General features: G+C 41.7%; 215 protein-coding genes, 2 tRNA genes, 2 rRNA genes, 2 pseudogenes and 7 riboswitches (2 of these 228 running past the window's edge). Of the genes and pseudogenes, 161 read left to right on the forward strand and 60 right to left on the reverse strand.

From position 1 onward, the window contains the following. The 9 genes from B5354_RS02600 to tsaD all read left to right on the forward strand — a co-directional run. Positions 1-1,410 (forward strand): 23S ribosomal RNA (locus B5354_RS02600) (it extends 1,513 nt beyond the left edge of the window). A gap of 190 nt (positions 1,411-1,600) precedes the next feature. After that, positions 1,601-1,714, forward strand: a 5S ribosomal RNA gene (gene rrf, locus B5354_RS02605). Positions 1,715-1,914: 200 nt separating this feature from the next. Then, a tRNA-Met gene (locus tag B5354_RS02610) sits at positions 1,915-1,991 on the forward strand. 66 nt (positions 1,992-2,057) lie between these two features. Further along, a tRNA-Asp gene (locus B5354_RS02615) sits at positions 2,058-2,134 on the forward strand. A gap of 147 nt (positions 2,135-2,281) precedes the next feature. Further along, the gene (gene thiL / locus B5354_RS02620) at positions 2,282-3,253 is read left to right on the forward strand and encodes a thiamine-phosphate kinase (RefSeq protein ID WP_079525651.1); all 972 of its coding nucleotides are present in this window, start codon (positions 2,282-2,284) and stop codon (positions 3,251-3,253) included. Then, complete coding sequence (gene tsaE / locus B5354_RS02625; protein WP_079525653.1) at positions 3,254-3,709, forward strand: tRNA (adenosine(37)-N6)-threonylcarbamoyltransferase complex ATPase subunit type 1 TsaE; 456 nt, start codon at positions 3,254-3,256, stop codon at positions 3,707-3,709. Next, positions 3,706-4,392, forward strand: coding sequence for a tRNA (adenosine(37)-N6)-threonylcarbamoyltransferase complex dimerization subunit type 1 TsaB (tsaB, locus tag B5354_RS02630; RefSeq protein ID WP_079525655.1), 687 nt, complete (start codon positions 3,706-3,708; stop codon positions 4,390-4,392). Before tsaE ends, tsaB begins: the two co-directional genes overlap by 4 nt. Next, a complete protein-coding gene (gene rimI / locus B5354_RS02635) occupies positions 4,393-4,839 on the forward strand; it encodes a ribosomal protein S18-alanine N-acetyltransferase (protein WP_079525657.1) in 447 nt (148 codons plus the stop codon). It begins immediately after the preceding gene. Continuing rightward, positions 4,836-5,873: a tRNA (adenosine(37)-N6)-threonylcarbamoyltransferase complex transferase subunit TsaD gene (gene tsaD / locus B5354_RS02640; protein ID WP_079525659.1), complete on the forward strand. Its 1,038-nt coding sequence runs from the start codon at positions 4,836-4,838 to the stop codon at positions 5,871-5,873. The genes rimI and tsaD overlap by 4 nt, the downstream gene beginning before the upstream one ends. Positions 5,874-6,196: 323 nt before the next feature. Here the strand turns inward: tsaD and B5354_RS02645 are convergent, their stop codons facing one another. Beyond that, a complete protein-coding gene (locus tag B5354_RS02645; RefSeq protein ID WP_079525661.1) occupies positions 6,197-8,131 on the reverse strand; it encodes an ABC-F family ATP-binding cassette domain-containing protein in 1,935 nt (644 codons plus the stop codon). Between the two features lie 158 nt (positions 8,132-8,289). On the opposite strand from B5354_RS02645, the gene moaC reads away from it, so the two are divergent. Continuing rightward, positions 8,290-8,784 (forward strand): cyclic pyranopterin monophosphate synthase MoaC, encoded by a 495-nt coding sequence (moaC, locus tag B5354_RS02650; protein WP_079525663.1) that lies wholly within the window; start codon positions 8,290-8,292, stop codon positions 8,782-8,784. Between the two features lie 4 nt (positions 8,785-8,788). Further along, positions 8,789-9,433 carry a redox-sensing transcriptional repressor Rex gene (locus B5354_RS02655; protein WP_079525665.1) on the forward strand — a complete coding sequence of 215 codons (645 nt, stop codon included), beginning with the start codon at positions 8,789-8,791 and terminating at the stop codon, positions 9,431-9,433. 67 nt (positions 9,434-9,500) lie between these two features. Here B5354_RS02655 and B5354_RS02660 read toward each other — a convergent pair whose 3' ends face one another. Next, complete coding sequence (locus B5354_RS02660) at positions 9,501-9,686, reverse strand: hypothetical protein (RefSeq protein ID WP_079525667.1); 186 nt, start codon at positions 9,684-9,686, stop codon at positions 9,501-9,503. Positions 9,687-9,839: 153 nt separating this feature from the next. Here B5354_RS02660 and B5354_RS02665 point away from each other — a divergent pair, with 153 nt between their 5' ends. Both B5354_RS02665 and B5354_RS02670 read left to right on the forward strand, forming a co-directional pair. Further along, positions 9,840-11,252 (forward strand): MDR family MFS transporter, encoded by a 1,413-nt coding sequence (locus tag B5354_RS02665; protein WP_079525669.1) that lies wholly within the window; start codon positions 9,840-9,842, stop codon positions 11,250-11,252. Positions 11,253-11,399: 147 nt separating this feature from the next. Beyond that, a protein-coding gene (locus B5354_RS02670; RefSeq protein ID WP_139377037.1) for an IS3 family transposase occupies positions 11,400-12,727 on the forward strand; the annotation gives its coding sequence in 2 pieces (ribosomal slippage) (positions 11,400-11,772 and positions 11,772-12,727; 1,329 coding nt in all). Positions 12,728-12,797: 70 nt separating this feature from the next. Here B5354_RS02670 and B5354_RS02675 read toward each other — a convergent pair. From B5354_RS02675 to B5354_RS02685, 3 genes are read right to left on the reverse strand one after another with little or no spacing between them, the layout of a single operon-like run. Beyond that, positions 12,798-13,355, reverse strand: a complete 558-nt coding sequence (locus tag B5354_RS02675; RefSeq protein ID WP_079525671.1) for a GNAT family N-acetyltransferase — start codon at positions 13,353-13,355, stop codon at positions 12,798-12,800. Between the two features lie 37 nt (positions 13,356-13,392). Then, positions 13,393-13,590: a YdiK family protein gene (locus tag B5354_RS02680; protein ID WP_079525673.1), complete on the reverse strand. Its 198-nt coding sequence runs from the start codon at positions 13,588-13,590 to the stop codon at positions 13,393-13,395. A 1-nt stretch (position 13,591) separates the two neighbouring features. After that, the gene (locus B5354_RS02685; RefSeq protein ID WP_079525675.1) at positions 13,592-14,305 is read right to left on the reverse strand and encodes a CPBP family intramembrane glutamic endopeptidase; all 714 of its coding nucleotides are present in this window, start codon (positions 14,303-14,305) and stop codon (positions 13,592-13,594) included. 371 nt (positions 14,306-14,676) lie between these two features. Here B5354_RS02685 and groES point away from each other — a divergent pair, with 371 nt between their 5' ends. Then, on the forward strand, positions 14,677-14,961 hold the full coding sequence (gene groES, locus B5354_RS02690; RefSeq protein WP_079525677.1) for a co-chaperone GroES: 285 nt from the start codon (positions 14,677-14,679) through the stop codon (positions 14,959-14,961). 63 nt (positions 14,962-15,024) lie between these two features. Next, entirely contained in the window at positions 15,025-16,662 is a 1,638-nt protein-coding gene (gene groL, locus B5354_RS02695; RefSeq protein WP_079525679.1) for a chaperonin GroEL, read from the forward strand. Between the two features lie 89 nt (positions 16,663-16,751). Here groL and B5354_RS02700 read toward each other — a convergent pair whose 3' ends face one another. After that, positions 16,752-17,930 carry a site-specific integrase gene (locus B5354_RS02700; protein WP_079525681.1) on the reverse strand — a complete coding sequence of 393 codons (1,179 nt, stop codon included), beginning with the start codon at positions 17,928-17,930 and terminating at the stop codon, positions 16,752-16,754. Between the two features lie 2 nt (positions 17,931-17,932). Continuing rightward, positions 17,933-18,469, reverse strand: coding sequence for an ImmA/IrrE family metallo-endopeptidase (locus B5354_RS02705; protein WP_342742957.1), 537 nt, complete (start codon positions 18,467-18,469; stop codon positions 17,933-17,935). Positions 18,470-18,776: 307 nt separating this feature from the next. On the opposite strand from B5354_RS02705, the gene B5354_RS02710 reads away from it, so the two are divergent. Together B5354_RS02710 and B5354_RS02715 are read left to right on the forward strand one after the other, a co-directional pair. Next, a complete protein-coding gene (locus B5354_RS02710) occupies positions 18,777-22,736 on the forward strand; it encodes a hypothetical protein (RefSeq protein ID WP_079525685.1) in 3,960 nt (1,319 codons plus the stop codon). Beyond that, positions 22,726-24,006 carry a protein kinase family protein gene (locus tag B5354_RS02715; RefSeq protein WP_176142389.1) on the forward strand — a complete coding sequence of 427 codons (1,281 nt, stop codon included), beginning with the start codon at positions 22,726-22,728 and terminating at the stop codon, positions 24,004-24,006. The genes B5354_RS02710 and B5354_RS02715 overlap by 11 nt, the downstream gene beginning before the upstream one ends. A 144-nt stretch (positions 24,007-24,150) precedes the next feature. Here B5354_RS02715 and B5354_RS20830 read toward each other — a convergent pair whose 3' ends face one another. The 4 genes from B5354_RS20830 to B5354_RS21020 all read right to left on the reverse strand — a co-directional run bounded on the left by B5354_RS20830 (position 24,151) and on the right by B5354_RS21020 (position 27,398). Next, on the reverse strand, positions 24,151-24,285 hold the full coding sequence (locus B5354_RS20830) for a hypothetical protein (protein ID WP_281252718.1): 135 nt from the start codon (positions 24,283-24,285) through the stop codon (positions 24,151-24,153). A gap of 362 nt (positions 24,286-24,647) precedes the next feature. Beyond that, positions 24,648-25,400 carry an IS21-like element helper ATPase IstB gene (istB, locus tag B5354_RS02725; protein WP_079526737.1) on the reverse strand — a complete coding sequence of 251 codons (753 nt, stop codon included), beginning with the start codon at positions 25,398-25,400 and terminating at the stop codon, positions 24,648-24,650. Continuing rightward, positions 25,400-26,944, reverse strand: a complete 1,545-nt coding sequence (gene istA, locus B5354_RS02730) for an IS21 family transposase (RefSeq protein WP_079526739.1) — start codon at positions 26,942-26,944, stop codon at positions 25,400-25,402. Before istA ends, istB begins: the two co-directional genes overlap by 1 nt. 172 nt (positions 26,945-27,116) lie before the next feature. Beyond that, complete coding sequence (locus B5354_RS21020; protein ID WP_079525689.1) at positions 27,117-27,398, reverse strand: AAA domain-containing protein; 282 nt, start codon at positions 27,396-27,398, stop codon at positions 27,117-27,119. A gap of 86 nt (positions 27,399-27,484) precedes the next feature. Here B5354_RS21020 and B5354_RS02740 point away from each other — a divergent pair. After that, a protein-coding gene (locus B5354_RS02740) for an IS3 family transposase (protein ID WP_139377038.1) occupies positions 27,485-28,611 on the forward strand; the annotation gives its coding sequence in 2 pieces (ribosomal slippage) (positions 27,485-27,734 and positions 27,734-28,611; 1,128 coding nt in all). A gap of 37 nt (positions 28,612-28,648) precedes the next feature. Continuing rightward, complete coding sequence (locus tag B5354_RS02745) at positions 28,649-29,230, forward strand: NUMOD4 domain-containing protein (protein WP_079525691.1); 582 nt, start codon at positions 28,649-28,651, stop codon at positions 29,228-29,230. A 51-nt stretch (positions 29,231-29,281) separates the two neighbouring features. Here the strand turns inward: B5354_RS02745 and B5354_RS02750 are convergent, their stop codons facing one another. Further along, on the reverse strand, positions 29,282-29,611 hold the full coding sequence (locus tag B5354_RS02750) for a helix-turn-helix domain-containing protein (protein ID WP_245804691.1): 330 nt from the start codon (positions 29,609-29,611) through the stop codon (positions 29,282-29,284). 413 nt (positions 29,612-30,024) lie between these two features. On the opposite strand from B5354_RS02750, the gene B5354_RS02760 reads away from it, so the two are divergent. Then, positions 30,025-30,621 carry an SEC-C metal-binding domain-containing protein gene (locus tag B5354_RS02760; protein ID WP_079525697.1) on the forward strand — a complete coding sequence of 199 codons (597 nt, stop codon included), beginning with the start codon at positions 30,025-30,027 and terminating at the stop codon, positions 30,619-30,621. A gap of 18 nt (positions 30,622-30,639) precedes the next feature. On the opposite strand, the gene B5354_RS20835 is transcribed toward B5354_RS02760, so the two are convergent. Together B5354_RS20835 and B5354_RS20175 are read right to left on the reverse strand one after the other, a co-directional pair. Beyond that, positions 30,640-30,762: a hypothetical protein gene (locus B5354_RS20835; RefSeq protein WP_281252719.1), complete on the reverse strand. Its 123-nt coding sequence runs from the start codon at positions 30,760-30,762 to the stop codon at positions 30,640-30,642. A 24-nt stretch (positions 30,763-30,786) separates the two neighbouring features. Beyond that, complete coding sequence (locus B5354_RS20175; RefSeq protein WP_139377039.1) at positions 30,787-30,999, reverse strand: hypothetical protein; 213 nt, start codon at positions 30,997-30,999, stop codon at positions 30,787-30,789. Between the two features lie 47 nt (positions 31,000-31,046). Here B5354_RS20175 and B5354_RS02765 point away from each other — a divergent pair, with 47 nt between their 5' ends. From B5354_RS02765 to B5354_RS02775, 3 genes are all read left to right on the forward strand, one after another. Beyond that, positions 31,047-31,283 carry a hypothetical protein gene (locus tag B5354_RS02765; RefSeq protein WP_079525699.1) on the forward strand — a complete coding sequence of 79 codons (237 nt, stop codon included), beginning with the start codon at positions 31,047-31,049 and terminating at the stop codon, positions 31,281-31,283. A 235-nt stretch (positions 31,284-31,518) separates the two neighbouring features. After that, on the forward strand, positions 31,519-34,032 hold the full coding sequence (locus B5354_RS20180; protein ID WP_139377040.1) for an AAA family ATPase: 2,514 nt from the start codon (positions 31,519-31,521) through the stop codon (positions 34,030-34,032). Position 34,033: 1 nt separating this feature from the next. Further along, entirely contained in the window at positions 34,034-35,074 is a 1,041-nt protein-coding gene (locus tag B5354_RS02775; RefSeq protein WP_079525701.1) for an McrC family protein, read from the forward strand. 27 nt (positions 35,075-35,101) lie between these two features. On the opposite strand, the gene B5354_RS02780 is transcribed toward B5354_RS02775, so the two are convergent. Further along, on the reverse strand, positions 35,102-36,082 hold the full coding sequence (locus B5354_RS02780; RefSeq protein ID WP_079525703.1) for a hypothetical protein: 981 nt from the start codon (positions 36,080-36,082) through the stop codon (positions 35,102-35,104). A gap of 1,078 nt (positions 36,083-37,160) precedes the next feature. On the opposite strand from B5354_RS02780, the gene B5354_RS02785 reads away from it, so the two are divergent. From B5354_RS02785 to B5354_RS02820, 8 genes are all read left to right on the forward strand, one after another. Further along, positions 37,161-37,481: an ArsR/SmtB family transcription factor gene (locus tag B5354_RS02785; RefSeq protein WP_079525705.1), complete on the forward strand. Its 321-nt coding sequence runs from the start codon at positions 37,161-37,163 to the stop codon at positions 37,479-37,481. 85 nt (positions 37,482-37,566) lie between these two features. Continuing rightward, a complete protein-coding gene (locus B5354_RS02790) occupies positions 37,567-38,139 on the forward strand; it encodes a YdeI/OmpD-associated family protein (RefSeq protein WP_079525707.1) in 573 nt (190 codons plus the stop codon). A 5-nt stretch (positions 38,140-38,144) separates the two neighbouring features. After that, positions 38,145-38,396: an SRPBCC family protein gene (locus tag B5354_RS02795; protein ID WP_281252724.1), complete on the forward strand. Its 252-nt coding sequence runs from the start codon at positions 38,145-38,147 to the stop codon at positions 38,394-38,396. Then, the gene (locus B5354_RS02800) at positions 38,393-39,100 is read left to right on the forward strand and encodes an FAD-dependent oxidoreductase (protein WP_079525711.1); all 708 of its coding nucleotides are present in this window, start codon (positions 38,393-38,395) and stop codon (positions 39,098-39,100) included. The genes B5354_RS02795 and B5354_RS02800 overlap by 4 nt, the downstream gene beginning before the upstream one ends. An 83-nt stretch (positions 39,101-39,183) precedes the next feature. Beyond that, on the forward strand, positions 39,184-39,606 hold the full coding sequence (locus B5354_RS02805; RefSeq protein WP_139377041.1) for a helicase: 423 nt from the start codon (positions 39,184-39,186) through the stop codon (positions 39,604-39,606). Positions 39,607-39,949: 343 nt separating this feature from the next. Then, positions 39,950-42,085 carry a type IA DNA topoisomerase gene (locus tag B5354_RS02810; RefSeq protein ID WP_079525713.1) on the forward strand — a complete coding sequence of 712 codons (2,136 nt, stop codon included), beginning with the start codon at positions 39,950-39,952 and terminating at the stop codon, positions 42,083-42,085. A 184-nt stretch (positions 42,086-42,269) separates the two neighbouring features. Then, a complete protein-coding gene (locus B5354_RS02815) occupies positions 42,270-43,454 on the forward strand; it encodes an alanyl-tRNA editing protein (protein WP_079525715.1) in 1,185 nt (394 codons plus the stop codon). Between the two features lie 882 nt (positions 43,455-44,336). Next, a complete protein-coding gene (locus B5354_RS02820; RefSeq protein WP_079525717.1) occupies positions 44,337-45,917 on the forward strand; it encodes a BCCT family transporter in 1,581 nt (526 codons plus the stop codon). Between the two features lie 302 nt (positions 45,918-46,219). On the opposite strand, the gene bla is transcribed toward B5354_RS02820, so the two are convergent. Continuing rightward, positions 46,220-47,119: a class A beta-lactamase gene (bla, locus tag B5354_RS02830; RefSeq protein WP_425432088.1), complete on the reverse strand. Its 900-nt coding sequence runs from the start codon at positions 47,117-47,119 to the stop codon at positions 46,220-46,222. Positions 47,120-47,445: 326 nt separating this feature from the next. Between bla and B5354_RS02835 the strand changes: the two genes are divergently transcribed. From B5354_RS02835 to B5354_RS02845, 3 genes are read left to right on the forward strand one after another with little or no spacing between them, the layout of a single operon-like run. Then, positions 47,446-49,224 (forward strand): BlaR1 family beta-lactam sensor/signal transducer, encoded by a 1,779-nt coding sequence (locus tag B5354_RS02835; protein WP_079525721.1) that lies wholly within the window; start codon positions 47,446-47,448, stop codon positions 49,222-49,224. A gap of 54 nt (positions 49,225-49,278) precedes the next feature. After that, positions 49,279-49,680, forward strand: a complete 402-nt coding sequence (gene blaI, locus B5354_RS02840) for a penicillinase repressor BlaI (RefSeq protein ID WP_079525723.1) — start codon at positions 49,279-49,281, stop codon at positions 49,678-49,680. Between the two features lie 23 nt (positions 49,681-49,703). Beyond that, on the forward strand, positions 49,704-50,231 hold the full coding sequence (locus B5354_RS02845) for a YehS family protein (RefSeq protein WP_079525725.1): 528 nt from the start codon (positions 49,704-49,706) through the stop codon (positions 50,229-50,231). 59 nt (positions 50,232-50,290) lie between these two features. On the opposite strand, the gene B5354_RS02850 is transcribed toward B5354_RS02845, so the two are convergent. Then, positions 50,291-51,181, reverse strand: coding sequence for a fructose bisphosphate aldolase (locus B5354_RS02850; RefSeq protein WP_079525727.1), 891 nt, complete (start codon positions 51,179-51,181; stop codon positions 50,291-50,293). A gap of 284 nt (positions 51,182-51,465) precedes the next feature. Between B5354_RS02850 and B5354_RS02855 the strand changes: the two genes are divergently transcribed. The 9 genes from B5354_RS02855 (at position 51,466) to B5354_RS20395 (ending at position 57,339) form a co-directional block, all read left to right on the forward strand. Next, positions 51,466-52,116: an SDR family oxidoreductase gene (locus B5354_RS02855; protein ID WP_079525729.1), complete on the forward strand. Its 651-nt coding sequence runs from the start codon at positions 51,466-51,468 to the stop codon at positions 52,114-52,116. A gap of 275 nt (positions 52,117-52,391) precedes the next feature. Continuing rightward, entirely contained in the window at positions 52,392-52,835 is a 444-nt protein-coding gene (locus B5354_RS02860) for a MarR family winged helix-turn-helix transcriptional regulator (RefSeq protein ID WP_176142390.1), read from the forward strand. An 84-nt stretch (positions 52,836-52,919) separates the two neighbouring features. Then, a complete protein-coding gene (locus B5354_RS02865) occupies positions 52,920-53,867 on the forward strand; it encodes a ring-cleaving dioxygenase (protein WP_079525733.1) in 948 nt (315 codons plus the stop codon). After that, a complete protein-coding gene (locus B5354_RS02870) occupies positions 53,867-54,481 on the forward strand; it encodes an alpha/beta hydrolase (RefSeq protein WP_079525735.1) in 615 nt (204 codons plus the stop codon). The genes B5354_RS02865 and B5354_RS02870 overlap by 1 nt, the downstream gene beginning before the upstream one ends. Before the next feature lie 74 nt (positions 54,482-54,555). Continuing rightward, a complete protein-coding gene (gene wrbA, locus B5354_RS02875) occupies positions 54,556-55,218 on the forward strand; it encodes an NAD(P)H:quinone oxidoreductase (RefSeq protein WP_079525736.1) in 663 nt (220 codons plus the stop codon). Between the two features lie 727 nt (positions 55,219-55,945). Beyond that, on the forward strand, positions 55,946-56,080 hold the full coding sequence (locus B5354_RS20840; RefSeq protein ID WP_281252720.1) for a hypothetical protein: 135 nt from the start codon (positions 55,946-55,948) through the stop codon (positions 56,078-56,080). Further along, positions 56,077-56,529: an SRPBCC family protein gene (locus B5354_RS02880; RefSeq protein ID WP_079525738.1), complete on the forward strand. Its 453-nt coding sequence runs from the start codon at positions 56,077-56,079 to the stop codon at positions 56,527-56,529. Before B5354_RS20840 ends, B5354_RS02880 begins: the two co-directional genes overlap by 4 nt. Before the next feature lie 119 nt (positions 56,530-56,648). After that, positions 56,649-57,170, forward strand: coding sequence for a hypothetical protein (locus B5354_RS02885; RefSeq protein ID WP_079525740.1), 522 nt, complete (start codon positions 56,649-56,651; stop codon positions 57,168-57,170). A gap of 19 nt (positions 57,171-57,189) precedes the next feature. Beyond that, on the forward strand, positions 57,190-57,339 hold the full coding sequence (locus tag B5354_RS20395) for a hypothetical protein (protein ID WP_176142391.1): 150 nt from the start codon (positions 57,190-57,192) through the stop codon (positions 57,337-57,339). Position 57,340: 1 nt separating this feature from the next. On the opposite strand, the gene B5354_RS02895 is transcribed toward B5354_RS20395, so the two are convergent. Beyond that, the gene (locus B5354_RS02895; protein WP_079525744.1) at positions 57,341-58,759 is read right to left on the reverse strand and encodes a sigma-54 interaction domain-containing protein; all 1,419 of its coding nucleotides are present in this window, start codon (positions 58,757-58,759) and stop codon (positions 57,341-57,343) included. A 220-nt stretch (positions 58,760-58,979) separates the two neighbouring features. On the opposite strand from B5354_RS02895, the gene B5354_RS02900 reads away from it, so the two are divergent. The 4 genes from B5354_RS02900 (at position 58,980) to B5354_RS02915 (ending at position 63,380) form a co-directional block, all read left to right on the forward strand. After that, entirely contained in the window at positions 58,980-60,185 is a 1,206-nt protein-coding gene (locus B5354_RS02900; RefSeq protein ID WP_079525746.1) for an ornithine--oxo-acid transaminase, read from the forward strand. 30 nt (positions 60,186-60,215) lie between these two features. Continuing rightward, entirely contained in the window at positions 60,216-61,508 is a 1,293-nt protein-coding gene (locus tag B5354_RS02905) for a Glu/Leu/Phe/Val family dehydrogenase (RefSeq protein ID WP_079525747.1), read from the forward strand. 63 nt (positions 61,509-61,571) lie between these two features. Continuing rightward, the gene (locus tag B5354_RS02910; protein ID WP_079525749.1) at positions 61,572-61,826 is read left to right on the forward strand and encodes a biotin/lipoyl attachment domain-containing protein; all 255 of its coding nucleotides are present in this window, start codon (positions 61,572-61,574) and stop codon (positions 61,824-61,826) included. 153 nt (positions 61,827-61,979) lie between these two features. After that, positions 61,980-63,380 (forward strand): YjiH family protein, encoded by a 1,401-nt coding sequence (locus B5354_RS02915; protein WP_079525751.1) that lies wholly within the window; start codon positions 61,980-61,982, stop codon positions 63,378-63,380. A gap of 155 nt (positions 63,381-63,535) precedes the next feature. On the opposite strand, the gene B5354_RS02920 is transcribed toward B5354_RS02915, so the two are convergent. The 4 genes from B5354_RS02920 to B5354_RS02935 form a co-directional block, all read right to left on the reverse strand. Further along, positions 63,536-64,375 carry a CAP domain-containing protein gene (locus B5354_RS02920; RefSeq protein WP_079525752.1) on the reverse strand — a complete coding sequence of 280 codons (840 nt, stop codon included), beginning with the start codon at positions 64,373-64,375 and terminating at the stop codon, positions 63,536-63,538. A gap of 470 nt (positions 64,376-64,845) precedes the next feature. Next, positions 64,846-65,823: an MBL fold metallo-hydrolase gene (locus B5354_RS02925; RefSeq protein ID WP_079525754.1), complete on the reverse strand. Its 978-nt coding sequence runs from the start codon at positions 65,821-65,823 to the stop codon at positions 64,846-64,848. A 324-nt stretch (positions 65,824-66,147) separates the two neighbouring features. After that, positions 66,148-66,393, reverse strand: a complete 246-nt coding sequence (locus tag B5354_RS02930; RefSeq protein ID WP_079525756.1) for a ferredoxin — start codon at positions 66,391-66,393, stop codon at positions 66,148-66,150. 27 nt (positions 66,394-66,420) lie between these two features. After that, positions 66,421-67,338, reverse strand: a complete 918-nt coding sequence (locus B5354_RS02935) for an NAD(P)/FAD-dependent oxidoreductase (protein WP_425432089.1) — start codon at positions 67,336-67,338, stop codon at positions 66,421-66,423. Between the two features lie 424 nt (positions 67,339-67,762). Here B5354_RS02935 and B5354_RS02940 point away from each other — a divergent pair, with 424 nt between their 5' ends. The 18 genes from B5354_RS02940 (at position 67,763) to B5354_RS03020 (ending at position 82,994) form a co-directional block, all read left to right on the forward strand. Next, positions 67,763-68,554: an enoyl-CoA hydratase/isomerase family protein gene (locus B5354_RS02940; protein ID WP_079525760.1), complete on the forward strand. Its 792-nt coding sequence runs from the start codon at positions 67,763-67,765 to the stop codon at positions 68,552-68,554. A 107-nt stretch (positions 68,555-68,661) separates the two neighbouring features. Then, complete coding sequence (locus B5354_RS02945) at positions 68,662-69,576, forward strand: CoA-transferase (RefSeq protein ID WP_079525762.1); 915 nt, start codon at positions 68,662-68,664, stop codon at positions 69,574-69,576. 15 nt (positions 69,577-69,591) lie between these two features. Next, positions 69,592-70,347 (forward strand): CoA-transferase subunit beta, encoded by a 756-nt coding sequence (locus B5354_RS02950; RefSeq protein ID WP_079525764.1) that lies wholly within the window; start codon positions 69,592-69,594, stop codon positions 70,345-70,347. A gap of 18 nt (positions 70,348-70,365) precedes the next feature. Next, positions 70,366-70,809 carry an acyl-CoA thioesterase gene (locus B5354_RS02955; RefSeq protein WP_079525766.1) on the forward strand — a complete coding sequence of 148 codons (444 nt, stop codon included), beginning with the start codon at positions 70,366-70,368 and terminating at the stop codon, positions 70,807-70,809. A gap of 71 nt (positions 70,810-70,880) precedes the next feature. Then, the gene (locus B5354_RS02960; protein ID WP_079525768.1) at positions 70,881-71,759 is read left to right on the forward strand and encodes a PaaX family transcriptional regulator; all 879 of its coding nucleotides are present in this window, start codon (positions 70,881-70,883) and stop codon (positions 71,757-71,759) included. A 29-nt stretch (positions 71,760-71,788) separates the two neighbouring features. Further along, positions 71,789-72,565 carry an enoyl-CoA hydratase-related protein gene (locus tag B5354_RS02965; protein ID WP_176142392.1) on the forward strand — a complete coding sequence of 259 codons (777 nt, stop codon included), beginning with the start codon at positions 71,789-71,791 and terminating at the stop codon, positions 72,563-72,565. 12 nt (positions 72,566-72,577) lie between these two features. Next, on the forward strand, positions 72,578-73,558 hold the full coding sequence (locus tag B5354_RS02970; protein WP_079525771.1) for an MBL fold metallo-hydrolase: 981 nt from the start codon (positions 72,578-72,580) through the stop codon (positions 73,556-73,558). 169 nt (positions 73,559-73,727) lie between these two features. Continuing rightward, positions 73,728-74,666, forward strand: coding sequence for a Phenylacetic acid catabolic protein (locus tag B5354_RS02975; RefSeq protein WP_079525773.1), 939 nt, complete (start codon positions 73,728-73,730; stop codon positions 74,664-74,666). A gap of 2 nt (positions 74,667-74,668) precedes the next feature. Next, entirely contained in the window at positions 74,669-74,995 is a 327-nt protein-coding gene (locus tag B5354_RS02980) for a metal-sulfur cluster assembly factor (RefSeq protein ID WP_079525775.1), read from the forward strand. Further along, positions 74,992-75,225 carry a hypothetical protein gene (locus B5354_RS02985; protein ID WP_079525776.1) on the forward strand — a complete coding sequence of 78 codons (234 nt, stop codon included), beginning with the start codon at positions 74,992-74,994 and terminating at the stop codon, positions 75,223-75,225. Before B5354_RS02980 ends, B5354_RS02985 begins: the two co-directional genes overlap by 4 nt. Then, the gene (locus tag B5354_RS02990; protein ID WP_079525778.1) at positions 75,226-75,864 is read left to right on the forward strand and encodes a Phenylacetic acid catabolic protein; all 639 of its coding nucleotides are present in this window, start codon (positions 75,226-75,228) and stop codon (positions 75,862-75,864) included. Then, positions 75,857-76,021, forward strand: a complete 165-nt coding sequence (locus B5354_RS21025) for a PaaD-like zinc ribbon domain-containing protein (RefSeq protein ID WP_420810403.1) — start codon at positions 75,857-75,859, stop codon at positions 76,019-76,021. The genes B5354_RS02990 and B5354_RS21025 overlap by 8 nt, the downstream gene beginning before the upstream one ends. Before the next feature lie 18 nt (positions 76,022-76,039). Further along, entirely contained in the window at positions 76,040-76,909 is an 870-nt protein-coding gene (locus B5354_RS02995) for a 3-hydroxyacyl-CoA dehydrogenase NAD-binding domain-containing protein (RefSeq protein ID WP_079525780.1), read from the forward strand. Next, complete coding sequence (locus B5354_RS03000; RefSeq protein WP_245804694.1) at positions 76,884-77,654, forward strand: 3-hydroxyacyl-CoA dehydrogenase family protein; 771 nt, start codon at positions 76,884-76,886, stop codon at positions 77,652-77,654. Before B5354_RS02995 ends, B5354_RS03000 begins: the two co-directional genes overlap by 26 nt. Positions 77,655-77,667: 13 nt before the next feature. After that, positions 77,668-79,179 (forward strand): aldehyde dehydrogenase family protein, encoded by a 1,512-nt coding sequence (locus B5354_RS03005; protein ID WP_079525782.1) that lies wholly within the window; start codon positions 77,668-77,670, stop codon positions 79,177-79,179. A 34-nt stretch (positions 79,180-79,213) separates the two neighbouring features. Next, positions 79,214-80,005 carry an enoyl-CoA hydratase/isomerase family protein gene (locus tag B5354_RS03010; protein ID WP_079525784.1) on the forward strand — a complete coding sequence of 264 codons (792 nt, stop codon included), beginning with the start codon at positions 79,214-79,216 and terminating at the stop codon, positions 80,003-80,005. A 240-nt stretch (positions 80,006-80,245) separates the two neighbouring features. Next, positions 80,246-81,667: a benzoate-CoA ligase family protein gene (locus B5354_RS03015; protein ID WP_425432084.1), complete on the forward strand. Its 1,422-nt coding sequence runs from the start codon at positions 80,246-80,248 to the stop codon at positions 81,665-81,667. Positions 81,668-81,791: 124 nt separating this feature from the next. Beyond that, positions 81,792-82,994, forward strand: coding sequence for an acetyl-CoA C-acyltransferase (locus B5354_RS03020; RefSeq protein ID WP_079525786.1), 1,203 nt, complete (start codon positions 81,792-81,794; stop codon positions 82,992-82,994). A 164-nt stretch (positions 82,995-83,158) separates the two neighbouring features. Here B5354_RS03020 and B5354_RS03025 read toward each other — a convergent pair whose 3' ends face one another. After that, a complete protein-coding gene (locus tag B5354_RS03025) occupies positions 83,159-83,722 on the reverse strand; it encodes a shikimate kinase (RefSeq protein WP_079525788.1) in 564 nt (187 codons plus the stop codon). 506 nt (positions 83,723-84,228) lie between these two features. Between B5354_RS03025 and aroD the strand changes: the two genes are divergently transcribed. Beyond that, positions 84,229-85,002 (forward strand): type I 3-dehydroquinate dehydratase, encoded by a 774-nt coding sequence (gene aroD, locus B5354_RS03030; RefSeq protein WP_079525790.1) that lies wholly within the window; start codon positions 84,229-84,231, stop codon positions 85,000-85,002. A gap of 93 nt (positions 85,003-85,095) precedes the next feature. Here the strand turns inward: aroD and B5354_RS20845 are convergent, their stop codons facing one another. After that, on the reverse strand, positions 85,096-85,314 hold the full coding sequence (locus B5354_RS20845) for a YjcZ family sporulation protein (protein WP_079525792.1): 219 nt from the start codon (positions 85,312-85,314) through the stop codon (positions 85,096-85,098). Positions 85,315-86,011: 697 nt separating this feature from the next. On the opposite strand from B5354_RS20845, the gene B5354_RS03045 reads away from it, so the two are divergent. From B5354_RS03045 to B5354_RS03065, 5 genes are all read left to right on the forward strand, one after another. Then, entirely contained in the window at positions 86,012-86,977 is a 966-nt protein-coding gene (locus B5354_RS03045; RefSeq protein WP_079525796.1) for an AAA family ATPase, read from the forward strand. After that, complete coding sequence (locus B5354_RS03050; protein WP_079525798.1) at positions 86,974-88,239, forward strand: DUF58 domain-containing protein; 1,266 nt, start codon at positions 86,974-86,976, stop codon at positions 88,237-88,239. The genes B5354_RS03045 and B5354_RS03050 overlap by 4 nt, the downstream gene beginning before the upstream one ends. Then, the gene (locus B5354_RS03055; protein ID WP_079525800.1) at positions 88,239-90,443 is read left to right on the forward strand and encodes a DUF4129 domain-containing transglutaminase family protein; all 2,205 of its coding nucleotides are present in this window, start codon (positions 88,239-88,241) and stop codon (positions 90,441-90,443) included. The genes B5354_RS03050 and B5354_RS03055 overlap by 1 nt, the downstream gene beginning before the upstream one ends. A 30-nt stretch (positions 90,444-90,473) precedes the next feature. Beyond that, positions 90,474-90,574: riboswitch (purine riboswitch) on the forward strand. Between the two features lie 156 nt (positions 90,575-90,730). Continuing rightward, positions 90,731-92,269, forward strand: coding sequence for a glutamine-hydrolyzing GMP synthase (gene guaA / locus B5354_RS03060; RefSeq protein ID WP_079525802.1), 1,539 nt, complete (start codon positions 90,731-90,733; stop codon positions 92,267-92,269). Positions 92,270-92,348: 79 nt separating this feature from the next. Then, positions 92,349-92,451: riboswitch (purine riboswitch) on the forward strand. A gap of 263 nt (positions 92,452-92,714) precedes the next feature. Next, positions 92,715-94,049 (forward strand): NCS2 family permease, encoded by a 1,335-nt coding sequence (locus tag B5354_RS03065; protein WP_079525803.1) that lies wholly within the window; start codon positions 92,715-92,717, stop codon positions 94,047-94,049. Positions 94,050-94,154: 105 nt separating this feature from the next. Here B5354_RS03065 and B5354_RS03070 read toward each other — a convergent pair whose 3' ends face one another. Further along, complete coding sequence (locus B5354_RS03070) at positions 94,155-94,580, reverse strand: Hsp20/alpha crystallin family protein (protein WP_079525804.1); 426 nt, start codon at positions 94,578-94,580, stop codon at positions 94,155-94,157. Positions 94,581-94,756: 176 nt separating this feature from the next. Between B5354_RS03070 and B5354_RS03075 the strand changes: the two genes are divergently transcribed. The 28 genes from B5354_RS03075 (at position 94,757) to B5354_RS03205 (ending at position 127,274) form a co-directional block, all read left to right on the forward strand. Next, positions 94,757-95,323, forward strand: a complete 567-nt coding sequence (locus B5354_RS03075; RefSeq protein WP_079525805.1) for a DUF2179 domain-containing protein — start codon at positions 94,757-94,759, stop codon at positions 95,321-95,323. Next, complete coding sequence (locus B5354_RS03080) at positions 95,295-95,492, forward strand: NETI motif-containing protein (RefSeq protein ID WP_079525807.1); 198 nt, start codon at positions 95,295-95,297, stop codon at positions 95,490-95,492. The genes B5354_RS03075 and B5354_RS03080 overlap by 29 nt, the downstream gene beginning before the upstream one ends. A gap of 83 nt (positions 95,493-95,575) precedes the next feature. Further along, a riboswitch (purine riboswitch) is annotated at positions 95,576-95,676 on the forward strand. A gap of 106 nt (positions 95,677-95,782) precedes the next feature. Continuing rightward, positions 95,783-96,274 carry a 5-(carboxyamino)imidazole ribonucleotide mutase gene (gene purE / locus B5354_RS03085; RefSeq protein ID WP_079525808.1) on the forward strand — a complete coding sequence of 164 codons (492 nt, stop codon included), beginning with the start codon at positions 95,783-95,785 and terminating at the stop codon, positions 96,272-96,274. Beyond that, entirely contained in the window at positions 96,264-97,391 is a 1,128-nt protein-coding gene (gene purK, locus B5354_RS03090; protein ID WP_079525809.1) for a 5-(carboxyamino)imidazole ribonucleotide synthase, read from the forward strand. The genes purE and purK overlap by 11 nt, the downstream gene beginning before the upstream one ends. 18 nt (positions 97,392-97,409) lie before the next feature. Further along, on the forward strand, positions 97,410-98,702 hold the full coding sequence (purB, locus tag B5354_RS03095) for an adenylosuccinate lyase (protein WP_079525810.1): 1,293 nt from the start codon (positions 97,410-97,412) through the stop codon (positions 98,700-98,702). Positions 98,703-98,774: 72 nt separating this feature from the next. Next, on the forward strand, positions 98,775-99,497 hold the full coding sequence (purC, locus tag B5354_RS03100) for a phosphoribosylaminoimidazolesuccinocarboxamide synthase (protein ID WP_079525812.1): 723 nt from the start codon (positions 98,775-98,777) through the stop codon (positions 99,495-99,497). Beyond that, positions 99,485-99,730 (forward strand): phosphoribosylformylglycinamidine synthase subunit PurS, encoded by a 246-nt coding sequence (purS, locus tag B5354_RS03105; RefSeq protein WP_079525813.1) that lies wholly within the window; start codon positions 99,485-99,487, stop codon positions 99,728-99,730. Before purC ends, purS begins: the two co-directional genes overlap by 13 nt. Continuing rightward, positions 99,731-100,414 (forward strand): phosphoribosylformylglycinamidine synthase subunit PurQ, encoded by a 684-nt coding sequence (gene purQ / locus B5354_RS03110; protein WP_079525815.1) that lies wholly within the window; start codon positions 99,731-99,733, stop codon positions 100,412-100,414. Continuing rightward, positions 100,398-102,626, forward strand: a complete 2,229-nt coding sequence (gene purL / locus B5354_RS03115; protein ID WP_079525817.1) for a phosphoribosylformylglycinamidine synthase subunit PurL — start codon at positions 100,398-100,400, stop codon at positions 102,624-102,626. Before purQ ends, purL begins: the two co-directional genes overlap by 17 nt. After that, positions 102,602-104,014, forward strand: coding sequence for an amidophosphoribosyltransferase (purF, locus tag B5354_RS03120; RefSeq protein WP_079525819.1), 1,413 nt, complete (start codon positions 102,602-102,604; stop codon positions 104,012-104,014). The genes purL and purF overlap by 25 nt, the downstream gene beginning before the upstream one ends. Positions 104,015-104,031: 17 nt before the next feature. Next, on the forward strand, positions 104,032-105,054 hold the full coding sequence (gene purM / locus B5354_RS03125; RefSeq protein ID WP_079525821.1) for a phosphoribosylformylglycinamidine cyclo-ligase: 1,023 nt from the start codon (positions 104,032-104,034) through the stop codon (positions 105,052-105,054). Further along, positions 105,051-105,629, forward strand: a complete 579-nt coding sequence (purN, locus tag B5354_RS03130) for a phosphoribosylglycinamide formyltransferase (protein ID WP_079525823.1) — start codon at positions 105,051-105,053, stop codon at positions 105,627-105,629. Before purM ends, purN begins: the two co-directional genes overlap by 4 nt. Next, positions 105,626-107,164: a bifunctional phosphoribosylaminoimidazolecarboxamide formyltransferase/IMP cyclohydrolase gene (gene purH, locus B5354_RS03135; RefSeq protein ID WP_079525825.1), complete on the forward strand. Its 1,539-nt coding sequence runs from the start codon at positions 105,626-105,628 to the stop codon at positions 107,162-107,164. The genes purN and purH overlap by 4 nt, the downstream gene beginning before the upstream one ends. 18 nt (positions 107,165-107,182) lie before the next feature. Beyond that, positions 107,183-108,442 (forward strand): phosphoribosylamine--glycine ligase, encoded by a 1,260-nt coding sequence (gene purD / locus B5354_RS03140; protein WP_079525827.1) that lies wholly within the window; start codon positions 107,183-107,185, stop codon positions 108,440-108,442. Between the two features lie 687 nt (positions 108,443-109,129). Then, a complete protein-coding gene (locus B5354_RS03145; protein WP_176142393.1) occupies positions 109,130-110,875 on the forward strand; it encodes an adenine deaminase C-terminal domain-containing protein in 1,746 nt (581 codons plus the stop codon). 39 nt (positions 110,876-110,914) lie between these two features. Further along, positions 110,915-111,952, forward strand: a complete 1,038-nt coding sequence (locus B5354_RS03150) for a DUF3048 domain-containing protein (protein ID WP_079525831.1) — start codon at positions 110,915-110,917, stop codon at positions 111,950-111,952. 16 nt (positions 111,953-111,968) lie between these two features. Continuing rightward, on the forward strand, positions 111,969-112,271 hold the full coding sequence (locus B5354_RS03155; protein ID WP_079525832.1) for a YerC/YecD family TrpR-related protein: 303 nt from the start codon (positions 111,969-111,971) through the stop codon (positions 112,269-112,271). A 200-nt stretch (positions 112,272-112,471) separates the two neighbouring features. Beyond that, the gene (gene pcrB, locus B5354_RS03160) at positions 112,472-113,158 is read left to right on the forward strand and encodes a heptaprenylglyceryl phosphate synthase (RefSeq protein WP_079525834.1); all 687 of its coding nucleotides are present in this window, start codon (positions 112,472-112,474) and stop codon (positions 113,156-113,158) included. A gap of 63 nt (positions 113,159-113,221) precedes the next feature. Then, the gene (pcrA, locus tag B5354_RS03165; RefSeq protein WP_079525836.1) at positions 113,222-115,456 is read left to right on the forward strand and encodes a DNA helicase PcrA; all 2,235 of its coding nucleotides are present in this window, start codon (positions 113,222-113,224) and stop codon (positions 115,454-115,456) included. A 15-nt stretch (positions 115,457-115,471) separates the two neighbouring features. Beyond that, positions 115,472-117,472, forward strand: coding sequence for an NAD-dependent DNA ligase LigA (gene ligA / locus B5354_RS03170; RefSeq protein ID WP_079525838.1), 2,001 nt, complete (start codon positions 115,472-115,474; stop codon positions 117,470-117,472). A gap of 62 nt (positions 117,473-117,534) precedes the next feature. After that, positions 117,535-118,680, forward strand: a complete 1,146-nt coding sequence (locus tag B5354_RS03175) for a CamS family sex pheromone protein (RefSeq protein WP_079525840.1) — start codon at positions 117,535-117,537, stop codon at positions 118,678-118,680. Positions 118,681-119,242: 562 nt separating this feature from the next. Continuing rightward, positions 119,243-120,793, forward strand: a complete 1,551-nt coding sequence (gene pruA, locus B5354_RS03180) for an L-glutamate gamma-semialdehyde dehydrogenase (protein ID WP_079525842.1) — start codon at positions 119,243-119,245, stop codon at positions 120,791-120,793. Between the two features lie 310 nt (positions 120,794-121,103). Then, positions 121,104-121,253, forward strand: coding sequence for a hypothetical protein (locus B5354_RS20400; RefSeq protein WP_176142374.1), 150 nt, complete (start codon positions 121,104-121,106; stop codon positions 121,251-121,253). 6 nt (positions 121,254-121,259) lie between these two features. Continuing rightward, positions 121,260-122,771, forward strand: a complete 1,512-nt coding sequence (gene putP / locus B5354_RS03185; RefSeq protein WP_079525844.1) for a sodium/proline symporter PutP — start codon at positions 121,260-121,262, stop codon at positions 122,769-122,771. A gap of 221 nt (positions 122,772-122,992) precedes the next feature. Next, positions 122,993-123,283, forward strand: coding sequence for an Asp-tRNA(Asn)/Glu-tRNA(Gln) amidotransferase subunit GatC (gene gatC, locus B5354_RS03190; RefSeq protein ID WP_079525846.1), 291 nt, complete (start codon positions 122,993-122,995; stop codon positions 123,281-123,283). A gap of 15 nt (positions 123,284-123,298) precedes the next feature. Next, a complete protein-coding gene (gene gatA / locus B5354_RS03195; RefSeq protein ID WP_079525848.1) occupies positions 123,299-124,771 on the forward strand; it encodes an Asp-tRNA(Asn)/Glu-tRNA(Gln) amidotransferase subunit GatA in 1,473 nt (490 codons plus the stop codon). After that, entirely contained in the window at positions 124,768-126,198 is a 1,431-nt protein-coding gene (gene gatB, locus B5354_RS03200; protein WP_079525850.1) for an Asp-tRNA(Asn)/Glu-tRNA(Gln) amidotransferase subunit GatB, read from the forward strand. Before gatA ends, gatB begins: the two co-directional genes overlap by 4 nt. A gap of 149 nt (positions 126,199-126,347) precedes the next feature. Beyond that, positions 126,348-127,274 (forward strand): diacylglycerol kinase, encoded by a 927-nt coding sequence (locus B5354_RS03205; protein WP_079525852.1) that lies wholly within the window; start codon positions 126,348-126,350, stop codon positions 127,272-127,274. A gap of 144 nt (positions 127,275-127,418) precedes the next feature. On the opposite strand, the gene putP (B5354_RS03210) is transcribed toward B5354_RS03205, so the two are convergent. Beyond that, entirely contained in the window at positions 127,419-128,891 is a 1,473-nt protein-coding gene (putP, locus tag B5354_RS03210) for a sodium/proline symporter PutP (protein ID WP_079525854.1), read from the reverse strand. A gap of 550 nt (positions 128,892-129,441) precedes the next feature. Here putP (B5354_RS03210) and rlmD point away from each other — a divergent pair. Continuing rightward, positions 129,442-130,821 carry a 23S rRNA (uracil(1939)-C(5))-methyltransferase RlmD gene (gene rlmD, locus B5354_RS03215; RefSeq protein WP_079525856.1) on the forward strand — a complete coding sequence of 460 codons (1,380 nt, stop codon included), beginning with the start codon at positions 129,442-129,444 and terminating at the stop codon, positions 130,819-130,821. A gap of 205 nt (positions 130,822-131,026) precedes the next feature. On the opposite strand, the gene B5354_RS03220 is transcribed toward rlmD, so the two are convergent. Then, on the reverse strand, positions 131,027-133,705 hold the full coding sequence (locus B5354_RS03220; protein ID WP_079525858.1) for a calcium-translocating P-type ATPase, SERCA-type: 2,679 nt from the start codon (positions 133,703-133,705) through the stop codon (positions 131,027-131,029). Between the two features lie 485 nt (positions 133,706-134,190). Between B5354_RS03220 and B5354_RS03225 the strand changes: the two genes are divergently transcribed. Further along, positions 134,191-134,697, forward strand: a complete 507-nt coding sequence (locus B5354_RS03225) for a hypothetical protein (RefSeq protein ID WP_079525860.1) — start codon at positions 134,191-134,193, stop codon at positions 134,695-134,697. 103 nt (positions 134,698-134,800) lie between these two features. Here B5354_RS03225 and B5354_RS03230 read toward each other — a convergent pair whose 3' ends face one another. After that, a complete protein-coding gene (locus B5354_RS03230) occupies positions 134,801-135,967 on the reverse strand; it encodes a DUF4317 domain-containing protein (RefSeq protein WP_079525862.1) in 1,167 nt (388 codons plus the stop codon). Positions 135,968-136,733: 766 nt separating this feature from the next. On the opposite strand from B5354_RS03230, the gene B5354_RS20405 reads away from it, so the two are divergent. From B5354_RS20405 to B5354_RS03245, 4 genes are all read left to right on the forward strand, one after another. After that, a complete protein-coding gene (locus B5354_RS20405) occupies positions 136,734-136,892 on the forward strand; it encodes a hypothetical protein (protein ID WP_176142394.1) in 159 nt (52 codons plus the stop codon). A gap of 140 nt (positions 136,893-137,032) precedes the next feature. After that, positions 137,033-138,199: a TraB/GumN family protein gene (locus B5354_RS03235; RefSeq protein WP_079525864.1), complete on the forward strand. Its 1,167-nt coding sequence runs from the start codon at positions 137,033-137,035 to the stop codon at positions 138,197-138,199. 203 nt (positions 138,200-138,402) lie between these two features. After that, positions 138,403-138,807, forward strand: a complete 405-nt coding sequence (locus tag B5354_RS03240) for an HI0074 family nucleotidyltransferase substrate-binding subunit (RefSeq protein ID WP_245804695.1) — start codon at positions 138,403-138,405, stop codon at positions 138,805-138,807. A 1-nt stretch (position 138,808) separates the two neighbouring features. After that, complete coding sequence (locus B5354_RS03245; RefSeq protein WP_245804696.1) at positions 138,809-139,105, forward strand: nucleotidyltransferase domain-containing protein; 297 nt, start codon at positions 138,809-138,811, stop codon at positions 139,103-139,105. 62 nt (positions 139,106-139,167) lie between these two features. On the opposite strand, the gene B5354_RS03250 is transcribed toward B5354_RS03245, so the two are convergent. The 7 genes from B5354_RS03250 to B5354_RS03280 form a co-directional block, all read right to left on the reverse strand. After that, entirely contained in the window at positions 139,168-139,395 is a 228-nt protein-coding gene (locus tag B5354_RS03250; protein WP_079525870.1) for a group-specific protein, read from the reverse strand. 14 nt (positions 139,396-139,409) lie between these two features. Next, positions 139,410-140,213: an alpha/beta hydrolase family protein gene (locus tag B5354_RS03255; RefSeq protein ID WP_079525872.1), complete on the reverse strand. Its 804-nt coding sequence runs from the start codon at positions 140,211-140,213 to the stop codon at positions 139,410-139,412. A 351-nt stretch (positions 140,214-140,564) separates the two neighbouring features. After that, on the reverse strand, positions 140,565-141,614 hold the full coding sequence (locus B5354_RS03260) for a homocysteine S-methyltransferase family protein (RefSeq protein WP_079525874.1): 1,050 nt from the start codon (positions 141,612-141,614) through the stop codon (positions 140,565-140,567). Between the two features lie 111 nt (positions 141,615-141,725). Continuing rightward, positions 141,726-142,922 (reverse strand): aminotransferase class I/II-fold pyridoxal phosphate-dependent enzyme, encoded by a 1,197-nt coding sequence (locus B5354_RS03265; RefSeq protein WP_079525876.1) that lies wholly within the window; start codon positions 142,920-142,922, stop codon positions 141,726-141,728. A 44-nt stretch (positions 142,923-142,966) separates the two neighbouring features. Next, positions 142,967-146,419: a methionine synthase gene (metH, locus tag B5354_RS03270; protein ID WP_079525878.1), complete on the reverse strand. Its 3,453-nt coding sequence runs from the start codon at positions 146,417-146,419 to the stop codon at positions 142,967-142,969. Next, positions 146,400-148,262, reverse strand: coding sequence for a bifunctional homocysteine S-methyltransferase/methylenetetrahydrofolate reductase (locus B5354_RS03275; protein ID WP_079525880.1), 1,863 nt, complete (start codon positions 148,260-148,262; stop codon positions 146,400-146,402). Before B5354_RS03275 ends, metH begins: the two co-directional genes overlap by 20 nt. A gap of 47 nt (positions 148,263-148,309) precedes the next feature. Further along, positions 148,310-149,425 (reverse strand): methionine biosynthesis PLP-dependent protein, encoded by a 1,116-nt coding sequence (locus tag B5354_RS03280; protein WP_079525882.1) that lies wholly within the window; start codon positions 149,423-149,425, stop codon positions 148,310-148,312. A gap of 69 nt (positions 149,426-149,494) precedes the next feature. Further along, positions 149,495-149,603: riboswitch (SAM riboswitch) on the reverse strand. 343 nt (positions 149,604-149,946) lie between these two features. After that, positions 149,947-150,051, forward strand: a riboswitch (SAM riboswitch). A 184-nt stretch (positions 150,052-150,235) separates the two neighbouring features. On the opposite strand from B5354_RS03280, the gene B5354_RS03285 reads away from it, so the two are divergent. Genes B5354_RS03285 through cysC form a run of 3 tightly spaced genes read left to right on the forward strand, consistent with a single transcriptional unit; the run spans position 150,236 to position 152,663 of the window. Then, positions 150,236-150,970 carry a phosphoadenylyl-sulfate reductase gene (locus tag B5354_RS03285; RefSeq protein WP_079525884.1) on the forward strand — a complete coding sequence of 245 codons (735 nt, stop codon included), beginning with the start codon at positions 150,236-150,238 and terminating at the stop codon, positions 150,968-150,970. After that, positions 150,967-152,049 carry a sulfate permease gene (locus tag B5354_RS03290; RefSeq protein WP_079525886.1) on the forward strand — a complete coding sequence of 361 codons (1,083 nt, stop codon included), beginning with the start codon at positions 150,967-150,969 and terminating at the stop codon, positions 152,047-152,049. Before B5354_RS03285 ends, B5354_RS03290 begins: the two co-directional genes overlap by 4 nt. A 17-nt stretch (positions 152,050-152,066) precedes the next feature. After that, positions 152,067-152,663: an adenylyl-sulfate kinase gene (gene cysC, locus B5354_RS03295; RefSeq protein WP_079525888.1), complete on the forward strand. Its 597-nt coding sequence runs from the start codon at positions 152,067-152,069 to the stop codon at positions 152,661-152,663. A gap of 107 nt (positions 152,664-152,770) precedes the next feature. Here the strand turns inward: cysC and B5354_RS03300 are convergent, their stop codons facing one another. Then, positions 152,771-153,112: a YuzC family spore coat inner layer protein gene (locus tag B5354_RS03300; protein WP_079525890.1), complete on the reverse strand. Its 342-nt coding sequence runs from the start codon at positions 153,110-153,112 to the stop codon at positions 152,771-152,773. Between the two features lie 155 nt (positions 153,113-153,267). On the opposite strand from B5354_RS03300, the gene B5354_RS03305 reads away from it, so the two are divergent. The 10 genes from B5354_RS03305 to B5354_RS03350 all read left to right on the forward strand — a co-directional run bounded on the left by B5354_RS03305 (position 153,268) and on the right by B5354_RS03350 (position 165,600). After that, positions 153,268-154,872 (forward strand): FMN-binding glutamate synthase family protein, encoded by a 1,605-nt coding sequence (locus tag B5354_RS03305; RefSeq protein ID WP_079525892.1) that lies wholly within the window; start codon positions 153,268-153,270, stop codon positions 154,870-154,872. Between the two features lie 110 nt (positions 154,873-154,982). Beyond that, positions 154,983-156,344 carry a hypothetical protein gene (locus tag B5354_RS03310; protein ID WP_217700244.1) on the forward strand — a complete coding sequence of 454 codons (1,362 nt, stop codon included), beginning with the start codon at positions 154,983-154,985 and terminating at the stop codon, positions 156,342-156,344. Positions 156,345-156,499: 155 nt separating this feature from the next. Further along, positions 156,500-156,826 (forward strand): hypothetical protein, encoded by a 327-nt coding sequence (locus tag B5354_RS03315; RefSeq protein ID WP_079525896.1) that lies wholly within the window; start codon positions 156,500-156,502, stop codon positions 156,824-156,826. A gap of 288 nt (positions 156,827-157,114) precedes the next feature. Further along, positions 157,115-158,227 (forward strand): histidinol-phosphate transaminase, encoded by a 1,113-nt coding sequence (gene hisC / locus B5354_RS03320; RefSeq protein ID WP_079525898.1) that lies wholly within the window; start codon positions 157,115-157,117, stop codon positions 158,225-158,227. 26 nt (positions 158,228-158,253) lie between these two features. Then, positions 158,254-159,321, forward strand: a complete 1,068-nt coding sequence (gene pdhA, locus B5354_RS03325; protein ID WP_079526747.1) for a pyruvate dehydrogenase (acetyl-transferring) E1 component subunit alpha — start codon at positions 158,254-158,256, stop codon at positions 159,319-159,321. Beyond that, positions 159,321-160,319 carry an alpha-ketoacid dehydrogenase subunit beta gene (locus tag B5354_RS03330; protein WP_079525900.1) on the forward strand — a complete coding sequence of 333 codons (999 nt, stop codon included), beginning with the start codon at positions 159,321-159,323 and terminating at the stop codon, positions 160,317-160,319. The genes pdhA and B5354_RS03330 overlap by 1 nt, the downstream gene beginning before the upstream one ends. A gap of 28 nt (positions 160,320-160,347) precedes the next feature. Beyond that, positions 160,348-161,559, forward strand: a complete 1,212-nt coding sequence (locus tag B5354_RS03335; protein WP_079525902.1) for a dihydrolipoamide acetyltransferase family protein — start codon at positions 160,348-160,350, stop codon at positions 161,557-161,559. Continuing rightward, the gene (lpdA, locus tag B5354_RS03340; RefSeq protein WP_079525903.1) at positions 161,560-162,972 is read left to right on the forward strand and encodes a dihydrolipoyl dehydrogenase; all 1,413 of its coding nucleotides are present in this window, start codon (positions 161,560-161,562) and stop codon (positions 162,970-162,972) included. 239 nt (positions 162,973-163,211) lie between these two features. Further along, a complete protein-coding gene (gene nhaC / locus B5354_RS03345; protein ID WP_079525905.1) occupies positions 163,212-164,645 on the forward strand; it encodes a Na+/H+ antiporter NhaC in 1,434 nt (477 codons plus the stop codon). 85 nt (positions 164,646-164,730) lie between these two features. Next, positions 164,731-165,600, forward strand: coding sequence for a CE1 family esterase (locus B5354_RS03350; RefSeq protein ID WP_176142395.1), 870 nt, complete (start codon positions 164,731-164,733; stop codon positions 165,598-165,600). A 222-nt stretch (positions 165,601-165,822) separates the two neighbouring features. Here the strand turns inward: B5354_RS03350 and B5354_RS20190 are convergent, their stop codons facing one another. Then, positions 165,823-166,191: a hypothetical protein gene (locus B5354_RS20190; protein ID WP_176142396.1), complete on the reverse strand. Its 369-nt coding sequence runs from the start codon at positions 166,189-166,191 to the stop codon at positions 165,823-165,825. A gap of 240 nt (positions 166,192-166,431) precedes the next feature. After that, positions 166,432-166,533: riboswitch (SAM riboswitch) on the forward strand. 75 nt (positions 166,534-166,608) lie between these two features. Between B5354_RS20190 and B5354_RS03360 the strand changes: the two genes are divergently transcribed. Then, positions 166,609-167,907: a Na+/H+ antiporter NhaC family protein gene (locus B5354_RS03360; RefSeq protein ID WP_079525909.1), complete on the forward strand. Its 1,299-nt coding sequence runs from the start codon at positions 166,609-166,611 to the stop codon at positions 167,905-167,907. A gap of 61 nt (positions 167,908-167,968) precedes the next feature. Here the strand turns inward: B5354_RS03360 and B5354_RS03365 are convergent, their stop codons facing one another. Beyond that, complete coding sequence (locus B5354_RS03365; RefSeq protein ID WP_079525911.1) at positions 167,969-168,700, reverse strand: spore coat protein; 732 nt, start codon at positions 168,698-168,700, stop codon at positions 167,969-167,971. A 231-nt stretch (positions 168,701-168,931) separates the two neighbouring features. Between B5354_RS03365 and B5354_RS03370 the strand changes: the two genes are divergently transcribed. The 6 genes from B5354_RS03370 to B5354_RS03390 all read left to right on the forward strand — a co-directional run bounded on the left by B5354_RS03370 (position 168,932) and on the right by B5354_RS03390 (position 174,142). Further along, a complete protein-coding gene (locus tag B5354_RS03370) occupies positions 168,932-169,708 on the forward strand; it encodes a fumarylacetoacetate hydrolase family protein (RefSeq protein ID WP_079525913.1) in 777 nt (258 codons plus the stop codon). Then, entirely contained in the window at positions 169,705-170,451 is a 747-nt protein-coding gene (locus B5354_RS03375) for a fumarylacetoacetate hydrolase family protein (RefSeq protein ID WP_079525915.1), read from the forward strand. The genes B5354_RS03370 and B5354_RS03375 overlap by 4 nt, the downstream gene beginning before the upstream one ends. A gap of 13 nt (positions 170,452-170,464) precedes the next feature. Beyond that, positions 170,465-170,845 carry a 5-carboxymethyl-2-hydroxymuconate Delta-isomerase gene (locus tag B5354_RS03380; RefSeq protein ID WP_079525917.1) on the forward strand — a complete coding sequence of 127 codons (381 nt, stop codon included), beginning with the start codon at positions 170,465-170,467 and terminating at the stop codon, positions 170,843-170,845. 108 nt (positions 170,846-170,953) lie between these two features. Next, positions 170,954-172,396 carry an aldehyde dehydrogenase family protein gene (locus tag B5354_RS03385; RefSeq protein ID WP_139377045.1) on the forward strand — a complete coding sequence of 481 codons (1,443 nt, stop codon included), beginning with the start codon at positions 170,954-170,956 and terminating at the stop codon, positions 172,394-172,396. 37 nt (positions 172,397-172,433) lie between these two features. Further along, entirely contained in the window at positions 172,434-172,550 is a 117-nt protein-coding gene (locus tag B5354_RS20970; RefSeq protein ID WP_338035433.1) for a symporter small accessory protein, read from the forward strand. Then, a complete protein-coding gene (locus B5354_RS03390; protein WP_079525919.1) occupies positions 172,547-174,142 on the forward strand; it encodes a sodium:solute symporter family protein in 1,596 nt (531 codons plus the stop codon). The genes B5354_RS20970 and B5354_RS03390 overlap by 4 nt, the downstream gene beginning before the upstream one ends. Positions 174,143-174,405: 263 nt before the next feature. Here the strand turns inward: B5354_RS03390 and B5354_RS03395 are convergent, their stop codons facing one another. Then, the gene (locus B5354_RS03395; protein WP_079526753.1) at positions 174,406-175,311 is read right to left on the reverse strand and encodes a LysR family transcriptional regulator; all 906 of its coding nucleotides are present in this window, start codon (positions 175,309-175,311) and stop codon (positions 174,406-174,408) included. A gap of 698 nt (positions 175,312-176,009) precedes the next feature. On the opposite strand from B5354_RS03395, the gene hpaE reads away from it, so the two are divergent. The 10 genes from hpaE to B5354_RS21030 all read left to right on the forward strand — a co-directional run bounded on the left by hpaE (position 176,010) and on the right by B5354_RS21030 (position 185,171). Then, a complete protein-coding gene (hpaE, locus tag B5354_RS03400; protein ID WP_079525921.1) occupies positions 176,010-177,530 on the forward strand; it encodes a 5-carboxymethyl-2-hydroxymuconate semialdehyde dehydrogenase in 1,521 nt (506 codons plus the stop codon). Positions 177,531-177,560: 30 nt separating this feature from the next. Further along, positions 177,561-179,036 (forward strand): 4-hydroxyphenylacetate 3-monooxygenase, oxygenase component, encoded by a 1,476-nt coding sequence (gene hpaB, locus B5354_RS03405; RefSeq protein WP_079525923.1) that lies wholly within the window; start codon positions 177,561-177,563, stop codon positions 179,034-179,036. 13 nt (positions 179,037-179,049) lie between these two features. Beyond that, entirely contained in the window at positions 179,050-180,030 is a 981-nt protein-coding gene (gene hpaD, locus B5354_RS03410; RefSeq protein ID WP_079525925.1) for a 3,4-dihydroxyphenylacetate 2,3-dioxygenase, read from the forward strand. 30 nt (positions 180,031-180,060) lie between these two features. Then, entirely contained in the window at positions 180,061-180,519 is a 459-nt protein-coding gene (locus tag B5354_RS03415) for a flavin reductase family protein (RefSeq protein ID WP_079525927.1), read from the forward strand. A gap of 20 nt (positions 180,520-180,539) precedes the next feature. Further along, positions 180,540-181,415 carry an adenylyltransferase/cytidyltransferase family protein gene (locus tag B5354_RS03420; protein WP_079525929.1) on the forward strand — a complete coding sequence of 292 codons (876 nt, stop codon included), beginning with the start codon at positions 180,540-180,542 and terminating at the stop codon, positions 181,413-181,415. 30 nt (positions 181,416-181,445) lie between these two features. After that, positions 181,446-182,366, forward strand: a complete 921-nt coding sequence (gene hpaI / locus B5354_RS03425; RefSeq protein ID WP_079525931.1) for a 2,4-dihydroxyhept-2-ene-1,7-dioic acid aldolase — start codon at positions 181,446-181,448, stop codon at positions 182,364-182,366. A 298-nt stretch (positions 182,367-182,664) separates the two neighbouring features. Next, positions 182,665-183,744: a sensor histidine kinase gene (locus tag B5354_RS03430; protein WP_079525933.1), complete on the forward strand. Its 1,080-nt coding sequence runs from the start codon at positions 182,665-182,667 to the stop codon at positions 183,742-183,744. Between the two features lie 11 nt (positions 183,745-183,755). Next, a complete protein-coding gene (locus tag B5354_RS03435) occupies positions 183,756-184,436 on the forward strand; it encodes a response regulator transcription factor (protein WP_079525935.1) in 681 nt (226 codons plus the stop codon). 126 nt (positions 184,437-184,562) lie between these two features. Continuing rightward, positions 184,563-184,970 (forward strand): DUF6220 domain-containing protein, encoded by a 408-nt coding sequence (locus tag B5354_RS03440; RefSeq protein ID WP_079525937.1) that lies wholly within the window; start codon positions 184,563-184,565, stop codon positions 184,968-184,970. Positions 184,971-184,982: 12 nt separating this feature from the next. Next, complete coding sequence (locus B5354_RS21030; protein ID WP_425432085.1) at positions 184,983-185,171, forward strand: DUF5957 family protein; 189 nt, start codon at positions 184,983-184,985, stop codon at positions 185,169-185,171. A gap of 46 nt (positions 185,172-185,217) precedes the next feature. On the opposite strand, the gene B5354_RS03450 is transcribed toward B5354_RS21030, so the two are convergent. Beyond that, entirely contained in the window at positions 185,218-185,673 is a 456-nt protein-coding gene (locus B5354_RS03450) for a hypothetical protein (protein ID WP_079525941.1), read from the reverse strand. A gap of 264 nt (positions 185,674-185,937) precedes the next feature. Between B5354_RS03450 and B5354_RS03455 the strand changes: the two genes are divergently transcribed. Further along, complete coding sequence (locus B5354_RS03455; RefSeq protein WP_079525943.1) at positions 185,938-186,168, forward strand: excisionase family DNA-binding protein; 231 nt, start codon at positions 185,938-185,940, stop codon at positions 186,166-186,168. A 27-nt stretch (positions 186,169-186,195) separates the two neighbouring features. Here the strand turns inward: B5354_RS03455 and B5354_RS03460 are convergent, their stop codons facing one another. Further along, positions 186,196-187,794 (reverse strand): amidohydrolase, encoded by a 1,599-nt coding sequence (locus B5354_RS03460; RefSeq protein WP_079525945.1) that lies wholly within the window; start codon positions 187,792-187,794, stop codon positions 186,196-186,198. A 118-nt stretch (positions 187,795-187,912) separates the two neighbouring features. Continuing rightward, positions 187,913-188,293, reverse strand: coding sequence for a RidA family protein (locus tag B5354_RS03465; RefSeq protein WP_079525947.1), 381 nt, complete (start codon positions 188,291-188,293; stop codon positions 187,913-187,915). Between the two features lie 441 nt (positions 188,294-188,734). Here B5354_RS03465 and B5354_RS03470 point away from each other — a divergent pair, with 441 nt between their 5' ends. The 4 genes and pseudogenes from B5354_RS03470 to B5354_RS03485 all read left to right on the forward strand — a co-directional run bounded on the left by B5354_RS03470 (position 188,735) and on the right by B5354_RS03485 (position 194,291). Next, the gene (locus B5354_RS03470; protein ID WP_425432086.1) at positions 188,735-190,222 is read left to right on the forward strand and encodes a Na+/H+ antiporter NhaC family protein; all 1,488 of its coding nucleotides are present in this window, start codon (positions 188,735-188,737) and stop codon (positions 190,220-190,222) included. A 339-nt stretch (positions 190,223-190,561) separates the two neighbouring features. Next, positions 190,562-192,145, forward strand: a pseudogene (locus tag B5354_RS03475) (long-chain-fatty-acid--CoA ligase). Between the two features lie 124 nt (positions 192,146-192,269). Further along, complete coding sequence (locus tag B5354_RS03480) at positions 192,270-193,334, forward strand: AI-2E family transporter (RefSeq protein WP_079525951.1); 1,065 nt, start codon at positions 192,270-192,272, stop codon at positions 193,332-193,334. A gap of 9 nt (positions 193,335-193,343) precedes the next feature. Then, on the forward strand, positions 193,344-194,291 hold the full coding sequence (locus B5354_RS03485) for an aminoglycoside phosphotransferase family protein (RefSeq protein ID WP_079525953.1): 948 nt from the start codon (positions 193,344-193,346) through the stop codon (positions 194,289-194,291). A 21-nt stretch (positions 194,292-194,312) separates the two neighbouring features. Here the strand turns inward: B5354_RS03485 and B5354_RS03490 are convergent, their stop codons facing one another. Beyond that, positions 194,313-194,660 carry a DUF4064 domain-containing protein gene (locus tag B5354_RS03490; protein ID WP_079525955.1) on the reverse strand — a complete coding sequence of 116 codons (348 nt, stop codon included), beginning with the start codon at positions 194,658-194,660 and terminating at the stop codon, positions 194,313-194,315. A 537-nt stretch (positions 194,661-195,197) separates the two neighbouring features. On the opposite strand from B5354_RS03490, the gene B5354_RS03495 reads away from it, so the two are divergent. Then, on the forward strand, positions 195,198-196,637 hold the full coding sequence (locus B5354_RS03495) for a carbon starvation CstA family protein (RefSeq protein ID WP_079525957.1): 1,440 nt from the start codon (positions 195,198-195,200) through the stop codon (positions 196,635-196,637). Positions 196,638-196,738: 101 nt separating this feature from the next. Here the strand turns inward: B5354_RS03495 and B5354_RS03500 are convergent, their stop codons facing one another. The 3 genes from B5354_RS03500 to B5354_RS03510 are packed head-to-tail and all read right to left on the reverse strand — an operon-like array spanning position 196,739 to position 197,641. Continuing rightward, on the reverse strand, positions 196,739-196,966 hold the full coding sequence (locus B5354_RS03500) for a helix-turn-helix domain-containing protein (protein ID WP_079525959.1): 228 nt from the start codon (positions 196,964-196,966) through the stop codon (positions 196,739-196,741). After that, the gene (locus B5354_RS03505; protein ID WP_163528761.1) at positions 196,959-197,114 is read right to left on the reverse strand and encodes a YvrJ family protein; all 156 of its coding nucleotides are present in this window, start codon (positions 197,112-197,114) and stop codon (positions 196,959-196,961) included. The genes B5354_RS03500 and B5354_RS03505 overlap by 8 nt, the downstream gene beginning before the upstream one ends. Next, positions 197,111-197,641: a sigma-70 family RNA polymerase sigma factor gene (locus B5354_RS03510; RefSeq protein WP_079525963.1), complete on the reverse strand. Its 531-nt coding sequence runs from the start codon at positions 197,639-197,641 to the stop codon at positions 197,111-197,113. Before B5354_RS03510 ends, B5354_RS03505 begins: the two co-directional genes overlap by 4 nt. Before the next feature lie 221 nt (positions 197,642-197,862). Between B5354_RS03510 and B5354_RS03515 the strand changes: the two genes are divergently transcribed. Then, positions 197,863-198,672, forward strand: coding sequence for an Fpg/Nei family DNA glycosylase (locus tag B5354_RS03515; RefSeq protein ID WP_079525965.1), 810 nt, complete (start codon positions 197,863-197,865; stop codon positions 198,670-198,672). 15 nt (positions 198,673-198,687) lie between these two features. Further along, positions 198,688-199,521, forward strand: a complete 834-nt coding sequence (locus tag B5354_RS03520) for a deoxyribonuclease IV (RefSeq protein ID WP_079525967.1) — start codon at positions 198,688-198,690, stop codon at positions 199,519-199,521. Positions 199,522-199,536: 15 nt separating this feature from the next. On the opposite strand, the gene B5354_RS03525 is transcribed toward B5354_RS03520, so the two are convergent. Both B5354_RS03525 and B5354_RS20410 read right to left on the reverse strand, forming a co-directional pair. After that, positions 199,537-200,094 carry a CBO0543 family protein gene (locus B5354_RS03525; protein WP_079525969.1) on the reverse strand — a complete coding sequence of 186 codons (558 nt, stop codon included), beginning with the start codon at positions 200,092-200,094 and terminating at the stop codon, positions 199,537-199,539. A 185-nt stretch (positions 200,095-200,279) separates the two neighbouring features. Continuing rightward, on the reverse strand, positions 200,280-200,447 hold the full coding sequence (locus B5354_RS20410; protein WP_176142397.1) for a hypothetical protein: 168 nt from the start codon (positions 200,445-200,447) through the stop codon (positions 200,280-200,282). A gap of 164 nt (positions 200,448-200,611) precedes the next feature. On the opposite strand from B5354_RS20410, the pseudogene B5354_RS03530 reads away from it, so the two are divergent. The 3 genes and pseudogenes from B5354_RS03530 to B5354_RS03540 all read left to right on the forward strand — a co-directional run bounded on the left by B5354_RS03530 (position 200,612) and on the right by B5354_RS03540 (position 203,098). After that, a pseudogene (locus B5354_RS03530) lies at positions 200,612-201,102 on the forward strand (DUF2243 domain-containing protein). Between the two features lie 14 nt (positions 201,103-201,116). Next, positions 201,117-201,842, forward strand: coding sequence for a cytochrome c oxidase assembly protein (locus tag B5354_RS03535; protein ID WP_079525971.1), 726 nt, complete (start codon positions 201,117-201,119; stop codon positions 201,840-201,842). Between the two features lie 182 nt (positions 201,843-202,024). After that, positions 202,025-203,098 (forward strand): branched-chain amino acid aminotransferase, encoded by a 1,074-nt coding sequence (locus tag B5354_RS03540; protein WP_079525973.1) that lies wholly within the window; start codon positions 202,025-202,027, stop codon positions 203,096-203,098. A gap of 46 nt (positions 203,099-203,144) precedes the next feature. On the opposite strand, the gene B5354_RS03545 is transcribed toward B5354_RS03540, so the two are convergent. Continuing rightward, positions 203,145-203,726, reverse strand: coding sequence for a YdhK family protein (locus B5354_RS03545; protein WP_079525975.1), 582 nt, complete (start codon positions 203,724-203,726; stop codon positions 203,145-203,147). A 313-nt stretch (positions 203,727-204,039) separates the two neighbouring features. After that, positions 204,040-204,429, reverse strand: a complete 390-nt coding sequence (locus tag B5354_RS03550; protein ID WP_079525977.1) for a hypothetical protein — start codon at positions 204,427-204,429, stop codon at positions 204,040-204,042. Positions 204,430-204,619: 190 nt separating this feature from the next. Here B5354_RS03550 and B5354_RS03555 point away from each other — a divergent pair, with 190 nt between their 5' ends. The 7 genes from B5354_RS03555 to cls all read left to right on the forward strand — a co-directional run bounded on the left by B5354_RS03555 (position 204,620) and on the right by cls (position 213,114). Continuing rightward, the gene (locus B5354_RS03555; RefSeq protein ID WP_217700245.1) at positions 204,620-205,165 is read left to right on the forward strand and encodes an SRPBCC family protein; all 546 of its coding nucleotides are present in this window, start codon (positions 204,620-204,622) and stop codon (positions 205,163-205,165) included. 30 nt (positions 205,166-205,195) lie between these two features. Continuing rightward, positions 205,196-205,396, forward strand: a complete 201-nt coding sequence (locus B5354_RS03560) for an alpha/beta-type small acid-soluble spore protein (protein WP_079525979.1) — start codon at positions 205,196-205,198, stop codon at positions 205,394-205,396. Positions 205,397-206,001: 605 nt separating this feature from the next. Continuing rightward, the gene (gene ppc / locus B5354_RS03570) at positions 206,002-208,818 is read left to right on the forward strand and encodes a phosphoenolpyruvate carboxylase (RefSeq protein ID WP_079525983.1); all 2,817 of its coding nucleotides are present in this window, start codon (positions 206,002-206,004) and stop codon (positions 208,816-208,818) included. 167 nt (positions 208,819-208,985) lie between these two features. Continuing rightward, entirely contained in the window at positions 208,986-209,678 is a 693-nt protein-coding gene (locus B5354_RS03575; RefSeq protein WP_079525985.1) for a Na-translocating system protein MpsC family protein, read from the forward strand. A gap of 104 nt (positions 209,679-209,782) precedes the next feature. Further along, entirely contained in the window at positions 209,783-209,968 is a 186-nt protein-coding gene (locus B5354_RS03580) for a hypothetical protein (RefSeq protein WP_079525986.1), read from the forward strand. 91 nt (positions 209,969-210,059) lie between these two features. After that, a complete protein-coding gene (locus B5354_RS03585; RefSeq protein WP_079525988.1) occupies positions 210,060-211,445 on the forward strand; it encodes a DUF2254 domain-containing protein in 1,386 nt (461 codons plus the stop codon). Positions 211,446-211,611: 166 nt separating this feature from the next. Then, positions 211,612-213,114, forward strand: a complete 1,503-nt coding sequence (cls, locus tag B5354_RS03590; RefSeq protein WP_079525990.1) for a cardiolipin synthase — start codon at positions 211,612-211,614, stop codon at positions 213,112-213,114. Positions 213,115-213,280: 166 nt separating this feature from the next. Here cls and B5354_RS03595 read toward each other — a convergent pair whose 3' ends face one another. The 4 genes from B5354_RS03595 to B5354_RS03610 form a co-directional block, all read right to left on the reverse strand. Continuing rightward, the gene (locus tag B5354_RS03595) at positions 213,281-214,636 is read right to left on the reverse strand and encodes an FAD-dependent oxidoreductase (RefSeq protein WP_079525992.1); all 1,356 of its coding nucleotides are present in this window, start codon (positions 214,634-214,636) and stop codon (positions 213,281-213,283) included. A gap of 199 nt (positions 214,637-214,835) precedes the next feature. After that, complete coding sequence (locus B5354_RS03600) at positions 214,836-215,369, reverse strand: RDD family protein (RefSeq protein ID WP_079525994.1); 534 nt, start codon at positions 215,367-215,369, stop codon at positions 214,836-214,838. 12 nt (positions 215,370-215,381) lie between these two features. After that, positions 215,382-216,380 (reverse strand): signal peptide peptidase SppA, encoded by a 999-nt coding sequence (sppA, locus tag B5354_RS03605; protein WP_079525996.1) that lies wholly within the window; start codon positions 216,378-216,380, stop codon positions 215,382-215,384. Between the two features lie 348 nt (positions 216,381-216,728). Continuing rightward, positions 216,729-217,742, reverse strand: a complete 1,014-nt coding sequence (locus B5354_RS03610) for a DUF3231 family protein (RefSeq protein WP_079525998.1) — start codon at positions 217,740-217,742, stop codon at positions 216,729-216,731. 129 nt (positions 217,743-217,871) lie between these two features. On the opposite strand from B5354_RS03610, the gene B5354_RS20645 reads away from it, so the two are divergent. The 6 genes from B5354_RS20645 (at position 217,872) to B5354_RS03640 (ending at position 223,951) form a co-directional block, all read left to right on the forward strand. Then, a complete protein-coding gene (locus B5354_RS20645; protein ID WP_245804697.1) occupies positions 217,872-218,831 on the forward strand; it encodes a hypothetical protein in 960 nt (319 codons plus the stop codon). Between the two features lie 305 nt (positions 218,832-219,136). Then, a complete protein-coding gene (locus tag B5354_RS03620) occupies positions 219,137-220,651 on the forward strand; it encodes a flotillin family protein (protein WP_079526000.1) in 1,515 nt (504 codons plus the stop codon). Positions 220,652-221,061: 410 nt separating this feature from the next. After that, positions 221,062-221,400, forward strand: a complete 339-nt coding sequence (locus B5354_RS03625; RefSeq protein WP_079526002.1) for an amidohydrolase family protein — start codon at positions 221,062-221,064, stop codon at positions 221,398-221,400. Positions 221,401-221,739: 339 nt separating this feature from the next. After that, positions 221,740-222,855, forward strand: a complete 1,116-nt coding sequence (locus B5354_RS03630; RefSeq protein WP_176142398.1) for an RNA-guided endonuclease TnpB family protein — start codon at positions 221,740-221,742, stop codon at positions 222,853-222,855. Between the two features lie 291 nt (positions 222,856-223,146). After that, positions 223,147-223,635, forward strand: a complete 489-nt coding sequence (locus B5354_RS03635; RefSeq protein WP_079526006.1) for an SLC5/6 family protein — start codon at positions 223,147-223,149, stop codon at positions 223,633-223,635. Between the two features lie 106 nt (positions 223,636-223,741). Next, entirely contained in the window at positions 223,742-223,951 is a 210-nt protein-coding gene (locus B5354_RS03640; RefSeq protein ID WP_245804698.1) for a hypothetical protein, read from the forward strand. Positions 223,952-224,030: 79 nt separating this feature from the next. Here B5354_RS03640 and B5354_RS03645 read toward each other — a convergent pair whose 3' ends face one another. The 5 genes from B5354_RS03645 to B5354_RS03665 all read right to left on the reverse strand — a co-directional run bounded on the left by B5354_RS03645 (position 224,031) and on the right by B5354_RS03665 (position 229,103). After that, the gene (locus B5354_RS03645; protein WP_079526010.1) at positions 224,031-225,320 is read right to left on the reverse strand and encodes a nucleobase:cation symporter-2 family protein; all 1,290 of its coding nucleotides are present in this window, start codon (positions 225,318-225,320) and stop codon (positions 224,031-224,033) included. Then, positions 225,317-225,904, reverse strand: coding sequence for a xanthine phosphoribosyltransferase (locus tag B5354_RS03650; protein ID WP_079526757.1), 588 nt, complete (start codon positions 225,902-225,904; stop codon positions 225,317-225,319). Before B5354_RS03650 ends, B5354_RS03645 begins: the two co-directional genes overlap by 4 nt. Before the next feature lie 135 nt (positions 225,905-226,039). Then, positions 226,040-226,141: riboswitch (purine riboswitch) on the reverse strand. Between the two features lie 117 nt (positions 226,142-226,258). Beyond that, positions 226,259-227,206, reverse strand: coding sequence for an alpha/beta hydrolase (locus B5354_RS03655; protein ID WP_079526012.1), 948 nt, complete (start codon positions 227,204-227,206; stop codon positions 226,259-226,261). Between the two features lie 58 nt (positions 227,207-227,264). Next, positions 227,265-228,122 (reverse strand): VanW family protein, encoded by an 858-nt coding sequence (locus B5354_RS03660; protein ID WP_079526014.1) that lies wholly within the window; start codon positions 228,120-228,122, stop codon positions 227,265-227,267. Positions 228,123-228,200: 78 nt separating this feature from the next. Then, entirely contained in the window at positions 228,201-229,103 is a 903-nt protein-coding gene (locus B5354_RS03665) for a LysR family transcriptional regulator (RefSeq protein WP_139377046.1), read from the reverse strand. Positions 229,104-229,231: 128 nt separating this feature from the next. Here B5354_RS03665 and B5354_RS03670 point away from each other — a divergent pair, with 128 nt between their 5' ends. After that, positions 229,232-229,777, forward strand: coding sequence for a flavodoxin family protein (locus tag B5354_RS03670; protein WP_079526016.1), 546 nt, complete (start codon positions 229,232-229,234; stop codon positions 229,775-229,777). Between the two features lie 62 nt (positions 229,778-229,839). On the opposite strand, the gene B5354_RS03675 is transcribed toward B5354_RS03670, so the two are convergent. Further along, on the reverse strand, positions 229,840-230,364 hold the full coding sequence (locus B5354_RS03675; protein ID WP_079526018.1) for a BsuPI-related putative proteinase inhibitor: 525 nt from the start codon (positions 230,362-230,364) through the stop codon (positions 229,840-229,842). 302 nt (positions 230,365-230,666) lie between these two features. Between B5354_RS03675 and B5354_RS03680 the strand changes: the two genes are divergently transcribed. Then, positions 230,667-230,686: the 5' portion of an ArsR/SmtB family transcription factor gene (locus B5354_RS03680; RefSeq protein ID WP_079526020.1), read on the forward strand. It continues 328 nt past the right edge of the window; 20 of the gene's 348 nt are visible here — the first part of the coding sequence; it begins with the start codon at positions 230,667-230,669; the stop codon falls past the right edge of the window.

A 230,686-nucleotide genomic window follows, 5' to 3' on the forward strand; every position in this document is an offset into this window, starting at 1 on the left:
GTCCAAGCAGTGAGACGGTCGAGGCAGGCAAATCCACTCGGCAACGTCAAGCTGTGACGGGGAGGGAACTAAAGTACCGAAGCTCCTGAGTTCACACTGCCAAGAAAATCCTCTAGTGAGGAAAGAGGCGCCCGTACCGCAAACCAACACAGGTAGGCGAGGAGAGGATCCTAAGGTGAGCGGGAGAACTCTCGTTAAGGAACTCGGCAAAATGACCCCGTAACTTCGGGAGAAGGGGTGCTCCTCTGCCGAGGAGCCGCAGTGAAAAGGCCCAAGCGACTGTTTACCAAAAACACAGGTCTCTGCGAAGCCGTAAGGCGAAGTATAGGGGCTGACACCTGCCCGGTGCTGGAAGGTTAAGGGGATGCGTTAGCGCGTAAGCGCGAAGCGTTGAACCGAAGCCCCAGTAAACGGCGGCCGTAACTATAACGGTCCTAAGGTAGCGAAATTCCTTGTCGGGTAAGTTCCGACCCGCACGAAAGGTGCAACGACTTGGGCACTGTCTCAACGAGAGACCCGGTGAAATTATACTATGCGTGAAGATGCGCATTACCCGCGACAGGACGGAAAGACCCCGTGGAGCTTTACTGTAGCCTGATATTGAATGTTGGTACAGCTTGTACAGGATAGGTGGGAGCCTGAGAAACCGGAGCGCTAGCTTCGGTGGAGGCGCTGGTGGGATACCACCCTGGCTGTACGGACATTCTAACCCAGGACCGTGATCCGGTTCGGAGACAGTGTCAGGTGGGCAGTTTGACTGGGGCGGTCGCCTCCTAAAGAGTAACGGAGGCGCCCAAAGGTTCCCTCAGAATGGTTGGAAATCATTCGCAGAGTGTAAAGGCACAAGGGAGCTTGACTGCGAGACTTACAAGTCGAGCAGGGACGAAAGTCGGGCTTAGTGATCCGGCGGTACCGTATGGAAGGGCCGTCGCTCAACGGATAAAAGCTACCCCGGGGATAACAGGCTTATCTCCCCCAAGAGTCCACATCGACGGGGAGGTTTGGCACCTCGATGTCGGCTCATCGCATCCTGGGGCTGTAGTCGGTCCCAAGGGTTGGGCTGTTCGCCCATTAAAGCGGTACGCGAGCTGGGTTCAGAACGTCGTGAGACAGTTCGGTCCCTATCCGTCGTGGGCGTTGGAAATCTGAAAGGAGCTGTCCTTAGTACGAGAGGACCGGGATGGACACACCGCTGGTGTACCAGTTGTTCCGCCAGGAGCATGGCTGGGTAGCTACGTGTGGACGGGATAAGTGCTGAAAGCATCTAAGCATGAAGCCCCCCTTGAGATGAGATTTCCCCTTACGCCAAGTAAGTAAGATTCCTCAGAGACGATGAGGTCGATAGGTCCGAGGTGGAAGCGTGGTGACACGTGGAGCTGACGGATACTAATCAATCGATGACTTAACTATATTCAAAAGCGGAGACGACCGTTTAAGTCCGCTGGGCTAAGCAAGCTCACATTAAGGCTGTGGTTTTTCAGCCTTGAGGGGAGATAGCTTAGAACATGAGGACTTGGGAGTCGGAGCTAGATGATAAAATATGTTTGATAACTTGAGTGTCTTATCCAGTTTTGAAGGTTTACCCTTCTTAACAACATGATGTGGTGGCGACAGCGAAGAGGTCACACCTGTTCCCATGCCGAACACAGCAGTTAAGCTCTTCAGCGCCGATGGTAGTCGGGTCGATCCCCGTGAGAGTAGGACGCGGCCACGTCATTTATATTAATTTATTATGGGAACCAAATAAAGGTTCACCCACATTATCGCGGGGTAGAGCAAGACCGAAAAACTTCTTGCTAAAACATCCCTGTAGGTCTTGCGATGAGCGTAGGCTTCCCTGAAGTCACTTGCAACGTGAGGAGCAGTCTTACAAAAAATATTATGGGAACCGAATAAAAGGTTCATCCACATTATCGCGGGGTAGAGCAGTCTGGTAGCTCGTCGGGCTCATAACCCGGAGGTCGCAGGTTCAAATCCTGCCCCCGCAACCAAAATACTTACAGTAACATGAAACAATAGATCTCTTGAATGATTTAAAACCAGTTTTTAAAAGAACTGGTCCGGTAGTTCAGCTGGTTAGAATGCCTGCCTGTCACGCAGGAGGTCGCGGGTTCGAGTCCCGTCCGGACCGCCATTAACTTTAAATTTAACTTTCCAAGCCTTAGGAATACTTTCCTAAGGCTTTTCTTAATTATTATGATATTTTTCACTAGGTTTTTTTAAATAGTAGCTTCCATTGGTATAATAAATATAATGACTGTTAACAGTGGAGGAATCTCACATGGATGAATTTTCTTTTATTGACTCAATTAAACCTAACAGCTACCGTCAATCCTCACTCATTAAAGGAATTGATGATGATGCTGCTGTTTTTCGGCAAAATACACGAGATATTGTCACGGCTGTAGATACAATGGTAGATGGTGTTCATTTTTCACGAGAAGCTATGGAACCTTATTTTATTGGATACCGAGCATTAGCTGCTAATATAAGTGACTTGGCTGCTATGGGTGCAGAGCCTGCTTTTTTCATGGTGTCGATTGTTATCCCCTCTGATTGGGAGGAACAAGAATTGAGAGAAGTATATCGTGGAATGAATTCTCTTGGTGATGAGTATCGGATGGACATGATTGGGGGAGATACGGTATCTGGGAAGGAATTCGTAATCTCCATTACAGTGTTCGGATATGTGGAAAGGAACAAGGCGCGATATCGTACAGCTGCTCTCCCCGGGGATATACTTTTTGTTACGGGGACCTTGGGTGACTCGAGAGCTGGCCTTGAATGCATGAAAAAGAATATAAACAACGAATATTTAATCAAAAGGCATTGTGAGCCAACCCCTCGTGTGACTTTTGCCGAACAATTAGGTTCACTCAATAGGGTAGCATTGAACGATGTGAGTGATGGTATTGCCAGTGAAGGAAATGAAGTGGCTAAAGCTTCGTGTGTAGATCTACATATTACTTACGACTCAACTCCTTATCACCCTTCCATAGCTGAGCTTTTTCCTAATCAATATCAAGAATGGATCCTATCTGGCGGTGAGGACTTTGAATTACTCGGGGCGGTTTCAGAGCGTGAATGGCCGGAAGTTCAGCAAAAAGCTGAGGATGTAAATTTAACAGTCACAAAAATTGGATATGTATCGGACGCAACAGAAGGCGAGGGTCTGGTATACTTAACCAAGGATGGACAGACTGAACGATTGGAAAAATCAGGGTACACACATTTGCAAGAAGGTCGTGATTAAGTGAAAAGATATGAATGGACGACAGACTCTGAAGGGGAGACTCTCCTCTTCTCGGAGGAGTTAGCCCAGTACCTAACTCCAGGAGATGTGCTGACGTTGGAAGGCAATTTGGGTGCTGGCAAGACAACATTTACGAAAGGACTTGCGAAGGGGCTTGGTGTCAAACGGACGGTAAATAGCCCTACGTTTACCATTATAAAAGAGTACATGGGCAGACTTCCTCTATACCATATGGATGTGTATCGTCTTGAGGATAGTGATGAAGATTTAGGTTTTGAGGAATTTTTTGAAGGAGACGGAGTGACGGTTGTCGAGTGGTCTCAATTTATTAAGGAATATTTGCCAGACGAAAGGTTAGATATTACAATCGAGTACCTGAGTGAGACGAAGCGGAGAATAAAGTTGCAGCCGTACTCTAACCATTTTGAAGAGATTTGTAAGGAGTTTAGAAAATGAATGTGTTAGCCATAGATACATCAAATTACGTAATGGGAATTGCCGTCATAAAAGATGGAGTCGTAACGGGTGAGTTTGTTACGAATATCAAAAAGAATCATTCTCTTCGCCTAATGCCGGCGATTGAACAGCTTATGAGCGAGACAGCTACTAAACCCGAAGAACTTGATCGTATTGCTGTTGCTCACGGACCTGGTTCCTATACGGGGGTTAGGATAGGATTAACTACAGCTAAGACAATGGCCTGGTCATTGAATATTCCGGCTGTCGGCATATCGAGTCTGGAAGCTGTAGCAAGACAGGGTGAGTTGTTCGATGGTTATGTTTGTCCTTTTTTTGACGCGAGAAGGGGGCTCGTGTACACGGGCTTGTATGATGGAAACATGGAACTGGTTAAGGATGAGGTAAACATCTTGATGGAAGATTGGCTGGAACAGCTAAAAGGCATGGATAAGTCAATTCTATTTTTAAGTCAGGATATACAGGGATTTAAAGAAATGATTATCGAGGCACTTGGAGAACAGGCAGTTATTCCAAGCGCTGCTTTCCACTATGCTCGTCCCTCATTAATAGCGTTAGCAGGGGCAGAGAAAGAGTCAGATGGTATCCATGGACTTGTTCCTAACTATTTACGTTTACCAGAGGCAGAGGCTAAGTGGCTTGCGGAGCAGGAGACGAAGTAAATGGTGATCATACGTGAGATGAAGGTTGAAGATATTGAGCAAGTTATGATAGTAGAGCATGCAACATTTGCTGTTCCCTGGACCGAAGATACATTTATGAATGAGGTTAACGGAGAGAATCCGTATGCCCATTACTTGGTAATTGAACAGGATGGGACGGTGTTCGGCTATTGTGGTCTATGGCTGATTATTGATGAGGCCCATGTCACAAATATTGCGATCCATCCTGATTATAGAGGGAATAAGTATGGGGAACAGCTTTTTCGAAAGTCTTTTGAAGAAGCGATTGAGATGGGTGCGATTCAATTAAGTTTAGAAGTACGTGTTTCGAATACACCAGCTCAACATCTCTATCGTAAGTTTGGACTTGTCCCTGGAGGCGTTCGGAAAAATTATTATACAGATAATGGCGAAGATGCATTAGTGATGTGGGTGGGATTAAAATGAATCAGGATCAATACGTATTAGCGATTGAAACAAGTTGTGATGAAACGGCCGTGGCCATTGTTAAAAATGAACGGGACTTAGTAGCGAACGTCGTGGCTTCCCAAATTGAAAGTCATAAGCGGTTTGGGGGAGTGGTTCCTGAGATTGCCTCAAGGCACCATATAGAACAAATTACACTAACCTTAGAGGCGGCCCTGGAAGAGGCAGATCTTAAGTCAGATGATATGAATGCGATTGCGGTTACAGAGGGCCCAGGTTTAGTGGGAGCGTTGCTCGTTGGTGTAAATGCAGCAAAGGCGCTGGCATTTGCAAAAGGAAAACCGCTTGTCGGGGTTCATCATATAGCCGGGCACATTTATGCTAATCGCTTAGAGAAGGAATTTACATTTCCTTTGCTGTCATTAGTGGTTTCAGGCGGGCATACTGAGCTGATCTTAATGAAGGAACACGGATCTTTTGAAGTCATTGGTGAGACAAGGGACGATGCGGCAGGAGAAGCCTATGATAAAGTAGCGCGCACACTTAAGCTTCCCTACCCAGGCGGTCCTCATATCGATAAGTTAGCAGCGGAAGGTGAAGAAGTTATTGACTTTCCGAGAGCGTGGCTGGAAGCAGATTCTTATGATTTCAGTTTTAGCGGTTTGAAATCTGCAGTTATCAACAGGTTGCACAATGCGAAGCAAAAGGGAGAGATCCTTAAACCTGAGGATGTAGCTGCAAGTTTCCAAGCGAGTGTCGTGGATGTGTTATCCACAAAAGCATATCGGGCGGCAATAGATTATGGAGTAAAACAAATCATTGTTGCTGGAGGTGTGGCAGCGAATCAGGGGTTGAGAAAAGCTCTTCATGATAAATTTGAAGGGACTGATACGGAACTGTTAATTCCCCCCTTACATTTATGTACGGATAATGCTGCCATGATTGCTGCGGCAGGGGCTGTAGCTTTTAATCAGGGACACAGAGCAGGCTATGATTTGAATGCAAATCCTGCTTTAAGTTTAGAAAGATATGGTCAGCGAAGCGACAATGATTAGACATGCTAAACTTTCCTTTGGAGCTCTGAAGGAAATTTTTTTTATTAAGAGGTTATACACAATTGTATAATTATACAGTGGATAAGTGTAGGAAGAAAAAGGTATAATTCACATGATATCGTTATCAAAAATGTGGATAACTTAGGTTGTTTCTGTGGATTGTGTGAATAAGGTTGTTGAGAACTGTTATATCAAATTAATAAGACTGAATAAGCTGTGGATATCAAAAATTAACTCATACGGTTATATGCATTCAAAGTGGAAATAAAAACCACCTCAGGTCATCCAGATTCTGGATGACCTGAGGTGGTAATTTTATGGTTTTATATATGGAGTTGTTCCCATTCTTCCATGAGGGTTTCGATTTGTTGTTGGTAGCTTTGATTGCTTTCTGTGAGTTCGAGAGATTTCTCGTGATCTTGATAAACCTCGGGATCACACAATAAAGAATCAATTTCTTCGATTTTACTTTCGATTTCTTCAATTTCTTGTTCAATCTCAGTAATTCTGCGTTGGCGTTTGCGTTCTTCTCGTTTGTTGACCTTATCCTGTTGAAAACTATTTTTAGTTTGAGCTTCTTTATTATCCTCTGTAGTTCTGTTGGCAGATTCGGCTTCCTGGAGCTGTTGAAGCTCCCATTCCTCTTGTTTCTTCTGAACAAAATAATCATAATCACCGAGGAATGTACGTGTTTCTTTCGGATGCATCTCAACAACCTGAGTAGCTATTTTGTTGATAAAGTAACGGTCGTGAGAAACGAACAGTAATGTTCCCGGATAATCAATAAGAGCTGATTCAAGAACCTCTTTACTATCAAGATCCAAGTGGTTTGTCGGCTCATCAAGGATGAGGAAATTAGCTTCCTGCATCATAAGCTTAGCCAGAGATAAACGCGCCTTTTCTCCCCCACTTAAAGCAGAAACCGGCTTTAGCACATCGTCGCCGGAGAACAGGAAATTACCGAGTATCGTGCGAATATCTTTCTCATTTTTCAAAGGATAATCATCCCAGAGTTCATTTAATACAGTTTTCTTCGAGTTTAACTTTGTTTGTTCCTGGTCATAGTAACCAATTTGAACATTGGTTCCAACCGCCATTGTACCGCTTGCTTTTAATTCCCCAATGATGGTTTTGAGCAAAGTTGTTTTTCCGACGCCATTTGGTCCGACTAAGGCAACTGAATCTCCTCTCTGTAAATTTATCGATAGATGATCAAATAACAAAGGAGAATCAGGGTCATATCGGAAAGATAAATCATTTAGTTTCAACACATCATTTCCACTCTTCTTATTCACTTGAAAGCTGAAAGAAGCAGAGGATTGATCGGTTTTCGGTTTATCCAGCTTGTCCATTTTTTCAAGCTGCTTTCTGCGGCTTTGTGCACGCTTACTAGTTGTGGCACGCACAATATTCTTCTGGATAAATTCTTCCATTCGCTTGATTTCCGACTGCTGCTTCTCAAAGTTCTTCAATTCAAGTTCATAATCGGCTTCTTTCTTTTGCAAATAATTACTGTAATTCCCGTGGTACTTTTTTGAACCTTGATGGGCAATTTCGTAAACCGTATTCACAATCTTATCTAAGAAGTAACGATCGTGGGAAACGATCACCACGGCCCCTTCATACCCTTGCAAATAGCCTTCAAGCCAGGAGAGAGTTTCAATATCCAGATGGTTGGTCGGCTCGTCAAGAATCAGAACGTCAGGCTTTGTTAACAGCAGTTTCCCTAGAGCCAGTCGGGTTTTCTGCCCTCCGCTTAAGGAAGTGATCGGCGTATTCCAATCGAAGTCATGAAAATTCAATCCGTTGAGGACAGCTTTTATGTCTGCTTCATAATGATAGCCGCCTGCGCGTTTAAAATAATCCTGGCGCTCATCGTAGCTTGACAGCAATTTCTGATAGGCCTCTTGATCATCAAGCAGGTCTGGATCCGCCATCTCTGTTTCCATGTTACGTAATTCTTTTTCAATCCCTTTTAAATGAGCAAATACCTTCTCCATCTCGTTCCAAATCGATTCCTCAGAATCTAGTCCGGTATTTTGAGCCAAGTACTCCATCGTTACATCTTTAGGCTTGAAAATATCCCCAGAATCATAGCTCAATTCCCCCGCCATCATTTTTAACAGAGTACTTTTGCCAGACCCATTTCGGCCCACAACAGCAATACGGTCATTCATTTGAACTTCCAGTTTAATATTCGATAAAATTAACTCAGCGCCAAAACGCTTCGTTAATTGATTTAATTGCATGAGAATCATGTCGTTTCACCTCAATGGATTAAGTGTATCTTATATGGGTCAAGAGTAGCAAGACGTGCAGCTTCTATTTAAGGGACGCCTCAACGACTTTGAGTTGATTTTTTGATAGAATAAGAGTACTGTTTCAATTAACTGATTTGGCAAAAAGGAGTTTGGACATGGCTGAATTTACTCATTTTAATGACCAGGGACGCGCCAGAATGGTCGATATATCTGAAAAAAGTGATACGGTTCGGACAGCTGTAGCGAAGACAAGCGTGACTGTGAATGAATCGATTTATCAAAAAATAACCAACCAGACGATGGCAAAGGGTGACGTATTAGCTGTTGCTCAAATAGCCGGCATCATGGCAGCGAAGAAGACACCGGATTGGATCCCAATGTGTCATCCACTTTCGTTAAAGGGGATTGACGTTCGTTTTAATTGGCAAGTGAATAATGGCTATCAGCTGCTGATTGAAGCAGAGGTGAAAACGAAGGGCAGCACAGGAGTAGAGATGGAAGCTTTAACCGCCGCTTCGGCATCAGCTTTAACAGTATATGACATGTGTAAAGCAGTGGATAAAAGCATGGTGATCGGGCCTACTTTTCTAGAGGAGAAAACAGGTGGAAAGAGCGGAGATTACCGGAGAGAAGACGGATCGAGGAGGTAGAGAAATGGATGTAGAGCATACGAAGATTCCACAGGCGACAGCGAAGCGGCTGCCGTTGTATTATCGCTTTTTGAACAACCTCCATGGCCAGGGGAAGATGCGCGTCTCCTCGAAAGAGCTCAGTGAAGCTGTGAAAGTTGATTCGGCCACGATCCGCAGGGACTTTTCCTATTTCGGAGCCCTCGGAAAAAAAGGCTATGGATATAATGTCGAGTATTTACTCTCCTTTTTCAGAAAGACTTTAGATCAGGACGAGACGACTAAAGTTGCTCTAATAGGAGTCGGAAACCTGGGAACAGCCTTCCTGAACTATAATTTTACGAAAAACAATAACACTAGAATAGAGATAGCCTTCGATGCGAATACGGACCGAATTGGAGAAGAAGTTGGCGGCGTGCCAGTTGAGCACATTGATAACTTAGAACAACATATGAAAGGTATAGATGTTGCGATCTTAACAGTTCCTGCTTCAGCAGCTCAAGGGATTGCTGATAGACTGGTGAAAGCGGGAATATCAGGTGTGCTGAACTTTACGCCGGCTCGGATCACAGTACCCACAAGCGTACGGGTTCATCATATAGACCTGGCTATTGAACTGCAGGCCCTTGTGTATTTTCTTAAGCATTACCCTTTAATAGAAGAAGCGTAAGATCCTAAGGAAATTTATCGTATTAAGAGACCGCCCTGATGAAGGCGGTCTCTTTATACTTTCGGAATTACTTATTTATGAGAGCTTTGACACCGAGATACAACAATGCCAGTGAGAAGACGATGATCGCAATTCCACCAATAATATTAAAGAAGCTGACGATTCCAGCGGTAATCACTGATGAGGTTGGTAAGTTGGCTAAGGCGAAACCTGCTAAAATACATGCCAAGTAAAGCAAAGCTAAATGGTTCATAGTAGCCCCTCCTTTTAGGATAGTGTATGAAAATTATCCAATTTTGTGCCTGAACCATAGTTTCTCAAGTTCCATCAAATGAGGTTATTGCTTGGTATGAAGGGGTATAAAAGGAATAGCTTATATGTCTGGAAAATGGAGGGAGGGGGAAGAATGAAGAAATTGCCCCACAAGTGGCTGGTTGTCATTTCTGTGCTCTTTGGAACTTTTACAGTGATTTTAAATAACAGTATGCTCAATCCCACACTGCCAAGGTTCATTGAAATTTTTAACTCTAATGCAGTGATGGTAGGGTGGATTTTGACGATTTTCATGGTTTCGATGGGGATGACCATGCCGTTAACAGGATACTTTGGAGATCGTTTTGGAAAAAAGAAGGTGTATGTAACGGGATTATGCATCTTTATTGTGGGATCGTTATGTGGGGGTTTCTCGCAATCACTAGGCATGATCATTTTCTCGAGGGCTATTCAGGGGATGGCCGGCGGATTGATGATGCCCATCGCGATGGCCCTGATTTTTAATTCATTTCCCCGCGAGGAGCGGGGACTGGCTGTAGGAGTGTATGGGGTAGCGGCCATGGTTGCCCCGGCAGTTGGGCCGACAGTCGGCGGCCTAATCATTCAATTTTTGGACTGGCCCTGGCTATTTGTCTTTAACATTCCATTTGGACTTAGCGGGCTTATTTTATCTATGAAGTTTCTTGAACCGACGAAAACTAATCCGGAAAAGCGTTTTGATTATATCGGATTTATCATGATAACAGTCGGGATCGGGTCGATTCTGTATGCATTAGGAAGAGGACGCAGCGTTGAGACGTTAAGTGATCCTTTAAATATATTGCTAATAGCCGGCGGTTTATTAGCAATAGTTGGATTCGTCTTTTATGAAAATCGCCAACGAGATCCATTGCTTAATCTGTCTGTGTTTAAGGTTCCGACGTACACGTTTTCGATTGTTGTTACTTCTTCGGCATCTATCGGGCTATTTTCAGGGATTTTTTTATTGCCATTACTTATCCAAAATGTGTATGGTTTGTCGGAGGTTATGACAGGACTTCTGTTTCTCCCTGCAGCAGTGGCCAGTGGTTTGTTTATGTCTATCGGAGGTCGCCTGCTTGATAAGAAAGGTCCGAAATATGTTGTGCCACCCGGGCTGGCCATCATGGCTGGAGCTACATTTGGACTAGGAATGCTGCAGCTCTCCACCCCGTTTTGGCTGATCATCGTCCTAAATACAATCCGCGGATTAGGAATGGGAATGGGGAACATGCCTGCTACAACGTCAGGAATGAATGCTATTCCCGAAAGGCTCGTAGCGCAAGGATCGGCTATGAACAATATCATCAGGCAAATTTCTTCGTCGCTCAGCATTGTTTTCTTTTCCATTTACTATGAGGTGAGACGAACACAAATTGCAGCAGCTCCAGATGTGGGCATGCAGGCTGCCACGCTCCAGACATTGAATGAAGCGTTCCTCGTCTCAGCAGGCGTACTCACTCTCGCCATTCCTTTTTCGTTTATTTTAAAAGGCGTGCAGAATGATCAACAAACGGAACGAGCTTAATAAAAAAGAACCGCTTAATAGAGCAGGGTGAACTATCCCCCGAATAATGGACACTTCTAAAAAAGTGCCCTTATTCGGGGTTTTTGTGTTTCACGACCTCGAATCTACATTTATAATTAAACTAATAAACAAAGCGAGGTTATAGAGATGTCCCCTATTATCTTTACTGAATTCCAAAGGCAACAACTAGAATCCAATCCGAATGTCATGAAAGTATCCGACCGTTCCATTACGTATTCTCCAGATTTCAAATTAGCTGCCGTGAAGGAAAACTTAGCTGGAAAAGGCCCCCACCAGATCTTTACTGAAAAAGGTTTTGATATGGATATTATCGGCTCCAAGAAGCCTAAAGAGTGTTTAAAGCGTTGGCGGGAGACCTATGACAAGTATGGCAAAGATGGCTTCTACAAGGAACGTCGGGGAAAGGGATCCACAGGCCGTCCATCCACGAATCATTTATCTGCGGAGGATAAGCTGAAGAAGGCGGAAGCTCGCATTGCGTATTTAGAAGCTGAATTAGACTTCATAAAAAAGCTAGAGGAACTCGAAAGGCAGGCGAAGAAGAAACGTTAACTCCATCTGAAAAATTCACATTGATTGAACAGGTTTTGCGGGAAAAAGGACTGAAGTATCTCATTCAATATTTCTGTGAAATCGCTGGTGTCAGCCGATCCGGTTACTATAACTGGTTAAAGGCAGAGGATACACGCCATCGTAAAGAACAGAAGGATGAGGCAGATTACAAGGTGATCAAGAAGGTATATGATAACCATCAAGGAAAAGTAGGAGCCCTACAGATTAAGATGTTTTTAGAGCACGATGAAAGCATCACCATGAACCATAAGCGCATCCGTCGTGTCATGAAAAAATATAATCTCAAGTGTAAGATACGCGTGGCCAATCCATACAAACAAATCGCCAAAGCAACGCAAGAGCACAAAACCTGTGAAAATAAGCTGGAACGCCACTTCAATCAGGGAGAGCCTCACAAAGTTCTCCTCACGGATATTACATACGTTTATTACGCGGAGGGACGCAAAGCTTATTTATCGGTCATCAAAGATGGAGCGACACGAGAAGCCCTGGCTTATCACCTTTCCACTTCTTTAAAGATGGATTTAGTGTACCAAACGATTGATAAATTGATGGAACGCGAGGACTTTATTCCTCATCCCGAATGTTTGATCCATTCTGATCAAGGCGTGCATTATACACACCCTGAATTCCGAAAGAAGATCAAAGCTTTAGGGATGAACCAATCGATGTCTCGTCGTGGAAACTGTTGGGACAACGCTCCGATGGAATCCTTTTTTGGACATATGAAGGATGGCATCGACTTTAAATCGTGCTCTTCCATATTTGAAGTCAAGGAAGCAATTCAAGGTTACATGGAGTATTACAACAATGAGAGATACCAATGGTCATTAAAAAAGATGACCCCGGCACAATACCGTGGTCACCTTTTAACAGCCTAGGGGCTTTTTATTAAACTGTCCATTTTATGGGGTACAGTTCAGGGAACTCTGTTAAGCGGTTTTTCTCGTTCTAGGACTTCGAAAGTTCAGATCTTTTTTCAATCCACTCTCGCCTGAGCATACCGTATATGTACATGTCATAAGCTTCATCATCACGCAGAATAAACTCCCGCTGAGCTCCTTCGTATGTAAAACCCAGATTTTCATACAACCAGATAGCGGGCTGATTGTAGGAAAAAACGGTGAGCTGGATACGATGCAAGTTAATTTCATAAAATGCGTAATCTAGCAGTAATGACATAGCCTCTGTTCCATAACCTTTTCCTTGCCGCGAAGGATCTCCAATGGCGATGGCAACCCAGCCATTTCGCTGTGTCCAAAGAATCCCATCAAGTTCAATATACCCTAGAAACGTTTTGTCATCACGGATAGAGAATAGAAAATGATTATCCCGTTCACTGGCTTCGTCTCGCCATTTTTTAAGTGAATCGAGCGTGGTTGGTTTAGCGGGTAAGGCATCTAATCTCCTCAAAAAGGTCGAGTTGGAATACCACGTAAGCATCGTTTCTAAATCTTCATCCATTAGTGCTTGAAGCTGTACTCGCTTTCCTTTCAGAATCTGGTGCATAACAAGGTCTCCTCCACTAATACTCTGGATTTAAGAATTATTTCTTAGCTTTTTTAATTTTGATATAAGTGATGATTAAGCGAATCGTGACAGCGAAATTAAACGTGGCAATGAGGGCGGGTAGTATTGTTCTGAAATTCCATAAGCTCTTCTCTGCAGAATGGGCAGCAATATAGGTGAATGCTGCCCCCATTGCAAAGTAAAGCAGGGCCATAAATATAGGTGACATCCTCATACTACATAAGCCCTCCGAACAGAATTGTTTGCAGTTGCTCCTGCATACGGCGGATTTCTTCTTCGGAAATAAAGAATTGAGTGAAGACTACGAAAGAATTCATCGCCATATGGGCAATAATGGGTGTAATGATGCTCTTCGTTTTGACATACAAGAAGGCAAACACAACGCCCATAGAGAAATAGACAAGCATATGTTTGAAGTCGATGTGAAACACTCCAAATACGAGCGCGGAAACTAAAACAGCTATAAAGAAGTTAGTTCTTTTGTAGATAGAACCAAAGATGACTTTTCGGAAGATAATTTCTTCAGTAATAGGTGCGAACACTACCGGCAGAAGAATAAATAATGGGGATTGTCTTGCGATCTCCATTAAGTTCATCGTATTTTCTGACCCAGCCGGAACTCCGAAGACTTCTGTTTCTATCAGCGCAGCTATTCCTTGAGAAAATAAAGCAAGAAATACACCTAGAATCGACCAAAGTATAATCTTTCCAGGACCTGATCCATCTTCCCTCAAGGAAGCCTGTTTCATATCTTTCTTTAATAAGCCCAGCATGATAATAGTAGCGACCGTAAAGCTGATCACCGACCAAACTGCAATAGCATCAGACCTACTCAGACCAAAAGCAAATACAACAAGCGGCATTCCGACGATCGCTGATAGCTGAGTAATTACATAAGTTAAAATAATTAACCAATATCGTTTAGGCATCTAGGCACGTCTCCTTTTTCCAATAAAAAAATAAACTTCATCAGTCTATTTATAGATATAGTTACAATTAACATTCATACCAAGAAATGTTTTTAAATGGGTGAGACCTAAGAAAAGCTTACCCTTTGTCTAAATACATGTAACATGAGTTACCTTATGTATTTTATCATAGTTTAAAAACCACGAGGAAGGAATAAGGGATGAGCCAGTGAAAAAATTTGTTGAAATTTGCTGATAAAAAATCTATTTTTTTTACTTGAAAAACGGGGATGAATTGATTATGATAAGAATTGTGTTAGCACTCAGCATTATAGAGTGCTAATAATCGACACAAAACAAGAAAACGAACCTTATTAAGGAGGGTGTCCTAATTGTTAAAGCCACTAGGTGATCGTATTGTAATTGAATTAGTAGAGGAAGAACAAACTACTGCAAGCGGTATCGTGCTTCCAGACTCTGCGAAAGAAAAGCCTCAAGAAGGTAAAATCGTAGCAGTTGGAACAGGTCGTGTAACGGATAACGGTGAGAAGATTGCACTTGAAGTTTCACAAGGTGATCATATCATCTATTCTAAGTTTGCAGGTACTGAAGTAAAATATGAAGGCAATGAATACTTAATCATTCGCGAAAGTGATATTTTAGCAGTCGTTCAGTAATATCTACAATGGGAGAACCCATAGAGGATATCGATACGAATTTGATAAGGAGGGCATTTTATAATGGCTAAAGAAATTAAATTTAGTGAAGACGCACGCCGCGCCATGCTTCGTGGTGTAGATACATTGGCTGATGCCGTAAAAGTAACACTGGGACCAAAAGGACGTAACGTGGTTCTTGATAAGAAATTCGGTTCCCCGCTTATTACCAATGATGGGGTAACGATTGCAAAAGAAATCGAATTGGAAGATCACTTCGAAAATATGGGTGCACAGCTTGTATCCGAAGTTGCTTCTAAAACAAACGACGTAGCGGGTGACGGTACAACAACTGCAACTGTCCTAGCTCAGGCTATGATCCGTGAAGGGTTGAAAAACGTAACCTCTGGTGCTAATCCAGTCGGAATCCGCCGCGGAATTGAAAAAGCAGTAGAAGTTGCCACAGAAGAACTACGTAAAATCTCTAAGCCAATCGAAGGCCGTGAGTCTATCTCACAAGTAGCTTCTATTTCAGCTTCTGATGATGAAGTAGGTCAGCTAATCGCTGAAGCTATGGAACGCGTAGGTAACGATGGCGTTATTACAATTGAAGAATCTAAAGGGTTTAACACAGAACTAGAAGTGGTTGAAGGTATGCAATTCGACCGCGGTTATGCTTCTCCTTACATGGTCACAGACCAGGATAAGATGGAAGCTGTTCTTGAAGATCCTTACATCTTAATCACAGATAAGAAGATCAACAACATCCAGGAAGTTCTTCCTGTACTTGAACAAGTTGTTCAGCAGTCCAAGCCGCTTCTATTAATCTCTGAAGATGTAGAAGGTGAAGCTCTAGCAACACTTGTTGTGAACAAACTTCGCGGTACATTTAACGCTGTAGCAGTTAAAGCACCAGGCTTCGGTGATCGCCGTAAAGCGATGCTTGAAGACATTGCCGTGCTAACTGGCGGTCAAGTTATTACCGAAGATCTTGGTTTAGATCTGAAGAACACTACAATCGATCAGCTTGGACGTGCTTCCAAAGCCGTGATCACTAAAGAAAACACAACAATCGTTGAAGGGAACGGAAACCCAGAGCAAATCGCTTCCCGCGTAGCTCAAGTCCGTGCCCAGGCTGAAGAATCTACTTCAGAATTCGATAAAGAAAAACTACAAGAGCGCCTTGCTAAACTAGCTGGCGGAGTTGCTGTCATCAAAGTAGGTGCAGCTACAGAAACAGAATTGAAAGAGCGTAAACTACGCATCGAAGACGCCCTAAACTCTACTCGTGCAGCAGTAGAAGAAGGTATCGTTGCTGGTGGTGGTACAGCACTTGTAAATATCATCAAATCCGTTGAAGGTCTAGGCCTGAAAGACGACGAAGCTACAGGTGGAAGCATCGTACTGCGTGCCCTAGAAGAACCTGTACGCCAAATCGTACACAACGCTGGACTTGAAGGTTCAATCATTGTAGAACGTCTGAAAGGTGAAGCAGTAGGTACTGGCTTCAACGCAGCTTCTGGCGAATGGGTAAACATGGTTGAAAGCGGCATTGTTGACCCAACTAAAGTAACTCGTTCTGCTCTTCAAAACGCAGCATCTGTTGCGGCTATGTTCTTGACTACTGAAGCGGTCGTTGCTGATCTTCCTGAGGAAGACAACGGCGGTGGCGGCGGTATGCCAGACATGGGCGGCATGGGTGGTATGGGCGGCATGATGTAATCATGCACCCATAGCCCTTGATATCAAGGGTTTAGCTTCACTCCAATAGTCAGAATGACATACTTTTGACATACCTGGCGGGGAAAACACTATAAATCTAATGAGCCTCTCATAAGTTCACTGAACTTTTGGGAGGCTTTTTCTTCCATGTTTTCAGTAATGTGCGCGTATATATTCATGGTTGTGTTTATATCTCCATGACCTAATCGTTGTTGAATTTCTTTAACTCCTACTCCTGCTTCAATTAATAGAGAGGTGTGGGTGTGTCGCAAGGAGTGAGGGGTAAGTTCCTTATGGATACCACTAATTTTTAATAAACGTCTCATATGGGTGTTTACGGTCTTTAAAAACTCAGGGTATCCCAGGTTCTGAACTTCCTTAGCAAAGACAAAATCCAGTTGAGTATATTCGTTCTTCATTTTATCTATGAGATCATCTTGGTGTTCTTTGTGTCTTTTAAGGACCTCAATAACTCCAGCGTCCATTTTTAGCGTTCTGATCGATCCTTTAGTTTTGGGAGTCAGTAGTTGATACTCTTTTGTTCTATTATTGGGGTTGTAATACGTTTTTGTTACTCTTAAGGTTTTTTTATACATATCTATATCCGACCATTTTAAGGCGATCAACTCACCCACTCGTAACCCACTATAAGCAAGTGTCAAAAACATGGGGTAGTCTTTATCAATGCCACTTTCCTTAGCAGCATTAAGAAAACGAATAAGTTCTTCTTTTTCCATAAATTTAATTTCACCTTTACTGCTTTCTACCTCCTCAACGGTTTCCACTTTGCGTGGAATTTTTGCAAAGTCGCAAGGACTGTCCTTAATGATGTTAAACTCCACAGCTTTCCTGAAAACCATTCTACCTGTTGCATGAATACCATCTAGAGTATTAAACGCATAGCCTGCATTATGAAGCGAAGCAAGCATGGCTTGATACTGTTTACGCGTGATATCTTTTATTTTTTTATTTCCGAAGAACCTATTTAAGTGATCCAAGTTATGCTGTCTATTTCTCACAGAACTAACTTTAGCGGTATCACGATAAGTCTTAAGCCACTCTAAAGTAAATTCTTGAAAGGTAATATTTTGTTCTTGAACATATGTATTTTCAAATACTTCCTTTTCTACTTCAGCTGCGGCCATCTGAGCTTCTTTTTTTGTCTTGAACCCTCCTTTAGATGTGAATTTCTTTTTCCCAGTAGACGGATCTACTCCCGTATATATTTGGAAATACCATTTGTTACCTCTTTTCCGGAAATTAGCCATATTTATCCCTCCTTCCTTAGATTAATCAAATTAGACTTATCCGACGGTACAATTCGACTCTTAATTTTTTCTAAACGCTCAATACAAACTTTTCTTGGAATCATAAAGTCATGAGACAACTGATCGATAATAGTCGGATTGGAAAGGTTATAATCATTGATCATATGAGTGGGGAGCGAAGCATATAGAGTGAAGTGCTTGGCATCCCTTTCCTGAAGTTCATAAAAAGAATAAGGCATGAAAGATTGTCGACCTGCATGCCTCACAGCATGACAAAGCTCGTGAAAGAATTGCTCTCGTTGTTGTATATAAGGGAGGCGACTATCTAATACGATCTCTTGAAACTTCCCTACCCTCATGTAACTAGCTTGAGTAGGTCTACAAGTCACAAATATTTGGGACTCGGATCCAATGGTGTAAACATTTAAATCGTCCGGCTCTGTAAATTTGTGGCTTTTATACCATTGAGTTATTAGGTCTTCTAGAATTGTGGTTGTGTAGTAAGGAAATCTCAAACTAATCACCTTCCTTACAAGCATTATACGAACGTACGTTCTATTAATCAATAATTAATTACAAAAATTGTATTATTTTGGAGAGGGGTAAGTTTTACGATGTACAAAAGGTATTAAGGTAATAATGTCGAATTTTCTAGTAGGAGTGATGATAAGTGAGTAGGCATTGGAAGAAATTTTCTATTTATTTGATAAATAATTGCCAAAATTGTAGGTGTTTGGAATAATTAATAAAAAGATACTTTGCAATTTCAATGAAAAGTAAATATTGGGTTACTACACTCAGAGTCATCGTTTGTCCCTAAACTGGCTTTTTAGAAAGGAAGATTATGTGTCTGAAGAAAAAATACTATTAGATTTGAAAGATATTATAGATTATGTGAACGGAAAGAAACAAAAGGATAAATTAGAATTGTTAGCTAGTGTAACAGTGACTGGATTAATGCTTGTAAACCCGGTTGTTGGAGCTACGGCTTCTTCTGCATATACATTGTTAGGAGCAAGTGTTTCTAGCCAAATAAAAAGGATTTTCCATCGCTTAGATACTGAGACTAAAGAGGATCAAGCACTAGAAGCGTATGAGAAATGCAGAGTTACGGAAATCTTATTATCTAGGCTAGCTGTTAAACATACAATAGAAAATAATCTAAATGGAAAAGACATGCTGTTTGCACAATGGAAACTTACAAGATATGTCGAGGAAGAAGAGAAAAAGCGCATTAGTTGTTTAGATGAAGAACGTGAAAGTAGATTTATTCAAAGTTTTATTGAAGAGGGATCTTATAATAGAGAAAGCTATTGGGATGAATTACTTAACGCTATCCTTATAGCAATAGATGTATCTGGAGTAGAAACAACAACATTCAAACAGCAGATGTTAGAAGAAATAGAAAAAAAATATCAGGCATTCATTAATCAAGTATCATATGAATCTCAACTTTTCAAAAACTATATCCGAAACCTTGATAACGATAAAGAAGAAGTAATGCAAAAACTTAATGAGATAATGGAATTTATAAGTTTATATGGCAGCATGTATTGGACTATTAATGAAGTTGATCAATGGTTAAAGGAAAGTACTGATCCAACAATTAGTTTAGATTTTTTTAACTATGAAGAAAAATCCTTTGAGGAGCAGTTTATTCAGAAGTTAGAGAATGATGTTATTTACTTAAAGGGGAAAACACGAGAAGAAGTAGCTTTCTACACACTATTTATTATTAGGGATCAAGTGCCAAAAATTGAACAAGACACTTATATTATCGACTCAAAGGAACAGTGGGATAATCTTAGAGGGAAATGCAAAGGAAAGATATTAATTCCAAACTTTAATGCATCTGTTGTGCAGGTTATCCCTAATAATACCAATATTATTATTTATAGCGAAGAGGACTATGTGGGAAACAAACAGCCTATCGAATTAAATAAGAGAATTCTAAGTAATATGAGTAAAATGCTGCAAAATGAGATAGATGATATGGAATTAACTAACAAAATAGTTAATAAGTCTAATGGTCTTTATACTACTTTTAAGAGAATGGTGTTTAAAGGTAAGACTGGGTATCCAAAATGGGAAGCATATATTAATCGCTCTTTCATACCTGCGCTATTATTGGGAGGTTGGGTACAATCAGAATCTTTTGATGATAAAGAGATACTTTGCAAACTATCACAGTCCACTTATGATGAATATCTAAATTCAATCAACGACATAGTTGGAGGTGAAGATCCTTTTCTTCTAACATATAAAAACAACCGAGATAAAGTCTATAGGTTGGCTAACATAGAGGAAGCTTGGGAATTGAACTTTCAACTTTTGACCGAAGATGTAATGAATGTTTTCAAGCAATTAGTAGTAGACGTACTAACTGATGTTGATCCAGTTTATAGCTTACCAATAGAAGAACACTATAAAGGAAATATAATGAACAAAGGAACAAATTATTCTGAAACCATGAAAATGGGTATGATAAGGTCATTAATAATGTTAGCTAATATGGATGGTAAAGACAACTTTATGAGTATTGAATCAACACAAACTTGGGTGGATGAAACATTAAAACTAGTACTAGGTCAGGTTGATTCTCGTGAGAAATGGTTCGCAATATCGGAATTTATGCCAATGATCGCAGAAGCTTCACCTAAGATAACACTTACTGTACTGAATCAAGAAGCATCTAATCAAGAATCTGTTTTTTGGAATCTATTTGAAGAGAATAGTGATGGTTTCTGGGGGAGAAATTATTATACTCATATCTTGTGGGCATTGGAAAAATTATTATGCATAGAAGAAACTTCTCCAAAAGCTATAAAAGTGTTGGCTCTCCTTGCAGAAAGGGATATTAAATACTCTATTAGTAATAGTCCGATGTCGACATTGCATAACGCTTTATGTGCTTGGTTACATGACATTAATATATCTATTGATGAAAAGATACGGTTGGCGGATTATCTAGTTAAACAAAGCAATATTGGTTGGAAGTTGTTAGAGTTAATACTGCCAGATAGAACACTTGGTCAGACAATGATGAGTATGAGCAAGCCTCAATATAGGTTGTTTAAAATGAACTACAAGCTAACAAGTAGAAAAGAGGTTATAGACACTTATAAAGCTTATACCATGATTGCTATACAAGAAGCTAAGGATGACATCGACAAATGGGGAATTATTTTTGATAAGTTTTTCTTCTTTGAATTAGGGCTAGCAGATGATGTAATAATTGGAGTAACTAAGGCATTAGATCACTGTAGTATAGATATTAAAAAATATGCATTTAAAGAGAAAGTGCTTGATATATTGTATCGACATCGCTTTTACTCGGAATCTCATTGGGCAGTTAAGGAAGAATATCTTCTGAGAATAGAAAAAGAAGTCTATGAAGCAATACAATTTGAAAATACACTCTATAATTACCTGCATTTATTTACGACAGACAAACCGATCTCATTACATCCTGTTCCATACCGGGAAAAGGAATACGATTATATCAAGGAGCGAGAATTATTACGTCAATTGCGTGTTGCTGTTATGGAAGAAATACAAGAAAACCCTCAGGTAAGTATTTTGGAGTTATTACTGATGTTAAAAGAAGAGCATCAAAATGGGGCTGAAGCAATTGGTGAAATTATGGCAACTGAGTTCCATGGAAACAAGCTCGATATGGAATTTATGGATAGACTGTTAGAAGAGGGTTTGAAAGTAGCTTTTCTGTCTTATGTACGAACTATTTATATTAAGCAAGGATTGCAGATAATAAAAAATTCACTAGAAAAAACGGATGATAATCTGAAAGTTGATTTACTCAAAATAGCTGAAATAGATGAAGAATTAATAGCGTTGGTAGACAGTTGTGGACAAATGGTAACCAAAAAATACTGGGGGACTCTTCCAAGTTATATAGTGGATGGAAAAGATAAAACTATATGCTTTTTAATTTGGGGTAATTTGTTAAAATATAAGAATTACTCAACGGCCCTGATTATGCTAAATCGAAATTATTTCAACGATGTACCAAAACACCTTGAATTATTAGCGAAAATCTTAGAGGATCAGGAACACTATGATGTTTATCGTGACAAATATTATATCTGCAGAGCTTTCCAACATATTTATGAGTTAGACAATTTAACAGCGGAGCAACATACATTAGTTAGACAGTTAGAGTGGGCTTATTTTAGCATGTTAATAACTGAATTTAAACCAAAGTATTTATTGGAAGATTTAAAGAAAGACCCTACTTTATTAGCTGAATTAATTCGTTACGCCTTTAAATCAGAAGATGAATCAGAGAGACCTAAGGAACTAACTGAAAGTGAAGAAAAACTAGCAAAACAGGCATTTAGTATATTATTTGAATTGAAGTTTTGTCCTTGTGTAGATGAGGAAAAAAATATTTCGTTTGAAGAATTAAAAGAATGGACCGAACATTATTTAAAACTGATTGAAGAAAATAACCAACCTAATATAGGTAGGACTAAATTAGGAGAGTGTTTTTCTCAATCACCTGTAGGTACAGACGGGAACTTCCCCCATGAATCGGTAAGAAAAATCATTGAGGAAAATTATTCAGACGAAGTAAAGCGTGGCTTTGTAATTGGAGTAATGAATAGCCGAGGTGTTTACACTTTAACGGATGGAGAAAAAGAAAAACAACTGGCTATTGTATATGAAAGATATTCTAAGGCGATAAGAATAGAATACCCATTCATGGCAGATGCCTTAAAGGAACTGGCAGATGATTATTCTAGACAGGCTGACGCAGATAGAGAGAGAGCCACTTATGACTTATAAGGGCGAAACATTAGAATTCCAAAAAAGTGAAAGGTTAGGAAGAGGGGGGAATGGTGAGGTACACGAAATTGTTTGTATTCCACCCTCTGCTAATCGTTTAGTGGTAAAATTTCTCACCTATTCTTCAAGAAACTTCGAGAAAAAATTCACCCGGTTTAAACATGAAGTACTTACAGTTCAACGCCTTTATAGTAGATGCGAAGGATTATTGCCAATTATAGACTATTACTTACCTGATGTGGTGCCTGAAAGAGGTAATCCGGCTTGGTTTGTCATGCCTTTTGCGAGACGGTTTAAAGATCATATATTTGGAAATCAATTAAATATTATGCAAAAAATGAAGTTAGTTAAGGATATAGGGAGGATTTTAAGGCGAATTCATAATGAAGGTTATTCCCATCGTGATATCAAACTAGATAATTTGTTGATTTATAATGATAGTGTAGTATTAAGCGATTTCGGATTAGTTAGTCATGAGGATTATGATCGTCTAACAGGAGTGAACGAGCGAGTAGGACCTTGGAATACAATTGCTCCAGAAATGCAGAGGGAGGCTAGAGAAATAACAGATGCTCGACCAGCAGATGTTTATTCTTTTGCGAAATTAATATGGATTATATTAATGGAAGATGAAAATTGCTTTGAGGGACAATATGGAAAAGAAAAGGTTTTTGCATTAAATGATCATCACTTTGCTGTTGACTCAATAGAGTGTATTGAACAGTTACTTATAGATTCCACGAATGATGACCCAGGTCAGAGACCAATAATTTTAGAGGTTCTGAACTATATAGATCAGTGGGAGCGAGTCAATTCAGATGAAGAGTTATTGAAGCAAGAGAAGAGAATGGTTGCAGAAGAAACTATTAGACGCACTTTAAGGCCAGAAAGCACAATTTTCACAGAGTTTGAAGCTATTTTAGATATTATAAAAAGGATTATTGAATCGTATGTGTTGAGAAGCCGCCAGTTTAATGATTTATCACTAAAAATATGTAAGCCATCCCAGGTTTCAGGATGTTTGGAGATAGGAGATGGAAGAACTACTTATATCTTTAAACCAAAAAAAATCACATTAGAAACAAAGCCAGATACACATTATATTCTAGAAATCGAGGATATTTTAGATGAAGAAATTCGAGGGATAGAAGATGAGGTAATAATGTCAGAAGATGTTACAGCCTTGGATTTACTAGCAGCTACTTCGGAAGTTCCATTACCCAAAATTGTTCTCCATGCAGAAGAGAAAATAGTATTTAAAGGTAACTAATGTGTAAATAAAATTGACTGAGCTAAACTTCTATAATTATCTTTATATAAATAGAGAGTGTGATAAGACAAAAAAAATTTTAGACAATTCCATTTTCAAAAGCAGAGAACTTTGTACCCTAAGTTTCTCTGCTTTTTTGATTATCTATTCTTCTAGCTCTTTAGATTTTTTCACTAAATACTCAAAATAACTTTCCAATTCCATTATTTGCTCTGGACTCATTGACTTCCACTTTTCCAAGTCAAAAAAAGCTGCATCTTCGATTCCGTATCGGTCCATCAATTTATTTACTTCTTTTATGGAATCAAAGTAGGAATTTTAGTTTCTCTTTCATAAGCTGTGTAAGTTGTTCGAGCCACTCCAATTTGCTTGGTAATATAATCCTGAGTCCAGTTTGGATTTTCCTCTTTTTTTTTGTCGGCATCTTTTCAGCCTATCTGAAAAATTCATGTTATTCCACCATGCTTTTCACTAGACTATAGTGTGTTATGTATCCATTATAAAAATGTTTCTCAAAGTAACTTAAAATTCGTGCCTAACCCCCACTGTATTAAAGTATGAGCGTAGTGTGGAGGTCAAGGCACGTGTAGACGTCAAGTTGAATTTTACACTTTTTGCTCGTTTCCCTTTTACACTTCTGCTTAAAAGATGCTTTTTCTGTTTTTCATACGATAACTTTCCTCATTCTCTCCGCCCTGTATAACTTCCACACGATGGAGTAAACGATCTAAAATCGCTGTCGTAATCCCCTGATCACCAATCAGATTCCCCCATTCCTCTGGACTTTTATTTGAGGTTAAGATGATCGAACTTCGTTCGTATAAATGGTTAATCAAATGGAAAAACAGATTTGCCTCTCGCTGATCCATCGCCATGTACATCAAATCATCAATAATCACAAGGTCAGCGTTTCTCATTCGTTTCAGTTGTACCTTTGATTTGTTCAGATATTCTTCCGTCTTTAAGAGCTGTACAAGCTCACCCATTGTAGCGAAGTAAACGTTGAATCCTCTGGAAACAGCTTCGAGACCCAGTCCAATTGCGATGTACGTTTTCCCAATGCCAGGTGGCCCAAGAATAATTAGGTTATACTGCTGTTCCAGCCAGCTTAATTCTCTGAGTTGTGTTAGCTGGCGGGCAGTCAGCACGTTTTGACCATTCAGTTCAAACTCATCTAATGACTTCACGAAAGGGAATCGTGCCCATTTCATTCTTTTTTCAAAGCTTTTGGCTTCCCGTTTTGCTAGTTCATATCGCGTAATAGATTCTAAGAATTCTAAGTAGGTCCATGAAGATTTTTCAGCTTCGCGAAGAAGCTGTGGAAGCTCCTCCGCAGTTTCTGATAGACGTAACTGACGAAATTGATCTTGTAATTCATTCACGGTCTTCTTCATCATGATAGACCTCCTAATATGCTGGTATAAGCATTTATAGAACGGGTAGAGGTCTTAATGTGACTATATTTTGCGGGATAGGTATAAAAGGATTTTGCCTCTTTTACCGGCTCATGAGGCAATCTATTAATGTGCTTGGCCATATCACGAAAGTCATTTGCACTAAACAGCTTTTCTCTCATACACTTGGTCAATACGGTCTCGATTACCGTTGGATACTGTTTGATGACCTGATGAATGATCGCAAACTGGTCTCGACGATACCTTGGGTATCTTTGGCTGATCTCATCAAAGTAACCAGATGCCTGTGTTTGATTTTCAAAAAAGGAGATCAAACGTCGTTTAAACTCTTCAACACCTTTGGATCGATCACGGATATGATTGCGATTTTGAATGAGTTTCCCTTTTTCTAAGCTGATAACGTGTTCCGCAATGATTTCACTTTCTGCTTCTTTTCGAATCTCGAGCGTCGGTGGTTCTTCACCTGTAACTTCAATCAAAACATGGTTATCAGCGTTTGTTTGATAAGTCCCGAGAGGGACGGAATATCGATTGGACTTATACCGGATTGTATTGTCCTTGCTTACACTTCTTGTTATACTTTGATTATTGGTACTTTCATATGAAAGTAGGGAAGAGACTGGCTTTAAGTGTTGCTTTTCGACGAGAAACACTTCAGCTGGTCTTTTTTTTGTTGTCTGATGAACCTGATAATTTCCGGTACGCATTAGCCATTGTAGCGCCCGCTGATTCCAATCCTCTATATCACTGAACACTCGACTGTCTGCGAAGTTACCCTTTATGTACTTCACTACATTTTCAATCATACCTTTAGACTCCGGATCAGCTCTTCTGCACAAATGAACCTTGAACTTACGTTCATTCACATAACTTTGAAACTCAGCTGTTAAAAGCAGCTGTCCTGCATTTTCACTTACCGTAATTAAGTGATCCTGATCGTATACGATTTCTTCTGTGCGTCCTCCGTAGAATTGAAATGCATTTTCATGACATCGGATCGCATCTCTCGTGGTAAATGGCCGTGTTTGCCATTCCATATACTTCTGTCTGGAGTGAGCGAGGACAAACGCAATGAAATACAACTTGATCTCTTTGCTCTCCGTTGTCTTCTGTTTTGTTTCACCCCAGTCTACCTGAAGTTGTTTCCCCATTGGTTGTTCAGGTATTGCTTCGTATTGGCGAACCGTTACCTTCTTCTCAATCTGGTAGAATTCCCTGATATCTTTAACATATGATCTCACCGTACTTCCACCGACCGCCAGGTTCGGGTATCTCTCTAGAAGCCAATCATGTATTTGTGCAGCACTCAAGTGAGGGTATTCTTCTAACCAGGCAAGGATCCAGTCTTTGTAGCTGTCTAATTTCTTTTTCTTCCCAATAGGCAGTTCTGTATAAGCTTTTGCTTCATCAAAAGTCATCTCTAAATATTTATAGACAGTTGGTCTTGAGATCTTAAGCTCCTTAGCGATTTGTGCTACTTTAAACTTCCGTTTATATAGGTCCTTAATTTTTAAATACAACACTAATTTCTCCTCCAAAATCCTAACCCCCAGTAAAATAACGTCACCAACTATTTTACTAAAGTATTAGGTTGATAGAGCAAAAGTGTAAAATCCTATCAAGCGAAAACTGTCAACTTTATTCTAGCGTTTACAGCACGAAATAAGTTTAGCCCAGACAGTTTGTTTTTTGCACTCATCTTAACTTATTATTTATATCAGAGAACATATATCTAGCAAGTAAATTAGACGGCTTATTACCTTCTTTATGGAAAATCTTCATATTTCCAAACCCTAAGAAAGATTGCTTCGCTCTTGACACTGCAACATTTAGCATGTTGACACCTTTATCAAAAAAGAAACTATTATTGCTAGAATATACAGAAGAAAAGATGATAACATCCCTCTCAGCGCCTTGTAAGGAATGGACAGTTCCTACAACAACATTCTTATAATTGTTGCCTAATGCTTTTTTTATAGCTAGTAGATCATCTACACTTAGTTGGACAGTTTCGTTAAGGTCCGATACACTTTACTAAATATAACAATCGAGGAGAGCGTATTATGACCAAACGAACCCGTCGGACTTTTACCGATGAATTTAAGAAACAGATTGTTCAGCTTTACGAGAATGGAAAACCCCGAAAAGATATTATCCAGGAGTATGAGCTGACATCTTCCTCATTTGATCGGTGGATCAGTCAATACAAGCAATCAGGTTCATTCAAAGAAGAGGATAACCGCACACCGGAACAAAAAGAGTTGATCAAGTTACGTAAGGAGAACCAGCGTCTGAATATGGAAAACGACATTTTAAAGCAAGCGGCGCTGATCATGGGACGAAAGTAGATGTGATACGGAATAATCGTCACAAATACTCGGTATCAGCAATGTGTGCTGTCCTACAACTTCCTAAAAGTACGTTTTACTATGAAGCAAAAGAAAGAGATACGTCTGAAGAAGAAAAGCTGACACATTTAATTGTCGAGATCTTTCATGAAAGCCGGCAGAATTATGGTACACGAAAAATCAAACATGAACTTCATAAGAAGGGCCATCAGGTCTCTCGTCGCAGAATTGGTCGAATCATGGAGGAACAAGGGCTTGTCTCCAAATACACTGTAGCTCAATTCAAGCCGATGAAAACCCCGTGCAACGAGTCGGAACAGGGAAACACATTGAACCGTCAATTCTCCCAGGACCAGGCTCGCAAAGTCGTGGTGAGTGATCTGACCTATGTTCGGGTGCATTCCACATGGCATTATATTTGTACAATTTTGGACCTATATAACCGCGAAATTATAGGCTATAGTTCAGGGCCTCGAAAAGATGCCGCCTTGGTTCAGAAAGCCTTCGCTTCGATTGATGGTAACCTTCATGAATTAGAACTTTTTCATACAGATCGTGGAAATGAATTTAAAAACCAAGCCATTGGAGAGTTACTTGAAACCTTTAGAATTGATCGTTCTTTAAGCATGAAGGGCTGCCCTTATGATAATGCGGTCGCTGAAGCTACATATAAGGTGATTAAGACAGAGTTTGTCTTTGGAGAAACATTCGTAAGCCAGAAACAATTGGACCTGGCCTTATTTGATTATGTCCACTGGTATAATCACATCCGAATTCACGGCACCCTAGGCTATCTCAGCCCAATCGAATTCAAGAGGAAACACCTTAACAAGATTGTCTAGATTTGTGTTGACATTCCAGTACCTAAGGATGTGACTTATGGATACAAAAACTTTAAATAAAATAAATGAAATTACATCTGTTGGGGAATGGAAAGAAGTTAAAGGTTACCCGAATTACATGGTAAGTACAAACGGCGAGGTATTAAGTAAAACTAAGGGTGTCATATTAAAACACTATATTAACGGTGGAGGATACAAGGTTGTAAGCTTAAGAAGTAATGGAAGACCTAAACAGTTCTTAGTCCATCGGCTGGTCGCAATAGCCTTCATATCGAATCCTGATAATAAACCAGTGGTCAACCATATCGATTCTGATCGAGGGAATCCCAAAAAAGGCAATTTGGAATGGGTTACGCACAAAGCAAATTCGGAACATATGGTAAACAGTTTTCGCAGTCCGGATCAAACAATGACTATATTGTTTGATAAGAGGGGGGAGGAGATATGTGTTTTTCCTTCGGAAAGGCGATGTTTACATTACGTATATAAACATTTTCGATTGGAACATGGATACGATGAGGGCGAGGAAATTGTCGGCGACGATATAGAGATATACAGGGAGTTGTCTGCTGTATTAAGAGATGGAATAGTGGCTAAACGTGTAAAACTTAATTTCTAAGAAAACAGTACAGTAAAAGCAAGGACTTCCGATAAGTGAAGTTCCCTGCTTTTATTTATTTTCTTTTTCCTCAAGATCTTTAGACTTTTTCACTAAATATTGAAAGTAACTTTCCAGTTCCCTTATCTGCTCTGGACTCATTGATTTCCACTTTTCTATGTCAAAAAAAGCTGCATCTTCGATACCATATTGGTCCATCAATTTGTTCACTTCTTTTATGGAATCAAATTCATTGCTTTTATCAACTTGATAATCTGAAATATCTGATCGGCCCAAAAGGTAATCAGTGGATACATCGAAAAGATCAGCTATCTTGTTCACAGTATCTAAAGTAGGAATTTTAGTTCCTCTTTCATACGCAGTGTAAGTTGTTCGCGCCACTCCAATTAGCGTTGTATTTACAATTAGGAAGATTATGAAAGGAGAAAATGATCGTTACATTCTAAAGGAGTATTTGCCGAACTTCCCCTTCCGCAAAGTCCTTCAATCGCAAATCCCCAACTTAGATAACCACGCTAAAAGCTTTTTACTTAGCAAACTTACTGACATTGAATCAGGGAAGTACGATACTTATAATTTGTTTGCTCAGAGGCTATATGCAACTGAGAAATATATCAATAGAAAGCTCACCTAAATGGTGGGCTTTTATTTTATAACTGGTTAAAGATGGAACAGATCTCTTTACTCGATTATTACATTTAAGGGCAGTTATCTTGAATACTAAGTTTCGAGATAATTGTGGTAAAATGTGGATTAAGATAGTCTTTTTAACATGATAAGGGGGTTTTTACTTAATGGTAGATATACCTGGTGTTTGCGATAGCTGTAGTTATTTTTTTCGAAGTGGTATCGGTGGTAGTGGTAACAGTATCTTACATCTTGAAGGCAATATAGTGGGTCCTTGTCCGAAGTGTGGTTCAATGGGTCATATTCCTGATGGAGTATATCGGTTGACTACAGATGCTATAGAAATTCTCAGCGCTACTGATAAATCAATAGAAGAACTCAGACTATTTGCTAATATCCTTCGCAATTTTAGGGAAGAAAGAATTGATATTCAGGGATTGAAAGAAGAAACGGAAAAAAATGCGCCAAATTTGTTATCAGTTCTAGAGTTGATTTTACCAAAAAACAGAAATGAAAAAAGAGAAAATCTATTTTTCTCTGTGCAAATGATTATAGCGACCATTACACTTTTAGTCTCTATGCAAACTCAAAAAAATGATCCGGATCCTGCAGTGAATATAGAAGGCGACCAAATAATCAATCAGTTTTATATTGAGGAGGAGCAATACAATAAACTACAACTAATTAAATCTGAGAAAATTCCAAGAAATTCTCCGTGTTATTGTGGTAGTGGATTAAAATTTAAGAAGTGCCATGGTCTGTAGTGATAGGAATAAATGAATTCATTGAACGAAGTTTTTGATCAACTGGGAGAGCTGCTCTTGATTTTGTTCATATAGACGATAACCTAACGCCCCTACCACTGTACCTGAAACGAATCCCATCATGAAATCTTTGTTTACCATAATATAAAACCTCCTGTAAGAATTTTAATTTTGTAAAACCAATTTGTTTTTACTAGTTTCATTCAATAGCTCCAATACATTGACCGCCCATGTCACCATAGCCACTTGCAGGATGTTTCCGGCTCCCATTGACAGCATGCTGAAGATTCCTGTAATAACATCCGGATGCCTGAATTTGTTTTCCCCGTGGGAGAGGACTGTGTATGCATTCGAGATAACTACAGCGTAATCAAGCATGCTCGTGAACCCGTCAGGCTCAGCCAATAAAGGAGGCTAATATTGACGTGGAAGGTAAAGAGGTGAAATTAATAGATCTTCCGTTGAAAGCCGACAATATGTTACATCATATTGACGATAAGAGGAAGTGCGAGTATGTAGTGGGAGTTGAGTGGATTGCGACCGTTCCAATTGAGAAAGCTTTTTGGGTGAAGGGATTGAAAGTAAACCAGAACAGTGCATTTAAACTACGTAGTCAATACACCATTGATAAAGTAGAAGAAATCTTTTGTATTCAATCATAATGGCAAAGAGGCGTGTGGATGTTTTAGCCATCATGCCTCTTTTGTTATTCAAAACAAGGCTGAATTATAAATGCAAAGAACTTCATCAAAAGGAGAGTTATTTTCGTAAGGACAGCTTTTTGTTTTTATAATGATTCGTAAAAGTACATTGTTTTAAGTAATCTATCAGGATATTTTTCCCGTGATATACTGGTAATTAAGGATAAAACTCCAAGAATAAAAGGAGCTGAATGGTGTGGATAATTTAAAACGATCGGTTATTAAAGAGGTTGATTACCGTGATATTGCTTTCAAAAGATACCTGGCTTTCAAGGAAACACCGGCATATGAGGAAGGGTATAAGTTTCAAATCCTATCAGACCTTAATGAATACTTACAAGCAAATCCTATTACTCCTGAGTCGGTCGGGGATATGGCAAGAAAGCTGCAGAAGGATAATCCAACTACCGGGAGTTTCGTACATTGGAGCAATACGGACGATTTGGCTAAGTTTGCGGAAGCGGAGCCGGAAGAGGTAGCTTTTTTATGGAAACAACTCTATGATTCTTCTATTTCTATGGAGGAACGCATCTCCCAGTTCAGGGAAAAAGGTAAAGCTTTTAATCCAACTATTTCTTTAGGGGCACCGTTATTTGGTTATTTGCTTGCTGCTTATGATTACACCTTTTATTCATTATATAAAGAGGAGGTATATAAGGATCTGAAAAGGGCGTATGGGATTGATACTAAGTTTGGGACTGTCAGTAAAAATTACGCCGAGTACATATCGTTTGCGAAAGACGTACTAGTGCATCTTCAAAGAACATATCCAGATTTAACGATGCTTGATGTACAGGACTTTTTCTTTTGCAGCACCCAATATGACAAAATTATAGTAGAAAGTGCAGTTGAATACCTTTATGGACTTGCACAGGAATTGAACAATTTTCGAGAAGATCCTTCTTTGCTATTAGACTCTATAAAAAATATGGATAATGATTCACTAGAAGATTTGAAAAAGATATACCGAAACTCGGAAAAAGTAAACAAGATTAAGGTGTTATTGGTAGAAGAAATTCTGGATGGTAAGGATGTAACAATTGACGACTTAGAACGAATCAAAGCAGAAGTAAAGGTGCAGTATGACACAAACATCCTTCATTCTTGGACAAATTTCACAATTATGTTCCAATTATTCTTTTACCATAAGAAACAAAAGGTGAGAGAAGAGCTTAAGAAGATTCATGAGACTATTACACAATTAGATGAACTGCAGAATTTTAGTTTCACCAAGGGGAAAACGCTAAATGACTTCAGCTGGAATCAAAACTTCGGAGGGTCGGAAGCTTGGTTGGCGGCATATGAAGATAAGTATACTTCCCATCGAACTGCTCCTCAATTGTTCCTTAGAGTTTACGAGGAAGGTATTGATTATGGATCCATGTATGGTTCTGAGCACGCCTACCATGGTGAGAATGATATCGACCATATTAAGGAGATAACTCAGTTTGCTTTTGAACAGTTCCGCCAGAAGATGATAGAAACGTCGTTTTTTTTACGAAGTATTAAAGAAAGTGAGGCCAACGTTAGTAAAGAAGTATGGATCGGATTGCTTGAAGATAAGGAAACATTTAAGGAGAAGGATAAAGAATACTTATTCACATTATATGAATTTGGAGGGGCAGCATCAAATAAAGAGTTGACGGAAAAGCTTGGAGTGCATTCCACTTCTTTATATACTCATGCACTTGCCTTGGCAAAACGAATCCAGCATAAAATAGGTTTGCTTGTAAACCCTGAGGAAGGCGATGAGTCCAGCTATTTAAATATATTATTTGATCAAGAAAACCTGCAAGACGGGTGGAGATTGAAAGAAGAGTTGAAAGAAGCTATCTCAGATCAATATGTTCCACCTATAGAGAAGGAACCTTACTCAAAAGTAAATTTTCTTCAGGAAGTTTTTATGAAGGAAAAAGAATACGATAATCTAACGAACTTGCTCCAATATAAGAAAAACATTATTCTGCAAGGACCTCCAGGTGTCGGGAAGACGTTTGTGTCGAAGCGGCTGGCATATTCCCTAATGGGGAAAGAAGATGACACAAAAGTTGAAATGGTTCAGTTCCACCAGACATATGCCTATGAAGACTTTGTGATGGGCTACCGTCCAGAAGATAATGGTTTCAGTTTAAAGAACGGGATTTTTTATGAATTCTGTAAACGGGCGGAAGAGAATCCTGAAAAGGATTATTATTTTATTATTGATGAAATCAATAGAGGTAATTTATCCAAGATATTCGGGGAATTGTTCATGTTGATTGAACGAGATAAGCGTGAAGAATATGTCACGATGAGTTACTCCAAGGAAAAGTTCACCGTTCCGGGCAACGTCTATCTGATTGGTACGATGAATACAGCTGACCGCTCCTTAGCCCAACTGGAGGTTGCGCTTCGGAGACGCTTTGCATTTTTCACCCTGGAACCTTCTTTTAATCATAAATGGGAGTATTTCATGAAAACGAAAGGATTAAGTGATGAAATGATCGACCGCGTATTAGTGGCTGTACAAAAAATCAATAGAAAAATTCGTGAGGACTTCCAGTTAGGTAGAGGGTATGAAATTGGACACTCGTTTTTCACGACATCGCTGCAAGGAATCGAGGAGCGGGCATGGTTTGACACTATCATTCAATTTGAAATTAAACCATTATTAGAAGAATACTTTTTCGATCGTCCTGAAGAAGTGGACGAACTGTTAGAAGGTATTTGAGATGGAAACGGAATTTAAAGTTCCAATTCGCAATTTGTTTTGTCTTCTGAGTTATACCAATAATATGCCTGAATTAATCGACAACATGAGCGATGTTGATGAAGAATTAATCAATTATGACTTTTTGGCGAAGCGTTTCAATCGTGAAGCAAAATGCTTATTAAGAAGGGGATTGATAAAAGATTATGTGAGAAGGATTGAAGAGACGAATAGGCTGGGTGGCCGAATGATGGTAGGAGAGTCGATGTCCTATATATTAGAGAAAAAACCTTTGGTAGTCTGCGAGAAAGACGAGTATTCACGCGATATTTTGCTGAATCAGATTATGAAGGTTGCATTGGAAGGCATCTATGGAAACCGGCTTATTCGGAAAGAGACACGAAAAGAAAGCTACCTTCTTTGTGAGCAGCTGCCTGATGTTTCAACGATTCACTTAAAAAGAGAAACATTCGTCCGTTTACATTTAAACCGTTTAAATCAACACTATAAGCCGATGATCCATATCGCTCGACTGCTGCATGAACTGAAGCTTCTATCCCATAAAAGTGGAGAGTGGACTCTCTTCAACGCTAAATTAGAAGGCACAGCCATGAACCGGCTATTTGAAGAATTCCTGCTTCGCTTTTATCAAATAGAACAGAGTCAGTACTGTGTCCAATCAGAAAGATTGAAGTGGAAGCTGGAAGGAGACCAGACCTTCCTGCCTGGAATGAAAACGGATGTTTCGATGACGAATAAAAATAGCCAGGACAAAATCATTATTGATGCTAAGTTCTATAAGCATATGTTCCAGCAAAACTTTGATAAGGCTTCCTTTCACAGCTATAATATGTATCAAATGTTTACCTATTTAATGCACCACCCAAAAGATCTTAATCTAAGAGGGATATTAATATATCCGTACAACGGCTACTTAGTGAATGAATCATATCGCTGGAACGAGAACATTACTATGGAGGTAATCAGTATTAACTTAAATGATTCCTGGCTTGAGATTTATGGAACACTAAAACGACTAATATGTAATTTATGTAATGAATAAATTAAGGACCGAGATAATTCTCGGTCCTTAATCTGCTTCTTTTTCTTTATCTAGATAGTCTTGTCGTATTTGAGATAAAGATTTACCACTTTCTTTGTGTATAGCGAACACGTAAGTTTGGATGCTAGACCAACCGAATAACTCTTTTAGCCACTTCTGCATGGTTTGTACTTTACCATGTACCTCAACATTTCCATTTTCAAGCAGGGTAGCTTCATCTTTACGGCCTTTTGCCAGAATAGTATCCCCTGCTTTAACGACACCCCAATTGAGCATGGTATCTATTTTTGGAAGGTTTCGTCTAGTGATTCTTTTCTTTTGTCTATTCGATGGCAATTTAGGGTTTTCCAAGAAGTTGATATAATAGTCTTCATAGTTTGTAAGTGGAAGTATTTTCTCTACATTTATATACACTTTATCGTCAATCTTATATGGAACAAGTTTAGAACAACTTATGTCGACACTGTTACTATTCAGCCAGGCGACCGCCGAAAGTGTGTGTTCATCAAAGTCAGAAGCAGCCAGAATAATCTTTTGATTTTTATTAAAGTTATTCTCTGCACCATTTTCTTGTAGGAATTCATTTAATTTTCTTGTTCCAAGCTCTGTACTAGTTAATGAACCATGGTCGAATTCATGTCGGTAGTTTTCGATATAAGGAGCATATATTTTATTCACTAGGTCCTCTGGATCTTCAATAGTTGCATAGCTTGCAGCATAGCGGATAGCCTGGAATTCGAAAGCCTCTTTCCGTCCTTCTATATCTCTTCGATCTCTCTTTATTTCAATCAAGACAATATTACCTTTGTTATCAATAGCAGTTAAGTCACTAATTCCATGTTTAGCATTTCGGACTTGTTTACCTACAATAAGCATTGATTCTTCTTCATTGCATAACATTTCAATGTTTTGTCTAAGCAATTCCTCGATATCATTCTCCTGCAATTGAAGATCGGAAAAAGTGATTTCTTGGATTTTATCTACTTTATTACCCGTAATATAATACATGAGCCACCGCCTAAAAAATCAAGTAATAATTAACTTTATATTATTATACCTCTCATAGAAAGTTAGTTAAAGGGATGGATATGAGCAGCCATGGTTCTGCTGGATTCTCAGTTGATATAGGTAGTCCTAATTCTAATTATTTGTTTGATAGCCCGGTTGATACGCTGTCTTATTGGAGTATCAAGAAAGAAAAGCTGCAAAACAGGCGCTTAGTTTCCAGGTCCGGGGCTAAAGTGACAGACTATGATTGATGGGAAACTTTTAATAAAAGCATGATAGATGTTTATAATAACTTAAAAATCAACATTCCAGATAATGGAATCCTTAAATCCATAAAAAATTCTGATAAAGATAATGCCAAAATTACATCCGATGAGAGTGTAAGAGACTTGATACAATCTTTAATGTTTCCCAATACAGGTATCTATCGGAGATTTTAAATGAAGACAATTTTAAATATAAATATTTAGATCTTGTTTTCGATAATATGTGGGATGAAAGCAGTGTATTAGATGAGCCAAATCAAGTGGATTATTAATCAGTATGCTTTATTGAATTATGTAGCATGAAAGAAGTTTTATGACTGGATTTTGACTGGAGACTATTAATAAAGTTTGAGGGCTTATTTGAAGAAAGAAGAAAACTCAGACGAATAAAAAGCGTTATCTCGTGATTTTTCCTTTCTATTTATGTTTAATTATTACGTAGAATGGATGGGCGGCATGATGTGATAGCGCCCAAAACCCTTTCAGCATAGGGTTTGCGAACAATTTGACTGGATTTTGACTGGTTTTTAAAATCGTTTACTAAATCTAGAGGCCTCTCAAGAGTTCATAAACTTTTGAGGAGCTTTTCTTTTATTGTAAGAGATGCATGTGGCAAAGAGCTGATTTTGAAATAATTGCTATTAAGTGATAGGACGATTATCTTGAAAATGAGTCTTCAAGTATAGGGCCATTATTATTGAAAGTTTATCTAATTACAATACAATTATATTTAATATTGACTGGACACTTTTTGGTGTCGTATAATAAAAGACACTCATAGGTGTCTTATTTTTGATGAAGGAGAGAAGAGCTTGAACAATATTGACCAAAAGCATGACGTTTTTGTAGCTATTGCAGATCCAACAAGACGAAAATTAATACATTTGTTGGCAAGTACTGAAGAGTTACCTTTACATGAATTAACTCCTTATTTTCAAATGGGTCGTACTGCTGTTTCAAAACATTTATCAATCCTAAAAGAAGCAGATTTAGTAACCAACATTAAAATAGGCAGAGAAACAAGGTATCGACTAAATGCAGCTCCCTTACAGGAAGTGAAAGATTGGTTATCTTTTTATGAAAAGTTTTGGAATGAAAAGGCGTTATTACTAAAGAATATATTAGAGGAATAAAAAATTACAGATTTAGCATAGGATTTTTCAAAGATAAGGTTACTCTTGAATGGGACTTCGAAAGGTTGGAGGAAGGTGTTGCTGAATGACTAGTAGTGTAGAAAGTCGTAAGGTGGATGGATTTTTAAGAAAAGAAAAAAAGTGGAAGAGTGAATTTGAAAAGTTAAGACAAATAGTTTTAGGTTGTGGGCTAACAGAAGATTTCAAATGGATGCACCCATGTTACACGTTAGATGGAAAGAATATTGTTTTAATTCACGGCTTTAAAGAATATTGTGCTCTTTTGTTTCACAAAGGTTCCTTGTTAAAAGATCCTAATCATATACTTATCCAACAAACCGAGAATACACAGGCCGCACGCCAAATTCGATTCACCAATGTTCAAGAAATAATGGACATGGAGAAGACCCTGAAAACCTATATTCATAATGCAATTGAGGTAGAAAAAGCAGGTTTAGAAGTAGAGTTCAAAAAAACTTCTCAATATACCGTTCCTGAAGAATTACAAGATAAATTTGATGAAATGCCTAAATTGAAAACAGCATTTGAATCATTGACACCTGGACGACAAAGAGCATATCTTTTTTATTTTTCTGGAGCCAAACAATCTAAAAACCCATTGTCGGATACAAATGTCAGTTTCGTAACGAGGAAATAGATTTAATTGTAGATAGTGAAGTATTAGTAGTGGACGAGCCTCATAAATTATCATACACATGGATAGGTGGTCATATAAAAACTATCGTCACATGGACATTAAAGGAAGAGGATGGAATAACATATTTATATCTCGACCATACCGGCTTCGACAAAGAAGATCAAGCATTCAACGGTGCGAAATATGGTTGGGCGTATAAGGTTGAAGAACTTAAAAAAGTATTATTGGGACTTGAAGAAAAAGGAGTAGACGAATGAGTTTTTTTCAAGATGCATTAGCAATGTTTAAGAAGAGAGATTTATTATTTTTAGAAAGCTACAAAGAATCAGAGGATGTTTATACCTTCCTTTTTGAAAAAGAGAACGATTTAAATTGGATAGCTGGGCAACATGGTTTGTTTACGATAACTCATAAGAAAATTAAAAACAAAACACGCCCATTCACTGTCGCATCGGCTCCTGCTGAGAATGTGGTTAGAATAACGACGCGTATTAGTGAAAATCCAAGTGAATTCAAACAAGCAATGCTAGATATGAAACAAGGAATGAAAATAAACATGACCGGACCTTTAGGGTCATTTAATCCAGAAGATAACAGTCCTTCCCTCCTCATCGCAGGTGGCATTGGCATTACGCCATTTCGAGCAATTTTAAAACAAATAGAGTCAGAAGGAAATGGCACCAAGAAGCCAATGCATCTACTCTATTTGGATAGCAATAAGTCTTTTATATTCAAAGATGAACTTGACGCGATTTCTAAAAATTCTTCGATAAGTGTCACTTACATTGACTCAAGAGATGATCTATATCAGGAGATAGATACGTACACCACCTTGAAGCAGGGTGATGGTAAGTACTTTATTGCTGGACCAAAGTCAATGGTGAAGTCGATATTTGGCTTTTTAAAGAGTAAACAGATTTCTAAGAAAAATATCAAAAATGATGTCTTTTATGGGTATTAGTTATTCGTCTTCATTGGTCATCAGTATGCTGAGGTGGCCCCTCAGCGGCTCAAAAGGCGAAAGGCAGAACGGATAGAACATGCATGAAATTGGAGGAGCTCTTTGAAGGAGTTGCAAAGAATATAATTGTATTAACAGGCAATCTGAGTAAGCAAGAAGAGAAAGACCGCTTAAAGCTTATAGAAAGTCTTACAGATAATGAAGAGCGGCTGATTATTGCCACCAGAAAGTATATCGAAGAAAAATTTGACAATGCTAGGCTGGACACTCTGTTTCTTGTCATGCCAATCGCCTGGAAAGGCACGCTTCAGCAATATGTCGGTAGGTTGCATCGCGTTCATACGGATAAGAATGTTGTAAAAGTATATGATTATGTTGATTATCAGGTCCCCGAGTTGAAGACCATGTATGAAAAGCGCATGCAGGGGTGTAGGTCGATGGATTACAACGTTCAAGGCAACGATGAAGGAAATAGCAGTAGTGGTCAGCAGATGAAGTTATTTTGATAGACAAAATCATGGGTGGGGCGAATATTTAAAATACATGAATGTAATTCAAAAATTATAGCCTCTGTGTATTTAACGGAGATTTTCTGAAATATTGAAGGTATGTCGAACACCCTCGATAGAGTTACATAAACGATTTGTTACTATGAAACACTCTTCATCATACTGATTGGCACTTGAAGGTGTTTTCTTTTTGGATATAAGAGACCATAATCAGTAAAAGGCAAGATTTCGCGAGTTTAATCCTAATTCATTTTCATGAATAGACTTGTGATAGGATTCCTCCTTGCTTTCCTTTTCACCGCATAGTAATCTTGAAGTTCAGTGAAGGGAGTGGAGGACCATGACGCGAGTGGTCATCTTAGCCGAAAAACCCTCTCAGGCAAAAGCTTATGCAGAGGCTTTTACGATTCAGGAAAAAACGAAAACTTATATTCTATTAAAGCCGGATGAAATATTCCCGAATGGCGCGACAATTACTTGGGGAGTCGGCCATTTGGTTGAATTGAAAGAACCTCATGACTATAAGATGGAATGGAAGAAATGGAAGCTTGATCAACTGCCGATCGTTCCTGATCGTTTCCTTGAGAAAGTTTCTAAAGGGAAATGGGAGCAGTTTCAGACGGTCAAGAGGTTGTTCCAGCAAGCGGACGTGCTTGTCAATGCGGCCGATGTCGACCGGGAAGGCTCGAATATTTTTTACAGCATTCTCCGCTTAACAGGTGTGAAGGGAAAGCCGATTCAGCGCTTGTGGATCAATTCGCTCGAGAAAGATGAAGTTAGAAAAGGATTTAAGAATTTACAAAATAATGATAAGGACTTGCGTTTATTTGATGAGGCGAAAGCCCGGCAAATTAGTGATTGGATGGTTGGAATTAATGCAAGTCGTTTGTTTACATTGCTTTTGCAAAAGAAAGGGTTCGCAAGCTATCTTTCAATTGGGCGCGTGCAATCTCCGACGGTTTATTTGATTTATCAAAGACATAAAGAAATTGAAAACTTTGTATCAGAGCCTTTTTATCAAATTCAGGGACTTTTTCAATCGAAAGCAGGTGCCTATAAGGGCCTTGCTGAAATTAAAGAAAAGGACAAGGCAAAGGTGCAGTCGCTTATGGACAAATATGGGTTGAAAGAAAAGGAAGACTTAACAGGGATTGTTCAACGTGTAGATAAAAAGACAAAACATCAAAAGTCCCCGAAACTTCATTCCCTGTCCACCTTGCAAAGTGTTGCGAACAGGCGGTGGAAATATACACCGTCGCAAGTACTCAAGACGATGCAGAGGCTCTATGAGAAGCGTCTCGTTTCTTATCCGAGAACGGACTGTAATTTTATCACCGAAAGTGAGTTTGCTTATTTAGTGAACAATTTGAATTCCTACCAGGGAGCGTTGAATGTCTCTTTTACACCTGCATCTATAAAGCCAAATAAACGGTATGTCAACAGCAGTAAAGTCCAGGAGCACTATGCGATCATTCCGACAAAGTCCATTCCTTCTCAAAAGAAGCTAGGTGGACTAAGCCGTGAGGAACACAATATTTATCATGAAATTCTGGCCACGACCCTTGCGATGTTTCACACGGACCATGTGTATGAAGAGACCACGATTTTTACACATGTTCAGGATTTACCTTTTAAATCTACGGGCAGAAGAGAAGTGAAACGTGGCTGGAAAGAGCTGTTTCCAAAGCCGTCTGCATCAAAACAGGAAAAAGAAGCGGATCTGCCGGATGTCCAAAAAGGTGCACAGGTAGGCGCTCGGCTTCATATTAAAGAAAGCATGACGCAGCCGCCTAAGCCTTATACAGAAGGTCAGCTGATCAATATGATGAAAACTTGCGGGAAGCTCATGGATAATGAGGAAGATGTGGAGATTCTGAAGGAAGTCGAAGGCCTGGGCACAGAAGCCACCCGTTCTAGCATCATTGAAACGATTAAGGCGCAGAAATATATTGAAGTGAAACGAAACAATGTGTATGTCACAGATAAAGGGATTATGCTTTGTGAAGCGATTGAAGGAACGCTGTTATCGAGTCCTTCCATGACTGCGAAATGGGAATCGTATTTAAAGAAAATCGGAAGCGGCGAGGGATCTAAACAAGTATTTCTCAAACAGACCAGTCAGTTTGTTGAAAAGCTGATCCAGGAGACCCCCGATTCCATTCAGCAGGTTCACATTCGAAGCACGGAAGAGAAAAACAAGTGGAATGCTCCGATCGCCAAATGCCCTGCTTGTTCCACTGGATCCATCGTGGATCGATACAAGTTTTATGCGTGTTCAGCTTACAAAGAAGGATGTAAAGTGACCTTTCCTAAGAAATTAGCAGGAAAGACGCTAACGAAAAATATGATTAAAACGTTGTGTGAGAAGAAGCGAACAAGGGTTTTAAAAGGATTTAAAGGAAAGAAAACATTTAGTACAGCTTTAACACTAGATCAAGACTATAAGATTAAATTTGATTTTAAGAAGAAAGCGTGAAGCAGATCTTACTAAAATAATGATAGATTTTATAAAAGCGCCTGTTCCTACTGCATAGCATTTTAACGCAGCGGGGGTCAGGCGCTTTTATTTATCATGCACATTTTTTAACAAAGGCAGGAACATCCCTCCCGTAGCAGAAACATGTTACGATACCTTTAGGGGAAATAGAGGAGGACTTACAATGGCAAGAAAGCTTTTCTACGAAGATCCTTATAAAGTGGAATTCGAATCCAAGGTTACAAAAATAGATCAAGATGAGCGTGGTTTTTATGTGGTGCTGGAAGAGACGGCGTTTTACCCGACTGGTGGAGGTCAGCCGCACGATACAGGAACATTGAATGGATTTGAAGTGATGGATGTAGAAGAATTAGAGGGCGAGGTGCGTCATTACATAAAAGAAAAACTTCCCGCTGAGACAGAAAATGTACAAGCAAGCATCGATCAAGAGCGACGTATCGATCATATGCAGCAGCACTGTGGACAGCACATCATCTCAGCTGTTTTCGATGATCAGTTTGGGATTCCAACAACGAACTTCCATTTAGGAACAGATACAGTAACGGTCGATTTGGATACGGAACGTCTTTCCACAGACCTTTTGGAAAAGGTGGAGAGGCAGGTGAACGAGGTCGTCCGGGATAACTATCCGGTTAAATCGAAATGGATGTCCGCGGAAGAGGCAGTTGAGTATCCGCTTCGCAAACCGCTCGCAGTTAAGGAAGATGTTCGCCTTGTCATCATTCCAGATATTGATTATAACGGATGCGGAGGAACTCATCCGCATTCCACAGGTGAAGTAATGGCGGTCAAGTTTCTAGGATGGACAAAAAATAAGAAACGGGTTCGCCTGGAGTTCGTCTGCGGTTATCGAGTGCTGCAAAAACTTGAACAAAAACACCGGATATTAACCGAAATGAAGCGGCTGGTTCCAAGGCCAGAACAACAGCTTGTAGAGGAAGTCGATGAGCTACTCACGTCAAGCAAGGAGAAAGACAAGAAAATCGCTGAGCTTGAAGAACAACTGCTGCAATATGAGGCACGTGATATTATTTCAGTGTCACAGGATGATCGAGTGATTCAGCGGGTTTTCAAAGACCGGCCTATCAAAAAGCTCCAAGCTTTAGGAAAAGCCATCATACAGGAAGCACCTGATGCTTATCTTATTCTGATCAGTGAACAGGAAAATCAACTTCAGTTTGTACTGGCTCATGGGGAAAACATTAATCAAAATATGAATGATGTCGCCAAACAGCTCCTTCTTCTTATTGAAGGAAAAGGAGGGGGTAAACCGAATTTCGTCCAAGGAGGCGGGAAAAAGTTCATGGACGGAGATGTTTTTGCTGATCGAGCTAAGGACCTTTTATAACGTTGGGGCTGGAAGATCATTAATCTTCTTGAGTAAAAAGAAGGAAAATGGATAATTACCCCCATAACTTACGATTGCTGACATGATTAGCTCCTGCTTAGCCTCCTTCGCCAGAATACTAAGACAAGCATGTCGAAAAGTATCGCCTTATTGGTACCGTGAGGGATGAACTTACAAAATATGATGCATTCGAAGAAATTTCCCAGGAAATAGACAAGTCTTTTGAAGACGAAGTGACTGATTTTTCGACAAGACATGAAGGTTACAATCATATGACAAGTGGTACACAGCTCTGAGTGAACATTCTCGCAGCCTATCCCTTGATGGGAAAAACGGCCTTTGCCTAAAAAATTTTTCAATAAACGCCTCTAACTTAACGGGGGTGTTATTAAATGAGTTAGTAAAACTATAAGCAAATAAATCTTGAAATACATATCGTTTCACAATACAGAGTATAGAAGGTGACAGGCCAACAGAAAGGACTAAAAAAGATAGAAAATTCATGTTACAATAAAAATTAAACTTCAAGTACACTTGAAGTTTATGGGGAAAATGTATGTGGCTGGTTGTTCAATATACTTCTGTGAGTGAGTAAACTGTTCGTTCTCCCCAATTTTGAATGACTTGTACCTTTCGAATAAGTTCGATTAAGATATTAACCTTCTTTAAAAAATTGAGCCACCTGTATGTAATTAAGTCTATAGAAATCTTGTTAACGATCGTAGAATAGTGGTTCAAAATTACTAACATGAAAATTGTGAAAACAGGGTATAGATACTACATAATATTTTTACAAATGGGGTTGGTGTCTCTAAATAAGAGGAAGAAGTGTTAAAAATCGACAACATAATAACCTTAAATACTTACTAAAGGAGACTTGTAATGGATAAAAAACAGAAAAAATGGAAATTCATGAATAGAGTCTTTTGGATTTCCTTCTCCATAATTTTCCTGTTTGCATTATGGGGAGCATTAGCTCCTGGCGTCCTTGCCTCACAGGCAGAAAATATCTATGGTTTTATTGCGAACACTTTTGGATGGTTTTACTTAGTATTTGTGCTATTTTTAGTTCTTTTTAATTTCTACTTAGCTTTTAGTAAATATGGGAAAATTCGTTTAGGTGGAGACGATATTAAACCGAAGTACCCTCTTTTTACCTGGATCGCGATGCTCTTCAGCTGTGGGTTTGGGGTCAGTATCGTATTCTGGGGAGTAGCAGAACCAATGACCCATTTTGGCACCCCACCTCCCTTTGATCCCAGCATAGAACCTGAATCTGCAGAGGCAGCCCGCGTAGCTATGTGGAATGCTTTCTTTAATAACGGAATCCATCAATGGGCTTCATTTACGTTTGTAGGTCTTGCTCTTTCCTATTTTATCTACCGTCAGGATGAAAGAAGCTTGATTAGTGATACGATGAATTCAGTCATAGGAAGCACAGGCAAAAAGCCGTTTCGGAATGCGGTTGATATTATCGCGATCGTAGCAACCGTAATGGGCGTTGCAACAACGCTTGGTTTAAGTGTTCTGCAAATTAACAGTGGACTTGGCAGCGTGTTTAATGCACCAACTGGTGGTGTCACACAGATTATCATTGTTCTCGTTATGTTTATTTTCTTTATGTTATCCACCCTCTCAGGTCTAGATCGAGGAATTAAATACTTAAGTAATGCCAACTTAGGCATCGCTCTATTTCTTATGATTGCTGTATTACTTATCGGACCCACAGGCTTCATACTCGATACTATTACGATGGGAGTCGGTGACTACCTGCAGAACTTCTTCCAGGCGAGTTTACGACTTGATCAGTACACGGGGAGTACATGGGTACAGGATTGGCCAATTTATTACTGGGCCTGGACCATTGCCTGGGCGCCGTTTGTCGGAATGTTCGTTGCACGAATATCCAAAGGACGTACTGTTCGGGAATTCGTTCTCGGCGTTATGGTAGCTCCGCCTGCTATAGGAATTATTTGGATCGGAATCTTCGGAGGAACAGCCATCAACTTAGACCTCTTCCACGGAACCGACATCGCTGGTGCTGTTGCGGAGAATGAAGCAACTGCTTTATTCAGCATGCTGGAGAATTTACCATTCGGTACGATCTTATCAGTTCTTTCCATTTGTTTATTGTTCACTTTTTTAGTCACTTCTGCGGACTCCGCAACATTCGTACTTGGAATGATGAGTTCAAAAGGGGACACGAACCCTTCCGGTGTAGTTAAAGTCGTTTGGGGTACATTAATTGCCGCACTGGCCATTATTTTAATCTTAAGTGCTGGGTTAAATGGACTTCAGACCGCCTCGCTAATCGGTGCATTGCCGTTCTCAATCGTCCTGTTTATTTCTTGTGTATCGTTGCTCAAATCGTTACGTGAAGACTACAAAGAAACCAGGCGTGAAGAAGAGAAAAAACGTCACCACAGAATTCAGAAACAAATTGAAGATTACAACTCAGATTAATCAATAAATGAGCGACCTTCATTATGAGAAGGTCGCTCTTATTTTCAGATTTGATCCTGTCTCAATTGTTTTATCTAAAAATAAAAAGGTTAAGAACGTACAGTTTGTCATCAAAACAGAAAGTATAAAAAAAGAGGAAGACAAACAAGAAGATAAACAAAAAGAAGCCGAGGAAAAAGAGGTCTGGGATCGGTTATTCGATTGTTCAGATAGTACCATAGAAATATAGCAATGAAGCCTAAATTCTTTATAAACCAAAGGATTTAGGCTAATTAAAAAAGTTATAAATATTTAAATATTACTTATAAGAGGGCGTTAAGTGCGATCTCGGCAGCTTGAGCTATCAGCTCGTCGTTATATTGGGCATTCTCCTGATCACGGTGGGACATGATCGCAATGACAATTGGTTCTCTGTTTGGCGGCCATACCACTGCAATGTCATTTCTCGTTCCGTAACTTGCGGCCCCGCTCTTATCACCAACCACCCAACCTTCAGGTGCTCCTGCACGTATTAGCGCATCTCCTGTAGCATTGCCTTTTAGCCAATCCGTGAATAGTTCACGCTTATCATTTGAAAGCAAGTCGCCGACTGCGAATTCTTTTAGACTGGTGGCGAGAGCTTTCGGTGTGCTCGTATCTCGAGTATCTCCCGGGGTGAATTCGTTCAATTCCGGTTCGATTCGATCTGCCTGGGTAACGTTATCGCCGATTTGCCTTAGAGCTTGTTCAAATTCATTAGGACCTCCTAGTGTCTTAAATAAAAGGTTCCCCCCGGTGTTGTCACTGGTTCGAACAGCCGCTTCGCTTAGTTTCAAAAGTGTCATCCCAGTATCCACGTGCTTTTTGGTGACCGGAGAATAGGTTACTAAATCATCCTCAGTGTAGGTAATGACTTCCTCAAGTTCATCCTTGGATTTCTGCTGCAGCACGATGGCTGCGGCCAAAGCCTTGTAAGTGGATGCAAAGGCAAAACGCTCCTCTGACTGATATTCGATAGTTTGATCCGTGCCCGTATCGAGCGCGTAGACACCGAGTTGAGCGTCAAATTCATTCTCGAGTTTGGAAAACTTTTCATCTGTTTTAACTGTTTGGCCAGCTTTGTTTTCCTCTTTAGGTGAGGCATTGGTCGAACTGTCTGCATTCATGCAAGCGCTGAGTGTAACTAGTGTGAGCAACGATGCAAACAGTGTGAACTTATGGATGCGAAATTTGTATTTATATGTTTTTCTCAACTTGAAAACCTCTTTCTGTAAGTTTCTTCACTTAATTTCTATTAGAAAACTTAACTGTCTTTTTTCTTAGAAATCAACCCTCCCTTAACTTTCAACTCGTTTTTGATTACAACTGTAATCATATACTACAACTGTAATCAAAGGAATGTCAAACCTTTTTAAGTTGAAATAGGGATATCTATTTTCTTTCAGCTCATAATCTCTTAGGATTCACCATTTTTTATCGGAAAATGATAAACTAATCATAAACTGGTAAACTTTAATACCCATAGCTTTGGAAAATGGAGGTTGGAGGAATGTTCTTCACTTATCTCGTTACAAGTTTTATAGTGTCCTCTGTTACTATAGTGATGATCATGCTGGTTAAGAAATTATGTTCCAAACACCTTTCAGCGAAATGGCAGTACAATCTATGGTTTTTAGTGTTAATCGCCTTGACTCTTCCATTTCTGCCTAAGCAATGGATTCATTTTGAAAATATTTTTATATCATTCGATGGAAATTATAGTAATAGCACTAGTAATCCTGCTGTTACCACTGGTGAAGGTTCAGGGCTAAGTAACGAAAACTGGATGCAGGATTTCACGGTATCTGTTAATCGCCTCAATCTGGATTTCTTGAATATCACGTTAGCCAGCATTTGGATTGCAGGCATGCTTGTCATGGCTGCTTTTTCCCTGCATGCATGGTTCAAACTAAAGAAAATTAGAAACACAACAACTGTCCTGAACAATGAAGAACTTTTACACTTATTTGAACGGTGCAAGCATCGATTAAATATATCTAAACCTTTATTCGTAGGAGAATCACCGCTTGTCAAATCTCCAATGACGTTTGGACTGTTTAAGACCTATGTTGTGCTGCCGATGCACCTTGACGAACGAATGTCGATAGAAAATATCAAATACATTTTCATGCATGAATTACATCATTATAAATACAAAGATATCGCAACGAATTACCTTGTCATCATTTATCAAATTTTATACTGGTTTAATCCACTTGTTTGGTTTGCTTTTAAAGAAATGAGGATAGATCGCGAAATTGCCTGCGACAGGGCTGTTTTAAAATCGTTGGATGAAAAATTTTATGCGGATTATGGCAATACGATTATTAGTTTTGTGGATGTACCCTCGTATTCGAAGAATTTTACTGGGTCCAATCAGTTGAATGGTCCCAAGGAGCAAATTAAAAAAAGAATAGAAAGAATCGCATCCTTTACGGTTGAATCGAAGTGGCTGAAGCTGAAGAGTATATCAATCTTTACCCTTGCAGGGATATTAGTAGCAAGTCAGCTCCCATTTATTTCTGCAATGGCCACAGGTAATGACCATTATGACTTTAATTTTGAACATACGATTTACGAAGATTTAGATGAATATTTTGGGGAATATGACGGAAGCTTCGTATTATATAATATGAATGCTGATCAATACACTATCTATAATAAAGATAAAAGCACATGGAGAGTGTCCCCAAATTCAACCTACAAAATTTATACAGCACTAATGGGATTAGAGTTAGGGGTCATAACAAGTAATTATTCCAAAATGAAATGGAACGGAACGCAATATCCTTATGAATCTTGGAATAAGGACCAAAGCCTATCAACAGCTATGAAAAATTCGGTAACCTGGTATTTTAAGAAATTGGACCAAAAAATGCCGCGAGAAACTGTCCAAGCTTATTTGAAACAAATAGGTTATGGAAACCGTGACCTTTCTGGCGGAGAAGACTATTGGCTGGAATCTTCATTAAGAATTTCTCCGGTCGAACAGGTACAATTGTTATCGGCGTTTTATACCAACCAGTTTGGGTTCGACGAAAAGAATATCCAAACTGTAAAAGACTCCCTTTTATTAGAGGAATACGATGATGCAAGACTCTTCGGGAAAACCGGTACTGGCAATGTTAATGGCAAGAATATAAACGGTTGGTTTATTGGATATGTAGAGCGCCAGAACAATACTTATTTCTTTGCATCCAATATACAAAACGAAGATAATAGTTATGGAAGTAAGGCGGCAAAAATCACGATATCGATTTTAAGAGATAAGGAGATCATAAAGGAATAAGAGAATAAGTAGTTTGATTTTCATATGGGTCCAAAAGAAGAAGGGAGGATAAGGATGACAAAGAAAATCCCGAATATTTCCGAATCAGAGTGGGAAGTTATGCATGTACTATGGAAAAATGCTCCACAAACGGCCAATGAAGTGATATCCTCCCTGCAGGAGCAGACGGATTGGAAGCCGAAAACCGTGCGAACTCTGTTGGATCGTCTTTCTCGTAAAAAGGTGATCGGTGTCAATAAAGATCGGAGGGTTTATACTTTTTTCCCGCTTTATTCACAAGATGAGTGTCAGCGCGCTGAGGCACAGTCATTTATTCAGCGAATTTACGGCGGAACGTTAAAGTCAATGCTGGTGCAGTTCATCGAGGAGGATTCTTTGTCAGAAGAGGATATTAAAGAATTACGCTCGATGTTAGATGAAAAGCCTAAAAAAAGGGAATCAAAAGATGAAGATTAAAGACTTTTATTGGAGGTTTATATATGGATAATAATGATATATTAATTAGATTACGATATGCCCTGGATATTAAAGATAAAGATGTGAGAGAAATATTTAAACTTGGCGGCGTTGACCTCACAAAAGAAGAAGTGTTAAAGGTACTCACTAAATCGGAAGACAGTTCCGATGATGACCATGACTATAACGGTGCTATAACGGAAAATGAAGAGCATATAAAGTGCACGAATAGTATGCTAGAGTCCTTTTTAAATGGCATGATTACTTTTAAAAGAGGAGCACAAGATCCAAAACCTGGACAACCAAATAAACCTGACCGGTCCATAAAGAATCATTCAAGTGTTAATAACGTCATGTTAAAAAAAGTGAAAATAGCACTTAAATTAACGAGTGAGGATATAATTGATATTTTGAATGAAGCAGGGGTCACGATCACAAAAGGTGAATTAAGTGCGTTATTAAGAAAAGAAGGACACAAGAATTACAAAGAGTGCGGGGATAAGTACGCCAGGAATTTCTTAAAAGGGTTAACGTTAAAATATAGAGGATAAGAAGGACGGGCAAATAAAAAGGGTGCAAGTACATCGTCGTACTCGCACCCTTTTTATTACTATCTTTTATTCACAGAAGCATCGTAAATCGAATCAACGGCATTTTTCAATGCGGTATTAAATTCTTCTTCAGATTGATTGGCATTTAAGTCAGCGGACAATGCACGGGAGAAGCTCGCTATGAGCCCGTCATTTTCTTTTAGCTTCTCATTCGCTTCTGCACGAGAATAGCCGCCTGAAAGAGCGACGACCCGAACAACGCGTGGATGCTCTATCAATTCTTTATAGGCATTGGCCGTTGTTGGAATTGTGAGTTTCAGCATCACGTTTTCGTCTTCTGATAAGTCATTTAAGTGTTTAATAATTTCTTCACGAAGGATTTCCTCCGATTTGTTTTTATCTTCACTGTTAATATTGACTTCTGGCTCAATAATCGGGATTAGGTCAGAAGCGATGATGCGTTTTCCGACTTCGAATTGCTGGTCCACAACTGCCTTAATACCGCTTTGATTTGGTTCATGGATGACAGAGCGCATTTTGGTACCGAAAATGTTCCGTTCGTTAGCACGTCTTAGTGTCTCATCTAAATCATGAATTGGTTTCATGAGCTGTACACCGTTTTCCTTTTCAGCTAGGCCATTATCGACTTTGAGGAAAGGCACAACTCCTTTATCAGCAAGGTAATCCGCTGTATATTTACCTTCGATTTCGCGGTCCATCGTTTGCTCGAAAAGGATGGCGCCAAGAATATGATCGGAATTAAATGCTGGTGACGTTATAATTCTGGTCCGCATTTGGTGAACCAGATCAAACATTTCATCCTCGCCAGAATAAGAATCTTCCGGCACACCATAAGCTGCTAATGCTTTTGGCGTGCTTCCGCCACTTTGGTCGAGTGCGGCGATAAATCCTTTTCCGTTGCTGATTTTATCAAATTGTTTGTTGTTCATCATTTCCACTCCTCTTTACAAAAATTCAATATACTCATTCTATACTATTTCCCCTATTTTCTCACATTTAACATAAATTGGCCAAAAAAGGTTAAGGGCTAAATTATAGTGATGGCGCTAGACTTGGCTGAGGTTTGCTAGTAGCTTTTTTACAAAGAAATTATGCAGGACCAAGTATCAAGGTGAAGTTCTAGACATCTTCAATCATTTCCGTTTACGATAAAAAGAAGCAAGTAATCGAATTGATACGTGATTGAACTTTTTAATTTGAAAGGATGGGGAAAATGAAAGTACTTGTAGTTGGAGCAAATGGGCAAATAGGAAAACATCTCGTTTCATTTATTCAGGACAGCGATAACCTGGAAGCAAAAGCCATGATTCGTAAGCAGGAGCAGGCTTCCTTCTTTGAAGATCTTGGTGCGGAAACCGCAGTGGTAGATTTAGAAAAGGACATCGAAACGATCGCAAAAGCTGCTGAGGGAGTGGATGCAGTTGTGTTTACTGCAGGATCTGGACCGCACACAGGGCCGGATAAAACCATTTTAATTGATTTGGACGGTGCTGTGAAAACTATGAAAGCAGCTAAAGCTGCTGGAGTAAAACGATTTATCATGGTTAGTTCATTTGATACGACGCGTGAAGCCATCCAGGCCGCCCCTTCGTCCTTTGCACCATATGTTGCAGCCAAGCATTATGCAGATGAGTGGCTTAAGTCAATGGATTTGGATTATACGATTATCCATCCAGGGCGGTTAACAAATGAGGAAGGAACAGGTCAGATAGAGGCTGCATACGAAGTGAACCGTGCTGAAATTCCTAGAGAAGATGTGGCACATGTTATCGTTGCCAGTCTGGAAAATGAGACAACGATCGGTAAGGAATTTCAGGTAGTAAGTGGAACGAAACGTATTAAGGAAGCTATACCGTCCGTATAAGGGAAGAAGGACGTTTCATTTAGTAAAGACAATTCGCCGATATGGTGAATTGTCTTTCTATTTTCCTGGAATAACTTGTTGAAAAACCAAAGAACTATGCTAACTATGCTCCTTCGAACTTAGCTATCATAGGTCGCTATGTGCCAATAAAAAAAGTCTGATTTATTGATGCTCCAATCGATATATTAGGCTTTTTTCTTTTAGTTGACAAACCAAATCATTTGCTATAAAATTTATCTTGAATTAGAGATAAATTAATTAAGGATTTGATGCCCATGAAGCAGTATGATGAAAAAGATTTGTCCTTAAAATCATTTATTGTTCTTTCTCGTGCAAGTCATGTTGTGGAAGAAAAGATTAGAGAAGCTATTCAAAAACATGATTTGAATCCGACGGAGTTTGCCGTTCTGGAACTGCTTTATCATAAAGGTGACCAGCCGATACAACGTATTGGGAAGAAGATCTTGCTTGCCAGCGGCAGTGTTACGTATGTTGTTGATAAGTTAGAAGGAAAGGAGCTCCTGCAGCGGATCAGATGTCCAGAAGATCGGCGCGTTATTTATGCCAGGGTCACAGACAAAGGCAAGAATCTGATGGATGACATTTTTCCGCAACATGCAAGAGATGTTCAACATATATTTGAAGAGTTAGATGAGACTGAAAAGAAAACACTGATTTCTTTGTTAAAGAGGTTGGGTCTTTCTTTGAAGGACAACTAAATTTTTTTGTTATTTATATTTAATTCGAGATAAATGAATTAGAAGTAAATGAGTCGACATAATACAAACGAAAGGAGCGGAAACATGACGAAGGCTACAGAAGGTATCCACCACATTACAGCAATTGTAGGGGACCCGCAGGAAAACGTTGATTTTTATGCTGGTGTTCTTGGATTAAGATTAGTAAAAAAGACCGTAAATTTTGATGACCCAGGCACTTACCATTTGTACTTTGGAAATGAGAATGGTCAACCGGGAACAATTATGACCTTTTTTCCTTGGGCGGGCGCCCATCAAGGTCGGATTGGTACTGGCCAGGTTGGTACAACTACATTTGTGGTCCCTGAAAATGCCCTCGGTTTCTGGGAAGAGAGGCTTCTGGCATTCAATGTGTCGGTAAATAAAGAAACCCGCTTTGGTGAGGAATTTCTTCTATTTGATGATCCGCACGGCTTGCACCTTGAAATCGTGGCACGAGAAGGAGGCCCTAAGAGTAGGTGGGAAACCGGTGATGTGACACCTGAATTTGCTATTAAAGGATTTGGAGGGGCGATCTTAAATACAGCTGCTCCATACAAAACGGCAGATTTACTTGAAAATGTCTTGGGAATGGAAAAAGTTGGCCAGCAAGGTGACTATCTCCGTTTTCGTTCTTATGGTGAATTAGGAAATATCATTGATATTCAATTAACGGCAAGCCCAAGAGGTGAACTGGGGGCTGGTACTATTCATCATATTGCTTTTAGAGCAAAAGACTTTGAAGACCATAAAGATTGGCAGACCCATATTGCTAATAAGGGATTCTTCCCGACAGATGTAAAAGACAGGGATTATTTCGATGCCATTTACTTCCGGGAACATGGCGGATTATTATTTGAGATTGCCACAGACCCGCCAGGATTCACACGTGACGAGCCGTTCGAAGCATTAGGCGAAAAGTTAAAACTTCCTCAATGGCTCGAAACACATCGCTCAAGAATTGAAGAAGTTCTTACACCTATAACTGTGCGAGAACGTAAGGGGGAACAATAATGAAACACATTTATCATAAAGGAACGGACTTGGAAAAGCCAACTTTCCTTTTGCTGCATGGTACCGGAGGAACAGAGACCGATTTATTACCGATCGCGGGGATGATTGATGACTCTGCATCAATTCTGGGGGTTCGTGGCAACATAAGTGAAAATGGTATGCCTCGATTTTTTAAAAGACTTGCTGAGGGTGTATTTGATGAAGAAGATTTGATCAAGCAAACGAAAGAGCTGCATCAATTTCTTGATACAGCTGCCCATGATCATGACTTTAATCGCAGCCATATGCTTGCCATTGGCTATTCCAATGGGGCAAATATAGCTGCCAGTCTGCTATTCCACTACCAAAACTCTTTACAGGGAGCCATATTATTGCATCCTATGGTACCGCGTCGAGGTATCGAACTACCTGATTTAACTGGACTTCCTGTATTCATCGGTGCCGGGACGAATGATCCGATTTGCAGCCCTGAAGAAACTGAAGAATTAGCTGAAATGTTGGAAAAAGCCGGGGCTCTTGTAGAAGTTCATTGGGAGAACCAAGGGCACCAGTTGACAAAAAGTGAAATTGACAAAGCGGCTGAATGGTACAGGGCGACATCTCTTAAAAGATAAAGTCAACAGTTCTATGATTCGGGTAAATAAGTTACAAAATAAGCATTTGATTTTTTGAATAGGAGATATACCACATGGGAATATTAAATTTTTTTAGAAAAGATACAAAAGGGAGCGATTCAACAATGGAAAATGTAAAATTAGCAGTGATTTATTACAGTTCAACGGGCACAAACTACGAAATGGCAAAATGGGCAAAGGAAGGTGGCAAGCAGGCAGGTGCTGAAGTGAAGCTGGTCAAAGTCCCTGAACTAGCACCACAAGCAGCGATTGATAACAATCCAGCGTGGAAAGCTCATGCAGATGCAACCAAAGATGTACCTGAGGTAGCCCTCGAAGACCTTGAGTGGGCTGATGCAATTATCTTTAGTATGCCAACTCGTTTTGGTAATTTGCCGGCACAAATGAAACAATTCCTTGATACAACAGGTGGACTTTGGTTCAATGGGAAGCTGATTAATAAAGTGGTTAGCGGAATGTCTTCAGCAAACAACCCACACGGTGGTCAAGAAGCGACAGTTAAGGCACTTTATACTTCTATGATGCACTGGGGTGCGATTATTGCTGCTCCTGGATACACAGATCCTGTGCAATTCACTTCAGGCGGGAACCCATATGGTGTTAGTGTGACAGTTGATCAGGAAGGAAACATGCAAGAGGATATAGAGGATGCAGTTAAACATCAAGCTAAACGTACAGTTACAATCGCTTCCTGGGTAAAACAGGGTCAACAATAATTCAACGCTGTATTTCTTAGATATTTCTTAGACATGTGGAGGGTTCAAGTTCTCCACATGTCATATACATAACAATGACTTTTCTAGAGTTATATACCCGAAAACAGTATATGTACCCATAACAAAAACACGAACGTATTCGCGAGAAGTTTGTGTTTTTGTTATGTAGAGAGCCATTAAACAGCAACAATTCTTATGTTTACCCCATTCCTGGATCTCCAGGATCTTTAACTGAACGGTTGGTATGAACAAACTGAAAGGAACCAAGGATGTGTTTTATGATCATCAATCCTCCTTAAATTACAAAGTTTGTAGTGTGTGAAAAGTATGAACAACTTCTATTTTGGTATTCATAGGGGGCAAAAAGGTTTAATAAGTCAAAATATTCTAAACATAATTCTGAGTATAAAGGAGTGGTTAAGAAAATTCAGTCGAGTTTTGTAGAATTATTAAAATTTGCTAAAAAGTTTTTGAGTTCCCTTTAGGAACGCCAAGATTAGAGCTTTTTAAACTTGTAATATATGTACGGACAGGCAATACCCAAAAATGAATCAGAATAGTGGTATAATCAGACTAGGATAATTGGTAATAAGATAAGGGAAAGCGTAAAAACCTTAAGTAATACAAGTGTTTTTACGCTTTTTTTCTATTTATAAAGAATGGAATGGACATAACGTATTGACCTTGTTGTGCACCCCACAGTTTATGATGGAATGGGAGGGAAAGGATGCACAAGATTAGTGAATTTGCTGATCCAAAAAAGAAAGCCATACAGGACCAGATAAACCAGATAAAGGAACTTCAGATACGGATAGAAGAAATAGATGATTTTCTCGCATCTGGAAAGGAGGACGTGCCATGATCAGTTGGAAAGAAGAAAGAATCATTGAAGCTTCTATCGAAGAGGTGTGGGAGTTATTTTCCGATGCTCAAATTCACCGCATCATGCCTAAGGTTGAGGAGCATCAACTTATTGAAAAGACTGAAGAAGAAGTGGGAGCCAAACATCGCCAGAGCTACCGTGAAGGAAAGCGTGTCGAAACTTATATCGTCGAAACATTGTCGTATGAAGATCTGGAAGATAAGAAAAAGAAGCGTATTAGCTTTGTGCTGGGTTCAGCCTTTGAGATCGATCTTACCTTCACGTTAGTAAAAGTAGGAGAGAATCGCACGAAATTTATCTATGAAGGCAGTAATAAAGGAACGAACTTTGTAGGAAGAGCGATGCTTAAGCTGGGTGGCAAGAAAGGGAATCATAAAGTAGTGGGAGAATTTATGGATCGAGTGGAACAGGAAGCAGTAAATGGGTAAATTTGGTTAGCGGAAAAAATAAGCGTCATGGGAAACACGTAACGAAGCAGGATAATACTGTCTCTCTTCTGTTCATATCATAAATAGCAATCTATTTTTGTCGATGAGGGAGGAGTTACGTGATTCAGTGTGAAGGTTTTTGGACCTGTATATCACCTGATGCCTGGATTACAAGCGGCGGAACATTAATAGGGGCATTTCTGGGGGCATTAATTGCTGGCCTGATCACCTTACGTGCCAACAAGAAAATGATTGAGTGGCAAGAGAAACTAAGGACAAAAGATAAAGACGACTATTTTAAAATTATTTCGCAACAATTTATAGATCAATTTGAATTAATTGATTCCAAAGTCCAGATGGTGATTGAAACAAACTTTGATAAAGAAGTCTCGAAAGAGGTCGGTCGCTATATATCGGATAACATAAATGGTATCGATGCGACTCTTGATATTAAACAAATGAATCCTGAAGATTACAAGGTTTTTAATAAATTGTTAGAAGGTTACCGTTATATATCATATGAACTCGTTTATATGATGGATGAACGTTCACCTAATTTAGAAGTTATGAACATGATTAAAACAGAGATGGAAAATACTTTGAAACAAATTAAAAATACCTCTCCACCGGATTTCCAATGAAGGAAAGTGGTTAGACCGCATGAGAAAAGAGAAGGTTGAGCGTAGCTTTGCAGATTCAAAAGAACTGCATGGGCTGCGCTATTGCCGCCTGCAGAAAAACAGGGGTTCTCCACAAGCTGTAAAAGCTCCTTTAGTGGGAGCTTTTATTGTAGTTAATAATAATAAATGAATTATAGATTAAACTTTTTTAAGCGATATTGAAGACTTTGTCTGCTAATGCCAAGAATTTTTGCAGACCTTGAAATATTATGGTTATTTTCAGCGAGAATTTGTTGAATATAAAACTTTTCAACTTCAGCCACTTTATCCTGTAACGTTTTTGTTCCTTGTTCAGATTCAGACATAGCAGCCAGGGGGAGCTGTTCACTCTGAGAAGAAGGTGCTTCATTTGCTTGGTACCTTTTACGAAACCGTACAGGCAGGTTCTGCAATGTAATGATTTCTTCTCCCATAATTAAATTCATGATCCCTTCGATCGTATGCTCCAATTCCCTCACATTTCCCGGCCAGTCATGCTGTTGAAGCAATTGTATAACATCTTCATCTACCCCTTTGACATCCATATTAAATAAAGCATTATATTTATTTATGAAACTCTGGCCAAGCAGTAAAATATCCTCTTTTCTGTCTCGGAGCGGAGGGACAAATAAAGTAACAACACTAAGGCGGTAATAGAGATCTTTTCTTAATCGGTTGTTCGTTACAGCTTCTAATGGATCTTCGTTTAGTGTAGCAAGGATGCGTACATCTACATGTTTATCTTTCATATCTCCAACTCTTCTAATTGATTTCTCTTGAATCACTCTTAATAGTTTTGCCTGAAGAGCGGGGTCTAACGAATTGATTTCATCCAGTAATAATGTGCCGCCATCTGCTTGTTCAAACAGCCCTGGTCTATCGATGGCTCCTGTAAACGCTCCCTTTTTAGTCCCAAATAGCAGACCTTCCATTAAATTATCTGGTATAGCTGCACAGTTTTGAGATATGAAAGGTGCGCCGGAGCGGCTGCTGCCGTTATGAATACTCTGGGCAAATAATTCCTTTCCCGTCCCCGTTTCTCCTACTATGAGCACAGAAGAAGGCGTACGAGTTGCCCGCTTCGATTCTTCAATAACCGATTCCATCAAATCACTTTGCCCGATAATATCTTCAAAGGTAAACTTTGTATTTTGTTTACGAAGCACGTTTTCCTTAATGACACGTTCAAGATGAGTTACATCTTTCGCCATTTCAATTGCTCCCGTAATTTCACCATCTTTTATGATAGGGAAGGAGTTGTTAACCGTTGTGATCTCCTTCCCTTTATTATTGAAGTAGGTTTGTTTGACGTTCTTGGTCGTTTTTCCGGTTTTTAGTGCTTTGACTAGTGTACTGTTTTGACTTTTATCGAACATGAAAACGTCTAATAAATTCTTATCAAGGACATCTTCACCTGTCATTGATTCAATCTCCATCATTTTTTTGTTATAAATGATGGTTTTTCCTTTTTCGTTAATAACATGAATGCCGACATCAACTTCATCAAGGAGTTTTTCATATAGTTCGTTCATTTTCATTAATGAATTATTTATCACAATCTGTTCGTCCATATTAACTCCTCCTATTATGTATAGTTTAATAGAGTAATTGCTGAACTGCAAAATAATTTGGCGTTATTATCTTTTTTTTATAAAAAGTGCAAAATGATATTGCTTGTTGGTCAAGCATGGATCAATAAAATAGCGTCAATTCAAGAGGCCAATATGTTGGCATGAAAATTGCATAGTAAGTTAAGTGGAAACTATTATATATATTTCAAGGAGGAGTTAGATGACTAACACAACTGTAAAAACAAAGGAAATCATAAATCAGACGGAAGAGTATGGGGCAAATAATTATCACCCGCTCCCAATTGTTATCTCAGAAGCTGAAGGTGTCTGGGTTAAAGATCCTGAGGGCAACACCTATATGGATATGTTAAGCGCATACTCAGCTGTGAACCAAGGACACAGACATCCTAAAATTATTGAAGCGTTAAAAAAACAGGCTGATCGCGTCACGCTGACATCACGTGCTTTCCATAACGACCAACTTGCACCATTCTACAAAAAAGTAACTGAACTAACGAAGAAAGATATGGTGCTTCCGATGAATACAGGAGCTGAAGCGGTCGAAACGGCTGTGAAAACCATCCGTCGCTGGGCCTATGAGAAAAAAGGTATTCCTGAAGGTAAGGCTGAAATTATCGCATGCGAAGGCAACTTCCATGGAAGAACGATGACGGCTGTTTCGCTGTCATCTGAACAAGATGGTCATCATAGCTATGGCCCCGTTCTTCCAGGAATAAAACTGGTTCCCTATGGTGATATCAATGCATTAAAAGAAGCTATCACGCCAAATACTGCAGGCTTTTTACTCGAACCAATTCAAGGAGAAGCGGGAATTGTAATGCCACCGGAAGGTTTCTTGAAAGAGGCCTATGAGGCATGTAAGAAGGAGAATGTTTTATTTGTTGCTGATGAGATCCAAGCGGGTCTAGGCCGTTCAGGAAAGATGTTTGCCTGTGACTGGGAAAATGTTCATCCTGACATGTACATTCTAGGAAAAGCTCTTGGCGGAGGAGTGATGCCAATCTCTTGCGTGGCAGCAGACGAGGATATTTTAGGTGTCTTCACTCCAGGCTCGCATGGTTCTACCTTCGGAGGGAATCCTCTTGCTAGTGCTGTAGCAGTTGCTTCATTAGATGTAATTGAAGAAGAGAAGCTTGTAGATCGTTCTCTTGAGCTTGGTCAGTATTTTCAAGAAAAGCTGAAAGAAATTGATAATCCTGTAATTAAAGAAATACGCGGCAAAGGACTATTCGTTGGAGTAGAATTGCATGAGCCGGCCCGTTCTTATTGTGAAAAACTAAAAGAAGAAGGACTGCTGTGTAAGGAAACACATGAAAATGTCATCCGTTTTGCACCACCGCTCGTGATCAAGCAGCAAGACCTTGATTGGGCAATTGAAAAAATTACTCAAGTGCTATCCAAATAAAGACTGATCTATTCCATAGGAGTGAGAATAATGGCAACGACTGATCTTTTAAAGAACAAGCAGCTAGAGAATAGTCCGAAAGCAGAGTCACTCGATTTGTTCAAATCCACACAGGTTGTTATTGAAGAGGCCATTCAGAGTTTGGGTTATCCTGAAGAAACTTACGAATTACTAAAAGAGCCAATGAGAATGTTTACGGTCCGCATTCCTGTCCGGATGGATGATGGGAAAATTAAAATTTTCACAGGCTACCGTTCGCAGCATAATGACGCTGTTGGACCAACAAAGGGCGGTGTCAGATTCCATCCGGAAGTTAATGAGAAAGAGGTAAAAGCACTCTCGATGTGGATGAGTTTAAAATGTGGCATCACAGATTTACCTTATGGCGGAGGGAAAGGCGGCATTATTTGTGACCCTCGCGAGATGTCTTTTCGGGAATTAGAGGGTTTGAGTCGCGGATATGTTCGCGCAATCAGTCAAGTCGTTGGACCAACGAAAGATATTCCAGCTCCAGATGTATTCACCAATTCACAAATTATGGCCTGGATGATGGATGAATACAGTCGAATTCGTGAGTTTGACTCTCCAGGTTTTATTACGGGGAAACCAGTTGTCTTAGGCGGTTCTCATGGTCGGGAAACAGCGACCGCAAGCGGTGTGACGATATGTATTGAGGAAGCAGCCAGGAAAAGGGGAATCCAATTAGAAGGAGCCCATGTTGTGATCCAGGGATTTGGAAACGCAGGAAGCTTCCTGGCAAAATTCATGCATGAATCGGGTGCAAAAATTGTTGGCATTTCAGACGCGCATGGGGCCATTTATAACTCAGACGGACTAGACATTGAGTATTTACTGGACCGCCGTGATAGTTTTGGTACAGTTACTAATCTGTTTAAGAATACCATTACGAACGAGGAACTGCTTGAAAAGGAATGCGATATTCTTGTACCAGCAGCCATTTCCAACCAAATTACAATGCAGAACGCCAAGAATATAAAGGCTTCCATCGTTGTAGAAGCCGCAAATGGCCCTACAACTCTTGAGGCCACTAAAATACTAACCAAACGCGGGGTCCTCCTGGTTCCAGATGTTCTGGCAAGTTCTGGTGGAGTGACGGTATCATACTTTGAATGGGTACAAAATAATCAGGGCTACTACTGGACCGAGGAAGAAGTTGCAACGAAAATGCGACAAGTAATTGTAGATGCTTTTGACAAGGTACACTTGGCATCTCAGAAGCATCAGGTTGATATGCGTTTAGCTGCCTATATTGTCGGTGTACGCAGAATGGCGGAAGCTGCCCGCTTTCGTGGATGGGTATAAAAGTTATATGGACGGACGAAAAGTGAGCATTACTCGGAATTCCTATAAAGAGGGGGAAAAAATATGAAGGAAGTCCTTCAGACTGTTTATAGTCCTTGCCATGGTTCTGTTAAGAAGGTATTTGTTAATTCATCGTCATATGTTTATGAATGGGAGCCACTGTTTTTAATTGAAACAAAAGAGCAAAATGAGGTGGAAGTAGCTGTTGGGATCAGTGGTGATATCATATCTTTAGATATTGTACAAGGACAGGAAGTAACTCCGAAAACGGTGTTAACCGAGTTGAGGGACGATCTTGAGATTACCGGTAGTGACTAGAGGGAGTTCAACTTCCTCTAGTTTCATTTGAAAACGTTTGCATTTATTGCATAATTTGCAAAATAATGTTTGTACAAGAAAAATTGTAGGCAACACGAAGTGGACTTTTTTCCACGAGACTAAATACGCCTTTAATTGGGAAGGGAGTTATGTATGAGCGAAGCTGCCCAGAGTAAGGAACACAGTTATTCTCAGAATGATGAAACGAAACCAAGAAAGGGGTATAGCGTTAATCACTTACTGAAATTCGCGATTCCTTCTTTAGCTGGAATCTTTTTGTTTATGATACCTCTTAGTATTCAAGGAGAAATTACCATTCCAGTCGCCTTACTGGCGAGCTGGATTCAAAGCACATTCGCTGGAGTGTTACCGGAATTCATAACGAGCGTGATCATTTTAACAGCTGTGATGACGGTTGTAACGAAAGCTTTCAAGCCTGATTGGATTTTGGAAAAGCCATTCTTGAAAGGTCTTTTTGGGGTGTCGACAGTCTGGTTTTGGACAAGGATGCTGGCCATGATATTTGTAATCATGACCTTCTTTGAGATAGGTCCTCAGTTCATATGGTCAGATGCGACCGGGGGATTGTTGTTTAATGATCTAATCCCAGCTCTGTTTGCGGTATTTCTTTTTGCGGGACTGCTCTTACCGTTGTTACTGGACTTTGGATTGCTCGAATTGTGCGGAGCTTTATTTACTAAAATTATCAAACCAGTTTTTACCTTACCAGGCCGATCCTCCATTGATTGTCTGGCGTCTTGGCTGGGGGACGGTACAATCGGTGTGCTTTTGACTAACAAGCAATACGAAGAAGGGTATTATACGAAAAGAGAAGCAGCTGTCATCGGGACCACCTTCTCCGTTGTCTCTATCACATTTACGATTGTTGTCCTAACACTTATGGATCTCCAACATATGTTTTTTCAATATTATTTAACCATCGTTGTTGCAGGTTTAGCTGCAGCCTTAATTTGCCCGCGCATCCCGCCGCTTTCCAGGAAACAAGACCAGTATTATGAACACGCGGACAATCATTTTAATGAAAAAATCCCTGGAGATGTCTCTTCACTTAAATGGGGGATGGATCAGGCAGTAGAAAAAGCGAAATCAACCAGGTGGACATCGGTTATAAAAGGTGGAGGGCAAAATGTTTTGGATATGTGGATGGGGGTTATCCCCATCGTAATGGCGATTGGAACGGTAGCATTGATTGTTGCTGAGTACACGCCGGTATTCGAATTTATTGGAGCGCCGTTTATCGTTATCCTTAACTTGCTGCAAATTCCCGAAGCAGCTGCAGCCGCTCCATCCATGGTTGTTGGCTTCGCAGATATGTTTCTGCCAGCAGTTCTAGGGAGCGGTATCGAAAGTCCTTTAACTAGATTTGTCATCGCTTGTGTATCGGTTACCCAATTAATTTATATGTCGGAGGTTGGCGGGCTTTTGCTTGGTTCCAAACTTCCGGTTAACTTTAAAGATCTTGTGATCATTTTTATTGAGCGAACTTTAATCACACTGCCAATTATCGCTTTGATGGCACACTTATTCTTTTAATTTAGAAAGGATAATAGTTATCGATATGTACAAAATGCTATGAAGTTTGGAAAGCCCTCAACAAGCTAACAAGGTTGTTGGGGGCATATTTAGGTGTGCAATTTGAATAAAAAATACCACCGAGAGTGCATCTCGGTGGCAGAATCATAGTCTAATTATTTACCAATGAACATTTGAGTCCAGTAGTTACCTTCTTCCACATATCCTACACCAATGTGTGTGAAGGAAGGGTTCATGATGTTTTTACGGTGACCTTCACTGTTCATCCATCCTTGAACCACTTCTTGTGGAGAAGTTTGTCCCATTGCAATATTTTCTCCGGCACTGCGATAGTCAATACCGTATGCATTCATCATATCAAACGGTGACCCGTAAGTCGGGCTATTGTGGGAAAAGTAGTTTTTTTGCTGCATATCAAGAGATTTATCTCCTGCTACTTTACTTAATTCTACATCTAGTTTCAGTGGTTCTAGTCCTGCTTGAGTACGCTCAGCATTTGTTAATTCTACAACCTTTTTCTCAAATGCTGATACGACTGAACTGTCGGCAGATTGTTCTGTTTGCTCCTTAGTTTGAGCTGTTTCTTCGGCTTGTGGTTGAGCCTCGGCTTTTGTTGGCTGTTTTGGTTGAGCCTCAGCTTTAGCTGGCTGCTCTTCAGCTGGTGCTGGTTGTTGCTCAGCCTTAGCCGGTTGTGGCTGCTGGTCTTCTTTAGCAGGTGTGCTAGGCTGTTCTGTTTTTTCTTGAGCCTTTTGAGGTGTTTCTGTTTGCTGCTCAGCTTGAGCTGGCTGCTCCATTCCAACCTGGGCCTTTTCTATCTGTTTTAAGATGGATTGGATTGAGCTACCTTCTTGAAACTTCCCAATCATTTCCTCCCAATTTGTCGAGCAATCTATATTAGTGTTCTTCTGATCCGCAGTCGACGCTTGCGTTGCTGCTGGAGCAAATAAAAGCGATGCCGCTACGGCTCCAGAAATGATAAATGACATACCTTTCATGTTTTACTTCCTCCTTTTGGGTTTTTGTCTTTCCGACTCTTTTATACTATCATTCGATTTTTGTAATATAGTAGGATAAATCTGGTTAACTCTATTTTTCTAGTGCTAATAAGTTGACAAAACAGGTATATACATAGAAAAATTCAAGTTATCCTTGATAACACGGGGGTTCCCTTATTTGGCCTTCATAGAAAAAATCATCATGTATTGGAATTTATAAGGATATAAAGAAAAATATTAACAATGCATTTAGGTTGACAAGCTTTTTAACGGCAAGTTTTTGTTACGAATGTTACTTCAATATTACAATTGTTTGCTACTTATATAGGAATAGGGACCCATATTCTATAAATAATGGAAGGGATTTAGTAATCCATCAAATGTAAACGGAAAAGTAGGGAGGAGAAGGAAAAATTAAAATCCCGTACCACCGTTAGAGTGGTACGGGATTGCTTACTTGAGCACACAGGTTACAAACTAGCTACGGTATAATGATACACACCGTTTCTCATAATTTTATTAATCTGACCCCTGGTTTCTAAATAGTCGAGCTGCCCGATAATCTCTGACATAACTAGGGAGAATTGTTGGTTGTAAGTAGAACCGTAATAGCTTTGGGCAATTTCTCTGCCTGTTGAAGCACCCTTCTCAATAAGGGATATGATTTTATTTCCCTTTTGGTCAATACGATTTAATCGCTTTTTAACTAATGCCTGAGGATTGTGAATGATAGCTCCATGACCAGAATAGACAAGTTGAACGGGGAGGGAAGCAATGGATTTTAAGGACTCGACGCTTTGATAGAGGGTCGGCAGTCGCTTTCCATTTTCATCAGGTTCAACTAAAGCATTGCTGGAAATGTGCTGGATAAGTACGTCAGCTCCTAACAAAACTCCAGCTTTTTCTTCCCAAAGTCCGATTTGGTCAGGAGCGTGGCCTGGAAAGTGAAGAACACTTAACCCGTCAAGCGGAGCTTCTTCAATTGGTGAAAGGTTTGCTTCTACGGCAAGGTGACGATTATTTTCGAGGGAGCGCTTTAGATGATTAACCTGTACTTCTCCTCTTTCTCCGCAGTCAAATTCATTATATAAGGTTTCAAAAAACTGGATGCGCTTCTTCAAAAATGCCTCATCTCTTTGCAGGCGGGGGAAAGCTTTTCTATGAGCGTAAACAGGGATATCATGTTGTGCAACGATTTGATCCACCAAACCACAGTGATCAATGTGGTGATGACTGAGGACAATGCCTGTCAGCTCTTTAAGTTCGAATTGGTTTTCTTCTAAAGTTTGATGAAGCGCATGCCAGTATGAATCTCCTGTCCAGCCCGCATCAAATAATAGCAGCTGATTTTTGGTTGAAAGGAGATAGAAATTTACTGTTTTCAAACTGCCCGGAGTTGGTACAGAAATCGGATATAAATTGAAAGTACTTGTTTGAGATTCAATCATATTTATCACGCCCCTATCTAAAAGTTCTATTTCGGCAGAGAGATCTTTTGCTAGAATTATACATTATTTAATGCGTTCATTCCACATTTTGACACCTCAGATCATCCATTCATTTCCATTTTTAAAAAGGAGCGGCTGCATCATCTGCATGCTGCTCCTTTTTGGCAGATTACTCTTTATAGCTTCCTAACGATGAGGGATAATGTCTTGTCTCAAAAGTATAGCGTCCTATCTCATAATGTTAACGCCCTAACTCGAGGTGATAGTGACTTAGCGTAGGAATATAGCGACCTAACCTCATTTGGATAGACTGTCTTCGTTGACTTACTTACTAGTTACTGTAGATTGAAAAGGTTCCTCGGCAATTTTAATCGATTCTGTAGGACAGCCTTCTTCGGCATCTAGTAAATCCTCTTCTAAGTCTCCGATTATTTCAGTGATGCCTTTGTTATCGTCCAGAATAGCGTCAGCCAATCCTTCATCATCATAGCCAAAAATATCAGGAGCCGTATCCCCACATGCTCCACAAGCGATGCAAGTATCTTTATCAACCATTGTGAATTTAGCCAATATCATCGACCTCCTGTAAAAAATTTATTAAGCGAAAACACTCGTGCTGTGCTTTGGCTGAACCTTGGCTTTTGGATCCATATAGGCCTTTGCATTGTTTACAGCGGTAGGGCCTTCGCCAAAGCCACTGGCAATTAATTTCACTTTTCCATCATACGTACAAATATCTCCTGCAGCATAAACTCCTGGGATAGCCGTTTCCATTTTGGAATTTACGACTATTGAATTCTTGTCAATTTCTAATCCCCAGTTTTTCATAGGCCCGAGAGAGGCTAAGAATCCAAAGTTCACGATGACGTCATCAACTTTAATGCAATGTTGATCGTCGTTTTTCTTACTATGCCTGATTACGGTTTCATTAATTAATTCCTCATTCCCATTAAATCGTTCAGGTTTATATGGAGTTTTAATGGAAACTTTGCTATTAAGAAGCTGTTCAACGCTATGTTCATGGGCTCTGAATTTATCTCTTCGGTGAACAAGAGTAACCTGTTTCGCTAAAGGTTCTAACATGAGGGCCCAGTCCACAGCGGAATCTCCTCCCCCAAATAGCAGAACGTTTTTATCCTTGAATCGATTTAAATCTTTAATATGGTAATGAAGGTTTTTCCCTTCATACTGCAGGGCATCCTTTAAATCTAGCTTTCTAGGGCTGAATGCCCCATTTCCTGCTGTTATGATCACGGTTTTTGTATAGTGTACTCCTTGGTTTGTTGTTAACTTGATCGTCTGGTCTTCCAGAACTTCTAAATCCTCAACCATTTCCTCTAAACAAACGGTAGGGTCAAAATAATTAGCTTGCTCTGTTAATCGATCAACCAGGTCCTGAGCTTTTACTTTAGGAAAGCCTCCAACGTCATAAATGTACTTCTCCGGATATAGTGCGGTGAGCTGGCCTCCCAAATGCGGTAAACTTTCTACAATTTTGACGGATGACTGTCGCATTCCAGCATAAAAGGCTGTAAATAAGCCTACAGGTCCACCGCCAATAATCGTAATGTCATACACCTTTTCGTCCTCGTAGAACGTGTACAATAAGATCCCTCCAAATTACATTATGTTTTATTTACTATCGTAATTTATAAATAATATATATCATGATCTTTAAGGTGTCAAATGGTTTTTAGCTTTGTGCAGGCTTTTACAAATCAGAGTGAAAGCGTATATAGATACATCAATGACATTGAATATTTAAAATTCTGAAAAAATGGCAGTATATAAAAGGAAATGGAAGATATCACTTAATTATAAGGCTTTAAATGTAATGAAATGGTCAATTTGAGGGTTTGATAAAGCAGTCAATGTTCTTTACATTATGTATATGGAACGATAGTAAATAAATAGTAATGAAAATTAGGAGGAATGAAACATGACAACAGCAACTGAAAGCAAATTAACGGTAACGAAAAACAAAGGCATTGCAGAAGTACACATTCATGTGAACAAATCTAATTCTTACAACTTGGATTTTTACCGTGAATTAAATGCGGCGATTGATGACATCCGCTTCGATAATGACATTAAAGTAGCCGTACTGATGAGTGACATGCCGAAATTCTTCTCAGCTGGAGCGGATGTTTCATTCTTAAAATCTGCTGAACCGAAATTCAAGACACAGTTTTGCCTTTTCTGTAATGAAACCTTAGATAAGATCGCGCGTTCTCCACAAATCTGGATTGCTTGCTTAGAAGGCCACACAGTTGGGGGCGGCCTGGAAATGGCACTTGCCTGTGATCTTCGCTTTATGGGGGATTCCGCTGGAAAGATCGGGCTTCCGGAAATCAGCCTTGGTGTGTTAGCTGGAACAGGCGGAACACAGCGTTTGGCTCGTCAAGTTGGCCATTCTAAAGCGCTCGATATGAACATTACCGGGGATACGATTTCTCCGCAAGAAGCGCTGGACATCCAACTCGTGGACAAAGTGTACCCACAGGAAGAAACACGTGAAAAGACATTAGCTTATGCTGAGAAGGTCGCGAGCCAGGCCACGTATGCGGCCTCAAACATTAAGCTTTCCATTATGAACGGCAAAGAAATGCCGTTAAATGCAGCCATCCGTTACGAAGGAGAACTGCAGAACCTGTTGTTCCGTTCTGAAGACGCTCAAGAAGGCTTGAGTGCTTTCCTAGAAAAACGCGAGGCTGACTGGAGCGGAAAATAATTTTGATTAAGTAAAGTGAGGGGCGGTATCGGTGTTCCGGTATCGCCTTTTTAAGTCATTGTGAATCTCATATGTAAGCATCATTATTCCAGTGGAGGTGAAAGACGGTGGAACAAAAAGTTCAGTCATTAGATGCAGCGATTAAAGAACACGTGAAAAGCGGTGATTCGGTTGTCATGGGAGCCTGTTTAGAACCGATGATTCCATTTGCTGCAGCACATGAGATGGTTCGCCAGCAAAAAGAAAAGCTTAATGTAATTGCGCCGATCTCGGATATTTTGTTTGATCTGTTAATTGGTGCAGGAGCCGTTCAAAAAGTAACAGCCGCCTGGGCAGGGAACGTGAGTGCAGGATTAGGCCATAATTATCGTCGCTCTGTAGAAAAGGGGGTTCCTTTTCCGATTGAAATTGAGGACCACAGCAATTTCTCAATAGGATTGGCATTGTTAGCTGGAGCTATGGGAGTTCCGTTTTTACCAACTCGGTCTTTGTTAGGCACGAATATTCTAGATACCAATCCCGGTTTACAAACGCAGGATTATGAAGGAGAAAAACTCGTCTACGTGCCGGCACTAACCCCAGATGTGGCAATCCTTGGGGTGCAAAGGGCTGACAAAGAAGGAAATGCACATTTGTGGGGGAATCTGGGTATCGCACAGGATGCTGCCATGGCAAGTAAAAAAGTTATTTTACTTGCAGAAGAAATCGTGGAAACTCACGAAATTGACAGTGATCCAAACCGTGTATTAGTACCTGGTTTTAAGGTTTCTTCAGTTGTTTCCTGTCCAGGTTTTGCCCATCCATCTCCCGTACAGGGATACTACAAGCGGGATCATGAATTCTTCCATTCGTACCATAAAGAAACGAAAACGAGAGAAGGCTTTCTTTCCTGGCTGGACAATTATGTCCTAGGGGTCAACTCCCATGAAGAGTACTTACAAAAAGTGGGGCGTGAACGATTAGAGAATCTTCAAATAAAAATGGAAAAATTAGCGGCACCCGTCAATTATGCGGCTGAGTAAAGGAGGTTGGAAAAAATGAATTATACAACAGGGGAACTAATGGTTGTAGCTGCTGCCAGGGAAATTAAGGATAAAGAAGTGGTTTTTGTAGGAATGAGACTTCCGATGCTCGCTTTCGCCGTAGCTAAACGAACGCATGCACCTAATGCTGTTGGTTTTTATGAATGTGGTATCGTAAGGGATTTTCCTTCCGAGGAGTTACTTTACACGATGGGAGACACTCCGAATATTGAAGGAGCGAAGTGGTGTACTTCCACGAATCACTTAATGTTTTTGATGCAGCGTGGAGATGTGGACTGTGGATTCATTGGCGGAGCAGAGATAGATAAATATGGAAATGTGAATACATCTTATATTGGTGATCATAAGGAACCAACTGTGAAACTGCCGGGCAGTGGAGGCGCTGCTGACATTGCAGGTTTATCAAAACGGCTGCTGGTCATTATGAATCATGAAAAAAGGCGTCTGACAGAAAAAGTTGATTATATTACCTCTCCTGGTGCAGGGACTGGAGGGGAATGGCGTCAGGAAAACGGTCTTCCCAGGGGTGGAATTGGAGCATTAATCACAACTCTTGGAGTCATGCGCCCCAGCGACAACAATGAACTAGAGCTATCTTCTCACCATCCAGGGGTGTCAAAAGAAGAAGTCAACGAAAATACAGGCTGGGATTTAAAGGAAGCCAGCGACTTAAAGGAGACTCCTCCTCCTCAGCCTGAAGAGTTGGATGTTATACGCTCCATCGACCCAAATGGATTTTGGACAGGATAAGAGAAAGGAGAATGTGTTATGCGCAGTAATGAGGTGAATTTTTTAATAAATTGGGGCGATACAGACATGGCAGGTATCGTTTATTATCCGAACTATTTCAAGTGGTTCGATATAGCGGGCCACCAATTTTTTCGTAGCTGTGAATTGTCGCCAAAGAAACTGGAGGAAGAACAAGGAATCATTTTACCGATGATGGATACTCGCTGCACCTTTAAGAAGCCTCTTTATTATGATGATTTGATGACCGTCGTAACGACAGCAGAGGAAGTGAACAATAAAACGATCAAACTTACCCATGAAGTGTATCGCGGTCAGGATCTTACCGGTCATGGATATGAATTGAGGGGCTGGGTGAAAAAATTCGAAGACGGAATTAAAGCAGTTCCCATCCCTGAAGAAGCCAGGCTAATGCTTACGGCAGACAAACATACCACCTCCAAAAAGCCACAGTTTAATGCATAATACGCTTTAATCATCTATAATAAAAATAACATATCAATTTACTATACATCGAGGTAATGGATGGTGAAAAAATGAAACCAAGGTCACTTATGTTTACACTGTTTGGAGAGTATGTACAAAATTATGGCGGCGAGATATGGGTAGGAAGCCTAATCCAGCTGATGGAACGCTTCGGAGTCTCTGAATCGTCGGTAAGAGGAGCCATTTTACGAATGGTTCAAAAAGAGCTAATGCAAGTTCGTAAAATTGGAAATCGAAGCTATTATTCATTTACACCGCAAGGAATCAACCAGATTAACGAAGGTGTAAAACGTGTTTATAGCGAAAGAAATGCAAGGTGGGATGGTCAATGGCGCATCTTGACCTACTCTTTTCCTGAAGCAAAACGTGATATGCGTAATGAAATTCGAAAAGAATTGAACTGGACAGGATTTGGAGCGATTTCCAACAGCACCTGGGTTAGTCCCAACCCTATTGAAAAACAGGTGATGGAGCTGATGGAACGCCACAATCTTGAGGACTATATGATGTTGTTTACTTCTTCAAAAGTGATGTCGCATGATGATCAGCAAATTGTCAACAAAGGCTGGGATTTACAGCATATCTCAGATGAGTATGATCGTTTTATCCAGGAACATTTGAAAATATATGATGACTTACGGGAAAAGGCGCTTCAAAATACTTTAACGGATGAAGAAAGCTTCATTGAACGAACGAAAATTGTCCATGAATATCGGAAGTTCTTATTCAATGATCCCATTTTTCCAGTGGATCTGCTGCCTGAGAACTTTAGGGGAACAGAAGCGCGAGAGCTGTTTTGGAAGATTCATCAGATGATCTCCATTCCAGCCGTTCGTTATTTTGAGTCATTGTATGAATCTGCCCCGGACAGGGAAGTGGAGCCGCATCGTGAGAAAGCTGTTAATCCGTTTGATAAAGTTCACGTATAGTAAGCGCCAAGAAATTGGAGGCTGTATATATGGAGAAGGTAGTTTTTGAGAAAGATGGTTATCTAGGGATCATCACCATTAATCGGCCTGAACGGTTAAATTGTTTCGATTATGCAACCCTGGTGCAGCTTAGAGAAGTTATAGGACAGATTCAAATGGACAAAGATATACGGGCTGTTATGATTACCGGATCGGGAGAAAAGGCGTTCAGTGCTGGGGCTGATTTGAAAGAGAGAAGGAATCTTTCTGAGCACGAAGTCCGGCGTAATGTACGAATGATTCGAGAGGTATTTAATGAGATTGAAAACTTAGCCCCGCCTACTATTGCAGCCATTAATGGCTATGCTCTAGGCGGCGGGCTTGAATTAGCGCTTGTTTGTGATTTTAGGTACGTTTCAGAAAGCGCTTTCATTGGATTGACAGAGGTTAGCTGGGCCATTATTCCAGGAGCGGGAGGCACTCAAAGGCTAGCTCGGTTAATCGGTACATCGAAGGCGAAGGAGCTTATTTTGACAGCCCGGCGCATTAATGCCGAGAAAGCACTGGACATGGGGATAGTAAATAAAGTTTGTGCGGCTGATGAGCTAATATCTGAAGCTGTCCAGTTAGCCGATGAAATCATGGCGAATGGTCCATTAGCTGTTGCTCAAGCCAAGTATGCCATCAATTATGGGAACAATTCGGATTTGAATACCGGATTAGCTATTGAGGCTAAAGCGTACGAGGTGATCATCCCGACAGAAGATCGGGTGGAGGCACTGGAAGCTTTTAAGGAAAAAAGGAAAGCCAGCTTTAAAGCTCGATAAAGGGGGAACTGTATGAACCTCACTAAAATAGAGGGGATTGGCTATCGAATTGGTATTCCGGTGCCGTTTCCGATGAAGTATGTTTACTGTTATCTGCTTCCAAGTGAAGATTCTTATGTGTTGATTGATACAGGCTACAATTATAGAAAGGCGCGGGAAGCGTGGGAGGAAGTGTTTGCTCAACTTTCCATCCCTCCTGCCTCGATTCGAGCTATCTATGTTACTCATTTTCACCCTGATCACTCAGGGCTTGCGCATTGGATGCAGGTTAAGACAGGCGCACAAGTATACATGCATGCGAGTGATAAGGAAATGATGGAACGAGTGTGGGGAAAGGAAAGTGTACAAACTACTCGCATAGAAGAAATGATGGAAGGACACGGGGTCCCTGCTGCACTTAGCAGCGAAATCGCAAGCCATATGGATAACATGTCCCAGCATATGAGACCGCTCCCTGAAATTCACGAGCTGGACCATGAGCCGGTCTTTATGGACTCGTCATGGCAAGTACTTCATACTCCTGGTCATAGTGACGGGATGATTTGTTTTTATAACGAACAGGAACAAAAGATGTTTTCGTCAGATTTAATTTTAAATCCAATCACACCAAACATTAGTGTATGGCCGGGCGCGAGCCAGCAGCCGCTTCACGACTATCATTTGTCTTTGCAGAAAATAAAAAGCCTGCCAGTGGAGACAGCCTATACTGCCCACGGAGATCTCATTCATCATGTAAAAGAGCGAATTGATGAGCTGATCGCACACCATGACCAACGTCTGGAACAGATGCAAGCCTTGGCAGATGGACGAACGGCTTATCAGATTGCCTCAACTGTTTTCGCACACCGAGATTTAACTCCGCACCAATGGAGATTTGCAATGGCTGAAACAATTGCACATCTGCATTATTTAGCAGAGGAGAAGCGTATAAGAACTTGGAAAGATCGTGAGGGGACTGTATATAACGAACATCTTTATAAAACGACTACGTAATCACGAGGGAGCGTATCCTTCGTGATCTTTTTTTGTTCTTTGATAGATTTAATATAATATTTCCTTTCGTCAAAAAAACATAATAAAGTAATTGACAAAAATACAATAGTGATTTATATTATTATTTAACGACGATAATTAAAAAAACATAATTAAAAGAGGTGGAGAAATGAGCCAGGCGGAAGTTTTAATGGAAAAAGTCCAAAAGGGGTTTATGGTCGAACGATCGGAAGATATGGATGAGGATTATAAAAAAGCGTTAATGCAAACCCTCACTATTGTTGGGGATACGGAATTGTTAAGCGTGCCGCCATTGATGACGGTGTACAATGAAGCACCAGATTTGAACTATAAAATCACAGCCCTTGCTGTCATGCAGGATGAATTGGGGCACGCACATATTGCATACCGGCTGCTTGAAGCATTAGGGGAGGATGTAGATGAACTACTTTATGAACGACCTTCCAATCGGTGGAAAAATCCTTACGCCTTTGACTTTCCATTAAATAATTGGATTGAACTTGGAGTTTTTAACGGATTGTTTGACAGAGCTGGCTATACCCTTTTAGGGGATGCTTTCGAACATACTTCATATGGTCCATGGAAACGGGCACTCGTAAAAGTGGATAAAGAAGAACTGTTTCACTTACGTAATGGCGAAATTATTATGAAAAAAGGAATGAAGAATCCGGAAACAGCCAAACAGGTCCAAGAAGCTGTCGACTGGATGTTTATCATGGGGCTCGAGTTCTTCGGTGTATCAGATTCACATAAAAGCCGCTCGGCACAAATCGATTACCGAATCAAAGGAAGTAAGAATGATGAGTTACGCCAAAAGTGGATGTCAACGGCCGTTCCATTCTGTGAATCTATCGGAGTAGATGTACCGGCACATTATGATGAAGAGCAAGAAAAATATGTAGTAGATGTCCCGTTCCCATGTAAGTTTGATCTCGAGAATCGCAAATGGTTGCATGATGAACCTGATACATGGTCAGGCATGATCGAAAGGTTTAAGAAACGTGGTCCTCAAAACGAAGAGTTTGTGCAGCGAATTCAAAAAGGTGTGAAGGAATTAGAAAAAATGCGCCAAGAGGAGGCTTCGTAACAATGAGTGTTATTCAACAGTCAAGTAAGCAATATTGGGAAGCTTTAAAGGAAGTTATGGACCCTGAATTTCCAATAAGCGTAGTAGATATGGGGTTAATTCGAAACATTGAGCAGACAGAGGAAGGCGTCATCAAAGTAACGATGACGTACACATCCACAGGTTGTGCTTGTATGGTTTGGATTGAAAGCGATATCAAAGAGCGTTTGCTTTCTGAGGAAGAAGTAAAAGAGGTGGAGATTGAGGTTCAATGGGATCCTGCCTGGACAGTTCATGACATGACTGAGGAAGGCAGAAACAAGATGCAAAATTGGGGAGTGAGGTCATGACATTCCCGCTTGAAGAAAATGAAAATTATATCCTCCTTACACGCATCAAGCGCGGGGATGATTTAATGCAGGTTGGTTCTTTCCGGGCTGCCAGCGATGAACTCGCCAAAATTTATGCAGCGAAGATCTATGACGAGGAAGATTGGGTAGAGATGCATGTAGTTAAAGCATCAAACCTAGTCCCGGTTCGACTGCCGAAAGGGCTATTTGAAAAGGAAGGGGTGAAGTAGATGACGGAAGAACAAGTCAAAGAACTAGTAAATCTGGCCGAAACCATTGCTGATAATAAGTTCATTATGGGAGAGCAGCTGGTGGAAATCGGTGTGAGCGGACCAAATCTTGAAGCCTCGCTCGCCTCCATATCTATGGCTCAGGGCGAACTTGGCCATGCGCGTCTATTATATCGGTGGTCTTATGAAGTTCAGGGGCTAAGGGCTGGAAAATTAGATGTGAAGGAACAAACGGGGAAAGCTTTTGATCAAATCGTAAACGCTTCGAACTGGGTAGAGCTTATCGCTGGCTTATACGTAAATAATGCGGCCATTGATTTAATCATGCAGGAACTAATCACAAACAAAGGAAAGGATCTAAATGCCCAATTCAGTAAGATGGCGAATGAGCTTTCTGAACATATTACCTATTCAAAGAACTGGTGCAAACAACTGATCAATGATAAAGGTTCTATACCAAGAAGAGTACAGGTTGATTTGGAGAAAGCCTATGAATCTGCTAGTAAATGGATAAAAGAAGTTGAAGAAAACAGTCATTTAAAAGAAGCGGGTGTTATTGGCAAGTCTAGTCATCTAGTTGAAGCATTTGAACCTACCATTAACGAGGTTCTTGGTGAAAGGTCCGTTTCTCATGCCTGAGAGTGATAAAGACATTCAATGTCCGTTTTGTTCATCCGTGAATGTTGAGCTTATTGCTCCTTTTGGCACAGCGCAGCTTGTCAGACAATATTACTGTAACCATTGTAAGAGTGTTTTTGAATATATCAAATGGCAAGAGGCTTCCCACAAGCAGTGAAGGTGGTGATAAATAATTATGGAAGGTGTCAAAAAGGTAGCTGTCATTGGATCAGGAACTATGGGAGCAGGGATTGCTCAGGTTAGCATTCAGAATGGTTATTCTTCAATTCTTTATGATATTGATCACCAACAATTGGCAAACGCTAAAGCACAAGTATTTCAACGGTTGGATCGACTGGTTAAGAAAGGCAGAATTTCAGACGAAGAATCTATTCAGGCTAAAGAGAATTTGAGGGTAACTACTGATTTAAAAAACCTTAAAGAGGCAGATTTAGTGATCGAAGCTGCTCCTGAAATATTGGACATTAAAACATCAATTTTTCAAGAATTAACCGCTATTTGTTCATCTGAAACTATCTTTGCAACGAATACTTCATCCTTATCAATTACAGAAATAGCTGGATATATCCAGGACCCATCGAGGCTGGCCGGGCTGCACTTCTTTAATCCGGCACCGCTCATGCCGCTTGTTGAAATTGTCCAGGGCATATCTACCAATCAAGCAACAATACACAGATTAAAAGATTTCGCAGAAAAGATTCATAAATATCCAGTGGTTTGTCGGGACACCCCGGGATTTATCGTCAATCGAGTAGCAAGGCCATTTTATAATGAAGCGTTAAAGATTCTGAATGATCAAGTTGCAAGTGTCGAACAAATAGACAGAATTATGAAAAAGTCTGGCGGGTTTAAGATGGGGCCATTTGAACTGCAAGATTTAATCGGTATTGATATTAACTTTGCTACTACCAAAACCGTTTACAGCAGTTTCTTTGGGGAAAACCGCTTTCGGCCGCATTACTATCAGGAGCGGATGGTGCAGGCTGGACGACTCGGTCGCAAAACAGAGGGAGGGTTTTATGATTATGCCTCAACTGAACATTAGTATAATTGGCCGAAACCGAGTGGCGGAGTCGATCTTTACCCTGTTGAACCATGATTCCTATGAAAGCGCTTCCCTTAATAATGACAGCCAGCTTGCTCGTGCTGATTTAATCATTGAAACAGAGAATTTGGAACGCCATGAGAAAATCAATAATTTGAAGAGAATCGATGGGCTGGGATCCCGCGGAGCTACTATTTTAACTTCTACTTTGCAATGGACAGCAACTGAGATAGCCTCCTGGCTGACTCATCCAGAAAGGTTAGTTGGCTTTGGTGGTTTTGATGATGTGAATCAATCACAGCTTATTGAAATGGCACCCGGCTTACAAACTGAACCTCAACATGTGCAGTTGGTGAAGGATCAATTGAAGCTAATGGGTAAGGAAACCGAGGTGGTGGAAGATGAGGCGGGCCTCGTCTATCCCCGTATACTCAGCTTAATCATTAATGAGGCCATTTTTGCCTTAGCTGAGGGAACGGCAAGCGCTGAAGATATCGACATCGCGATGAAAAAAGGCACGAACTATCCTGAGGGACCACTGGAATGGGCGGAAAGGATTGGGGTTGACAATGTCTATGCTGTTTTAAATGGACTCTATCGTCAACTTGGCGAGGAGAGGTACAGGCCAGCATCGCTGTTACGTAAATTAGTTTATGCCGGCTGGACGGGAAAGGCTTCGGGTAAAGGTTTGTACCACTATGAACAGCAAAGGTTAAACCGTTCGCGAGATTATCAAAATGTCTAAGGAGGATATCTTAATGGCAACAAGTACCACTGAAGTAAAAGTAAAAAAAGATACTTATCAATTGTTAATCAATGGGGCATACACAGATAGCCTGAGCGGCAACTATTTTGAAACCTACAATCCTGCAACAGGGGAACCCATTGCTAAAGTAGCAAAAGCCTCAAAAGAAGATGTAGATCTTGCTGTGGAGTCAGCAAGACATGCATTTACTTCTGGAAAATGGCCAAAACAAGGACCAGCGAAACGTGCGCGGCTGCTAAATAAAATTGCTTCCATTATGCGTGCTCGTTTTAACGAACTTGTAGATGTAGAGGTATTGAATAGTGGTAAAACGGTAGCAGCAGCCCAGGGGCAGGTTAGCCAGGCGATTGAGGACTTTGAATTCTATGCGGGTGCGATTTCTACACACGGCGGGGCTACCAATCCTATGGTGCCACATGGCTTTTTCAACTATACAGAGAAAGTGCCAGTAGGAGTTTGCGCTCAGATTATTCCTTGGAACTACCCATTAATGATGGCAGCTTGGAAACTTGCGCCTGCTTTAGCAGCTGGGTGTACGATCGTTTTGAAACCGGCAAGCTATACACCAGTTACAGCTTATATGCTTGCAGATATTTGCTACGAAGCTGGACTTCCAGAAGGAGTATTAAATGTTGTTACGGGCAGTGGATCAGAAATCGGTCCGTATTTAACGGAACATCCTGATGTTGACAAAGTTGCATTTACTGGAGAAACAGAAACGGGCAAAGATATTATGGCGCGAGCTTCTGAAACACTGAAGCGAGTGACGTTAGAACTTGGCGGCAAATCTCCGAGCATCGTTTGTGAAGATAGTGACCTGGAAGGAGCCGTTGACGGATCCCTGTTTGGTATTTTTTATAACACTGGACAATCTTGTGAAGCACGTTCAAGAGTGTTTATTCATGAATCGATTTATGATCAGTTTGTTGATCGTTTTGTAGAAAAAGCAAAGAGAATAAACGTGGGCGATCCGTTTGATAAGAGTACACATATGGGGGCATTGATTTCTGAAAGTCATCAAAAAACCGTAGATGATTACGTTAAGTTAGCACAGGAAGAAGGCGGAGAAGTTCTTTACGGTGGAAAAAGACCTGAAGGAGAAGCCTACAAAAATGGACACTGGTATATGCCGACCATCATTGGAAATGTAACAAATGACATGCGGATTGCCCAAGAAGAAGTGTTTGGACCTGTCGTTGTTTTAATGAAATATACGGATGAAAAAGAAGTGCTTCAGCGAGCGAACGATTCAATCTTTGGACTGGGTTCTGCTGTTTGGACACAGGACCATGGCAAAGCCCATCGACTTGCTTCCGGTTTACGTGCAGGTATCGTAATGGTCAATAATCCAATCTCTGCTTTTCCTGGAGCTCCGTTTGGTGGATTTAAGCAATCCGGTTTTGGACGTGAACTAGGTGCTGAAACCTTGGATCTGTACTCTGAGACGAAGAGTGTTGTCTCTTATATAGGGAAAAAACCACTTAATTTATTAGGTGTTGAATAAATAAAAATTTTAAATTATTTAGGAGGAATGAAACATGACAACAGCAACTGAAAACAAATTGACGGTAACGAAAAACAAAGGAATTGCAGAAGTCCACATTCATGTGAACAAATCTAACTCGTACAACTTGGATTTTTACCGCGAACTGAATGCGGCGATTGATGACATCCGTTTCGATAATGACATTAAAGTAGCCGTACTGATGAGTGACATGCCAAAGTTCTTCTCAGCTGGAGCGGATGTTTCGTTCCTAAAATCCGCTGAACCGAAGTTCAAGACGCAGTTCTGCTTGTTCTGTAATGAAACGTTAGATAAAATCGCGCGTTCTCCACAAATCTGGATTGCTTGTTTAGAAGGCCATACAGTTGGAGGCGGTCTGGAAATGGCGCTTGCCTGTGATCTTCGCTTTATGGGGGATTCTGCTGGAAAGATCGGACTTCCGGAAATCAGCCTTGGTGTGTTAGCCGGAACAGGCGGAACACAGCGTTTGGCTCGTCAGGTCGGCCACTCTAAAGCGCTTGATATGAACATTACCGGGGATACGATCTCTCCACAAGAAGCGCTGGACATCCAACTCGTGGACAAAGTGTACCCACAGGAAGAAACGCGTGAGAAGACGTTAGCTTATGCCGAGAAGGTCGCCAGCCAGGCCACGTATGCGGCCTCAAACATTAAGCTTTCCATTATGAACGGCAAAGAAATGCCGTTAAATGCAGCCATCCGTTACGAAGGAGAACTGCAGAACCTGTTGTTCCGTTCTGAAGATGCTCAAGAAGGTTTGAGTGCTTTCTTAGAAAAACGCGAGGCTGACTGGAGCGGAAAATAAGGGATAATGGTATAGTAATGAAGAGTTAAGGTTGAACTTATTCTGCCTTAACTCTTTTTCTAAGCCAACTGTTGAATGCGCTTTCGTAAATAGATAGGAGGAGAAAATGTTACAGTCGGTTGATACACTGAGAGGAATAAAGGACTCTTATAATGCTGCTGTCCGTTTTGTTGACGATAATGTAAGATAGCCATTACATGTGGGGAAGATGAACTGACTTATCAGCAGTTGTCACATCAGATGAATCAGTTCGGAAATGCTTTATTAGATATTGGCTTAGAAATAGAGAACCGCATCTTACTTTCTCTTCATGATTCCCCTGAGTTTGTGGTTTCCTTTTACGGCTCGATTAAAATCGGGGCAGTACCTATACCCGTGAATACAAATTTACAACCGCATGATTATGAGTATTTTTTAAACCACAGCCGCGCGAAAGTATTTGTTGTCTATGAACAATTATGGGAAGAATTAAAAGCATACAAGGATCGCTTCCTTTTTTTGAAGCATGTAATCATTGTTTCAGAAAAGGGGTCAACCACGGAAGAGATAGACTTTCACGGCTTTACAGCGAACGCTTCTCATGAACTGGATGAGTCCTATCCAACTACCTCCGAAGATTCAGCATTCTGGCTATATAGTTCGGGAAGTACCGGAACTCCAAAGGGTGTTATACATCGCCAGCGCAGTATGGAATCGGCATTCCATAATTATGCTGTAAATATTTTGAATATTCAATCATATGATGTTACCTTTTCTGCGTCAAAGCTATATTTTGCGTACGGATTGGGCAACGGTATGTACTTTCCGTTTGGATCCGGAGCGACAGCTATTTTACTTAAAGGTAAGCCTACCCCTGAAAAGGTTTTTGAAACAATTGAAAAGAAGAAGCCGACTATATTTTTCGGTGTGCCTACCCTCTACGGAGCGATGATTAATTACGTGGAAAAAACAGGGCGTGTCCCTGATTTGTCCAGTGTTCGTGTTTGCGTTTCCGCTGGAGAAGCATTGCCTGCCTCCTACGTTAAAAAATGGAAAGAACTGTTTAACGTGGACATTTTAGACGGCATTGGTTCAACTGAGGCTCTCCATATTTTCTTGTCCAATCAAAGTGGTGAAGTCGAGCCAGGAAGTACGGGAAAAATTGTTCCCGGTTACGATGCTAAAGTTGTCAATGAAGATGGACAGACACTTCCTGCAAATGAAGTAGGTGACTTAGTGATTAAAGGGGACAGCATTGCTTCAGGTTATTGGTGCAATCTCTCTGAGAATTACCATAAGTTCAGAGGAGAGTGGATGTACACAGGAGACAAGTACTACCAGGATGATGATGGGTACTTCTGGTACTGCGGCCGCTCTGATGACATGCTTAAAGTAGGCGGCATTTGGGTTTCTCCGATTGAAATCGAATCAACTCTCCTGCAGCACGAAGATGTGTTAGAGGTAGCAGTAGTTGGAGAAACCAATACCGCTAATCTGGTTCATCCTAAAGCTTACGTCATTTTAAAAGAACCCAAAAAGGCGAGCGATGAGTTAGCTGATTTACTAAAGTTGTACGTGAAAGATCAGTTAGCGCCTTATAAATACCCTCGGGCGATCGAGTTTATTGAATCACTCCCCAAAACAGCAACTGGGAAGATACAACGCTTTAAACTAAAAACATAAAAGACCATATGAGTCCGGGACAGAACTGAATTATGCATAAAATAATCCGGACAATTTCATTTGAATTTGTCCGGATTATTTGCATACCAAGAAAGGAATTCTTTCTGTAAAAGGAGAATAAATAATGAATGAAGTAGTAATCGTCGATGCAGTTCGAACTCCAATTGGCAGGTATAAAGGAGCTTTAAAAAACATAAGGCCGGATGACCTTGGGGCCGCTGTGATCAAAGCGTTGATGGAACGAAATACTAGTCTGCCTTCTGAGGAAGTGGGGGATGTTATTTTTGGAAATGCCAACGGGGCAGGAGAGGAAAACCGCAACGTTGCACGCATGGCGCTTTTGTTAGCTGGTTTGCCTCAAGAGGTCAGCGGAACGACAATAAATCGTCTTTGCGGCTCCAGCCTTGATGCTGTGAGAATGGCCGCTCGATCGATTCTTTCGGGCGAGGAAGATATTATGATTGCCGGCGGGACGGAAAGTATGACGCGTGCTCCTTTCGTCATGGCAAAACCCGAAAAAGAGTTTCCCAGGGGAAATATGGAACTCTATGATACGACAATAGGATGGCGATTTATTAATCCGCAACTGCAAGAAATGTATGGAACAGATTCAATGCCGCAGACAGCAGAAAATGTTGCAAGAAGATATCATATCACCCGAGAGGATCAGGATGAGTTTGCATTGATGAGTCAGCAGCGGGCGAAAGAGGCTGTTGAAACAGATCGTTTTGCGGAAGAAATCATCCCCGTGCTCTCTAAGGACAAACGAGGACATGAGGAATGGATTAAAGAGGATGAACACCCTCGTCCTGAGACAACAATAGAAAAGCTCAGTAAGCTTCGTCCCTTATTTTCTGAAGGAACCATTACCGCTGGAAACGCTTCAGGTGTCAATGATGGGGCGTCCGCCTTGCTGTTAATGAGTGCAGGTCGTGCCAAGGAGCTCGGGCTTCAGCCTTTAGCTAAGTACACAGCCTCAGCAACTGCAGGGGTGGAACCAGCTGTCATGGGGCTGGGTCCTATCTCAGCCACGCAAAAGCTTCTAAAGAAAAGTTCGTTAAAGGTAAATGATTTTGACTTAATTGAATTAAATGAAGCCTTTGCGTCTCAATCTTTAGAGTGTATCAATCAGCTCGGTTTAGATACAAAGAAGGTTAATGTCAATGGAGGTGCCATTGCCTTTGGCCATCCGCTAGGAGCAAGCGGTGCTAGAATATTAACGACGTTGATTCACGAAATGAAAAAACGGGATGCCGCTAGAGGGTTGGCGACGATGTGTATTGGTGTCGGGCAGGGGATTTCTGTTGCTGTAGAAAACATAGGATGAAGATATGGTCCAAACAATCAACCCGAAAAAATGCTAGGGCTGGATCGGGGCAATTCCCTCTTGATCCAGCTTTTTTATGGAGTTCATTGTGACTTTATGCGATGGGACAAAGTGAAAGTTGTTCTCTTTTCATCGGGGCGTCAGATTTCGACTGTTATGGCAGGTTAATTATATAAATTCCAGGATAATTTCAATGACTCAACGATATAATTCGCTGCTTCTTCTTCGTTAAGCTGGTCTGTCATTACCTTAGAATGATGGTCAGCATAAATCTCTTTTCTAGCGTGAAACAATGATTCAACTTCCTCTATTGTACGCCCTTGCAAAACTGGACGACTTTCAATTAATAAACTGAGTCTCTCTTTCCATGCCTCCCATGAAATATCCAGGTGAAAGACAATACAATGGCTGAGACAGGCATGCCGTATTTCTTCTTGCAGGAAAGCCCCTCCACCAAGAGAAATCACTTTTAAATTCTGTTGGCAAAGCTCTGTAATGAGGTTACTTTCCGCTTTGCGAAACTCATTTTCGCCCAGCGTTTTAAAAATCTCCGGAATGGACATTTGATAGTTTTCCTCGATTTCTTTATCAATGTCAATAAAGCTTCGATGCAGTTTTTGAGCAACCAGTTTTCCGATTGAAGTCTTACCGACTCCCATAAAGCCTACAAACACAATACTCTTTTCTTTTAATGGAATTTCTCTCTGTGTACTTTTTCCATACCCCATAGATAAAGCATCCTTTAATTAGTAGATTTGAAATGCGATGAACAAATAAAAAGTTGAATTGATTATATTATACTGCACTTGTTTTGGCAAAAAGGTTGGTATCGTGTCTAAAAACTATAATTGGTACAAATATGGGTGCATATAAACCGCTGCTAAAATATACTTCGCTTTTACAGGATGGGGAGTCGTTAGATGTTGGCACAGGACGTGCCGAACTTAAGCGAACTTCCACTTAACCCGATCTTAATCTTCCTTGAATGATGTACTTTACAACCTGATTTTTAAGAAGATGGTTCCGTTGCTCTCATTCTCCTATTAAAATATGGAACCTTACTCAGATTGGAGCAACACAAAAGTGATCTATCAGTCTTTATTTTTGTAAAGGAGCAGTTATGAAATTGACTCATGTAAAAAAGAATTGTAAGTTTATAAGAAGTTTTATAGAATGACACTAATATAATGGTGGTACATACGAGTAAACAAAATTGAGTTAAGGAGATCTTCACATGGAACGCAATCGCAAAGAATTGAGAGTGAAGGGAAAAGCAATGGATGGACAGTCTCCCGTAATCTGTCTTCCATTGATTGGGACAAATACGGAAGAACTCATAAAGGAACTGAAGACGATTAAAGCGCAAGAACCTGACATGATTGAATGGCGTGCAGACTTTTTTGAGAAACTGGATGATGAAGGAGAAGTGATGGAGGCGCTTTTGAAGATTGAAGATCTAGCAGGTGAAATTCCACTTTTATTTACGATTCGCTCGGTTGAAGAAGGTGGGCAACCGACCCCTTTGGATGAAGAAGCAAAAGTCCATTTACTCACTAGTTTAATAAAAACAAACAAGATTGAGTTAGTAGATTACGAATTACACAATGACGATAGATATATAAAGCATTTGCGGGAAGTTACTAAGAGCCATGGAGTGAAGCTTATGGTCTCTTATCATAACTTTAAGCAAACACCTTCATTAGAAGCACTTTTAGAAAAAGGAAAAAAGGCGGAGCAATATCAAGCGGATCTCATTAAGATTGCAGTTATGCCTGCAGATATGAAGGATGTACTAGTTTTGCTGGAAGCTACTCATAATTTAGACTTACATCTCACTATCCCTGTAGTGGCTATATCAATGGGAGAATACGGATCAATCAGCAGAATGTTCGGGTGGAGATTTGGTTCTCTGATTACATTTGCAGTTGGACACCAAGGTTCCGCCCCTGGGCAAATCCCTCTTGAAGATTTACGGACTGTAGTGGACATTATCAAGAAATCATTGTAATCAATTATTACAGTCAGGTCGAACAACAAGTAAAGTAATGATAAAGGAAAAAAGCCAAAGGCATAGCCCTGGCTCTTTTCCTTTAATTATTTATTATTTGTAAAATGAAGCACCAACAATAATGAGAAGGATAAACAACACCACAATCAAGGCAAAGTTGTTACCGCGTCTGCGTCCATGACCGCAGCCACCGTAGCCGCCGAATCCGCCTACGTTGTTTCCATAGCCGCCAAATCCGCCTACATTATTTCCGAATCCGCCTACGTTATTTCCGTAGCCGCCAAATCCACCTACGTTATTTCCATGACCCATAATCTCACCACCTTTTTAATCTATATAAGTACTTTATGAAAACTTTGGGATGGCGGAAGGGCTGATGACTAGATGGAATGACGAAATCGGGACATTTATTGTGAGTATAGTGTGACAGAATTCTAGGAGGTTAGGGAAGATGCATTAGAAGCCTGCATCTTTTAACAAGGCACGTTGAAAAAAACTTTTTTTCAAAAAGACGGGGATGATTCCAAATTTCTTTGAACAAACATGTAATGACTTCTTCGGCTTTTTTAGTGTCCTGTAATTCGTTTAGAATCAGAGGGTATAAAAAATGGATGTATTTATGATACAACTCGTCGAGAGCCTGCTTGTCTTTATGTATAATTCGAGTCATTAATTCTTGGTCCATATTCAACTATTGCGCCCCCTCTTCTCCCACGTCAAATATAAAATACCCCGGAATGTATTCCGTGAAACCTTTACGGCATGTCTATCGACTTATATTTTTGCGTGTTTATGGGTGACTCTTGTTCCCGATGAGGAGTGTATACTTTCTTTTTTCAGACCAGCAAAAATCAATCACTCTATTACCTAGGATAATTCGCATCTGCTAAAAAGATTTACTCTCTGTAAAAACTACGCACATATTTTGTCGTATGTCTATAGTTGTAGTATAGTTAGAGAGAGCGTGACTTTTCAGAATATATTGTCAAACTAGAGAGGGGTACACCGAATGACGATGCAAGGTCTATTATATCAACCAAAAATTGCTGAAGTCTTAAAGAATATTAACAAAGTAATGATTGGTAAGGAAGAAGCAGCATTATTAAGTGTTATTGCTTTGCTTGCCAAGGGTCATGTTTTGCTGGAAGATGTACCAGGTGTAGGGAAGACAATGCTTGTCCGGACGCTCGCCAAGTCGCTAGATTGTGATTTTAAACGTATTCAATTTACTCCAGATCTGTTGCCTTCAGATGTAACAGGTGTTTCGATATATAATCCTAAAGAACTTCAATTTGAGTTTCGTCCTGGTCCGATTTTAGGAAACGTTGTTTTGGCGGACGAGATTAACCGAACATCCCCTAAAACGCAGTCTGCGTTGTTAGAGGGGATGGAGGAAACGAGCATTACGGTTGATGGGGAAGCTGTCCCTCTAAATCAGCCATTTTTCGTAATGGCTACACAAAACCCGATCGAATATGAAGGGACATATCCGTTGCCTGAAGCTCAACTGGATCGCTTTTTGCTAAAGCTTAAAATGGGTTATCCGTCAGCTAAACAAGAGGTAGACATGCTTACGCGAACCTCCGGAAGTCACCCTATTCACACGATTGAAGCTGTGATTTCAAGAGATGAATTGATTGATCTACAGAAGCAGACAGAAGATGTGTATGTTGATCAGACAGTCAATCGATATATTGTAGAACTTGTAACAGGTACGCGCGCGCACAAAGGAGTGTATCTCGGAGTAAGTCCTCGTGGCTCGATTGCGCTTATGAAGGCAGCAAAAGCCTATGCTTTTATCCAAGATCGGGATTATGTGATTCCTGATGACATAAAATATCTAGCTCCCTATGTATTAGCCCATCGAATGATTCTAACGTCAGAGTCTAAATTTGAAGGGGCAACAGCAGAGGATATTGTGGATGAGCTTCTCACCGTAACATCGATACCGGTGCAGAGGAATGTGAGTGAATGAAACAATCTGTTCGATTCACAGGCAGGTTAGTAGTGATCTTGCTTATATTTGCCGTCCTATTCTCTTATGCTATGTTTCAGGGGGGCTTTGTAAGTTGGTTTTTATTCTACAGTTTCCTTCCATTTCTTCTCTATATGACGGGTCTTACTTTTTATTCAATGGATAATTGGGAAGTCGATCGCCATTTTTCCAAGAGGGTAGCTTCAGCAGGAGAAACCATCCATGTAGATGTTGTGATTCGAAGAAAGTTTTTGTTTCCGTTGTATTATTGTGTGATTGAGGAGCTTTTTCCCGAGTCATTAATGAAGCGGGACAATCACGTTGAGAAATATCGAAACATGGATAATCCAGCGGGTTTGGCTCAATCACGACAAATTAAGAAAGTAGCTTTTCCATGGTTTAAGCGAACAATTCGCTATCAATATGAAATGGAAGAATTGCCAAGAGGCGAGCATCATCTACGGGCTCTTCGTGTAAAAACCGGGGATTTCTTTGGATTTATAACAAAAGAAGCAACCTACGAGCTTGACAATAGGCTTGTTGTTTTTCCTCATAAAAGACCGGTGAAGTTGAAAGAGAGTGCTCAAAGCTTTGAACAAGGTGTCAGCCCCTCTTTTAAATTAAATGAGAAAAATACAAATGTTGTCTCAGGGGTTAGAGAGTATGTCCCTGGGGATCGCTTCGCCTGGATTGACTGGAAGACAACAGCGAAAAGTAATCAAATGATGACAAAAGAGTTTGAGCAGGAAAAAAGTGTAGATATGCTGGTCATATTAAATGCCGTGAATGAGCCGGATATGAATCCGTTAAGTTTTGAAGGGGCGGTTGAATTTAGTGCATCGTTACTGGAGGAGATGCACAGCAGGTCTTCACAGCTCGCTTTTATGACACTTGGAGACGAGAAGAGGTATTTTCCCTTTCAGAATGATTATACTCAGAGAGATTTGATCCAGGAACACCTTGCTAAAATTCGCCCTAACGGAAAAATACCTTTCGTTGAACAGCTGGAGCGAGAGCTTGCACAGAATCGTGCAGGGATGCTGCTTCTAATTGTCAGCCATCACTTAGATGCGCAAATGGTCGTCACTTTAACTCGACTAGCACATAAAAGTAAACGGCTGGTTTTCTTTTATGTCAAACCGCAGAGTCAAATAGATTTTCAAGTTCATAAATGGTTCAAGCAATTAAAAAACAATGGAATTCTTGTGAACACCATCTCAGAAGGGGAATTAACACAGCTGGAATTTGAGGTGAACACGTAATGGACATCTCGCTGGGAAAGCAGAGTCTGATCTATCAAATTGTTATCTATATATGTGGTTTTTTACTATTTTGTGAGTGGTTAAGGCCATTAGAGATGATTTCAGAGACGCAAAATGTCAAAGTGTTCTTCATCTATGCGGGTTTTTGTTTTTTTATTTCGTTTTTGCAGATAAACTGGATGATCTCGGTTCCTTTAAAACTGCTTGGACTAATGTTTATTATCGATGGCTTGTATGTAGCTGAGCAAATTTTCAGCGGTCAATGGTTTGCCGTCGTTTATAATCAGGTGATGTACAACATTCAAGTGATTCAAGGTCAACAATGGTGGGAAATGACCCCGTTGTTTAGAAGTCTATTATTTTTAATTTTATTATGGCTCATGAGTTATTTGCTATACTACTGGTTTATCATCGCGAAACGGATGCTGTTTTTTGTAACATTAACCTTTGTGTATGTCACCATTGTCGATACCTTTACGATTTATGACGGTCAGTGGGCCATCATTCGTACATTTATATTAGGGATGATTTCATTAGGGCTATCTCATTTCTTTAAGGAAATGGACAGAGAAAAGGTTTCCTTACGAGGGGTAAAGAAAGCTCATTTATGGGTTGCTCCGTTAATAGGGGTGATTATTTTCTCTACTTTAGCCGGATATGCAGCTCCGAAGCTGGAGCCTCAATGGCCAGACCCCGTTCCATATTTAACTAGTGGTGATCGTGGAGCAGGGAGCGGGCCAGGAGGCAGGATTCAGAAGGTGGGTTATGGTGAAAACGACTCAAGATTAGGCGGATCCTTTGTTCAGGATGACACAGTAGTGTTTCAGGCTTTAGCTGCCAATAAGCAATACTGGCGAATTGAATCAAAAGATACTTATACCGGAAAAGGCTGGGAGGATACACTAGATAAGCCGGTTAAGAATGTTTCACCTGATAATATTGAGTTTCAAACGTACACGGATCAAGTTGAAACAGAAGAACAGGTGGCGTTGTTGAACTTCACGGACGATGCCGAGTTTAATAAATTGGTTTATCCATATGGAATACAGGAGCTAGAGCGTTTTCCAGACCCGTTTACTATTGCTTTACACGAGAATACAGGAGAGATGGACACCTTGCTGGAGGGGAACCCTGACCAAGTTCAGCGGTATATAACCCAATATGATGCTCCTTCTTTTGAATACAATCAGTTAAGGGAGGCAGACGGCGAAGATCCTGAAGAAATAAAGGAGCGTTATTTGCAATTACCTGATTCCCTGCCAGATCGTGTTCGAGAACTGGCAAGTGAGATTGTCAGTGAAGAAGATAATAGATATGATCGGGCAAAAGCTGTTGAATCATATTTCTCCGCTAATGGCTTTAAATATTCAACGACAAATGTCCCGGTACCTAAAGAAAATCAGGATTATGTTGATCAATTTCTGTTTGAGTCGAAAATCGGTTATTGTGACAATTTCTCTACATCTATGGTTGTTTTACTTCGAGCAGAAGGTATTCCCGCTCGCTGGGTTAAAGGGTTTACTGGCGGTGAACGCCAAAACGAAACAGCAACAATTAAAGGTCAAACGCTAAACATTTACGAGGTAACCAGTGGAAATGCTCATTCATGGGTAGAAGTTTATTTTCCAGAAATCGGCTGGGTTCCATTTGAACCGACCCAGGGGTTCACGAACAATACAGACTTTCACATGGACGTTGAAGAAACAGATAATGAGGAAGTGACTCCTGCAAGTGCTGATGAACCAGAACAGGACGAAACGTTGGGCAGGCCAGAACAAATGCGGGAGCAACAAACTGAGGCAAGTGCCGGTCAATCAGATGTCAACATCAACCAGAAGTCGATCACATTATGGATTAGTTTGGCAGCGGCCCTGCTCCTTGCAGCCATCCTCTATATCACCCGGTTCAGGTGGATGTCAGCCATTTTAATTCGAAGGTTTAAAAAAATGGACCGTGAAGATACGTATGATCGTGCTTTTCACTACCTATTGAGAGTGCTGGCTCATAAGAAAGGGATTAAGCGTTATCCTAACCAGACGCTCCGGGACTACGCACGGCAGGTCGATGCTCATTTTCAATCGAACGATATGCGTAAGTTAACCAATCATTACGAGCGTGCCTTATATCGAAATGAAAATGGAATTGAGCATTGGCGCAAGGTCACAGAATTATGGGAAAATTTAATTAAAAGAGCATTGTCTTGATTCCGTATCATGCTGTTGATAGAATGAATGAAAATCAATGGTATGACCCTTCATATATCCTTGGAAATTGGTCCGAGAGTCTCTACCGGAACGCCGTAAACGTTCTGACTATGAAGGCAGGAATCGTGTGAGACGTTTTTGACATGGATTTCTGCCTTCACCGGATCAGTTCGGAGGCAGAAGTCCATTTTTTTATATGGATCGTGTGATAGATGATGATTCACAAACTAAAGCTGGCAAGGCTCGTCTGAATTAGGGAGCCTAGCCAAGTAAGGAGCTGAATGTGTATGGAACAAGTAAAAGGCATGATCCTTGTACTGGATTTTGGCAGTCAATATAATCAATTGATCACTCGTCGCATTCGTGAATTTGGAGTGTATAGTGAACTGCATTCTCACAAACTGACAGCTGCAGAGATAAAAGACATGAACCCTAGTGGGATCATTCTCTCAGGCGGCCCAAATAGTGTGTATGGAGAAGATAGCTTTCGCTGTGATGAGGAGTTATTTGAATTAGGTATCCCTGTATTGGGAATTTGTTATGGTATGCAGCTAATGACCCATCATTTCGGAGGGAAGGTCGAACGAGCTAAGGAGCGGGAATATGGTAAGGCGGATATCTCCATCCATGAAGACCCTCTATTGTTTCGCAAAACTCCAAAGCAACAAACGGTGTGGATGAGTCATAGTGATAAAGTGATCGCTCCGCCAGAAGAGTTCAGAATTGATGCTACAAGTTCCTCTTGTCCTGTCGCGGCTATGAGTAATGTGGATACGAATATGTATGGCGTGCAGTTCCACCCTGAAGTACGTCATTCAGAGTATGGCAACGACCTTTTGCGCAGCTTCGTCTTCGAAGCTTGTGAGGCGACTGATGATTGGACGATGGAACACGTGGTAGATATGGAAGTGGAAAAAATCCGTGCTAAAGTAGGGGATCGCAAAGTACTATGTGCGTTAAGCGGGGGTGTCGATTCCTCTGTTGTAGCAGCCTTGATCCATAAAGCGATTGGGGACCAGCTGACTTGCATTTTTGTCGATCATGGTCTTCTCCGTAAGCATGAAGCAGACGATGTCATGCGTACATTGGGTGACGGATTCCAAATGAACATCATAAAGGTGGGTGCTAAAGATCGTTTCCTCGGGAAGCTTGCTGGCGTATCCGATCCTGAGAAGAAACGTAAAATCATTGGGAATGAATTTATTCGAGTATTTGATGATGAAGCAGACAACCTCAAAGATATTGACTTTCTTGCTCAAGGAACTCTGTACACAGATATTATTGAAAGTGGAACAGAGACGGCCCAAACGATCAAGTCCCACCACAATGTGGGCGGCTTGCCTGAGGATATGCAGTTTGAGTTGATCGAACCCTTGAATACTCTTTTCAAAGATGAAGTTCGCGCTCTGGGTACAGAGCTCGGAGTACCTGAGCATATCGTATGGAGACAGCCGTTCCCAGGACCAGGACTTGCCATTCGAATTCTTGGTGAGGTGTCCGAAGCTAAGCTGGAGATTGTTCGTGAATCAGATGCTATTTTGCGGGAAGAAGTGAAAAACGCAGGTTTGGATCGTGATATTTGGCAATACTTTACGGTGCTTCCAAACATCAAGTCTGTCGGAGTTATGGGGGATGAACGCACTTATGATCATACGGTCGGGATCCGTGCTGTTACATCGGTTGATGGAATGACATCAGACTGGGCCCGTATTCCTTGGGATGTACTTGAGAAAATCTCTACTCGAATCGTAAATGAAGTGGACCACATCAACCGCGTTGTCTACGATGTGACTAGTAAGCCGCCATCCACAATTGAGTGGGAATAAACGAACTATTATTTATTTTATTCCTTAAATGTTCGTGTTTTGTGTTGACGAATGATGCCGAAACTTGTAAGATTGAAATATAATAACTAAATATCTTTGTCGTATAATTTTGGGGATATGGCCCATAAGTTTCTACCAGACCACCGTAAATGGATCTGACTACGTTTAAGAATGTAACCACACGATTCACTATGTGCCGGTTATTTTCCTAGTAGATTCGTAGAACACTCTTGGCCGATGCCAGGGGTGTTTTTTATTATGGTTGTGTGTATCAACGGCGGATTAGAGCAACAATCTATGCGAAAACAGCCTTTATTTTACTTCTTGGCCTGGGAAGGATTTGCCTCCTGAAGGGCTTCAGGAGAGGGAATTCCTGAAAAAGGCGTTTAGTTATATAAACAACTAAGAAAAACAATCATGAGTGAACCAGGGGAGGAACATAAACATGAAGAAATTTTTTAAATTTGAGGAGCATGGAACAAACTATCGGACTGAATTTTTAGCAGGGATGACGACGTTCCTGGCTATGGCGTATATTTTATTCGTTAACCCATCGACGCTGGCACTCGTTGGGGTGGAAGACCTTCCGGAAGGCGTTACCCGCATTGACCAGGGGGCTGTCTTCACGGCAACGGCGATCGCCGCGGCTGTTGGAACATTGATTATGGGTGTGCTGGCTAAGTATCCGATCGCTTTAGCACCGGGAATGGGCTTGAACGCTTTTTTTGCCTACACGGTTATTCTCACATATGGAATATCATGGGAAACAGCTCTCGCAGGGGTACTGGCATCTGGACTTATTTTTATCGTATTAACGTTAACAGGACTCCGCGAAAGCATCATTAATGCCATCCCTGGTAATCTGAAGCTGGCCGTTGGTGCAGGGATAGGATTATATATTGCATTTATCGGATTTCAAAACTCTGGTATCGTTCAAAATAGTGACGCCACATTAGTTGCACTTGGTGACTTAACAGAACCGACAACCCTTTTAGCGATATTCGGAATTATTACGTCTGTTATCTTCTTATCACTTGGAATAAAAGGCGGTATTTTCTACGGCATGATTTTGACAGCTATAGCAGGTATGGTCACTGGTTTAATCGCACCCCCTACAGCGATTAATGATGTGGTTGGGCCCGTACCAAGCGTAGCCCCTACCTTTGGTGCTGCACTCACACACTTTGGAGATATTTTCACACTGGAAATGTTAGTGGTTATTCTGACCTTCCTGTTTGTTGATTTCTTCGACACAGCGGGAACACTTGTAGCTGTAGCCAATCAAGCCGGATATATGAAAGATAACAAGCTTCCAAGAGCTGGACGAGCTTTATTCGCAGACTCTGCAGCAACGGTAGTTGGATCGGTAGTTGGCACATCGACAACGACTTCTTATATTGAATCAACAGCTGGAGTTGGAGCAGGTGGAAGAACAGGTTTCACATCTGTTGTAACAGCAGGATTCTTTCTTCTAGCCCTGTTTTTTTCACCGCTATTATCCGTCATTACACAAGAAGTTACAGCGCCGGCACTGATTATCGTTGGCGTGCTCATGGCCTCGACTTTGAAGGACATTGATTGGGACCAATTTGAAATTGCAGTTCCAGCTTTCTTCACCATCACCGCGATGCCGCTTACGTACAGCATAGCCACGGGAATCGCTATCGGCTTTATCTTTTATCCAATAACGATGTGGTTAAAAGGACGAGGAAAAGAAATTCATCCGATCATGTATCTCCTTTTCGTGATCTTCATCTTGTATTTTATTTTCTTAGCTTAAACGCTATTGTAAGCAGAGCAGCAACCAACGGAAATGGAACGCTTGCTTTATTGCACTATACTTTTACGAATTGCACAGAATTAGGTGTGATTGCATATTTAACGTTTACTCATCTTCGAGATGACGGATCCGAATCGGCTTTTGTTTTGTTGAATCAGAAATAAAGCGATGCAATTGGATAATGAGTAATCCGTGTTTATAGGTAGCATCGATTTTATCGCTTCGTACGGGAAAAGGAAGGTCAATGCTTCGCTCAAATGTGCCTGTTGCAATTTCCGACTTGAGCTGATGGCCGCCGCGATGATTAATTTCGATTCGTCCTGTTAATGTAAGTGTGGCGTGATCAACGACAACATCGACATTTCGCGGATGACTCATGCCAGGAACATTCACCATACAGAGTAATTCATTATCATATTGATAGAGATTGATTTGAGGAATAGAAGGCTTCATAAATCCTTCGAATTCGCTAAAAAAGTCCTGACCGAAAAAGTGATCTAAATTTTTCTTCCAATCATTAAATTGGTTCATTCGATCTCCCTCCAATTTTCGGCAAATGATTTAAAAAAATCTTATTGTGCCATAAACACCAGTTGTTATATAGTGTATGCATGATTGATCTTTTGGGTGCTGTGAAGTAGTTGCAACTGCTTATGAAAAGGTGCGGCTGTTTATCAGATGGCCCATAATACAGGAGGAATACATGCATGCTGGATAACACCTTGGTGATGATTACCATCATTTTAGTTGTCAACATTGTTTATGTGTCATTTTTTACGCTTCGAATGATTTTCACCTTGAAGGGCCAGAGGTACTTCGCGGCATTCATCAGTATGTTTGAGATCGTTGTTTATATTTTTGGATTAGGATTAGTGCTTGATAATCTTAACCAGATCGAAAACGTTATCGCATATGCTGTTGGTTATGGGATGGGTGTTATCGTCGGCATGAAAATTGAGGAGAAACTGGCCCTTGGTTATACGACGGTCAATGTGATTTCGTCTGAGCCGGAAATTGAGTTTACGAAGATGCTTCGCGATAAAGGGTACGGTGTGACTAGCTGGTATGCTTATGGCATGGAAGGCGACCGTCTGGCGATGCAAATTTTAACACCGAGGAAATATGAGCTTACATTGTATGAAACGATTAAATCGATTGATCCTAAAGCCTTCATCATTGCTTATGAACCGAAACAGATTCATGGTGGGTTCTGGGTGAAGCAAGTGAAGAAGGGAAGGTTGCGTAATGGCCAAGAAAAACAAGAAGCGCTTTGAAGTTCGAGACAATGAATCGATCGATCAGTGTCTGGAGCGGATAAATAACGAAGGATATACACCTGTACGCCGTGCAGAAGAGCCAATCTTTCAGGAAGTGGTTCATAATGGGGAAAAAAATCTGGAACCTGTAGGAAGAATCATTGTTTTTCATGCAGTTAAGGATTAAAACCGAACATTATTCAGGTTTGGATTTTTCAATGTTCGTAATTTGCGTTGACAGATAGAATCGAATATTGCTATGATTGAATCAGAAACTGCATAGAAGAACCTCATATAAGACGGGGATATGGCCCGTACGTTTCTACCCGGATACCGTAAATTTCCGGACTATGAGGGGAGATCAAGCATCTAATTCTGAACACACGTATGCCTGTTTATCTCTCCTCATTAGAGGGAGATGAGCAGGCTTTTTCGTTATCAAAAGGAGTTCGACATCAAGTGAAGAGGTGGGAGAACATGGCTGAGATAGGGATTATCATGGGGAGTATGTCAGATTGGTCGACAATAAAAGCGGCATGTGATGTATTAGATGAGTTAGGTTTGGATTTTGAAACCGAGATCATTTCTGCGCACCGTACGCCTGAAGATATGTTCACATATGCGGAAGAAGCGAGAGGAAGAGGAATTAAAGTGATTATTGCAGGGGCAGGAGGCGCGGCCCATCTTCCCGGAATGGTAGCAGCGAAAACTACGCTGCCGGTCATTGGGGTTCCTGTACAGTCCAAAGCCCTAGATGGTTTGGATTCTCTACTTTCTATTGTGCAAATGCCAGGCGGCGTTCCTGTTGCGACGGTAGCAATCGGTTCAGCTGGAGCAAAAAATGCGGGGATTTTAGCGGCTGAAATGCTAGGGGCTTTTGATGATAAAATAGCTGAGCGATTAGCGGCATACCGCGATCAAATGAAAGGTAAAGTTTCTGATATGAGGAGGGAGTTACGTGAACAATAACATCGTACGACCTGGACAAACGATCGGGATTCTAGGTGGAGGTCAGCTTGGAAGAATGATGGCAGTTGCTGCCAGGCATATGGGCTACCGGATTGCTGTACTTGACCCGACGGAGGATTGCCCTTGTGCCCATGTTGCAGATGAGCATATTGTGGCAGCTTATGATGACAGAGAAGCCGCTGAACAGTTACTCGAACTGAGCGATGTGATTACGTACGAGTTTGAAAATGTAGATCTTAAAGTGGCTCGACTTTTCGAACAAGCAGATAAGCTTCCTCAAGGAGCCTATTCGCTAGAAGTGACCCAAAATCGGGAGAAGGAAAAGCAAGTTTCTGTCGATGCTGGTCTGCCAGTGGCGAAATATGAGATTGTTCAAACGTTTGACCAATTTAAAGGGGCGATGAGAACGATCGATTTTCCGGCAGTGATCAAAACGGTTAGCGGCGGTTATGACGGAAAAGGTCAGCTTCCTCTAGGGAGTGAAGAGGATTTTGACGATGTAGAGACATTTATGGAAGAAGGCGGAACGTATATCGTTGAACAATGGGTTCCGTTTGAACTGGAAATCTCTCAAGTATTCACAAGAGGTCAAGATGGAGACATCACTTATTTTCCTGTTGCTGAAAACATTCATAAAAATCATATCCTGCACGAAACGAGAGTGCCGGCGACTGTTTCTAAAAAGGTGGCTAAAAAAGCACAGGAAGCTGTTAAATCATTAGCTGAAAAAATGAACATTGTCGGGACGTTTGCGGTGGAAATGTTCGTGAAAGACCATGATGTCTATATAAATGAACTGGCACCAAGACCGCATAATTCTGGCCACTATACAATCGAGGCCTGTAATGTCTCCCAATTTGAGCAGCATGTGCGGGCTATTTGCGGGCTGCCGTTATTACCTATTCATTCATTCCCAGCGGCTGTTATGGTTAACGTTCTTGGAAAGCATCAGGAAATTTTACACAGTAAACTAGAACGCTATTATGGATTTCATGTGCATGATTACGGTAAAAGCGAGGCAAGGGCGACCCGGAAGATGGGACATATTACCTTTGTGGGAGAGAATTTAAAAGAAATAGATGAACTAATCAAGAACAATCAAATTCATATGTGGTAAGCGACAAGGAGGAAGACGATGATAGAACGTTATACAAGGCCTGAAATGGGTTCCATTTGGACAGAAGAAAATAGATACCAGGCATGGCTTGAAGTAGAATTGTTAGCTTGTGAAGCATGGAGTGAACTCGGAGTCATTCCTGAAGAAGATGTTGCGAAATTGCGTGAAGGGGCCTCTTTTAATATTGATCGCATTCATGAAATTGAAGCAGAAACGCGTCACGATGTTGTGGCATTCACGCGGGCTGTTTCTGAAACCGTAGGGGAAGAACGTAAGTGGGTACATTACGGTTTAACGTCTACAGATGTTGTAGATACGGCTCTTTCTTATCAGCTGAAGCAGGCTAATGAAATCATTCGCAAGGACCTTGTCGCTTTCATTGATATTCTGGCTGATAAAGCTCGCGAGCATAAGCACACGGTCATGATGGGGCGTACGCACGGTGTTCATGCTGAACCGACAACTTTTGGCCTTAAGCTGGCGCTTTACTATGAGGAAATGAAGCGGAATCTTGAGCGTCTTGATCTGGCAATAAAGCATATAGAGGTTGGTAAGTTATCAGGAGCTGTCGGAACATACGCCAATATTGACCCATTTGTGGAACAGTATGTTTGCGATAAGCTGGGGCTTGCAGCTGCACCCGTTTCGACGCAAACGCTGCAGCGTGACCGTCATGCCCATTACGTGTCAACGCTTGCTTTAATTGCAGCCTCCATTGAAAAGATTGCTGTAGAGATTCGGGGTCTTCAGAAGACAGAAACCCGCGAAGTGGAAGAGTTTTTTGCTAAAGGTCAAAAAGGGTCTTCTGCTATGCCTCATAAACGAAATCCGATTGGGTCTGAGAATATGACAGGTATGGCGCGTGTGCTGCGTGGTGAAATGCTGACAGCTTTTGAGAATGTGCCGTTATGGCATGAACGTGATATTTCTCATTCGTCTGCAGAACGAGTTATCCTGCCTGATGCGACAATTGCGATTAATTACATGTTGAACCGCTTCGGAAATATCGTAAAGAATTTAACTGTATTCCCTGAGAGGATGCAGGAGAATATGGAGAAAACGTATGGTTTGATTTTCTCTCAGCGTGTATTGCTGACATTGATCGATCAAGGGATGGTACGTGAAGAAGCGTATGATCTTGTACAGCCTAAGGCAATGGAGGCATGGGAGCGTGGAGTGCCGTTCCGAAGCTTAATTGAAGCGGATGACAAGATTACATCCACATTAACTGAAGAACAAATCGAAGCATGCTTTGACTACAAACACCACCTGAAAAACGTTGATCGCATATTCGACCGCATCGGATTGTAATTTACCATAATGTGGATGACCAGGTCACGCAACCTCTGGTCATCCATAATATTCCAAGTGAGGTGTACGTGTATGAAGGGTTCTCTTTTGTATGAGGGCAAGGCGAAGAGGGTTTACCATGTTGAGGGTGAGCCGGAACAGCTTATTTTATCTTATAAGAATGATGCCACTGCATTTAATGGCAAGAAGATGGATCAATTTGAAGGCAAAGGGCGTCTGAACAATTTGATCGCCTCAAAAATCTTTGATTATTTGAAACAGAACGATATATCCTCTCATTTTATTAAAACGCTGAATGATACCGAGCAGCTCGTGGAAAAAACGACCATCATTCCCCTTGAAGTGGTTGTCCGTAACATTGCAGCCGGCAGTATTACGAAAAGACTTGGTATACGAGAAAAAGAGCCTTTTAATCCCCCGTTAGTTGAACTTTTTTATAAGAAAGATGAATTAGATGATCCGATTATTAACGATCAGCATGCTTATCATTTAACAGATGTAAATAAAGAAGAACTTCACTTTATTAAAGAAAAAGCACTTGAAGTAAATGCACTATTAGCTAATTTATGTAAACGGACAGGGCTTGACCTTGTCGACTTTAAGTTAGAGTTTGGTCGGCTGGCTGACGGAACGATTGTCCTGGCTGATGAAATTTCTCCTGATACTTGCCGCCTTTGGGATGATGAGACAGGTGAGAAAATGGACAAAGATGTGTTTCGGGAAAACCTTGGTGACTTAATTTCAGTATATGAAACGATTCTGCAACGACTGGAGGAGTACACATGCGAAAAGTAAAAATCTATATCACTCTTAAAGAAGGTGTCCTTGATCCCCAAGGAAAAGCAGTTCAGCATTCCCTGCATTCTCTAGAATATAAGAACGTCGGTGAAGTAAGAATCGGTAAATATATGGAAGTTATGCTGGAGGACGATGGGAATATTGAACAGCAAGTGGATAAAATGTGTGACCAGTTGCTGGCTAACCCTGTTATTGAAGATTACTCGTACACGATCGAGGAGGTTGTCTAAGTGAAGTTTGCTGTCGTTGTTTTTCCAGGATCGAACTGTGATCGGGATATGGCTTTTGCTATTACGGAAGCTTTAGGTCAAGAAGCGGATCTAGTATGGTATCAGGAAGCAAATCTATCAGACTACGACGGAATTCTTTTGCCAGGCGGCTTCTCTTATGGGGATTATTTACGCTCCGGAGCGATCGCTTCTACTTCAGAGATGATTGAACAAATCCGCCAGTCGGCTGAACGAGGTAAGCCTGTACTCGGGGTTTGCAATGGGTTTCAAGTGCTGCTTGAGATGGGCTTGCTGCCGGGTGCTATGCTGCCTAATAAAAACTTGAAGTTTATGTGCCATGACGAAACACTTATCGTAGAAAATAACCAAACTTTGTTCACTGATTTTTATCAGGATAAGGAAGAAATCAGCATCCCGATCGCTCATGGAGATGGAAACTATTATTGCGATGAAGCAACGTATCGAAATTTACGAGACAATCGGCAAATTGTCTTTACGTATGGTTCCAACCCGAACGGCTCTGTCGCTGATATCGCTGGAATTACCAATGAGCAAGGCAATGTACTTGGAATGATGCCCCACCCAGAGCGCGCCGTCGATGCGTTAGTGGGAAGTGAGGACGGCCTTCGTTTATTTCAATCAATTTTGACACACTGGAGGAATAACCATGCCATCAATGCTTGAGATCAGTCCAGAACAAATTGAACAGCAGCAGCTATATCGCGACATGGGATTGAGTGATGAAGAGTTTCAATCCATTACACAAATTCTTGGACGCCGCCCTAACTATACGGAAACCGGACTCTTTTCGGTCATGTGGTCCGAACATTGCAGCTACAAGAATTCCAAGCCATTATTAAAAAAGTTTCCTACCCAAGGTCAGCACGTCCTTCAAGGGCCTGGAGAAGGTGCCGGGATTATTGATATCGGCGACGAGCAAGCCGTAGTTTTCAAGGTTGAAAGTCACAATCACCCTTCAGCTGTTGAACCATATCAAGGCGCGGCAACTGGGGTTGGAGGGATCTTGCGTGATGTGTTTTCGATGGGAGCGCGTCCTGTGGCTTTGTTAAATTCACTCAGGTTCGGTTCATTGAAACGTCCGCGTGTTAAATATTTATTTGAGGAAGTCGTTCGCGGGATCGCTGGATATGGTAACTGTGTTGGTGTTCCAACAGTTGGCGGCGAGGTGCAGTTCGACGACGCCTACAACGGGAACCCGCTCGTCAATGCGATGTGTGTCGGCTTAATCGATCATAAGGATATTCAGAAAGGGATCGCGGCAGGTATTGGAAATACGGTCATGTACGTTGGAGCAAAAACCGGCCGCGACGGTATTCATGGCGCTACTTTTGCCTCAGAAGAATTATCCGAAGAGTCTGAAGAAAAGCGTCCATCCGTTCAAGTTGGTGATCCATTTATGGAAAAACTGTTAATCGAAGCTTGTCTTGAAGTGATTCATCACGATGCGTTAGTTGGTATCCAAGATATGGGGGCAGCTGGTCTCACGTCTTCTGCTAGTGAGATGGCGAGTAAGGCGGGAACAGGCATGTTGATGAATATGGACCTGATTCCTCAGCGCGAAGAGAAGATGACGGCATACGAAATGATGTTGTCTGAGTCGCAAGAACGTATGCTTCTCGTAGTGGAAAAAGGACGCGAGCACGAAATTGCAGACGTGTTTCGCAAATATGATCTAGAAGCGGTATCTGTTGGTGAGGTAACTGAGGACAAGCGTTTCCGTCTTGAGCATCACGGGCAAATCGTTGCGGATGTTCCGGTTGATTCACTAGCTGAAGATGCGCCCGTGTATCATCAACCATCGACTGTCCCTGCTTACTATCGGGAGTTTCAAGAAATGGAGACCTATCATCCAACCGTTACAAATTATGGTGAAACATTAGGGGACCTCCTGAAGCAACCGACAATAGCTAGTAAAGAGTGGGTCTATGATCAATACGATTCCATGGTTCAGACCAATACAGTAGTCAGACCGGGTTCAGATGCTGCTGTCGTGCGCGTACGCGGCACAGACAAGGCTCTGGCTATGACAACGGACTGTAATTCCCGCTACATTTATTTGGATCCTGCAACAGGCGGCCAAATTGCAGTAGCAGAAGCAGCTCGTAATATTGTATGCTCCGGCGGCCGGCCGCTTGGGTTAACGGATGGTCTCAACTTTGGATCACCAGAGAATCCGGAGATCTTCTGGCAAATGGAAAAGAGCGTCGATGGAATGAGTGAAGCTTGTACGGCACTTGGCACACCAGTGATCAGTGGTAATGTTTCTCTTTATAACGAGTCGTTCGGCGGCCAGGCTATTTATCCAACGCCAGTTGTTGGAATGGTCGGCTTAATTGAAAAAACAGAGCATATCACACGTTCCAGCATGAAGCAGTCAGGAGACCTGATCTATGTCATTGGTGAAACAAAGCCGGAATTCGGCGGCAGTGAGCTTCAAGGGATGATGGAAGGTCGGCATTTTGGAAAAGCGCCTGAAATTGATTTACAAGTGGAAGCAGCACGTCAAGAAATTCTGCTGCGAGCGATTCAACAGGGGCTTGTTCAGTCAGCGCATGATATTTCTGAAGGCGGACTTGCTGTAGCGCTTGCAGAAAGCCTTTTTGACCAAGAACTTGGTTGTGAAGTGAAAGTGTCGGGCGATGTCATCGCTGCCCTCTTCTCCGAATCACAATCTCGTTTTATCGTATCCGTTTCTCCAGAAGATCAACAGGCATTTGAGGCAATGGTCAGTGAGGCCCGCTTAGCAGGGGAAGTAACGAAAGATGGAATGTACCGTATTAAGGAAAATGATGAAGTCGTCGTGGAAGAGCAGACAAGGGAATTAAAGCAACTATGGAAAGGAGCTATTCCATGCTTGGTGAAATCAAAGGCTTAAACGAAGAATGCGGCATTTTTGGTGTTTGGGGTCATCCGGAATCGGCACAGCTGACTTATTATGGACTTCACGCTCTTCAGCATCGTGGTCAGGAAGGGGCGGGGATCGTCACTTCAGATGGAAAACACATGAAAATAGCGAAAGGGCATGGCTTAATCAATGATGTGTTCTCGCAGGATCAGTTAGACGAACTTGAAGGTTCTGCCTCCATTGGTCATGTTCGTTATGCTACAGCCGGAGATGGAAGCTATGAGAATATTCAACCGTTAATGTTTCGTTCGCAAACAGGCGGACTTGCTCTCGCTCATAATGGCAACCTAGTCAATGCTCAAGCTTTGAAAGGTCAGCTTGAGGCTCAAGGGTCTATTTTGCAAACGACTTCTGATACAGAGGTCGTTGCTCATCTAATTAAGCGGGCTGGACATGTTCCAGTTGATGAAGCCATCTGTCAGGCACTGTCCATGATTAAAGGAGCTTATGCTTTTCTCATGATGACAGAGGACAAGTTGTTTGTGGCCAATGATCCGCGCGGGTTAAGGCCGCTGTCTATCGGTTACCTCGGTGATTCATGGGTTGTGTCTTCTGAGACGTGTGCCTTTGACATTATTGGGGCCAGTTATGAACGTGAAGTACAGCCAGGGGAACTGATCGTAATCGATAAAAATGGCTTAGAATCCAAACGTTTTGCCGCTCCGATCCAACGGACACTTTGCTCAATGGAACATGTTTATTTTTCCCGTCCTGATAGTAACCTGGATGGAAAAAATGTTCACGCCTCCAGGAAGAGAATGGGCAAGGCTCTGGCTGATGAAGCTCCGATTGAAGCGGATGTTGTGACAGGGGTGCCTGATTCAAGCATATCAGCAGCTATCGGTTATGCAGAAGCAGCTGGACTGCCCTATGAACTCGGCCTAATTAAAAACCGCTACGTTGGACGGACTTTCATTCAGCCCTCACAGGAGCTTCGTGAACAAGGTGTGAAGATGAAATTGTCGGCTGTTCGGGGTATTGTCGAAGGGAAACGTGTGGTAATGGTCGATGATTCGATTGTGCGCGGGACAACAAGCCGCCGTATTGTCAAAATGCTCAAAGAAGCTGGTGCATTAGAGGTACATGTACGCATCGCTTCCCCCCCTATTGAAAACCCGTGCTACTACGGAATCGATACATCAACGAGCGGTGAGTTGATTGCAGCGAACAACTCTGTCGAAGAAATCGAGAAGCAGATAGGGGCAGACAGTTTAGCTTATTTATCTGTTGATGGGTTAAATCAGTCTATATATGAAGGTAATGAATCGCTTGAACACGGAGGTTGTATGGCTTGCTTTACGGGCAACTATCCAACAGAAATTTATCCGAACACCGTTTTACCATATGAGAAAGCCTAGTGAAAGGGGGAACTGACGTGAGTCAATCATATAAACAGGCCGGTGTAGATGTAGAAGCAGGCTATGAAGCAGTCGACCGTATGAAAAAACATGTGGCTAGAACGATGCGCCCAGAAGTTATTGGCGGACTGGGCTCGTTTGCAGGGCTTTTTGACATCAGTTCAATGAGCTATGAGCATCCCGTTCTTGTTACAGGAACTGACGGAGTAGGCACGAAACTGAAGCTTGCTTTTCAAATGGATCAGCATGATACGATCGGCATCGATGTCGTCGCAATGTGTGTCAATGACATTGTCGCCCAAGGAGCAGACCCGCTTTTATTTCTTGATTATATTGCGTGTGGTAAAAATGAACCCGATAGAATTGAGCAGATCGTAAAAGGAATCTCAGACGGCTGTGAACAGGCAGGCAGCGCGCTCGTTGGCGGGGAAACTGCCGAAATGCCGGGCATGTACCAGTCAGATGAATACGATTTAGCCGGTTTTGTTGTCGGAATGGCAGATAAGGAAAAGTTGATTACAGGGCAGCAAGTTCAAGCTGGCGATGTATTAATCGGCCTGTCTTCAAGCGGTGTACATTCAAATGGTTTTTCGCTAGTCAGGAAAATCATTGAAAGCCAGGAGCTTGACCTCAAGTCCATCTATGCTCCTTTTGACAAACCGTTAGGGAAAGTTCTTTTAACCCCTACGAAAATTTATGTGCAATCGATTCATGCATTAAAGCAAGCCGTCTCTATAAAAGGAGTGGCCCACGTGACAGGCGGCGGATTCTATGAAAATATTCCGCGTATGCTCCCACACGGCATGGGGGTCAGTATTGACAAGACGAGCTGGAGTGTCCTGCCGATTTTTGAATTTCTCCGTGAACAAGGTGAGTTAACGGATGAGGAGATGTTTGGAGTCTTTAACATGGGGATCGGTATGGTTGCTGTTGTGCCTGAACAAGATGTTCCAGCATCACTAGAAGCCCTTAATAATGCAGGAGAAAAAGCACAGGTGATCGGTCATGTCACAGAGCAGGAAGGAATCCACTGGTCATGATAAATCTAGCAATCTTTGCGTCGGGAACAGGTTCGAATTTTGATGCGATCATGGATGCAATTGAAAGCGGAGAGCTTGAGGCCAGGGTATCTCTGCTTGTCTCAGACCGGATTGATGCCGGCGTCATTGAGAAAGCACAAAGGAGACAAATCGATACCGTTGTATTCAATCCTAAATCTTTTGCAAATAAAGAAGCTTTTGAAAAGGCACTTCTCCATGATTGTAAGGATAGAGGAGTGGAATGGATTGTTCTAGCGGGTTATATGAGACTCATCGGTCCAACTCTGCTAACGGCATACGAACACCGAATTCTTAATATTCATCCGTCTTTGCTGCCAGCTTTCCCAGGTAAAGATGCAATTGGTCAAGCCTTTGACAGTCAAGTTAAGGTAACCGGTGTAACGGTTCATTACGTCGATGATGGCATGGACACGGGTCCTATTATCGATCAGGAGGCCGTCCGCATCCATGAACAAGATACAAAAGAAGATATAAAACAAAAGATTCAAGCTGTTGAACACGAATTGTACCCGCGTGTCATCCAGTCATTAACGATCAAGGAGGAGTCCAGATGAGCACGAAAAAACGCGCCCTGTTAAGTGTATCCAACAAGCAAGGATTAGCAGCTTTTGCAAAGAAATTAATTGAACTAGATTATGAACTTGTCTCTACAGGAGGAACAAAGCGAGCCATTGAAGCGGAAGGTCTTCCTGTTAAATCTATTTCCGAGATTACAAATTTTCCTGAAATTATGGATGGGCGTGTAAAGACGTTACACCCATCTGTTCATGGCGGTCTGCTTGCTAAAAGGGGCAGCGACGAGCACATGAGCCAGCTGGATGAACTGGATATTCAAACGATCGACCTTGTAGCTGTCAATTTGTATCCTTTCAAAGAAACGATCGCAAAAGAAGGAGTTACAGAAGCTGACGCCATTGAAAATATCGATATTGGCGGGCCGACGATGCTGCGGTCTGCTGCGAAAAGCTTTGAGGATGTAGCTGTTGTCGTAGATCCAGCCGATTATGAGCAAGTTATCACGGGGTTGCAGGAAGGGGAACTAGCCTTTGAAGCACGTAAGAAGCTAGCCGCAAAGGTGTTCCGTCACACGGCCAATTACGATGCTATGATCGCTGAATATTTCGCAGAAGCAGTGGAAGAAGTGTACCCGGAAACCTATACGGTGACTTATGAAAAAGTACAAGGCTTACGATATGGGGAGAACCCTCATCAAACAGCTGCTTTTTATCAGAAAGCGAATTACGGTGGAGCCTCCTTGGCTCAGGCTAAGCAGCTAAATGGTAAAGAGCTTTCCTACAACAATATTCAGGACGCTAATGCGGCTTTGGACATTGTGCTGGAATTCGAAGAGCCGGCAGCAGTTGCTGTGAAACATATGAATCCGTGCGGTGTTGGGACCGGGAATACGCTTTTTGAAGCATATGGCAAAGCTTATGCGGGGGATCCAATTTCGATTTTTGGCGGGATAGTAGCCTTAAACCGTGAAGTTGATGAAGAAACGGCAGCAAAATTGAAGCAAATTTTCCTAGAGATTATTATTGCTCCTTCTTTTAGTCAGGAGGCTCTCGATTTACTAACACAGAAAAAGAATCTTCGGTTACTTGAAATAGAAATGAAGAAACCTGAAACGCCATCTCATAAGCTTACTTCTGTAAATGGCGGCTTGCTTGTTCAGGATACAGATGAAGGGTCGCTTGAAGATGTGGAACTAGAGATAGCGACTGAGCGTCAGCCAACTGAACAGGAACTCAAAGATTTAGCGCTCGGCTGGCAAGTAGTCAAACATGTGAAATCCAACGCGATTGTCGTTGCAAAATCCGATCAAACGCTGGGAGTTGGTGCTGGGCAAATGAATCGTGTCGGAGCAGCGAAAATTGCTCTTGAGCAAGCTGGTGAGCAAGCGGAAGGAGCTATTATGGCGTCCGATGCGTTCTTCCCGATGCCGGATACAGTAGAAACGGCGGCTCATGCGGGCGTGAAGGCGATTATTCAGCCAGGTGGTTCCAAACGTGATCAGGATTCGATTGATGCTTGTAATCAACATGGAATAGCCATGGTATTTACAAAAATGCGCCATTTCAAACATTAAACAGGGAGGAATATGACCATGAACATCCTTGTGATTGGACGCGGAGGGCGTGAGCATAGCCTTATCCAAAAGTTTTCCGAAAGCTCACAAGTTGAACAGATCTATGCAGCTCCTGGAAATGCTGGTATGGAAAAGCAAGCTACTCGTGTTCCTATTCAGGAAACGGATCAGGATGGACTTGTTGCCTTCGCTAAGGAGAATCAAATTAACCTGACAATTGTCGGGCCGGAGAACCCGTTACTTGATGGCGTTGTCGATCGATTTCTGGAAGCGGATCTTCAAGTTTTTGGTCCAACGAAAGCCGCTGCACTAATAGAAGGAAGTAAGCATTTTGCTAAGCAGCTTATGAGAAAATACGACATTCCAACTGCGGATTATCAGGCATTTACTGAGGCAAGCCAAGCTAAGGCGTACATTCATGAACAAGGAGCTCCCATTGTAGTTAAAGCAGATGGTTTGGCAGCTGGAAAAGGTGTGGTAGTCGCTGAGACAGTAGAGGCCGCATGTGAGGCTGTCGATGATATGCTGCTTGACGGGCAATTTGGAGAGGCGAGCCGGGAAATCGTCGTAGAAGAGTTTCTGCAGGGGACAGAGTTTTCCTTGATGGCCTTCGTAAAAGGGGAGCATGTTTACCCTATGGTCACAGCTCAGGATCATAAGCGTGCTTATGATGGAGATCAAGGTCCTAATACAGGAGGGATGGGTGCTTTTGCTCCTGCTGCTCATATTCCCTGGGACGATTATGATTATGCAGTAGAGTCGATTCTGAAAAAGACAGCTTCGGCCCTTGTAGCGGAAGAACGTTCGTTTACAGGTATTCTATACGCTGGCCTTATTCAGACAGATGCCGGTCCCAAAGTCATTGAGTTCAATGCCCGATTCGGAGACCCGGAAACTCAAGTGGTTATGCCGCTTCTGGCGAATGATCTTGCTCAAGTTATAGTAGACGTACTGGCAGATAAAGATCCAAATTTAACGTGGTTTGAGCAGGCGTGTGCTGGGGTTGTTGTAGCTTCTGCCGGTTATCCGGGGAAGTATCAAAAAGGTGTCTGTTTACCGCAGTGGGCTGAGCACGGTGTTTTCTCTATTCATGCTGGTACAGAGAACGATGATGACAGGTATATAACGAGTGGCGGAAGAGTCCTGCTTGTAGGGGCTGTTGCTCCTGTGCTTGAAACGGCTCTTACGTCTGTTTACCGTTCATTAACGCCTTTTGACGACCATGATGGATTTTTCTATCGAAAAGATATTGGAAGACTGGTCCAAGCTAGGCCGTAAAAATAATTGATTTCTCTTGAACAATATACACGTAAAGAATCCGTCCAATCGGGCGGATTCTTTATATTCAAATGACTGAATTTCATAATCCTCAGCTTTTGCCACCCCCATTTCGTTAATGAGAGCAACGGGACCATCTTAATAAAAACGGAGTTGTAAAAGGCTAGGGATTGCTTCAACGTACACTAAGAACGGCATACAAGGAGATTCGGTTAAAGCCAGGAACAGAGGATTGTACATAACTATACCTCTTAAGTAAAAAGACGAAGGATGTGCTGTTTTAGCGGAGAAAATATACGCAGACTCCTGCGGGAGGGAAGGCCTAGGTGAGACCTCGCAGTGCGCCAGCACAAGAAGGCTCAACAGCCGCCCGCGGAAAGCGAAGTATATTTTCGTAGCGGTTTTTATCCGCCGATTATAATTTTTAATTAGTTCGGAATTTTCATTTGATAAAAACACTTTTGATTCAACTTTACGTAAAGAGAGTTACCACCTTCTTCTCATCCAGATAATGGAATGGTTGAATTTAATAATGATTGTGGAGCAACACGAATAGAAAGTGATCTATTAGTGTTTATTTTTGTGAAAGAGCCTTTATGAAATTGACTCAAAGATATGAACTTTTCTGCTTAGCGAAGTTGACACTCATGTGTTAAGATAGAAAAAATGAATCAGGGAGGCTCTTTAGTGAATGAACAACGCTTCCGTTGGCGGAATAGGCAGCTTCGAGAACATGTAGCTGTCGTGGAAGGAAAACTTGCGCCGACTAAACTAATCAAAAACACAACCTACTTAAATGTCTTCGTAAAGAAATGGATGACCGGTCATATTTGGATCTATGAAGATCGGATTATCTATTCAGGTCCGGAGCTTCCCCCTCTGACGGATGGAACGGAAGTCATTGATGGTCAGGACAGTTATGTGGTCCCGGGCTATGTTGAACCACATGTCCATCCTTTTCAGTTATACAATCCTCACAGTTTAGCTGAGTATGCTGTAAGGACAGGAACCACAACCCTGATTAATGATAACTTGATGTGGCTTTTTTTAACGGACAAAAAGAAAGCGTTTTCCTTATTGGAAGACTGCGCTGAATTGTCCGCTTCTATATTTTGGTGGGCTCGCTTTGATTCACAATCCGTCCTTCAGGATGAGGATCAAGAGAATTTCAATAGTCAGGTGTTATCCTGGCTCAATCATGATGCTGTGATACAAGGCGGGGAATTGACAGCTTGGCCTGATGTACTTCATGGCGGTGATGATCAGATGCTTCATTGGATGCAGGAAGCGAAGCGGTCACGCAAGCCTTTAGAAGGCCATTTACCCGGAGCTTCATGGAAAACGTTAGTGAAAATGAAACTGCTTGGACTTGATTCAGAGCATGAATCGATGACGGCAGATGAAGTAATAGAACGACTGACACACGGATATCAAGCGGGCCTGCGCTATTCATCGATCCGTCCGGATTTGCCGGAGATATTGCAAGGGCTTCTTGAAAAAGAGTTAACTAATTTTGATAAATTAATGTACACAACGGATGGAGCCACACCTGGCTTTTTAACGGATGGATTGATCAATGTTTGTATAAAGCTTGCCATTGAAGCAGGGGTGCCTGCTATTGAAGCTTACTTGATGGGATCCTATTATCCTGCTCGTCACTTTGGCATAGAAAATCGGGTAGGCAGTCTTGGTCCAGGCCGCGTTGCCCACTTGAACTTTCTATCAGATCCAAATGATCCAACCCCCCATTCTGTATTAGCAAAAGGAGAATGGGTAAAACGTGATCATGAAGATGTAGCATCGGATTCAAAAGTGAGCTGGAAGAAAAATGGAATAGCCCCCCTCGAACTTGACTGGGAGCTGACGGATGATGATCTCCAATTTTCGATGCCAATTGGTATGGAAATGGTAAACGAGGTCATCATGAAGCCTTACGCCATCGATAGTGATGTGTCGGTAGACCGTCTGCCAACCGAATCGAAAGAGGCGTTTCTAACGCTGCTTGATCGTGAAGGAAAATGGCATGTCAATACACTGTTAAAAGGGTTTACAGATTCGCTGGGCGGTCTTGTGAGCTCCTATTCGAATACAGGTGACTTTATTTTAATAGGGAATTCAAGAGAGGACACAAAGTTAGCTTTTGACCGAATGAAAGAATTAGGCGGCGGTATTGTCCTCGCTGACCAGGGGGAGATAGTCTATGAACTTCCACTTCCTCTTGGCGGGATGATGTCCGATCTATCGATGTCATCTTTAATAGAGGAGGAGCATAGACTAAGAGAGCACCTTAACTTTTATGGATACGCCTTCGGGGATCCAGTGTATACGCTGCTCTTTCTATCAGCCATGCATCTTCCTTATATCAGAATTACTCCACAGGGAATCATGGACGTGAAAAAGAAAGAGGTACTCTATCCTGCGATGATGCGTTAAAATAAAGAAGAATATACAGGTGCAAAGGGAAGGACGTTAATGAAAAACATCGTATGGTTTATGGCGACAGCCGTATTTATGTTGATTCTGACTGCTTGTGCGAATCCAGCAGAAGATGAGAGTAAGCAGGAAAATCAAGACAAGAAGGAGAATTCTGTAGAGGAGACAGAACAATCAAAAGGGACGAGCTATGAGAACATTTATCCGTTGACCGGGGAACCAACTAATGATTCGGTGGACCATCGAGTACTTTCTGTAATGGTAAATAATCATACAGACGCTCGTCCTCAGACAGGATTAAGTCAAGCAGATATTGTATATGAGGTATTAGCGGAAGGACCGATCACACGATTTCTAGCTCTATTTCATAGTCAAACACCTGATGTCATTGGCCCGGTGAGAAGCGCACGTCCTTATTATTTTAAGTTAGCAGCGGGATATGATGCCCTGTACGTCTATCATGGTGCTGCATCTTTTATTAATGGAATGGTTCATGCAAGCGGGGTTGATTTTGCCAATGGTGCCCTATACGATAACGATGGGAAACTATTTAAGCGCTCCACAGATCGAGAGGCTCCTCACAATTCATATTTCTTAACTTCAGGGGTAGCAGATCTATTAGCGAACAAGGGATATGAAACAACAAAAGAAGTAAAACCTCTGCCGTTTGCAGATAAACCGTCTAGTAAAGGAAACAATGCAAAGCAGGTTTCAGTAGTCTATGACGAGAGAGAAACTGTGACGTATACGTATGATGCCGCCAGTGAGCAGTACAAACGTTCAAGTGATGGAGAACCTACTGTCGAGAAAGAAACGGGAGACCGTATTACCGTGGATAATATCTTTATTGTCAAAACCGAGCACCAGGTAGTGGATGATGCTGGACGCCGTGAAATTGATTTAACGTCAGGCGGTGAAGGTTATTTAGTACAAAAAGGGCAAATTATTGAGGTGAAATGGGAGAACCGAAATGGTAGAATACTGCCTTATAAAGATGGAGAACTTGTCAGTTTCGTTCCAGGTCAAACATGGGTTAATATAGTTCCAGATCAATCAGGGATCGTGACTGCTGAATAAAAGGAGGGGTGTCATCGTGCAAATTGATAAACTACGCGGCAAAACACTAGATCAGCTTTTCGAAGCGATTCTATCGCTGAAAGATGTGGAGGAATGCTACGAATTCTTCGATGACTTAGCGACAATGAATGAAGTTCAGTCTTTAGCACAGCGTCTGGAAGTAGCACGCATGCTAAGAGAAGGCTTTACGTATCATAAGATTGAAACGGAGACAGGTGCTTCAACAGCGACGATCTCACGTGTGAAACGGTGTTTGAATTATGGAAACGACGCATATACGAAAGCGTTGGATCGCGTTCAGGGAAAACAAACTAAATAATGTAATGATAGAGGCTGTCCTTGTTAACGGGGCGGCCTTTTTTGTATGGTATTTTAATAAAGGCTGGCTAGAAGAGTAGAAACATAACTATGAAAAAGGGTCAGATTTTTCCTCGATAATTACCGAATATGAGTTCGTTCTGACAGGGAATCTTTGCTATAATATATGAATGGATAAAAGGTTATGGAGGAATTTGTGCGGTGTACAATAACGTGAAAGAATGGAACCATGTTTTTAAACTAGATCCGAATAAACAGCTTTCTGACAGCGATCTTAACTTGATAGGAAAATCGGGAACGGATGCCGTTATTATAGGGGGAACCGATGGTGTTACCTATGAGAATGTGACGGCTTTGCTCATGAGAATGCAAGCCTATAAGCTGCCATGTCTGCTTGAGGTGTCAGCACTTGAGGCGATTTCTCCGGAGTTTGATAGCTACTTGATTCCGATGGTGATGAACAGTCGAGAGAAACGCTATATGCTTGATGTACAGCATGAAGCCGTGAAGCAATACGGTGACTTTATTGAATGGAAGGACATGCTTGTCGAAGGGTATTGCGTGATGAATGAACAGGCGAAGGTTTTTCAGGCAGCTAACTGTACGCTTCCGGATCAAGAAGATGTGATTGCTTATGCGCGGATGGCTGAACACATGTTTCACCTGCCGATTTTTTATTTGGAATACAGTGGACAGTTTGGTGATGTGAACCTAGTACGCGAGGTTGCAGAGCAGCTTGATCAGACGCTGCTATTTTATGGCGGAGGAGTCCGTTCTGCAGCTGATGCACGACAAATGAAACCATACGCTGACGTGCTTGTCGTTGGTGATATTATATATGAAAATATTCAAGCCGCCCTTGAAACGGTACAGGCTTGTACAGAATAAAAAGACGGGTTTTTGTCAGATGTCTCTTTTCATGCTTAACAATTTAGAAAGGTTGGTGTCCACATGACGCAAGCAATGAATCCCTTACTTAAAGGATTGAATGAACAGCAACGAAATGCGGTGACTCACACCGAGGGACCACTGCTGATTATGGCCGGAGCCGGAAGTGGAAAAACACGAGTTTTAACCCATCGTATCGCATACTTACTGAGTGAGAAGGATGTTTCTCCTCGCAATGTATTGGCGATTACGTTTACCAATAAAGCTGCACGCGAGATGAAAGAACGAGTCGAGGCATTAGTGGGACCTGAAGGTGAAAAAATCTGGATGTCCACGTTTCACTCGATGTGTGTCCGAATTTTAAGGAGAGATATTGATCGAATCGGGTATGACCGGAATTTTTCAATCCTCGATTCGAGTGACCAGCTCTCCGTGATCAAACAGGTGTTGAAGGAACTGAACCTTGATCCTAAAAAGTGGGATCCGCGAGCAATGCTTGGGGCAATCAGTAATGCCAAAAATGAATTACTGACACCCGAAGATTACACTCGTGAAGCAGCGAGTATTCATGAAGAAAAAATTGCCGAAGTGTACACTGGCTACCAGAAGAAGCTGCGTAAGAATCAATCACTCGACTTTGATGACTTAATTATGCAGACATTGAACCTGTTTGATCGTCTTCCTGAGGTGCTCGAGTATTATCAGCGTCGCTTTCAATATATTCATGTTGATGAGTATCAGGATACCAACCATGCCCAATACCAGCTTGTAACCCATCTATCCAGCCGTTATCAGAATTTATGTGTAGTCGGGGATTCTGACCAGTCGATTTATCGCTGGCGAGGTGCCGATATTAAAAACATTCTTTCATTTGAAAAAGATTACCCAAGTGCACGAACCATTATGCTTGAACAAAATTATCGCTCAACAGAACTTATTTTGAATGCGGCAAACAATGTGATTGACAATAACAGTGGACGTAAAGCGAAGAATCTCTGGACAGATAACACGGGCGGGAACAAGATTCTGTATCATGAGGCAGGCACAGAGCGCGAAGAAGGATTATTTGTGGCCGACAATATTGAAGATCTAGTTCGCAGCGGCCGCTTCCAGTACAAGGATATTTCCATCTTGTACCGAACGAATGCTCAGTCCCGTACGATTGAAGAAACCTTCGTAAAAGCAGGGATCCCTTACCAAATGATTGGCGGCACGAAGTTCTATGACCGTAAAGAAATTAAGGACTTGCTTGCCTATTTACGTTTGATTTCTAACCCAAATGATGATTTGAGCTATCACCGAGTCGTGAATGAACCAAAACGGGGAGTGGGGAAGACAAGTCTTGAAAAACTGCAAAGCTATGCAGCAGATCACGATATTTCTCTATACGAAGCTTCAGCAGAAATCGACTTTGTCGGCGTTAGTGCGAAAGCAGCTAAATCAATTATGAACTTCTATACGATGATTCGAAACTGGACACAACAGCAAGAATTTTTATCTGCAACCGACATGGTCCAAGAAGTCATTGATAAGACAGGCTATGAAGAGATGCTTCAAAATGAGAAAAGTCTCGAAGCTCAAAGCCGTTTAGAGAACATTGAGGAATTCAAATCGGTCACGAAAAATTTTGAAGAAAACAGTGAAGACAAGACGCTCGTAGCCTTCTTGACAGATCTTGCTCTGATTGCTGATATTGACCAAATGAACGAAGACCCGACGAGTGATGATACGGTAACGTTGATGACACTTCATTCTGCAAAAGGCCTGGAATTTCCGGTTGTTTTTCTAATCGGAATGGAGGAGAATGTCTTTCCACACACTCGATCTCTCATGGACGATGAAGAGATGGAAGAAGAGCGGCGTCTCGCGTATGTAGGAATTACGCGTGCAGAACGCCAGCTGTTTATGACCCATGCTAAAATGCGCACACTATATGGTAGAACCAACATGAATCCAATCAGTCGTTTTATTAATGAAATACCGGAGGATCTCGTAGATGGAAAAGAAGAACGGGAAGAATTGCCCTTTTTCAATAACAGACGGGAGTCAACAGCTTTTTCTTCCCAGACACCTCAACAAGCACCGAAACGGGCAGCGAAAAAGGTGGAAAAAGGTTCTTCAGGCGGTGAAAAAATTGCCTGGAAGCCAGGGGAAAAAGCGAGCCACAAGAAATGGGGAGAAGGGACTGTCGTTAAAGTCCAAGGAGAAGGTGACGCCATGGAACTTGATATTGCCTTCCCAGCCCCAACAGGAATTAAGCGTCTTCTGGCTCGATTTGCACCGATAACGAAAGCGTAAGGATGTGGAGCGATAATGAATCAGAACGAAGCACAAGAAGCCATCGAAGATCTTCGCAAAAAACTGAACCAGTACAACTATGAATATCACACGTTGGATAACCCTAGTGTATCGGACTATGAATATGATCAAAAGATGCGTGAACTGCTTGATTTAGAAGCGCAGTTTCCTGATCTCGTCACGGCAGATTCTCCTTCACAGCGTGTTGGGGACGAGCCTCTGGATGCCTTTCAGAAAGTGCGTCACAATGTCGCTATGCTCAGTCTCGGAAACGCCTTTAATGAACAGGAACTGAGGGATTTTGATCGGCGGGCTCGTCAAGGTACAGGGGAAGACGTTACGTATGTTTGCGAGTTGAAAATTGACGGTCTTGCTGTTTCGTTACGCTATGAGGAAGGCGTCCTTGTGCGCGGGGCTACACGGGGTGACGGTACAGTAGGGGAAGATATTACAAAGAATTTGCGTACAATTCGCAGCATCCCGCTTCGGTTGCAGCAGCCTGAAACCATCGAAGTGCGCGGTGAAGCGTTCATGCCGAAGAAGTCGTTTCTAACTTTAAATGAGGCACGCGAAAACAATGGTGATGAGCCATTTGCCAATCCAAGAAACGCAGCAGCAGGTTCACTAAGACAGCTTGATCCAAAGATTGCAGCAAAACGAAACTTGGATATTTTCCTATATGGAGTCGGTGAATGGCAAGGTGAAACAACACGTTCTCACAGTGAACGGCTGGAGGAATTAAAAAGCCTTGGCTTAAAAACGAATCCCGAATGGAAAAAGTGTAACGATATTGACGAAGTGATCGACTATGTTCATAGCTGGGTTGAGCGCCGTCCTGACCTGGACTATGAGATTGATGGTATCGTGATTAAAGTTGATCGTCTTGATCAGCAGGAAGCTCTTGGGTTTACAGCCAAAAGTCCGCGGTGGGCGACGGCCTATAAATTCCCCGCTGAAGAGGCTGTTACTAAACTTACCGATATTGAATTAAGTGTTGGTCGGACAGGAGTTGTCACCCCAACCGCTATCCTTGATCCTGTGAAGGTTGCCGGAACCACCGTTCAACGGGCTTCACTACACAATGAGGATTTAATTCGTGAGAAAGATATCCGCATTGGCGATACAGTCGTGATTAAAAAAGCCGGCGATATTATTCCGGAAGTTGTCCGAGTGCATACAGAAGAGCGTTCAGGTGATGAGGAGCCTTTTTATATGCCGGAACATTGTCCAGCTTGCGACAGCAAATTGGTACGACTGGAAGAAGAAGTGGCGTTACGGTGCATAAATCCTAACTGTGATGCTCAGCTTCAAGAGGCTTTAATTCACTTTGTTTCACGAAATGCCATGGACATTGAAGGGTTAGGGGAAAAAGTAATTATCCAGCTTTTTAAGGAACAATTGATCGATAACATTGCAGACCTTTATCGATTGGAAAAAGAAGAATTACTTAAGCTTGAGCGCATGGGTGAAAAGTCGGTTGATAATCTACTGACTGCTATTGAACAGTCAAAAGAAAATTCACTAGAGCGTCTTTTATTCGGTTTGGGAGTCCGTTATGTCGGAACCAAAGCGGCTAACACACTTGCTCAAGAATTTGAAACGATGTCGAGCCTTATGGACGCGGATGAAGAAAGATTGGTTCAAGTTCCTGAAATCGGAGAAAAAATGGCTGACTCTATCGCCCGATATTTTTCCAAACCTCAGGTCATCCAGTTGTTGGGTGAATTGGGTAACCTTGGCCTAAATATGGATTACAAAGGACCGAAGAAAAACGATGGCCCGGAAGACTCTCCTTTTAAAGGAAAAACGGTCGTTCTTACCGGGAAGATGGAGAACTATACACGGTCTGAAGCTAAGAATATCGTTCAAAGTCTGGGAGGTAAAGTGACCGGCAGCATTAGTAAAAGTACTGATCTGTTAATTGCCGGAGAAGATGCTGGCTCAAAATATACGAAAGCCGAACAGCTTGGTGTTACGATTTGGAATGAAGAAGAATTTGCAAAAGCTTTAACATAAGAGGAGTAGTTTTAAAAATTACTGGTGATTTCTTGAACTTCTCCTAATAGGGAGTGGAATAAATGAAGAAGCTGCACATGCTTTTACTTAGTAGCTTGCTTCTTGTAAGCGCATGTACACCTGTTTACGATAATGCGGATGAAGTGGTTCGTGAAACAGGAAATAATAATAGCGATCAGTCAGCCATCATACCTAACTATAGTCTTTCCGACCAGACCTATCGGATGATATTGACAGAAGACAGTGCGAAAGTTTCTTCTGCTCCTGGTGTAACGACCAATCAGATGGATAATCGGTTAGATATTGCAGCATTTGAAAATGGCCTGCGCCGTCATTCAAAAGAATATTACAATCCTGAGAAATATTACTTTCAGCCAGGCCAGACCCTAACTGATTCAGAGCTGTTAAGCTGGCTGTCGCGCAAGTCGGAGGATAACCCTGAAGGATTGAATCCAGAGCTAAATGAAGATAAAGCATCTGAAAAAGATTTTCGCAGCAACCCTCGTTACATTTCAAATATTATCGAACAGGATTATCTCGTTCGAAAGGAAGATAATGTGGTGGAAGTAGCGGGCGTTACAATTGGAATATCCATGCGGACAGTGTACAATTTTACTGCAGATGGGCGAGAGTACTCAGAAAATCTATCAACTGAAAAATTATTAGCAAAAGGGAAAGAATACGCTAATATTATTCTGAAGCGACTTCGTAAGAAAGAAACGCTTCAAGGAGTTCCGATCGTATTTGCGATTTTTGAAGAAGAGCGCGATAACGCAAAAACTGCCGGGAATTTTATAAGCAAGACATACGTGGAAGCCTCGGAAAATTCGATAGGTGATTGGAAGTCAATACAAGAGAATTATGTCCTTTTCCCTTCAGATGAAGCAGAAGAGAACTACTTCGATCATGCTAAGTTGTTCTCTGATTTCCGGGTTCAGGTATCGGATTATTTCCCGAATTTCGTAGGTATGATTGCTAATGGGTTTTATATTAATGAAGAGCTCAAAAAGGTGGAAATTGACATTCCGATTCAATTCCGCTCACAGTCCGAAGTTGTAGGTTTTACTCAATACATCTATAGTCTCGTGATGGAAATGTTTGAAGATCATTACACTGTTCAGGTTAGGATTAACAGTATGGATCAACAGGAAAGTCTCATCGTTAAAGAACCCGGGAACGATAAACCATATGTTTATATTTATGACTAAAGATTAGTGGGTAAGGTCATCAACGGATGATTTTACCCACTATTTTTCTTTTTAGAGTTATAGTGAGAAGTGAAAGAAAGCTCGACAAGGCTCTAGGATTTTGAATTGCTTGGGTATAACTAAATCTTTTAAGTGCTAAGACGAACGATATGCAGTTAATGCGGAGAAAATATACGGAGACTTCTGCGGGAGGAAAGGCCTAGGTGAGACCTCGAAGTGCTTCAGCACAAGAAGGCTGTAATAACAAGGAAGTTCGGTTAAAACCGGCACGTCCTATGCCAACACCGAACGACCCCACTACGCGCAAGGGCCGCGCGAAGCAAAGTATATTTTCGTAGCGGTTTAAATGCACAGTTCTGATTTTCATCTGCTAAAACACTTTTGTCCCAGCCTCTCCTTTTTCGCTAAAATATGTTGTGAAATACCGGCATTGAGGAAGGATATAGTTTGAAGTTAATAAGTAGTTACGATAAAATAATTTTTGGAAGCGCTTAAATTGGTAATTTTCAAACAATTTATACAGCTTCAAACCCCATAACTCATTACAGGAGGTTGTTTTAGCATGGTCGTACCATACAAACATGAACCATTTACTGATTTTAGCATGGATGAGAATCGTAAAGCACTGGAGGCTGAAATAAAAAGTATTGAAGCTGAACTAGGCAAGGATTACCCTCTAATTATTGGTGGAGAACGCATTATGACAGACAACAAAATTGAAGTTGTCAATCCTGCCAATAAGAAAGAAGTTATTGGTTATGTTTCAAAAGCGAATCAGGATCTCGCTGAAAAAGCTCACAAAATTGCAGATGAGACTTTTCAATGGTGGCGCAAGACGAAGGCGCAATTCCGTGCGGATATTTTGTTCCGTGCAGCGGCCATTGTTCGCCGCCGTAAACATGAATTTACGGCCCATCTTGTAAAAGAAGGCGGAAAGCCATGGAAAGAAGCAGATGCTGATACAGCGGAAGCGATCGACTTTATGGAATATTATGGGCGTCAAATGCTTGAAATCGATAAAGGAGTAGAGATAAACTCCCGTCCTATTGAAAACAACCGTTTCCATTATATTTCCCTGGGAGTCGGGGTCGTGATTTCACCATGGAACTTCCTGTTTGCCATTATGGCAGGGACTACAGTGGCTTCGATGGTATCAGGAAATACAGTATTGCTTAAACCAGCGAGCTCCACTCCAATTATTGCTTATAAAATGATGGAAGTGCTTGAAGAAGCAGGTCTTCCTGCTGGTGTTATCAACTATATTCCTGGCAGCGGAAAAGAAGTAGGAGATTACCTCGTTGATCATCCGCGCACACGTTTTGTCAGTTTTACAGGTTCACGCGAAGTAGGGACAAGAATTTTCGAACGAGCTGCCAAAGTCCAGCCAGGTCAAAAGTGGCTGAAACGTACGATTATCGAAATGGGTGGGAAAGATACCATTGTCGTGGATAAAGAATCTGATTTAGAACTGGCTGCTGAAGCGATTACGTATTCTGCTTTTGGATTCTCGGGACAGAAATGCTCGGCCTGTTCACGAGTAGTGGCTCACGAAGACATATATGAGGAACTTCTAGATAAAGTGGTTAGCAAGACGAAAGAATCGATTACTTACGGTGATCCTGCAGCTCATGACACTTACATGGGGCCGGTTATTGACCAAGCTGCTTACGACAAGATCTTAAGCTACATCGATATTGGAAAAGAAGAAGGAAAACTGCTAGCTGGAGGTAAGGGAAGTGACAGTAAGGGCTGGTTTATTGAACCGACTGTTTTTGGCGATTTAGAACCCGATGCAAGAATTATGCAAGAAGAAATATTCGGACCAGTCGTTGGCTTTACAAAAGCGAAATCTTTTGATGAAGCGATTGATATCGCCAACAATACTGATTATGGTTTGACCGGTGCAGTCATTTCAAACAATCGTTCACACATTGAACAAGCCCGTGAAGACTTCCAGGTCGGTAACTTGTACTTTAACCGCGGCTGTACAGCGGCTATCGTCGGGTACCATCCGTTTGGAGGATTCAACATGTCGGGTACGGACTCTAAAGCTGGCGGACCAGACTATCTGATTCATCACATGCAAGGCAAGACAACTTCTGAAATGCTGTAATTAACATGAGTAAGAGAACCTCTTTCCTTACATTGACGGAAAGAGGTTCTTTTGAATGGAATTTAAGTGTGCTTTAAATTTATTTATAGTAATTTTTATTTATGAAATTTGATGTATAGATATTGTTCGTGAGTATCGAATATCCATATACAATTAACAAATCTGCATAAAAATACAAAATAGGCTAAATAACCTAACTTTTTGCAATGTTTCAATTAATGTACTATGATATAGTAGTACCTATGTTTGACTTTTTCTGCTTCTGTGACTTTGGGACCAGAAATGTTTTTTGCATAGGAGTGCATAAAATTTGGGAAGCGGAGGTGAGATCGTGGTTGAACTATTATCAATTGCAGCTCAATATTCTATTGCCGGACCAACGTGGTTTTGGTTATTTGTACCAATGCCAATCTTAATTATTCTATCAATTATTACACTATTTACTAAAAGGAGCGAATAATAAAACATGGATATACCAACGTTAATTACGTTTATTGTTTACTTAGTCGGTATGCTTTTAATTGGATTTGCTGCATATCGTTTAACAAGTGATTTATCAGATTATGTATTAGGTGGACGTCGATTAGGCCCTGGAGTAGCCGCACTTAGTGCCGGTGCATCTGACATGAGTGGTTGGTTATTATTAGGACTGCCTGGTGCTGTTTATGCTTCTGGTTTGTCTGGAGCTTGGATCGGGGTAGGACTTGCTATTGGCGCCTACTTAAACTGGCAGTTTGTGGCACGTCGTCTGCGTATTTATACTGAGGTCGCAAAAGATTCTATAACGATTCCGGATTACTTAGAAAATCGTTTCCACGACAGTTCTCATTTATTACGTGTTATTTCTGCATTTGTCATCCTGTTATTCTTTACCTTCTATACTTCCTCTGGTATGGTGGCCGGTGCAAAATTGTTTCAGGCCTCATTTGAAATAAGTTATACACAGGCTTTATGGATTGGTGCAATTGTTACCATTTCTTATACCTTCTTAGGTGGGTTCCTGGCTGTTAGTTGGACAGACTTTGTTCAAGGAATTCTAATGTTCTTGGCACTTATTGCAGTTCCAATTGTCGCCATTCAGCAACTTGGTGGCTGGGGGTCTGCAGTGGACGCTGTAGGGAATATTGATCCGACTCATTTAAACATGGTTCAAGGAGTCGGAGCCTTAACCATTATCTCCTCGCTTGCCTGGGGGCTCGGATATTTCGGTCAGCCGCATATCCTTGTACGTTTTATGGCGCTTCGTTCACCTAAAGACGTGCCGAAAGCCCGTTTTATTGGAATGGGTTGGATGATTATCGGTCTTTATGGAGCAATCTTTACTGGTTTGTTCGGACTTGCCTTTATTAATACACAGGACCTTGCTGGTTTAGCAGGATTCGGTGTGGAAATCGTATCTCAAGACGGTATGCAGATGCTTGCAGACCCTGAAAAAATCTTTATTACTTTTTCTCAGATTCTATTCCACCCTGTGATTGCAGGTATTTTATTAGCAGCGATCCTTTCTGCGATTATGAGTACCATTGACTCCCAATTACTTGTATCTTCTTCTGCATTAGCAGAGGACTTCTATAAAGCGATTTTCCGTAAGAACGCCTCTGAGCGTGAATTAGTTTGGGTTGGTCGTGTGGCTGTTGCCACTATCGCTCTAATCGCGATCCTTATTGCCGGTAATCCGGGAAGTTCTGTACTTCAGCTCGTATCTTATGCTTGGGCAGGATTTGGTGCAGCATTTGGACCATTAATTATTTTATCCCTGTTTTGGAAGGGAATTACTCGTAATGGTGCGCTAGCTGGGATGATCGTTGGTGCGGTTACAGTAGTTGTTTGGGGAGATTTCCTAAGCGGAGGAATCTTTGATCTTTATGAGCTTGTACCCGGGTTCTTGTTCAGTTTGATTGTAACTGTACTAGTAAGCATGGCTGGTACGCCTTCTAAAGAGATTATTGCAGAATTCGAAGAAGCGGAACGTCGCTAAGTCAAAATAGAAAGATCCCTCGTCCTTAGGCGGGGGATCCTTTTTTTGGGAAAAAGTTATATTGTGTACACTACATTTCAGGTTTTCCCTTTTTCTAGGGTTAAGACAACCTTCTTGGATTTATGTTAAAATAGGAAAAGTGAAAATAGATACGTTTGCTTAACAAATAAGCTTTTTGGTATGATCATATATTATGTGTGTCCGAATGGAGGTAACAAAAAATGTCCCGTATTAGCAAAGATGAAGTAAAACATGTGGCCCATTTAGCACGCCTTTCCATTAATGAAGAAGAGGCGGATATGTTTACGAAACAGCTTGACGATATCATTATGTATGCCGAGCAATTGAATGAGCTGGATACAGAAGGAGTCGAGCCGACCACTCACGTTCTTAATTTACAAAATGTGATGCGTAAAGATGAGCCGAAGAAGTGGATTACGAAAGAAGAAGCACTGAAAAATGCACCAGATAAGCAAGATGGTCAATTTAAAGTACCATCAATTTTGGAATAGGAGGGAGGCGTAATTATGGCTTTATTTGACTACACTTTACGGGAGCTTCAAGAGAAGCTACATAACAAGGAAATCACAGTAACCGATCTTGTTGATGAATCCTATCAGCGTATTGAGGAAGTTGATCATGCAGTGAAAGCCTTCCTTACTTTAAATAAGGAAGCTGCTCAAAAGCAGGCCGCTGAACTTGACGCTGCACGGGGTAATGATGCAGCCAAGCTATTTGGGTTGCCAATTGGTGTGAAAGATAATATTGTCACGAAAGGTTTACGTACTACAGCGGCAAGTCAGCTGCTGCGTAACTTGGAGGATCCACTGTATGATGCAACAGTTGTACAAAAATTAAATGAAGCAAAATCAGTCACAATCGGGAAGTTAAACATGGACGAGTTTGCGATGGGTTCCTCTAATGAGAACTCAAGCTATACCGCAACTCGTAATCCATGGAACACCGATTACGTTCCAGGAGGATCAAGTGGCGGCTCAGCTGCAGCCGTTGCAGCGGGAGAAGTACCTTTTTCGCTCGGATCAGATACAGGCGGGTCGATTCGTCAGCCGGCTGCTTTCTGTGGAGTCGTAGGTCTGAAGCCAACGTATGGCCGTGTGTCCCGCTTTGGTCTTATCGCTTTTGCCTCCTCACTTGACCAAATTGGACCGATTACCCGTTCAGTAGAGGACAATGCCTTCTTACTAGAAACGATTGCCGGCCATGACAAAATGGACTCTACATCAGCTGATGTGGAAGTTCCTAAATATACTGAATCCCTAACTGGTGATGTTAAGGGCTTAAAGATCGCCGTCCCTAAAGAGTACTTAGGTGAAGGTGTGACTCCAGAAGTTAAAGAAGCTGTACAAGCTGCTCTTAAAAAATACGAAGAATTGGGTGCGACATGGGAAGAAGTATCTCTTCCACATTCGAAATATGCAGTGGCAACTTATTACCTGTTGTCTTCATCTGAAGCTTCTGCAAACTTGGCTCGCTTTGACGGAGTTCGCTACGGAGTACGTACTGATAATGCCAAGACGATGCTGGATATGTTCAAAAATTCACGTTCAGAAGGCTTTGGCAACGAAGTGAAACGCAGGATTATGCTGGGAACTTTCGCGCTTAGTTCCGGTTATTATGATGCGTACTATAAAAAGGCCCAGCAAGTCCGTACATTGATTAAAGATGACTTTGAAAAAGTGTTTGAAGATTATGATGTGATCATTGGACCAACAACTCCAACACCAGCCTTTAAAGTGGGCGAGAAAATCGATGACCCGCTAACGATGTATGCGAACGATATTCTAACTATTCCTGTCAACCTTGCTGGCGTACCGGGAATTTCTGTGCCGTGCGGCTTGTCTACAGATGGCCTGCCAATCGGACTGCAAATCATTGGCAAGCATTTTGATGAAAGCACAGTTTATCGTACAGCACACGCCTTTGAACAGGCGACAGACTTCCATAAACAACGCCCGTCCCTTGGAGGTGCGCAATCATGAATTTCGAAACAATTATTGGACTAGAGGTCCACGTTGAACTTAAAACAGAATCTAAAATTTTCAGTCCATCTTCCAATATGTTTGGAGATGAACCGAACTCGAACGTTAACCCGATTGACTTAGGGTATCCAGGTGTTCTGCCTGTCCTCAATGAGGAAGCAGTTAATTTTGCTATGAAAGCCGCGATGGCCTTGAATTGCGAGATCGCAGCCGATACGAAGTTTGATCGTAAGAATTACTTTTATCCGGATAATCCGAAGGCCTACCAGATTTCTCAATTCGACCAGCCAATTGGGGAAAATGGCTACATTGATATTGAAGTAGATGGCGTTAAAAAACGGATTGGGATTACAAGGCTTCATATGGAAGAGGATGCAGGTAAGTTGACCCATAGTGATGACGGCTATTCTCTCGTCGATTATAACCGTCAAGGTACACCTCTCGTAGAGATTGTCTCAGAACCCGACATTCGTACACCTAAAGAAGCATATGCTTACCTTGAGGCGCTAAAGAACATCATCCAATATACAGGAGTCTCAGATTGTAAGATGGAAGAAGGTTCACTGCGATGTGATGCCAACCTGTCTCTGCGGCCGATTGGACAAGAAGAGTTTGGAACAAAGACAGAGCTCAAGAACTTAAATTCATTCTCTTTTGTACAAAAAGGGCTTGAGTTTGAAGATAAGCGCCAGGAGAAAGTTCTTCTTAGCGGCGGGGAAATTTTACAAGAAACGCGTCGTTATGATGAACAGACGAAAGAAACGATTCTGATGCGAGTTAAAGAAGGATCAGATGATTATCGTTATTTCCCTGAACCGGATCTTGTCCGTCTTCATATTGATGAAGCGTGGAAAGAACGGATACGTGAACAAATTCCAGAGCTCCCTGATGCCCGTAAACAACGTTACATCGAAGAACTTCAGCTTCCAGCCTATGATGCTATGGTCCTGACCAACAATAAAGAAATGTCGGATTTCTTTGAAGATACGATCGCAAACGGCGGTGATATTAAGCAGTCTTCCAATTGGCTGATGGGTGAAGTTTCTGCTTATATGAACAAGCAGCAGAAGGAATTCGGTGACTTAGCACTGACACCGCAATCCCTTGCCAAGCTGACAAAGTTAATTGAAGATGGAACAATCTCTTCGAAAATCGCAAAGAAAGTATTTAGTGAACTCGTTGAAAAAGGCGGCGACCCTGAGAAGATCGTGAAAGACAAAGGTCTCGTGCAAATTTCTGATGAAGGACAGCTTAAAGAAATCATTACAGCGATTCTGGATAACAATCAGCAATCCATTGAAGACTATAAAAATGGTAAAGATAAAGCACTTGGTTTTTTAGTTGGACAAGTGATGAAGGAAACAAAAGGTCAGGCAAACCCGCCTATGGTCAATAAGATCATCCTTGAAGAAATGGATAAGCGTTAAGGTTTCTGGTCAAAAGCACGCACTAACCCTGCGTGCTTTTATATGGCAGGGCAGTTATTTCTTTGTGCCCTCTAGAAAAAGTGCTTGCAAATTTTAGAAAAAAGACTATGATGTAATTTGGAGCACACCTGGATGAAGGAGGGCTTACTATGCAACGTGCCCGAATAATATATAATCCGACATCAGGAAGAGAAGTTATCAGAAAAGTTCTCCCTGACATTTTGCAGCGATTCGAACAAGCTGGTTATGAAGCATCTACCCATGCGACAACATGTGCCGGAGATGCAACTGAAGCAGCTAAGATCGCCGTCGAACGCCAATTCGATGTCGTTGTGGCTGCAGGTGGGGATGGAACGATTAACGAAGTCATTAATGGCGTAGCGGAACAGCCATTTAGACCGAAGCTTGGTATTATTCCAGTCGGAACTACTAACGATTTCGCGCGAGCACTTTATGTCCCGCGTAATATTCATAAAGCCGTTGACGTCATTTTAGAGGGCTATTCAACTCCGCTTGATATAGGCCGTGTCAATGATCAATATTTTATGAACATCGCTGGCGGAGGAAAGATCACCGAGATTTCCTATGAAGTCCCGAGTAAACTCAAGACGATGGTTGGCCAGCTTGCATATTATTTAAAGGGGATGGAGATGCTTCCATCGATCAAGCCTACGTATGTTGAAATGGAATATGATGGCAAGCTGTATCAAGGTGACATTATGCTGTTCCTCGTCTCTAATACGAATTCAGTTGGCGGACTTGAGAAACTGGCACCTGAAGCGCAAATGGATGATGGTTTATTTGACTTAATGATTATTGAGAAAATGAACATCGCTGAATTTGTGAGACTGGCTACATTAGCCATCCAAGGAACACACTTGAACCATCCGAAATTCATTCATAAAACTGCGAGCCGGATAAAAGTGAAAACAGAAGAGAAAATGCAGCTTAATATTGATGGTGAATTTGGCGGGCTCTTGCCAGGAGAATTCGTTAACCTGTATAAGCATATTGATTTTTTTGTGCCAGAAGAAAAATTTTCGCATGATTATGAGGATGAGTTGAAGAGTGACTGATTTCAAACCGCCTCAAGCCTTTGTTTATTACAAAGGCTTGAGGCGGTTTTTCTTATGAGAGGGCGAGCCTCGGGTTCTGGAAATGTTTCCTTAAAAACCTCATGTGTCATCATTTCTAATGACACATGAGGTTGATAGTCACTATTAAGCTTTTTCCATTTTTGCCTTATACTCGTCATATTCTGATTGAACTTCTTGTGGTGGTTCTTTACCAAGAAGACTGACGATAATAATGGCAAGACCTGCAAAGATGAAGCCAGGGGCTAATTCGTATAATTCGAAAATACCTCCTGATAGCTGCTTCCAGATAATGACGGTAGCAGCACCGACAATAATCCCGGCTAGTGCGCCATTTCTAGTCATGCGTTTCCAGAATAAGCTCAGGATGATAACAGGACCAAATGCAGCACCAAACCCTGCCCATGCGTAACTTACAAGTTCGAGCACTTTACTATCACGGTCATAACCTAATAAGACAGCAAGAAATGCGATTCCTAGCACGGCGATTCTTCCTACAATCATTTCTTCTTTCTGACTTGCGCTCTTTCTAAAGATGGCCTTATAGAAGTCTTGCGCTAAGGCACTTGAAGATACAAGCAGCTGTGAATCCACTGTACTCATAATTGCTGAAAGAATAGCGGCGAGTAGGAAACCGGCTACCCATGGGTTAAAGAGAATCTGGGAGAACATGATAAATACTGTCTCAGAGTTCTCAAGCGGGGCGTCAGCAAAGAAAGCGATACCTGAAAAGCCGACAAGAATGGCACCAAATAGAGAGATAACCATCCAGGACATACCGATAAGGCGTGCCTTTGGAATGTCTTTTGTTGATCTGATCCCCATAAATCGCACAATGATGTGTGGTTGTCCAAAGTAACCCAGTCCCCAGGCAAGCAAGGAAACAACGCTTACAAACGTAGCACCAGAATAGACGTTAAGATAAGAAGGGTCCATATTTCCGATAGTATTAACCGTTTCATTCCAGCCGCCAAGCTCTACAATGGCAACAATCGGGATAATGATTAAGGCTAAGAACATTAAGATCCCTTGAATAAAGTCTGTCCAGCTTGCTGCAAGGAACCCGCCAAACAAAGTATAAGAAAGGATAACAGCCGCTCCTACCCATAAGGCAAGTCTGTAATCCATACCAAATGAACTTTCTAACAGTATTGCTCCACCTACAAGACTAGATGAAGTGTAGAAGGTAAAGAAGACTAAGATGATTACTGCAGAAATAACACGAAGTATTTTTGAATGGTCACGGAAACGATTTTCAAAGTAATCAGGAACCGTAATGGAATCATTAGAAACCTCTGTATACACGCGGAATGGTTTCGCAACAAATTGCCAGTTCAAATAGGCACCCATTGCCAAACCTACGGCAAGCCAGATGGAGCCCATACCACTTACATACATAGCACCAGGTAAACCAAGCATGAGCCACCCGCTCATGTCAGAAGAACCAGCACTTAAAGCGGCTACTCCTGGAGTTAATCGTCTTCCACCTAGTACATAATCTGATAAGTTACTGGTCAGTTTTGCGGCCAAATAACCAATTATTTGCATTCCAACTAGATAAATTATAATCGCAATTAGTGTCTGATAATTGATATCCATTGTTTTATTAGCTCTCTCCTCTTTCTTTAAAGTAGGTAATAATTGATAATACAATTAATAACGGCATTGGGATTAGCAGCCAACACCAAGTTGCAAGGGTTAGATCAAAATCCACATCGACACCTCCTTGATCACTTGTTTCCATGTATCACTTGTTATGTGTTTAGTTTGAACAAGCTGCCAATATCCAGTGATCAACACTTTTTTAAATCTGTTTATTGGCTGTGGATGTTAGGCAATAAAAGCAAACACGTTTTCAAACATAACATAATAAAAAGGACAGAACATAGAGAATAATAAAAAAAGTGAGATATATTGCATAAATACTCAATATTTTATATTTATTTGAGATATTTATGATTATATATGCATAATTACTTATAAAATTAATTTACATAAATTATTTAGTTTTTTGTTACTTATATTATCTCCCGATTCTCACAACAATACATATATAACTTAATTTGTTCGGGCGTATTTTGCTTTTCGCAAACGGAATTAAATGTGATAAACTTTGAACAGCAAAGAAATGTAAAGGACGGATCAAAATATGGCCAAACCAAAGCCACCCGTACAAAAAAATGAAACCATTCAACTCACATTTGAAGACTTGACCCATGAAGGAAATGGAGTGGGCAAAGTCGATGGTTACCCCTTGTTCGTTCCCTACGGTCTTCCTGGAGAGACAGCTAAAGTAAAAGTGGTAAAGGTCAAGAAGAATTTCGGTTTCGGCAAATTGTTGGAAGTAGATGCAACAAGTGAAGAACGCGTTGAACCGCCATGCGATGTGTTCTATCAGTGCGGCGGCTGCCAGCTTCAGCACATGAGCTACAGCATGCAGCTTGACATGAAACGCAACCAAGTGAAAAACGCCATGAAGAAAATTGGACATCTCGACCAAGTTCCCGTTCATGAAACAATTGGGATGGACGACCCCTGGCGCTATCGCAATAAAGTGCAAATCCCTGTTGGTCAAAAAGAAGACGGACAGTTGATGACCGGATTTTATCAGAAGCGCAGTCACAATATCATTGATATGGACACCTGTTTAATCCAGGATGAAATGAATGATCGTATGGTCGAGTCCGTAAGACGTATTGCCAGCCGCTTAGGCATCGATGCGTATGACGAAGAATCTCATCGCGGAGTATTACGGCATATTATGGTACGAACTGGTCAAAGCACAAAGGATATTATGATTGTTCTCGTTACACGGACGAAGAAACTTCCTTATAAAGAGGAACTGATTGATGAATTGCGCGAGGCATTTCCTAATGTAAAATCAATTGTTCATAACATCAACAGTGGCCGAACTAATGTGATTCTTGGAAAAGAAACCAAGGTACTCTGGGGCGATGAGTACATTTATGACACAATCGGCGACGTGAAATTTATGATCTCGCCAAAATCTTTCTACCAAGTAAACCCGACCCAAACGAAAAAACTCTATGATCAAGCATTGCAGTATGCTGATTTGCGCGGCGGGGAAACCGTGATCGATGCGTATTGTGGGATCGGAACTATTTCATTATTTTTAGCCCAAAAAGCGAAGAAAGTATATGGAGTGGAAATCGTTCCCGAAGCTGTCACGGATGCGAAGAAAAACGCTCGGCTCAATAAAATGGACAATGCGGAATTTTATGTAGGAAAAGCAGAGGAGATTATGCCATGGTGGCGTACACAAGGATTGCGGCCAGACGTGATTGTCGTTGATCCGCCAAGAAAAGGCTGCGATGAGGAATTGTTGAAAGCCATGCTTGATATGGAACCGGAGCGGATTGTTTATGTGTCCTGTAATCCGTCGACGCTTGCGCGTGATCTGCGTGTACTTGAGGATGGGGGTTATGAGACGAAAGAGGTTCAGCCTGTAGATATGTTTCCGCAGACGGCTCACGTGGAGTGTGTTACTTATTTAACCCTTGAATCATAGGATTTTATAAAAGTGAAACGAGTGAGAGCCGAGGTGCAAATAAGGAACCTAAGAAGTAATAAAACAGCAAATATAAGTGAAAAAACTCCCTAATCGATATGGTATCTTTTAGGGAGTTTTTAAAATATATTATCATATTGTTTTAATGATAGAGAAGGTAACAGTAATTGTTGTTGTAAAACTGGATAATTAAGTTCCTATCTATTTATACCTGCTTATCAGTCTTAATAAAACCTCCCGGCAAAACTGTCGGAATTGATGCTAGACCGACAACCAACAACCACTGCAACATTGTTAATGGTGTTGTATGGAATACAGGCTGAAGAGGTGGATAGTAGATTACCACAAGCAAAAGTAGCACTGAGGATAGTACAGCTCCAATTAAATATTTATTTCCAAGTGGATTTCGGTGAAAAATTGATTTTTCTGACCGACAATCGAAGACGTGAATGAGCTGAGCCATAACTAATGTAGCAAAAGCAGCCGTTTGGGCAGTTACCAGACTATCAGGATTCCTTTGATAGACGGATATAAAGGCAACAAGCGTAACAATTCCGATCAAAAACCCTCTACTAACGATCTTCCAGCCTAACCCCCGTGCAAAAACGCCTTCATTTACAGGACGTGGCGTACGTTTCATTAGGTCACGTTCCGGCTCATCCATACCAAGGGCCATCGCAGGCAGTCCGTCTGTAACTAGATTCACCCATAGAATTTGGATCGGTACAAGCGGTAATGGAAGCCCCATAAGCATGGCAAAAAGCATCGCTAAAATTTCCCCTACATTTGATGCGAGCAAATACCTGATGAATTTGCGAATATTTTCATATATATTTCTTCCTTCTTTTACAGCAGCTTTTATGGTTGAAAAATTATCATCACTTAAAATTAATGACGAAGCTTCTTTGGTGACATCTGTTCCTGTTTTCCCCATTGCAATTCCAATGTTCGAAGCTTTAATAGCCGGGGCATCATTCACCCCGTCACCGGTCATAGCGACGACATGCCCTTTTTTCTGTAAGGCCTTAACGATCTTTAATTTATGTTCCGGGGATACACGTGCAAACACGTATACTTCTTCAATTACTTCCTCCAATTGATCAATTGACATTTTTGATAAGGTCTTGCCATCGATGACCTTACCTCCTGGAGGCAAAATGTTCAATTCTTTTGCAACCGCTTTGGCCGTTCCTGCATGATCTCCTGTAATCATTACTGTTTTAATACCTGCTGATCGACACTCTTTAATCGATTGTTTCACCTCTTTACGGGGCGGATCGATCATTCCCTGGAGACCGAGAAAAGTTAGCCCCTGCTCTGCCTCTTTTTGGGAAGAGATGGTTTCAAAATCGTTCAACCTTCGAAAAGCAACAGCGATTGTTCTTAAAGCTAAACTTCCCATATTATGAATTTCGTTATTAACTTGTTTTGTATGCCTGGCTGAAAGGCGTTCTTGTCTTTCCTTCCAAATAATCCGTTCGCTTTTGGTCAGAACAACATCTGGGGCGCCCTTTGTAATGACAAAACGTTCTCCCTGGTTGGACTCTACCATCACGCTCATCATTTTCCTGTTCGAATCAAAAGGAAATTCCTGAATGACCTTGAAGCTATTTTGAAGCTGCTCATTTGTGATACCAGCTTTCATCGCTACCACCGCAACTGCGCCTTCAGTCGGGTCCCCTTCAAGGACATATTGCTCATCTTTCAACCTTATAGAAGCATTATTGCAAAGCATCCCGAACGTTAATAATTGCTGCAGTGACGGTTCGCGGTCAAGCAAAACTTCCTTGTCCTTATCATACAGCTTACCGGTTGGGTGATAACCTGTTCCTGCTGCCTTCCACGTTTTACCGCCGCTCCACAGTGTGGTTACCGTCATTTCGTTTTGTGTTAATGTTCCTGTTTTATCTGAACAAATCACAGTTGCGCAACCGAGCGTTTCTACTGAAGGAAGTTTACGAATGAGAGCATTTCTTCTAATCATTCGCTGTACGCCAAGGGCGAGCGCAATGGTAACGATTGCTGGAAGCCCTTCAGGAATGGCTGCGACAGCAAGTGAAACCCCCGCTAGAAACATTCTGTACAGGTCGTGTCCCTGCCAAATTCCTACAATAACAACAAGCGCTGTTAACGCAAGAGCGGCTGTAATCAGAATTTTACCGAGCTGTTGTAACCGCTGTTGCAGTGGGGTCATCAAGGATTGTTCAGATTGTAATAGATTGGCTATTTTCCCCATTTCCGTTTTCATTCCGGTTGCCACAACAATGCCTAGTCCTTTTCCTCGTGTTACCATTGTCCCCATGAAAGCAAGGTTTTCTTGATCACCGATAGACAAATCCTCTCCAGATAAAGATTCGGAACGTTTCTCAACCGGCATCGATTCACCTGTCATGGCTGATTCTTCAATATACAAATCGCTGCAACTGATGATCCGTGTGTCAGCTCCGATGCGATCGCCGCTTTCGAATTTGATCACATCACCGGTAACAACTTCTTTTGCAAGGATCTTCTTCCACTCCCCATCCCTTTGCACCGTCATCTGAGGGGCGGACAATTCTTTGAGCGCTTTCAATGATTTTTCAGCTTTTCTTTCTTGAACGAAACCAAGTATCCCATTTACTAAAACAATAATAATAATCGTAATTGCATCAAGGTATTCTCCTAAAAAAATAGAAATGACTGTTGCTGCTAGTAAAATAATGACCATGAAATCTTTGAACTGTCCCAGAAATATAGTAAATGCTGATTGACTCTCTCCTTCATCTAGTTCGTTATATCCTGTTTTGTTTAGCCGTTCATCGGCTTCAGCAGTACTTAAGCCTGTTTGATGGTTTGTCCCTATTGTTTGTTCAATTTCTCGTATCGACTGCCTATACCATTCCATCTTTACACCTCCATAGATATTTCTATACAAACTATCTATATTCAGACGACTTGATAGATATGATGCCTATTATGAGTAACCTTTATCTCTGGTCATTAGATTAGGACCATACTATTTAGCTAGACACAATTTTGGTTAAATTGCGCTGATCATAGTGATTGAACCTGTCTAAAAATAAGCTATGCAGAAATCTATTTCTTTAATCATCACTTCAATAAAATATAGATTCCACTTATTTTTACATATGTGGAATGAGTGACATGGTTATGGTTGGAGTACAGAGTAAAATGAACGGACATTGGTTGGGAAAAGAAATAGAGGAAATTGATGAAATCAATTAGCAAGGGTTGGTGAATTGGAAGAGTAAAAACAGGAGTTCAATAAAGAGCTTCTGCTTTTTCAATTTATTTAAGGAATATTTAAGAATTAGATAAGAGATGATTTCTTTTTTCTTTCTATGATTAATAATGAAAGGAGTTGTTTGAATGAAAACGAAATTAACAGGTCTATCGATTGGATCCCATTTGTGGGTGCAATGGATTATGCTCGGAAGTATTTTGCTGGATACCTTCATGGTTTATCCGAATATTTTTCACAATATCCCTCATTCCTTTGAGGTAGGGATGGATTTCATGGAGGTGGCCAGTCCGCACACATATTTTCCTCCTCTGGGATTAGCTAGTATCATAACAGGTGTTTTTGCATTACTATTTGGCTGGGGTTATAAACGTGCAAGAGTATGGCTGTTCTTAAGTATAGTGATGATAGTACTTGAAGGAGCAATATCCATCATTTTTGAATGGCCGAGGAATGAAATCATGTTTATCGAGGGAGCTGAGGTACATTCAGTAGAATTTCTTAAACAGATCGCCAAAGAATTCTTAGTGGTTCATTGGTTTCGGGTAGCTTTTAATGTATTAGCTTCTCTATTTATCTTTGTCGGTTTCTTGAAGTTTTACAGGGGCACTTTGTTAAAATCAAATCAATCTTAATACACTCTCTACGACTCTGGCTGTGTGCCAGAGCTTTTTTACTATATAAAATAAGGGGAGAGGACCGAAATGAGTTGGTTCAGTCCCCTTCAGAATCATTCCTTCACTCACCAAAAGCTTCCGGAAGCATTTTAAATCCATCTATTTCAGCATCTTCTTCCACTTCTATCATAATGCAGCGTTTGCCCTTATAGTTTACTTGCTTTACGTATTGCAGGTCCTGAGGGCTGATTGCGATGTTGGCGATTTTCGTGTTGATTTTGATCGATTTTGATTTGTATTTAGGGACGATGCTGCTTGCTTTCAACTCGTATGATTCATCATCAGTGATTCTTTGAAAAGCGGTTTTTACTTTTTCACTATCGACTGTTTCACCACTCTGAGTTAACACACGTTCTACGTCCTTATAGTCGAGCTTTGGTGCGGTGTCCTCTTCATTTTCCTCGACGGTACGATTGATTTCCCCATAGACATTCGCGAGGGTGGAGGGGTTGAGTTGATCTCCTACAACGTCCTTGATTACCTCCTCGAACACGGCTTTGTCTTCTTTCGCCGTCATAAACTCTTCCCCGTTTAAGACGTCTTCAATAAAACGGTAGTCAGGTTCATTAGCTTTACCTGCAGCGTAGAGAACGTGATTCACATCGGAGGCGCCATCTGTGATGCAGGGAAACAGAAATCCTGTCATCGGGTTCTTGAGATCAATGACCGGGTCGACTTCAATTTTGTACTTGAATTCTTTCTCCACATAATCGAACTTTATTTCCTTTTTAGGTTCTTGGGTCTGGTTGATGCTGCAAAGAATAAAAGGATTGGAATAAACAGCGTCCCGCTCACTTTCCTCAGTTTCTTCATTACGGCGTTTCATTGGTTTCATATATTCAGCGCGAATGAAGGTAATGACGACATCCTTTTCATACGGATGGTCTGTGATCATTTTTTCTGTCATCTGCAGCATCTGTTCTTTCCAGTCTTCGATCTCATTACTTAGCAAACCTTTATGTAAAATGAGCTGACTGTGATTTTCAGCGTCACGTTTAAATTTTAATTCAAATAATTTTTCATCCAGCTGCCCCGTCAGCACTTTTTTGAAATTATTCATAAAAAGCTCCTGCTGATCTCGGTCTAGCATTTCGAACGGCTGGCTCTGGTGATGGTAGATGTCCGTTGATTCTTTCATAATATATACGTTAAAAATGTCTGAGACCTTCAATAAATCATTGTCTACTTTTAGTTGTCTGCGTATGCCGGCTAAGTCTTTTTTGTCCATTGACGTTCACTCCTAAGTTGGTCGGATATGATCATTTTATTTTAACATATGCTTCACATCAATACGGAGGCACTGATATTAAGGGAGCGCGCGAACAGTCAGGCCCAGTTACATAGTCATACCGCCGTTAAAGAGGGAACAGAGATATATAAATAACGTCCTATCGGGGAGCGATAAACCCCTGACTCGTGGGGATAGCTTCTTAACGCGAGGCGATAACGCCTTAACTGTTAGCCATAGTGTCCTATCTCAATAAGATAACTCCCTAACGGTAAATTTGAAGCTATTCAATGAGGCTTATGGTATATTTTCGCGATTGGGTTTGGCCGAAGTTATGGGAGCAACTTTCCGAGAGTAATCTTCTAGCTACCTTTGTGGAAGAAAGACATGCAAATCTCCTGAATTGCGGATTGGTGATCATATCAGAAATAAGCAGCTGATAATCTTGCAATGTTCTTAAGTGAGCATCCTTAGATTTATAGCCACAATTAAGGCAGTACCAATGATCACGCTTACGGAGCATTGGATAGGTGCGGCATTTCGCACATTGTACCCCCATGATCAAATCCTCAATAGTTAGGTCGAAGCGCTTAAGAATAGCTCCTCCGTGCTTTACTAACACTGGCAGATAAGATCCTAACTCCTGGTGATAGCGTCCTATCTTAATTAGATAGTGTCTTAAGGTAGTATTGATATTTTTTTATTGTTTGAGAAGTTGAAAAACAAGTAATAAGATTCTATTAGATAAAAAAAGGGGGAGAATTAAATGTTTATCGGAGTGTTTTTCTACTTAGCGATCATCCTATTGATTGCCTCTATCATAAGATGGATTAGAATGATCAAAATTAATAGCGATATACAAGTACGTCAGAACGAGAAAATTATAGGATTGCTGAACAAAATCAAAGAGAAAGAAGATATATGAGTAGCCGATCATGACACCATGTATTCTTATACTTATGAGTTGGATACAGTTTTATAATAACAACCTAATATTGTATAATAGTAGAGATTATCGTAATTAGGTTTTACATATACGACAGGATTATAAAGGAAGATTAATTAATGTCAGAGGAAAATATTACGAGATTACAAATAGGTGAGAAAGAATTGATCTTAATTGGTACAGCCCACGTCTCGAAACACAGTGCAGAGCAGGTGAAGGAAGTCATCGAAGCAGAACAGCCGGACTCTGTTTGTGTGGAACTTGATGAACAGCGTTATCAGTCGATCAAGGACGGAAACAGCTGGAGAGACATGGACATTTTCAAGGTAATTAAAGAAAAGAAAGCAACTTTGCTGTTAATGAACCTTGCGATTTCTTCCTTCCAGAATCGTATGGCCAAGCAATTCGGCATTAAACCAGGTCAGGAAATGATTCAAGGGATTGAATCAGCTCAGGAAACTGGGGCTGAGCTTGTTCTTGCTGATCGGAATATTCAAATCACGTTTGCTCGTATTTGGCGGGGGCTCGGATTGAAAGGCAAAGCGATGCTGCTTACCCAAGTGGTTGCCAGTATCTTTAGCAAGGAGAGCATTTCTGAAGAAGAACTGGAGAAGATGAAGGAGAAAGATACGATTAATTCTGTCTTGAATGAATTCGCGGAGGCGTTTCCTAAACTGAAGCGACCACTTATTGATGAACGAGATCAATTTTTAGCACAAAAAATAAAAGAGGCACCAGGCAACAAGGTAGTGGCTGTGCTCGGCGCTGCTCATGTTCCTGGTATTAAAGAGGAAATAAAGGAAGAACATGATTTAACACGCTTAAATGAACTTCCGCCAAAGTCAAAGGCCCCTAAGGTTATTGCCTGGACGATTCCGGTTATATTAATTGCATTAATTGCTTTTACCTTTAGCGCAGATCCGTCGGCAGGACTTCAACAGACGATCAGTTGGGTATTATGGAACGGGACCTTGTCGGCAATAGGAACCGCGATTGCATTAGGACACCCGCTTGCGATTCTTACAGCTTTTGTGGCAGCACCGATTACCTCGCTTGATCCGATCACAGCTGCAGGGTGGTTTGCAGGTTTTGTACAGGCGTATTTTGTACGACCAAATGTTGGGGATTTTGAGAGAATTTCAGATGATGTTCATAGTGTAAAAGGATTCTGGAGAAATAAAGCTACTCGTATTTTACTTGTCGTCGTGCTGGCGAATCTCGGCAGTTCGCTGGGAACATTTATTGGCGGGGCAGATGTCGTGCGATTGTTTATTGAAAATATCTAATAGAAGATGCACTTGGGGCTAATCTTGTAATTTCACATACAGGTTAGCCCAACTTTATTTTGTTACTCCAATTAAATTAAGGTTATAATGCTATTAAAAGTGGAAGTTGATAAGGGGGATAAATACCTCAAACTCTCATAGAGGTGTCACGGTTGGGTTGGAGCAATTATAGTTGTAAAAGATCAAAAAGGAGGATGATATCGGTGGATAATTTAGAGAGAAAAATCAATCAAAGTATGGCTAACCTTGAACAGGCTATAACTAGATTAGAAGAAGCACTGTCTGAAGACCAAAGCAATAGTCTCATCGTTGATGGCACAATTCAACGTTTTGAATTTACTATTGAACTATATTGGAAAACCCTCAGAAGACTGTTGCTGTCCGAAGGTATTGAAACAAAGACTCCTAAAGAAACATTAAAACCTTCATATAAAGCTGGCTGGTTACAAGATGAACAGGCATGGTTGCAAATGCTTAAAGATCGTAATGAGACTTCACACATATATAATGAAGAAACGGCGAATCAAATTCTAGGTAATATTAATAGCTACTTTCCAGAAATGTTGTCAACGTTTAAGGTATTAAGAAAGAGATATGAGGATAAATAGAGTGATTCCTATAAGTATAATAGAACAAATTACTATCATTGCAGATAACTTCAGTACAATAGACAGGATTCTTTTGTTTGGGTCAAGGGCATATGGAGATCACCAAGAAGATTCGGATATTGACCTTGCTGTAATAGCGCCCAGGATGCAGCAGTTTGAATGGCTTGATTTCTCCGACGAAATTGAAGATAAAGTGGAGACTTTGTTGAGTATTGATCTTATCAAGTGGGAAGGCGCTCCTGAAACTCTGCAGCAAGAAATAAACAATTGCTATCAAATAGTCTATAGTAGAAACTGAACTATTCTCACAAAAAGAAGAGGCTAACCTTTTGCATGTAAAAGGTTAGCCCCTTCTATTACCTAGTCTATCATTTTGATTAATAGAACATTTCTATCTTCTTGTTCAGTCTCAGATGAGAGATCATACTTTTTCAAAAGATGGAATAAATCATTTAGTGTTTCCTGATCGTGTTCTCTTCGCAAAAAGGCTTGGAGCCCGTCAACCAAATGGTTTGGCAAAAACTGTTCCTGACTTTCGAATTTATTCACCACATCAGCATGAGAATGATCAATGTTACATTTCCCCATTTACGTCATCCTTTCTACAAGTTTGATATAAGTGTTTCGACTTCTTCTCGAACAACTTTCCAGGCAGCGGTAGTCGTATCGGTTAACATAAAATGCTCAGCTTCCGGCAGTCCTACATATTTAACAAAATCACCAGCTTCCTGGGCTTCACGGTAATAGTGGTCACTAATGCCGATCGGAACATTGATGTCCAGTGCACCGTGGATCAATACTTGAGGCACATCTAAAGGCAGCAGTTCGATAGGGGAAGCATCATGGTAACGGATAGGTTGTTCTTCTGGAGTGCTTTGGAGCAGCTCAGCAGTTGGGTTATTGGGTTCCGCAGATAAAGCCTTTTCCCGAAATTGATGTACGTCATACATACGCTCCAGATCACTTACACCTGCCAAACTGATGGCTCCGGAAATCGCGAGGGGATGGTACGTAGTATGAAGTTCACTGTTTTCTGGTAGATAATGGCGGGCAGCAAGCCATAAAGCCAGATGTCCTCCAGCGGAATGACCGATCGTAATAACCCGGTTTAAATCTAGCGGATATGTATTAGCAAGGGTTGTAAGATAGTCACTAGCATCAGCCGCATCTGTGAGCGTACCTGGCCATGCGCCACCTTCTTGGCCAACACGACGATATTCAATATTCCAAGTTGCGATGCCGTTTGCCGTTAAGTCTTCAGCTACCTGTGTCATATTATCAAGCCGAAATGGTTCCCGCCAAAAACCACCGTGAATAACAATGGCGACGGGATGAGGGCCTTCATAATCAGGAAGGCGTAATTCACCAAATTGATTTTCATTTTCTCCATAAAAAATTTTTTTCATAACATCACCTCATTGTTAGTATGCCTGTATATATTATCGCACATTTCAGAGCAGCTAAGCATCATGAGTATGTGGGTCGTCGAATCGTGAGGAGGAGGTGTTTATCCGCGAAAACTTCGATATTACCGCGAAAATTAAAATATATCCGCGAAAATTAATAGTTAACCGTTAAAATGAAGATATATCCGCGAATCGTCTTATCCCAGCAAATAATAGCTCCCATAGCGTGATTTTCGAGAGGAGACTGCGAATATAGAGTGCGGTATTCTCCACTACGCATAAAATACTTATAGAGAAAAACAACAAGCTGAAAAATCCTGCGACCCTCTTCAGATCGCAGGAGCATTCTTCTTATGCTTTCGTTTTATAGGAAGTGATATGAGGTTGTAACGTATCATCTGATCCAAACAAAAAGTGTTTTTCCATATCTGGAGAGTAGGTTGAGTTTACTGTGGTGCGTCCAACGGTTTCTGCAACCTCTCTCAGCATGCTCGGGGATGCCCCGCAACACAAGCCAATATAGTTAATACCTGCTTCATGAGCAGTCTTTGCCCACTGGGCTAGCTCGTAACGATTACAATAGAGCGGGTCTAATGAAGTTGGAAATGTCGTCTCTGTGGGAAGATTGCAAGCACAACCCCCGTCGGGTAAATTGAAGAAGGTAGGATGTTCTTCGGTTGTTCGGTAAGGAATGGGGAGCGCTCCGACATAACCATCTACCGTGTCACGAATTTTCTCTACATAAGGCTGCATAGTGGCTGGACCGCGGAAGCAGTTCATGCCGACAACTAATGCGCCTTGATTTTCTAGTAAGAGACAGGCTTCTTCGACGGTGTAGCCATCCCGAAGAATATTTTCGCCCATGAGTCCGAACGTGATGACAGCAGGTAATTCTTGTTTAGTGATTTCCTCCAAGGCAATTTTAGCTTCCTCATAATAATAGAAGGTTTCTGCGTTTACAAAGTCGACACCTTCGTCCTTGCACCATCCGACCATTTCAGCAAACATATGGCGGACACTGTCTATGGATTGTGGATCGCCAGGGTTAAATAAGTTTGTATTTGAAATATTACCTGCCACCAGCGCTTCCTCTTCTGGATGCTCCTTCGCTACTTCTTTTGCCAGTCGAATAGCCTGGCGATTTAAAGGCTCTAGTAAATTTTCTTTACCAATGATGCGCATTTTTTCACGATGTGCATTGTACGTGAAAGCTAAAACGACATCTGACCCTGCCAACATATAATCACGGTAAGTCTGTTTTAAGGCTTGAGGATTTTCGAGTGCGACTTCAGGTACAAACGAGCCTGCCTGTAAATATCCGCGCCTTTCAAGTTCAAATAAATATCCTTCCCCGCAAATCACCGTGCCATCCTGTAGACGCTGTTCTAATGTTCTTTTCATAGTTCAACAACCTTTCCATTTTAATTAGTATATAAAATTAGATAAGAAGACAGAGTTCATGGGCCCGTAGCCTTCGCTAATGTAAATCTTCTTAGGTCGGCCCTCTTGCTTTTACAACAAAATACCTTTTTTATTCATAGTCTGTTCGGCGGCTTCAAAAGCCTGATCTATATCTTTGATTAAATCGTCCGGATGTTCTAATCCAACGGAAAGTCTTAGCAGCCCATCGGTAATGCCTCTGGCTTCTCTTTCTTTTGCCGGCATAGCTGCATGGGACATGGTGGCAGGACAAGATAGAATCGACTCGACCGCACCAAGACTTACAGCGAAAACTGGCAGACGAATGTTTTCTACAAATGCTTTGGCAGCAGGCTTACTTGGTAATCGAAAGGATAGGAGGGCACCTGATCCCTTAGATTGTCTGCCATGGATGGGGTATCCATCGTGAAAAGATAAACCAGGGTAGTAAACGTCTTCCGTCAACGGATGATGATGAAGATGCATGGCGATTTTTTCTGCTGTTTCAGAAGACTGTGACAGCCTCGCGCCCAGGGTTTTAATGCCCTGGATTAATTGATAAGCATCCTGAACCCCTAAGATTGAACCAAATGAGTTTTGAATAAAAGCTAATTTTTCACCAAGCTCTTCAGTCTTCGTGATGGCTAAGCCTGCAATAATGTCACTGTGGCCGGATAAAAACTTGGTGGCACTATGAAGCACAACATCGGCTCCCAGCACAAGCGGATTCTGGTAAAGGGGTGTCATAAACGTGTTGTCAACAAAAGTCAAACAGTCATTGGCTTTTGCTAATTTTACGATTCCTTCAATGTCGGTAATATTCAGGCATGGGTTTGAAGGTGTCTCAATATAGAGCACTCTTGTGTTTGGCTGGATGGCACTGCACGTTTCGTTAAGGTCGGACATATTTACAAAAGTATGTTCGATATTGTACTTATTGAGTATCTCTGTGATCAGGCGGTAAGTGCCTCCATATACATCTTTCGATACGAGTACATGGTCCCCTGAAGAAAGAAGCATAAAGGCGGCGGAAATGGCTGCCATGCCTGAGGCGAACGCCAGGCCTCTTTGACCGCCCTCTAAGTCTGCAATGGTGTCTTCTAGTATTTGCCTTGTTGGGTTGCCGGATCTGCTGTAATCATACAGGCCAAACTGATCAAAGCTTTCTTGATGGTAGGTGGATGACAAGTAAATAGGAACGTTAACGGCACCCGTATTATGTTCCGTATGATCATGATTGGTTGAAGAATGGATGAATTTAGTCTCTACTCGATCGTTGTAAGCATTCATATATTAAAATTCCTCCTTTTAGAGCTCGTATCTTTTTTCAATACTTAATGAACGTTAAAATAACGCGCTTCAGGATGGGCAAAAACCATGGCCGTGACGGAGGCTTCGGGTTCCATCATGCATTCTTCAGTTAATTCAACCCCGATCTTTTCCGGACTAATTAATTGGAATAATTTTTTCTGATCGTCTAAATCGGGGCAGGCCGGGTAGCCGAATGAATACCGCTGCCCTTGATATTTGGCTGAGAAGCGTTCTTGCATCGTGAAATCCGTTGGGTCAGGGAATCCCCATTTATCCCGCAGGAGCTGGTGGATGTGTTCGGCTAATCCTTCTGCCGTTTCTAAGGCTAATGCTTGTAACGCGTGACTCTTTAAATATTCTCCTTGTTGTTTCATCTCTAAAGAGCGCTCCCTGATGCCTTTACCGGCCGTAACGGAGAAGAAACCAACATAGTCCATTTCCCCGCTGGACACTGAACGCAGATAGTCTGCCAGGCAAAGAAACGGCTCCTTGTATTGCCGAGGAAAAGTAAAGCGTTCTAAGATCGTTTTTTGATCAGCGGGATCGTAAATGATTACATCATCCCCATCGGATTGGGCGGGGAAGAACTGGTAGAGAGCGGACGGCTGTATCCAGTTTTCTCTTTCAGCTTTCAATAGTAATTCATCGACCACCTCTTTCAGCTGGTGAGCTTTTCTATTTCCATCTTCTAATAGCTTGGAAAATCTCCCTTTTAGCCCAAGGTGATGACCAATCAGCATCTGCATGTTGATAAAAGGTTTAATATGGGCAATGGAATAATCTCGTAAAATATGCTGTTCGAAATCGTGCGGGTGGTAAATCGGGACGGTCTTAGAAATGTTGGATACTGGCTTTTCAGCTACGGCTGTGGCTGATTGCACCTTGGTTTGCTCGCTTCCTCTCGTGATAGCTTTGGCCTGTTTCTCTTTTTGCTGGTGAATTAACAGCTCTCGTTTTTCCTTTTGACAAAGCTGGTTTGCTAAGCCTAGTCCGTCCATTGCGTCTTTTGCATAAAAGACTGTACCTTCATATTGAGGAGCAATTTTTGTATTCGTAAACTTTCTTGATAACGCAGCACCACCGACTAATATCGGCAGATCGATGTTTTGCTGTTTCAGATCCTGGGCGGTTAATACCATTTGCTGGGCTGACTTGACGAGCAGCCCTGATAATCCAATATAGTCAGGCTTTTCCTCATTAATTTGTTTGATTAGCTCAGGCGGAGTGACTTTAATTCCGAGATCTATGACATCAAAACCGTTGTTGCTTAGAATGATATCTACAAGGTTTTTCCCGATGTCGTGCACATCGCCTTTGACGGTCGCAAGAAGGATTTTCCCTTTTTTATTGGACGTATCATCTTTTTCCATATGGGGTTCTAGATAAGCAACGGAAGTCTTCATTACCTCTGCGCTTTGCAGAACTTCGGCTACAATAAGCTGGTTATCGTTAAATAAACGTCCTACTTCAGCCATTCCCTCCATGAGTGGTCCATTGATAATTTTTAGAGGAGCCGGGTACGTTTCCAGCGCCTTTTCAAGATCGGGGAGTAATCCCTCCTTAGTTCCTTCCACTACATAGTGGGCCAATCGTTCGGGTAAGCTCATCGTTGCTGTTGGTGCTTTAACTTCCTTTTTCTTACCGCGGTAAAAGGTTGTAAAAGATGCAAGTGTGCTATCAGTCGTTTGAAAAAGCAGAGCATTCGCCTGTTTAATTTCTTTTTCAGCTATGGAAGCAAATCGCTCTAGCTTTTCGGTATTTACAATCGCATAATCAAGTCCTGCTTTTGTGCAATGATAAAGGTAGACGGCGTTGAGAACTTCCCTTCCAACTGGAGGGAGGCCAAAGGAGACATTGCTGACCCCTAAAACAGTTTGGCAATCTGGCAGCTGCTCCTTAATTAATCGAATTCCCTCAATCGTCTCGTTAGCAGAGCCGATGTATTGTTCATCACCAGTTCCAACAGGGAAGACGAGCGGGTCAAAAATAATGTCCGTTTCATCAAGACCATATTCGTCGACTAAGATATTGCGAGAGCGTTTGGCGATCGCAAGTTTCCTCTCGGCAGTAAGCGCCATTCCTTCTTCATCAATGGTCCCGACGACGACGGCGGCACCGTATTGTTGTACGAGTGGAAGGACTTCTTTAAAACGGTCTTCGCCGTCTTCAAGGTTGATCGAATTGATAATCACTTTTCCTTGCGAGTAGGTGAGCGCTTTTTCAATAACGGCCACATCGGTTGAATCGATGATCAATGGAACCTTCACTTTATTGATGACTTGTTTCATGAATGCTTCCATATCCTCTACTTCATCGCGATCTGGGTCAGCGAGACAAATATCAATCACCTGGGCGCCTTTCTTCACTTGAGCCCGCGCAATTTCCGAAGCTTCTTCAAATTTCCCTTCAGCGATCAACCGTTTGAATTTGCGGGAGCCGATTACGTTGGTTCTCTCACCAATCAGAATAGGGCGGTCATTTTTATCTTCATAAATAAAAGGTTCGATTCCTGAAACGGCATGCGGATGGGAAGAAGGCACCTTTCTAGGTTCGATGCTCTTGACAGCTTCCGCGAGTGCTCTTGTATGATCAGGTGTTGTACCACAGCAGCCACCTACGACATTCAGCCACCCCTTTTCTGCAAAACCGGCAACCTTTATAGCTAGAGATTCAGGTGTTTCATGATAGTGTCCTTCTTCATCAGGAAGCCCGGCATTTGGGTAACAACTGACAGAGGTGGTAGCAAGCTCTGAAAGTGAACGAACATGGTCACGCATGAATTCCGGACCCGTTGCACAATTTAATCCGACAACAGCAGGCTTCATATGTTCCAGCGATAAATAAAAAGCTTCGATCGACTGCCCTGCAAGTGTTGTACCCATAGGCTCGATCGTCCCTGAAATCATCAAAGGAAGTGTTTGCTGGAGGGATGTAAAGGCTCGAGTGATTCCAAGGTAGGCTGCCTTTACATTCAGCATATCCTGGGAAGTCTCTAACAAGAGCAGGTCTACTTCACCTTTGATCAAGCCTCTTGCTTGTTCTTCATAGGAATCGACCAAGTTTTCAAATGTTGTTCCTCCTGTCACGGATAATGTTTTGGTCGTAGGCCCCATAGCTCCAGCTACAAAACGGGGGTGACCGTTTTTTGAAAATTGCTCGGCTGCTTTTTTAGCAATTTGTGCCGCTTTTCGATTAATTTCCTCCGCTAAATGACCTAACTCGTATTCGTCGAGTACAAGATCAGTTGCTCCAAATGTGTTTGTTTCAATAATGTCTGCCCCAGCTTCCAAGTATTGAATATGAATGTCTTCAAGCACCTCGGGTGACGTGATATTTAAGTATTCATTACAACCTTCATAGGCTTCGCCACCGAAGTCTTCTGCCTCTAGTCCTGCATTTTGCAGCATCGTACCCATGGCTCCGTCCAGTACGAAAATTCGTTTGGAGAGATGTTGTTCAAATAATGTGGCTCCCATTTGCAACCTTCCTTTCTGTGTCTGCTTGTGTTTTCTGCTTTATATAGTGAGTGAGTTCTTCCGTTATTTCGTATCGTAAAAACGGTGTGATTAAATAAATCCCATTAAAGTAATCAACAGCAGTATCAATTAAAGATTTTGCAATGGCTATCCCTTCGGCTTGGGATAGCACGGGGTCGTGGCTGCAAGCTTCCATACGCTGTCTAATCTCCGAAGAAAGAGTAATTCCTGGTACTTCATTGTGCAAAAACTCAGCGTTGCGTGAGCTGATCAATGGCATGATGCCAATATAAATAGGGGCTGATATATGCTTGGTGGCTTCATAAACTTCCTTCAGCTGCTCCTTACTGTAAACAGGCTGACTGATAAAGTAATCTGCGCCATATTTGATCTTTTTTTCTAAACGGCCAACTGCTCGATTGAGGTTGCGGACATTTGGATTAAAGGCTGCTGCCACGGAGAAATTCGTATTCATTCCAAGCGATTTACCAGAGAAAGAAATTCCTTTATTTAATTGTTTAATGTAATGAATCAAATCAAATGAAGACAGGTCATAGACGGATGTAGCACCAGGGAAGTCGCCGATTTTAGTAGGATCTCCTGTAACGGCAAGGACCTGGGTGATTCCGAGTGTATGCTGTCCCATCAAGTGGGATTGCAGACCGATCAGGTTTCGATCGCGACAGGATATATGGACTAACGGATTGATATCAAATTTTTGCTTGATAATGGAAGCAACGGCTGTATTGCAAATTCTCGGACTGGCCAGCGAATTATCGGCTAATGTTACTGAATCGACGCCAGCTTCTTGGAGCGCCTGCGCCCCTTTTAAATATCGATCTGTAGAGAGACGCTTCGGTGGGTCAAGCTCAACGATAATGGACGGTCTTTCCTCTGCTATTTCGTAAAGGTGCGGACGAGTATCTTTATTTTCTTCTGATGAATCTGGGGCATTTTCCTGAATGGAAATGCTTTTTTGGTCGATTGGCTTGATACCTTTTACTTCGTTCGCAATTGCAGCAATATGCTCGGGTGTCGTTCCGCAGCAGCCTCCGATAAGTCTGGCTCCTTGTTCATAAAGGGAGCGGGCACTCGCTTTAAAATAATTCGCATCTGTTTTGTAAACGAATCTGCCATCCTGGTAAGCCGGCAAGCTAGCATTCGGGTAAGCGGAAAGTACGGCGCTTTCTGGAAGAGGGACACTCTCTAATGCCTGCACCATGTGGTATGGCCCCAATCTGCAATTGACTCCAATTACATCAGCCCCCGCTTTTTCTATGATCGCTAGGGCTTCAGCAAGGGAGGTGCCTTCCTGAAGTACACCTGGTTCATGCATGGATACTTGGGCGATAATCGGGAGAGTGGTTTCTTTTCTAGCAATTTCTAACACGGTTATAAGTTCTTCCAGGTCATAAAACGTTTCTAGTAAAATTCCATCAACTTCTTCAAACAACAAGCAGTATAGCTGCTCACGAAACGTTCGTTTGATTTCTTCCAGGGAGACGGCTTGTTTTTTAATGCCGCGAATTCCTCCGATGGTCCCCACTACATAGGTATTGTCTGCTGCTGCTTGTTTAGCTAGTCTGACAGCTGTTGTATTGATTTCTTTTACCTTATCCTCTAACCCATAACGTGCTAGTTTAATATAATTGGCTCCATATGTATTTGTTTGAATAATGTCAGCACCAGCATTAACATACGCCTGGTGAACATACAGGACTTCGTCAGGGTGGGAAAGGTTTAACTCCTCAAAGCACTGGTCAATGCCGTAAGAGTAAAGCAATGTTCCCATAGCACCGTCGCCTACTACAGTTTTTTCTTGAAGGGCTTCTCTCAGGTTCATACTGTTCCTCCTATTCTTAATAAAGGTATGGGATCGATTTCAATATTCTATAGATCCGATCGAAAGTGATTCAGTGCCTGATCGAGATCTGATATCAGGTCGTCTACGTTTTCAATTCCAACTGAAAAACGGAGCAGCCGATTACAAACACCGTAACTATTTCGCTTTTCTTCTGGTATGTCGGCATGGGTCTGAGTTGCTGGGTAGGTAATAAAGCTTTCTACTCCGCCGAGACTCTCGGCAAAGGTGATAACTTGCAAATTTCTTAAAAAAGGATCGATGCAGTGCTCAGCTTCTAGTCGAAAGGAAAGCATTCCGCCTCGACCGGGGTAAAGGACATGCGTAATGGCGTGATGACGTTCCAGGTACGCAACTATAGCCTTTGCATTTTTCTCGTGCCGCTCCATTCGTAAGGCGAGGGTTTTCATTCCCCGCATGAGCAGCCACGAGTCAAAAGGGGAGAGGACGGCACCGGTTGTATTTTGCTGGATAGCTAATTTTTCACAAATCACGGAGTCTTTTGCGACAAGTAATCCGGCCAAAGTATCGTTATGGCCGCCCAAATATTTTGTTGCACTATGGATCACAATATCTGCTCCTTCTTGTAAAGGCTGTTGCAGGAGCGGTGTGTATAAGGTGTTATCGACAAGCAGCAGAAGTTCATGTTCCCTGGCTACTTTCGCAATAGCGGGAATGTCTGCTACATGCATAAGCGGATTGGTAGGCGTCTCAACGTAAATGGCTTTTGTTTTTTCAGTGATAAATTGTTCTATATCAGATAAATGCTGGCTGTTACAATAATGAAATGTCAAACCATATTGAGAGGAAAGGTGCTCGAATAAACGATAACTTCCGCCATAAAGGTCCTCTGAAACAAGAATTTCATCTTGATGGGCGAATAAAGATAGTGCAGTTTGGATCGCCGCCATTCCAGAACTGAATGCGAACCCCATTTCTCCGTGTTCGATTTCAGCAATGGAACGTTCGAGTATGGCCCTGGTGGGATTACCTGTTCGCGAGTAGTCAAAGCCAGTTGATTCACCGAGTCCAGGGTGCTGATAGGCAGTTGAGAAATAGACAGGTGCATTAATGGATCCTGTAGCATCCTCGTTGTTTTTACCTGTATGAACAAGCTTCGTTTCCGTACGTGAGGTAGTAGACATGATCATTCTCCTTTTAAAAAAATAAAAAAGCCTTCTGTAAGAAGAAGGCTTTAAAATAGTTAATGCTTCTCCTTATCTTCCAAGTTTTAAATAACTTGCTGGATTTAGCACCAGTCTGGTTATACCAGTGGTTGCTGAGGCTTCATCGGGCCAGTCCCTACACCTCTCTAGATAAGAAAATGTATGTAATTTTTTGGTGTTTTTTAATACACAAGAAGAAGTTTATGACTTGTTGCAGATTTCGTCTAAGCGTAGTGTATGATTTCTACTAATCACCTAGTACAAAAATTTAAATGTTATTCCATAAGTTGGTGATTCATTTCATGATGTTGCGACTTACATTACACGAAATAAAACAAGGAATCAAGAGTAATTTTCAAAAAAGTTTAAACATTATCATTCCCGACTAAATCACTGTGAATAAAGGGTTTTAAGGTTTCACAAGTAACAAATTTTAGAAAAATCTCTTTGACAGAAGTGAATACTTGTTGTATATTTTCCTGTAACAAAATTAAATCAAATTCTTATCCAGAGGGGTGGAGGGACTTGGCCCGACGAAACTCCGGCAACAGACTAGTCATAGTACTGTGCTAACTCCAACAAGCTATTGGCTTGATAGATAAGAAGAGCTCTCATTCATTGTCAGAAATCCTCTTCTTATTGCTATCTAAGATGAGGATTTTTTTAATTGAATCATGTTGCTGCTGACTAGACAACTAGAGGTAGTGCTGCTTGCTGGAGTGGGCAGTGCTGCCTTTTTTTCTTTGCTTTTGACAAATATTTACGTTATCTATTAAGGAGGACTAAACTATGAACAATAACGTGTTAACCTATGACTCTAAATTTGAAAATCCTTTCCCAGATCAAATTACAGCAGATCATAAACAAGAAGCATTACAAGTGCTGCAATGGGCTTATCGTTCGTATGAGGATATCGTTTATGCGTGCAGCTTTGGAGCAGAAGGGATTGTATTAATTGATCTAATTTCTCAGGTGAAGAAGGATGCAGAGATTGTATTCCTGGATACGGATGTCCATTTTCAAGAGACATATGATCTCATTAATCAAATCAAAGAAAGATTCCCAGAATTACAGATTACGATGAAAAAGCCGGATTTAACCTTGAAGGAACAAGCCAGCAAGCATGGCGATGAATTGTGGAATCGAAATCCTGATCAATGTTGTTATATCAGAAAGATAAAGCCGCTTGAAGAAGCATTAAAAGGGGCGACGGCATGGGTTTCCGGGTTAAGGCGCGAGCAATCTGCCAGCAGAAGTGAGACCAATTTTGTGAATAGAGATGATCGATTCCGCTCGATCAAAGTATGTCCTCTTATTCACTGGACTTGGGAAGATGTTTGGGGGCATATCCGAGCAGATAATCTTCCATACAATGAGCTTCATGATCAGGGGTACGCTAGTATTGGCTGCATGCCTTGCACTACCCCCTCAGATGATCCTAACGATCGTTCCTCCAGATGGCAGGGGTTTGAAAAGACAGAATGTGGTCTGCACACAGGGCCTGCTAAGGACTCTCGCTCATGACACTGGTCATAATAGGGCTGGCCGTCTCCTGTTTTTTTGCGTTTAATGTGGGAGCGAGTGGATCGGCTGCAACGATGGGGATTGCTTATGGCGCTCAAGTTATTAAAAAGAAACGAACAGCTCTTATCCTAAGCGGTGCAGGAGGGCTCCTTGGGGCATTGTGGGGTGGAGAAGTAGTGGAAACGATAGGAAAGGGATTGATCGCTTCTGAACTGCTGACTGTTCAGGCGGCTGTCATTATCTTGTCTGTATCGGCCATTACTCTATTTTTTACAAACATGATTGGTATTCCGCTCTCGACAAGTGAAGTAACAGTTGGAGCTATCGTTGGGGTAGGGATCTCATTACAACAACTCTACCTTGATAATTTAATCCACGTTGTTACCTTCTGGGTTATTGTACCAGTCGCTGCCTTTGCGCTGACGTTTTGTTTTGGGTTAGTTGCGAACTATTGGAGAAAAAAACGCAAGCATTCAGCCAATAGAAAAATTTCCAAATGGATTTCGATTTTGCTGATCGTTACGGGTTTTATAGAGGCTTTTGCTGCTGGAATGAACAACGTAGCGAATGCAATTGGTCCACTAGTTGGAGCGGGCGTTTTACCTAAGGAAATGGGACTGTTGACTGGAGGAGTGTTTATAGCCCTTGGAAGTATTTTATTAGGAGGAAGAGTGCTTGAAACAAATGGTAAGCGTATTTCTACCTTAACCTTAACAGACGGCGTGATGGTATCAGGAACATCAGGGGTCCTGGTAGTAGGAGCTTCCTTATTAGGGATCCCGATTCCGATGACACAAGTTACGACGTCAGCCATTGTAGGTGTAGGGGCAACGAAGAACTGGACAGAGATCTGGAGAAAGAGAATTATCTATCAAATATTGAAAGTCTGGATCACCTCTCCGATTATTTCTTTGCTCCTTGCTTACTGTTTAACAGAGGTATTCCTGAGGTCAAATTTCTATACAGTTGTAATGATTGCTAGTGGTATACTAGCCACTCTGCTGTTGACTGGTTTCGGACGGAAGGCAGCTGTACAGACTCAAAAGGGAAAGACTCGTTCATTAAAGCAAGAGTTTTAGTATGAGGAGGGAAAGGGATGAATTCTAACATGCCCCGGCAAGGTACTTCGTCTATTTCAAAAAAAGATGATCACCGTAAAAATCATCATTTTAGTGGTTTGGTTTGGCTTACTGGTCTATCAGGTTCTGGAAAGTCTACAATAGCTAACCTGATTAATCAGCAGCTCTACAAACAAGGGGTGCAAACCTATGTACTCGATGAAGAACATGTACGTCAAGGTTTAAACAATGATCTTGGTTATGGGGAAAGGGATCACCAAGAAAACATCCGAAGGGTTGGTGAAGCAGCTAAGCTTTTAGTAGATAGCGGAACGATTGTAATCGCAGCATTGATCTCCCCTTTCCGGTCGGACCGTAACCAAATTCGTAATAATTTTGAGGAAGATGAGTTTCTTGAAGTATTCGTGAGCTGTCCGATAGAGGACTGTGAGAAACGCGACCCAAAAGGATTATATAAAAAGGTAAGAAAAGGGGGGATCCCATCTTTTACTGGGTTTGATTCCCCCTACGAGCCACCGCTGAGGGGAGAACTAGTTTTGCATACAGATCAAGAATCTGAAGAGTCTTCAGCTGCACGCATTATTCATTTATTGCAGGAGAAAAATTGGATTTAGTCTGTCGAAGGTAGTATTTTGACTACGCTAATGATCTGCGTTTATACTATTCATCTTTTTTCGTTCGTTTTATGACATCATTGCTTTAATTATACCTCAGTCTCTATTCAATATAATCCCCACACTAAATTCATCGTTAAAGTACAGCAATTCTCAAAGCTATCTGCATCTGCGTACAGGATAAAGGTAACGGAGTTAGGAGTATAGGTCGTTTTAACATCTGAAGGTACGCCGGTGGATTTAATGATACGGTCCACCTCATCTTGCTTGTTTTCCTGAGCTGAACTCATAAGCCGCCGCATTTTCTCAGGGTGAGACAATAGGTGGTTCAGGATCATCTTAGCTTGGTCAAATAACGTATGATAAGCCTGTAAAGATTGCTTGAAATAGTCTGTATTTACCTGTGGGTATGGATGCCTGAAGTAAGGATGAAGGTAATATCCATTCACTTTTTATAGAACCTCCAAGTCCATAAGATTTTGAAAACCTCTTACACCTTATGATAATAGGTGAAATGTAGTGCGTAATTTGCTTTTGCTGTTGACGAATGATTTTACGTACTTTTGTTAATCCTAACAATGAATTACATAAGGAGGGATTAATGATGAATATAGCTAATATCATGACGGTTATTGGTTTCGTTACATGTGCGATTCTATTGCTGGTCATCATCATAGCAGGGATTTATCTATATTTTATTGATAGAACGCAGGACATGCATCCGATTTTGCGCAACTATCCCGTCGTTGGGCGAGCGAGGCATTTCTTTCAACAAATTGGTCCAGAAATGCGGTCCTATTTATTTAATAATGACAATGAAGGGAAACCTTTTTCACGCAATGACTATGAACATATAAAGAATAAAGCCAAATATAAGCGAGATGTCTTTGGTTTTGGATCTCAGAGGGACTTTGAAAAAGAAGGTTATTATGTGCGGAACTCGATGTTTCCGAAGCTGTCTGAAGAATTAAAGATGGATAGAGAAACGAAGGTAACAACAGACCGCTATTTATTGCTGAAAGAGCCCCTATTTACACAGAAAAAGGAAGAATTGGAGCAAGATGAATCTCCAGTCTATTTGCTCAACGAAGAAGATACGATTGTGATTGGAAAAAATGCCAGGAATCCTTTTGCTGTCAGAGGGCAGATTGGTATGTCTGCAATGAGCTATGGCTCGCTTGGCGACCATGCGATTACCGCCTTATCGGAAGGGCTTGGGATTGCCAAGGGGACGTGGATGAATACAGGGGAAGGCGGTCTTTCAAAATACCATCTCAAGGGCGGCGTTGATATTATTATGCAAATTGGCCCAGGGATGTTTGGTGTTCGAGACCCCGAAGGTAATTTTAGTTGGGATGCTTTAAAGGAAAAAAGCGAGATCCCGGAAATAAAAGCTTTTGAGATTAAACTCGGGCAAGGGGCAAAAACCCGAGGCGGTCACATTGATGCTGAAAAAGTGACAGAAGAGATCGCCGAAATTAGGATGGTCGAGCCCTTCAAATCCATTGACAGTCCGAACCGCTTCCGTGAATTCAGTGACTTTCCATCGATGTTTGAATTTATCGAACAGGTTCGGGAGCACAGTGGCAAGCCAGTTGGTATGAAAGTGGTGATTGGAAGTGCCAACGAGGCAGAGGAAATAGCCAGGAACATAAAAGAAACCGGAAAGTGTCCTGATTTTATTTCAGTCGACGGCAGCGAGGGAGGAACGGGGGCTTCTTATCAGGAACTGGCTGACAGTGTGGGATTGCCGATTCGGTCTGCCTTGCCTTTATTAGACAACGCTTTGAAAAAATATGGTGTTCGTGATCAACTGAAAATTATCGCTTCTGGAAAGCTATTTTCACCTGATCGAATTGCGATTGCCCTGGCTATGGGAGCAGACCTTGTCAACATTGCCAGAGGATTTATGATTACAGTCGGCTGCATTCAAGCTCTCCAATGCGCATCTAATGCTTGTCCGGTCGGGGTGGCAACGACAGACCCTGAATTGCAGAAAGGTCTCGTCATCGAGGAAAAGAAATGGCGTACCGCGAATTATGTCATTACGATGCGAAAAGGGTTATTCCGAATAGCGGCGGCGGCTGGATTGGATTCGCCCGTCCATTTTAACCGCGAACATGTGGTTTATAATGATGAACGGGGGAAGACGTGGTCATTGGACGAGATTTATCAATCGATTGTAGATGAAGAAAAGAAAGTGAATTAGAAATTAAGACGGCGAGGTCTAACCGAAATATGGTTAGGCCTTATTTTTTTGGACTGATACTGCCAGGAATGAATAAGATATAGGCAATGAACTATAGGGAAGGTGTTTTCATGCATCGACATTTCATTGCTTATCTCTCTGACCGCAGTGGTCGCTATGATCTTTGGTTGTATAACTTGTTTAACGGAATGAATGTACAACTGACAAATGGAGCAGGTGCTGCGTATTCTAATCCCATCTGGTCACCTGATGGCAACAGGATTGCATTTGTGGGTGAACGACAAATTCTCTATGTTGTTGATGTCTTCACAGGAGCAATTGCCATGATAGATCAACTGGCAGACGGAGCTGGATTTGAAATTGATTGGTCTCCTGGCGGTGAAAGGCTGGTCTATACGAAGCTTGATCAAATTATTTTGTATAATTTCCTATCCCATCGAGCTCAATTTATTGATTATCCCGGGGCTTCAAATCCTCAATGGTTTCCAAGCGGCAGGGAGCTGCTCTTTCAAGCACCGGATGAGTCAGGGGTCAGTCAGTTGTACCGCATCCAAACGAATGGGGCAAATGTGCGGCAAATCACGGACAATACAGAGGGGCCGCTTCATGATGTGGAGCTGTCTCCTGACGGTGCTTTTGCGCTGTACACCACGCCAGGCGCAAGTATTTCATTAATCAGGACAGTAGAACTTTCAAGCGGAAATGTTTTTGAAGTGGAAGGAGGGCCGTTAGCTAAAAACTATTATCCAACATGGTCCCCTGATTCTATGCGAATTGCTTTTAGCGCTACGGCTTTTGACGAGACCCGTGGGTATTTCTCGCAAATACGAACGGTGGGACGCAGAGGAGAAGATGAAAGGACCTGGGCTCTTTCCAACTGCTTTGCAACACCTGTCAGCTGGTCGCCGGGAGGCAGGCAAATCGCCTATCTTAGCGGCTGTACTGACCAAGAATTTGCTCATGAAATGTGGGTGTTAGACTTTTTTCATCTTAACTCTACTCTGTTACTAAGTGGATTCAGCATTAGTGCTCTGCAATGGGTTCCGTCTCTGATGATTAACCAGCATAGAAAAACCTACACTAATGAAGAATACAATGTTAGATTCAGCTATCCTTCGCATTGGCGAAGGGTGAACGATGTAAGATACGAGGGTACGGACGGATTTTTTCAAATATCGGCGATTTCTTCAGAGGGAACGATCAAGGAAGTTTGTCATGCCGAAGCTTTTCACCCATTACGGCCTTATGGTTCTATGCCTTTTGTTTATCCGGCACATATGCATAATCAACAAGCATGCTTTATTTTTCCTTCTGCCGATCAATCCCCCGATATGATGGGGCAGTCTGCTTTCATTATCGCGTATCCAAAACCTGTGCACATTCAAGGTGAAACCTATCATTACTTTATACTGTGGGCAGATCTGCAACATATGAGAGAAATTGCTTCCTCCCTCGTCTTTTTAAATCATTAATACGTTATGTGCCTGGTTCGCTGTAGTGGTGGACCGGGTTCTTTATGTTTGTCATGGTTGGCCGCTGCGATACGTATAAATAACTTTAAACGGGAGCTGTTTAGGGGGGGAATGTTATTAAAAATTGGATTTGTACCTTGATTGGAGTCGCTGGTATGGGGCTCTTACTTACGATAGGGTTAGTCGTTCAATCTAATCTTGAATATAAATTTCTCGACGTAAGCATGGAGGAAACGGATAGATCAAAGGATCAAGTTGAAGCCTTTTTGAATGAGATTCAGAAGGAGTTTCAAAAGCGTTCGATAACGAAAACGGCTGTTTATTACTCGTATCCTGACAATCGATGGACGGTACAAGTTATAGACGAGGAATTTTTGGAGAAGCATAAAGAGGACATTCAACTCGTACTCGACGAAATTTCTAATAATATGGAGATGGGAAATTTAGTGGTTCGTTATCGAACGATGGAGCCAACGAGTTAAACTCGTTTTGACTCAGTGAAAGCGTTAGAAGAGACCATAAATTAAATTCAGAAGGGCGTTCCAATTTCCGGAACGCTTTTTTTATGGAGAAATTATCGTCTTATTTTGACAGGTTTCTAATTGCTTTACGAAGATTAAGGCTTGATATCAAGCGATTATCGGATGAATCTGTTTCTATAATTTAGCACTTGAAAGTAGTCTAGCTTTAAATGACATTCTTGATGGAAAATTTAGATAATTCTAAGATGAATATGATGAGTTTTATTTCAGGGCAAGGAGGAACTTTATATGGTCCAGCCACGTCAACAAGTTAATCAAATCGCAATGTACTCACCGGGAAAGCCGGTTGAAGAATTAAAACGGGAGAAAGGTCTATCGAAGATCATTAAGATGGCCTCAAATGAAAATCCATTTGGATACTCGCCGCTCGCAGCGGAAGCTATCCAATCTGAAATGAAAGACCTTCCGTATTATCCGGAAGTAACGGCACCTTTGCTTGCTGAAAAGCTGGCGAATCGGCTTGATGTTTCTTCTGATCAAATCTTATTTGGCAGCGGGTCGGATGAAATTATCCGTCTGTTAACCAGAACCTATATAAATGAAGGGGATGAGGTCGTGATGGCCGGCGTGACGTTCCCTCGTTATAAAACGAACGTAATTATAGAAGGCGGGGTGCCGGTTGAGATTGAGATGAATGAAGGCACCCATGATTTAGAAGCGATGCTTCAAGCGATCAATGAGAAAACAAAAATCGTATTTGTGTGTAACCCCAATAATCCAACGGGGACGATTGTAGAAAAGGAAGCACTGCAAGCGTTTATAGAAAAAGTTCCATCAGACGTTATGCTCGTAATGGATGAGGCTTACTATGAGTACGCGGATTCATCGCAATACTTGGAAACCCTGCCGCTGCTAAATCAGCATAAAAATATGGTGATATTACGAACGTTCTCTAAAGTGTACGGGCTGGCAGCGTTAAGAATCGGCTACGGGATTATGTGTACAGAGATGGTAGATGATTTACGGAAGGTGAAGGAGCCATTTAATGTAAACAGGCTGGCCCAGGCGGCCGCTTCAGCCTCACTGGATGATGACGAATTTATGCATGAAAGCATTAGGCTTAATCGAGAAGGACGCGATTACTTGAATGACAGGTTTGACCGCATGAAACTCACTTACTTTCCGACGCAAACCAACTTTATTATGGTAGATGTCGGTGAGCCGGCAGAAGATGTTCACGAGTTTTTGTTAAATCAGGGGATTATTATCCGTCCAGGACATGTAATGGGCTATCCCACGATGATTCGAGTGACAATTGGAAAGCAGGAAGATAATCAACGATTCATTGAAAGCCTGCAAAGCTTTTTAGAAAAAAATAAATCAAATGTTCATCAGTCTTAAACGGAAAGGATGTGGTTTATGTGGATATGCTTAAACAATTTCCAATCACACAGTATATCAACGAAGAGGGAGAACTCAATACTAATGAAATGAAAGGAGAGGTCTCTCTCGATCTTATTAAAATGTTTTATCAGAAAATGCTGCGCGCCCGAATGATGGATAAGAAATGTGTCAATTTGCAGCGGCAAGGGCGCATTGGTACGTATGTCCAATACGAAGGCCAGGAGGCTGCCCAGGTAGGCAGTGCGCTGGCAATCGAAGAAGGGGATTGGATGTTTCCTTCCTACCGTGATCATGCAGCAACGATGACATTTGGTCATTCATTGCGCAATTTGCTGCTATATTGGGTAGGCCGAATTGAAGGTGGCATCCCTCCTGAAGGTAAGAATATTTTCCCTCCAGCTGTGCCGATCGCTTCACAGTTGCTGCATGCAACTGGGGTCGCCTGGGCAGAGAAGAAAAAAAACACAGACCGCGTCTCGCTCGTCTATTTTGGTGATGGGGCTACTTCGGAAGGTGATTTCCACGAAGGGCTTAATTTTGCAAGCGTTTTCAGGTCGCCAGTTGTCTTTTTTAATCAAAACAATGGATACGCCATCAGTGTTCCAACTGAAAAACAGATGAATTCTAAGACGATTGCCCAGAAAGGCTTAGGGTACGATATTCCGAGTATTCGTATCGATGGAAATGATATTCTCGCGGTGTTTATGGAGACTCAAAAAGCAGTCGAACGTGCACGCAATGGAGAAGGTCCAACGTTAATTGAGGCGGTAACGTGGAGATACGGAGCCCACACAACAGCGGATGATCCATCGAAATACCGTGATCAGTCTGAAAGTGACCGCAGACGTACGACAACGGATCCGTTGCTGCGCCTCGAAAAATATTTAAAGCAGCAAAACAACTGGGATGAAGAGTGGCTGGCGGAGACTGAGCAGGAAATCACCGATGAAATCAATACCGCTTTGGCTGAGATGGAAGATGTTCCCGAAGCAGAAATAGAGCAGCTATTCAGTCATGTGTTTGAAAAGCCGACATGGACAATTGAGCAGCAACGGGAACATCATATGTCAATTAAAAGGGGGCAGGTATAATGACAACGGCTGTGTCAGTGAAAAAATTAACGATGGTGCAGGCGGTTACGGATGCGATGAGAACAATGCTTGAAGAAGATGAATCAGTGTTGGTGCTAGGGGAAGACGTCGGAATCAATGGCGGTGTATTCCGAGCTACTGATGGATTGATCGAACAATTTGGCGAAGATCGTGTGATTGACACGCCGCTTGCTGAATCAGGGATTGTGGGAACATCGATTGGTTTAGCGGTAAACGGCTTCCGTCCGATTGCTGAAATGCAGTTCCTAGGGTTCATTTATCCTGCCTTTAATCAGCTGATGACACATGCGACGCGGATGCGGCAGCGTTCGATGGGGAGGTATACGGTACCCATGGTGATTAGAGCTCCCTATGGGGCGGGGGTAAAGGCGCCGGAAATTCATTCAGATAGTGTGGAAGCCTTATTCACTCATATCCCTGGCTTAAAGGTGGTTGTTCCTTCCAATGCATATGATGCAAAAGGCTTACTGATCGCAAGCATAGAAGACCCTGATCCAGTGCTTTTTCTTGAACCGATGAGGAGTTATCGATCGGCTCGAACCGAGGTGCCTGAGGAGAAATATTCGATTGAACTTGGGAAAGCCTCCTATGTTAAAAAAGGTGAAGATGTGACAGTGCTGACCTGGGGGGCCATGGTGCCTGACACAGTTAAAGCTGTTGAAAAATTTGAAGAAAAATACGAGGCAACTTGTGATGTAATTGACTTGAGAACACTATATCCATTAGACAAAGATGTGATTGCGGAGTCTGTGAAGAAAACAGGCAGGGCGGTCATTATCCACGAGGCGCCATCAGCTGGCGGAGTCAATGGCGATGTGATATCTGTTATTAATGATACAGCATTTTTTTACTTGAAAGCTCCCATTCAAAAAGTGACAGGATTTGATACACCGGTTCCTGTCTATTCGCTTGAGCGTGAGTATTTACCAAGCAGCGACAAAATCATTCACGCCATTAACACGACGTTATCGTATTAGACAAACGGCAGGAAAGGAGGATTTGATAATGGAGGTAAAATTACATGATATTGGTGAGGGCATGCATGAAGCAGAAATTCTTCATTATTTTGTGAAGAAAGGGGAGCATGTCAAAAATGACGAGCCGTTGGTTGAGATTCAAACCGATAAGATGACTGCGGAGCTGACGGCCCCTTCAGAGGGGATCATTGAAGAGATACGATTTGAACTAGGCCAGGTGGTCGAAGTAGGGACGACAATTTTGACGATTCAGACGGAACAAGAAGCTGGTTTATCTGCTCCAGAACAGCCGCTTTCACAGGGAGATCTCGATGTGACTTCACATGCCCCTGACAAAACGTTAACGATGACTCTTCCAGTTAATCGGGTGATGGCTTCTCCACATACAAGAAGAGTAGCACGGGAAAATGGTGTTACGATTGAAGAAGTAGCAGGAACGGGCCCGGCTGGACGTGTATTGGATGAAGATATTATTGCTTTTATGGCAGCAGAAGCACAACCTTCTCCTGCACAACAGGATGTTAATGAGACAGAAACGCCTTCAGAAAATCAGGAAAATTCGGCGATTCCATTGAGAGGTTATGGTAAGACTTCAGTACAAACCATGTCTCAACCTGTGACGCTTTTTGATGAAGTGGATATGACAGAACTGCATAAATGGCAGAAATATCTAAAGACGGGGACTTCAAGACAAGAAGGAATCGATGTCCCTATGCAAGCTTTCTTTATCAAAGCATTGCAACGATCACTAAAGGAATACCCTATCTTCAACTCTAAGCTCGATGAGGAAAACGGAAAAGTTGAGCTGGAAACAGCCTGTCATATCGGATTGGCTACAAGTACCAATGATGGCCTGGTCGTTCCAGTATTAAAACATGTAGAACGACGATCTGTCCTCGATATTCATGAACATGTAGAAACTTTGACGCAAAAGGCAGCCGAAGGTCAGTTGTCTTCAGAGGAATTAACGGGCAGAACATTTACGGTCAATCATATTGGAGCAAAAGCAAGCACCGGAGTTGTGCCGGTTTTAAATGATTCGGACACGGGCCTCATGGCTTTTCACAAAACGAAAAAAATGCCTGTGGTTGTGGACGATGACATTGTGATCAGAGAGATGATGAACTTCGCGTTAACCTTTGACCACGGAGCGGCAGATGGATCGCAAGCCTCTGCATTTATGGAGAAATTCATAGACTATATTGAGAATCCTCATTTGATGCTAGTGGAGTTGATATAAATGGTCGTAGGAGAATTTGTTACGCACAAGCAGGTCATTGTTATCGGCGGGGGACCTGGTGGCTATCATGCAGCCATCCGGGCAGCCCAGCTCGGACTTGAAGTGCTGCTGGTAGAGAAAGAGAATGTCGGTGGTGTCTGTCTTAACGAAGGGTGCATTCCTTCTAAACTGTTTGCGCATTCAGCTCGTCAGTTTAAGAAAATGAACAGTCTGACTGAATTAGGGATTCGTGTGGATGGATCCGTTGATTTTGACTTAGCACTGTTGCAGCAGCGAAAGGAACAGGTTGTTGAGCGGTTATCTCAGGGAGTAGAGGGATTACTCGATAAACATGGTGTTGAAGTGGTGCAGGGAAGGGCCTCGTTTATTTCTTCGGAGCGGATTGGAGTGGAAAGAGGGGAGGCATTTGATTTATACGAAAGTGATCATGTGATTATTTCAACTGGATCTGTTTATACATATCCTGCGGAAATGCAGCCTGATCATCAGTTCATTCTCGATGCCAAGTCTATCTATCAAGTCGAAGAACTTCCAACACATTTGTTAATCTATGGATCTGATTATTTATCTCTAGAAGCAGCTTCCACCTTCTCAGCTTTTGGCACTGAAGTAACGATCATTATGGAAGAAGAGAGCACAACGTTTGCTTATGATTCTACCATTAATCGGGAACTGTTCAGACAGCTGAAGAAAGCCAAAATCAAATGTGTGAAACAGGCGAATGTTCACGATGTTGCCGTTTCTTCCGAAGGGGTGAAAATCGACCTTGAGGTCAAAGGGGAACTCAAATCTGTTCAAGGTTCTCATTTGTATGTATCGGCAAAACTATCACCATGTGTAGAAGAGTTGCAGCTTCAGGCCGCCGGAATCGATCAATTAGAGAATGGGCTAATCGCAACTAATGAAGCGATGGAAACCTCAGTCAAGGGAATTTATGCAGTAGGTGATGTGACAAGTTACGAATCATTAGCTATTACAGCGATCCGACAAGGCAAAGTAGCGGCCGAAAACTGTGCGGGAAAATCTAGTGTGTTGGACACAGCTATCGTTCCTCATATTATTCACTTTCTTCAGCCTGTAGCTACAGCCGGTTTAAGCGAAGACCTGGCAAAAGAGCTTGGCTATGAAATTAAGACTGGCCACTTTCCAATGCGTGGAAATGGGTATGCTGAGGTTTTGGATGAAAAAAATGGGTTTGTAAAAACGGTCAGCGAAGAGAGATCTGGAAGATTACTGGGATTTCATGCAGTAGGCGAGGATGCGATTGGGTTAATTAACCAGGGAGTGCTCGCCCTGGAAATGGTAGCACGAGAGGAAGATTTGACTTCCATCTTTTATCCTCACCCTAGTTTATATGAAGCATGGGCAGAATCAATCGAAGATATGGATTCATTAGCCATCCACAAAGGATAAGGACAGTGTCACAAAGGAAATAGTAAAAATATTCAATTGAGGTCCATATGGAGTAGGCCACGTTCAGCTCCAGCGCCTAGACACTCGAGACATAAGTCAATCACCTCCGTGGAGAAAAACCACTCCACTGCGCTGCTTGTCTTATGCTGATCGTTTCTATCAGCGCGCTTGCGCTTTTGTTCTTATGTTGAAAAGAATACTAGACGGTTGGATTTGAATAAACTAGAGAGGGGAATTTCATGGATAAAAGAAAGCCTTCATTTCTTGTATCAAGTCTCATCATTCTTTTTATCATTGCTATTTTAGGAGTAAGTATTCTAGTATATGGGGCAGCCCCTCATATTCCGATTGTATTAGCCGCAATTATTGTAGGGCTTTACGGCTTGAAACTGGGTTATAAATGGAAGGAATTAGAACAGGCGATGACAAGGGGGGTATCCTATGGCATCCCTGCGATTATCATCCTTAGTCTCATCGGTATTCTCGTAGGAGTCTGGGTGCTCAATGGAACTGTTCAAACGATTACGTATTATGGACTGCAAGTATTATCTCCTTCTTTATTCCTAGTTACTGCGGTCATTATCACGGCAGTTGTTGGTACGATGACAGGAAGTTCCTGGAGTGCAATTAGTACAATAGGGATCGCCTTAATGGGAGTAGCTTACGGGATGTCCATATCTCCGGCCATGACTGCCGGAGCTATCGTAAGCGGGGCCATGTTTGGAGACAAACTTTCTCCTCTTTCAGATACAACCAATTTAGCAGCCGCAACGGCGAAAGTGAATATTTTTCAACATATTAAACATATGCTCTGGACGACGATTCCAAGTTTGTTCATTACACTTGCGATTTTTGCCGTGATTAGCTTTACATCTGAGAGAAGTGCAGCGGATACGGGGAAAGTTGAAGCGATGATAGCAACTTTGAATAGTGAGTTTATGCTGACACCTATTGCTCTGATCTCCCCTTTATTAATTATATTTTTAGCTTTTAGAAAAGTAAGCCCGATTCCATCGCTGATTATTGGGTTAGCGGTAGCCGTGCTGACTTCGTTTTACACCGTTCCAGGGGTATCCTTCAGTACGATTATGAACACAGCCCACTTCGGTTATACCGCTGAAACAGGCAACGAAGCGATTGATAACCTTCTATCACTGGGAGGGTTAGACAGTATGCTGTTTGGTGTATCGCTTATTTTGATAGCGCTTTCCTTTGGAGGTATTATCCGGGAGATCGGTCTGGCCCATGCGATTATGGATGGACTGAAGAACAGTTTAAGAAGCCGCGGAAATGTGATTTTATCAACGGTGCTTTCTTGTTTAGGGATCAATGTTGTTGTGGGTGAACAATATTTATCGATTATCTTACCTGGTCAAATGTTAGAAGAGAGCTACGAAGAAACAAATTTGCATCCGCGAAATATGTCCCGTACTCTTGAAGATGCAGGGACTATGATTCATCCCCTCATTCCATGGGGAGTAATGGGTGCATTTGTGATGACAACATTGAATGTAGGGATAGGCTATATTCCGTTCACTTTTATGTGTTTTATATCTCCAATTATTGCGATTATTTATGGGTACACAGGCTTTACGTTAACTCCCATTGATCACGAAGAGGCAGTTCAAATTGAAGAACAGACGACGATGTCTGACTCCGTTGAAAATGGGTAAGCTTTATTTTGGCAGCGTGGAAGGTGACCTGAAGCCTTCCATGCGTTTACGATATGATGGAATCTCTGTGCAAGGAGGAACGTGCATGAATACATATAAAGAATCCATTGAATGTGACGGAAGAGAGCGAACGTTTTATTATAGTCTTCCTCAAACATTTACAAAACCTTTACCAGTGCTGCTGTGCTTTCATGGTGCCGGAAGTAATGCTCTTCATCATATGAAGACCACTAAGTTTCATGAAAAAGTTGAAGAACAACAAATGATCGCCGTTTTTCCAGAAGCTGTTCAGTTGAATAAATCGGATCCGATGAGCAGACAATGGAACGAGGGAAGGCAGAAAAATCCTGCAAATGAACAGGGTATTAACGATATTGGTTTTGTAATGGAACTTATTGACTGGCTTAAACATCAGTTCTCCATTAATGAGGATCGTATTTACGCCACAGGATTTTCTAACGGCTCTTCCTTTAGTATGCGGCTGGCGATCGAATGTCAGGATGTATTCGCTGGAATAGGCGGAGTATCTGGGCCCGTTACGGCAGAAGTGGCTGAGAAATGTGAGTGGGCTCATCCCATGCCGATGGTTTTTATGATGGGAACGGACGATGCAGTGGTGCCATATGATGGGATTGTTGATTCGGAGTCTATGGTTGATGGACTGCTATCGGCAAACGATACCGCATTGCTTTTTGCCAGGTCCTGGTCAGAATCCTTGCTGGCATTAAAAGAAGAATTTCCTGTCCCGAACGAAAGCTCGGTAACGAAACATACATTTCATCAGCACGAAGGAACTGTTTATTATTTGATAAACGGAGGAGGACACACTTGGCCGGGCGGTCCCGAGAGTCAAGCATCTGCTCTGGCAGGAAATGTGCCTTCACATCCAGATGCTACCCAAGTCATTTGGGATCAATTGAAGCATTTCAAGAGAAACAAGCAGACGATGATCTAAGCAGATGTTTTGGTTAGGGCGCTATGTTCTTGCGTGAAGTCGCTATGCCCTTCAGTTAGGGCGTTATATTTTGAGATGGGTCGCTATATGATTAAGACAGGACGTTATCACTTCGCGTTAGGACGTTATAAAAAAGCTTGCAGCCGCTGCAGCTGCTCCATACAAAAAAGAGGGCGTCTCTCAAGTGATTTACACTTTTGGGACACCCTCTTTTTGAGTTCTTTATAAAACAGATAATGCAGCAATGGCTGTCAAAGGAAGAATAAGCCTTCCAATGCCGCCATATCCTCCGTATCCGCCATAACCATAAGGATAACCGTAACCATATCCATACCCACCGTAACCATATCCAGGGTATCCAAACCCGCCCCATAGTCTTGAATTTTCCTCGGACTGTTCATCCGCTAAAGTCATATGAACGTTTTCCATATCAACATGATCAATACGCCCTTGAAAAGAATCGCCAAAAACGGTTTGAATATGCACGTTTTTATTTTTGTGTTGATTACAAACGTGATACATATGCTCTAAATGTTGCGGATCAGTAAAAAGATTTCCCATGTGATTCGCGTTCATATAATTTGAATTCATATATAAATTCCTCCTGTTTCTGTCACAATCTCCTTATAGGTTATTCATCTATAGCCTATTTGTGTATGGGCGAAAAAAATATAGGCCCCATGCCCAATTTCCAATAATCCCAATAATCCCCACCTCAGGTCATCCAATTATTGGATGACCTGAGGTGGGGGTATTTACCAGTTTTCTGAATTTCTTGTGTTCGGTTTTGTTTTGATGTAGAGTATAAAATGGACTTTTTTAAACAATATATTCTTATCAAGAGAAGCAGAGGGGCTGGCCCGGTGAAGCTTCAGCAACCACCTTTTGGAATGGTGCTACATCCAGCAAGTTCGTACACTTGATAGATAAGAAGGAACAAACTGATTAATTCAAGCCTTCTTCTTTCAAGAAGGCTTTTTAATTTGGACAGATCAAGGAGGTTAGATCATGGAACAACATAAAGGAAATGCCTGGGCATTGCTTCCTTTTGCTATATTTATTTTATTGTTTATCGGTTCTGGTATTCTGACAGGAGACTTTTATAAAATGCCTGTTCTAGTTGCTTTATTTGTATCAATTCTGGTCGCGTTAATAATGAATCGGAAAACTAATTTTCAAACAAAGATCGACCAGCTGACAGAAGGCGGGGGGCACCCCAATATTATTCTTATGGTAGTGATTTTCCTACTGGCCGGAGCTTTCGCCAAAGTAGCAGAAGGTGTAGGAGCGGTAGACTCCACAGTAAATATGGGTCTCTCTTTTCTCCCGGGAAATTTTATTATTGTCGGCCTGTTTATCATTGGATGTTTCATTTCAATCTCAATGGGGACATCTGTTGGAACCGTCGTAGCCCTTGCCCCGATTGGTTTAGGTATAGCTGAGCAGACAGATATTCATGTCGCTCTTACAATGGGTACAATTATTAGTGGTGCGATGTTTGGTGATAACTTGTCGATTATTTCTGACACAACGATTGCTTCCGTTCGAACGCAAGGGGCAGAAATGAAGGATAAATTTAAAGCCAATTTCTTTATTGTGCTGCCTGCTGCGGTCATAACTGCGATCATTTTCTTTGTGATGACGGCCGATGCTTCAGGTGCGATTCAGGAAGCGAAATCTTTTAATTTTATAAAAGTATTGCCTTACTTGGCTGTGCTTGTCTTTGCTATCGCCGGGGTCAACGTCATTTATGTATTGTTCGGAGGCATTTTATTTGCTGGTGCCGTCGGACTCATTCTTAATGAAATCTCCATGATGGATTTCGTCAACTTAATTAGTGATGGATTTACCAGCATGCTGAATCTCTCCATAATGGTCGTTCTCTTAGGCGGGCTCGTTGAATTAATTAAACAAAATGGCGGAATAGAATTTCTGCTAAGAAGCATTAGCAAGCGAATTAATAGTGGCAGAGGCGGCGAGCTTGGTATTGCAGCTTTGATAAGTACAGTTAACTTATCAACGGCCAATAATACGATTTCGATCATAACGACAGGTCCGCTCGCTAAGCAAATTTCTGAGCGATTTCATATTACACCGCGCCGATCAGCGAGCATGCTCGATATCTTCGGAAGTACGATTCAGGGACTGCTTCCTTATGGGGCGCAAATGCTTGCGGTAGCGGGTGTTGCGGGTATTTCTCCAGTAGCGATTGTACCGTATTGCTTCTATCCGATGTTAATCGGGATCTCAGGATTACTGGCCATTGCTTTCAGGTTTCCGCGCTTTACAATTTCAGATGAAAAATAATGAACATATAAAAGGAGCCGCGCTGGCTCCTTTTTTTCATGTTCTTCAAGGAAGATTTTTTTTAAACATTCGCCCCATAAATCGCTACATACTGAAGGTCGTTCCACACTGCAAATTGCTGCCCATTCCAGCTCAAAGGAGTTTGCACAAGCCCTAGACCATCTGCATGGTACCTTCCTGAGATCTCTTGGAAGGCAAACAATTCGTACACTCCATCCCCGTCAAAATCGACAGGAGAAAGAACATTCAGTCCAGAAACCCAGCCTTCAATCGGTTCCTTCAGTGTACCATCGCTATTATAGATTTCAGATAAATAGTCTTCACCTTTGTTCTGAATGTCAATCGTGAACGTTAAATTAAGGGTTCTGTTTATAACATCTACCTTGTAGTTATCTCTATAGATGACATCGAACACAAAGTAATCGTTGAACGCCTCATAATCAAACAGTTCCCTCGCCTGATTGTTCAAAAAAGAGTACATGTAATAATAACTATAACCGCCGCTACCTCCTGATTGAATCCTCACCAAAATGTCGTCTACATGGTCCCCGGTAAAATCTCCTAAGAACAGGGTTGGCTGATAACCGGCATTTGATCCTAGGGCGATGCTGTACGATGCGTTCGTTCTTCCATCCTGGATAACAAGTGTAATGTCGGTCACGAATGGACTTGTATTGTCTGGCTGCTGACCTATTAGATAGACACGGTCGGGAATGCCATCTCCGTTCACATCTCCCATTTTCGTCGCAAGAATCGTGAGAGGCTGTCTCATAAAATAAGGATAAGTATACATAGGACACACCTTTCCTTTTACCATTATTGTGCTTATCATACGCCCAATTAAAAATTGTGTGCTCCCGATTTTGATCATCAATTTTTCGAGCATACTTTTTTCATATGTAAAACGAACGTTATCAATATTTTATGTATGGAAAGGGGAGTGTTACTTTGTAATTATGAGATAGTTCTGAAAATTTTGCAGTTTATGAGTTTAATTATTTTGTAAAAAGCAGGGGTGAGTGTGATGTATAAAGCAAAAGCAAAGCTTGGTGGAAAGCAGAAAGCAGAGGAGGTTGAGGTTCGGATAGAAGATAAAGGTGTGGAGATAAATGATGAGGAATTACTCGTGGCAAATCATAATTGGGATGCACCTGTAACAGGTACAATTTACGGGGCGCTTTTAAATTATCAGGGTACGATGGAAGCCATGAAAGACGAACTGACAAAAGATCCTTATAAAGCACCTCCAAAGGCGCCAATATTGTATATTAAGCCGCAAAACACGGTGATTGGTCATCAAATGACGATTCCGCTGCCTGACGATGTTGAGGAGCTTGAAGCGGGGGCGTGCCTTGGTGTCGTCATCGGACAGAAAGCTGCTCGAGTCAAGCAGGCTGAAGCACTTCAATATATCGCGGGTTATACCATAGTCAATGATATAAGTGTTCCGCATGAAAGCGTATTCAGACCTGCGGTAAAACATAAGGCCCGAGACGGTTTTTGTCCAGCAGGCCCATGGGTGATGGAACGTGATGCTGTGCCGAACCCTGATCAATTAGGAATCGAAGTCCGTGTAAATGGGAAAGTACAACAGCGGAACAATACGAAGAATTTAGTTCGTTCTGTGTCAAAATTGCTGGCTGATGTGACAGAATTTATGACGCTCGATGAAGGGGATGTCCTGCTCGTCGGGATTCCGGAAAATCCGCCTCGCGTTAAGGCAGGCGATCACATTCGAATTGAAATTGAGCGGGTCGGAGCTTTAGAAAACGTTGTTAGTAAAAGGGGGAATCAGGTATGAAAAAAGCCCGTGTTGCTTTTGAAGGAGATATCCACCATGCAACCGAATCTTCAAGCGGACTACAGCTTGAAAATGGGAAAGCAGTGAATGAGGAGGAAGTGGTCTGGCTGCCGCCTGTTGAACCGAAAACTAGTTTTGCACTTGGCTTAAATTATATGGATCATGCGAGTGAACTTTCGTTTAAAGCACCGGAAGAACCATTAGTATTCTTGAAAGGCCCGAATACATTTGTGGGACATAGGGCTAAAACGTACCGCCCAGCCGATGTGACGAATATGCATTATGAGTGTGAGTTAGCGGTGATCATCGGCCGTCAGGCAAAAAATATTAAACGTGATGAAGCTTACGAGTATATTTCTGGTTATACGATTGCAAATGATTATGCATTAAGAGACTACTTGGAAAATTACTATCGACCGAATTTGAAGGTGAAAAACCGTGATCATTGTACTCCGATCGGACCATGGTTTGTTGACGCAGCCGATATAAACGACCCTATGAATCTCTCCTTACGTACGTATGTAAACGGGGAAATCGTTCAAGAGGGGTCAACAAAAGACATGATTTTCACTGTTCCTGTTCTAGTCGAGTATTTAAGCAGTTTTATGACGCTGAACCCTGGTGACCTTATTTTAACAGGGACACCTAAAGGAACCGTTGATACGAAGGTAGGAGATGAAGTGATCACTGAAATTGAAGGGTTAGGCCGGCTTGTGAATACAATTACGGATGAGGATTCATAAGGAGGAGATAAGATTGCCACATGTCATCGTAGAGTATACGGATAATCTGAATGACCGCACAAACATTCAAGATTTGCTGGAAAAAATCAACCGTGTGTTGGTGTCCCGGCGTGACACGTATCCGATTGGAGGTGTTCGGGTCAGGGCCTATGAGGTGAACCACTATCACATCGCTGATGGAAAGGAAGACGATGCGTTTGTCCATGTCACTTTTAAAATTGGCAAGGGTCGAAGCGAAGAGGTGAAGGAGTCCACCTGTAAAGAAATATTTGGCGTGATGAAAGAACACTTTTCAGCTCTATTTGAGAAACATTATTTGGCTCTATCATTGGAGCTCGTAGAATTCCAGCATAAAACTTATAAACAGAATAATATTCATAGTCGATTTAAGTAGTAAGCTCTTTTTCACCGTGAACTATTGATTTTCATTTAAAGCAGTGTCAACCATAATTTGAAAGCGTTTTATGGTATCAGAGTGACATAACATAGGGAGGATGATTACGTGTCTGTAGTGGATTCTGTAAAGCAAAAAGATTTATTTATTGGCGGAAAGTGGCAGAAGGCAGGGGAGTATGCTGAACTAACCTCTCCTTATAACAATGAGGTATTGTACAGGATACCATCCGCATCAGAATCAGAGGTGGATCAAGCGATAGAGGCAGCCGATCTCGCTCAGAAGAGTATGAAGAAGCTGCCGATCCACCAGCGTGCGGACATTTTAGAAAAGCTTTCGTACCTGCTTAAATCTCGTAAGGAAGAGGCTGCTAGACTGATTGCACAAGAAGCGGCAAAACCGATCACAACAGCAAGAGGAGAAGTGGAGCGGACAATCCAGACGTACAAGTTTGCAGCAGAAGAAGCTAAACAGAGTCACGGTGAAATGATTCCACTGGAGGCGACACCAGGAGGCAGCAACAGAGTTGGCTATACGAAATATGAACCGCTCGGAGTGATTGGGGCGATCACACCATTTAATTTTCCAATGAATTTAGTTGCTCATAAGGTAGGGCCGGCGATTGCGGCGGGAAACACAATCGTTCTAAAGCCTGCATCGCAAACACCGTTGTCTGCTTACTTTCTTGCAGAGCTGCTGGAAGAAGCGGGTCTTCCAGAAGGGGCATTGAACGTAGTAACAGGCAAAGGACGGATTGCCGGAAACCGAATCGTTGAGGACGAGCGGGTCAACATGATTACATTCACCGGCAGCCCGGAAGTAGGTAAAGAGATTCGCAGGAAGGCTGATTTGAAAAAAGTAACCCTCGAACTAGGCTCTAATGCTGCCCTTATTGTAGATAAACAAGTGGATATAGACAGAATCATTTCCCGTTGCGTGATGGGATCGTTTAGTTTTCAGGGACAAGTTTGTATTTCTTTACAGCGAATTTACGTCCATGAAGATCAGTATGAGAGCTTTGTGAAACGTTTTGTAAAGGAAACGGAGCAGTTAAAAGTCGGGGATCCTTTGAAAGAGGATACTGACGTTTCTGCACTGATTACCTCGGGGGATGTTACACGTTCATTAGACTGGATTGAAGAAGCTGTCCAAGGCGGGGCACAAGTAGCTGCTGGAGGAAGGTCTGAAGATAACGTACTGCTTCCAACAGTCCTTACAAACGTTCAGTCAGATATGAAGGTTTCCTGTCAGGAGGTCTTTGCTCCCATTGTACTGATCGACAAGATTTCTTCCGTTGAAGAAGGGATTGAAAAAGTCAACGACTCCAGATTTGGACTTCAGGCTGGCATTTATACAGAACAGGTATCAACAGCACTTGACGCGGCTGATAAGTTGGAGGTTGGTGGTGTGATCATCAATGATTTTCCGACTTTCCGGGTTGATAATATGCCTTACGGGGGTGTGAAGGAAAGTGGCACAGGCAAGGAAGGCGTAAAGTATTCCTTCGAGGAAATGTCCCAAATGAAGCTGGTCGTTTTTAACCGAACTTAATAATTGAGAATGACACGATTCTACGAGGAGGTAAAGCATGCTAGGGTTTGAGAGTGCTTCAATCGCTTTTGTCTGGATAGCGACAGTTCTTTCTGGGGCAGGCTGTGTGGTGTTTGGTGCTCTGATGTGGAATAAAGGTGGTGAAGACGAATGAATTTGGCTGTTTTGATTCCGTTGTGCATCGTCTACATAGCGGTAATGTCGTGGCTTGCTTATTATGGCTATAAAAAAACGACCTCGCAATCCGACTATCTGGTGGGAGGGCGCAACATTAACCCGATTGTCATGGCCTTATCCTATGGAGCAACTTTTATCAGCTCTTCTGCTATGGTAGGCTTTGGCGGTGTTGCTTCCATCTATGGGTTCGGCCTGTTGTGGCTGGCCTTTTTAAATATTGTATTAGGAGTCTTTGTAGCGTTCGCTATTTTTGGAAAAAAGATCAGGAGACTTTCCATCAAACTGGATGCGACCACTTTTCCTACCTTGTTAGGGAAACATTATGATTCTAAGTTTATAACAGTGTTTTCTGGAATTGTTATTTTTATTTTTATGCCGGCCTATACGAGTATCGTGTTAATTGGAGGAGGCCGTTTTTTGCAGGAAACGCTGTCGATTAATTTTGACATTGCTTTATTAGTGTTAGCTGCTGTCATTGCCTTGTATGTAATTGGAGGCGGAATTAAAGCCGTTATGTACACAGACGCCTTTGGTGCTGTGATTATGTTAGTCGGGATGGCGATCTTCCTGGTTGTCAGTTACCAGGCAGTCGGCGGCATTGTGGATGGTCATCAAATGCTGACTTCATTAAAAAACATGGTCCCGGAATCACTAGCTTCCCAAGGTCATCAGGGATGGACGAGTATGCCAGAGTTCGGATCCCCGATTTGGTGGACGTTAGTGAGCACGATTATTATGGGGGTAGGGATTGGAGTGCTGGCTCAGCCGCAGCTGGCGATGCGCTGCATGACTGTAAAGGATGACAGGGCGTTGTATCGATCTGTTCTCGTCGGTGGGATTTTCATCTTTTTCATGACAGGTGCAGCTTATATGATCGGCCCTTTGAGTAATGTTTACTTTATGGAAAATACGGGTGAGATTGCGATTAGTGTAGCCGGGGGAAATGCTGACCTGGTGATTCCGATGTTCATTAACTCCCTCATGCCAGACTGGTTTATTTATGTATTCACCTTAACACTGCTTTCGGCAACGATTTCCACCGTTAGTTCATTGATTCATGTGCAGGCGACTGCCTTCGGGGAAGATATTCTGAAAACGTTAGGAGTTCATACGGTCTTAGGAAATAAAATCAGTCCAGCACGGCTTGGGGTAATCGTCGGGGTTCTCCTTGCTGTCGTCTTAGCCTATCTGCTTCCAGGAGGAGTTATTGCCCAGGCGACCTCCTTTTGGTTTGGCATTTGCGCTGCAGGGTTTTTACCTGCACTCGTTGGAGCATTTTATTGGAAAAAGGCTACGAGAGCGGGGGCAATTTCAAGTATTGTCGTGGGCTTTGGTGTCAGCGTCTTCGGCTTTTTATTTTTACACGAAAAGCAATCGGTGGCCTTTGGGTTATCAGAAGCTCTTTTCAGAAAAGGTTATTTATTAGAATATCCATGGACACACGTGGACCCATTATTTTACGCACTGCCTTTATCAACGATTGTGTTTATCGGGGTGAGTCTATTTCAATCAAAAGATCATCTCCAGTACGAGGAGGATTCTCATAATAAGGTGGATGCCGCTCGATGAGTGAACCAGTGTTAGGATTATAGATGGTTTGGGTAGAATCATGCAGGATTAGGGCAGAATACTGCTGAGTAAAGGTCGAACCATGGAAATTCAGGGTCGAGCCCCACTGAGCAAGGGTTGAATATCGCCGAGTAAGGGTTGAATCCTGCTGAATAAGGGGAGAAACATGAAGAATTAAGTCCGAATCTCTACGGTCTTACTCAGACAGATAAAACTCGAAGTAGAAAGCGCCGTGTGAATTTATCACACGGCGCTTATTTTCGTTAGATGAGTTCCAGATCTGTCTTCATCCTCTCAAAAGAATTCAACAGCCGCCTTGAAGCTTTAGTTAAGTAGCGATTTTTATGCCAGATGATAACTGATTCCGCTACGATCTCTGCGTTCTTCAATTCATAGCTTCGGATGTTCGAGAATGAAAAAGCTGATAAAGTAGATTTTGGAACAATCGTAGCTCCAACACCACTGGCTGCCAGCGAAAGAAGCATAGTCGGGTCCGGACACTCACAAATCACATGGGGATCAAATCCATGATTCCTGCATTCGTTAACGATCAGTTCAAACTGACCTGTCCCGCTAATTCGATGAAGAAGCATTAGGGGAAGGTCCTGCAGTCTCTCAATCTCCACCTCTGTCACATCATCCGGAAACAGTCCCCACGATTGCGGGGTAACAAGGACATAGGGTTCTGAAGGAAGAGATACCATGTCAAAATCATCAAGGTCGATAGGAAGACGAACGACAGCCATTTCAATTTCACGGTTACGGATACATTCAGCTAAAAAAAAGGTATCCCCTTCCCGAAGCTGATAGGTGAGACTTGGAAATTCAGCACGTAACTTTTGCAGAGGATCTGTAAGAAATGAAAAACAGGATTTATTGGAACCTAAGTGAAGGGTGCCGCTGATTCCTTCATTTGTCTCTTTTACTTCGGTTAACGTTTCTTCTAAATCATTAAGAATTCTTCCTGCTTTTTCATATAAAACTTCACCTGCGTTCGTAAGTTCCAGTTTACGTCCTTGTCGATCAAACAGCTTCAAATTCAGCTCATCTTCCATGATCTTAATTTGTTGGCTAAGCGGGGGCTGGGCCATATGAAGTTTGTTGGCTGCCTTCGTTACCTGTCCTTCTTCTGCTACTGTGCGAAAATAACGTAACTGCCTTAAATCCATCAGGATCACTCCGTTCATTTGTATGATAAACCAGTGAATCAATTTCAAAAATTGCTCATTTTTAAACACCAAATTTCCCTTCGAAAAGGCTCAAGCTGGGTTCTTATCTAGCAGATTTTAGGTTCCGTGATTTTAATAGGAGAATGGGGATGGAAAGCCATGAAGTCAACGACACCATCATGATAAAAAACTGAACGGTGTCGTTGCGAAATTCCAACTATCTTAGAGGAGAGGGGAGTCGGGGAAGAGGTCGCTTTCCGTGGGCGTACGGTGAGCTTCCTCAGGCTGCCGCCTTGCGGGATCTCACCCTGTACTCTTTAATTCCACAGGAGTCTTCCCCTCCCCCTTCCCCATCTCCCCTTGCCTTTACGGAATTACCTCGAATTTACCTTTCCATTTGCTATTCATTAATACAATTAAAAAACAAATTTTCAGGATACTGGTCCCAGCCTAATAAAATTATTTCACTTTCTTCTTTAATTAGATTTAGGGAGGTACTTCTGTTTTACTTTTGAATCCCTTGGGGCACAAGGGACTTACATTATGAAATTGATTCATATGAAAAACATATGCAAAATAAATTTTTTGAATATTTTTAATATACTAGAGGCTATGATACGTTGATTATACAAACTTTTTTAATATTTCTGAATTAATTTTAGCAGAAAAAGTAAGCGCTATCAAAAGGGGGATAACAAATGAGTGACGTAAGGTTAGCTGATGTTAATGAAGCAGGAAAAAAAGTCATTTCTGATATTCATGATATTCAGTTGTATATCGATGGCGAATTCGTGGATGCAGAGAGTAAAGAACAATTTGAAAATGTTAGTCCATTTACTAATGAAAAAATTAATCAAGTAGCTTCAGGTGGGAGCGCTGATATTGAGAAAGCTGTTAAGGCAGCAAGAAAAGCCTTTGAAGGCGAATGGGGAAGCCTTCCACTAAAGGAGCGGCTTAACTACATTTATAAAATTGCAGATGTCATTGATGAACATATTGACGAGATTGCGCCACTAGAATCGTATGATACTGGCCTTCCGATCAGTCAAACGAAGAAAATGGTTGCACGTGCAGCGCAAAATTTCAGATTTTACGCGGAGATGGTGTCAAGCCGGCTTGTTGGGGATGCTTATCAGGTGGATGATCAGTTCCTGAATTACACAATCCATAAGCCCGTAGGAATTGCCGGGCTGATTACTCCATGGAATGCCCCATTCATGCTGGAAACGTGGAAAATCGCCCCGGCGTTAGCGACAGGAAATACGGTGATTTTAAAACCAGCGGAGTGGTCGCCGCTGACAGCTAACCGTCTAGCTGAAATCATTGATAAGGCTGGATTACCTGATGGGGTCTTTAATGTTGTACACGGATATGGAGAAACAGCTGGTGCCTCGCTTGTTGCCCATGAGGATGTAGAGCTGATTTCATTTACCGGCGAAACGAAAACAGGGTCAGAGATTATGAAAAATGGCGCTGATTCCTTAAAGCAGTTTTCCATGGAGCTGGGAGGAAAATCTCCGATTATCGTCTTTGAGGATGCGGATATAGAGAGAGCTATTGATGCGTGTACATGGGGAATATTCTCCTTTAACGGTGAGCGTTGTACAGCAAACTCCAGGTTGTATGTTCATGAAGATATCGCAGAAGAGTTTATTATGGCCCTCAAAGACCGTGTTCAAAACATTGTGGTGGGAGATCCGATGAAGGACGAGACGCAAGTTGGTCCGCTGATTCATACGAAACATTACGAAAATGTGAAGCACTATCTCGACATTGCGGAACAAGAAGGATGTCAGGTGATCAGCGGAACGGTTCCTAATGAATACAGCCGCGGCAATTTTGTGGCTCCGACATTACTGTTGAATGCGGATACCTCGATGAAAGTCGTGCAAGAAGAAGTATTCGGCCCTGTCATTGCCGTTATGACATTCAAAGAAGAAGAAGAAGTCATCAAGAAAGCGAATGACGTCCGTTATGGTTTGGCTGGTTACGTTTGGACAAAAGATATTCAGCGTGGTCACCGTGTGGCTCAAGCGGTTGATTCAGGAATGTTATGGATCAATTCCCAAAACGTTCGTGATCTGCGTACACCATTTGGCGGTTCTAAACATAGTGGAATTGGCCGTGAAGGCGGACATTACGCGTTTGAGTTTTACACAGAAGTACAAATCATCCATGTTGCGCTGGGAGATCATCGCATCCCTCAATTTGGAAAGTAAATTGTTATTTAATCGAAGGAGGAATTGATTATGCCTGCAAAAACAGGAGCCCAGTATAAAGAGAAGTTACGAAATGCGAAGAATAATATTTTCATTCATGGTGAGCGAGTAGAGGACCCGACGACACACCCTGCTTTTAAAAATGTAATTCAATCGATGGCAGATTTATATGATTTGCAATATGAGAAGCCTGACAAAATGCTTTATACTTCGCCGCAAACAGGAGATCAGGTGGGGATGACCTTTTATCGTCCAGAAACCATTGAAGATTTAATCAAGCGCAGAGAGGCTATCCAGGAGTGGGCGAAGCTTTCCGGCGGGTTAATGGGCCGCTCCCCTGATTACCTAAATGCTGAAGTTATGGCGATGGGGGTAGCTAATGATCTCTTCGGTGAAGATGATCCAATGTTCGCTGAAAACGCCAAGAATTATTATGACTATGCGCGCGAAAACGACATTAGTTTGACCCATACGTTGATTCACCCGCAAGTAAACCGTCAAAAAGCTCAACACGAGCAAAAAGATGCCAACGTAGCCCTGCATCTAGTTGAGAAGCGGTCGGACGGCATTATCGTCGATGGAGCACGTTTGCTGGCTACCCAAGGCGGGATCACTGATGAAATTCTTGTTTTTCCTTCGACGGTTAAAAAAGCCGGCGAACAAGATGATCCGTATTCACTCGCTTTTGTTGTACCGAATAACACGCCAGGCCTGAAATATATCAGTCGTGAGTCGTTCGACTATGGCAAGAACAATTGGGATCACCCCTTAAGCAGCCGCTTTGAAGAAGGCGATGCGATCGTTTATTTTGACAACGTTTTTGTACCGTGGGAAAAGGTATTTGTTTGTGGAAATTCATCAATCTGTAATCGCACATTCCTTGAGACGAATGCTGTCGTGCACATGTCCCATCAGGTTGTCGCTAAAAATGTGGTGAAAACGGAATTTGTGCTAGGTGTCGTGCTCAGCTTGATGGATTCAATCGGCATCGATAAGTTCCAGCACGTACAGGATAAAGGGACAGAAATTATGTTGACACTTGAAACGATGAAATCACATTTATTTAGAGCCGAACACAATGCCAAGCTTGATAAATGGGGCACCATGACACCTGATTTTGAAGCCTTGAATGCAGCGAGAAACTGGTATCCAAGAATCTACCCTCGTCTAGTTGAGATCCTGCGTATTCTAGGGGCTTCCGGTCTTATGGGGATCCCAACTGAAGCAGACTTTCATCATGAGGAGATTGGACCGCTCGTCAATCGTGCGCTTCAATCTAAGAACCTTGAAGGCTATGAACGTGTGAAACTATTCCGTCTTGCCTGGGATCTGACGATGAGTGCCTTTGGAAGCAGACAAACGCACTATGAGTACTATTTCTTCGGCGATCCAGTGAAAATGGGGATGACGTATTTTGAGCAGTTCAACAAAGAGCCTTATAAAGAGTACATCCAGGATTTCCTGAAAAAAGTTAAACCATCAAAACCTGACTATACCAACGTATAAGGAGTGAAGAGGGATGAACTTTGATATCATCCGTACCGGCCGGGCGATCTTACACGTAACCGATTTAGACAAATCAAGAGCTTTCTATGAGGCTCTTGGTTTCATTGAAACAGCGTCTGATGACAAGAACCTATTCTTAAGAGGGATTGAAGAACACAATCATCACAGTCTGCTATTGAAAAAGGCAGAAACACCAGTCGTTGAAGTGATTAGTTACAAGGTAAGGTCAGAGGAGGATTTAGATCGCCTCGCTGCCTTTTTTGAAAAGCAGGGTTCCAAAGTGAAATGGATGGAAAAAGGTTCTCAACAGGCTGTCGGAAGAGCATTACGAATCCAGGATGTGTCAGGTCTTCCCGTTGAATTTTATGCGGAGATGGAACCGGCTGAACGACTGCTTCAGAAATACCACCTTCATAAAGGTGCGAAGGTGCAGCGGATTGACCACTTTAACTGCATGGTTCCAGATGTTGAGAAAGCCTATAACTATTACATTAACGAGTTAGGGTTCTCTTGCTCAGAATATACCGCAGGCGAGGAAGAAAAAATTTGGGCCGCATGGCTGCACCGTAAACCAAGTGTTCACGATGTCGCTTATATGAATGGCTTTGGCCCCCGTCTTCATCACGTTGGATTTTGGCTAAAAGATCCAATGAATTTAATTGACGGATGTGATGTATTGGCGTCCATGGGCTATGGGAATGCCATTGAACGCGGACCAGGGCGTCACGGATTATCCAATGCGATGTTCCTTTATTTGAGGGACCCGGATGGACACAGGATTGAACTGTATAACGGCGACTATTTAACGAGTGATCCTGATTTTAAACCGGTACGCTGGGATTTAGATGACCCAATGCGGCAGACATTCTGGGGACATGAAGCACCTGACAGCTGGTTTGAGGAAGCATCTGAAGTTCTCGATGTTCATTCACATGAAAAGGTGAAAGGTGCTGAACCTACTTTGAAAAAACGTAAACCAACTTTTGTGACGTGATAACGAAAAAATAAAAAAGAGGTGATTATGATGGACGATCGTATGTTCAGAGCAGCGATGGGGAAATTTGCAACGGGAGTTACGGTCATCGCTTCAGAGATGGATGGAGATGTTCATGGGATGACAGCCAACGCGTTCATGTCGGTCTCCCTTGATCCGAAACTCATCCTGATTTCCGTAGATGGAAAGGCTAAAATGAATGAAGTGATTAAGAATTCAGAGAAGTTTACCGTCAACATTTTGTCAGGTGATCAGAAGGAAATGTCGATGATTTTCGCCGGACAAATTAAAGATGGGAAGAAGGTAGAGTTCGACACCTTTGAAGGGCTTCCGGTAATAGGCGACTCACTTGTCAGTTTAGCTTGTAATCTTTACCAGGCCCACGATGCTGGTGATCACACCTTATTCATTGGAGAGGTCAAGAATTTGAATGTTCAAGACGGAGAGCCGCTGGCCTTTTATGAAGGAAACTATAAACAAATGACATAACTCTAAGGGGAGGGGTAACGATGAGAACGGTATCAATTGATTTTCCAATGGCACGGTCAATACAGGAAGACAGCGAAGCATGCGTCATGGCGTTAGGGTTTTTTGACGGCGTCCATTTAGGGCATCAAAAAATCATTCAAACAGCTAAGAAGCTGGCTGACGAAAAAAGTCTCAAGCTTGCTGTAATGACTTTTAACCAGCACCCCTCCTCCGTTATTAAGAAAGGAACGATTATCACCAACTACATGACACCACTGGCTGCGAAAGCAAGAGTGTTCGAAGGGCTTGGTGTTGATCTTCTATACGTTGTGAATTTTAAACCGGAAGTTGCTAAAATCCCACATGACCAATTTGTTGACGACTACTTATGCGGGTTGAGCTGTAAGCATGTCGTTGCCGGTTTTGATTACAAATATGGGTTTAAAGGCAAAGGAGATATGGAACAACTGCCGATCGACAGTGTTGGCCGTTTTTCAGTCACAACAGTAGGTAAACTGGAGAAGAGCGAGCAAAAAGTAAGTTCAACACTGTTGCGGGGGTTGATTTCCTCCGGGAGAGTAGAAGAAATCCCTAGATACTTGGGGAGGAGCTACTCGATAGCAGGCACATTAAAGGGACGAGGAAGAACGTGCACGATTGATTTTGACCCGGACTATTACCTTCCTTGCCCCGGTTTATATGAAGTAACGATTAATAAAAATACGTCCCAATTAAAAGGAATGTGTGAAGTGAAATCCGTTCACCATCCTGGCCAGCTGCAAGTTACGCTGTTCCGTGACCAATTATTTGATAATCATGCGGAAGCAGAACTGCAGTGGGATAATTTTATAGCCGATTTTGACATGGATGCATTCCATGCACAAGGGGATTTTCGCGAATTGGAAATGAGCATTTGACCTTAGTAGAATAATAGAGGAGGAATTGACATGGTACGAGATTACAATGAAGTTAAAGCCAGCTTGAGAGGTTCGGTAACCCCAGTCATCACACCTTTTAAAGCAAACCATGATGTTGATTATGAAACACTGTCTGAATTAATTGAGTTTCAATTGGAGAATGGCACACATGCGATATCTGTAACAGGAACATCAGGAGAACCAAGTTCATTAACGGAAGAAGAACGAGTAAATGTTATGGAAACAGCTTATAAAACAATTAATGGCCGCGTTCCATTTATACCAGGCACAGGCTCAACGAACCATGATGAAACAATGCGGCTAACGAAAAAGGCCGAGGAAATCGGAGCCGATGCAGCATTAGTCATTGTTCCATATTATAATAAGCCTAACCAGCAGGCGCTCTACAAACACTTTAAAACAGTAGCCGATTCCGTTGATATTCCAATCATTGTTTACAATATTCCGGGACGGACAGCGCAAAACTTAGAGGTTGAAACACTTGCCAACCTGAGTCGTGATTGTCCAAATATTATCGGAGTTAAAGAGTCGAACAAAAACTTCGAACATGTGAACCGTGTCCTGTTAAATTGTGGTCGAGATTTCTTGCTGTTCTCTGGAATTGAACTTCTTTGCTATCCGATGCTTGCGATTGGCGGAGCAGGATCCGTTAGCGCAACGGCTAACGTACTGCCAGGAAAGGTCGCGCAAATGCATGATGCCTGGTTTGAGGGAGATGTCGAGACCGCTCAAAAGCTGCACTATGAGTTGATGGAGCTTAATGATGTGCTCTTTAAAGACACCAATCCAGCACCTGTGAAAGCTGCTCTTGGGATGATGGGTAAAATTGAGCCGCATTTAAGACTGCCAATGGATCTTCCTTCAGAGGAATTGCAGAACGAAATCCGCGAAACATTAAATAAATACGGGGTGAATCTTCAACTTGTTTAGTAGAGGATTTTATGCAGAAGACGGTCTATCGATAAGGTAGGCCGTTTTTGTTTGCAAAAGGCGGCTGGCTGGTGAGCGATTTACATAGAAAATGAGCGCTTTAGAGAGAAATGTGAGCGACTCGCTAAAAAGACGAGCGATTACTAGAATAATACGAGCGTTTTTGACAAAAGTTGAGCGATAATGGATAGAAGGGGGAAGCTTCCTACATGATGGGCTCCTATTTGCTAGAACAATGTAGACGACTTCAATTATAATGGTATATGCTTAAGAGAAAGATAGGAAAGGAGCGGGGATTTTGTCGATACGAAAACGGTTGATTTTATCTAACATAGCCATGGTTGTTGGGCCTTTTTTATTCCTGCTTATAGTAGAAATTATAGCTGGCTACCTGCTGATGAATGTAATAGAGATAGAAAGTAGAGACCGATTGCAGAAAATATTCATCTCCATTCATTTCATAGGTTTGCTTCTCATACTAATTTTAACGAACGGAATCATTACATACTTTTTATCGAAGAGTATCATTCGTCCAGTGAACCGATTAACTCATGCAGCAGAAGAAATCGGCAAGGGAAATTTGGATTTTAAGATTGAACGGATGAGAAAAGATGAAATTGGTAAACTGTCCGATACCTTTGAAATGATGAGAAAGAGGCTGCAGGAATCTCAAGAGCTTAAGAAAAAGTACCAGGAGAACCGGAATAAACTAATGATGAATATTTCACATGACTTAAAGACGCCTATCACATCAATTAAAGGCCATATAGAAGGAATACGCGATGGTGTGGCAAATACCGAGGAGAAAATGGATGCTTATATTGAAACCATTCATACGAAAACTATTGTGATGGATCGTCTCATTGACGAACTTTTTGAGCATTCTAAACTTGATATGGGGCGATTGGCTTTCCGATTCAAAGAGGTTGATTTACAGCCATTTCTCATTGATTTGATGGAAGAGTACCAACTCGAGTGGGATGAGGTAGCTTTTTCCTTTGAGGCAGAAAAAGAAAAAGACTTTCGCGCAAAGGTTGATCCTGATCAACTAAGAAGAGTCGTTGTGAATCTAATGAATAATAGTTTAAAACATATGGATAAAACAGAGAAGAAGATTCATATTGATCTGGAAGAAAAATTTGATGAGATTACGGTAAAGGTTAAAGATAATGGACCAGGTATACTTAATAAAGACTTGCCTCATATTTTCGAGTTGTTTTATCGTTCAGACATGGCGAGGACTTCAGAAGGGGGAAGCGGTCTGGGACTAGCTATTTCTAAGCGCATTATTCAAGAACATGAGGGAGAGATCAGCGCCTCCAGCAGAATAGGTCATGGAACAACCGTGACCTTTACTCTTCCTGTATCACGCATTTAAAGGGTGATGTAATGAATCATATTCTAATCATTGAAGATGAAGAGAGTATTGCAGAATTGCAGAGAGACTACCTGGAAATGGACGGCTATGCGGTTACGATATCTTTGGACGGGTACACTGGCCTTCACACTGCTTTAACGGAGGACGTCGACTTAGTATTGTTGGATGTCATGCTGCCAGGAATGGATGGATTCAGCGTCTGTAAAGCACTACGTAAGAAGAAGGATATTCCGATTTTAATGGTGACGGCAAAAGTAGAGGATATCGACAAAATTCGGGGACTTGGCTTGGGGGCAGATGATTACATTGTAAAACCCTTCAGTCCCAGTGAACTAGTTGCTCGTGTTAAAGCACATCTTACAAGGTACCAACGTCTAGTCGGTAAGGCAGATCACGACACTCAAATTCGCGGACTTCACATCGATCGTAAGTCACGAAGAGTAAAAGTCAATGAGGAAGAAATCATGCTGACGGCCAAAGAGTTTAATTTATTGTCATTTCTAGCTCAGAATCCTGATCATGTCTTTAGCAAAGAGGAGTTATTTGACCGAATTTGGGGATTCGATTCTGTTGGAGATATCAGTACGGTAACTGTCCATATTAGAAAAATTCGAGAAAAGATTGAAAAAGACCCCTCACAGCCAGAGTATTTGGAAACAGTATGGGGAGCGGGTTACCGATTTAAAAAGTAAAAGGAAGGGATCTTCATCAATCGAAGATTCCTTCCTTTTTATAGTTAAGAAATATTTAATCATTCATTAAGTAAGTTTTAAGAAGGCATCTGTATCCTGTTTATTAGTAGACAGGAGGTATTAACAGTGAATGAAAATCAGTTAATAAAAGGTACGAAAAAAAGGCAGAAAATATTCGCAGTGATTACAGGGGTCTTTTCAGCCTGTATCGTCGTCCAAATATTTATCGCCGGTTTAGCTATTTTTGACACCCCATTGCATTGGGGAGTGCATCGTTTCTTTGTACATCTCTTTGATAAGCTTGCTCTATTGATTCTAGGGTTGTCCTTTGTCTGCAAAATGCCCACAAGCATCCGCTGGCAAAGTGGTGCAATGGTTTTGCTGATTTATTTGATGTATTTTTCGGCAAACGTAGGCGCACTTGTATCATGGGGCGCCGCACTTCACCCCGTCTTTGCCATGCTGCTCTTTAGTCTATCAGTTTACTGTACCGTGCAATCATGGCAGGCAACGAGGGAGGTGGAACCACAATGAAAGGTTATGGTTATGCTCATTACTGCCATTGCTGGATTTATCGCCGGGATTGTAGTATCCGAGTTCATTGGAATGATGGGTTATCTTTTATTCGACCAATCAATGGGGGTCAAATATTTACCAATTGTTTTTGCAATTGTGTTTGCTTGCATAGGTCCTAGTATAGACAGGCGTTTTATCCGTGTTGGTACCCGTAAATAATGCATTGGGGTACACAACGGGTAATCCAATTTACAGAGAGCTTCAGTTATACGCGGCTAAATCCTTCTTGTTCAAGAAAATTAGCGGCTTCTTCATAAGAATTAAACGTTCCTTCAAGAGCCTCGTCTGCATATACGTTATATCCGTCTTCTTCACGCATTAAAACGAGAGACTGATCATAATCATTCATCCATTCCTCAAGGACGGGGTTTTTCTCAGCGGGCGTAGCGGATAGCGATTCGATCGCTTCCTGAACAAGGTTCCGCAGCTCGTCCGCTTTAAAATCACGAATGTTGATCATTCCTTTTGAGTCCGTCGGATAGTCTTCAAGTTCGCCAGCATAGACAAACCCGTTACCGTTTGGGTGGAGATGGTACACAATATTCTTTTTATCGTATAAGCTATTTTCAAAATGGAAATTAACGCGGCCAAGTGAAACTTCCTTTTTCTCAAGCTGGTTAAATTCCTCCATAATGGCTATTTTTTCTTCAAAAGATAACATAAGTGCCTCCTTGAGCTTTCTTTATCATTCGTGATTATAGCACATGGGAAACAGGAAAGGAAAAAAGGAATTGTTTAAAATAGCCAGCCGTGGTATAGTTAATTCTGCGATGAGCTAATTTGCGTAAGACGGCGTATATGCCTAACGTGGCTAAACGGCGAATGTGGTCGCCGGTACGTACGCGGCAAAGTATCGAAAGCTTTCCCTTCAATGGGAAAGCTTTTTTCGTGTAAAATAATAAGATGTTGAAGAGGGGGAGAAGGGATGTACTTAACGATCCAGCAGACTGCTGAATACTTAGATGTGCCGTATTCATATATTGAATCCCTAATTAGAGACAAGCAAATTCGCGCTGTCCACGATGGTACAGCATATCTTATCAACAACAATCAATTTGATACCTACTTTGAACAGATAGAGAAATATCGTCTAATGATACAGGAGTACTTAAGTGAACCGTTACCTGAAGATCCCGATATTAAAGATGAAGATTAAATAAACAGAGCCCTGGAAGAACTCTGTTTACTTACGCTCATACACTTTTTTACCACGATACCATGTTTCCAGAACTTTAATTTGGTGCAAGTCTTGAGGTGGAATTTCATGAGGATGTTGATCAAGCACGACGAAATCGGCTTGATACCCAGGCTTTATCTTTCCTTTACTATCCTCTTGGTACTCAAATTCCGCTGGGACAGTTGTGAAAGCATGAAAGCTGTCATCCACTTTTAACTTTTCCTGGGGCATCCAGCCGCCTTCAGGATTTCCTTCAAGGTCTGTCCGATTAACAGCCGTGTTGATCGTCACAAGCGGATTGATTGAGCCGATCGGCAAATCTGAACTTAATGTAACAGGAATGTGATCACGCACTAAACTGTTAAAGGCATCACAAAAGGGAAGTAATTCTTTTGGTGTCCATTTATCTTTCTTATTCCATTCGCCCAGTAAAAAGGATGGCTGTGTTTCGATATACGGTTTGAGTGTTCGCAGACGATCCATAAGGTCTGGAGCTAGAGTTTGAGCGTGGATAATTCGATGCCGTCGCTCTCTAGTATGGGCTTCTTTCTGTTCCAATGCCTCAATCGCCTGCTCACAAGCACGGTCTCCAATCGCATGCATAGCAACTTGCATCCCGTTTTCACCAGCTTCGGCTACCATCTCGTTAACTTGCTCCTGGGTGTAAATGAGCGTGCCACTCGTATCAGGGTTTTCAGGGTAAGGGTTTCTCATTGCCGATGTATGAAGACGCTGGGTGCCATCTAAGAAGATTTTAATTGCTCCGACTTTTACTTGATTCGTCCCATCCCCGGTTCTAAGTTTATGGGTCCTAAGAAATTGTCTGAGATCATCAATATCAAAGATATAATGATGCAGTTGAACATCAATAGGGAGTTCGCCTTCATTTTCAAGCTCCGTATAGGCTCTCCATAGCCGATCATAACTTCGAATGAAATTTAAATCATCGGTATGCAAGGAAGTAAGACCGTTTTCGTTAATATGTGGAAAAGCAGCCTTCAGAGCCTGTTTGGCATCCTTTACAGAGCGTCCCCAGAAATGGCGCTTAATGTAATGGACGGCGGTATCTTTAAACCTCCCGGTCCACTGTCCTTGATCGTCTTTCTCCTTAAAGATATCCGGCTCTTTTTTGAAAGCTTCTTCTTCTCTTAGCAATTCTAATGCTTTTTCACTTATCACACATTCATGTCCATCTTCATGGAGCAAAAAGATATAAGCATCTGCGTGAATTTCGTGCAAATCCTGTGCAGTTAATAAATGGTCGATATCATCAAATTGAGCATCATTGAACCCTTTTCCGAAAAACCACTGATTTTCTTTGAGGTTTCCATAATGATTCTCGATTAGTTCCTTCACTTCCTTGAAGCTCTCGGCTTCTGTTAAATCCAGTTCCTTCTTCAATAGCCCATATCTTAGTAAATGCATATGACTGTCATTAAAACTAGGTGCAATCAGCTTTCCTTTCCCATCAATCGATGTTTTTGGGCCTTTGTAGGGGCTTGGATGAATAGATTGGAATACACCGTCTTCAAATTCAATCGCATAGGTCTTATCCTTGTTCCTCTCATCAAAAGGCTGATAGATTCTTACATTATCTATGATCACGAATCAATTCTCCTCTCAAGCTGGTTCTATTAAATGGTTACCACTAAAATAAGTCAGTAAACCTTTTTGAGAAGTGAATGAAAAACGCAGAGTCATGGTTGCGACTCTGCGTTTTAGCTTACTCTTTAACAGCAATGGCTTCGATTTCAACTTTAGCTCCTTTTGGCAGCTTTCCGACTTCGACGGCAGCACGGGCTGGGTATGGTTCGCTTAAATAGCTGGCATAAACTTCATTAACCACAGCAAAATCGTCAATGTTATCAAGATAAATATTAGCTTTTGCGATATGTTTGTATGTAAGGCCAGCTTCTTTGAGAATTGCGCCAATATTCTCCATCACTTGTTCGGTTTGCTCTTTTACATGTTCCGACGCAAACGATTGTGTGACGGGATCAAGCGGAATTTGACCGGAAATGAAAATAAGATTTCCCACGTCGACTGCTTGCGAGTAAGGTCCGATCGCAGCAGGTGCATGGTCAGTTGAAATAGGCTTAAACAAAGTAAATCACTCCTCTTATGTATAGTTAATAAATATCCTATCATGCTAAAGATATTTAGGGAATACAAAGCGCATCGGAAAAAATAAGGAGAAATAAATCATTTCCCGGGAAATGTTGCCGTTTCATGTCTGTTTTTGAGGAGGTAATGGATTTACCGAAAATTTTGTCTTTACAAACTGAAAATTTTATCATTAAATTATTATCAGCTGCCTTTTGGAATGTTTTTGTTGTAGGATGATTTTTCAAGAAATACTAGGGTTCACCTTGATACAGGCAGATTCACTCGGTATAGAAAGGGTGATAATTAGGTATAATGACCTAAAATGATTAGAGTATTTTACCAATCAAAGGATAAGATAGCCTAGTTTAGTGAAAGCGATTACATATAGTCGTATTTAATGATACACTATTTAAGGATTTCATTTGAAGGAGGGAAACTTGTGGCAAATTCACGAAACGATGAAGTCATTGATGAAGCAGTTGGAGAAAAGTCGATTAACAGATTAGAATTCCGTGGAGGCGTCTTTGCAGCCACAGTCCCACTAATCTTTTTCATAGTATGGGCGATTACATTAAGTGTAACGAAGCTTGTCACTGAAGAAGCATTGGTTCTCGGAATGGTAATCGGTGTAGCCATCGGTTTATTTCTTTGTAAATCAAAGTGGGCGGATTACGCACAAGCTTTAATTTCAGGAATGGCGCAGCCGATCGGGGTCATCGCTGTTATTGCCTGGTTTTGGGCAGGGATGTTTGCTAAGTTGTTATCAGCAGGCGGTCTTGTCGATGGACTCATTTGGTTTGGGTTTCAGACGGGGCTGGAAGGCGGTGCTTTTGTTGGAGTAACCTTCATGCTATCCGCGTTATTTGCAACCGCCGTTGGTACAGGATACGGAACTGTCGCAGCATTTGGTATACTCATGTATCCAGCAGGGGTTATTCTGGGAGCAGATCCAGTCTTAATGCTAGCAGCCATCTTAAGTGGTGCGGTATTTGGGGACAACCTTGCACCTGTATCTGATACAACGATTGTTTCAGCTACAACTCAGGAGGCGGATGTGCCAGGAGTTGTTCGTTCACGATTTAAATATTCTATTACGGCTGCTATCCCAACGCTTATTTTATTCGTGATTCTTGGCGATGGGGGAGATGCCCAAAATACAGAAGCTATGGCAAGGCTTCAGGAGCAAGTATCACCGAACGGGTTGTTGCTGCTGATTCCGTTCGCATTAGTACTATATTTGGCATTGTCAGGTCATCATTTGTTAACTTCTTTGACATGGGGCATTGTTGCTTCTATCGTCTTTATCATTATTTCCGGAACACCCTTTACCGAAATCATTCATATTTACAAAGATGAGGCGGGTAATGCTGTTGTAGAAGGTGCCCTCATGAGTGGTATCGGCGGCTATTTCAATATGGCGATATTAATTCTGTTTATATTAGCAGCTGCCCACCTAATGGAAGTTGCGGGGACGATGGATAAAATCAGAGATTTCTTCCTTGGCATTATAAAAGGTGTAGTGAAACGTGCCGAGCTTTCCATGTACGGCATTGTCGCCTTCTTGAATGTGTTTATTACGATCAATACGGCAGCAGAAATTGCAGCTGCTCCATTTGTGCGTAAGCTTGGGAAAGAAATGAATATTCACCCTTACCGTCGAGCGAACTTCCTTGATACGGTAACTTCTTCATTAGGATATATTTTTCCATGGAGTGCCGGTGTTCTTTTGGCTTGGGCCACGATTAAAGGTGCTGCCAAGGAATACGAAAATATGCCAGTCGTTAGTCCAGCTGAAGTATTCCCGTATGTTTTTCAAGGTTGGGGACTTCTCATCGTTATGCTAATTGCAGCTTTGACAGGCTGGGGTTTACGTTATAGTGGAAAGAACGGTGAAGAAGTAAAACCGAAGGATTATGAAAATAAATAAAAACGAACGATGTAAAATTGAATAACAAAAACACAGATAATTAGCGAAGTGTTTTGTCGGAGCGAGGATAGAAATCCTTTCTTGACACACAACTATCCGAACTGATTCCAGTAGAATGGAATCGTTCGGATTTTTATGCTTAATTCAGTATTTTCCCAGTCTCTTTTATAGGAGAGGAGACAGGCTGATGGTTAATGCCTATAGAAAAAAGTGGTGTTAGGAGGATTCACAATAATCTGTTGTATATTTCATCTCTTTACTAAAGATTGATATAGAACACTGTTTTCCTTACAATGTTACTGAAAGCGCTTTAATGAATAAAGGGAGGGGACGTACCGGATGCATGTACCACTTTTACTGACGGATTTTTTAGATCGTGCTGTTGAATTGTATGGGGAAAAGCCTGCCATAATTGATGATGAACGAGTTCTGACCTATCGCCAATTGAACGGACGGGTTAATCAATTATCAAGAGGACTAAGGAGCCTCGGTGTGGAAAAGGGAGACAAAGTGGCTTATCTTGCTCCAAACACTACTGAAATGCTGGAAGGGTTCTACGGAGTGTTTCAAGTAGGGGCTGTCATGACAGCATTAAACACCCGTTTGAAGCCTGCTGATTATCAATTCATTTTAACCCATAGCGAAAGCAAAGTGCTGTTTGTCGATGAGGATTTATATCCGCTTATAAAGTCGGTGTTGAAGGAGATACCTTCCTTGGAAAAGGTGATTATTCATGGTGAGGCAGTGGATGACCACAAAGGATATGATGAATGGCGTACTCAGTTTTCGGCGGATGCGTTTGAGCGTGCAAAACTGGAAGAAACGGATATAGCAAGCTTACTTTACACGAGCGGTACGACCGGAAATCCTAAAGGTGTGCTGCTTTCTCACCGATCCAATTACTTACACGCTTTATCTTCGATGCATCATTTGCGTGTATCGGACGACGATACGCTGCTGCATGTGCTGCCGATGTTCCATGTGAATGGCTGGGGATCACCATTTTATTACACGATGAATGGGGCGACTCAAGTCATGCTGCGGAAGGTCGACCCGAAGACCATTTTACAAGAAGTGAAAGACCATGGTGTCACCGTTATGCATATGGCTCCAACCGTTTTAAATATGGTTATTGAGGAGTACGATTCAAACGCTATTGAATTGGAACATGACTTGCGCGTAGTCATAGCCGGTTCTGCGCCGCCGCCAGCTTTTGTACGGAAGGTTGAAGAAGATCTCAAGTGGGAATTCATTCAAGTTTATGGAATGACGGAAATTAGTCCCTTAATTACAACATCGATACCGCGATCAACAGAACTTGATTTACCTTCAGAAGATCAGTATCTTTTAAAAGCGAAAACGGGGTATGCGATGGTTGGGTCTAAAGTCAGGGTGTTGGATGCACTCGGAGAAGAAGTGGTGCATGACGGAAGGACGATCGGGGAAATTGTGACCCGCTCCAATAACGTGATGGAAGGGTATTAAAAAAATGAGACCGCCACTAAGGAAACGATTCGTGATGGCTGGTTGTATACAGGGGATATGGCGGTTATCGATCATCATGGTTATATTGAGATTGTGGATCGCAAAAAGGATGTCATTATCAGTGGAGGAGAAAATATTTCATCCATTGAGGTAGAAGGAGTCCTTTATGACCATCCCGCGATTTTAGAAGCCGCTGTGGTGGCTGTCCCCGATGAAAAATGGGGAGAAGTTCCACATGCCGTTATTGTCTTAAGGGAAGGCTATAAGGAGGAGACAGAAGCTGATATTATCAGATATTGCCGCGAGCGATTAGCTCATTTCAAAGTACCTAAGAGTTTTTCATTTGAAAATGAACTTCCTAAAACAGCTTCAGGAAAAATCCAAAAAGTCGTCCTTCGTAAAGGGTTTTGGAAAGACCACAATCGTATGGTTCGATAACGGGTAACAGAAAGCCTCGGATTCCGGGGCTTTAATTTTGTGATATTTACGTTAGAGATCGGGTGATTTGTGGTATGTAGAATAGGTGCATCAAAAATATATTCTTAGATAAGGAGAAAAAAACATGTGGCTGAGGCATCCCTTCTTCAAGTATATAACAGCTGTGATTCTCGTGTTAATCTGTATTTATTTTCTACATATTCTCCACTTCTTCCAGCCTGTTCAAACCATTATCGGTACGCTATTCTATCCTATTTTAATCGCTGGATTTTTGTACTATTTAATAAAGCCTTTCGTTAAGTTTTTATCAAAGTCCAAGTATATCCCAGAAGTGGCGGCCATTCTGATTGTATTTGCAGCAATAGCTGGACTGCTTTACGCAGGCTTTGCCTATTTGGCTGGTACGATTCAAAAACAGGTTTCCAGCATTACAAATTTACCAAGTAAGTTAAAAGAAACAGCTCAACAGACGGAACAAGTGATCCAAAGTAACAACTTAGGAATCCTTTCAGTTGGAGAGCTGCGCCAAAAAATGACTAGTTTCTTTGGGAGTCTCACCCAGCAAATTAGTGACCATCTGACAGGAGTTGTCTCCACTATTGCTGGAGCAGCAACTGTTTTAGTCATTATCCCATTTGTCTTATTTTACTTTTTAAAAGATGGTGACCGTTTAATTCCATTTTTATTAAAATCGATTCCGGAAAAGCATAAGATGGAAGGGGAGAACCTATTAAAAAATATTGACCAAACCCTGGCTGCCTATATCATCGGTCAAATAACAGTCGCGGTTGTGGATGGTGTCCTTATGTACGTTGGTTACTTGCTGATCGGGCTTGATTATGCGTTAGTACTTGCCTTGTTCGTTATAATTACCGCAGTGGTTCCTTTTTTCGGACCGATCATTGGCGCTATTCCGGCTTTAGTGGTAGCTTTGTCGCAAGATCCTATTATGGCAGTGTATGTATTAATTATTCTTGTAGTGGTCCAGCAGCTTGAAGGAAATCTAGTGGCGCCAGTTGTGCTTGGAAACCGCCTGAACCTGCATCCTTTGACGATTATATTGCTGCTGGTCGTGGCAGCTGCCTTATATGGATTTATTGGCATGGTCATTGCTGTTCCGCTTTATTCTGTTCTAAAAGTGGTATTGAAGAATCTTGTACAATTTTTAAAACTCAGACATAAGGGATGAGGTATTTACATGGAATTGCAGGATAAATTTGTTGAAAACGTTGTGTTTTCTTTTCAGGAACAAGGAGAAAAGTGGTTGAACGACCTGCCGCATCTTCTTCATTATTGTGAACGAAAATGGGGGTTGTCGCTAAAAGAGCCTTATACGTTGTCTTATAACTATGTGGCGCCAGCCGTGACCAGAGACGGAAATGAAGTGGTCGTTAAAATTGGCTTGCCAGGTCAAGAATTTAATCAAGAGCTTGATGCCCTTCAGGCGCTTAATCCCAAAGGTATCGTTCGACTATTAGATGAAGAACGCGAGCGTGGGGTGCTACTGTTGGAAAAAGTAGAGCCAGGGACGATGCTTTCAACAGTTGAAAAGGAAGAAGAGGTAAGTCAAATAGCTGCCAGTGTGATGAAGGGACTAGTGGCTCCTGTCGAAAATAAAAAAGGGCTCCCTACGACAAGAGACAGGGAAGCAGAATTAGCTCGTATATGTGAAGAAAATCCAACTGGACTCGGCCCTTTTTCGGGTGCAGATTTAAAGAGGGCATTACATGTGTTTGCGATTATGAATACGACCGCGAGTAATTTGAAGTTGCTTCATGGTGACTTCCATCATTATAACATTCTGTCTAATGGACGTGATTCGTGGATTGCGATCGATCCGAAAGGGTTAATCGGGGAAGTGGAGTATGATTTCATCCAATTTCTGATGAACGGTTTACCGCAAGAAGGTGCGGCTGATGTTATCGCAAATAGAGTGAACCGGCTGACTGAGGAGTTAGATTTAAACTTGAAGCGGTTGTTGCTTTGGGGATACGCGCATTCTGTTTTATCAAGCGCATGGACCGTTGATGTGACAACAGGTAAGTACGATCGAAGCTTCTCGCAGTGCCCGGCTATTTTTAAGGATTTGTATGAGAGATACTATGGCCATACGATTGATGACTTTTTGGGAAAACGAGCACCATAGAGGTACTCGTTTTTTCATGCCTTAAGGACTTTTAGCAACTGCTCTATCTCTCCGTACAACTCCCATTATCCCAGCAATAAGCAGTAAAGCTGCTGGAATTAGGTAGAACATCGAAATACTAATAAGTCCCCCAAGAGCTGCAGCAATCATCATAATCGCGCCTATCTTTGTTTTGCTCTTAACAAGTATGGCTCCTACAATGGCGAGAGTAGAGAACAAGAAGGCCGCCCAGCCAAGTCCGCTGATGGCACTTGCTCCCGTCTCACTGACGGCCGCATCAATTTCTCCAATGAAGATCGCAAAAAAAGCACTGAAAAACCCAAGAATTCCGCCGATTAATCCTAAAATGAATTCACTGTTACGGTCCATGGTGTATCCCTCCACTCATAATAGAACCTGTCTGTTCAATCGTATTCGGAGACAGCCAAATTATACCTGTCCGAAATTTAGCGAACGGGAGGGGAGGTGAAGAGGCAGTGTTTATCCGCGAAATTCTACATAAACTTCAATACTCCTGCTCTGTATTTGGCTAAAACCCCTATACTATGGTATATTCATACCAATGCCATCCTACGCTAATAGCGACTGCGGGAAACTTAACCATTCTCATAGGATGGCAGGTTACATATGAAAGCCGAACTTGTTTTATAAACAAGTCCGGCTTTTTTTATTGCACCAGCTTTAAAAGTGTCTAGTTTTCATAAAGTCAGGCCCATCCAGCTCCAACTGCCTCGCTTTTTCTTGCGCAGGTATTGTGATACCCGCGTTGTAACCGATTTAAGTCTGAAAGCGTTTTGCCTTTATGAAAAAAATGGGAAAAAATATAATTTTCAGAAAAAGGGTTGCTATTCGACAAAAACGGGTTTACAATACTCCTTATTATTTATTGTTGAAGGAGGCTTCGCGATGGTAACATTTCTTGCATCCATCATGATTTTACTACTAGGATACTTTTTCTATGCAAAGGTGGTTGAGCGGATTTTCGGCATCAACGACGAGAACCCAACCCCTGCTTATACAAAGAATGACGGGTTTGACTACACACCGATAAGCTGGTGGAAGGCGAGCCTCATTCAATTGCTGAACATCGCTGGCCTCGGTCCGATATTCGGTGCCATCATGGGCGCACTTTACGGACCCGTTGCCTTCATATGGATTGTTATAGGCAGTATTTTTGCTGGTGCCGTACACGACTATTTCTCAGGCATGCTGTCACTTAGACACAATGGTGCACAGTTTCCAACTATCGTTGGTAAATATTTGGGCAAGCCGGCACAATCTATGATCAATGTGCTCTCTATAGGCCTGATGATTCTTGTGGCGGCTGCGTTTACCGCAGGACCTGCTCAACTGATGTCCGAAATTACGCCACTTGGCTTCACGGCATCATTATTGATCATTTTTGCTTACTTTTTGCTGGCAACTCTGCTGCCTATTAATAAAATTATTGGACGAGTCTACCCAATTTTTGGTGCCATTCTTATATTTATGGCGCTTTCGATCGGGGTAGGGCTTTTCTTTTTTGATAATCCTGTACCCAACCTGACACTGGACAACTTGCATCCTGACGAGTTGCCGATGTGGCCGCTTCTTATGGTAACGGTCTCTTGCGGCGCTATATCAGGTTTTCACAGTACACAGAGTCCGATTCTTTCCAGGACGCTGAAAAAGGAAAGTGAAGGGCGAAAAGTTTTTTATGGTGCGATGATTAGTGAAGGTATCATTGCCCTTATCTGGGCTGCCGCTGGAATGGCGTTCTTTGGAAGTACTGGGGGACTTCAAGAAGCTCTTGCAAACGGCGGGCCAGCTGGGGTCGTGAATGAAATCAGTATTACAACTCTTGGCACGTTAGGCGGGATACTTGCCGTGCTTGGTGTGATTATCCTGCCGATTACAACAGGTGATACAGCATTGAGGTCTTCGAGAATGATGCTGGGAGATCTTCTTACACCGATCTTAAAAAAACGCGGAAAGTGGACGAATGGGCTATTGGTGATTCCGGTTGCTGTGCCGACTTTTTTGCTCACCCAGATGGATTATAGCTTTCTGTGGCGTTATGTAGGCTGGTCCAATCAAGTGGTAGCCACTGTTATGCTATGGACCGGCGCCATGTATTTGATCAAACATCAGAAATTCCATTGGATTTGCAGTATTCCAGCTTTATTTATGACCGCGGTGGTCAGTTCCTATATTTTCTATGCACCAGAAGGATTTGATCTGCCCTATACAACATCGATGGTGATCGGAGCTGTTATTTGGGCGGCTGTCCTTATTTGGTTTATTACGCAGGTCATGAAATACAAGGCAGCCAGTCAAGAAGAATCTGCTGCCCGAAAAGCCGGATAATAGAGATTCCCGTCTCCCGTGTTTCAGGGGACGGGAATTTTTTTGGCTTAATTCTTCTTCCTATAGGGTGACTTACATATCCACATGAAGCAGCCGTGTTGTTATTCTTTTTCATAACAACTCCAAAAGGGTGTAAGTTTATCAATATCAAACTTATCTATCGATTTTATCATTTGAATCTTCAGCTCTTGCTCCATATCTTCACGTTCAGTCGCAGGCAGAGAAGCACTTAATTTTTTTATTTTTGGTTCGAATTTGTCAATCAGCTCCATCATCGCTGTTTCATCTGCTTCTTTTGCTCGTAACAATAACTCGTACACCTCACTCATGTTTCTTTTTCACCTCTTCTGTTAAATGATCTATCGACTTATCAAGGTTTTGCAGACATTGGTCCAATCGAAATAGAACGAAGAATGTCACAACAATGGGGAAGCCAATATTTCCAGCAAGACTCATCCATGATTCGATGGCTATCATGTCCATTCTCCTTCCTGATAAGCTTTACGAAATTTTCTTATGACCCTGTGATACGATTTGGAAGTTGATTGTTGCGAAACACCCAGTTTCTCAGCGATTTCCTTAAACGACAATTGATTGGCGACGTGGTCATATAAAATCAAGCGCTGCTGAACAGTTAGTCGACTAATTACGGTTTGTAATCGTGGACACGTGACCAACTCAAATGAGTCGCTTTCCTCACCCCAGCCACTAGAATTAGGATCTTCAACCGTGATTACATCCAATACGGTCAGGTCTTCACCTACTGGCTGATTAAGGGTGAACCTATGAGAATCATGCCAGTGCTGTCGCTTTTTTCGATAATCCTTCGCACATCGCCACATCGTTGTATTCATATAGGTTACAAACCGTGCTTCAATCTGATAATGATAAAACAGCTGATTCACGCGACTGCGATTCTGGGTCGTTGGATCGTTGCTCGCTATTGTATAAGCTTCGTAATGGCCGCCATGCTGCAAAAATGAGTCGAACGGTTTTTTGGACATGTTACCAGCCTCCTTTCTAAAGAATAAGGGTTAGGAATAATATTTTACAACCGACAATCGAACTAATGTTCGTATTTTTTCACGAAAAGTACCATTTTATACATGATTAGTGAATCAATTCTAGGCTTGTGAGAAGTTTGCAGCCACGGTCTATAATTGCGTTTATATGTTTGGACAAATTTGGGAATAGTAGTAAAAAGTCTTTCTATGGAGGAATGAACATGCCGGAATTACCGGAAATGGAAAATTATAAACTATTACTCCAGCAAAAGATTGGCGGGCAAACGATCACAGACATCTCCATTAACCGTGAAAAATCCATTAATGTGGATACAGAGACTTTCACGAGCCAGGTACAAAATCAGAAAGTAGTAGAGATAGAAAGGAAAGCTAAGCATTTATTGTTTCATCTTGAAAATGGCTGTGTTCTAGAGCTTCATCTCATGCTTGGAGGCTTGATGTTTTATGGTACTGAACAAGAGAAGCCGGATCGTACCATTCAAATACGAGTGTCCTTTGGAAAGAAGAACCTTTATTTTATTGGCTTACGGTTAGGGTACTTGCATCTTTTTACACAAGAAGGGGTTAAGGAGGAATTAGCAGATTTAGGCCCAGAGCCGCTAAATGTGAATTTTTCGCTCGATCATTTTTTAGAACTAGTAGAAAATAAAAGAGGTATGCTGAAAAACACCCTCGTTGATCAGGAATTTCTATCAGGAATTGGCAACTGTTATTCGGATGAAATTGCTTGGCATGCTCACTTGTTGCCAGACCGAACCATGGACGATCTCGACAAAAAGGAGAAAGTTCAATTGTACGAATCTATAGGCTTTATTCTTCCAAGAGCCACTCAATTCGGTGGGTATATGGACGAGCCCCTTTTTAAAGGGGATAGCAAAACAGGCGGCTACCCTTCACAAGCGTATGTGTATGATCGAGAGGGGAAATCATGTAAAAGGTGCGGGAACAAGATTAGTAAAGATGAAGTTTCATCACGAAAAACATTTTACTGTCGTAAATGTCAGCACTAGAAAGGGGAGATGATAATGAATTTTGGCGCCCATGTCTCCATTCGTGATGGTTATTTAGGTGCTGCAAAAAAAGCTGCATCCATGAATGCTTCTGCTTTTCAGTACTTTCCTAAGAATCCAAGAAGTTTATCTGTCAAAGAAGTAAGTAAGGATGATGCTGCGCTTTGTAAGGAATTTAGTGAAAAGAATAACCTTATATCTGTCAGTCATTCTCCCTATCCAACGAACTTGACGCCAACGAGCTCAAGCAAAAGAAATCAAGTAGTTCAGTCGCTGTTAAACGACCTGGAGATCACCGATGCGTGTGGTTCGCTTGGGGTAGTTGTTCACTTTGGGAAGGAAATCAGTCAGAATGACCCGCTCGTTAGCTATCGATTGATGATTGAAGTACTCAATGAAACCCTCGGCCAATGGGACGGGGAATGTAAGATTCTTCTTGAAAACAATGCCGGGAAGCCTGGCACAATTGGGACTACTCTTGAAGAGCTTGTCCAAATTCGGCAGTTATGTGATGAACCTGAGAAAATTGGGTTTTGCTTTGACACGTGCCATGCTTTTGCAAGTGGTTTATGGAATGGAGAGGATTGGAGTGAATTATGGAATAAAGGGACAGAACTCGGTTATTTTGAACAATTAGAAGTAGTCCATTTTAACAATTCCAAATATGAGAGCGGGTCAGGAAAAGACCGCCACGCTAATATTGTCGATCATGGTTACATAACCAGTGACCAATTTGATCAACTTTTGATCACTCCACAATTAAGGGACATACCATTTATTCTGGAAACACCTAAAGAGATAGTTCCCCATCAAAAGGAGATTGCGCTTCTTCAAGAAAGATGGGGATAGAAGGATGATGTTTCTTTACATGGAAGTAAGCCTTTTGAGTCGACCTACAAACCACTTCAATATCACCCCAATGGCAATATAAATAGGGAAAGAATAGATGTGTCTCCACTCATGGAGTTCATATATATTCATCCAGACAAATAAAGGTTCGGCGATAAATGCACCACCAGCTGAGAGTATAATATGTGCCAAAACAAAGTTTCTCCAGCGTGGAAACCACTGATATATAAGCATGTGGGTTACAGGTAATAATGAATAATCTATAGGGAGTAACTCAGGCAGCATCTGGATCATCTTGGATTCATATGTCCATAGCCCCCATATCACTCCAATAGAGTCTAAAAATGCGGCAATTGCGGCTACAAATAATCCTAGAGTCATTATTTCAAATAAGCGGCTTTTATCGACGAGAATCCACCAGGGGATCCATGGAATAATCAGTATAATAAGGAGGAACCACCAATTAGAAGAGAACAGCACATGTTCCACCCAATAATCATAATGGGTGTCATACCATTTCTGCTGAATTTCATAGAGATGGACAGGATTTACAGTTGAAATGAGACTGCTCATGGGTAACGGCCCTCCTTCTGGTATATAAAAATAAACGGTGAATGCTATCGATGTTGTGAACTAAGTCGTACTCTTATTCTTCCTAAAAGAGAGGTATTTATTTAACACAATGGAAATTGTGAAGTACAAAGGTAAATGAAAAAAAGCTGCCGAACAAACTTTGGCAGCCCAGATTACAATCTTACTTATTTATCACCCTCATGGTTTTTCCAGTATGTTTCTTTCCCACTAACAGGACACACGGGAAAGTCCTCATTTTTATTAAAGGTGAGCCTTTCACCGGACTGGCACATATATTCTCCAGTCTTAGGCACCCCTTGTCCAGTTCTGTATTCACGGTAGTCTTCTTCCATTTACTCCACCTCCATCGGTTAACCTTGAGACTTATCGTTTCCTAAAAAATTGTTTTTAGCATGATCACTGCGATTTTGCCCACCGGTTTATGTTTAGTATCCTTGGGTGCGGGTAAAATGGTGAAAAATACCAAGGTACTATTAGTTTGGAGGGGTGTTTAGAGATGGAAACGAATACTGCCAATTTAACCCCAAGCGCACGCTCTGCCCGTAATTTATGTCGGGAATTTTATTTGGCATTGGACTGGTTGCTTTTTTAGATGAAATGGTTTTCCATCAGTTGTTGCATTGGCACCATTTCTACGACAAATCTACAACGGATGTAGGGCTGGTTTCTGATGGTCTCTTTCATGCTTTCAGCTGGTTTGCGACAATTGGCTCGTTGTTTATGGTTGCAGATCTGCGTCGTCGAAGGTCATTTTGGCTAAAAAGATGGTGGGGAGGCGTATTGATTGGGGCTGGTGCTTTCCAATTATATGATGGAACGATTCAGCATAAGTTGATGAGGATTCATCAAATTCGCTATGTGGAAAATCTTCTCCTGTATGACTTGATCTGGAATATTTCAGCTGCGCTCATGATAGTAATCGGCAGTGCACTTGCCATTCGTACACGGCGCAAATTAAAATCAGCATCCTCCCAGGTTTACCTGTAGTTCTATTTTTTGGAATGCTGTTCATATTATACATCTGGGCGGCCATCATAACTAGTAAGCAAAGTCGTCTCAGGTCATGGCCGATTCACAGGTACATATGTTGGTGTGCTGGCGTACTATGTGCTGGGGCAGCTATAGTTGGCCCATTAGCAAATAGAGCCCATTATGACTTTACGGCCCACATGACTGCTCATTTATTACTTGGTATGCTTGCTCCTCTACTTTTAGTTCTTTCTGCTCCGCTGACTCTATTGTTACGAACAGTTCCATTCCGAACCGCAAAAGTCTTTGCTAAGCTACTGAAGAGCTGGCCTGTCAGCCTGGTCAGTCATCCGGTCTCTGCCTCAACCCTTAATATCGGCGGACTGTGGCTTCTTTACATGACGAGCTTGTACGAAGCCATGCATCATAATTTGTTTGTCGGTTTAACCGTACATTTACATATGTTTTTAGCAGGCTATTTATTTACCGCTTCTATGATTTATATCGACCCGACACCGCATAGGTATAGTTTCGTTTATCGTGCGATCGTGTTAATTCTTACTTTGGCAGGGCATAGTATTTTATCAAAATATATCTACGTGCAACCTCCACCTGGCGTATCGGAAGCCCCTGGCCAACTGGGAGCGATGGTCATGTACTATGGGGGAGACCTCATTGACTTATTTCTAATTATCGTGCTTTGTTATCAATGGTACAGAGCTGCCCGTCCTCGCGTTACCATAGGCGTATGTCAATAAACAAAATTCTGATGGTTTTTACAAAGTACAGACAAACTTATGGCTATATAAATTTTTAATGAATTGGTGCGAAAGACTTTCATATGCAAGACGGATTCCGTACAATGATTACTAATTATACTTTTTGACTTTCAAGCGTCATAGAAGTAAACCAATACCAATTTCAGTTAGGAGTCCTGTCAATGAGTGAATATCAGCTTGAAATCGTAGAAACAGAAAACAAGAAACCGAAACCTGAAACAGATCATATTCCATTTGGGAGAACATTTACGGATCATATGTTTGTTATGGATTATGATACGGACAAGGGATGGTATAACCCACGGATTGTTCCTTATGAACCGCTGACGCTCGATCCTGCAGCCATGATTTTTCATTATGGACAGACGGTTTTTGAAGGGCTAAAAGCTTATCGGGCAGCAAATGATCGAGTTCTATTATTCAGACCTTCTAAAAACTTGCAGCGACTAAATCGTTCAAGTGAACGGCTTAGTATCCCGCCGATTGATGAAGAACGTGTGATGTATTATCTGAATCAATTGATCAGCCTGGAACAGGAGTGGGTTCCTTCCACACAAGGCACGGCATTATATATCCGGCCATTCATCATCGCCACGGAAACGAATCTGGCTGTGGCGCCGTCACATTCTTATAAATTTATGATTATTCTTTCGCCGGTGGGTCCTTATTTTTCCGGTGGCTTAAAGCCTGTTAAGATCAATGTCGAAGAGCAGTTTACACGAGCTGTTAAAGGCGGAACAGGTACGGCAAAAACGGCAGGGAACTACTCGTCAGGTTACCAGGCCCAAGCGAAAGCGAACAACGAGGGAAATGCAGATGTGCTCTGGTTAGATGGAGTAGAGAAACGATACATTGAAGAAGTTGGCAGCATGAATATCTTCTTTAAAATCAATGGAGAAGTAGTAACACCTGAATTAAATGGAAGTATCTTAAATGGGATTACAAGAATGTCGATCATTGAGTTGTTGAAAAAATGGGAGATCCCTGTAACTGAGCGCAAAATCTCCATCGCCGAATTGTATCAGGTGTACGAAGAGGGTGGCTTGGAAGAAGCCTTTGGAACTGGTACAGCTGCTGTTATTTCTCCAGTAGGGGAATTAAACTGGCTGGGTCATAAAATGGTGATCAACAACCATGAAATTGGGGAGTTATCTCAGAAACTCTATGATACAATTACGGGTATTCAAACAGGGAAAGTGGAAGATACTCATCAATGGACAGTCGAAGTAAAATAAGTGTGAGAAAAGGCGCCTGGCAAAAATGCGAGGCGCCTTAGTACTTTTACTTCTCAGATAATTCATTTTCTGTGACCCATTTATGGTTTGTTACCTCTTCTCCACCCGTAGTGGGGGTGTAAGTAATCATATAAACTGTAGTTTGTTTGGCAGACTCAATTTCCGCTGTAGCACCATGCATTCCCTTCATATGTGAAGCCTGAATGGTGACCTCAGTGCCGGGCTCAAGCGGTTCTTCACCTGGGTTCTTAATTTCTTCGTGAATGACCCATTTATGGTCTTCTACTCTTTCCCCGCCTGTTGTCGGAGTGTAGGAAACTACGTAGGCGGTCGTGTTAAAAGCGCCTTCTATAGTTGCTTCTGCGCCTTGCATCCCCTTCATATGGCCTTTCTCAATTACTACCTGACTGCCAACTTCAAAGGTTGGATCCTCTGCCTTTTCTAATCCCTCAGGGACTTCACCTGAACTGGAATGATTCATATCCGTATGGCTTTCAGTGTCTGATTGTGTTTTGGAAGTCTCCTCGTTGGTATCCTGATTTGATTCTTCGTTACTACTACTGCATGCTGCTAACATCATAGTGAAGATCAGAATTACGATGCCAGCCCACTGTCTTTTACCTATCATACAATACCTCCTTCTACCTATTATCGTTCTCTTATACTATACCCCCCTATAGTATTAAGTTCAATAATTAAATATTCCTAGATGTTTTTTTATGTTTAACAAAGAAAAAGCGCCGCTGAAACTTGTGCCGGCACTTTTTTCGTGGTTATATTTAGGTTTGCTGACGAAGGACAAACGATATTTATTCGGTGTCTTTTGTACGAGCAAGCTGTTGTTTATTCAGGGTTCCAGGTGGTTGTTCTGACCATCCATGATCAATCATAAGTTCGGCCCCTTAATTAGTGAATTAAGGAGACCTTCCCATTAGTAAACTCTACATTCTAACGATGATGGCGCCGCCGCCACTACCTTGCACACACTTGGTATCTTCTTGATCGTGCATGGATTGAAGTAATTCATGATACTGTGTCATTAATTGACTGATCTTTTCCATTTGGCTCTCCAGTCTGATGATGGCTTGCATCATATATTGCAAATCCGAAGAGGAACCGTTGTACGAAGGGACGGGATAGGGAGGGTATCCCTGACCATGGTAAGGGAGAGAACTCTGGTGGTGGGACCCCATCTGGTACATGTCATCGTGATGTGCACCGTGATGACCGCTATCGTCTTCAGCACCTCCGTGTCCTTGAGTTCCACCGCTTTCACCCTGGTTGTGACGGTAAGGATTCCACATAGGCTGGTATGGATCGTATGAAGACATCCTCTAACCTCCTTTCCTCATAAAGTAGTTTATTCGTTTATGTCTTTTCTTGGGTATAAACCTTCTAAAATGATTGATCTGCCTATTTGACGATGAACGAGATGAGCTCATCAAAAATCCTGTAGATTGAAGAGGTGTCTGGAAGGGAATGACACTACCAGACAATTTTTAATGGAAAGGGGAGAGATACTTGAAAATATATGTGAAGAAGGTGAAACAGCAACTCCCGATTAGTCTGGAGCACGCTTGGTCATTTTTCTCTAATGCAGGAAACTTATCAGACATTACGCCGTCCTGGATGAAGTTCGAGGTCACCGGCGAGCTGCCGGACAAGATGTATCAAGGGATGGTGGCAACCTATCGCATACAGCCCCTTAAAGGTATTACTTTGCGTTGGGTTACAGAAATTACTCACATGGTAGAGGGGAAATACTTCATCGACGAACAGCGGTTTGGACCTTATCGATTCTGGCATCATCAACACCATTTTAAAGAGATTGAAAGTGGTGTCGAAATGCAGATATCGTTCACTACGCTCTTCCCTTTGCCGCCATTGGCCGTTTCGCACATAAAATTAATGTGGAAAAAAAACTGCATGAAATTTTTCAGTACAGACGACAAAAACTTGAAGAACTATTTAAAGGGGGAGAGAGGCGCTCATAAGCGTGAGGGATGGAGATATTTAACACGTGTAAAGAACGGAAAGAGTTCTAATCCTAAGGATATGGAACAGTAAAGGTTCCAACCCCACGAGGAGTGATCAACGATGGCGGAAAACAATCGGAATGAATTGTTAGTGCCTGGTGCAGAAAATGCAATGGACCGGATGAAGGAAGAAATTGCAATGGAATTTGGTGTTGAGCTTGGTGCCGACACGACTGCGCGTGAAAACGGATCGGTGGGTGGCGAAATGGTCAAACAAATGATTAAAATCGCCGAGTCAAGTATGGCAGACAGAAACAAATAGCCTGAAGCAGCGGGAACTCATATTATATGGGTTCCCCTGTTTCAAATTTACATATTAAAGCCTTCTAATGGCTCTTTAACAAAAATCTCACAAGTCACTTTCTATTGGTATGTTCCACAATTGTCCAGTTGTTGAATCTGAGTAAGGCTCCGTATTTTTAAAAGAGAATGGGGGGTGGGGATGGGGCATAACTAAATTGCTTAAGTAAAAAGACGAATGAGGTGCTGTTTTAGCGAAGTATATTTGCGTAGCGGTTTATGTGCACCAATATAGTTTTTACTTAGTTCGGATTTTTATTTGATAAAAACACTTTTGTCCCACCTCACGGAAAGCGTGTTATTTCCACGATCACCATCTCCTCGTCCAGATGATGGAAGGGCTGCGAAGTATGAAACTCATTCAAATCGATGACAGAGAAATAATTTTTTTGAAAATAGGTAAATCTGCAAAAGTGATCAAATGATAGTTGCTTTATCCCTTGTGATATCTGTATAGTATCCGCTTTCATTCTTTTAAATCCTTTTATATTAGTAAGCGCTTACAAAAGTTCATGAATAGATTCATTCATTTGACTATCCAAAAAATTCTGATAACATAATTAAAATATGAGCGAGGTTACATCATCGCTCAACCAAATAAGACAATTACAGGATGGTGAAAGAGTGACAATCCAAAAAGAAAAAAATGACCATACTACACCACTTCGACGTGATGTGAGTCTCCTCGGACATATGCTTGGTGAGATTCTCGTTCATCATGGCGGAGAAGAATTATTAAACAAAGTGGAAACAATCCGTGAATTAACGAAAGAGCTTAGAAGAAACCGGGATACCTCTACCTATGAGCAATTAAAAACAGAAATCCAAACCCTTCAACCTCCGATGCGTTCGCAAGTCATCCGCGCATTCTCAATCTACTTCCACCTCGTGAATATTGCTGAGCAGAACCATCGTATTCGCAGGCGCCGTGAATACCAGCTTTTTGAAGACCAAGGGGTGCAGCCTTTTTCAATAGAAAGTGCGGTGCTCTCGCTTAAGGATCATCAAATCGATAAAGGGGTCATCCAGAATGTGCTCAACGAACTATCATTGGAATTGATCATTACGGCACATCCTACCGAAGCAACGAAACGAACGGTACTTGAAATTCAGAAGCGTATTGCTACGATTTTAAGACAGCTTGATCATCCTCAGTTAACGGATAATGAACGTGAACGTATTCAGGAGAGTCTGTTTAACGAAGTGACCGTACTGTGGCAGACCGATGAATTAAGGCAGCGTAAACCGACGGTCATGGATGAGGTTCGAAATGGTTTATACTATTTTGATGAGACGTTATTTGATGTACTTCCTGATATCCACCAGGAATTGGAGGATCGTCTAGAGGAAAGCTATCCTGAGGATGATTGGACAGTTCCTGACTTCCTTCGTTTCGGCTCCTGGATTGGTGGGGACCGTGATGGGAACCCGAATGTCACGCCAGAGCTTACATGGGAAACCCTTAAGAAACAGCGGGCGTTAGTTTTGAAAAAGTATGAGGCTGTACTTATTGAATTAATGAAGCGGTTTAGCCATTCAACGAATCGTGTAAGAGTAAGTGACGAACTCATTACTTCCGTTGAAAAGGACGAGTCCTTGATTCCTCTGGATAAAAGGTGGAAGGTCAAGGAAGAAATGTACCGTCGTAAATTTGCGGTAATCCTGGAACGTTTGCGCCAGGTAGGAAAGTCGGAAACAGGCTATCCATCTGACGATGACCTGCTTGCGGATCTGCATGTGATTCAAGACAGTGTGAAACACCATCAGCCGACGAAGCGTGAACTGAAAATGCTTAACAAGCTCGTGCGTCAAGTGAAGCTGTTCGGATTCCACTTAGCTACACTTGATATCCGTAACCATAGCGGGGAGCATGAAGCGGCCATCACGGAAATTCTGCAAAAAGTGAGCATTCATAGTGACTACGCGAAGCTTTCTGAATCGGAAAAAGTTGAGCTGCTCGAGGATGTCTTAAAAGATCCTCGTCCGATCACTCTTCTGAATGAGGACTATAGTGAAGAGACGCAGGAAATGTTGAAAGTGTTCCAATTGATTCGTGATGCTCATAAAGAGTTCGGAAAACGTTCGATTGAAGTTTATTTGATCAGTATGGCCGAGTCAGCAAGTGACATGTTAGAAGTGTTGGTGTTGGCGAAAGAAGCTGGAATTTATCGTCTGCACGCTGACGGCCGTGTAGAGAGTAACTTGAATGTCGCACCGCTGCTGGAAACGGTAGATGATCTAATAGCCGGTCCAGAAATCTTAAAAACACTGTTTGAAAAGGATATTTATAGTAAGCACTTAAAAGACCTAAATCATCATCAGGAAATTATGCTGGGCTACTCCGATGGCAGTAAAGATGGCGGTACGCTGACAGCGAACTGGAAATTATATAGGGCCCAGCAAGAGATTCATGAGATGGCAAAAGAGTACAATGTTGGCTTGAAGTTTTTCCATGGACGCGGCGGGTCGCTTGGCCGTGGTGGAGGTCCTCTAAATCGAAGCATTTTATCACAGCCAGCTGAAACATTGGGGGACGGTGTGAAAATTACGGAACAAGGTGAAGTATTATCTTCTCGCTACCTGCTGCGTGATATTGCCTACAGAAGTCTTGAGCAAGGTGTATCGACGCTAGTTGAGGGAGCGGCTCATGTGTCCAAAGAAACGGAACAAGTTGATCACCATGAGGCATCATGGACACAGGCCATGGAAGAAATGGCAGATGTCTCACTTGAAAAATATCAATCGCTCGTCTTCGCCGACAAAGACTTTTTAACGTACTTTAACGAGGCGACACCGCTTCAGGAGCTTGGTGAATTAAATATTGGTTCACGCCCGATGAAGCGGAAAGACAGTATGAAATTTGAGAATTTGCGTGCCATTCCTTGGGTTTTTGCCTGGACGCAAAATCGTCAGCTGATCCCCGCATGGTATGCGGCAGGCACAGGGCTTGAGGACTATGCATCTCGTAGTAACGATCACTTAAAGCAGTTACAGCATATGTATGAAAACTGGCCATTTTTCCGTTCCACGATTCATAATTTACAGATGGCCTTGACGAAGGCGGATATCCAAACCGCTCAAGAGTACACAAAGCTGGTCAAGGATCAGGAGCTTGGAGAACGAATTTTCCAAAATATTGTGGAGGAATACGAGAGGACGAAACAGGTTCTTCTGAAAATTACGGGAAACGAGGAATTGCTCGATCAGCAGCCGACAATTCAAGAGTCTGTAAAGCTGCGAAACCCATATGTAGACCCGTTAAACTTCCTGCAGGTTGAATTGATTAAGGATCTCCGTGAACATGGTGATGACAATGAGGAGACCCTCACGGAAGTACTGCTAACGATCAGCGGAATTGCTGCAGGTCTGCGAAATACAGGTTAATCTATATTAGAGGCTGTCGGTTTTGACCGGCAGCTTTTTTGTGGTGCGTAAACGGTTCCATATAGTACGTCATGGATAGGGAAATTTGCTATTGAGCAAAATAACCTTTAGAATGTATGGTTGAGACAGGAAAATAAAGTCCAGTCTATAAAGAGGGAATGAAGTGCATGGATAAGAAGTCATTGCAGTCAGAAGTAGCAAGTTATATAGGAAAGTTATTACGGGACAATTTTGGTAAGGGACCTTCTTCCGTGTATGCTTCAATTGAAGAACCGTATATCACCATCTATCTTCGAGGATTCTTAGCACCAATGGAGCGTGTACTCGTTGGCCAGGATAATGAAATGAAGGTAGAGGAAACTCGAGACCTATTAATGTACCAACTGTTGCCTGAGATTAAAGCAACTCTCAAACTTATGACGGGTTTCCAAGTAAATGAAATGTACTATGACTGGTCACTGACAAATCAGTCAGGGATGTTTGTATGTACGATATCTGATTGCGAGGAGAACGAGAATGAGTCGCTTGATTATTCTGCTAAAGAGAAGCTTCATGATGAAATTACCCGTGTAAGTGAACTAGCAGAGAAAGCACCAGAAAAAGTTGAGTCATATATGTTAAATTCCCGCACACTCCTCATAATCCGAGAGGGTATTCTCGTACGGATCGAGAAGGAATTAATTCGTTCCGGGTTTAGCGAGGTATTGAAACTAACGAAGCGAAAGCTAGAAAAAACTTTATTAAGACAATCTTATTGCGAAACGATCTTAGAACAAGAAGTGTTAGATGTTTTCGCAGACTGGGATTTTGATCAAGATAAAAGCTACATTCTCTTTATTTTAAAACCAAATACAAGGTAGAAATGAGCCGGACAATTAGAGCTGGACATAAGCCGAAAAGATACTAAATCTTTTCGGCTTTTTTATTTTATTTTTTGAGAATTTTGAATGGAAAGGAGTTCAAGATGAATTATATTATTATTGCTACAGATGATAACGGGCTACGAATCGAGTTTGATAAAAATGAACAGGAACTTCTCTTTGAAAGCTACGAGGAGGCTCAACAATTTATGGATCATATTAAAGAATCTAAGGTGCTTCCTGAGAAAAAGTATAAATTTATCATAGAGGAAAACAGAACCCGTTTATAATGGAATGACAAGAGGGATCTTTTGGGTTTGTATCTTCTATGTGGGGGAATAGAGAACTAGTTTTATAGTAGATTGAAGGAGGTTTGGTTTCTTGTTACTTGATGTATTACCAGTATCGCTAAGAAAATATTTAAAGATGTCCAAAAGACAGCGTAAAAATGAAATGCAATCCACTTTATGGTATATGCCTATTCTATACATAGGTCTAGCCATCTTGCTTGTAGCTGTAACGCTTTTTCTTGATTTAGTCGTAAATGTAGCACCATACACGTTTGAGATTTTACATTTTAATGCTTCGGTAACGAGGACGCTTGTGAGTACGTTGATTGGAGGGATTTTGACTCTAAGTGCGTTCACAATTAACTCTTTGCTCGTTGTGCTTACTACGTTCAGTGGTCAATTTTCTCCGCGGATGCTCTTAAATTTCACCTCGGATAAGCAAACACAGCATGCTCTTGGTGTCTTTAATGGGAGCTTTATCTATGTTCTGGTACTGTTTTTGTTTATTGGAAGTGCAGAAAACGAAGTGTTTGTCACAATTCCACTGGTGACGATAGCTCTGGCATTTATAGCATCCGTTACATTTATTTATTTTATTAACCACGCAACGACGTGGATGCAGGTCCATAATATTACCTATAGTATGAAAGAAGTGTCCGAAAAAATTGTCTACGATACGTTAAGGGTAGAATTGGAACCTTACCGTACAATAGAAAAAGGCGACTTGATGGAAGAGGAGCGTAAATTGGCTGAGCAAGTCAAAATAGAGACTTCAGGCTACTTGCAGCTGATCCATTATAGAAAGATGATTGAAGAGGCTGGGAAAGATAATATTATTATAGAACTACATTCACAAGTAGGAGATTATATTCTAGAGGGAAATGTTCTTTACAGCTTCTGGGGGCCGGGCGCTAAGAACGTTGACCAGAAGAAGTATCTCCAATTGATAGAAATGGGTCACAAGGAAACAGAAATTCAAGATATTCAAATGGGAATGCATAAGCTAGCCGAGATCGCTATCAAAGCTGTAGGAAATGATGACCCTAAGACAGCTGCGAACACCATTCATAAGATGACTGAACTTATGCTCTCGATAGATAGTTACATTACATTTACACCCTATTTGGCTGATGAGAATGGCCAAGTTCGCATTATTATGAAGGAAGAAACATTTGAGTACTATATTTACCGCGGTTTTGGTTTCATACGCCATTATGCCGGTGACAATCATTTGATTATTACGGAAATTATTAGCGGTCTGGCCATGGTTGCAGCATCTATTGACGAGTCCAAACATGAAGTGATATGGAAGTTTGGATGCAATACGTTAGACCATATTGAGAACAAACTTATCTATGAATTAGATAAGACCTTCTTATTGGAGGAATTCTATCAGCTTGCAAAGATAACCAATAACATTGACGGGTACAAGAAAATCGCAGAGAAATTTTACCCATCTGCAAATGAAAATGTCTAGATGAACGGTCAGCTTTCAGGATGAGGGTCTGACTTTAACATTTTTTTAGCGTTGGTGATCTATATAGTATGGAAAAGCTAAGAGGCCTTCTTAGCAGCACGTATAGTTGATCACTTTTGGCCAGACTGAATTTCTAGTCTTTTGTATTGAAGGAGTTTTTTCGAGAATGAAACAGGTTAGACAAATCTTTTTCGTGATTTTGTTGATTGTTAGCTTTTGTGTTGTGTTTTTAACCGCCTATCCCTTTTGGATTAAGACTTTGGCGCTAACTATTTATGTATCCGTTATTTTTTCAGTTTGTTACGTTCTCATGTTGGAGAACCGTTCACCTTATAAGACACTTTTATGGATGTATGCGATTATATTTTTTCCAGTAATCGGCTATATGTTTTTTGTCTATTCAGGCCAGCTGCAGGTCAAAGGTCATTTGTTTGAAAAGAAAAGAGAAGAAAATGAAGAGTATTTGCAAGGTCAGCTTATGCAAATCTCCTCCACTGGTTTAAATAATCTAAGCGAGGAAGAACGATTCATTTCTGAACTGATTACAAATGATGCCCACTTTCCAATCAGTTTTACATCAGACACACAAGTTTTGAAAAATGGATCAGAAACCTTTTCTGCCATCAAAGACGGTTTGAAGCAAGCCCAGTCCTTTATCCATATGGAATATTATACATTTCGGGATGATGGAATTGGGGAAGAGATCATTGAGATATTAATTGATAAAGCGAGTAAGGGTGTCGAGGTTAAAGTTATTTATGATGATGTCGGCAGTTTGAAAATGTCCAATCAGGCGATAAGCAGGATGGAAGAGTCAGGTGTAAAGACAGCTTGTTTCTTGCCGGTAAAAAGAGGTTTCTTTAATCAAAAAATTAACTTTAGAAATCATCGAAAAATTATTGTCGTTGACGGAAAAACCGGTTTTGTCGGCGGCTTAAATATTGGAGATGAATATTTGGGATTAGATCCTAATATAGGATTTTGGCGTGATACCCACTTGTTGGTGAAAGGCGAAGTTATTGGTAGCTTGCACGCTATATTTCTTGCTGACTGGTCCTACTTGACTGAAGAGCATCTTCCATTAAAGTCATATGGATTTGCCAAAGACGTAAAAGAACCCAAGGGGGGAGTTCAAGTAGTTGCTAGTGGCCCGGATGCCAATAGAGGGATCATGGGGGATCTTTATTTTACTATGATTTCATCTGCTAAACAATCGGTTTGGATTGCGACTCCTTACTTTGTTCCTAATAAAGATATACGAACAGCACTTGCTATGGCAGCGAAGAAAGGAGTCAATGTTAAATTAATGGTTCCCGAAGTTAGTGATGGCTTTCTTACTCAATATGGAACACGCTCATACTTTGATGAACTTCTGGACAAAGGTATTGATATTCATATGTATCGTAAAGGTTTTATGCACCAAAAAATTATGATTGTCGATGGTCGTTATGCTTCTATTGGAACGGCGAATGTCGATTTTAGGAGTTTAAACTTGAATTTCGAGGTCAATCTCTTTCTGTTTCGAACTGAAAGTGTAAAGAAATTAGTTCATAACTACGAACAGGACCTTAAGGACAGTATGAGAGTCAAAAGTTCACCTTATCGTAATAGAGGATTTCTTGTGAGGTCAAAGGAATCCTTTGCTAGACTATTTTCACCAGTATTGTAGAAGCGAAAAATTAACGGAAGGTAATTAAAGTTTGGAAACTAGACCATTAGCTGGAAAGCCTATATAATCTTCAGCCAACTTCAAAGGACTGAGTAGAACTAAAGCCAACAGAGTTCATTTCTGTTGGCTTTACTCTCGTATCCATTTTTTGAATCAGCAGATGGGTTTATACATATTCAGGCTGTTTTACTGTACGAAGGGCTGCCAAACCTGCCTTATTTAAAAAGTTCCATGGCTGGTTAAAGTGTGGCTGGAAGAAAAAGTCTACAAAAGCCAATTCATCGATTGTCATCCCCTGCTGGATACCAACAGAAATTGTGTTGATGGCTTGAGTAACATCTGCTTTTGATATCACCTGGGCACCTAGAAGGCGTCTTGTATCAGGGTCAAATGTTACTTTTACTTTTACGTTTTCTGCTGTAGGCATAAAGGCAGGGCGGTGCGTGTCCTCGATTGTGATGTTTTTCACATGAAAGCCCATGAGAGAAGCAGATGTTTCTGTTAATCCAGTAGAGGCCATGTTTAAATCGTAAATATGCAGTCCGGATGTGCCCTGCGTCCCAACATTTGCAATCGTTGGTTCCAATAAGTTCCGTGCGGCAAGTGTCCCCATACGAACAGCATTTGTAGCGAGTGGAATATAGGCATGACCTCCAGTCGGGTTATACTTGACTGCACAGCAATCGCCAGCTGCGAAAATGGATGGATTGCTTGTTCTCATATACTCATCAACAGTAATAGCTCCATTATCCAGCATATCAACTTTTCCTCTCAACAACTCAGTATTAGGTCGGAAACCTACACACATAATGACTAGATCTGTCTCATACTCATCTTTGTCTGTAATGACTTTGTTCACAGAGTCGTTCTGACCTTCGATGCGTTCCACAGTTTGTGTAAGAGCAAGCTTGATGCCGCGGTTGTGGAAATCAGTTTCTATTTCGTGAGTGAATTCAGCATCGAGATACTTATTTAAAATTCGTTCAGCCCCATCGATAAGCGTCACCTGTTTGCCAGCTTTTTCGAATGCTTCTACGAGCTCCACACCGATATATCCTGCACCGACAACGGTAACTCGTTCTGCTTTTTCAGCCCGTTCAATGATGGTATTGGCCTGATTGTAGTTTTTGGCTAACAGTACGTTATCAAGGTTTATCCCTTTGATCGGCGGGGTGACAGGCCATGATCCTGTCGTCATGATGAGTTTATCATAATCGTCGGTGACTTCCTCTCCCGTCACCAGGTTCGTTGCATGAATGAATTGTCGGTCTGTATCGATATCATGAACATCATGCTGTATCTTCATTGTAATGCCTAACCCTCTCATTTCTTCTGGGGAGGAGTAGAATAAGCCCTGAGGGTCATCAACAATACCTCCTACATATAGAGCAAGACCGCAAGATAAGAATGATACGTTGTCGTTTCGTTCATAAACAGTGATCGTTGAATCAGGATATAAATTCGCAATCGTAGTGGCTGCTGCTGTTCCGGCATGTGTACTTCCGATGACTGCAATTTTCATATGGTTATCCTCCTAGTTATAATTTGTGAAATACTTCACAAATTGATTGTAACCTTAGTATAATCGGAGAGTAGCTAATACACAAGCATCTTGCTCACTATTTCACAAATTGGTCAAAAGTATGGTATTGCTTAATGTGGAGCTGATAATAAAAACATCCTGCTTCTTATTTAGACGAAGCAGGATGGGTGCCGTTCACTCATTCAGAATCCTCAATTGAATCATTGAGACGTTTGAATTTATTTTTTATAACCGAAGTGTCTGCAAATAAATCGTGAATTCCTTGGTGGCGTTTCGTAAAGGCAACAACGAGGTAAGGTAAGCCGAGGAGCGCCATGCTGATATACCTGCCAATACACTCTCTAAAAATGATTTGCCCGTTGGTGAGAGGTTGATCATTCAGTGATTCGACAGATAAGCCAAGAATCATTTTACCAAGTGTCGCACGGAAAAATTTTGTCATCAAAATAAAATAGAGAAAAAAGATAATCGATGTCGTGATATTTGCTGCACTAAACATGTTGATCCAGAGTTTTGCCTCCTCGAGGTTCAACAGTCGGAGGATCGGCCTGGTCACAATCGAATTAACGCCCCAAATAACAATCAGGTCAATCAGGTAGGCGACAAAACGGGGGCCGAACCCCGCATAAAATACTCGTTGCATATCGTCTTTTTGGTCTCTGAACATTTCATTGAGCGGTATGTCATTAGGATGGTGCTCGGTAGTCTCCATATTTGTCCCTCCTTACTCGCTGTACATGTACATCAAGGTTGGTCCTTGACGGTTACTGATCAATTGCTTGATGAAGCGGACTTCACTGTCTGGTAAAAAGCTCTTGGCCATTGGCAGGTTAAAGAAGGAGCCGATGTTGTTCTGTTTATATTTAATCACTTGCGGATTTCCTCCAATTTTTTTCTGCAATGCATTCAATGCTTCATCTTTAAAGCCAATTTCATCGACGAGTCCGTTTTCAACGGCTTGCTTACCAGAATAAATCCGGCCGTCCGCAAGCTCATAGACTTTGTCTTTAGGCATATCGCGACCTGAAGCAATGACCTCGACAAACTGCTTGTAGGATTCATCAACAAGAGTCTGAATGATTTGGCGGTCTTCTTCAGACATAGGCCTCGTTGGGCTCATAATATCTTTGAATTCACCACTTTTGAACGTGTTGAACTTGATGCCAAAGTCATTGGCTAATTGTTGATAGTTAATGCTTTGCATAATCACACCAAGCGAACCTGTAAATGTTTCGTTTGAAGCGAAAATTCGATCAGCCGGAGCTGATATGTAATAACCTCCTGAAGCGGCCATTCCGCCCATGGAAACGTAAATCGTTTTACCAGCCTCTTTAATTTCAAGAAGCTGATCATGGATTTGGGCACTTTCATAAACTCCTCCGCCTGGTGAGTTCACATAGAGCAGCACACCTTTTATACTGTCATCTTTTTTGATGGTTTCTAATTTCTTGAGAAACTGCTCGTGTTGATACCCTCCAGACCCAAAAGGATTGGAACCTGACCCCGGATTGTTTATAATTGTTCCATTTACTTCAAGCTGGACAATTCTGTTAGCAGTCGAACCTTGTTCAATGATTTGCTCCTCCGGCTTCTGACTTACTGAAAACATCGAGGTTGTATTTTCAGTAATACTTTGATTCATAAAAAAGCTGACACTCTGAAATGCAATCGCGATCAGCAATATACTCGCGGCAATGATACTGGCCACAATACGTTTGTTCATATGTAATCCCCTTTCAAGAATGTGTACAACCACAACGCTGTACTTTAAATGAGGCTATCTAATCCTTCTCCTTTATTCATACGGTTCATTGAATGGAAAGTTTCGTAAAACATGAGATTTTTCATTATATCACGTGAAAGGGGATGAGTCTGTAGAACAGTTAATAAAGAAATTTCAGTTAGGGCGTTATGCTGTTACGTTAAGTCGCTAAAACATTGAGTTAGGGAGTTATCGTTTTGAGACAGGCCGCTATCATTTTGAGATACGACTTTATCGCTTCCCGCTAAGGTGTAATAAAAAATGAAAGAAGAATGTTCCCAAGGTAATTTACACTTTTTTCGACCTCTTTTATTTCTCTTTATTGATTAATTCATTTCGGTTCTCCGCTTGGGGCGGCTCTTCCATCCAGTTGTTTTCAATCATAATTTTTCCGCCCTCTTTTGAATAAGTGAAGATATCCTTGGCCAGCATAGCCAATTTCACAGGAAGATCAGGACGGAAGCTGAACGCCCCGCCAATTACATTGCTTCCTAATCCAAAAGTGCTGAGTAGGTTGGTGTTATACATCATCAGCTTGTCTGAAAAGGGAGGTGTGGTAGAATCCGTCGCTTTTCCTGCAAATGTAACCGGGGCTTGGATGTTACTTTCCAACAGAATGTCGCTGAGTTCTGTGATTATTTTCTGTGAGATTTCTTTCCCCTTGAGAAAGTGGTTCTTAGCAGCTTTATTTCTAGCTGCCTGAGCATAGCCCGTCATCAACTGCATACCAGCTGTATTGGTTTCGATGCCGTAACATAAATGCCCGATTTCCATGGCGTTTAAAGGACGCTTTTCCTGAGAAAATGGAAATCCGCTGATGTATTTTGGATCTTTTACAATTTCAACTTCCTTCGGTACGGAAATGTGAGGCGGACGCACCAGCGTACCCCTGTTTAACAAGACTTCAGTAATGTTGTCGTATACTTTCTGAGCGTGTTTAGTCAAACGGTTGTTTAAACTTCTAATATCTTTTCGATAGGACATGGTACTATACAATGCATAATAGCCAATGCTGACTTTTGCCATCGTACGTACATACATCAAGTCAAAATCCTGGTCAAATAAACGGGGTACACCTTTTCTGACGTCCTGCTCAGTAAAGCCGATGGGGACGATCGCTTGTTCATTTTGAAATATAGTTGTCAATTCATTCACAATGCGAACTTCACCTTCATAAAGCTTTGTGAGGATCTTTTGTGATTCTTTGTCATCCGTTTCTTTAAAATGTTCCAGCACACTTACCATCATGGTTTTAAATTGATATAGTGACCAGATAATTCCGATTTCAGTAGCAGTCAACTGCACGTGTCGAGAATCTCCCATTGTACACCACCCTTATCTGTTGTTTACTCCTTACTATTTCCAGTATTTGTGTATTTATGATCATTCATGACATATATATTGTAGTACAAACCATATTATCCAATTCGTTTCAAATATGGAGGGGAGCAGATGAAGAAGAGGATAGGTATTGGAATTGGGACAGCTTTAGCTTGTGTGATCATCGTTTGTTTAGTTTATTCCTTTTCTAGTCATCAAACGGTACAAAGTGAACAATTAGAAGAAAGGATTAAACATAGCATGGAGGAAACGGAGAGGGAGAACGAAGCGATAAGATCTTTTCATGAAGATTTACATAAACAACTTCAAGAAAGAGGTTTGAAAGGTAGTTTTTCGAGTTCGATTGGTGATGTTTTTTCTTCAAAGCCTCCCTCCATTACGATTAAGGTTAAGAATAAGCACTATAAACAAAAAAACGAAAAGGAAATAAAGAATATCATTCAAAAGCTGGTTACTTCCCATCAGCTGGGCGAAGTAGACATTCGTGTGAAAGTAGCGGATAGAAGATTAGAAGAGCCGAGTGAACAGGATAAAAAGCGGGAGAAGCTAATAAATGAATTACTTGATATTGCTCACGAAACTTTAAAAGAAGCAGGGGATATCAAGGTTAGCTCAATTAGCGTAAGAGTAAGAGAACCTAAAGCGATGACAATAGAAATAAAGGAATCAGAAAAACTTTATCAAAGTGTTCGTAAAGATTTAAAAAAGCGTGTACACGATGCCATATATGCCAAAAAGAATATAGATTTAACCATTAAAGTGAACAGAAAAAGTGAGGAAGAAACCAATCAAATGAAGTGGTCTCCTATTTTCCGTTCCATTATGGAAGAAACCGACAAAAATTTTGAAGATGTAACAGGATTTGCGCATTCTTTTCATCCAAAACCGTTGCAAATTATTATAAAAACATCTTTATCAAACGGGTGGTTTTCGTGGGGAACGAAGGATAAGGTCAAAGAAATTGAAACTTATGTGGAAAAAATAATAGATATTAAAAGTGAAGAATTATCCATAAAGACCACTCCTTATCAACTAATTATTAGAGGAGACGAAGGTAACAAATTGAACTAGGGAAGGGAGTAAAATATTGATGATAAGCCAGCAGAACTTCATGATTCTGCTGGCTTATTGCTTTGAAAAATGTGTACAAAAAATTTTTACAATTTACTCCATGAAAACCAGTAGAATTCTAATTTCTGCTGTTTTTTTGAAACCAATTCATCTTTCCACACGTATTCATATTAGAGAGGTACCCACGTAATTAAGAGGTTTCCGATGATTAACTAGCCATAACTCGAAAATGGTAATAGTAGAAACCCAATTTATACATAGATTGATTATTATGTGGGGTTTTAGAATTTTAAGGGGGAATGGAAATGCTCGAAGGTGCATTATTGTTTGTGATTTTAGGAATTATTGGCTTTTTAGTTGTTGCCGGGGGAATTATTACGTTTATCATTTTTAAAGTGCGTTATAAAACGGCAAGCTCGAATGAAGCCTTGATTGTGACGGGACCAAAGTTAGGAGATCCCGAGAAGGAAAAGAATGTATTTGAGGACGATAATGGACGCTCGGTGAAGATTATTCGTGGGGGAGGATATCGGCTCCGTATGTTCCAAACCGCTACACCGATTGATCTGACCTCTTTTCAGCTGCAAGTCAATTCGGATAAAGCCTATACCAAGGAAGGGATTCCGGTACGCGTAGCGAGTACAGCAGTGATTAGTATCGGCAGTGAACTTGAGATCATGGCGAATTTTGCCGAGAAATTTTTAGGGAAAAAGCAAGATGAGCGAGAATCCGAATTGAAGGATGTCTTAAACGGTCATCTTCGTTCCATCATTGCGTCGCTGCCTATCGAGAAGATTTACAATGACTTTAAAGAGGTCAATACTCAGGTGAAAAAAATTGCTGAATCTGATTTAAAAGGTATGGGCTTTGAAATTACTTCGTTCGCCTTAAATGACGTAGAGGACGTTGATCAAGAGAACGGTTATATTGATGCCCTCGGGCGTCCACATATTGCTGAAGTACAGAAGAAAGCGAATATGGCAGAGTCTGATGCGCAAAAAGAAACACGGATTTATCAAGCGAAGAACGACCAGGAAGCTCAAAATGAAGAGATTCGCCGTTTAACTGATGTGGCAGAATCGAAAAAAGAGAAAGATATAAAAGAGGCTGAATTTCGAAAAGATACGAATCGGGCCAAAGCTAATGCTGAACAAGCGGGTGAGATTGAACGTCAAAAGCTTGCTCAGCAAGTTAAAGACGAAGAATTGAAAGTCCAGTATATCGAGAAACAGCGTGCGGTTGAACTTGAAGAGGAAGAAAATAAACGCCGCCGCTCCATCGCTGATGCTGAAGCTTATCAAACGACGAAAAGGGCAGAAGCAGAAGCAGAGAAGGAGCGCATTAAGGGTGAATCAGAAGCAGAAGTTATTCGCCAGCGTGGTATAGCTGAAGCAGAATCGAAAGAACGAATGGCCAAAGCCATGGAGCAGTATGGAGAAGCCGCCATTATGGAGATGATGATCAATGTGTTGCCTGATTATGCAGAGAAGGTATCCGCTCCTTTATCACAGATTAAAGATATGAAAGTGATTGATATGGGAGGATCCAATTCTCAAGGCGGGTCCGCGAAAGTGGCGAATAGTGTAACTTCAACTATGCTGGGTATTCAGGAATCTTTAAAGGAAACTACCGGAATGGACTTGAAAGCGATGCTTGAGAGCTATGTTTCACGCGGGAACGTTAATCCGTTTGACCCTTCTCCTGATAAGCATTATCACGAAGCAGCGGCATCTGAGGAATTTAAAACGGAAGCACCAGAAGCAGAACAAGATTTAGAAATTGAATCGGAAGAGGAAGATACAGAATCAGACAAAGAGTAAAAAAAAGAGTGAGAGTCAAATGGTAATGTCTGATTAGTGAAATGAAGTTAGAAGAAAGAATAGCAGCTTTTTATTACAACCCCCACACCATTTCAATACTGAAGTAGTGCGGGGGTTGTTTATTAATAAGCAGTTAGTGGATTTCAATACCCGCTATCATTTTCAATTTTAATAGTGGCATTCAGCTGATAATTATTTTAAAAGCCAAGCCGGCAGAATCTGCGTATTCTTCCGGCTTGGACTATTATGTCGAGTATTGACAACTGCTTTACAGAGAGGCAGTGTGATGATAACTTAATATTTAGAAAATTATAAAATAATTGAACAACTCCACAGGATCCAGTTAACTTTTTAACTGGATTTATTTTTCCTATTAGGAGAGGCGTTCACGTAGGAGGGAGCAGAAAATCATGAGGAAGTCTGATGTAATTTTCTTCAACGGCGATGTACTGACAATGGATGATTCATTTCCTCAAGCCAGTGCTGTGGCGGTGAAAGATGGAATGATTGCAGCTGTTGGGGACGACTCATTTGTGTACGAATGGAAAACGGAAGATACAGAAATCATCGATTTAAACGGAAAGACGTTAATGCCAGGGTTCATCGAAAGTCACATTCACCCAACCATTTACGGAAGTACGCTGCTCGAGATTGACTGCAGGCCAGAAACAGCTCCTGCAATGGAAGACCTTTTACAAAAGGTAAACGAAGAAGCAGTGAAAACTCCTGAGGGTCGACAGATATATTAATCAGTTGGGTATTGTTAACGCTGGTAACGTACTTCGGCGGTTAGTTTCAGTTATCTGGCAGGATGCGATTCATGTTACGATTCAAACAATCGGAGTCGCGGTGCTGCTTGTTGCCGTGTGGATGGAGCACCGTTACAGAAAATGCAGCCACTGTCCGTATGCACTATTTTTAATATTTCCCCCTAAAATTTCTTTGTTTTTTTGTTTACGGAATATAGGCAGAACTCCCCTTATTTCAATGAGGGGATGAATCCCGATGGTCTGTCTTTTAAAAAAACAGAAAACTAAACCTTCTAATCCGAACATACGTTTGGTATAATAGGTATGGGAGGTGAAAACATGGCCACGAAAACGATTCTCGTAAAGTTAAAGCATGTAACGAAGAAAAAGCACAAACAGTTCATGGAAGAACAGGCTGTCTATGCCTCATGCGTGAATCATTGTGTGGAACGCCTCCTAAACGGTGAAAAGCTTTCGTCTAAAGATGTATCCTTCCCTTTAAAATCAGCCATTAAGAACGAAGGCATCCGTCGAGCGAAGAAAGCTGTTTCCGATTTTAAGAAAGGAATAGCGAAAACAATTCCTGTATTCCGAAATTCTCTTAACATCAAGATTAATAACCAAAACTGGAATACTGTCGATAAAAACGGAAGGTGGTATATCGCCTTTACAAGCAACCAAGGTAAAAAGGCTCTTCCTGTGGTTGAAACAAAAGATGTCCAAAGTTATTTTCCATTTCTAACAAGTCACACTCGAGAGTTCCGGGGAACCGTGGAATTATTTCGTAAAGGAAGACGATGGTATGTCGCCATTCCCATCCAAGTAAGTTCTGACTTGGATCTAGGTAACAACCATCCATCCGTTACGAAACCATTAACGGATTACACATCTATCGGTGTTGACCTAGGATTGAGACACCTTGTGGTTCTGTCTGAACCGACAAGTGGCAAACGGCAATTCTTTTCAGGCAAAGAAGTCGGCTATAAGCGACGTCACTTTCGTTCCCTTCGTCGTTCGTTAGGAAAGAAAAAGGCACAGCGTGCTATGGAACGCGTAGGTCAAAAAGAAAGCCGTTGGATGAAAGACTACAACCGAAAACTAGCCCAAGATATTGTGACGTTTGCGCAGCAATTCGAACGACCGATGATTAAACTCGAACAACTGGAGAATATCCGAAAGACTTGTCGCAGCATGAAACGAGCAGATAAAACGATTCATTCATGGGCGTTTTATCAATTGAAACAATGCATCAAAGAACGAGCAGCTACATTTAACATTCCTGTGGTGGATATTGACCCGTATCAAACAAGCCAAACCTGCTTCGCATGTAAGCATGCGGAGCGATCCAATCGAAATCGCGAGGCATTTCACTGTAAGAACTGCGGTCATAAAGCTCATGCCGATCTCAATGCCAGTCGAAACATCGCAACAAGCACGAACTTGGCGGCGTCCTAAAGAACAGTTTAGAGATGGGTCTTTAGGGTCGTCCAAGCGCCCACTAGGTATAATCCTAGTTCCAACATGCAAGTCTGTTTTTCTTTGCATGGGGAGTCCCGAGTGGCACGGGATATAGCGGTCATGTTGGAAGGCGGGTCAGAAATGGAACAACACGGAGGCTGTCGCGAGATCCCCTCCCCGCCGTAGTGAGCCGTTACCGCCTCTCTAGGAGAGGTCTTCACAGGAAGCTCGGTCCTTCAGTGCCGAGAGGATGTCACGATTGGGGCTTATCAGTTCGTCAGGCAGGATTTGTGGCAGCGCTTCTGGGCTGCCAAGGATATTAACATTGCCAGGAATGGGTACTGGGCCGCGAGTATCCTTGGGTTTCTAAATGATCTCGTTAAGCCGAGGCTGGGTGGTAAGTCCGATCAACATAACATGCTATTATATAGTCGCTTATCAGTCGCGGCCGTATCGATCATTGCTGTGCTATTAGCTCTTTATATTCCTACATTGGTCACACTCTGGGTAACCGGTAGTGCGATGCTCGTTTCCGGATTATTAGCCCCTGTTTTGTTCGGCTTGTTTTGGAAAAAGACGACCAAAGCCGCAGGAGTATCAGGAATGTGGCTGGGATTGTCAGTGGCAGTGATTTGGCAAATTGCCGGTCACCCATTTGGTGCTCATCCAGTCTTCATTGGATTTCCTCTATCGATTATCACTGTTATTGCAGTGGCCTTGTTTTCTAGACGAGAAAAGGAAAACGCCATGTATGAGGAGTTTAGAAAGACGGTTTAGGTTCAATGTTGGAAGATGTCGGGTCGGTTAAAAATCAGAGAGCTTCTCTTAATTAAAATAGGCTTGGGAATTAAAAAACAGCGGGGAAAGCATGCTATAGGTTGAGGTGATAACTTTGAAGAAACAGCCCAAGAAGACATTCGATTTCCCCACACAGACAAATACAAATGGTGAAATAAGTGTAAGAACCGGTCCCAATAGTTTAGGGGAGAAAGACAGGTTTGCCGGAGATTCCGTAGATGCACATAAAGAACAGGAATCTGCCAATGCGGAACTTGCTGAAAAAGAAATATCCCAAACGTTTAATAATTCGTAACAACGGATAGGTAATTCCAATAAAACTCCAGCAGTGTTCTATACACTGCTGGAGTTCAATTTAGCTAGATTAACTATAACTAGGAAGCCCGCTGCTCCCTTAACCTCGTTACTTTTTTCCTTGATTGGGTCATATTAAAGACCACGTTGAGGACAATGGCTGTTACACTGCCTGCGACAATCCCGTTACTCGTTAAAATTTGGATGCTCTGCGGGAGTTGTGCAAATAATTCAGGAACTACTGTCACCCCAAGCCCCATACCTACGGAACACGCTACAATCATTGAGTTTTCAGGAGAGTCTGTAATGACACTGCTTAACATTTTTATCCCTTGTGCAATGACCATTCCAAACATGGCAATCATTGCTCCGCCCAACACGGCAGTTGGAATAATGGTTGTTAAGGCAGCAATTTTTGGAATGAACCCTAAAGTAATCAACATCACACCAGTAACGAGGATGACTTTTCGAGATTTAACTCCAGTCATATGCATTAAGCCGACATTTTGAGAAAAAGCGGTGTAAGGGAAGGAGTTGAAAATCCCGCCAAGTAGAATGGCTAAGCCTTCTGCCCGGTACCCTCTAGAAAGGTCTTCTTCGTCTAAGGTTTCCTCGGTCATATCTCCCAGGGCGAAATAAACTCCTGTCGATTCGACTAGGGAAACCATGGCGACTAAGATCATCGTCAAGATTGCTGACCATTCAAAGGTTGGCATCCCAAAGTAGAAGGGCTGAACCATGTGGAAGACAGAGGCTTCTGTAACGGCAGCAAAGTCAACTTTTCCAAGAAGAGCGGCTGCAATCGTTCCGCCAATCAGACCAAGTAAAATGGAAATGGATCTGGTAAATCCTGTTGTAAACCGATACATAAGAATAATAAATAATAGTGTCCCGAAGGAAAGAGACAGATTAGTGATAGAACCAAAATCACTTGCACCTTGCCCGCCACCCATATTGTTAATGGCAACAGGAATTAAGGTGATCCCAATCACTGTGACAACGGTCCCTGTCACGACTGGCGGGAAAAATCGGACTAATTTTCCAAAGAAAGAACTAATGAGAACGACAAATAAACCAGATACAAGGATGGAGCCATAAATAGCCGAAATACCATACTGACCGCCAATCGCAATCATCGGACCGACGGCTGTAAAAGTACAGCCAAGCACAACAGGCAAGCCGATTCCAAAGAAGCGATTATTTAACACTTGCAGGATCGTAGCAACACCGCACATTAAAATGTCGATAGCAACCAAATAAGTGAGCTGCTCAGAAGTCAGTCCTAAAGCTTCCCCAACAATGAGCGGAACTAATATGGCTCCTGCATACATGGCAAGGAGGTGTTGAATTCCTAACGTTGCTGTTTTCACACGGATGCACCTTCTTTATGAAATGTAATCTTTTGATCTGCTAATGAATCAATGATGGCAAGCGATTCAACACGAATACCTTGTTCCCTCAAGAGCTTACCGCCATCCTGGAAGCCTTTTTCGATAACAATCCCAACACCAGCAAGGGAGGCTCCCGCTTGTTGTGCAATATTCATCAATCCTAGTGCAGCCTGTCCGTTTGCCAGAAAGTCATCCAGGATAAGCACTGTATCGTCACTTGACAAGTAATCTTTGGATACCGAAATCTCATTAGATTGATTTTTTGTAAACGAGTGAACAGTTGTTGAATAGAGGTGGTCATTTAAGGTAAGAGATTTACGTTTCCTTGCAAATATGGCCGGCACACCTAATGTGAGTCCTGTCATTTGGGCTGGAGCAATACCTGATGATTCCAGTGTCAACACCTTCGTAACGCCTGCATCCGCGAAGCGGTTGGCGAACTCATCACCAATTTGCTTCATTAAGACAGGGTCAATCTGATGATTTAAAAAGGAATCCACCTTGATGACAGTGTCGGACAACACTCTTCCTTCATCTCTGATTTTTTGTTCTAATTTATCCATAATGATCACCCTTCTGTTGTAAAAATAAAAAAGCTCGAAAAATCCTGCTTCCGCACCAACTATGAGGAAAGCAAGTTTTTTCGAGCTTTGAAAAAACAAATTGAAATGATAAGAGAGCACAAAAATAGGCATCATCTCATCATTACAGCTTTTCATAGTCGGTTCATTTACGGTAAACCGGTAGAAACTTGCAGGCCATATCCCCGCGATTATATGAAAAAAGCGTTATTCGAATGTTATCACCAGTATAGCACGGGTTTTGTCGAAAACAATACCCGAAAAAGGAAAAAATGAAGGTTTGCAAAAATTGGATAGTAACCTTATTACCATATTTAAAGTCATATTTGCAATTTGTCAATCCGTTAAAAACCGATGAATGTTATGAAACACGAGTTCGCGGATTTGTTTCGATTCATTAAATAATGAATGCTTTCCGTCTTCGATATGAACGATCTTTAGATGGGAAAATTTCTTGCTGATAAAACGGATATTATCCTTCCAGGCCACTGTTCCATCTTTAGTGCCTTGAATGACACAAGTCTCCATTCCCGTTGAGTGATAGGTTTGGATGTTTTCGTTCCAACGTATCAGTGCATTCAGCCATTCTAATGGGATGGTTTTAGGTTGCAATGGATCTTTACGGACAAACTTTAAATAGGTTTGGTTTGATGAATTTTCCCGGTATCGTCTATGAACACTTTTGATAAAGGGGAAAAGTTTAATCAGGTAAAACGCTAATTTTGTTAAACACCAATGATTGGATTGAACGAGCGGTGCCACCAGAACAGCTTTATCAAAATTATGATCGTGATGTTTTAATACATAATTAATTGCGATGGCGCCCCCGGTACTATGCCCTATAATATAAAAAGGTCCGGCCATCTCATCCCTTGCTTTTTTCATTAATTTTTCTAACGTTAAAACATAATTGGAGAAGTGATCGATTGAAGCTGCTTCCCCTGCTGACAATCCGTGCCCTTGTAAATCATAACTGACCACACGGTAGTGATGGTCGTTTAGAAATTGAATGATATGTCTTAAGTAACCGACATGCTCCAAGTATCCGTGCAGTAAAAAAACAGTCGCTTTACTTTGCTTTGGGTTAAAAATCTGAACGGCGATTTCCTGTTCATCAATTTCCATCTTCCCAAAATGAAAATCCACATTCTCTATGTCAAATCCATAGTAGTTCAGGTACCTTTGAATATCCATTGTTTTCTCAACGGGACGATCAAAGTCTATTCGCTGCTCCCAACTTGATAAGCGTTCCAACACATTTCTAATTTCCTTGTTGTCATTCATAACAGGTTTTCTCCTTGTAAGCAGAGCCTCGTGCAATCATCAAATTAAACCATCTTGTTTAACGTTTTCGAAGGCGGTCTGAGGATTGAATCTGGACGATCATTTGGCCGTTTTTTGATGTAGCTCGGATTAGAATGGGCTGGTTATATTCGTTTTTAAAAGTAAAGTCCGGACCATACCAGCTCACTGTGGCATCTCGTCCCTTAGGTACATAAGGAACCTGTCGACTATGGGAATAACGCTCGACAATTTCAAGGCCTGCTTCATCTACAGCGTTATATAATGTAGAGGAAACCTGACAAATCCCGCCTCCAATATCTTCTGACAGCTCACCTTTTACAATGACAGGCGCACGCATATATCCTTTTTCTTTCGTCCGTTTTCCCACAACCTGATTAAACGAAAACAATTCACCTGGAAAGACAACGTGGTTATTAATCGCTTCAGTCGCAAGAGAAATGTTGTTCGTCCGTTCGCGATTGCCTTTTTTAAAAAAAGTTTGGTAGGCTCCGATTTGATTTGTTCTAATGTCCGCAAGTAATTCGCCATCTACTTGAGGATAATCGCGAATCATAGGCACCTCCAGTTGTGCTTCTTCATGGGAGTAAAAATAATCATAAAATTGTTTGCTTAATTTTGAACGATTCACCTTTGTTCCTGTTTTCCCTTGTACAATTGTGCCGTTTTCGTCGATCGTAGCATTTACAGGGGACTTAGATAATTTGCTGTCGATTTCATCGATAAATGCTTCAAACCCTTGTTGATCCACAAACTTCTCGTCAAGGTAAGGGATAGTAAAGTCAGTTCTACTGATCCTCGCCACCGTTTCCCCGTCATGGGTCAGTGAAAAATAATCCGTCATATCTTCATGGGGCAGTATAAAAAATAAAAGAAAAGAGAGAACCATGATTTTCATTTCCAACACCTCTGACAGTAGTATGAAGTAATGACACAAATTCATGCACGGGCAGAGGGGGAATATGCAGTATTACTTTTATTGGAAATTTCCTTCTTTAAAGGTTTTTCTAGTGAGATCAATAAAGGACTGCAACGGGATGGTGATCAACTTATCTTTATGCCAGGCAATTTGAGTGAAAAAAGACGAGGCAGGGTGATTCCATTTAAGTTCACTGATCCGTCCTTCTTGTATTTCTTTGTTCACGACCATATTAGGCAAAAAGGCTATGCCTAATCCTGTCAGCACACATTGCTTGATGGCTTCAATACTTACGAACTCAAATTTATTAGCAGGGTAAACTCCATGATTCTTTAAGCTTTCCTCCAAGATTGTACGGTAAGAACATCCTTCGTCAGTTAACAGAAGGGTTTCGTGCTCCAGGTCGTCCGGAGTAATTTCTTGTTTCCGTGCCAATGAGTGTTCTGAAGCTGCCACGAGTTTCATTTCTTCCTCGATAAGGGATTCGGCGATGAGAGAGTGTCCTGGTTTAGGGACATCCATTATGAAAGCAATATCAAGCTCTCCCTTGTGGAGTAGTTCTTTTGCTTTTTCGTCTGAGTAGGCAGGTTTAAAGATAAGTTTGACGTTTGGAAATTGACTTTTAAAGGCCGTTAAAATTGGAGGGAGACGATACGTGCACTGGCTTTCCTGTGCTCCAATGACGAGAGTTCCTGTAGGCTCCTTTAACTCGCCGGTCATTAACTTTGCTTCTTCAGTAAGTGTAATCATTTTGTCTGCATAACCTTTAAACTGACGGCCTGCTTCTGTTAAAACTAATCGTTTACCCAACCGTTCGAACAATACTGTTCCCAGTTCACTTTCAAGTGCTTTAATCTGAGCGGTTACAGTGGATTGAGCAAAATTTAAGCTATTAGCTGTATGAGTGAAATTTAAAGTTTCGGCTGCCATTTTAAAAGTACTCAATTGTTTGGTTTCCATCCGTTTTCTCCTTCCATCAAAATTTCCGATTAATACAATCACTATTATCATCTTTATTGATTTACAAGTTCATTATAGTATAGAAGTCGAAGCAGGAAAAAAGCAGCGAGGAAAGGGAGTAGATGAGCATGTCAATAGCCGTTATTTACGGAGGAACTCGTTCAAAAGGAAATACTGAACAATTGACGGAAAAAGTAATTGGCGGAATGGAAGTGGAGAAAATTGTTTTGAAGGATTACGATATTCAGCCTATTGAAGATTACCGTCACGATGAAGCTGGTTTTCCAAAAGTCGGGGATGACTATAAACAACTTATAGATCGTATGCTCTCGCATGATGTGATCATTTTTGCAACACCGATCTATTGGTATGGAATGTCGGGAACGCTAAAGAATTTTATCGATCGATGGTCGCAGTCCATTAAGGAATATCCAGGATTTAAAGAAATAATGGCTGAAAAACAGGCGTATGTTGTGGCAGTGGGCGGGGATATGCCGTTATTAAAGGGGCTTCCTCTAATACAGCAATTTCAGTATATCTTTAGTTTTGTGGGGACTGTTTTTGAAGGCTATGTTCTTGGAGAGGGAAACAAACCTGGAGATATTCAGCAGGATGAGCAAGCTATATTTGCCGCTGAACAGCTTCAGAAGAAAATTAATAACGGATTATTTTAGTTGAAATAGATATTATAAGCCAGCGGGAAGTGTCCTGCTGGCTTGCTTACATTATAAAGCTGTTACTCGATTGTGAAGGAAGTTTTCGCTTTTAACACAGGTTGGGTATGCAAGATAGCTGTGATTGAATATGTCCCTGGCTCCAAATTTTCCGGGATGGGCAGTTTGTATTCAACCTCTTCAGCCTGCTTTAATGTGATCGGCTTTTTAGGCTCATGTTGAGGCTGGCTTTTTGATTTCTCAAAAACTGTATTTCCCTCAGAATCTGCAATGATGTAGTTGTAGGCGGTTTTTCCAGAGATGACAAGTTTCTGGACACGTTCTGTTTGGTTCTTAATTTGAAAATAAGCATGTTTTTCGCTTACTTTAAGGCTTGTTTCTAATTTGCCTGCGACAATACCTCCGGGGCGGTCCGTTTTGGGATCTTTCTGGTTCCCATTTGAGTTATTCTGGTCACCGTTTACTTCTTCTGCTTTGTCGTCATTTGCAGTGTTGTCGGTGTTAGTCTGGTTGTCTTGTTGTTGGCCACAAGCTGATAGAACAATTCCCACTATCAAAAATGCCGTTAATAAAATCATGACTCTCATGGGACTCCCCATCCTTTCTAAATCACATCAATTTTGTTATCTCTATTTTACTCGAAAAGGTGACAAAGTAACAATTCGTTGTTAACAGGTTTGTTTTATAAGGTTCTAACAAGGGGGCATAGCACCGTGTCTCAAAATCATAGCGCCCTGTCTCGGAATGATAACGCCCTAACTAGAAGGGATAACTTCCTAACGAATGAACACTGCGACCTAACTCCAAATTAGACAATTCAAAGGGTACGATAAGTTTTTGTAAATCATATAAGTATATGCTAATATGATTATTATGCGAGGTGATGTTCATGGAAAAAACAAAGGTTGA

This window comes from Halobacillus hunanensis (assembly GCF_900166655.1).
GTDB classification, from domain to species: Bacteria; Bacillota; Bacilli; order Bacillales; family Halobacillaceae; genus Halobacillus_A; species Halobacillus_A hunanensis.

What these genes read in the sequence shown, in the direction of transcription:
- B5354_RS20830 (WP_281252718.1), bottom strand. Translation starts at nt 24,285, where the DNA reads ATGGACCGATACGGAATCGAAGATGCAGCTTTTTTTGACTTGGAAAAG.
- hpaI (WP_079525931.1), top strand. Translation starts at nt 181,446, where the DNA reads ATGGTACGAGATTACAATGAAGTTAAAGCCAGCTTGAGAGGTTCGGTA.
- hpaE (WP_079525921.1), top strand. Translation starts at nt 176,010, where the DNA reads ATGAGTGACGTAAGGTTAGCTGATGTTAATGAAGCAGGAAAAAAAGTC.
- B5354_RS02790 (WP_079525707.1), top strand. Translation starts at nt 37,567, where the DNA reads ATGACTAGTAGTGTAGAAAGTCGTAAGGTGGATGGATTTTTAAGAAAA.
- B5354_RS03250 (WP_079525870.1), bottom strand. Translation starts at nt 139,395, where the DNA reads ATGGGGAAATGTAACATTGATCATTCTCATGCTGATGTGGTGAATAAA.
- B5354_RS02900 (WP_079525746.1), top strand. Translation starts at nt 58,980, where the DNA reads ATGACTAACACAACTGTAAAAACAAAGGAAATCATAAATCAGACGGAA.
- B5354_RS03070 (WP_079525804.1), bottom strand. Translation starts at nt 94,580, where the DNA reads ATGAACCAATTTAATGATTGGAAGAAAAATTTAGATCACTTTTTCGGT.
- B5354_RS03065 (WP_079525803.1), top strand. Translation starts at nt 92,715, where the DNA reads ATGAAGAAATTTTTTAAATTTGAGGAGCATGGAACAAACTATCGGACT.
- B5354_RS03675 (WP_079526018.1), bottom strand. Translation starts at nt 230,364, where the DNA reads ATGAGAGTCATGATTTTATTAACGGCATTTTTGATAGTGGGAATTGTT.
- putP (WP_079525854.1), bottom strand. Translation starts at nt 128,891, where the DNA reads ATGGATATCAATTATCAGACACTAATTGCGATTATAATTTATCTAGTT.
- B5354_RS02760 (WP_079525697.1), top strand. Translation starts at nt 30,025, where the DNA reads ATGGTAGATATACCTGGTGTTTGCGATAGCTGTAGTTATTTTTTTCGA.
- B5354_RS03290 (WP_079525886.1), top strand. Translation starts at nt 150,967, where the DNA reads ATGACACTGGTCATAATAGGGCTGGCCGTCTCCTGTTTTTTTGCGTTT.
- B5354_RS20395 (WP_176142391.1), top strand. Translation starts at nt 57,190, where the DNA reads ATGAGAAAAGAGAAGGTTGAGCGTAGCTTTGCAGATTCAAAAGAACTG.
- B5354_RS03265 (WP_079525876.1), bottom strand. Translation starts at nt 142,922, where the DNA reads ATGAATGCTTACAACGATCGAGTAGAGACTAAATTCATCCATTCTTCA.
- B5354_RS02915 (WP_079525751.1), top strand. Translation starts at nt 61,980, where the DNA reads ATGAGCGAAGCTGCCCAGAGTAAGGAACACAGTTATTCTCAGAATGAT.
- B5354_RS02775 (WP_079525701.1), top strand. Translation starts at nt 34,034, where the DNA reads ATGGAAACGGAATTTAAAGTTCCAATTCGCAATTTGTTTTGTCTTCTG.
- B5354_RS03365 (WP_079525911.1), bottom strand. Translation starts at nt 168,700, where the DNA reads ATGTATACTTATCCTTATTTTATGAGACAGCCTCTCACGATTCTTGCG.
- B5354_RS03175 (WP_079525840.1), top strand. Translation starts at nt 117,535, where the DNA reads ATGAAGAAGCTGCACATGCTTTTACTTAGTAGCTTGCTTCTTGTAAGC.
- B5354_RS03630 (WP_176142398.1), top strand. Translation starts at nt 221,740, where the DNA reads ATGGCCACGAAAACGATTCTCGTAAAGTTAAAGCATGTAACGAAGAAA.
- B5354_RS02870 (WP_079525735.1), top strand. Translation starts at nt 53,867, where the DNA reads ATGAAACACATTTATCATAAAGGAACGGACTTGGAAAAGCCAACTTTC.
- B5354_RS02905 (WP_079525747.1), top strand. Translation starts at nt 60,216, where the DNA reads ATGGCAACGACTGATCTTTTAAAGAACAAGCAGCTAGAGAATAGTCCG.
- B5354_RS03230 (WP_079525862.1), bottom strand. Translation starts at nt 135,967, where the DNA reads ATGGACAAAAAAGACTTAGCCGGCATACGCAGACAACTAAAAGTAGAC.
- B5354_RS03490 (WP_079525955.1), bottom strand. Translation starts at nt 194,660, where the DNA reads ATGGACCGTAACAGTGAATTCATTTTAGGATTAATCGGCGGAATTCTT.
- B5354_RS21030 (WP_425432085.1), top strand. Translation starts at nt 184,983, where the DNA reads ATGCTCATTACTGCCATTGCTGGATTTATCGCCGGGATTGTAGTATCC.
- aroD (WP_079525790.1), top strand. Translation starts at nt 84,229, where the DNA reads ATGGAACGCAATCGCAAAGAATTGAGAGTGAAGGGAAAAGCAATGGAT.
- B5354_RS03020 (WP_079525786.1), top strand. Translation starts at nt 81,792, where the DNA reads ATGAATGAAGTAGTAATCGTCGATGCAGTTCGAACTCCAATTGGCAGG.
- purB (WP_079525810.1), top strand. Translation starts at nt 97,410, where the DNA reads ATGATAGAACGTTATACAAGGCCTGAAATGGGTTCCATTTGGACAGAA.
- B5354_RS03580 (WP_079525986.1), top strand. Translation starts at nt 209,783, where the DNA reads ATGAATTATATTATTATTGCTACAGATGATAACGGGCTACGAATCGAG.
- B5354_RS02655 (WP_079525665.1), top strand. Translation starts at nt 8,789, where the DNA reads ATGGATGTAGAGCATACGAAGATTCCACAGGCGACAGCGAAGCGGCTG.
- B5354_RS03520 (WP_079525967.1), top strand. Translation starts at nt 198,688, where the DNA reads ATGAATTTTGGCGCCCATGTCTCCATTCGTGATGGTTATTTAGGTGCT.
- B5354_RS02815 (WP_079525715.1), top strand. Translation starts at nt 42,270, where the DNA reads ATGGCAAGAAAGCTTTTCTACGAAGATCCTTATAAAGTGGAATTCGAA.
- tsaD (WP_079525659.1), top strand. Translation starts at nt 4,836, where the DNA reads ATGAATCAGGATCAATACGTATTAGCGATTGAAACAAGTTGTGATGAA.
- B5354_RS20410 (WP_176142397.1), bottom strand. Translation starts at nt 200,447, where the DNA reads ATGGAAGAAGACTACCGTGAATACAGAACTGGACAAGGGGTGCCTAAG.
- rlmD (WP_079525856.1), top strand. Translation starts at nt 129,442, where the DNA reads ATGGCCAAACCAAAGCCACCCGTACAAAAAAATGAAACCATTCAACTC.
- B5354_RS02950 (WP_079525764.1), top strand. Translation starts at nt 69,592, where the DNA reads ATGAATTATACAACAGGGGAACTAATGGTTGTAGCTGCTGCCAGGGAA.
- pdhA (WP_079526747.1), top strand. Translation starts at nt 158,254, where the DNA reads ATGCTTAAACAATTTCCAATCACACAGTATATCAACGAAGAGGGAGAA.
- B5354_RS02855 (WP_079525729.1), top strand. Translation starts at nt 51,466, where the DNA reads ATGAAAGTACTTGTAGTTGGAGCAAATGGGCAAATAGGAAAACATCTC.
- B5354_RS02805 (WP_139377041.1), top strand. Translation starts at nt 39,184, where the DNA reads ATGAAATTGGAGGAGCTCTTTGAAGGAGTTGCAAAGAATATAATTGTA.
- B5354_RS02685 (WP_079525675.1), bottom strand. Translation starts at nt 14,305, where the DNA reads ATGCCTAAACGATATTGGTTAATTATTTTAACTTATGTAATTACTCAG.
- B5354_RS02700 (WP_079525681.1), bottom strand. Translation starts at nt 17,930, where the DNA reads ATGGCTAATTTCCGGAAAAGAGGTAACAAATGGTATTTCCAAATATAT.
- hpaB (WP_079525923.1), top strand. Translation starts at nt 177,561, where the DNA reads ATGCCTGCAAAAACAGGAGCCCAGTATAAAGAGAAGTTACGAAATGCG.
- putP (WP_079525844.1), top strand. Translation starts at nt 121,260, where the DNA reads ATGGATATACCAACGTTAATTACGTTTATTGTTTACTTAGTCGGTATG.
- B5354_RS03650 (WP_079526757.1), bottom strand. Translation starts at nt 225,904, where the DNA reads ATGGATAAATTAGAACAAAAAATCAGAGATGAAGGAAGAGTGTTGTCC.
- gatB (WP_079525850.1), top strand. Translation starts at nt 124,768, where the DNA reads ATGAATTTCGAAACAATTATTGGACTAGAGGTCCACGTTGAACTTAAA.
- B5354_RS02940 (WP_079525760.1), top strand. Translation starts at nt 67,763, where the DNA reads ATGACAACAGCAACTGAAAGCAAATTAACGGTAACGAAAAACAAAGGC.
- B5354_RS03540 (WP_079525973.1), top strand. Translation starts at nt 202,025, where the DNA reads ATGAGTGAATATCAGCTTGAAATCGTAGAAACAGAAAACAAGAAACCG.
- B5354_RS03535 (WP_079525971.1), top strand. Translation starts at nt 201,117, where the DNA reads ATGCTGTTCATATTATACATCTGGGCGGCCATCATAACTAGTAAGCAA.
- ligA (WP_079525838.1), top strand. Translation starts at nt 115,472, where the DNA reads ATGAATCAGAACGAAGCACAAGAAGCCATCGAAGATCTTCGCAAAAAA.
- B5354_RS02835 (WP_079525721.1), top strand. Translation starts at nt 47,446, where the DNA reads ATGTTCTTCACTTATCTCGTTACAAGTTTTATAGTGTCCTCTGTTACT.
- B5354_RS03305 (WP_079525892.1), top strand. Translation starts at nt 153,268, where the DNA reads ATGAATATAGCTAATATCATGACGGTTATTGGTTTCGTTACATGTGCG.
- B5354_RS20970 (WP_338035433.1), top strand. Translation starts at nt 172,434, where the DNA reads ATGCTAGGGTTTGAGAGTGCTTCAATCGCTTTTGTCTGGATAGCGACA.
- B5354_RS20645 (WP_245804697.1), top strand. Translation starts at nt 217,872, where the DNA reads ATGAAGAAGAGGATAGGTATTGGAATTGGGACAGCTTTAGCTTGTGTG.
- B5354_RS02745 (WP_079525691.1), top strand. Translation starts at nt 28,649, where the DNA reads ATGGATACAAAAACTTTAAATAAAATAAATGAAATTACATCTGTTGGG.
- purN (WP_079525823.1), top strand. Translation starts at nt 105,051, where the DNA reads ATGATAAATCTAGCAATCTTTGCGTCGGGAACAGGTTCGAATTTTGAT.
- B5354_RS02850 (WP_079525727.1), bottom strand. Translation starts at nt 51,181, where the DNA reads ATGAACAACAAACAATTTGATAAAATCAGCAACGGAAAAGGATTTATC.
- B5354_RS03335 (WP_079525902.1), top strand. Translation starts at nt 160,348, where the DNA reads ATGGAGGTAAAATTACATGATATTGGTGAGGGCATGCATGAAGCAGAA.
- B5354_RS03255 (WP_079525872.1), bottom strand. Translation starts at nt 140,213, where the DNA reads ATGAAAAAAATTTTTTATGGAGAAAATGAAAATCAATTTGGTGAATTA.
- B5354_RS03350 (WP_176142395.1), top strand. Translation starts at nt 164,731, where the DNA reads ATGAATACATATAAAGAATCCATTGAATGTGACGGAAGAGAGCGAACG.
- B5354_RS02975 (WP_079525773.1), top strand. Translation starts at nt 73,728, where the DNA reads ATGAGCCAGGCGGAAGTTTTAATGGAAAAAGTCCAAAAGGGGTTTATG.
- B5354_RS20405 (WP_176142394.1), top strand. Translation starts at nt 136,734, where the DNA reads ATGTTTATCGGAGTGTTTTTCTACTTAGCGATCATCCTATTGATTGCC.
- B5354_RS03225 (WP_079525860.1), top strand. Translation starts at nt 134,191, where the DNA reads ATGAAAACGAAATTAACAGGTCTATCGATTGGATCCCATTTGTGGGTG.
- B5354_RS02715 (WP_176142389.1), top strand. Translation starts at nt 22,726, where the DNA reads ATGACTTATAAGGGCGAAACATTAGAATTCCAAAAAAGTGAAAGGTTA.
- wrbA (WP_079525736.1), top strand. Translation starts at nt 54,556, where the DNA reads ATGGGAATATTAAATTTTTTTAGAAAAGATACAAAAGGGAGCGATTCA.
- B5354_RS02820 (WP_079525717.1), top strand. Translation starts at nt 44,337, where the DNA reads ATGGATAAAAAACAGAAAAAATGGAAATTCATGAATAGAGTCTTTTGG.
- B5354_RS03370 (WP_079525913.1), top strand. Translation starts at nt 168,932, where the DNA reads ATGTATAAAGCAAAAGCAAAGCTTGGTGGAAAGCAGAAAGCAGAGGAG.
- B5354_RS20175 (WP_139377039.1), bottom strand. Translation starts at nt 30,999, where the DNA reads ATGCTTGATTACGCTGTAGTTATCTCGAATGCATACACAGTCCTCTCC.
- B5354_RS02865 (WP_079525733.1), top strand. Translation starts at nt 52,920, where the DNA reads ATGACGAAGGCTACAGAAGGTATCCACCACATTACAGCAATTGTAGGG.
- gatC (WP_079525846.1), top strand. Translation starts at nt 122,993, where the DNA reads ATGTCCCGTATTAGCAAAGATGAAGTAAAACATGTGGCCCATTTAGCA.
- B5354_RS03505 (WP_163528761.1), bottom strand. Translation starts at nt 197,114, where the DNA reads ATGATAGCCATCGAATCATGGATGAGTCTTGCTGGAAATATTGGCTTC.
- purE (WP_079525808.1), top strand. Translation starts at nt 95,783, where the DNA reads ATGGCTGAGATAGGGATTATCATGGGGAGTATGTCAGATTGGTCGACA.
- B5354_RS03485 (WP_079525953.1), top strand. Translation starts at nt 193,344, where the DNA reads ATGGAATTGCAGGATAAATTTGTTGAAAACGTTGTGTTTTCTTTTCAG.
- B5354_RS03275 (WP_079525880.1), bottom strand. Translation starts at nt 148,262, where the DNA reads ATGAACCTGAGAGAAGCCCTTCAAGAAAAAACTGTAGTAGGCGACGGT.
- B5354_RS03055 (WP_079525800.1), top strand. Translation starts at nt 88,239, where the DNA reads ATGGACATCTCGCTGGGAAAGCAGAGTCTGATCTATCAAATTGTTATC.
- hpaD (WP_079525925.1), top strand. Translation starts at nt 179,050, where the DNA reads ATGAACTTTGATATCATCCGTACCGGCCGGGCGATCTTACACGTAACC.
- B5354_RS03220 (WP_079525858.1), bottom strand. Translation starts at nt 133,705, where the DNA reads ATGGAATGGTATAGGCAGTCGATACGAGAAATTGAACAAACAATAGGG.
- lpdA (WP_079525903.1), top strand. Translation starts at nt 161,560, where the DNA reads ATGGTCGTAGGAGAATTTGTTACGCACAAGCAGGTCATTGTTATCGGC.
- B5354_RS03420 (WP_079525929.1), top strand. Translation starts at nt 180,540, where the DNA reads ATGAGAACGGTATCAATTGATTTTCCAATGGCACGGTCAATACAGGAA.
- cls (WP_079525990.1), top strand. Translation starts at nt 211,612, where the DNA reads ATGAAACAGGTTAGACAAATCTTTTTCGTGATTTTGTTGATTGTTAGC.
- B5354_RS02810 (WP_079525713.1), top strand. Translation starts at nt 39,950, where the DNA reads ATGACGCGAGTGGTCATCTTAGCCGAAAAACCCTCTCAGGCAAAAGCT.
- B5354_RS03525 (WP_079525969.1), bottom strand. Translation starts at nt 200,094, where the DNA reads ATGAGCAGTCTCATTTCAACTGTAAATCCTGTCCATCTCTATGAAATT.
- B5354_RS03360 (WP_079525909.1), top strand. Translation starts at nt 166,609, where the DNA reads ATGGAACAACATAAAGGAAATGCCTGGGCATTGCTTCCTTTTGCTATA.
- B5354_RS03235 (WP_079525864.1), top strand. Translation starts at nt 137,033, where the DNA reads ATGTCAGAGGAAAATATTACGAGATTACAAATAGGTGAGAAAGAATTG.
- B5354_RS02965 (WP_176142392.1), top strand. Translation starts at nt 71,789, where the DNA reads ATGGAGAAGGTAGTTTTTGAGAAAGATGGTTATCTAGGGATCATCACC.
- B5354_RS03005 (WP_079525782.1), top strand. Translation starts at nt 77,668, where the DNA reads ATGGCAACAAGTACCACTGAAGTAAAAGTAAAAAAAGATACTTATCAA.
- B5354_RS02935 (WP_425432089.1), bottom strand. Translation starts at nt 67,338, where the DNA reads ATGCGACAGTCATCCGTCAAAATTGTAGAAAGTTTACCGCATTTGGGA.
- B5354_RS03000 (WP_245804694.1), top strand. Translation starts at nt 76,884, where the DNA reads ATGATTATGCCTCAACTGAACATTAGTATAATTGGCCGAAACCGAGTG.
- B5354_RS02925 (WP_079525754.1), bottom strand. Translation starts at nt 65,823, where the DNA reads ATGATTGAATCTCAAACAAGTACTTTCAATTTATATCCGATTTCTGTA.
- B5354_RS02675 (WP_079525671.1), bottom strand. Translation starts at nt 13,355, where the DNA reads ATGCACCAGATTCTGAAAGGAAAGCGAGTACAGCTTCAAGCACTAATG.
- B5354_RS21025 (WP_420810403.1), top strand. Translation starts at nt 75,857, where the DNA reads ATGCCTGAGAGTGATAAAGACATTCAATGTCCGTTTTGTTCATCCGTG.
- nhaC (WP_079525905.1), top strand. Translation starts at nt 163,212, where the DNA reads ATGGATAAAAGAAAGCCTTCATTTCTTGTATCAAGTCTCATCATTCTT.
- B5354_RS03480 (WP_079525951.1), top strand. Translation starts at nt 192,270, where the DNA reads ATGTGGCTGAGGCATCCCTTCTTCAAGTATATAACAGCTGTGATTCTC.
- B5354_RS20190 (WP_176142396.1), bottom strand. Translation starts at nt 166,191, where the DNA reads ATGAATTCAAATTATATGAACGCGAATCACATGGGAAATCTTTTTACT.
- B5354_RS03620 (WP_079526000.1), top strand. Translation starts at nt 219,137, where the DNA reads ATGCTCGAAGGTGCATTATTGTTTGTGATTTTAGGAATTATTGGCTTT.
- B5354_RS02680 (WP_079525673.1), bottom strand. Translation starts at nt 13,590, where the DNA reads ATGAGGATGTCACCTATATTTATGGCCCTGCTTTACTTTGCAATGGGG.
- B5354_RS02990 (WP_079525778.1), top strand. Translation starts at nt 75,226, where the DNA reads ATGACGGAAGAACAAGTCAAAGAACTAGTAAATCTGGCCGAAACCATT.
- purF (WP_079525819.1), top strand. Translation starts at nt 102,602, where the DNA reads ATGCTTGGTGAAATCAAAGGCTTAAACGAAGAATGCGGCATTTTTGGT.
- B5354_RS03280 (WP_079525882.1), bottom strand. Translation starts at nt 149,425, where the DNA reads ATGTCTACTACCTCACGTACGGAAACGAAGCTTGTTCATACAGGTAAA.
- B5354_RS20835 (WP_281252719.1), bottom strand. Translation starts at nt 30,762, where the DNA reads ATGGTAAACAAAGATTTCATGATGGGATTCGTTTCAGGTACAGTGGTA.
- B5354_RS03395 (WP_079526753.1), bottom strand. Translation starts at nt 175,311, where the DNA reads ATGGATTTAAGGCAGTTACGTTATTTTCGCACAGTAGCAGAAGAAGGA.
- B5354_RS02800 (WP_079525711.1), top strand. Translation starts at nt 38,393, where the DNA reads ATGAGTTTTTTTCAAGATGCATTAGCAATGTTTAAGAAGAGAGATTTA.
- B5354_RS03545 (WP_079525975.1), bottom strand. Translation starts at nt 203,726, where the DNA reads ATGATAGGTAAAAGACAGTGGGCTGGCATCGTAATTCTGATCTTCACT.
- groL (WP_079525679.1), top strand. Translation starts at nt 15,025, where the DNA reads ATGGCTAAAGAAATTAAATTTAGTGAAGACGCACGCCGCGCCATGCTT.
- guaA (WP_079525802.1), top strand. Translation starts at nt 90,731, where the DNA reads ATGGAACAAGTAAAAGGCATGATCCTTGTACTGGATTTTGGCAGTCAA.
- B5354_RS03010 (WP_079525784.1), top strand. Translation starts at nt 79,214, where the DNA reads ATGACAACAGCAACTGAAAACAAATTGACGGTAACGAAAAACAAAGGA.
- B5354_RS03455 (WP_079525943.1), top strand. Translation starts at nt 185,938, where the DNA reads ATGTACTTAACGATCCAGCAGACTGCTGAATACTTAGATGTGCCGTAT.
- cysC (WP_079525888.1), top strand. Translation starts at nt 152,067, where the DNA reads ATGAATTCTAACATGCCCCGGCAAGGTACTTCGTCTATTTCAAAAAAA.
- B5354_RS02910 (WP_079525749.1), top strand. Translation starts at nt 61,572, where the DNA reads ATGAAGGAAGTCCTTCAGACTGTTTATAGTCCTTGCCATGGTTCTGTT.
- purD (WP_079525827.1), top strand. Translation starts at nt 107,183, where the DNA reads ATGAACATCCTTGTGATTGGACGCGGAGGGCGTGAGCATAGCCTTATC.
- blaI (WP_079525723.1), top strand. Translation starts at nt 49,279, where the DNA reads ATGACAAAGAAAATCCCGAATATTTCCGAATCAGAGTGGGAAGTTATG.
- ppc (WP_079525983.1), top strand. Translation starts at nt 206,002, where the DNA reads ATGAGCGAGGTTACATCATCGCTCAACCAAATAAGACAATTACAGGAT.
- B5354_RS02645 (WP_079525661.1), bottom strand. Translation starts at nt 8,131, where the DNA reads ATGATTCTCATGCAATTAAATCAATTAACGAAGCGTTTTGGCGCTGAG.
- B5354_RS20840 (WP_281252720.1), top strand. Translation starts at nt 55,946, where the DNA reads ATGCACAAGATTAGTGAATTTGCTGATCCAAAAAAGAAAGCCATACAG.
- B5354_RS03610 (WP_079525998.1), bottom strand. Translation starts at nt 217,742, where the DNA reads ATGGGAGATTCTCGACACGTGCAGTTGACTGCTACTGAAATCGGAATT.
- B5354_RS02705 (WP_342742957.1), bottom strand. Translation starts at nt 18,469, where the DNA reads ATGCTTGTAAGGAAGGTGATTAGTTTGAGATTTCCTTACTACACAACC.
- B5354_RS03045 (WP_079525796.1), top strand. Translation starts at nt 86,012, where the DNA reads ATGACGATGCAAGGTCTATTATATCAACCAAAAATTGCTGAAGTCTTA.
- B5354_RS03150 (WP_079525831.1), top strand. Translation starts at nt 110,915, where the DNA reads ATGAAAAACATCGTATGGTTTATGGCGACAGCCGTATTTATGTTGATT.
- B5354_RS03260 (WP_079525874.1), bottom strand. Translation starts at nt 141,614, where the DNA reads ATGAAAAGAACATTAGAACAGCGTCTACAGGATGGCACGGTGATTTGC.
- B5354_RS03050 (WP_079525798.1), top strand. Translation starts at nt 86,974, where the DNA reads ATGAAACAATCTGTTCGATTCACAGGCAGGTTAGTAGTGATCTTGCTT.
- B5354_RS02980 (WP_079525775.1), top strand. Translation starts at nt 74,669, where the DNA reads ATGAGTGTTATTCAACAGTCAAGTAAGCAATATTGGGAAGCTTTAAAG.
- B5354_RS03550 (WP_079525977.1), bottom strand. Translation starts at nt 204,429, where the DNA reads ATGTCTTCATACGATCCATACCAGCCTATGTGGAATCCTTACCGTCAC.
- B5354_RS02665 (WP_079525669.1), top strand. Translation starts at nt 9,840, where the DNA reads ATGAAGAAATTGCCCCACAAGTGGCTGGTTGTCATTTCTGTGCTCTTT.
- gatA (WP_079525848.1), top strand. Translation starts at nt 123,299, where the DNA reads ATGGCTTTATTTGACTACACTTTACGGGAGCTTCAAGAGAAGCTACAT.
- B5354_RS02845 (WP_079525725.1), top strand. Translation starts at nt 49,704, where the DNA reads ATGGATAATAATGATATATTAATTAGATTACGATATGCCCTGGATATT.
- thiL (WP_079525651.1), top strand. Translation starts at nt 2,282, where the DNA reads ATGGATGAATTTTCTTTTATTGACTCAATTAAACCTAACAGCTACCGT.
- B5354_RS03670 (WP_079526016.1), top strand. Translation starts at nt 229,232, where the DNA reads ATGTCAATAGCCGTTATTTACGGAGGAACTCGTTCAAAAGGAAATACT.
- purL (WP_079525817.1), top strand. Translation starts at nt 100,398, where the DNA reads ATGCCATCAATGCTTGAGATCAGTCCAGAACAAATTGAACAGCAGCAG.
- B5354_RS03660 (WP_079526014.1), bottom strand. Translation starts at nt 228,122, where the DNA reads ATGAAAATCATGGTTCTCTCTTTTCTTTTATTTTTTATACTGCCCCAT.
- B5354_RS03515 (WP_079525965.1), top strand. Translation starts at nt 197,863, where the DNA reads ATGCCGGAATTACCGGAAATGGAAAATTATAAACTATTACTCCAGCAA.
- B5354_RS02920 (WP_079525752.1), bottom strand. Translation starts at nt 64,375, where the DNA reads ATGAAAGGTATGTCATTTATCATTTCTGGAGCCGTAGCGGCATCGCTT.
- B5354_RS03560 (WP_079525979.1), top strand. Translation starts at nt 205,196, where the DNA reads ATGGCGGAAAACAATCGGAATGAATTGTTAGTGCCTGGTGCAGAAAAT.
- B5354_RS03625 (WP_079526002.1), top strand. Translation starts at nt 221,062, where the DNA reads ATGAGGAAGTCTGATGTAATTTTCTTCAACGGCGATGTACTGACAATG.
- B5354_RS03575 (WP_079525985.1), top strand. Translation starts at nt 208,986, where the DNA reads ATGGATAAGAAGTCATTGCAGTCAGAAGTAGCAAGTTATATAGGAAAG.
- rimI (WP_079525657.1), top strand. Translation starts at nt 4,393, where the DNA reads ATGGTGATCATACGTGAGATGAAGGTTGAAGATATTGAGCAAGTTATG.
- B5354_RS02780 (WP_079525703.1), bottom strand. Translation starts at nt 36,082, where the DNA reads ATGTATTATATTACGGGTAATAAAGTAGATAAAATCCAAGAAATCACT.
- hisC (WP_079525898.1), top strand. Translation starts at nt 157,115, where the DNA reads ATGGTCCAGCCACGTCAACAAGTTAATCAAATCGCAATGTACTCACCG.
- B5354_RS02970 (WP_079525771.1), top strand. Translation starts at nt 72,578, where the DNA reads ATGAACCTCACTAAAATAGAGGGGATTGGCTATCGAATTGGTATTCCG.
- B5354_RS03315 (WP_079525896.1), top strand. Translation starts at nt 156,500, where the DNA reads ATGGGGCTCTTACTTACGATAGGGTTAGTCGTTCAATCTAATCTTGAA.
- pruA (WP_079525842.1), top strand. Translation starts at nt 119,243, where the DNA reads ATGGTCGTACCATACAAACATGAACCATTTACTGATTTTAGCATGGAT.
- B5354_RS03450 (WP_079525941.1), bottom strand. Translation starts at nt 185,673, where the DNA reads ATGTTATCTTTTGAAGAAAAAATAGCCATTATGGAGGAATTTAACCAG.
- sppA (WP_079525996.1), bottom strand. Translation starts at nt 216,380, where the DNA reads ATGAACAAACGTATTGTGGCCAGTATCATTGCCGCGAGTATATTGCTG.
- purC (WP_079525812.1), top strand. Translation starts at nt 98,775, where the DNA reads ATGAAGGGTTCTCTTTTGTATGAGGGCAAGGCGAAGAGGGTTTACCAT.
- purH (WP_079525825.1), top strand. Translation starts at nt 105,626, where the DNA reads ATGAGCACGAAAAAACGCGCCCTGTTAAGTGTATCCAACAAGCAAGGA.
- B5354_RS03025 (WP_079525788.1), bottom strand. Translation starts at nt 83,722, where the DNA reads ATGGGGTATGGAAAAAGTACACAGAGAGAAATTCCATTAAAAGAAAAG.
- B5354_RS02660 (WP_079525667.1), bottom strand. Translation starts at nt 9,686, where the DNA reads ATGAACCATTTAGCTTTGCTTTACTTGGCATGTATTTTAGCAGGTTTC.
- B5354_RS03330 (WP_079525900.1), top strand. Translation starts at nt 159,321, where the DNA reads ATGACAACGGCTGTGTCAGTGAAAAAATTAACGATGGTGCAGGCGGTT.
- B5354_RS02880 (WP_079525738.1), top strand. Translation starts at nt 56,077, where the DNA reads ATGATCAGTTGGAAAGAAGAAAGAATCATTGAAGCTTCTATCGAAGAG.
- B5354_RS03080 (WP_079525807.1), top strand. Translation starts at nt 95,295, where the DNA reads ATGGCCAAGAAAAACAAGAAGCGCTTTGAAGTTCGAGACAATGAATCG.
- B5354_RS03495 (WP_079525957.1), top strand. Translation starts at nt 195,198, where the DNA reads ATGGTAACATTTCTTGCATCCATCATGATTTTACTACTAGGATACTTT.
- B5354_RS03600 (WP_079525994.1), bottom strand. Translation starts at nt 215,369, where the DNA reads ATGGAGACTACCGAGCACCATCCTAATGACATACCGCTCAATGAAATG.
- B5354_RS03510 (WP_079525963.1), bottom strand. Translation starts at nt 197,641, where the DNA reads ATGTCCAAAAAACCGTTCGACTCATTTTTGCAGCATGGCGGCCATTAC.
- B5354_RS20845 (WP_079525792.1), bottom strand. Translation starts at nt 85,314, where the DNA reads ATGGGTCATGGAAATAACGTAGGTGGATTTGGCGGCTACGGAAATAAC.
- B5354_RS02960 (WP_079525768.1), top strand. Translation starts at nt 70,881, where the DNA reads ATGAAACCAAGGTCACTTATGTTTACACTGTTTGGAGAGTATGTACAA.
- B5354_RS02995 (WP_079525780.1), top strand. Translation starts at nt 76,040, where the DNA reads ATGGAAGGTGTCAAAAAGGTAGCTGTCATTGGATCAGGAACTATGGGA.
- istB (WP_079526737.1), bottom strand. Translation starts at nt 25,400, where the DNA reads ATGAAGAAGACCGTGAATGAATTACAAGATCAATTTCGTCAGTTACGT.
- B5354_RS03390 (WP_079525919.1), top strand. Translation starts at nt 172,547, where the DNA reads ATGAATTTGGCTGTTTTGATTCCGTTGTGCATCGTCTACATAGCGGTA.
- B5354_RS02895 (WP_079525744.1), bottom strand. Translation starts at nt 58,759, where the DNA reads ATGGACGAACAGATTGTGATAAATAATTCATTAATGAAAATGAACGAA.
- moaC (WP_079525663.1), top strand. Translation starts at nt 8,290, where the DNA reads ATGGCTGAATTTACTCATTTTAATGACCAGGGACGCGCCAGAATGGTC.
- B5354_RS02985 (WP_079525776.1), top strand. Translation starts at nt 74,992, where the DNA reads ATGACATTCCCGCTTGAAGAAAATGAAAATTATATCCTCCTTACACGC.
- metH (WP_079525878.1), bottom strand. Translation starts at nt 146,419, where the DNA reads ATGGGAGCCACATTATTTGAACAACATCTCTCCAAACGAATTTTCGTA.
- purS (WP_079525813.1), top strand. Translation starts at nt 99,485, where the DNA reads ATGCGAAAAGTAAAAATCTATATCACTCTTAAAGAAGGTGTCCTTGAT.
- B5354_RS03435 (WP_079525935.1), top strand. Translation starts at nt 183,756, where the DNA reads ATGAATCATATTCTAATCATTGAAGATGAAGAGAGTATTGCAGAATTG.
- B5354_RS03415 (WP_079525927.1), top strand. Translation starts at nt 180,061, where the DNA reads ATGGACGATCGTATGTTCAGAGCAGCGATGGGGAAATTTGCAACGGGA.
- B5354_RS03075 (WP_079525805.1), top strand. Translation starts at nt 94,757, where the DNA reads ATGCTGGATAACACCTTGGTGATGATTACCATCATTTTAGTTGTCAAC.
- B5354_RS03015 (WP_425432084.1), top strand. Translation starts at nt 80,246, where the DNA reads ATGAATCAGTTCGGAAATGCTTTATTAGATATTGGCTTAGAAATAGAG.
- pcrA (WP_079525836.1), top strand. Translation starts at nt 113,222, where the DNA reads ATGACGCAAGCAATGAATCCCTTACTTAAAGGATTGAATGAACAGCAA.
- B5354_RS02955 (WP_079525766.1), top strand. Translation starts at nt 70,366, where the DNA reads ATGCGCAGTAATGAGGTGAATTTTTTAATAAATTGGGGCGATACAGAC.
- B5354_RS03375 (WP_079525915.1), top strand. Translation starts at nt 169,705, where the DNA reads ATGAAAAAAGCCCGTGTTGCTTTTGAAGGAGATATCCACCATGCAACC.
- B5354_RS03595 (WP_079525992.1), bottom strand. Translation starts at nt 214,636, where the DNA reads ATGAAAATTGCAGTCATCGGAAGTACACATGCCGGAACAGCAGCAGCC.
- B5354_RS03285 (WP_079525884.1), top strand. Translation starts at nt 150,236, where the DNA reads ATGAACAATAACGTGTTAACCTATGACTCTAAATTTGAAAATCCTTTC.
- B5354_RS03500 (WP_079525959.1), bottom strand. Translation starts at nt 196,966, where the DNA reads ATGAGTGAGGTGTACGAGTTATTGTTACGAGCAAAAGAAGCAGATGAA.
- B5354_RS03310 (WP_217700244.1), top strand. Translation starts at nt 154,983, where the DNA reads ATGCATCGACATTTCATTGCTTATCTCTCTGACCGCAGTGGTCGCTAT.
- B5354_RS02860 (WP_176142390.1), top strand. Translation starts at nt 52,392, where the DNA reads ATGAAGCAGTATGATGAAAAAGATTTGTCCTTAAAATCATTTATTGTT.
- B5354_RS03655 (WP_079526012.1), bottom strand. Translation starts at nt 227,206, where the DNA reads ATGAATGACAACAAGGAAATTAGAAATGTGTTGGAACGCTTATCAAGT.
- B5354_RS03205 (WP_079525852.1), top strand. Translation starts at nt 126,348, where the DNA reads ATGCAACGTGCCCGAATAATATATAATCCGACATCAGGAAGAGAAGTT.
- B5354_RS03665 (WP_139377046.1), bottom strand. Translation starts at nt 229,103, where the DNA reads ATGGAAACCAAACAATTGAGTACTTTTAAAATGGCAGCCGAAACTTTA.
- tsaB (WP_079525655.1), top strand. Translation starts at nt 3,706, where the DNA reads ATGAATGTGTTAGCCATAGATACATCAAATTACGTAATGGGAATTGCC.